This is a genomic window from Mangrovimonas yunxiaonensis (genome assembly GCF_000733475.1).
Lineage (GTDB): Bacteria > Bacteroidota > Bacteroidia > Flavobacteriales > Flavobacteriaceae > Mangrovimonas > Mangrovimonas yunxiaonensis.
In genome coordinates, this window is record NZ_JPFK01000002.1 from 195,172 (window position 1) to 425,857 (window position 230,686).

Genomic DNA, 230,686 nt, shown 5'->3' on the forward strand with positions numbered 1-230,686 from the left:
TTAACTTCTTGATTAATTCGTATTTTTACAATCTCGAGGTTTTACTCCCTAAAACCGAGGCGCAAATATACAAAGCCTTTTTTATTTGACAAACCTTTATTTTAAAAATTTTTTTCAATAAAAATTTAGTTTCTTTGTAGCCCAAATATACAACCAATACGGAAATTCGTTTTACAACGGTTAATTTCCATCTAAAATCTAAACGAAATAACGATTATGTACAATAAGGTTTTTAAATTAATTATCGCTGGTTTAATCCTTGCTTTTGCTGTTTATCAATTTACTGAAGGTTTTATAGGAAACGGCATTATGCTTATTTTATTGGCAGCTGTTTTTGTGTTTTTATATTTTAAGAATGAATTTATTCTTTTGGCTTTTCTTAGGCTGAGAAAGCAGGATTTTGAGGGCGCCAAAAAATGGTTAAACAAAATTAAAAATCCAGAAGCTGCATTAATAAAAAAACAACAGGGGTATTACAACTATTTGCATGGCATCATGGTGTCTCAAGACAATATGGCCGAAGCCGAAAAATATTTCAAAAAAGCCATTTCCCTTGGCCTATCTATGGACCATGATTTGGCTATGGCTAAATTAAACCTTGCAGGTATTGCTTTAACCAAAAGACGAAAAAGAGAAGCACAAACCCTTCTTGCCGAAGCCCAAAAATTAGACAAGCACGGCATGTTAAACGATCAAATTAAAATGATGAAGGAGAACATGAAACGCGCACAAATGCCTAACCAACATTTTGGTGGGCACAGACAACAAAGACCTGGCAAAAGAAGATAAGCTACAATAGCGGTGCCCAAAGCCTACAGAAAGACTCTTGAAGCTTAATGTAGCCCGGGCGTTGCTGCCAGCTATTAAGTTCTAATTTCTCGCAAGCTTCCAAATCTTTTAAAAACTGTTGCTTTAAACGGGCGCCTACCTCATTATTGTAAATCAAGGCGTTGATTTCAAAGTTGATATTAAAACTTCTGTAATCCATATTAGCCGTCCCTACGGTGCAAAACACATCATCAATAACAACGGTTTTGGCGTGTACAAATCCTTTGGTATAGCGGTAAACCTCTACTCCTGCCTCGAGCAAGGGCCCTAAAAACGAATTTGTGGCATGTTCTGCAGTCCATGAATCGGACTTTTGGGGCACAATTATTTTTACTTCTACCCCACTCTTATCGGCAATTTGTATGGCGGTAATTATTTCGTCGTTAGGAATAAAATACGGCGTTGTAATGTACACATACTTGTCGGCGGTGGTTATAGCAAGTATTAAAACCTCCATAATATTGGCCCAATCGGTATCTGGGCCGCTTCCTGCTATCTGGACTGCCACATCTTTTTTGCAAGTTATTTCTGGAAAATAGCTACTGGTAATGCTTAAGGAAGCTCCCGAAACAAAATCCCAGGTGGTTAAAAAATGTATTTGAAGTTGCTTTACAGCTTCGCCCACCAGCCTTATATGGGTATCGCGCCAATATTGTTGGGCATCATCATAGTTCACGTATTTATCGGAAATGTTTATCCCTCCTACATAGCCTATCTCGCCATCAACAACAACTATTTTTCTGTGGTTGCGGTAGTTCATTTTTCCTGAAAACCGCGGAAAAAGTACAGGCATAAACGGAAAAAATGCAACCCCACTTTGCTTTAATCTTTTTCGGGCTGCTCGCGATATTTTACTACCAACATCGTCAAAAATTAATCTAACCTTTACACCTGCCTCGGCTTTCTCGCACAAAACATCTATCACCTTGGTGCCTATGTTATCGTCTTTTATAATGTAATACTCTAAATGAATATGATGCTTGGCCGCTTTTAAATCTTTTAGCAACTGCTTAAATTTCATGTTGCCATCAATTAAAAGCGTGACATCGTTCTCTAAGGTTAGTGGCGACTTATCGCTATTGTGAAGCAGTCTAACCAGTTTTATTTTTTCGTTTAGCTTTTTGCTAACATCAGCCAGTTCGCGCTTATTAAGAACCTGCTCTTCCTGAACCCTTTTAACAACCGATTTGTTGAGGATTCGTTTGCGGTTAAAGATTTTATTTTTTCTGTACTCTTGCCCAAAAAAGTAATAGATAAGCAATCCAAAAAACGGAAAAAACACTAGCACAATAATATATGATAGTGTTTTTGAAGGATTAATATTTTTAAAAAGGATAACGATAGCGGCCGAAATGGCCAACATATAGTTTACCCCAATTAAAATGTTCCAAAAATGGCTTTTTACAAATTCAAGCATGTTTTAATCTGTATAAATACCGTCCTTGGGGATGTCGATAAAATATTGTTTTCTTGATTTGTTATTTAAATGCTTATCCCTTAACCACGGGTTGTGTATTTTTAAAATTTTATAGTTAATACCAAACTTCTCTGCAAAACTTGTAAAGTCGGTAACCGCAGTATCTACCGCAACCTTATACGTTGGCACATTCTTGTAAAGGTCCTTGTCTCTAAAGTTAAAGCCGTATTTGTTAGGGTGGTTTAAAATTTCTTTTAAAGCTAAAATTCTAAACACATAGCGGCCGGTTTCCTCTCCCAATAACAAATCGTAATATGCTGTTACATTTTGTCGCTCCAGCTCTTTAGTTATGCCATAATTGCCTGCGTTGTATGCCGCAGCAGCAAGGGTCCATGAACCTAAACGTGCTTTCGATTTTTTAAGGTATTCGCAAGCAGCCTCTGTAGCCATTTCTAGGTGGTAGCGCTCGTCTACATTATCGTTAACCTCTAAACCATATTCACGTCCTGTTTCTTTCATAATTTGCCAAAAACCACGTGCCCCTGCAGGAGAAACGGCGTTGGTTAACCCACTCTCTATTACCGCTAGGTATTTAAAATCGTCTGGCACACCGTGCTTTGCTAGAATGGGCTCTATAACAGGAAAATACTTTTGGGCGCGTTTAAACATTAACAATCCATTAGACTGCCAATAGGTGTTTACCAACAACTCCCTATCCATACGCTCGTAAATATCGGGGTTGTTTAAAGGCACTGGTTCGCCAGCAAACTCGAGATTATCTGGCACTTGAAGTGCATAAACATTGTAATCGTTCACTAATTTCTTTTCAAAATTCTCATCGGTAGGAGCATCTTGAAATGCATTTATAAAAAGTCCTCCCACTAAGGCTAGCCCTAAAAGTGCCAACATGTTTTTAATCATTTTCATAACCCAATTTTGTTTTTATAAATTTAATAAAAAGCGTTTATATTTTCTTCTAAGTTTCTCCTAAAATTAGTTTAGGCAGATGCTCATTAAACCATTTATGCCTGTTAATGATCATAATGTGTGTGCCACCATCTATGGTTATACAATTCTTTATATGATAATACGGAAACACCCGATCTTTATTGCCATGAATATGAATTACATCTTTTAAGGGAGTTTCTCTATCCCAACAAACCACTTGCTTAATGGCCCATCGCATGTAATGCGCATCGTTTACCGATAAATATTTCTTGTACAATTCCACACGCTTTGTTGCGGTTTTTCCAAAGGCAAATCGCGCTAAATAGTCTATATCTTGAAATGCCCTAGCCGGGATTAACTTATACGCCCTAGTGTATTTAACCAGTTTTAAGCGTTTTGGAAGCTCGTACTTGGTTTTAACTGTCGATATAGCGATTACTTTCTTGGCTCCAACATACTTTTGCATTTCTTGCACCAAAATCCCTCCAAACGAAACCCCCACGAGCACAACTTGATTGTGTTTTATTTTTTGCGACATGCGCTTAGCATAAGCCTCTAGGGTTTCTTTTTCGAAAGGTATTTCCCACTCTAGTTCATGCGCTATAAACTGCGATTCGGGTAATTTTATGTACTCGAAAATTTTGGGGTTGGCCGCCATTCCCGGCATAAAATAAACATGTACAAGCTTGGTATTCATAGGAGATAAACCGTTAAACAGCTTCGTTTTAACAATATTTTTTTGTAAATTTGCGTTACAAAACTATTGAAAATAGTACTTACTCCTAAATATTCCTTGTTAATAAATTTTTTATTATGATTAATGCCGCTGATCTTGTAGATAATGACTTTTTACGCCAGTTTGAATTAAAAGTCGACGACCATTTAGCCAAAATTGAATACTCGCTCCAAGAACGAAAAATATTTTTAACAAAACTCGTTATCCCCGAAGAGATTAATTCTACTAAATTTCAAAGTGATTTTATAACTGTTGTATTTGGCCATATCGAAGAACGCAATTTAAGTGTTGTTCCTACAAGCCCAGAAATCGCAAAATTCATACGAAAAAACAAACGTTACAAAAGCATGCTTCCTGTTGGGGTAAGAATTTAACCACTGAAAAAAACACTATTCTTCACTCCGCCTTTTGGTGTAGATTTTTGTTAGGTGCCTTGTTTCCAACACATGGTCATCATCATCTTCATCTGAAGCATATACCGCTACAGCATCTTCAAATACAGCAATTAAAACACCGTTATCCAACACCAACTCCCTAGCATCTGAATATACAATAACTCCGTTGTTAAACTCGAAAGAGGTTGCTAGTCCTACATGCCCCTCATCGTCGCAAGAAGCGTTAATGCTGTAATTTTCTTCGTCATCTTTTGTAATGCTATATTCTGGATTGTAAACATTGTTAAACGATAAAACCCCTGTGTTTTCTATTAGCAAAACTTCGTGGTTGTCGCATGCCAGTTCAGCAATTAGGTTTTCATTGTAGGCGCCATCTCCATCAGCATCAAACCCAATCCCTACAGACCACGAGTGCAGCTCCCATTCGCCATAAATAGCATCTGTTTTCGCTAGAACAACATCATCTTTGTCTTCACAACTAAAAACAAACCCCAAGGCCAAACAAGCCACCCCGTACAATACATTTTTCATGTTAAGAAATTAGCTTATAAAGCTACAAAACCCCTTAAAGTTTTTAATAAAATATAGATTAACGGCTTAAATATTGGATGAAGCTTAATTCGCACATACTTCGGCAAATTCAAACCTAACCAACCCATCCTCATCTATTTTGGTAAGCGTTACCTGCTGAAGGGTGTTAACCAGCGCTGGATCCCAAGGGGCTTTTACCTTAACGTAGTTTTCGGTAAACCCATGAATGTATCCTTCTTTATTTTCGCCTTCAAACAAAACGGTTCGATTGGTCCCTATTTGGCTTTCGTAAAATGAACGGCGCTTTTTAACCGATAGACCTCTTAACATTTTGCTGCGCTTTGTTCGTACTTTTTTGGGTACCACACCTTCCATGTTGGCGGCTTCTGTATTATCGCGCTCGGAGTATGTAAATACGTGAAGGTAGGACACATCCAATTCATTCAGAAAATTGTAGGTTTCTAAAAAATGGGCATCGGTTTCGCCAGGAAAGCCAACAATAACATCAACTCCAATACAAGCATGTGGCATAACTTCGCGTACCTTGGCAACCCGATCTACATAAAGCTCACGCATGTAACGGCGTTTCATTTTCTTTAAAACATCGTTGCTACCACTTTGCAGGGGAATGTGAAAATGCGGTACAAATGCTCTGGATTTCGACACCAAGTCTATAGTATCATTTTTTAGCAAGTTAGGCTCTATAGAAGAAATACGAAGGCGCTCGATGCCTTCAACTTTATCCAACTCGGTCACCAAATCCAAAAACGTGTGTTCGTGTTTTTTGTTACCAAACTCGCCCTTACCATAATCACCAATATTAACGCCTGTTAATACAATTTCCTTTATGCCTTGCTCTGATATTGCCTTGGCATTTTGCAGAACATTGTCCATGGTATCGCTACGCGAAATGCCTCGTGCCAAAGGAATGGTACAATACGTGCATTTGTAATCGCAACCATCCTGAACTTTTAAAAACGCCCGGGTTCTGTCGCCAATAGAGTAGCTTCCCACGTAAAAATCGGCTTCATCGATTTCGCAGGAATGCACTTCGCCCATGTCGTTCTTGGTCAAGTCGTTTAAATAATCGGTAATCTTAAATTTTTCTGTTGCACCAAGCACCAAATCTACACCGTTAACATCGGCCAGTTCTTGCGGCTTAAGTTGAGCGTAACAGCCAATGGCCGCAACAAAGGCTTTGGGATTTGCCTTTTGTGCCTGCTTAACTATGGTTTTAAAACGCTTGTCGGCATTTTCTGTTACCGAGCAGGTATTAATCACATAAACATCTGCATGTTCAGAAAAACTTACGCGATCAAACCCTTCGTTAATAAAGCTTCTGGCGATGGTTGATGTCTCTGAAAAATTAAGCTTACAACCTAAGGTATAAAATGCGACCTTTTTACGTTCCATATTTATATTCACAAACTTGTTTTAAGACAGGTTAAAATTTATCTTTACCATAAGAAATGGCTGCAAATTTACAACTAAATAATAGAATGATAAAACCCTTATTTCCAAACCTAAAAACTATAATTCATTATTTTACAATTAGTTGCGTGTTTCTTCTTCTGATTTCCTGCGGAAAATCTACAACAAAACACAACAACAAGCAGGTATTTCGTTACAACGAGCATAAAAACATCGGCTCTTTAGACCCTGCATTTTCTAAAGATCTCGCCGATATTTGGGCCACCAACCAACTGTTTAACGGTTTGGTGCAAATGGACGACAGCCTAAACGTATTGCCCAGCATTGCAAAACATTGGACAATTACCGACAGTGCCAAAACTTACACCTTTACCTTACGAGATGATGTTTGGTACCACAAGCACCCACGCTTTGGAAAAGAAGCCACAAGAACCGTTACGGCCCACGATTTTGAATACAGCCTGAACAGGTTAATCGACCCAAAGGTAGCCTCGCCCGGAAGCTGGGTTTTAAATAAAGTAGCTGCTTTTAAAGCACTTAACGACTCTATTTTTCAAATCCGATTAAAACAGCCTTTCCCCGCATTTCTCGGGTTGCTAACCATGAAATATTGCAGTGTGGTGCCAAAGGAAATTGTCGAACACTACGGGAGCAGTTTTAGAGCCAACCCCGTGGGCACTGGCCCATTTCAGTTTAAACGCTGGGAAGAGAACATTAAATTGGTTTTTAGGAAAAATCCGCTTTATTTCGAACGGGATTCCAAAGGCGCACAACTGCCTTATCTAGAAGCTGTTTCTGTAACATTTTTACCCGACAAACAAAGTGAATTTTTACAGTTTGCACAAGGCAACATCGATTTTGTTTCTGGTTTAGACGCCTCTTACAAAGACGATATTTTAACGGCGAAAGGCGAGCTTAGAGATAAATATACCAAAGCCGTTCGCATGATACGAGGGCCGTATTTAAACACAGAATACCTAGGTTTTTTTATGGCTTCTGAACATCCCGAAATCCAATCGAAATTACTACGACAAGCCGTTAACTATGGATTTGACCGAAAAAAAATGATGACTTATTTAAGAAACGGCATTGGCATTCCTGCCCATGGTGGGTTTATTCCCAAGGGATTACCAGGGTTTAATGCTACCGCAGGGTTTAATTACCAACCTGAAAAGGCCAAAGCTTTGGTCGCACAATTTAAAACCCAAACCGGCATTCAAAACCCAGAAATAACCATTACCACCACGAGCAACTACCTCAGTTTTTGCGAATACATACAACGAGAACTACAAAAAACTGGATTATCCGTTCATGTTGATGTTGTGCCTGCCGCCACCTTAAAAGACGCCAAGGCTAATGGCAAATTAAATATATTTCGCGCCAGTTGGATTGCCGACTATCCCGATGCAGAAAATTACCTGTCGCTTTATTACAGCAAGAATTTTGCCCCTAACGGCCCCAATTATACCCATTTTAAAAACGAGCATTTTGATAAATGGTACGAGCAGGCTTTTACAGAAACCAACACAAAAAAACGTGAATTACTTTACGCAAAAATGGACAGCTTAGTTATGCAAGATGCCCCCGCTGTTGTTATGTTTTACGATGAAGTAATACGGTTTACACAAAAAAATGTAACGGGTTTGGGCATAAACCCCACAAACTTGTTGGAATTAAAACGGGTTAACAAAAACTAACTCCGTCTAAACTTTGCTGTCTCCTCAAAAACATGTTCCAAAATGGCAGCATCTTGGTCGGTAAACGCTAGCTCTCTTCTAGACATAACCACCTTGGCCACTTCGAAAGCTTTACTGGTTAAATAGGTGGTAACCCCGTGGCTGCCGCCCCAAGAAAAACTCGGGACAAAATTCCTAGGAAAACCACTACCAAAAATATTGGCACTTACGCCTACAACTGTACCAGTATTAAACATGGTATTAATACCGCATTTACTATGGTCGCCCATCATGAGGCCACAAAATTGCAGACCCGTTCTTGCAAACCCTTCGGTTTGGTAACTCCACAGGCGCACTTCGGCATAATTGTTCTTTAAATTGGAGTTGTTGCTATCGGCTCCTATATTGCACCATTCGCCCAAAACCGAGTTTCCTAAAAACCCATCGTGCCCCTTGTTGGAATACCCGAAAATTACCGAATTGTTAATCTCGCCCCCTACTTTACTGTACGGTCCAACGGTAGTGGGTCCATAAATTTTGGCCGATAATTTAACGGTTGCATTATGACACAAGGCAAATGGCCCACGAATAACACTGCCTTCCATAATTTCGGCATCTTTGCCTATGTATATTGGGCCATTTTCGGCATTTAAGGTTGCAAAATTAAGCTTGGCCCCTTCCTCTATAAAAATATGCTCTGAGGCTAAAGTATTTACTGTTGTAGGTATGGGTTGCGAGCTTCTGTTTTTTGTTAGCAGTTCAAAATCGGCCTCAATGGCTTCACCGTTTTTACTAAAAATATCCCAAGTATGCTCTAGTTTTAAAACCTCTTCTGAAAACTCTATGGCTTCGTAAGTTTGTAAATCCACATCGTCTTGCGAGTCTTTTGTAAAAAAAGCAATCACATCTTCGTCGTGAAAAATGGCTTGGTTTTCTTTAAGGTTTTTTACCATTTCAGCCAATTCGTAATTGGGTAAAAAGGAAGCGTTAATCATAACATTCTGTTCCAACTCTACCATGGGGTACTTATCTGAGAGGTAATCCTCGGTAACGGTGGTGGTGGTGGTTTGCAAAAAAGCTTCCCACTTTTCCCTAATGGTAAGAATGCCTATTCTAATATCGGCTACTGGTCGCGTATAGGTAAACGGCAATAAATCGTTTCTAGAAGGCCCATCGAAAAGAATGTAGTTCATTGGTGTAAAATTTTGTGGCTTACAAAAAACCTGAGGTTACTAATATCAAAAATAGCTTAATTATGGCAACAAAAAAAGCCTTCAGGGAAAACCTGAAGGCCTAACAAAAATTATGTTTAACACTAAAAGATAATTACTTCTTAAATTTAGCGTATTTGTTCTTGAACTTATCAATACGTCCGGCAGAATCTACTAATTTAGATTTACCAGTGTAGTAAGGATGCGATGTTCTTGAAATTTCCATTTTAACCAATGGATACTCAACACCATCAACCTCAATAGTTTCATTTGTATTGGCTGTAGATTTTGTTAAAAACACATCGTCGTTAGACATGTCTTTGAACGCTACCATTCTATAGTTTTCTGGATGTATTCCTTTTTTCATCACTAAAGTCTTTAAATCGTTTCGTTTTTTCGAGCTGCAAATTTAAGTAATTTTTACAAAACTCCAACTCTTTTTATTACTTTTTATTTTGTTAAAATTCTGTAACGTTTTGGTATCTTTGTTTACAAACTAATAAAAATCAACCAAAAATAACACATTCCATGGAAAAACCTATTAAATCTATTGCCACAAATTATGGCCTATACCTTGGGGCTATTCTTGCGTTAATCTCTGTTACTGCATATGCTGTTAACTTAGACTTATATACAAAATGGTGGTTTGGTATAGCTATTCTTATCTTAATTATAATTGTAGGCATCGTATCTACTTCAAAAGCCAAAACAGCACTAAACGGTGTTATTAGCTTTAAAGAAGCCTTTACAGCCTACTTTATTACGGTTTTAATTGGATTGGTGATAAGTGCCGTTATGAGCATTATTATCTTTAATGTTATTGATCCCGAAGCAGCTCTTGTACTTAAAGAAAAGGTTATCGATACTCAGGTTGAAATGATGCGTAGCTTTGGCGCCCCAGAAGAAGCGGTTGCAGAAGCTGTTGAAAAAATGGAAGCCCAAAGCAACATGTACTCTATAGGCAACGTCCTACAATCTATTGTTTTTCAACTTATAGGATTTAGTATTGTGGGGTTAATTGTCGCTTTAGTAATGAAAAAAGGCCACGAAAACGCTTAAAATTCTTACTTTTGACCATTGATTTACCTAAATACACTCAATGAACATATCAGTAGTCATACCACTACTTAACGAACAAGAGTCTTTAAAAGAACTACATGATTGGATTGCAAAGGTTTTGCAATCCAATCGTTTTTCTTATGAAATCATTTTTATTGATGATGGCAGCACAGACGACTCCTGGAAAATAATTACCCAGCTAGCCAACGCAAACCCAAATGTTAAAGGCATTCGGTTTTTAAAGAACTTTGGAAAATCGCAAGCCCTGCACGCCGGGTTTTACGAAGCTATAGGCGATGTTGTGATTACCATGGATGCCGATTTACAAGATAACCCCGAGGAAATACCAGAGCTTTTTTCAATGATTAAAGAAGCTGGTTTCGATATGGTTTCGGGCTGGAAAAAAAAGCGCTACGACAACATATACACAAAAAACCTGCCCTCTAAATTATTTAATTGGGCCGCAAGAAAAACCTCCGGAGTTAAACTGCACGATTTTAACTGTGGCCTAAAAGCTTATAGCAAAGACGTTGTAAAACATATTGATGTTAATGGCGAAATGCACCGGTACATCCCTGTATTGGCTAAAAATGCAGGATTCACCAATATTGGCGAAAAAGTTGTAAAACATCAAGCCAGAAAATATGGCGTGACCAAATTTGGCATGGACCGCTTTATCCATGGCTTTTTAGACCTCATTACCATTTGGTTTATCTCCCGATTTGGAAAAAGCCCCATGCATCTTTTTGGAGCCTTAGGCGTGATTATGTTTGCCGTTGGTTTTGGCTTTTCTGCCTATTTAGGGGTCGATAAAATATTTTTTAATCCTATGGGAAGGCTTATTACCCAAAGGCCTCAATTTTATATCGCCCTAACAACCATGATTATTGGAACACAATTTTTTGTCGCTGGGTTTTTAGGCGAAATCATCCTAAGGACCAAACAAGGCAAAAAACGATACGCGATTAAGAGCAAACTAAATTTAAACGATTAGCCGCTTGCCTAAAGCGCTATAAATTCTAATTTGCTATAAATTCTTAAAAGAAATGATTCATATAGAACCTGAAATATTAAATAAAGCCAACGCTTGGCTTACCCCTACTTTCGACGAGAAAACCCAAGCAACCATTAAGCAGCTTATTGCAGACAATCCCAAAGAACTAGAGGAGAGTTTTTACAAAGACCTAGAGTTTGGTACCGGTGGCATGAGAGGTATTATGGGGGTTGGCACCAACCGCATAAACAAATACACCCTAGGCAAAAACACCCAAGGACTAAGTAACTATTTAAAAACACAATTTCCTGCCGAAGACTTAAAAGTTGTTATTGCCTACGATTGCAGAAACAACAGCAACACCCTAGCTAAAGTAGTTGCCAATGTTTTTTCGGCAAACGGCATTAAAGTATATTTGTTTGAAGATTTGCGCACAACGCCAGAACTTTCGTTTGCTGTTAAACATTTAAACTGCCACTGCGGCATTGTTTTAACCGCTTCGCATAACCCACCAGAGTACAACGGATACAAAGTATATTGGCAAGATGGCGGGCAACTTGTTCCGCCACAAGACGGCGCTATTATATCGGAAATTAACAAACTGGATTATGCCGAAATTAAATTTGAAGCGAACACTAGTTTAATTGAATATATAGGTGAAAACGTTGATAACGCTTTTATTGACGCTTCGGTAAAAAATGCGAACACGACCTTAAAGAAAGACAAAGACAACCTAACCATTGTTTTTACCTCCTTACACGGCACATCCATTACCACCATTCCCGAAACCTTAAAACGGGCCGGGTACTCCAATGTGCATATTGTAGCAGAACAAGCCGAGCCCAATGGCAATTTCCCTACGGTTAAATCGCCCAATCCAGAAGAACCAGCAGCCTTAAAAATGGCCTTGGAATTGGCCGAAAAAGTGACAGCCGATATTGTTATTGGTACCGACCCCGATAGCGACCGCCTAGGAATTGCCGTAAGGAATCTTGATGGTAACATGATCTTGCTAAACGGTAACCAAACCATGGTTGTCATGACCGATTTTCTTTTAAACAAAGCAAAAAACAAAGGCTTAAAAGGAAACGAATTTATAGGCTCTACCATTGTGTCTACACCAATGATGAGCAAACTCGCAAAAGCCTATAATGTTGATTATAAAGAAGGCCTAACCGGGTTTAAATGGATTGCCAAAATGATTAAAGATTTTCCCGACCAGCAATTTATTGGCGGTGGCGAAGAAAGTTTTGGCTTTATGGTGGGCGACTTTGTACGCGATAAAGATGCCGTAACCGCTACCCTTTTAGCTTGTGAAATTGCAACCCAAGCAAAAGCCAACAACAGTTCTTTTTATAAAAAACTTTTAGAGCTATACACCCATCATGGGCTTTATAAGGAGCGCTTAATTTCAATAACCAAAAAAGGTATTGAAGGCGCTCAAGAAATCGCCCAAATGATGGTTAATGCCAGAGAAAATCCCTTGTCAGAGATTAACGGTTCTAAAGTGGTTACTTTAGAAGATTACAAAACATCGGTAGCCAAAAACCTCATTCAAAATACCGAAACGGTGATTAATGTTCCCAAATCCAACGTGCTCATTTATTACACCCAAGACGGTAGTAAAATAGCGCTAAGACCAAGTGGTACCGAGCCTAAAATTAAGTTCTACATTAGTGTAACAACCAAGTTAGACAATGTGTCAGACTTTAAACAAACGGAACAAGAATTGGAAAGAAAGATAGACAACATTATAAAAGATATGGCGCTTTAGTTACATGAAAAAAATTATAAATCAGCTACTTCCATTTATAAAGAAATTTAAAAGGCATGTGTTTTTTAATGTGCTTTTTAATTTGCTATATGCCTTTTTTAGTGCCTTGGCCTTTATTTCTTTAATTCCCATGCTAAATGTTTTATTCGATAAAACAACCGCTGTAAAAGAACCGCCTACATGGGAAGGTATTTTTAAAATTAAAGCCTATGGCGAACAGTTGTTAAACTACAAGGTAAGTAGCTACCTAGAAAACGGCAACGCCCAAATGGCATTGGTTATTGCTATTGTTATTGTTATCTCTACCTTCCTGCTAAAAAACATGTTTGGCTATTTTGCCATGCAGCATGTTATGTACCTTAAAAACGGTGTTTTAACCGATTTGAGAAAAACCATGTACAACAAAATTATTGGCCTGCCCATTAGCTTTTATTCTAAACGGCAAAAAGGCGATGTTATGGCCAGAATTTTAGGAGACATTAACGAAATGCAAAACTCCTTTTTTATCATATTGGAGTTAATTGTAAGAGAGCCCGCAACCATTATTTTTTCCTTAATAATGATGTTTACCATAAGTTGGGAATTATCGCTGTTTGTTTTGTGCTTTATCCCTGTGGCCGGATTCTTAATCTCCAGAATAGGAAAAAGCTTAAAGAAGAACTCCCTAAAAGCACAACAAGAATCTGGTAGACTAATTTCTATTGTAGAAGAAACCTTAACCGGATTAAAAATTATAAAAAGTTACAATGCCGAAGGTATCTTTAAATCTAGCTTTATCACTTCTGCCGATAAAATTTTAAAGCTCAGAAATAAAATTGGACTAAAAAACAATCTTGCCGGCCCGGTTAGCGAAGTGCTAGGAATTGCCACCATTGCCATTTTATTATGGTATGGTGGTAAATTAGTCCTAGTAGATAAAGTTATCGAAGGTACTGTTTTCTTGCCTTTTATGGGATTAGCTTACGGCATTTTAACCCCTGCAAAGGCCATAAGTAAAGCGTCTTACAAAGTTAAAAACGGTATGGCAGCAGCCGATCGTGTTTTCGATATCCTCCATGAAGAAAACAGCATGCCAGATTTACCAAATGCAACAACACTCGAACGCTTTAATCATAACATTTCAATAGAAAACATTTCATTTAAGTACGATGAAGATTATGTGTTAAAAAACTTTTCTGTTGAAGTACCTAAAGGAAAAACAATTGCATTAGTAGGCCAATCGGGCAGCGGTAAAAGTACCATTGCCAACCTAGTAACTCGTTTTTACGATGTTAACGAAGGGCGTATTTCCATTGATGGCACCAACATAAAAAACATTACCAAGCACTCCCTAAGAAATTTAATGGGGCTCGTTACGCAAGACTCCATTTTATTTAACGAATCCATTAAAAACAACATTCTGTTGGGCAAGCCAGACGCCACAGACCAAGACATTATCGAAGCCTTAAAAATAGCCAACGCTTGGGAGTTTGTTAAAGACCTCCCACAAGGTATCGAAACCAACATTGGCGACTCTGGAAACAAGCTATCTGGCGGGCAAAAACAGCGTTTAAGCATTGCAAGAGCAGTACTTAAAAACCCTCCGATTATGATTCTGGACGAAGCCACTTCGGCCTTAGACACCGAAAGCGAACGCTTGGTACAAGACGCGCTAGAAAACATGATGCGCAACCGTACCTCTATTGTTATTGCCCATAGATTATCAACCATACAAAATGCCGATACCATTGTGGTCATGCAAAAAGGTAAGATTGTTGAGCAAGGCACCCACACCGCATTAATGGCCGAAAACGGCGTTTATAAAAAACTGGTGGACATGCAGAGTTTTGAATAATACTACAGCCTGAAACAAATTAAAAAAGGACAAATCAGTATAGATTTGTCCTTTTTTTGTTACTGCTAGACTTGGGGCAAACTAACAATAAGCAGGTTTATTACTGTAAACATAAGTTATTAAAAAGGAAAAAACAAGAAAAAAATGCATTTTATCGGATAATTTTGCGTTTTATCAGCTAAAGCACCCTCAAACATGCCATGAAGCAGCATTACAGCAGATAAAAAAATTATACTACCAACTAAACTTTTAATACGTATTTTCGTCTTACGATAAAGCCTTTTAATTGATTAACGAAAAAGACTTAATAAAACGGCTAACAACCAAAGCCACCCAAGAAGCTGCCTTTAAGGATTTACTCCAACTTTATAAAGAGCGGCTATACTGGCACATAAGAAAAATTGTTATCACACACGACGATGCCGACGATGTACTACAAAACACATTTATAAAAGTGTTTAAAAACATCAACTCGTTTAAAGGCGAAAGCAAGCTCTTTTCGTGGATGTACCGCATAGCAACCAATGAAGCCATTAGTTTTTTAAACAAAAAATCGAAAATACTTCAAGTTTCAAACGAAACACTGCAGCAGCAAGCGGTTAGCAATTTAAAATCTGATGTTTATTTTAATGGCGACGACATTCAGCTAAAATTACAACAGGCCATAACAACATTACCACAAAAGCAACAGCTAGTTTTTAATATGAAGTATTTCGACAACATAAAATACAAAGACATGGCCAACATACTAGACACTAGCGAAGGTGCTTTAAAGGCTTCTTACCATTTGGCCGTTAAAAAAATTGAAGACTACTTAAAAACCCATTAAACCATTGCACAAAAAAGAAGTCTAACCAACAGATGAACAACACCTTAAAACATATAAAGCACACTGGTTTTATAGCTCCAAAAGACTATTTTAAGTCTTTTGACAAGGCGCTTCTACAACAAATAGACGATAAAAATCCTTTAACCCAAACCAATCCTCATGGGTTTGAAGTTCCAGAAAATTATTTTACGCAGGTTGATGGCAAAGTGCTTAAAGCCATTGCCCATTCCCCTAAGGTGCTTACACTCCCTGTTTTAAAAAAGGCCGTGTATGCCACCGCAATTGCCGCAAGCATGGTGTTGGCTCTTGTAATTTTCACCCAAAAAAGCCAAGTTGCCTTTGGCGATCTAGAAACAAGCGCTTTAGAAACGTACATAGAACAAAATTTTGACCTACAAGACGTGGCTCCCCTTATTGAGGGAAACATGACTACAACTGGTTTTTATGAAGTCACCTTTTCAGAAGAACCTTTAGACGATTACATCTTAAACCACACCTCAATCGAAGACTTAATTCCAGAATAACATGAAAAAAATAACCCTATACCTTTTCATCTTAGGCCTTTCCTTTTCAAGCTTAGCCCAAGAAAAAAGCAAAAAGGAAAAAATAGAGGCTTTAAAAATTGCGTTTATTACCGAGCATGTAAACTTAACAAAACAAGAAGCCCAGGATTTTTGGCCCATTTACAATGCTTACGAAAACAACACAGATGCCTTGAGAAAAACCTCGTCTGAAAAAAGAAAAGACAAAAGCCCAGAAACGTTAACAGAAACCGAAGCCAAAGCGCTCCTGCTTAACATGATAAAGGTTGATGAACAAAAAAAAGCCCTAAAATCGCAATACATAAACGATTTATTAACCATAATGCCCGCCACAAAAGTCATTGGCTTATTTCGTGCCGAACATGCTTTTAAACGAAAAATGTTCGAAGAATTTAAAAAACGCCGCGGGGCATGCGACTAAAACAAAAAAAGAGGTTTTAAAAACCTCTTTTTTTTATTCCTTAAAAGTAAGCTTGCTTAACCGGCCTTGTCCTGCAGCATAAGCCGTGCTATCGTTTAAAAACCTAATGGTATAAAACCCTTCATCGCTTAGGTGGCTCCAGGTCTGTCCGCCATCGTTAGAATAATCGATCCCTTTAAAACCAATGGCTACCAGCTCATTTCCTCCCCTACCTGGGATATACTGCACACAACTTCTATACCCCGGGTCTTGATTTTCGCCAACCACGGTCCAAGTTCGCCCACCGTCTTTGGTCTGTATTTTATTGGCTTTGTTTTCTTCGGGCTTGGTATAATCCCCACCAATAGCAAATCCGTTTAACGCATCGTAAAAATCAATGGAATAAATGCCTTCTGTCTCCTTATCCTTCACCATGGGCGTTTTAAACACCTCCCAAGTATTTCCCTTATTTGGCGAATAGTACACGCGTCCCGCAGTGGTCGCCACCCAAGTATGGTTGCCCACTATGGCTATGTTGGTATCGCTAGCAGCAAAGGCCCCTTCGTTCGGCATGCCTTCGGGCAAAGCATCGCAAGGTAATTTTGTCCAAGTATTCCCGCCATCCCTAGTAATAATGATACTCAAGCAACCATTGGTTGCATCGCCAATGGCAATCCCCTCTTGGGTGTTCCAAAAATCCATAGCATCATAAAAAACCCGTTCGTGCACTTCTTTATAAACCACCTCCATATTGCCCGAACTCCCGGTTTTAAATAACAAAGCCGGGTTGGCAACACTCAGCATAAAAAAATCGGTATTGTTGTTGGCCACAGCCCTAAATTGAAGGTCTAACGAATCGTACGCCTGTTTAGAGATTAACCAATTATTTTGCGCAACGTTGTACAGCCCATAGGTATTATTATTGGCTGCAAAAGCAATGCTGTTTTTATCTAAAATTTCAATGGCCCTAATGCTTAGGGTAGAATCTTCCAAAATAGGCTCTAACACAACCTTCGAAAAGTGCCTTGGTTTTAAAGCCTGATCCTTACAAGACACGACCCACAAGCCGATGAACAGGAACAACAAATAAATATTTTTCATACGTTTTATTTAGCAATCATTTAAACACTTAAAACAAGTTTTAACGATTGGTTTACATTTATCGAGTAAAAATAGAAAAACAACGCAACATTTAAACAAATCAACATATTAACCCTATCTTTGCGTGCTGAATTTTTCACAATGCGATTACACAGAAACCTATGTTTTGCCGTTATAGATGGCTTACACAAAATATTTAATGAAGATGAATACGCCGACAAGGTGATTCAAACATTACTAAAACGAGACAAGCGCTGGGGCAGCCGCGACCGTTCATTTGTGGCAGAAACCACTTACGACATTGTACGTTGGAAACGTCTTTATGCCGAAATTGCCGATGTAAAAGCGCCTTTTGACAGGGATAACCTTTGGCGGCTTTTTGCTGTTTGGGCAACGCTTAAAGGCATTCGCTTGCCAGATTGGAAATATTTTGAAAATACGCCCACACGTAAAATTAAAGGCCGGTTTGACGAACTCTCGAAAATTAGAAAATACCGCGAGTCTATTCCTGATTGGATTGATGCCGTTGGCGCTAAGGAATTAGGAGAAGCCCTTTGGGCCAAGGAAATTGCCATGCAAAACGTTCAAGCAGATGTTATTTTAAGGACCAACACCTTAAAAACAACAAAAAAAGATCTTCAGCTCCGTTTACAATCCGAAGGCATTGAAACCGAGTTTTTAAACGATTACCCTGCTGCGCTTAAACTAAAAGAACGCGCCAATGTGTTTAAAACAGAAACCTTTAAAGACGGTTGGTTTGAAGTGCAAGACGCTTCCTCTCAATTGGTGGCCGATTTTCTAGAGGTTGAACCCGGCATGAAAGTCGTTGATGCCTGTGCCGGTGCTGGCGGGAAAACCCTACACATTGCAGCTTTAATGCAAAACAAAGGACAGGTTATCGCTATGGACATCTACGAAAGCAAGTTAAAAAAGCTAAAAATCCGTGCGAAAAGGAATGGCGTCCACAATTTCGATATGCGCGTTTTAGACTCTACAAAACCCATTAAAAAACTATATGGCAAAGCCGACCGCGTTTTAATCGATGCACCTTGTTCTGGCTTAGGCGTTTTACGCAGAAACCCCGATGCCAAATGGAAATTGGAGCCCGAATTTCTAGATAGAATAAAACTAACCCAACAGGAGGTCTTACAAAACTACTCCAAAATGGTAAAACCGGGCGGCAAACTGGTGTATGCCACCTGCTCTGTACTGCCTTCTGAAAACCGGGAACAAGTTGACAAATTTTTAACATCAGAATCCGGTAAAGACTTTACCTTTGTTAAAGACAACAACGTATTGGCCCACAAATCTGGTTTTGATGGGTTCTATATGGCGCTTTTAGAAAAGAAAAAATAAGACTATGAAGCATTTTTACCTCCTATTTTTAACATTAGTAACTTTAACTGCAACAGCCCAAATTCCCGCTAATTATTACACGAGCGCTGATGGGCTAACCGGGTACGAATTAAAAACACAGCTTAAGGTCATTGTTACCAATGGCCACAACCCACAGACTTACGACGCCCTATACACGGCCTACGTAACAACCCATACAGACAATTATTATGAAAACGACGGCACTGTGCTGGATTTTTATTCAGAAAAACCCAATGATACAGATGCTTACAACTATACTCACGGCAACAACCAGTGTGGCAACTACAATAGCGAAGGCGACTGCTACAACAGAGAGCATTTAATGCCGCAATCGGTTTTTAACGAACAATCTCCAATGGTATCGGACATCCATCATGTTATTCCTAGCGACGGCTCTGTTAATGGCTATAGAAGCAACCTGCCTTTTGGCGAGGTTGATATTCCAGACTTCACCTCTACCAACGGCTCTAGAAGAGGCATTTCGGGAAGTCCCGGATATGCTGGAATTGTTTTCGAACCCATCGATACGTTTAAAGGCGATATTGCCAGAGCGTTACTGTATTTTGCCGTAAGGTATGAAGATCAAATAGCAAGCTGGAACCACACCATGCTTAATGGCACTTCAGACCAGGTGTTCTCAGATTGGTTTTTAGATGTTTTGCTCGATTGGCATTACAACATCGATCCGGTTGACCAACAGGAAATAGACCGCAACCATGCCGCATACAATTTTCAAGGGAATGCCAACCCCTTTGTTGACCACCCAGAATGGGTAAATGCCATTTGGGGCGACCTTACACCAGACACTACAGCGCCTACCGCTCCTACCAACCTAGCGGCCAGCAACCCAACCGACACCAGCGTTGATTTATCTTGGAATGCCGCTACCGATGATGTGGGTGTAATTTCATACAATATTTATATTGATGCCACATTCGCTTTTAACGTTTCAACAACCACATCTACAGCAACAGGATTATCGCCAGATACAAATTATTGCTTTACTGTAACAGCCTTAGATGCTGCAGGAAACGAATCGGCTATTAGCAACGAGGTTTGCGAAACCACAACCAACAATGGTACTGGCGGCGGTGTTGATTTGTTCTTTTCAGAATACATGGAAGGCAGCAGCCTAAACAAAGCCCTAGAAATTGCCAACTTTACCGGCTCAACAATTTCCGACTTATCTGCTTATTCAATAAAATTAAGCACAAATGGAAACCCCAGTTGGACCGTCACCTATACCTTTCCTGCCAACGCCCAAATTGCAAACGAAGGCGTTTATGTTGTTGCCAATGGCAGTGCCAATATTTGTGGCGCTACTGCCGATTTAAACAACGACATTACAGGATTTAACGGGAACGACGCTATTGGGTTATTTAAAAACGACGAACTTATAGATCTTATAGGTGTTTTAGGAAACGACACCCCTTTTGCAGAAAATGTAACCTTGGTAAGAAACAGCAACATTAGCATGCCTAACACCACATTCAATATAAACGAATGGACAACCTATGCCACAAACACCTGTGATGACCTAGGAAGCCACACACAAACGTTAAGCATTAAAGAAAACCGTCTTGATAATTTAACGATTTACCCAAACCCTGTAAAAGGAAACACCATTACGGTGTCTTCAAACAAAACCTTACACTTTGAGGTTTACAATATTTTAGGGCGATTGGTTAGTAAAGGAAAGACAACAAATGGAACTATTGCTGTTCAAATGTTGAATTCTGGAGTATATATCCTAAAACTATCCGACGGAAATCAGCAAATAACCAAAAAGCTTATTAAGAAGTAAAAACGAGCTAATTATATTTTAAAAGCCATCAATATTTTGATGGCTTTTTTATTTTTACAACCTTTGGTTAACCATGAATGATGCTTTTTTTAAACATTTTGAAAACAGCCTTAGTGCCAAAATTAATAGTATAACGCCCGTTTCTGGCGGCGATATTTCTTCAGCTTTTAAAATCATAACTTTAAATCAAAGTTACTTTCTTAAAATTAATACAGCTTCAAACGCATTAAACATGTTTCAAACTGAAGCCGAAGCACTAAAAATCATAGCCAATACCAATACAATCGCTACTCCAAAGGTTATTGATTGCTCTAAATTTGAAAACATATCTTTTTTACTTCTAGAATTTATTGAAAGTAAACCCCCTTCCTCTAAAGATTTCAAAACCTTAGGGAAACAACTTGCTACACTTCATCAAAAAACGAATGCTTACTTCGGTTTACAAAAAGATAATTTTATTGGCAGCCTAATTCAGGCTAACAAACCAACTGATTCTTGGAACACTTTTTACGTTAACAAAAGACTATTACCACAACTGCAATTAACCATTCAAAATGATTTACTTTCAGAATCTGATTGCCCTTCAAAAGAGCAAATGTTAGATAAATTACATCCTTATTTTAAAAATATAAAACCTTCACTTTTACATGGTGACTTATGGGGTGGAAATTATTTAATTTCAACCAACGGAATTCCTTTTCTGATTGATCCAGCTATGTATTTTGGGCATTCGGAAATGGATATTGCAATGACTAAACTTTTTGGCGGATTCTCAGAAAATTTCTACAAAGCATATCACAATAGTATCCCTATCGATCAATTCACTTCCACTCGTATAGAAATTTACCAATTATACTACCTTTTGGTGCATTTAAACTTATTCGGATCTTCCTACCGTAACTCGGTAAAAACCATATTGAACAAACACTTCTAGTTTTGTTACCGATGGAACTGTTGAAAATCTTGTTCACAAACCGTTTAAAAATCAAAAAACGGTCATCCACAATCTAAAATAAAAACGTATTTTTGCACTTTCTAAACACAACTATAACATATAGATAATGATTCATTTCTTTGGAAACCAAAACAGCAAAGTTTATGCTGTTCAAGCAACAAAAGAATTCACGCCAGAAACCATTCAGAAATTGTCTTGGTTATTTGGCAACCAACCTAAAATAGAACAAGCATCGCTGGATGCTTTTTTTGTTGGACCACGTGCGGCTATGATTACGCCTTGGAGCACCAACGCGGTGGAAATTACGCAAAACATGGGGATTGAAGACATCATCAGAATTGAAGAATTCGAAGCGGTTTCTGAAGATTTCAAAGCGTTTGATCCGATGATTTCTGAAAAATTCAACGGCTTAAACCAAGAATCATTCACTATAGACATCAAGCCAGAACCTATTCTGGATATTGAAGATATTGCGGCTTACAACATTCAGGAAGGCCTTTCGTTAAGCGACGAAGAAGTAGCTTACTTAGAAGGTGTTTCTAAAAAAATTGGTCGCCCATTAACCGATTCTGAAGTTTTCGGGTTCTCACAAGTAAACAGTGAGCACTGTCGCCATAAAATTTTCAACGGCACATTTGTAATTGACGGCGAAGAAAAACCGACGTCATTATTCAAAATGATTCGTAAAACCTCTGAAACCAATCCTAACGATATTGTTTCTGCCTATAAAGACAACGTGGCTTTTGTAAAAGGGCCTGTTGTTGAGCAATTCGCTCCTAAAAGCGCTGACAAACCAGACTTTTACGAAACCAAAGATTACGAATCAGTTATTTCATTAAAAGCAGAAACGCACAACTTCCCTACTACCGTAGAGCCTTTTAATGGTGCTGCAACAGGATCGGGAGGAGAAATTCGTGACCGTTTAGCAGGTGGTAAAGGCTCGTTACCGTTAGCTGGAACTGCAGTTTATATGACCTCTTACTCGCGTTTGGAGGAAAACCGTCCCTGGGAACAAGCTATGGATGAGCGTAAATGGTTATACCAAACCCCAATGGACATCTTAATTAAAGCGTCTAACGGTGCTTCAGATTTTGGTAACAAGTTTGGGCAGCCGTTAATTTGTGGTTCGGTGTTAACATTTGAGCACGAAGAAGATACTTCGACAGGACTCAGTACAGGTGCTAGAAAATTAGGTTACGACAAAGTGATTATGCAAGCTGGAGGCATTGGGTATGGTAAAGCTGAACAAGCTTTAAAAGACACCCCTAAAACCGGCGATAAAGTGGTTATCCTTGGTGGTGAAAACTACCGTATTGGTATGGGTGGTGCTGCGGTATCAAGTGCAGATACTGGAGAATTCGCTTCAGGTATCGAGCTAAACGCCGTACAACGTTCTAATCCTGAAATGCAAAAACGTGCTGCTAACGCAGTTCGTGGTATGGTTGAAAGCGATGAAAACTACATTGTTTCTATTCACGATCACGGTGCTGGTGGACACTTAAACTGTTTATCGGAATTAGTTGAAGAAACTGGTGGACACATCGATTTAGATAAATTACCTGTAGGAGACCCAACCTTATCTGACAAAGAAATTATCGGTAACGAATCTCAGGAACGTATGGGATTAGTCATTGCCGAAAAACATATTGAAACCTTACAAAAAATTGCCGATCGTGAGCGCTCACCAATGTACACGGTTGGAGACGTGACTGGTAATCACCGTTTCACATTCGAATCTAAAACCAACGGACACAAACCCATGGATTTAGCCATGGATGATATGTTTGGAAGTTCTCCAAAAACATTCATGTACGATAAAAAAGTAACTCGCAATTACGCCGATGTTGCTTACAACAAAGCAAATTTCTACAATTATTTAGACCAGTTATTACAATTAGAAGCAGTAGCTTCCAAAGACTGGTTAACCAATAAAGTTGACCGTTGTGTTGGTGGAAAAGTAGCCAAACAACAATGTGCTGGACCATTACAAATTCCATTGAACAATGTTGGTGTAATGGCCTTAGACTACAAAGGTAAAGAAGGTATCGCAACGTCTATCGGGCACTCCCCTATTTCAGGATTAATCAATCCGGTGGCTGGAAGTAGAAATTCAATTACTGAAGCCTTAACCAACATCATCTGGGCACCTTTAAAAGACGGATTACAAAATGTGTCTTTATCGGCAAACTGGATGTGGCCTTGTAAAAATGAAGGTGAAGATGCCCGTTTATATGAAGCTGTTGAAGCGGTTTCAGAATTCGCTATTGATTTAGGTATCAACGTACCAACTGGAAAGGATTCGCTTTCTATGAAACAAAAATACCCTAACGAAGAGGTTATTGCTCCTGGTACGGTCATCATTTCGGCGGCAGCCAACTGTATAGACATCAATAAAGTAATTGAGCCTGTATTCCAAAAAGATGCTGGCAATGTGTATTACATCAACTTATCACAAGATACCTATAAATTAGGTGGTAGTTCATTTGCGCAGGTGGTTAACAAAATTGGTAACGACACGCCAAATGTTCAATCTGCTGGGTATGTTAAAACCGTATTCAACACCATTCAGCAATTAATTCTTGACGGACAAATTGTTGCAGGACACGATGTGGCTTCAGGTGGTTTAATCACAACGTTGTTAGAATTATGTTTTGCTGACAACAATTTAGGAGCGGAATTAGATATCACCGCTTTAGCTGAAAACGATTCATTTAAAGTATTGTTTGCTGAAAATGCTGGTTTAGTCATTCAGTCGAAAGATACTTCAGTGGAGTCTGTTTTATCTGAAGCTAACATTGAATTCTTCAACATTGGTAAAGTAACTGAAAGCGACACGCTAAGCATCATCAACGGAACAGATGTATTCACCATGACGGTATCTCGTTTACGTGATATGTGGTACAAAACATCGTTCTTATTAGATCAAAAACAAACCGCTAACGGCTTAGCAAAAGACCGTTACGACAACTATAAAAATCAACCATTACAGTACACCTTCCCAAGTCACTTTACAGGGAAACTTCCTGTAATTGATGCTAGTAAGCCAAGACCGAAAGCAGCAATTTTACGTGAAAAAGGAAGTAACTCTGAGCGTGAAATGGCAAATGCGATGTACTTAGCCGGATTTGATGTGAAAGATGTTCACATGACCGATTTAATTTCTGGTCGTGAAACGTTAGAAGACATTCAGTTCTTAGGTGCTGTTGGTGGATTCTCAAACTCTGACGTTTTAGGTTCTGCTAAAGGATGGGCCGGAGCTATCAAATACAACGAAAAAGCAAACGAAGTAATTAAAAACTTCTTCAAACGTGAAGACACACTTTCAGTTGGTATTTGTAACGGATGTCAGTTATGGATGGAATTAGAATTGATTAACCCAGAGCACGAGATTCATGGTAAAATGGTTCATAACGATTCTCATAAACACGAAAGTGCATTTACTTCAGTGAAAATTCAGGAAAACAACTCGGTGATGCTTTCAAGTTTAGCGGGAAGTACTTTAGGCGTTTGGATTTCTCATGGTGAAGGTAAATTTAACTTACCTGAATCTGAAGATCAATACAACATTGTTGGAAAATACGGGTACGCGGAATATCCACACAATCCAAATGGTTCTGACTATAACACAGCCATGATGTGTGATGCAACAGGCCGTCACTTAGTAACGATGCCGCACATTGAGCGTTCTACGTTCCAATGGAACTGGGCACATTACCCTAGCGACAGACAAGACGAAGTGTCGCCTTGGTTAGAAGCGTTCGTAAATGCTAGAAAGTGGATTGAAAATAAAAATTAATCTTTAAATTTACAGTAAAAAAGTCCCCTGATATTTCGTTATAACATTACAATCGTTTGCCTTCTTTTTATGTTTAGCACCAAATTATGGTCGCAAAACATAGAAGCCTTTAAGCGTTTTGAACGTGAGTTAAACCAAATTTCTTCAGAGGAAGAAAAGCTAAAAGCAGCAGTAACGTTTTGGCAAAACGACTCTGTAATACTACATAAAGAAAGCTCTAAACTTGTTAGTAAGTTTAGAGCTTTTGCTTTAAAAAATAACGCTTGGGATGCAGCCCTGCTTTTTAACAACAAGCTCACCGATTATTATATTTTCTCCAGTATTAATAACGAAAAAGCTTTTCAGTTATCGCAAGACTTCTATCGGCACATAACCCAATGCACAGCTCCTAAACAGATTGCCAAATATTACATAAACTATGCAGAAGCCGCAACCTACAAACAGGACTTTAAAGCATCTTTACATATTTTAAATGAATGTATATCGCGGTTAAAAACAACCCAAGACACGACGTTACAAGAGTATGGGTATGCCTACTTAAAAGCGGGTGAAAACAGTGGCAAGGTCAATAACATTTCAGAGAGTGCTGCTTACTTTAAAAAGGCGGGCGAAATCTTCACACAGCAAAAAGACACGCTTTATTATTTATGGACACAAAATGGCTTAAGCACCCTATTTAGCAGCAACGGTTTATACGAAGAAGCCGAGCAAACCAGAACCCCCATTTACAACTTAGGAAACCGTGCAAACTACAAACAGGTCTTAATTATGGCCCACTTAAGAGCCTCAATAGACGCCTTTTTACAAGAAAAAGACACTTTAGAACTCTACCATATAGACCAAGCCTTAAAAACATGTAAAAGATCTACAAAAACAGATGTTAGCAAGATTGTCTCCATTTTAACAAACTCGTATGCGGTAGGCACTTATGCTAGGCACGGCCAATTACAGAAATCCGATCGGATTTTAGCGCACCTACAAAAAGACTTAAACGACATAAACAAAACCCCTTTTTTAAAGACCTATTTTACTTTTGGTAAAGCTCAAAACGATTTAGGCCATAACAACACCAAGCGTGCAGAAGAAGATTTAACAGCCCTCCTACCTAAATTAAAACATGCCAACGAGGCCTCCAATGTCTTGAAAGCCCATTACATTTTGGCAAGCGTTTATGAAAAGCAAGACAACAACAACCAAGCGCTAAACCACTACAAAGCTTACATGCGTATTAAGGACTCCTTAAACAAGAGTGCTTCTAAAAAGAAATTTGCCTATGTACAGACCCAATTTGAAGTTGAAAAAAAGGATTTAGACATTGAAAAACAACAAAAAAACATTCTCTTGCTCTCTGCCCAAAACAAACTAAAAAACCAATGGCTCATTTTTGGAGGTGTTTTTGTTATGGGGGTTTTTATAATTTTCTTTTTGTGGAAATCACGAAAGTTCACCCAAAAAAAAATGGCCCTACAAAAAACATATGCCCAAGACCTCATAGCCAATATAGAAACCGAACGCAAGCGTATTTCCAGCGAACTGCACGATAGTATTGGCCAAAATTTGCTGCTTATAAAAAACAGCATAATTCTAAACCCTGAAAAAACAAAAGACACACAATTAATAGATAGTACGATTGAAGAAGTTAGGCATCTGTCTCAAAACTTACATCCGTTTCAGTTTGAAAAATTAGGCTTAATGGCTTCCATTAAAAATACGATAGAAAATTTTCAGAAGAACTCCGATATTTTTTATTCCGAAGATATTGAGGTAAGCGATCTAAACCTTTCAAAAGAAAAAGAAATATTTGTATATCGCATGCTTCAGGAGTGTTTAAACAATGTAGAAAAGCACTCTAAAGCAAAAGCCTGCAATGTTATGGTTGAGACAAGTGCGCACCATGTTCTGTTTCAAGTAAAAGATAACGGGATTGGCTTTAATGTAACGGCAAACAGCAGCGCTTTAAATAGCCTAGGAATGAAAACCCTAAAAGAACGCGCCGGGATTATTGGTGCCCAATTGCACATGACATCAATAAAAAACAAAGGAACAACCGTTAAAATTAAAGTCCCTAAAGAATAGCCCATGCAAACCACCATTATTTTAGCAGACGACCACCCATTACTATTAAATGGAACCAAAGAGTTTTTAGAGCAAAAAAACTACAACATTATTGAAACGGCAACAGATGGCAATGAGGCTTATAATAAAGTTTTAAAACACCAACCCGACATGGCCATTTTAGATTTCGACATGCCCAAGCTTAACGGTTTGGAAGTGGCACTAGAAATCCAGCGTAACAACCTAGCCACAAAAGTTATTGTTTTAACCCTACACAAACAGGAACTCATCTTAAACGAGATTGGCAACACCATATACGGCTACATAACCAAGGACTGCGCCATGGAGGAGTTAGAACAGTGTCTTGAAAACATTAAAGACAATCAAACCTATATTGGGCGAAAGCTAAAAAGCAACATTCATTTCGATACAAAAAAAAACACGAACAACGCCCCAAACATCGAACAGCTAACAACCGCCGAATTAAAAATTTTAAAGTATTTAAATAAAAACCTCAACAGCACACAAATTGCCGAAGAGCTGTTTATTTCTAAACGCACCGTAGAAAAACACCGCAGCAACATTATAAAAAAACTAAATCTAGACTCTTCCCAACAAAACGCATTAATTGTTTGGTTAAAACAACACCCTAATATTTTTTAGCACCCTATCTAACATCAAATAAAAACGTCAATACGTAGGCCTACGTATTGTTTCTAAATAAAAAAAGCCGCTTTTTTGCAGCGCTATATTCTAATAGCCCCAAAAGCTATAAATTAACGCAATTGCTATTAATCAAGAGGGAAAGCCAGGACATTATGTCTTGGCTTTTTTTTATTACGTAGACCTACGTATTGACAATGGTTAGCATCCGCATTAGTTTAGCATACCAAAACTAAACCTAGCTACTTATGAAAAAAACACTACTTTATTTATTACTCTTTCTTTCGGTAACAACTGCTTTTTCTGAAACAATTGTTGTTACCAGCACCAACGACAGCGGCCCAGGGACTTTACGCCAAGCTGTAATTGACGCCAACCCTGGCGATAAAATTATTTTTGACGGCACAGCAGGTTCCGAAACCAACCCTATAATGCTATCCGCAACCATAAACATTAATAAAGCCATAAGCATTTTAGGGAGGGTTCCATGGCTTCCAATAAATTATCCTGTTACAGCTTATATTAAAATGAATACCAACCAAAGACTTTTTAATATTGAAAATGCTGGTGATGTAAGTTTTAGCGATATTGTATTTATGGATGGTTATACAAATGGTGTTCTAAATACTTATGAGGCCTATGGTGGCGCTATTTTAGTAAGAAGCCTTAGTAACACAACCTCTTTAAACCTTACACGCTGCGTTTTTAAAAACAATTATGCTACCGAAGGTGGTGCTATAACCGCAATCTCTGCTAATTTAAATGCTTTTAATTGTACTTTTGAAAACAATAGCGCCGCAGCCCGTGGTGGTGCTATTGTGTTGGGTGGCAATATTAATACTTCTAGACCTGCACATTTTAACCGCTGTAAATTTATTTCGAATACTGCTGGTACAAATGGCGGAGCTATTCTTAGAGTCAACGCCAATACCACTATCTACAATTCATTATTTCACGACAATACAGCAGAATATGGCGGTGCCATTGCTATAGAAAGCCCAGCAACACCTTCAGCTTTAGAAGAGCGAAACAACACCTTTGCATTCAACACGGCAACAGCAAACGCAAGTACCATTTATTTAGGCGAAAACCAACAACTAAAAACCTATAACAGCATTCATGCTGATAACAATAGTGTGGCTAATACGATTTATGGCGAAAGTAATGCAGGGATAGACTTAAAAAGACTTTTTTCAAACAATACTGTAACGGTGCCTACAATCATAGGTTCTGCGCCTTATACACAAATACAAGGTGAATTAGGCTTTTACGATGCTGCTAATAACGATTTTAGGGTTTTAGCATTTTCTTCAACCATTGATACTGGCGATGGCGGACTTTCAAATTATCTAGACGAAACCGATTTAAATGGAAACCCTAGACAAGTTGGTAGTAACTACGATTTAGGAGCTTACGAAAACAGTTGTAATGATCAAATCGTGACCGAGGTTACTGGTAATGCTTTGGGCTCGTTTAGCAAAGCTGTTTTAAACTTATGCGAGGGTAAAACGGTATATTTTGACCCTATTACAAACAACACCCCAATTACAATAACAGCAACATCAGTTATACACAGAAATAATATTACCCTATCTGGAAATGGTAAAGATGCAACCGTTTTACAAATGGAAGCAGGTGCTAACCAAAGGCATTTGTTTTCTGATGGTAAAAACCTAACCATTGAAGGCATTCACTTTAAAGACGGTAACGCACAAGTCATTTCCCAGAACCCAACTTCCAGTTCTGGAGGCGCCATACTTGTTGCAAATGCCAACTTAAATGTTACCCATTCAAAATTTACAAACAATACAACCACAGCCTATGGTGGTGCCATTGTTATGATTTCTGGCAACCTTACCTCAAAAAATTCAGAATACATCAATAATAACGCTACAAATGGTGGTGCTATTCTAATTTCAGGTGGTAATATAACATCAACAAACAATCTTTATGCAAAAAACGCTGGTTCTACGCAAGGGGGCACAATTTATTTATTAGAAAGTGTAAACTCTGTTTTCACCAACGATGCGATGGTTGATAACACATCAACGGGAAGAAGCGGTATTGCCGCGTTTACAAACTCAAACATAACGCTACAAAACACCATAATGCTTAACCCAGGTAATGATATGGGTAGAGACAATTCGAGCACCTTTACTGCTAATAACACTAATTTTGATGCTGATTACAGTATTCCAGGAAGCAACAGCACTTTTTTCACTAATCCTGGATTTGTTGATGCTGCAAACAATAATTACAGGCTAAGTGGCAACTCGCCCTTATTTGATATTGGGAATAACAGCTACAATACCGAAGCAGAAGATTTAGATGGCAATTCAAGAATTATAAACGGCACCATAGATTTAGGCCCATACGAAAACCCATGCGTTATGTACAGCAGTGATGTACTTTATGTAAATGCTAATGCAAGTGGTGCCAACGACGGATCGTCTTGGGCTAACGCAATAACAGACCTAAACGAAGCTTTAAACCTTGCTACAAGCTGTTCCATCATTCAGGAAGTCTGGGTGGCTGCCGGCACCTACACCCCTGGCACACTAGAAACAGATAGCTTTAATATTCCTAGCCATGTTAAGGTGCTAGGCGGTTTTAACGGTACCGAAACCACTGCCGATGAACGCAACTGGGCAGAAAACCCAACCATTTTAAGTGGCGACTTAAACAATAGCCTAACCGAAAACCCTGGCGACAGCCATACTATTGTAACCATGCTGGGTGATAACGCCGAAATTAATGGGTTTTACATACAATGGGGCTATGCCGATGATGGTACAGATAACTCACACCCTGCCATTGGGCGTTCTGGAGCTGGTGTGTATAATAATGGTGACAACCGCATTTATAATTGTGCCATAAGAAGCAACATAGCAGATACTCCCGACAGTCCTGAAATAGGCATTGGTGCCGGTTTAGTATCGTTTGGCGGCACACTAGACATTATAAATTGCCTTTTCAATTCCAATACAGCCTCGGCTAATGGTGGTGCTATTTCTGCCGAAAGTGGTACGATAAACCTTATAAACTGTACCATTACCAACAATAACGCTAATAAAGGTGGTGGGGTACATTTTTATAATGGAAGCGTAAATGCCACAAATACCATATTTACCAATAACAGTGGTGTAAACGGCAATATAAATGATGATGGTGGCGCTGGTACAGGAACTGCTAATTATTCGTTATTTTATAATACAACTAGTGGAAATAATGGTGATGTACCGTCTAATATTTCTGGAGGAAACAACATAGAAGACATCGATCCTAGTTATACAAACGGCTACGAGATAACAAGCAACTCACCTGCAGTTGATGCTGGTAATAACACTGCCAACCCCTTAGCACTAGACTTAAATGCTAATAATAGAATTTCTAACACCACGATAGATCTTGGTGCTTATGAGGTACAAGCAACCTTAAGCAACAACACTATTAATATAACAAGTAACGCGTTTATGGTTTACCCTAATCCAACAACCAACATGCTATATATAAAAACCAACCTAAATGACTACAGCTATGAATTGTATAATATTCAGGGGCAAAAAGTTATGACATCTAAAGAAACTGTAAGCACCATAAACACCTCACAATTAGCTACGGGCGTTTATGTGTTAAAACTACATAGTCATAATAAAACACAAAGTATTAAGGTGATTAAACAGTAAGATAACACCCCCTTAATTAAAAAGAAAAAAGGTCAACACCAATAAATGGTAAGTTGACCTTTTTTATGGGCTTTAAACTGTTAATTTGCTAACAGCTGCCTCATTACATTTAACAACAAAGAAAAGTCGGGATGACAGGATTCGAACCTGCGACCTCACGGCCCCCAGCCGTACGCGCTAACCGGACTGCGCCACATCCCGAAAAATTAGGGGTATACGTTTCGGCAAAAATAAAACTTTAAACCATATGTGCAGCATTATAAATCACTTTTCAAATGAAATTCTCGCAAACCCACACACAACACCTTAATAATCAGCAATAAACAAATAAAACATTCTACAAACTATTAATATTTGAAAATCTTCAGTAATTTTATACTTTGCATACCTACAATTTCCTAATATTCAAAATGACAGAAATCACAAGACTTTTCGACTTTCCATACTACCAATTGGAAAACCACAACCTAGATAAGGCATTCGTAACAAAATACCAGGGCAAATGGAGCGCTATCTCTACCAAAGAGTATATCGACAAAGCCAATGCCATAAGCAGAGCCTTATTAAAGTTGGGCGTTAATAAAGACGATAAGATTGCAGTAATTTCCTCGACCAACCGAACCGAATGGAATATTATAGATATTGGCGTGCTGCAGTTAGGTGCGCAAAACATTCCTATTTACCCCACCATTTCGGCTGAAGATTACGAGTATGTGTTAAACCACAGCGAGTCGATTTACTGTTTTGTATCGGATGAAGAGGTTTTTAAAAAAGTAAGCCAAGTAAAGGCCAACACCCAACTAAAAGCAGTTTACTCCTTCGACCATATTGAAGGCTGCAAACACTATTCAGAATTATTCGAACTTGGTAAAGACAACGACAACCAAAAAGACGTACAAGCTAGAATGGATGCTGTAAATCCAGATGATTTAGCAACTATTATTTATACTTCTGGAACTACAGGAAGACCTAAAGGTGTTATGTTATCTCACTGGAACATAGTTAGTAACGCTTTAGATTCTTCTGAAAGACTTCCAGACATTAGCACCGACACCAGAGTATTAAGCTTTCTACCTATATGCCATATTTTTGAGCGTATGCTTATTTATTTATACCAATACGCTGGAGCATCGGTATATTATGCCGAAGGTTTGGATAAAATTGGCGATAATGCCAAAGAAATTAAACCTCATTTAATGAGTGTTGTCCCTAGACTTTTAGAGAAAGTTTATGATAAAATTATGGCAAAGGCCGAAGACCTTCCCGGCATAAAGCAAAGGTTGTTTTATTGGGCTGTACAGCTTGGCAAACACTGGGAACCCTATGGCGAAAATGGGCGCTTTTACGAATTTAAACTAAACATTGCCAGAAAATTAATTTTTAGCAAATGGCAAGAAGCCCTAGGCGGGCAACTACACACCATGGTATCGGGTAGTGCCCCATTACAATCAAGGCTAACTAGAATTTTCTGCGCTGCAGGTATGCAAATTATGGAAGGTTACGGACTTACAGAAACCTCGCCTGTTATATCTGTTGGCATGTATAAAAACAACATGTTTAAAGTAGGAACCGTAGGAAAACCTATTAAAAATGTTGACGTAAAAATTGCCGAAGATGGCGAAATTTTAATAAAAGGGCCTAACGTTATGATGGGCTATTATAAAGATCCCGAAAAAACCGCCAGCGTAATGACAGGGGACTATTTCCATACTGGAGATAAAGGAGAAATAGACAACAACGGCTTTCTTAAAATTACTGGCCGGAAAAAGGAAATGTTTAAAACCTCTGGCGGAAAATACGTTATTCCCACCCTTATAGAGAACGAGCTAAAACAATCGCGATTTATAGAACAGGTCATGGTTATTGGCGAAGGTGAAAAAATGCCTGCTGCTTTTATTCAACCTAATTTCGAGTTTGTAACCGAATGGATAGAACGCAAGCACAAAAAAATCACCGCTACACCAGAAGCCATTTGCAAAGCCCATGATATTATTGAGCGCATTCAAAAAGAAGTTGATAGGTGTAACACCAAATTTGGCAAATGGGAACAGATTAAACGCTTTGAACTCACCCCTGTTGTTTGGTCTATAGATAGTGGCCACTTAACTCCTACCATGAAAATGAAACGGGATGTTATAAAATCCATCCATAAAAATCTTTACGATAAAATATACAGCTAATTAACACTAAAATAAAAAGGCGTTTCATATAATATGAAACGCCTTTTTGCAATCTATTTAGGTTAAACGATTTATTTAACGATTAGCTTTTTAGTAGATACCTCTCCCCCATTTTGTAAAGCTACAAAGTACATTCCTGAAGGAATATTGTTAAGTGCTACATCTAATTTAGGAGACGATAAACGGTCTGTCGCTTGAGCAAAAATTAATTTACCGGTAGCATCAAACACTTTTACATCGATTGCCTGGTTAAGGTACTTGCTTAAATTCAACGTTACCTGACCGTTATCTGTTGGGTTTGGATATATGGTCCAGTCCTCCAATGTTTTTACTTGCTGCTTGCCCAACGAGGCTACTGCTGTTTTAGATGCATCCGCTTGGTCGTCTGGACAACCCCAAGATACTAGGTATTCCCATTGTGCACGCCCTCCATCTCCACAAGAGACACTAATGTCTGAAGACACATGAAACGTTACGGTATCGCCTGTACTTACCACACTTACATTTGAAAGGTTTGTTGTATAGGGACTATCGTTATTAAACAACACTGTAGTTCCATCTGAATCCAATATTCTAAGGTCATCATAACCCGTCTCTATGCTCCCTGCTATAAAATCTATATGTACTGGAGAACCATCATTACTTGTATAAGAGAATTGGGTGTTTTCACTATTCCCATAGCAATAGGTTTCAATGGCCTCGTAACCACATGGAATCTCACAACTTATATCATAGTTCAATGACACATACCCTCTTGTGCTACAACTGGTACTGGAATCTGAATCAATCATTACAGAAATGGTATCGCCTGTACTAACAATTTCAAGTCCTGCTAGATTTCCAGAACTTCCGTAACCATTGTATAGTTCTGTTACCCCATCAGAGTCCAAAACAATAAATTTATCATAACCATATTCAACATACCCAGCATTAACCACTAATTTTAACGGAAGGCCTTCGGCGCTGGTGTATGTAAACATAGTCGCATCATTGTCAGAATAGCAATACTCATTGTTTACAGGTGTATCGCAGTCTACCATAACCGGTGATGTATCTAAACACGATACATTAAGGCTATAATTTCCTTCAGAATTGTCTCCTGTTACATAAATATAATACAAGGTTCCTTGTTCGGCATCAAAACTTAATTTAGAGTTTAAGCCAGCACCAGAATCGTTATCGGCATCCACACATACCAAGGCATCACAACTTCCTGTAAACAGTCCTAAACGCGTATCGTAACCAGAACCGTCGGTATCTATGGTTACCCGCATGTTTGGATCGTCGGTTTGATAGGTGTACCAAACCCCGCCTGATTGCCCTAAATTGTTATAATCGCAAAGCATACCTTCGTTTATTGGTGCGCCTACAGTACTTCCTGTAGCACCGCTATCACAGCTTACCATGCTTGCTTTATAGCAAGGGTTTTCCATGGTGGTAAAGCTGTATTCCATACAACCTTCTGCTGCACCATTGCCGTTATAAGGCGTTACGGTAACGTAGTAAGTTGTATTATAAGCAAAGGCACCACCGTTATAATTGGTGACATTACCAACATCTTGAGCACTCAATATGTCATTGCCTCCAGAAGTAGTTCCAATAGATAAATAATACCCATCTACAATACCTGTTACGCCAGACCAAGAAATTTCTGTATTTATAGATACTTCTTCGGCACCGTTTTCTGGCACTACCTCAGCCACACACGATGGAGCCGTATCACATGTTACACTACCACAAGCACCAAGCAAATCGCCATGTGCCAAATGGTTTTCAACGGCATTTGCTGACACACAAAGCGTAGAATAGTTACCTTCGTCATCCACATGGCAAATGAGCACTTTACCATTGTTTACGTTGTTACTGCAAACCACATCTTGTACCAACACTGTAAACGAAGCCGATAAACTACTATGGGAATCGGACACCGCAACAGTATATTCCGATTGCTCTGTAGGGCATACCGTAATGCTTTCGCTGGTTTCTCCAGTACTCCACAAAACGCTATAATCTCCTGTACCGCCTTCTACACTAACAACTAGCTCAGCACATGCTGCCGGGTCGTAGCCTTGGTAAACAGTATGGCAGGACTCATTAATATTAATGCTTAAAGGCACAAAGCATAAAGCGCTTTCTACGTTAATTTGGTGACCAGAGTCTCCTGACCCCAAAAGGTTACCACCATTGTCGTAAATTTCATAAGACACTTCGTTAGCATACCACCCTCCACCATTCCATACGGTAGTTATGGTTGCGCCATCGGTTACAGCAAAGTAAACAGAAAATTCATCGCCACCGCCTTGGCTCGAATAAAGCTGGATATTGTCTAAAACAACAACCCCATCAACCAAAACGTCAATGGTATTACCGTTCCAGCCATCCCCCCAAGAGTCTATCATTTTAAGTTCAAAATCACATTGATTTTGGGCATAAGTTACATACAACAATGCCGAACTTAATAAGGCAAAGCATAACAGAGTAAGTTTTTTCATAAAAAAAGATTTAAGTAATTAATTAAATAGCGCCACACAATAAGTTTTTAATACCTAATGGTTGTGTTGAAAACGCGTAAAACTATGTTCTTTTGAAATTCCGTTTTGGGGATTTGGAAGTTTCTTGTTTTTGGATGTTGTATGTAGGTTATCCAATGCGGTAAAAATAGTCTGCAAAGCTCCAAACAAGCAAAAAACTCACTACTGCAAAACTACTAAAACCCCATTTTTAAGCTTATTTTATTGATAAGTCATCAATTCTTTTGCTTTTTATTCGATTAAATGCAATTTTAATAGTTAAAATTTAAATACTTTTACAAGGCGTTTTTATCTAAAAAATTATTCCATACATAAAGCGCCTTGAAAAACGACTTTTTAAAAGTGTTTTACCCCCTATCAAAACCATTTTTTATGTTAAATTATCTTTATTTACTATGCATGCATAATAAATTTTTATTATATTTGGAATCATTTAAGCATTAATAATGAAAGACAAAACCATCGATTATGTTTTGCGAACCACCTGGTTAGCCGTAAATAAAATGTATAACGAAGAGGCCTCGAAGTTCGACAGCACCATGGCAACAGGATTCACCCTGTTAAGCATCGACCCCGAGAAAGGCACGCCTTCTACTTCTTTAGGCCCCAAAATGGGCATGGAGGCAACATCGTTGTCCAGGATATTAAAGACCATGGAAACCCGAGGCTTAATAGAGCGCAGACCTAACCCCGAGGATGGTCGCGGTGTTCTTATTCACCTTACCGAGTTTGGTCGTGAAAAACGGGCCTACTCCCGCGAAAAGGTACTCACCTTTAACGAAGCCATTCGCCATAACATTTCAGAAGAAAAAATAAATCATTTCTATGAGGTTGCAGAGCTTATTAACGAGATGATTTCAAACAAAAAAATCTATAACCAAGATAAATAACAACATACTATAATGAGTAAACGAATTATTAACAAAGTAGCCGTTATCGGATCCGGAATTATGGGTAGCGGTATCGCTTGCCATTTTGCTAACATTGGCGTAGAGGTATTGCTATTGGACATTGTGCCACGCGAGCTTACCGATGCCGAAAAAGCCAAAGGCTTAACGCTTGAAGATAAAATAGTACGAAACCGATTAGTAAACACCTCTTTACAAACAGCATTAAAATCGAAACCCTCGCCTATTTACCACCAAAAGTTTGCCAGTAGAATTACCACAGGAAATTTAGAAGATGATATCGCTAAAGTTGCCGATGTCGATTGGATTATCGAAGTGGTTGTCGAGCGCTTAGACATAAAAAAACAGGTTCTCGAAAGCCTAGACAAACACCGCAAGCCGGGCACGCTAATCACATCGAACACCTCTGGTATTCCTATTAAGTTTATGAGTGAAGGTAGAAGCGACGATTTTCAAAAGCATTTCTGCGGCACGCACTTTTTTAATCCGGCACGTTACTTAAAATTATTCGAAATCATTCCAGGACCTAAAACATCGCAAGAAGTCCTTGATTTTTTAAATGGCTACGGCGAGCAGTTTCTTGGAAAAACCTCGGTGGTAGCCAAAGACACCCCAGCCTTTATTGGCAACCGCATTGGTATCTTCGGTATCCAATCTTTGTTTCACCAAGTAAAAGATTTAGGCTTAACTATTGAAGAAGTCGATAAATTAACCGGCCCTGTTATTGGTCGGCCAAAATCGGCCACTTTCCGTACTGTCGACGTGGTTGGGCTAGACACCTTGGTGCATGTAGCCAATGGCATTTACGACAATTGCCCAGACGACGAAGCCCATGAGCTCTTTAAGCTCCCTAATTTCATTAATACCATGATGGAAAACAAATGGCTGGGCAGCAAAACTGGACAAGGCTTTTATAAAAAAATTAAAGGGGACGATGGTAAAAGCGAGATTTTATCGCTCGACCTCGACACCCTAGAATATAGAAAAAAGAAATCGGCAAAATTTGCCACCCTAGAACTTACCAAAACGGTCGATAAGGTTATAGACCGCTTCCCTATTCTAATAGCCGGCAAAGACAAAGCGGGTGATTTTTACCGTAAGAATTTTGCGGCCATGTTTGCTTATGTATCCAACAGAATACCAGAAATCACCGACGAGCTTTACAAAATAGACGATGCCATGAAAGCCGGTTTTGGTTGGGAACACGGGCCTTTCCAGATTTGGGATGCCATAGGTGTTGAGAAAGGTTTAGACATTATGAAAACCGAAGGCTACGAACCAGCAGCTTGGGTAAACGACATGTTAGCTTCGGGTAGCAAAGCGTTCTATACCGTAAAAGATGGCGCCACGTATTTCTACGATATTCCATCAAAATCACAAACCAAAGTTCCTGGGCAAGATGCCTTTATTATTTTAGACAACATTAGAAAATCGAAAGAAGTCTTTAAAAACTCTGGCGTAGTCATTGAAGATTTAGGCGATGGTATTTTAAACTGTGAGTTTCAAAGTAAAATGAACACCATTGGTGGTGACGTACTAGCTGGATTGAACAAAGCGGTTGACTTGGCCGAAAAAGACTTTCAAGGTTTGGTTGTTGGAAACCAAGCGGCAAACTTTTCGGTGGGTGCCAACATTGGAATGATATTTATGATGGCCGTCGAGCAAGAATACGACGAACTGAACATGGCCATTAAAATGTTTCAGGAAACCATGATGCGCATGCGCTACTCGGCTATTCCAACCGTAGCAGCACCACACGGCATGACACTTGGTGGTGGTTGTGAACTATCGCTTCATGCCGACAAAGTAGTGGCCGCTGCAGAAACCTACATCGGGCTTGTAGAGTTTGGTGTTGGGGTTATTCCTGGCGGTGGCGGTTCCAAAGAAATGGCGCTAAGAGCTTCCGATCAATTTCATAAAGGCGATGTAAAACTTAATGTGCTACAAGAATACTTCATGACCATTGGTATGGCAAAAGTATCTACCTCGGCCTACGAAGCTTTCGATTTGGGTATTCTTCAAAAAGGAAAAGATGTGGTTGTGGTAAATAAAGAGCGACAAATCGCCACGGCAAAAGCCTATGCCAAACTAATGGCAGAACAAGGTTATACAAAACCTATAAGACGCAAAGATGTTAAGGTTTTAGGTAAGCAAGCTTTAGGAATGTTCTTGGTAGGAACAGATGCCATGGAAGCCAGTAAGTACATTAGCGAACACGACCAAAAAATTGCTAACAAACTCGCCTATGTCATGGCTGGTGGCGATTTAAGTGAACCTACTCTAGTAAGCGAAGATTATTTATTAGATCTAGAACGCGAAGCCTTTTTAAGTCTTTGTACCGAAAGAAAAACTTTGGAACGTATTCAGCATATGTTAAAAACAGGAAAACCACTTCGCAACTAGTTGCGAGAAGTAGTTAGTATATAGAATTAAGTACAAAGCTAAAAGCTATGCACAGATTTGAAGAACTAAAAATATGGCAAAAAGCAATGAATATAACTGAAAATTGCTACAGAGTCACAGAAGGTTTTCCTACTGAAGAAAAATACGGATTAGTTTCTCAATTAAGAAGAAGTGCTGTTTCTATTCCTTCAAATATTGCCGAAGGTGTAGGTAGAAATTCAAATAGAGAATTTAAGCAGTTTTTAGGTATAGCTAACGGATCATCGTTCGAATTACTAACTCAATTATATTTATCAAAAAGACTAAAACTTATAAAAGAAGAAAGTGTAAGACCAATAATTAATGAAGTCGTAGAAATTACAAAAATGAATTACTCGCTTCAAAAATCACTAAAAAAGTCTTAATACTTGATACTAAAACCTTAATACTAAATTATGAAAACGGCATATATAGTAAAAGCATACAGAACAGCTGTTGGAAAAGCTCCAAAAGGACTGTTTCGTTTTAAAAGAACCGACGAACTGGCAGCCGAAACCATCAAATACATGATGAAAGAACTGCCCAACCTTGATCCCAAACGCATAGACGATGTTATTGTAGGAAATGCCATGCCAGAAGGGGCACAAGGTCTTAATATGGGACGCTTAATTTCCTTAATGGGCTTAGATATTGTAGATGTGCCTGGTGTAACTGTAAACCGGTTTTGTTCCTCAGGAATTGAAACCATCGCTATGGCTTCAGCTAAAATACAAGCTGGTATGGCCGATTGCATTATTGCTGGCGGAGCCGAAAGTATGAGTGCTGTACCCATGACAGGCTTTAAACCCGAGTTAAATTACGACACTGTAAAAGCTGGCCACGAAGATTACTATTGGGGCATGGGTAATACCGCCGAAGCTGTCGCCAACCAATTTAACGTCTCTCGCGAAGATCAAGACGAGTTTGCCTACAATTCGCACATGAAAGCCCTAAAAGCACAAGCAGAAGACCGTTTTCAAGATCAAATTGTACCAATTACCGTAGAGCAAACCTATATTGACGACAACGGAAAAAAGGCCACAAAAAGTTATACCGTGACCAAAGACGAAGGCCCACGAAAAGGAACAAACATAGAAGCCTTAGCAAAACTACGCCCTGTCTTTGCTCAAGGCGGAAGCGTAACCGCTGGTAACTCCTCGCAAATGAGTGATGGTGCCGCCTTTGTAATGGTCATGAGCGAAGCTATGGTAAAAGAATTAGGCCTTGAGCCTATTGCTCGCTTGGTAAGTTATGCTGCCGCTGGTGTACCACCTCGTATTATGGGAATTGGTCCTGTAAAGGCCATACCAAAAGCCTTGGCGCAAGCCAATTTAAAACAAAACGATTTAGAGCTTATCGAATTAAATGAAGCTTTTGCTTCGCAATCGTTAGCCGTTATTCGTGAGTTGGACTTAAACCCAGATATTATAAACGTAAACGGTGGTGCTATTGCACTTGGTCATCCGTTAGGCTGTACGGGAACCAAACTATCTGTACAACTGTTTGATGAGATGCGCAAACGCAATATGACGGGTAAATATGGTGCCGTAACCATGTGTGTGGGTACTGGACAAGGTGCTTGTGGAATTTTTGAATTTTTAAACTAATTAGAACAAAGATGTAAGTATTAAGTACAAAGAGAATAAACGCAACAAAATTTCTTCACACTTAATACTTGATACAAAATACTTAATACTAAAAAAATGGAAGCAACAGAAAAAGATATTTTACGCGGCGGTCAATTCTTAGTAAAAGAAACCAACTGCGAAGACGTATTCACTCCTGAAGATTTTTCAGAAGAACAACAAATGATGCGCGACTCGGTTATTGAATTTAACGACCGAAAAATAATTGCCAACAGAGAGCGTTTTGAAAATAAAGACTATGCTTTTACCGAAGAATGTATGAGAGAAGCCGGAGAAATGGGCTTTTTAAGTGTCGCTGTTCCTGAAGAATATGGCGGCATGGGAATGGGCTTTGTTTCAACCATGTTGGTATGCGATTATATCTCTAGTGGAACGGGATCGTTTAGTACGGCTTTTGGTGCACACACAGGAATTGGCACAATGCCTATTACACTTTATGGTACCGAAGCGCAAAAACAAAAATACGTTCCAAAACTAGCTTCTGGCGAATGGTTTGGCGCATACTGTTTAACCGAACCTGGCGCTGGTAGCGATGCGAATTCAGGAAAAACAACAGCAAAATTATCTGATGATGGTAAACACTACCTCATTAACGGACAAAAAATGTGGATTTCAAATGCTGGCTTCTGTAACCTTTTTATTGTGTTTGCCCGCATTGAAGACGACCAATACATTACAGGTTTTATTGTTGAAAACAACCCAGAAAATGGTATTACACTAGGCGAAGAAGAACATAAATTAGGTATTCGCGCTAGTTCTACACGTCAAGTATTCTTTAACGACACCAAAGTACCTGTTGAAAATATGTTATCGGAACGCGGTAATGGTTTTAAAATTGCTATGAATGCTTTAAACGTGGGGCGTATTAAATTAGCTGCAGCTTGTCTGGATTCGCAACGTCGTATTACCACAACAGGTGTGCAATATGCTAATGAGCGTAAACAGTTTAAAACCCCAATTTCAGAATTTGGTGCCATAAAATCAAAAATAGCCGAAATGGCGACCAATGCTTATGTTGGCGAATCGGCAAGTTATCGTGCTGCAAAAAATATTGAAGACCGCATTGCTATTCGTTTAGCAGAAGGTAATAGCCATCAAGAAGCCGAACTAAAAGGTGTAGAAGAATATGCTATTGAATGTTCTATTTTAAAAGTAGCTGTTTCAGAAGATGTTCAAAATTGTGCCGATGAAGGTATTCAAATTTTTGGCGGTATGGGCTTCTCTGAAGATACCCCAATGGAAGCTGCTTGGCGTGATGCTCGTATTGCAAGAATTTACGAAGGTACTAACGAAATTAACCGTATGCTTTCGGTAGGTATGCTTGTTAAAAAAGCTATGAAAGGTCACGTTGATTTATTAGGTCCAGCCATGTCTGTAAAAGATGAATTAATGGGTATCCCTTCTTTTGATATTCCAGATTATTCTGAATTGTTTACAGAAGAAAAAGACATGATTGCCAAACTTAAAAAAGTATTCTTGATGGTTGCTGGTGCTGCTGTTCAAAAATTTGGCCCAGAATTGGAACAACACCAACAATTAATGATGGCGGCTTCAAATATCTTGATAGAAATTTACATGGCTGAATCGGCTATTTTAAGAACCGAAAAGAATGCCAAACGTTTTGGTGAAGACAAGCAAAAAGAGCAAATTGCTATGGCCAAACTATACTTGTTTAATGCCGTTGAACTGGTTAAGAAAAACGGCATGGAAGGCATTATTTCCTTCACCGAAGGCGATGAGCAAAAAATGATGCTTATGGGGCTAAAACGCTTTACAAAATACACCAACTACCCTAATGTAGTTGCCCTGCGAAATGTTATTGCAGAAAAAGTTAAATCTGAAAATAAGTACAGTTTTTAGGTTTACATTTAGTTAGTTTAATTGGTTAACACCTGTTTCAATAGAAGCAGGTGTTTTTTATTTGTATGTCATACGTCTTAAAACACAAAACACACTCCTTCCATTCGTTAAAAATTGCATAAAGAAAAGCTATCGTAAAAACTTATTAATAGTTTTGTAAGCATTGGCCCGATAGCCGTTAAACCCATTAAAAATGAAACACCTTCTATTCGTTCTATTTACATTTTGCACAATACCTTTGGTGCAAGGCCAAATACTATCGCAAAAAAACACATTTTCCAGACAAGATACCTTGCGTGGTTCTATTACACCAGAACGCGAATGGTGGGACTTAACCTATTACCATTTAAGCGTAGATGTTTTTCCTGAGCGCAAAGCCATATCTGGAAAAAACACCATCAGGTACAAGGTATTAAAACCCCATAAGGTTTTGCAAATTGACCTGCAACAGCTCATGCAACTAACAAAAGCCACACAAAATGGTCAAGAATTGCATATTACTCACGAAGGCAACGCCCACTTTATCACCTTAACCGAAGAGCAAAAAACAGGCGATATAAACACCTTAGAAGTAACTTACAGTGGCACCCCAAAAGAAGCGATTAATGCACCTTGGGATGGTGGGTTTTCATGGAAAACAGATAAAAACGGTAAGCCTTTTATAGCCACCTCTAACCAAGGATTAGGCGCAAGTGTTTGGTGGCCTTGTAAAGACCATATGTACGATGAAGTAGACAGTATGGATATAAGCGTTACCGTGCCTAAAGGCTTGATTAATGTCTCGAACGGGCGTTTAAAGCGTAAAATTGAAAACAACAACACAACCACCTTTCATTGGACGGTAAAAAACCCCATAAACAATTATGGCGTAAACGTTAACATTGGTGATTATGTGAATTTTTCTGAAGTATACCACGGCGAAAAAGGCTCGTTAGATATGGACTACTGGGTGCTGAGCTATAATTTGGACAAAGCAAAAAAACAATTTACCGATGCCCCAAAAATGATGAAAGCCTTCGAACACTGGTTTGGCCCATACCCTTTTTACGAAGATAGCTTTAAGCTGGTGGAAGTCCCGTATTTAGGAATGGAACACCAAAGTTCGGTAACCTATGGCAATCAATATAAAAATGGCTACTTAGGAACCGACATCTCTAAAACTGGGTGGGGCTTGAAATTCGATTTTATCATTATTCACGAAGCTGGCCACGAATGGTTTGCCAACAACATAACCAATAAGGATATTGCCGATATGTGGATTCATGAGAGTTTTACCGCCTATTCCGAAAACCTATTTTTAGATTATTATTATGGTAAAGAAGCTGCCAGCGCCTATGTTATAGGAACTAGAGCTTCTATTAAAAACGATGTCCCTATCATTGGCGTGTACCATGTAAACCACGAAGGCTCTGGCGATATGTATTATAAAGGCGCCAACATGTTACATACGCTTCGACAACTTATTGAAAATGACGAAAAATGGCGACAAATTTTAAGAGGCTTAAACCGCACTTTTTATCATCAAACAGTCTCTACGGAACAGATTGAAAATTATATCAGCCAACAAACAGGTATCGATTTAACAGAATTCTTCAATCAGTATTTAAGAACCACTAAAATCCCGACCTTAGAATACAGCATTAAAAACGGACAACTAAAATACCGTTGGACCACTATTGTTGAGAATTTCGATATGCCCATTATAATGCATATTGATGGGAAAACACAATGGGTATTTCCTAACAGCCAATGGAAAACCATGCCTATAAAAGGCAATAGCATTAAAATAGATCCTAACTTTTACGTTTATGCTAAACAGCTATAAAACATAAGGTTGGTTATTAAAAACACTTCAATAACCAACCTTATGTAATTTTATAATAAGTTTACTCAACGCGTTTTAGGGCTTCAACATCCTCTAAAGTAATGTACTTTCCTTCGGTAGAAATAAGACCTTCTTTTTTAAATTGCGACAAAATACGAATAGCAGACTCTGTTGCCGTTCCCACAATATTGGCATAATCTTCTCTGGAAAGCACGATGTTTAGGCTGCCTTTTTCATCTGTTCCAAAATTGTCGTAAAGGTACAACAGGGTTTCGGCCATACGCTGCTTAACCGATTTCTGGGCCATATCGACAATTACATTATCGGCTGTCCTAAGATCCTCGGCCATGTCCTTAAGCATATCCATCGAAAAGTCGATGTTATTCTTCAGATCGTAAATAATTTCCTGTTTGGGTATAAAACACACCTCCATATCGTTTACCGCAACGGCTCTTAGGTTTGTTGGCTCATCAGAAATTAAAGACCGCTGTCCCAGCAAATCCCCTTTAACCACAAGCTTAAGAATCTGGTCTTTGCCATTGGCGCTTAATTTAGACAGCTTGCAGACACCGTCTTTAATACAATACACCCCGTTAATGTTCTCGCCTTCATCAAAAATAATCTCGCCCTTATTAACAGTTTTGGTTGTTTTACAGCCCGACAGTCTAATTAAATCGTCCTTTCGTAATGTTTTCAAGGAATTAAATTGCCGAATAATACATTGTTCACACTTACTCATACCTATTTTTAAGTCGGTTGTAAAAATACGTAAAACATGACATATATCATATTTATTAGTTGTACTTTTTACAACTTTTGTAGCAGGTAAATGAGCAAATATTATGGGGCATAAAAATTGTTTCCATTGTGGTGATTCTTGTAAGAATGACACCCTTTTTTTTGATGATAAGTACTTTTGCTGTAATGGCTGTAAGACCGTATATGAGATTTTCTCTGAAAACGACCTTACATGTTATTACGATATGCAGCAGTCGCCCGGTGCAACACCAAAAGAGGTTGAGGGCAAATACGATTTCCTGTCTAACAAGAACATAATAGACAAACTTACCGAGTTTAACGATGGCAACACCCAAATTGTTACTCTAACCATCCCGCACATACACTGTAGCTCGTGCATATGGGTGTTAGAAAACCTTAACAAACTTAACAAAGGGGTAACCGCATCTCAAGTTAACTTTGGAAAAAAAACCATTCATATTACCTATAAGGCCAATGTTATTTCGTTAAAGGATTTGGTCTTGCTTTTAAGCCGTATAGGCTACGAACCCTATATTTCCTTAGAGGACTACAATACGGGCAAAAGCACCATAAACAGAACGCTTATTTACAAACTAGGCATTGCCGGTTTTGCCTTTGGAAATGTGATGTTCCTCTCGTTTCCGGAATATTTTGAGCTAGAAGAATACTGGCTAGAACAATACAAGCATTTGTTTAGGTGGTTGATGTTTGGGTTTTCGCTACCCGTGGTGTTTTACGCCGGGAAAGATTATTTTACTTCGGCCTACAAAGGGTTAAAATCTAAAATCCTTAATATAGATGTGCCTATAGCCCTAGGACTTTTAGTGCTGTTTGTAAGAAGCACCATTGAAATCATGTTCGATCTGGGGTCTGGGTTTTTCGACAGCCTTACCGGCTTGGTTTTCTTTTTACTGCTAGGAAAATTTTTCCAACAAAAAACCTACGCCTTCCTTTCTTTTGAACGGGATTATAAATCGTACTTTCCCATTGCTGTTACCAAACTGGCCAATGGTACCGAAACGCCTATACAGGTATACGACATAAAAAAGGGCGACCGCCTTTTAATTCGGAATGAAGAATTAATTCCCGTTGATGGCATCCTTATTAACGGCAATGCCAATATAGATTACAGCTTTGTTACAGGAGAATCGCAAGCTGTTAAAAAGCAATCTGGCGACAAACTTTTTGCTGGTGGCAAACAAACTACGGGTAGCATGGAAATGGAAGCCCTAAAATCTGTTGAGCAAAGCTACCTAACCCAATTATGGAGCAACGATGTTTTTAATACCAATAAGGAAGATAAGTTTACCACCCTTACCAACACCATTAGTAAACGCTTTACCATTGCTGTGCTTAGCATCGCCATAGTAGCTACACTGTATTGGCTGTTTACCGATGCATCAAAGGCCATGAACGTGTTTACGGCTGTGCTAATTATTGCTTGCCCTTGCGCCATTGCCTTGGCGGCTCCTTTTACCTTAGGTAACATGCTTCGTATTTTTGGCAAATTGAAATTCTACATTAAAAACGCTTCGGTAATTGAGCAATTGGCGCAAATAAACACCATTATTTTCGATAAGACCGGAACCATAACCTCCAACAAGCAAACGCAGGTATCCTATTCCGGAACACAGCTTTCTGCATCTGAAGAGGTGCTTTTAAAAAGTACCTTACGAAGCTCTAACCACCCCCTTAGTAGAGCGTTGTACGATATTTTAGACCAGCATAACATTGTTTCCCTAAACCGTTACGAAGAGCATTTAGGGCAAGGCCTTTATGGCACCCATGGCAATAACAGCATAAAAATTGGCTCGGCAAGCTTTGTGGGGCAACCACAAACTACAGCAGAATTAAGCACCGCGGTGCATATAAGCACCAACAACACCTACAAAGGAAAATACACATTTTATAATGCCTACAGGAAAGGACTCTCTAAATTATTCCACAAGCTAAAGCCAGATTACGACCTAGCCATTTTGTCGGGAGACAACAATAGTGAGCAGGAAAACCTAAAAAAGTTGCTCCCTTCAAAAACAAAGCTTATTTTTAACCAAAAGCCTGATGATAAATTGGATTATATAAAATACCATCAAAGTGAAGGAGCTAAAGTGCTTATGGTAGGCGACGGATTAAACGATGCGGGAGCCTTGGCACAAAGCGATGTAGGTATAGCCATTTCAGAAAATATTAATGTGTTTTCGCCGGCATGCGATGCTATTTTAGATGCTTCTAAGCTTAACCAGTTATACGCTTACATAAAAGCATCACAATCGGCTATAAAAATCATAAAATGGAGTTTTGTTTTTTCCTTATGTTATAACCTTATCGGCCTTTATTTTGCTGTAACCGGCCAATTAATGCCAGTTATTGCAGCTATTTTAATGCCTTTAAGCTCTATTAGTATTGTCGTTTTTACTACGGTAGCGACCAATATTTTAGGAAAAAAACTAAACTAAAATAAGGAACATGATTTTTATCATGTTTTAAAAATAAGTGCCATTGTAATTTTGAACCATAACTTCAATAGGTATGAGTGTTATATATATTCTATTAGCAATAAGCATAATAGTAGCTATCGTGTTTTTTATCGCCTTCTTATTAGCTGTAAGAAAAGGGCAGTATGACGATAGTTACACCCCTTCGGTACGCATGCTTTTTGAAGACGAGCTGGTTACCACTAACAAAGAAACATTAACAACCGAAAACGATTAACTTTTATGGAAATTCAACAATTTTACTACGACAACAAGATTGTCAAGAAGTTCTTAATAGCTACCATTGTATGGGGGGTAGTAGGAATGGCGGTAGGATTATTACTCGCATTTATGTTTATATTTCCAAACCTAACCGAAGATATTCCTTGGTTAAGTTTTGGACGCTTACGACCACTGCACACAAACGCCGTTATATTTGCTTTTGTGGGTAATGCCATTTTTGCTGGGGTGTACTATTCTACCCAACGTTTGCTTAAAGCTAGGATGTTTAGTGATGCTTTAAGCAATTTTAATTTTTGGGGTTGGCAACTTATTATTGTTGCCGCAGCCATTACCCTACCGCTAGGGTTTACCTCTTCTAAAGAGTATGCCGAACTGGAATGGCCTATAGATATTGCCATTACGTTAGTTTGGGTAGCTTTTGGCGCCAACCTTATTGGTACCATGATTAAAAGACGTCAACGCCACTTATACGTTGCCATCTGGTTTTATATTGCCACCTTTGTAACGGTAGCAGTGCTCCATATTTTTAACAACCTAGAAGTTCCTGTAAGTGCCTTTAAAAGTTATTCGGTTTATGCCGGGGTACAAGATGCTTTGGTACAGTGGTGGTATGGTCATAATGCCGTGGCATTTTTCTTAACAACACCATTCTTAGGATTAATGTACTATTTTGTTCCTAAAGCGGCCAACAGACCCGTGTACTCGTACAAGCTGTCTATCATTCACTTCTGGTCATTGATTTTTATATACATTTGGGCCGGCCCACACCACTTGCTATACACAGCCCTTCCAGAATGGGCACAAAGTTTAGGTACAGCCTTCTCTGTTATGCTACTAATGCCTTCTTGGGGAGGTATGATAAACGGGCTTTTAACCTTGCGTGGAGCTTGGGATAAAGTACGTGTAGACCCTGTGTTAAAATTTATGGTAGTCGCAATTACCGGTTACGGTATGGCTACCTTCGAAGGGCCTTTATTATCACTTAAAAACGTAAACGCCATTGGCCACTTTACCGACTGGATTATTGCCCACGTGCATGTGGGAGCCCTAGCCTGGAACGGTTTCTTAGCCTTTGGTATGATCTATTGGCTGGTTCCTAGATTGTTTAAAACCAAATTACACTCTGTTGGATTGGCCAACCTACACTTTTGGGTAGGTACCCTAGGTATTATATTATATGCCCTACCACTTTATGTAGCCGGCTTTACACAAGCCAGTATGTGGAAACAGTTTAATCCAGATGGTACCTTAGTATACGGTAACTTTTTAGAAACTGTAACAGAAATTATGCCTATGTACTGGATGCGTGCCATAGGTGGAACCCTTTACATTACTGGTATGCTTATCTTGGTGTACAACGTAATAGTAACCATTAGATCTGGTAGTAAAGTAGAAGACGAATTGGCCGAAGCACCTGCCTTACAACGTGTGTCTAAAAGACGTATTGCTGGTGAAGGATGGCACACTTGGTTAGAGCGCAAGCCTGTACAATTAACCATTTATGCAACTATCGCTATTTTAATTGGAGGTATTATCCAAATTGTACCAACCATTGTTGTAGAGTCCAACGTTCCTACCATAAGCAGTGTAAAACCTTATACGCCTTTAGAATTAGAAGGACGCGACATATACATTAGAGAAGGCTGTGTAGGATGCCACTCGCAAATGGTACGTCCGTTTAGAAGTGAAGTTGAGCGTTATGGCGAATACTCGAAAGCTGGTGAATTTGTTTACGACCGTCCATTCTTATGGGGTAGTAAACGTACCGGTCCCGACTTACACCGTTTGGGCGGAAAATATTCAGACAATTGGCACCTTAACCACATGTGGGATCCACAAAGTACCTCATCAGGTTCTATTATGCCGTCTTACAGATGGTTGGTAAAAGACGAGCTTGACAAGTCGCATACAGAAGCCAAAATGCGTGCCTTAGCAAAACTGGGAGTCCCTTATTCTGAAGAAGAGATTGCCAATGCACAACAGCACATGCTAGACCAAGGTACTCAAATCGAGAAAAACCTGTACACCGATCCGGACTTTGCCGAAACATACGAAGCCGATAAAAATGCAGGAGGCGAGGATTTTATTGAAATGAGAAACCGCGAAATAGTAGCCCTTATCGCCTACTTACAACGCCTAGGAACCGACATTAAAGTAAAAGACCTACAAGCTAACACACAAAACTAATAGCTATGTTAAAATTTGTAAAAAATCATATGGAGAGCATTGCAGGTATAGAAATATACCCCATTATCTCACTTCTTATATTCTTTACCTTTTTCGTGGTGCTTTTTTGGTGGGTGTTTACCGCAAAAAAAGACTACATAAAAGAAGTTAGCAACATTCCATTAGACAACCAAAACCAAACAGAATCATGAAACAGTTTTTTCCATCTTGGGTAAGAGTTCCCGTAGTGTTTTTTATCATCTTCGGATTGATAGAATACTTTGTCGACTCTGGTGAACAACCAGCCTTTATTAAAGAATCTTCAGTCTTGCTATTCTTGCTTTTGGTCCTAATAATTTTAGTTGCTACCGAAGCCATCGTCGCTTCTATGAGCAACATTTTATACCAAAGTTTAGACGAAAAAGGCAAAGCGCGCTATGATGCTAAAAAGGAAGCGCCCTCTGCCCTTGCGGCTTGGGTAAAAAGCACCTATAAAAAACTCTTAAAATCTAAACCTGTAGAAGAAGAGCACGAAATTATCTTAGACCACAATTACGACGGTATTAGAGAGCTAGACAACTCCCTACCGCCATGGTGGTTATACAGCTTTTACATCTCTATCATTTTTGCCGTAATTTACATGTTTAAGTACCATGTTTTTGATGGAGACAACCAATATGTTGAATTAGAGCAAGAGTATGCCGAAGCAAAAATCGCCATCGAAGAATACAAAAAAACCGCAAAAAACCTAGTAGATTTCAACACGGTTGAAGTGCTTACAGAAACAAGCGACCTAAAAGCTGGAGAGGCTATTTATATTGCAAACTGCGTGGCCTGCCACAAAGCAGATGGTGGCGGTGGTATTGGCCCCAACCTAACAGACAACCGTTGGATTTTAGGTGGTGGTATTAAAAATGTATTTAAAACCGTATCTGAAGGTGGTCGTGATGGTAAAGGGATGATTGCATGGAAACAAAGCCTTAAACCGCTAGAAATAGCTCAGGTGTCAAGCTACCTGTTACAATTTCAAGGCAAAACGGCTGCCGAACCAAAAGCTGCAGAAGGCGATATTATTTGGCCTGAAAACGCTGGAGAGTAAAGCACTTAACAGCCCTAAAAAAACACAAAAAATCAAACCAAATGGAAGCTCCAGAAAACGAATCGTTTAGAGACTCTATTGCAACTGTTAACGAAGACGGTAAACGCTCTTGGATATACCCTAAAAAACCAAGTGGCAGCTTTTACCAAAAGCGCAAAGTGGTTAGTTATATTTTACTAGCTTTCCTATTTGTAGCACCCTTTATTAAAATAAACGGCAATCAGTTTTTAATGTTCAATATTCTGGAGCGTCGGTTTAACATTTTTGGGTTTCCGTTTTGGCCTCAGGACTTTCACCTTTTTGTTATATCCATGATTATTGGGGTGGTATTCATCACCCTATTTACAGTGGGCTTTGGCCGTATTTTTTGTGGGTGGATTTGTCCGCAAACCATTTTTATGGAAATGGTGTTTAGGCGCATAGAATATTGGATAGATGGCGATCGCAACAAACAACGTAAACTAGACCGACAAAAATGGGATGCCGAAAAAATTAAAAAGCGCCTATTAAAATGGTTCATTTTTTTACTCATCTCTTTCTTAATCGCCAATATTTTTCTAGCCTACCTTATTGGTAGCGATAAACTACTGCGTTACATTACTGAAGGCCCTGTAGAGCACATGAGTACCTTGGCGCCCCTGCTAATCTTTACAGCAGTATTCTACTTTGTTTTTGCGTGGTTTAGAGAACAAGTCTGCATTATTGCTTGCCCATACGGCAGGTTGCAGGGCGTGCTTCTAGACAACAAATCTATTGTAGTAGCCTACGATCACAAACGTGGCGAAGGTGAAAATGGTAGAAAAAAATTCAGGAAAAACGAAGACCGCGATGCTCTTGGTCATGGCGATTGTATTGACTGTTTTCAATGTGTGCACGTATGCCCAACCGGAATAGACATAAGAAATGGAACGCAGTTGGAATGTGTAAACTGTACCGCATGTATTGACGAATGTGACCACATTATGGAAAGCATTAACAAGCCCAAAGGCTTAATACGTTATGCCAGCGAAGATGAAATAGAAAAGAAAGAAAAATTCAAGCTTACGGCCAGAATGAAAGGCTATATTGCCGTGCTAGTTATTTTAATTGGTGTGCTTTTTGGCATGTTACTTTTAAGAAACGATGTAGAAGCCAGAGTTTTAAGGCTCCCTGGGCAGTTATACGAACATAAGGACAACAACATTATAAGCAATGTGTTTACCTATAAACTAATTAATAAAACCACAAAGACCATCGACCAAGTGACCTTTAAACTCAGAAATTTCGAGGGCACCATAAAACTGGTCTCTGCCAATGAAAACTTTACCGTTCCAGCCCAAGGACTAGCAGAAGGTACTTTGTTTATAGAAATTGATCAAGCAGATTTAGAAGGCGACAAAAACAAACTAATGATTGATGTTTACAGTGGTGATAACCTTATAGACAATACCACCGTTAACTTTTTAGGACCAAGAAGCTACAAATAAAAACAGGAGTTATGAAAATTAATTGGGGAACAGGAATTGTACTTGCCCTTATAGGGTTTATAAGCTTTATCATGTACTTTATTATTACCATGAGTACAAACGATAAATACAATCACGACTTGGTGGTCGAGGACTATTACCAAAAAGAACTCGAGTTTGAAGCCGACATCAATAAAGAAAAAAACGCCTTAGCCCTTAAAGAAAATATTGTTTACAATAAAACACCAGAAGGAGTGGTTATTACGTTTCCTTCTAATCTAGACCCAAAAAACATTACAGGAAAAGTGTTCCTATACAGACCATCTAACAAACAATTTGACTTTGAAGTTCCAATTTCATTGTCAAACCACAATTTGCTCATACCTGACAACCGTTTGTTGGATGGTCGCTGGAACATTAAAGTTGATTGGCAATATAACAATACCTCATATCTTTACAAAAAAGAAATGTCTTATTAAATGCTTTGGTCTGCGTTAATATTTGGTCTTTTAGGCAGTTTTCACTGCGTGGGCATGTGTGGGCCAATTGCGTTTATGCTTCCTGTAGACAGGAGCAACTCTGTTAAAAAAGTAAGTCAAATTACCCTATACCACGTGGGGCGTATATTGGCTTATGCCCTTATTGGTATATTTTTTGGAATGGCCGGTAAAAGCCTACAAATCTTTGGACTTCAACAACAGTTATCAATCGTTGTGGGCATCCTTATGATTGTTATTGTTATCCTGCCCTACAAAACCTTTAACAAGTACAACTTCTCCAAACCCTTACACCAAGCCATTTCTAAACTAAAATCTAAATTAGGACAAGCTTTAAAGAAAAAAACCGCCGACACCTTTTTAACCATTGGGTTTTTAAACGGGTTTCTCCCTTGCGGCTTGGTTTACATGGCCGTGTTTGGTGCTATGGTTACCGGCTCTGTTATTAACAGTGCGCTTTATATGGTGTTGTTTGGTTTAGGAACCATTCCTTTAATGACCACCGCCATATACATCGGCAAATTTTTAAACACCACCATTAAACAACGCATACAAAATGCCATTCCCGTTTTTGTTGTTATCATTGGGCTGCTTTTTATTTTAAGGGGCTTAGGACTGGGCATTCCCTACCTATCGCCTGCTCCAGCAGTAAATGTGGTAAACAGCAATATAAATTGCCATTAGCCAATTAAAGCAATATATTTGTTTTCATTCTTAAGTTATTATGAAGCACATCCTTTTACTCACAGATTTTTCAGACAGTGCAAACAACGCCATTAACTATGCCCTATCGCTATTTAAGGGCCAGGCAGTACACTTTTATTTGTTGCATGTTCATAAATCTGGAAGCTTTACTTTAGATGATTTAATGGCTGGCAACAACAAAAATGTTTACGATGCCATTTTAAAGACCGAAAAACAAGCTTTAGAAACGTTTAGAACCAAACTAGAAAACGAAAACAACAATAGCTTGCACCAGTTTTCATCGGTAATAGATTACGACAACCTATTAAGTGCCATTAAGCAAATTTCAGCCTCCAGAACCATCGATTTAATTGTTGCCGGTTACGATGGGGCTACCAGTGTTTTCGAAATGGTTTTTGGTTCAAACACCTTGCAAATTATAAGGCACATAAACCTCCCTACCTTGGTTATTCCTGAAACATACAGCTTTACACCACCAAAGGATGTCTTATTACCCCTTGATAAAAACGACAGGCTTAACACGCCAGAATTCAGCCGCCTTTTAGGACTGTTAGATGTAAAGGCTACCCATTTTCATGTGCTGCGAATGAACGATGAAAACAATGCCATGCACAACGAAGATACCGCTGCCTTAAAATCTAAAGTTGATTTGTTTACTTATCACACATTAAAGGAAGTGTCCCTAGCCGATGCCGTTACCACCTACAGGCAGTTAAATGCTATTGATGCTATTGGGCTTATGGTAGAAGAAGAGGGGTTCTTTAAACGCTTAATTGCTGAGTCCCCAAAAACAACAATCAGCAAAAGCTTAAGTTTGCCCCTGCTGATTGTTCATCATTAAAAAATAACCCGATGTATTAAATCTTAAATGTCATTACTGGTAAAGTGGCATGGTTGGCAACATCTTCAGAAATACTGCCTTCAAAGAAATGGGCAATGCCCTTTCTACCGTGGGTCGCGATAGCAACCAAATCTGCCTGAATGTTGTTAGCATGGTTTAAAATTCCTGCTTCAACGGTATAATCCGCAACATAGCTGGTATGGGCTAGTCTGTTGGTATTGCCTTCGGCACTGTTTAAAAAGTCGGATACCTTATTTCTCATTTCTGTCGAATTCAAGAATCGTCCTGGCGTATTTACATAAACTAGGTGTACGGTGGCTCCCATACCCTCGAACTTAGCAACGGCCTCGTTAAAAATGGCTGTAGACTCTTCTGAAAAATCGCTGGCAAAAATAACATTTTTAAATTCGGTAGACTCCAATCTGTCCTTAATAACCAAAACAGGAATACTAGAATGTCTTACCACTCTCTCGGTATTAGACCCTACAAAAACTTCTGCCAAACCGCTGGTTCCCTTCGATCCCATTACAATAAGATCGGCACTGTGCTCTTCTGCTACCTCACTAACTTCACTAAATACTTTAAAGTGCTTTACAATAGGTGTTACCTCAATACCGTTTAGATAGTCCTTGTTTAAGAATTCCTCAAACCGTTTTTCGGCAAGCTTTAAAAAGAATACGGCCTCTTCGCTTTGCTCTAAACTGCCTTTGGTCAATACGGCATCAGAGAGCTCTAACATGTGTAAGGCTAGCACCTCGCCTCCATTTTGTTTGGCAATAACAGCGGCAGTTTCTAAAGCATAATCTGAATAGTTTGAAAAATCTATAGGTACTATAATTTTTTTCATTTTTTTATTGTTTTAGTTGAAAAATTTATGTCTTTTTTGGAAGGTTTAATCTACTGCATTTCCCGTTAATACACAAGGAAAAACAGAATTTTAAACCGTCATCGAAAAGAGCTGTTTTTGAGGTTGTTTCCTCTGCAATAACAAATCGAAGGCCATGCATACATTTCTAACAAAAGGGGTCCCTTGTGGTGTTAGCATAAGTTGGCTATCAGTAATTTCAATTAATTTATCCTCTACCATTTCTTGAAGCCGTTGCAACACATCGTCTAGGCCTTCAAACTGCATTTCTGCATCATGCCAATGTGTTTTACCATGGCACATAAGGTTTAAAATATGCTTTCTAATGGTAAGGTCTTCCTGGTTGAGGATGTGCCCTCTAAAAATCGGGATGATGTTTTCGTTAATTAAATGGTAGTATTCTTCAAGGCCTTTTACATTTTGCCCAAAGCCGTACCAGCTGTCCCCAATAGAAGACACGCCCAACCCAATCATCATTTGTGTTTTAGAGGCTGTGTACCCCATAAAGTTTCTGTGTAGGGTTTCGTTTTGCATGGCCAAATACATGCTATCTGTTGGTAGAGCAAAATGGTCCATGCCTATTTCTGTATAACCGACTTCCTGCAAGAGCTGCTTGCCAGTTTCGTACTGCTCTCTCTTAGCCTCTGGCGATGGCAAATCAGACTCCTTAAAGCCGCGTTGGCCATTACCTTTTATCCAAGGCACATGGGCATAACTATAAAAAGCAATACGGTCTGGTTTTAGCTGTTTGGTTTTGGTTATGGTTTCTATAACGTGGGCTTGGGTTTGAAACGGCAGCCCAAAAATAATATCATGGCCTATAGAGGTGTAACCAATTTCCCTTGCGGTTTCGGTCACAAATTTAACGTTCTCGAAAGGTTGAATTCTATGAATGGCTTTCTGTACGGTCTCGTTATAATCCTGCACACCAAAGCTTACCCTTCTAAACCCTAAATCGTACAGGGTTTGCAAGTGCTCGCGCGTGGTGTTATTAGGATGCCCCTCAAAGCTAAATTCGTAGCCGGGAGCCAATGTGGCCTTGCTAAACAAGCCTTTTATTAGTCGGTTTAAATTGGCTGGTGAAAAAAATGTGGGGGTACCTCCGCCCAAGTGTAATTCTTTAATGTTTGGTTTTTCATCAAACAAATCGCAATACATCTGCCATTCTTTTAAAATGGCTGTAATGTATGGCGACTCCACTTCATGCCTTTTGGTAATACGTTTGTTACACCCACAAAAGGTGCATAAGCTTTCGCAAAAAGGCAAATGGAGGTACAAACTTATGCCCTCGGTTGAATTGCTTTCTTTAAAGGCTTGCTGTAAAGAGGTTTTCCACTGGGCTAACGAAAACGTAGCCATGTCCCAAAAAGGAACCGTAGGGTAACTTGTGTACCTTGGCCCTGGAACATTATACTTGTCTACTAAAGATTGTTGTCTCATACCTAATATTTTACGTCAAAAATACCTCAGCTACCAAAAGCAAACAATGACATTTATCATATAAAGCACTCCAATTCTTTTACATTTTCTTAAATAATGCTTATCTTTCCTCTTCACTAAAAACAAACTATTTCAATGAAAAAAATAAGTTTTTTAACCCTAGCACTAGCCTTTACATTGGCTGCTTGTAAAAAAGAGAAAAAACAAGAAACCCCTGCTTCTGCAGATGTTCAAGAACAAGTAGAAGAAGTTAAAGAGGTTAAAGAAGAAATCAAAAAAATTAAAGTAGCCTTAGCGGCCAAAAGTGGCAGCGATGTTACGGGCAATGCCGTTTTTACCGATGAGAATGGCACAGTTACCATGGTTGCTGTTTTTGAGGGCCTTACCGAAGGAGAACACGCCATTCACTTGCACGAAAAAGCAGATTGCTCTGCAGACGATGGTACATCAACAGGTGGACACTGGAACCCAACCGCACAACCGCATGGCAAATGGGGCGATGCACAAGGGTACCACAAAGGCGACATTGGTAACTTTAATGCCGATGCCAATGGCAATGGTACCATAACCTTTAAAACCAACGAATGGTGTATTGGTTGTGGAGACCCTAATAAAGATATTTTAGGAAAAGCCGTAATTGTACACCAAGGTGTAGACGACTTTACCAGCCAACCAACAGGTGCTGCCGGAGGGCGTGTAAGCTGTGGTGGTATTATAGAATAATTAGCATTTGTAATATTAACATTAAAAAGTCTCATAAAATGAGACTTTTTTTGTGACCAAACTTTAAAATGAGGTCTTAAATATAAAACTTAAAGTCTATATTAATGCCCCTTTTATTGTTTTACAAACTGCTTATCGGAATTCAAATCATTACAATATTGGTGTTGTTAGTCTTAACTTTTATAACTTGGAGAAACTACAGAAAATCCAAGAAAAGTTATTTAAAAAACAGCCAACATAAGCTCTAAGTCTGCTTTAGCTTAAAAGCTTTAACATTAGGTTATTTTTTTTACCAAACCATGTAAAATTCTAAATTTACCTATATTTACATATCAATTGTTTAAAGCTTATGAATCCTTCGGCAAATGGCTGGATTAAAAAACTTTTAAAACTCGACAACGAAAGTGCTGTATGGTTAAACAGCGACTCCGAAAAGTTTTACAATAGGTTACGCCATGTTGGCTTTATTTACGGTAGTAACATTAACACCCTAAAACCCGGGTTAAGCGAAGACACGCTTTCTGAAGAGGAAATTTGCAAAATAAACTTCCTGCTTGCTTTAAAATTTTGCTACGATGAGTTTTCGGGGGAGCATCCCGATTTTATTAAGAGTGTTATTGCGTTTTACACTCAAATAAACGCCCATAAACCCTCTGTTTTTTCGGAGTTTTTAGGCGAAAAGAAAACATCTTCCCTCCTTGAGAAAATCATTCATAAACGCATTCAAATAGACGATAATATTATTGAGCGTAGTTTTAATTACTTTATAACAAACGCCTTACTTTTTGTTGATGTATTGGCCTATAGGAAATTCTTACAGCACAACCGCATTTCCGAAACGTACATTAAAAACCTTGAACTCGCCATAGAAACTACGGTTATTGAGGTGCTAAACATTAAAGAAAAGAAAACAAAGTACGACAAAAGTTTGATTGAACTTGTTGAGCAATCCCTGCGCTACAGTACAAACAAAAAGGTTAGCCTTAAAGAAGCTCTGGCTCCCATAACCCTTAGGCTTGAAAAGTATTACATTTTAGATATTGCCTGTATGGCCACATGGAGCGACTTAAACATTGAACAAAACGAAGTTGATATTTTACAGGATCTGGGCCAGTTGCTAGATCTAGACGACGGCATGATAACAACTGCCATTAACAACATAAAACTGTTTTACAGTGCCCATAAAGATAAAATTGCGCTTTTAAGCTCGAAAAACATTGTAAAAACCTTTTACTCCAACTCCAGTAAAATGGTTAGCAAGCTTATCTCCAGAAATAGCAAACGCTTACAAAGGGAACTAAAAGAGAGCCAAGAGTTGATGAAATTGCTTAGCCAATCGACTGTTAGGGACTTAACCGAGGAGGAACAAAAAAAAGTACAAGACCAATTGTTGGATATTTTTAAATCGATTCCTAGTTTGGCTATTTTTATGCTTCCGGGAGGCGCTTTACTTTTACCTCTGGTTATTAAGTTTATCCCCAGATTATTACCCTCTTCATTTGACGACAATAGAATTGAAGAAGATTAGCCTTTTTACGTTAGCCAGTTTTTAAAATCCTTTACCCGCTCGCGAGCTACAATAATATCCTGTTCGTTATAGTTGTTTAACATGATTTGCAATCGCGAATTGGTATAGCTTACCATATCCTTTATGGCATTAATGTTTACATAAAACGTACGGTTAACCCGATAAAACTGGTTAGGTTCTAGTTGGGATTCCAACTCTTCTAGGGTATTGTCTATTAAATAGTTTCTCCCTTCTACTGTGTGCAAGTAAGTGCCCTTTTTCTGGCTAAAAACGCATTCTACATCGCTTACGTTAATCAATTTTAAATGCTGCCCTATTTTTACCGAAAAGCGTTCTTTATACACTCGCTCAACGGGGTTTACCAAAAGGTTTTTTATTTCTGTAAAATCTAATGAAACCGTTTGTTGTTGGTGGTAATTAGTCTTAAACTTTGTAATGGCTTGCTGCAGCTCGTCATCATCTATGGGTTTTAACAAATAGTCTATGCTGTTTAATTTAAAAGCCTGCAGGGCGTACTCGTCGTAAGCTGTAGTAAATATAATGGCCGATGTTACTTTAACGGTTTCGAAAATCTCGAACGAAAGTCCGTCGCTTAATTGGATATCTAAAAAAATAAGCGTCGGGTGCGTGTTGTGCTGAAACCAATTTATAGCAGCCTCTACCGAATGTAGCATGGTTTGTACTTCTAGTCCGTTTTTTTCCAGCATACGCTGTAACCGTCTTGCCGATGGTTTTTCGTCTTCTATAATAATAACCTTCATGTTTTTATAATTGGCTGTTTGTGTTATTTTGCGTTAGCGATTGTAGCAAACTACCGTGTAGTGCGGAAAGCGCGACCTCGAAACGGGTTTCGAGGGAACGCCCAAAAAATTACGCTATTGGTTGTTTTTTGCATCTTGCTCCATAAACTGCTTTATTTTACGTGCCTCCCAGTTTTTTCCCATAATAAAATTGGGGGCATATACGGTTAAAGCATGTATTAAAAGGCCTACGCCCCAAAACATTGCTGTGCTAAAATTTTCCCATTGAAAAAAGGATTTGCCCGAGGATGTGTAATTGATGTTAACCACCAAAAAAAGGTGTTTACAACAAGGTATACCAAGGCATGCATGTAAAGTCCTTTTAGTTGTTTTACGCGTTTTCTTGCGCGATTTAAACGTTCTTGCTCTGAAAAATTTGGTGCCATAACTACTGCCATTTTGAGGTGGTTTCGTTTTCTTTTTTAAGGATTTCCTGAATTTTTCGCTCCTCCCATGTTTTACCATAACCAAACACGCCAAAGGCATGAAAAACCAGCCCTATGCCCCAACCTAAAGCGGGAAACCAAAACCAATGAAACTCCCAATACGTTTTGTAATTAATAAAAATTAAAAAGGGAATTACAATGCAATACGAAAGAACATTGCTATAAAACCCTTTAATTTCCTCTACATGTTTTTTGGCTCTGTAGTAAGCGTCCTGTTGCTTTGTTGTTTGTGTTTCCATAATTGAAATTTGTTTTGTTAGCATGGGAATTGCCACGGCAAACCTAGCTGCTTCTTGATTGATGATTATACTTTTATTGGTTAACAGCCCATAGCGCTGCTTAATGTTACTTAGACCAACACCGCTACTCTTTTTTACAATTTGTTTGGGCTGTAGGTTGTTTTCAACCACCAGATTTCCATTTTTTTCGTAAATGCGGATGTTTAATGGTCTGGTTTCGGTTACTGTGTTGTGCTTTACCGCGTTTTCCAACAAGAGCTGTAAGGATAGCGGGACTACTTTACTCTCTGGATTGTTGGCCTTTTGGGGAATGCTAAAAACTATACTGTCTTCAAACCGCATTTTTAGCAAGGACATGTATACCCTAGCAAAATTTAGTTCCTCATCTACAGCAACCAAATCTTTGTTTTTTTGCTCTAGAACGTAGCGATACACTTTAGAGAGTCCTGTGGTGAATTTTTGGGCGCTTTTAGGGTTTTCTTCAATTAAACTGTTAAGCACGTTTAAGCTGTTGAACAAAAAATGGGGATCTAATTGGTTTTTTAGAGCATCGAACTTTGCACTTGCCGTTCCTGCTATTACCTGCTGCTCCTTAATTCTGTTTTGCTGGTATTTGTTGTAAAAATACACCAAATGAAAGATGGCTACAATGGTTAATGTAATCCATAAACCAAAGGTGTAGTTGCCAAAACGCTCGTTTGCCACAAATGCCTTAAAGGTTTCGCCATTAAAATAGAGTGCGGTTAAAGCCCGCAGCACAAACAGTCCTATTAAGGTAATAACACATGATCCCAAAACGCCCACTGCAATGCGCTTAACACTGCTGTTTTCGTTCCAGTGCCGATCGTTTAAAAACTGAAAATAAAACATGTTGCTGTAGCCTAGTAGAAAGGCATACGCTTGGTAAAACATAAAATTTACCAACAGATCGTTAACCGAATTAAAATGAAAACCCTTCCTGGATAGAGAGTTTCCTATTCCAAACACCACCGATCCGATAATAAAGACCACAACGCTATTTTTTATATGTTTTTTCATTTTACGGACTTAGATGGTACCTAAATGTAACAACTATTTGTTTTTTGATATAATAAAACCGTTCGTTTTTTATTGATAGTACAAATATTTAAAATGTTAAGGGCATTGCAAAAACACTGTTTCTGAACTGTATTATTTGTACGACGAACTGTTATGCCATAAAAAAAGCCCGGTGTTTTCCGGGCTTTTAATAGGTATGATATGTAATAAGATTGTTATTTAATCTCTACCAACTCTAGTTCGAATGTAAGTTCTTGACCAGCTAAAGGGTGATTGCCATCAACAATAATGTGATCGTCGTTTACCTCGGCAATTCTAAATTGGTGTTCTCTGCCATCTTCTCCTCTAGAAACCAACCCCATGCCTATTTCTGGTGTAATGTCTTCTGGTAATTGGGCTTTGTCTACTTTATGGAACAATTCCTGCAAGATTTCGCCATAAGCATCTTCTTTTGCAATGTTTACGGTTTTCTTTTCGTTAACTTTCATATCGACAATAGCCTTTTCAAAACCAGGAATTAACATGCCCTGTCCTAAGGTTGCCTCTAAAGGCTCGCGCTCTAAAGAGCTATCGAATACTTGACCATTACTTAGTTTTCCTGTGTAATGCACTCTTACCGTATCATTTTCTTTTACTTGACTCATAAACTGTGTGTCTTTGTTAAATTTTAAGTTTGTGCGAAACTATCATTTATAAATTGAACATCAATGGTATATGGGAAAAATCTGGTGTAATTAAGATAATCTTAACGTTCATTAACGCTTTGCTTTAATTTTGATAAAAACAAAAAAGTTCTCTTAAGAGAATAAACTTCCTAAGAGAACTTTTGTTTTAATTTTTGTCGGGGTGGCAGGATTCGAACCTGCGACCTCCTGCTCCCAAAGCAGGCGCGATGACCGGGCTACGCTACACCCCGAAAAGTGTAAAATTCGTAGTGTAGTTTATCTCGAGCTTGTCGAGAGGCTACACCCCGAAAAGTGTGTATTTTTAATTAAATCCCTAAAAAAAAGCTTTTATAACCATACGTTATTTTAGGCTTAAAAATAGAGGTTGCAAATATAATGCTTTTCTTCAATTAAAAATACTTTTTGTACTTTAAATTAATAAAACCTATTCCAGACCTATAAGCTTTCTTTTTTTTACATAAATTCGACATTCAACATCTGGTTGGCTTAATTATTTATTAATAAGTAAACAAGTTTCAACCTACCACGGTAAATTTCTTTGTAAATAATTAAATTTGCAGTAAATTGAAAAGACATTACATATGCTAATCATTGGGATTGCCGGGGGCACAGGGTGCGGCAAAACAACCGTTGTTAATCAAATATTGGAGCAACTTCCAGAAGGACAAGTTGGCGTGCTTTCGCAAGATGCTTATTATAAAGACACCTCGCACCTAAGTTACGACGAACGTGTAAAAATAAATTTTGACCACCCAAGATCCATCGATTTTGAACTTTTAGAAGCGCATTTAAAAGCACTAAAAAAAGGCAACAATATAAAACAACCCGTATATTCGTTTGTAAAACACAACAGGACGGGCGATACCATATTAACAAGCCCCAGAAAAGTAATGATTGTCGAGGGCATTTTAATACTAACAAACCCCGAACTGCGAAATATGTTCGATATTAAAATATTTGTTCATGCCGATAGCGACGAAAGGCTCGTGCGTCGCCTAAAACGTGATATTTCCGAACGTGGTCGGGACATCAACGAAGTGCTAACAAGGTACCAAACAACCTTAAAACCCATGCACCAGCAATTTATTGAGCCCATGAAAGAATATGCCGATATTATTATTCCAAACAACAAATACAATACCGTTGCTGTTAATATTGTAAAAACAATCATTAACGAACGCTTGGCTTAACATGGCAAAACGCAAAACCACATACCTAAAACCTTTTAAGAATATTTTTGTCTTAATCCTTATAGGTTTTGCCGTTTGGATGATTTTCCTCGATGCCAATTCCTGGTTAATACATCGCGAATTAAACGCCGACATAGAACAACTTAAAGAAGAAAAAAAATACTATCAAAAAGAAATTGTAAAAGACCATAAGGCCATTAAAGAACTCAAAACCGAAGATGGCCTAGAAAAACTTGCTCGTGAAAAGTATTACATGAAAAAAAACAACGAGGACATTTTTATTATTGAATATCAAGATAGTATAGCAAAAGCAAAAAATGATGAGTAACGCTCTTTTTAATGATTTTCAAGCGGTTTCCTCCAAAGCATGGAAACAACAAATACAAGCCGATTTAAAAGGCGCCGATTATAACGAAACCCTAGTATGGCAAAGTCCAGAGGGCATTGATGTTAAACCATTCTATCACGCCGATGAATTTGATGCCCTAGCAACTCCTTCGGCCGAAAAAGCCACTTCATGGAACATTCTAGAAACGTTTTATGTTGCTAATGCCAGCACCGCAAACAAAAAAGCCTTAGAAGCCCTAACCAAAGGCGCCGAAGCCCTAAACTTTAACATCCCAAATAAAGATACCGCAATACAAACGCTGCTTGAGGGCATTGCTGAAAGCATTCCAATATACATTAGTTTGGAGTTTTTAGATGCCGACTATGTAAAAAGCATTCTGGAACACGCGCCCAACAAAGCACATACCTATATTTATTGCGACATTATTGGACACCTTGCTAAATCTGGTAACTGGTTTAGCACTCTAAACGACGACCACGAAACATGCAACCGCATTGTAAAAGAAACCAACACCCTAAGCATTGATCTGTCTTTATACCAAAATGCCGGTGCAACCATAACCCAACAATTGGCTTACGGTTTGGCACACTTAAATGAGTACTTCAATCATTTTAATGAAAAGCTAACCGCTCAAGAAAAAGAACAGCTACGCGTGGTGTTTAATGTTGCGGTAGGCACAAACTACTTTTTCGAAATTGCCAAATTAAGAGCTTTAAGAAACCTGCACTTTAGCTTAGCAAGCGAGTACGGCTTTAACAACACCTGCCATATCGTTGCCACCCCAACAAAGCGCAACAAAACCATATACGATTACAACACAAACATGCTGCGTACCACTACAGAGTGTATGAGCGCCATTCTTGGCGGCGCAAATGCTATTTGCAACAGTCCGTACGATACCATTTTTCATAAAACCAACGAGTTTGGCGATAGGATTTCAAGAAACCAACTGCTAGTATTAAAACACGAAAGCTATTTCGACAAGGTGAACAACCCCGCAAGCGGCACCTACTACATCGAAAGCCTAACAGATCAATTAAGCGAAAAAGCACTAACACTTTTTAAGGATATTGAAGCCACTGGTGGATTTTTATCTCAATTAAAAGAAGGTACCATACAAAGAAAATTAAAAGAAAGCGCCCAAAACGAACAAGACCAGTTTAACACAGGCGAAAAAATTCTTTTAGGCACCAACAAACACCCCAATCCAGAGGATAACATGAAAAACAATTTAGAACTGTATCCTTTTGTAAAGACCAATCCGAGAAAAACCTTAATAGAACCTATTATAGAAAAGCGCCTTGCCGAAGCATCCGAGCAAGAACGTTTAAAAAACGAATAACACTAACCCATAAATTACCATAATGAAAACAATTGCATTAAAATTAGTTTTAGCCACCACATTGTTAAGCTTTTTAGCCTGTAAGGACACATCAAAAACAACGCTTAACTATACTTATGCCAATGAAGAAAATAGCCTTAAATGCGAAAATATAGACACAAAACTGTTTACCGAGGCACTTTTATCTTTCGAAGACGACATTACAAAATACTACGACAATAACCTTAACAACAGAAACCGAAATTATTCCCTGTTCTTTAAAAATGCGTCGTCTAATCGCCTAAAACTAGAAGAAATCGTTTCGCCTCACTCCCTAGAGGTTTTTAATGCCCTAAAAACTGAAAAAAACCTTTGGAACCAAGACAACAGTCTTAATTACAACCACCCTATTTTTACATGTATAGGCGGCAAAATTTCCGATAAGGACCTCAGCACCACATTCAATGCCCTAGTATCTACAAACAGCATGCGCAGACCGCTTTATGAAGCTGCCTTAAAAAACAAACACCACCTAATAAGCCAAGACAACTTTTTGGCACTCTATGCCGCGCTTGACTATTATTATGCTGGAATATTTAACATAGACCCTACAAAAGTAACCGAAGAAGTAGAAGTAAGCCAAGAAGCTAAACGCCTAGAAGAGCTTAAGGAAAAGTTGAAAAAAGAAAACGAAACCCCTAATAACGATCCGCACGCTGGCCACAACCATTAATGCCCCGTATGCTAAAAAAAAGGCCATGATTAATTTAACAACACCTTTTAATGTGCATTTCGATGCTTTTATTCAAAAAACGATTTTATAATGTCTAGAAAAAACATCCAACATATTACATTAAAAAAGCTAGCGCCCAACAGCACGGCTAAAGAGCCGTTTTTAACAGCAGAAGGCATTGCTTTAAAACAAACCTATACCCCTAACGATTTACAAGACATCGAGCACCTTAATTTTGTCGCGGGTATTGCCCCCAACCTACGCGGTCCTTACAGTACCATGTACGTGCGTAGACCATGGACCATTAGGCAGTATGCTGGGTTTTCTACGGCTGAAGAAAGTAATGCGTTTTACAGAAGAAATTTAGCCGCCGGACAAAAAGGCCTTTCGGTAGCTTTCGATTTGGCCACACACCGCGGTTACGATAGCGACCACGAGCGCGTTGTAGGCGATGTTGGTAAGGCAGGAGTAGCCATCGACTCGGTAGAGGATATGAAAATCCTTTTCGACCAAATTCCCCTAGACAAAATGTCGGTTTCCATGACCATGAACGGCGCCGTCCTACCCATTATGGCCTTTTATATTGTGGCCGCCGAAGAGCAAGGTGTAACACCAGAGCAACTGGCTGGCACCATTCAAAACGACATCTTAAAAGAGTTCATGGTAAGGAACACCTACATCTACCCGCCTACACCATCCATGAAAATTATTTCAGATATTTTCGAGTTTACCAGCAACAACATGCCACGTTTTAACAGCATTAGTATTTCAGGCTATCACATGCAGGAAGCCGGCGCTACTTGCGATATTGAGCTGGCCTATACCCTTGCCGATGGTTTGGAGTATATTAAAACCGGACTTAAGGCTGGCATGGATATCGATTCGTTTGCACCACGGCTATCGTTCTTTTGGGCCATTGGCATGAACCATTTTATGGAAATCGCCAAAATGCGTGCAGGCAGGATGCTTTGGGCCAAACTGGTAAAACCGTTTAATCCTAAAAATCCAAAATCCCTAGCTTTAAGAACCCACTGCCAAACAAGTGGGTGGAGCTTAACAGAACAAGACCCGTTTAACAATGTTGCCAGAACCTGTATAGAAGCGGCAGCAGCGGCCTTTGGCGGTACGCAAAGCTTACATACCAATGCTTTAGACGAAGCCATTGCATTACCAACCGATTTTTCGGCAAGAATTGCCAGAAACACACAAATTTACCTTCAAGAAGAAACCGAAATAACCCGAACCGTAGATCCTTGGGCAGGCAGCTATTATGTTGAAAAACTAACACACGACATTGCCCAAAAAGCTTGGAAACTTATTGAAGAGGTCGAAGCACTAGGCGGCATGACCAAAGCCATTGAGGCCGGGATACCAAAACTTAGAATTGAAGAAGCTGCTGCTAGAAAGCAAGCCCGTATCGACTCTGGAAAAGATGTTATTGTTGGGGTTAACAAATACCGTTTAGATAAAGAAGACCCGCTTCAAATTCTTGAAGTCGATAACCAAACCGTAAGACGCCAACAAATAGAGCGTCTAGAAAAGCTAAAAGCAGAAAGAGATGCCGAAAAAGTAGCAACCGCACTAAAAAGATTAACAGAAGCGGCTAAAACAGGTCGGGAAAATTTATTAGCTTTAGCAATAGAAGCTGCGAGAAACCGAGCAACTTTGGGCGAAATAAGTGCTGCCCTAGAAACCCAATTCGGGCGTTATAAGGCACAAATAAAATCCTTTTCAGGCGTGTACAGTAAAGAAGTAAAAGACGACGATTCCTTTAAAAAAGCCAAAGCATTGGCCGACATATTTGCCGAGCAAGATGGTCGCAGACCCCGTATTATGATTGCAAAAATGGGACAAGATGGCCACGACCGTGGTGCAAAAGTTGTTGCCACCGGTTATGCCGATGTAGGTTTTGATGTGGATATTGGCCCATTGTTCCAAACACCTAAAGAAGCGGCCAAACAGGCTGTAGAAAACGACGTGCATGTTTTAGGCGTATCGTCCTTGGCTGCTGGTCACAAAACTTTGGTCCCACAAGTTATTGAAGAATTAAAAAAGTACAACCGCGAAGATATTATGGTTATTGTTGGCGGGGTAATTCCCAAACAGGACTACCAATATTTATTTGATGCGGGGGCGGTAGCTGTTTTTGGTCCAGGAACCAAAATTAGCGATGCTGCCATTAAAATTCTTGAGATTTTAATTGATTAACTCTGCTTTAATTTTTTAACACGTTGCCATAAGGTTGGGTGCGAATAATGCACAAACACATATGCAGGGTGCGGTGTAAGATTACTCAGGCTGTTTTTACTTAGTTTTTTTAACGAACTAACTAATGGCGCTGCTTTATAGGTTTGCTTGGCATACGCATCGGCTTGGTACTCAAACGTTCTAGAAAACCAGTTCATGAGCAATCCCGTAAGTTCTGAAATGGGCGCATACAACATACCAAAAGCAATAAGCCCCACATGAAAACTTGGCGTTTCTACACCTATGGCTTGCGACAACAAGGGATTTGATATAAAAATGGCCAACACGTAAAGCATGATTCCAGCCAGTAAAATAGAGGCTATTAAATTAAAAATAATATGCCTCTTCTTGTAATGTCCAACTTCGTGCGCCAAAACTGCAACAATTTCTTCTTCATCTAAATCGTCAATTAAAGTATCGTAAAGCGTGATGCGCTTTTCTCGGCCAAATCCAGAGAAATAGGCATTGGCTTTTGAACTTCTTTTAGAACCATCAATAACAAAAATCTTATCCAATGTAAAGCCCACTGAGTTTGCATATTCAGAAATCTTATCACGTAAACTCCCAGCCTCCAAAGGGGTTTGTTTATTAAACAACGGTACAATTAAGCGCGCATAAAACATATTCATAACCACCGTAAAAACAGTTATTAGCCCCCAGGCATATACCCAAAACTGGGTTTTGGTAAGTTGGTAAAACCAAACAATCAATGCCAAGATTCCCCCGCCTACAATTGCAGTCATAAGCAAACCCTTAAGCTTGTCTAGCACAAACGTTTTAAGGGTTGTTTTGTTAAACCCAAAACGCGCTTCAATAACAAAGGTTCTGTAATATGAAAACGGGGTTGTTAGGATATCGCTCCCAAGCATAATAATACCGAAAAAAATTAAGGCCACGGCAATAGGGCTATCGCTAAAGGTTCTTGCAAACGTATCGACATATTCAAACCCATCAAACAGTAAAAAGGCAAGCGTTAGCACCAATGAAAATGTAGAAGTCACGAGCCCAAAGCGATAATTGGTTTTTTTATAAGCTTGGGATGTTTTGTACGCTTCGGCATCAAAAACATCTTCAAGCTCCTCGGGAACTGGATCGTTGTAATGCTTGGCATTTAAAGCATCTAAAACCTTATCTACAATAAAGTTTACACTAAGTATGCCTAAAATGATATAAAATAGAGCAGTTGCTGTCATTTACTTAAAGTTTCGTTGTCTTTTGGCTTCAAAAACAAGAATGCCTGCCGCTACGGAAACATTCATCGAATCGATTTCTCCTTGCATGGGGATGATGATATTTTGTGTGGAATGTTGCAACCAATCGTCGCTTAAGCCAGTGGCTTCGGTTCCTACAACCAGGGCGGTTGGCTTGGTAAAATCTTGGAGGTAATATGCTTCTGAAGCCTGTAAGGCTGCACAAAAAACACGAATTCCGTTTTGGTTTAAAAACGTTAGTATTTCGGCGGTTGTTCCCATCGCAATGGGTTTTGTAAAAACGCATCCTACACTAGACCTTATAATGTTGGGGTTGTACAAATCGGTTTTTGGATTGGCAATAATAACGGCCGCTACATTGGCAGCATCGGCCGTTCGCAATAAGGCTCCAATGTTCCCTGGTTTTTCGGGGGCTTCGGCCACTAGAACCAAAGGGTTGTCTTGATTAAATTGAATGTGGCTTAACAAATGTGATTTGGCTTTTGCCACCGCAATAACCCCTTCGGTAGTGCTTCTATGTGCTAATTTTTGAAAGACGTCTAAGGATATTTCTATAATATCGATCCCGTTCTCTCCCAATAATTTGGCTTCACTTTCAGAAAATAAATCCGGATAGAACAACAGGGTTTCTATGGTGTAGCCTCCTTTTATGGCCAAAGACAATTCGCGTTTACCCTCAATAAGAAAGAAGCCCGTTTTTTTGCGTTCCCGCGATTTCTCTTTAAGCTGAAACAACTGCTTTACAAAGGCATTTTGTGTGCTATGTATGGTTTTATGCATAACAGCAAAGGTATAACTATTCGTAAAATTCTGGCGATAAAAAAAGCGTGTTATACAAACCCGCTTTTCTTATCACTATTGATTTTTATATTTGTTAGAATAGCGTTTCCAAAGGTTGGTTTGATGGCTTTCCAAACTAATATCGCGACCATCGACAAACGCTCTTTCCAGCATATTGGTACGCATATCCAATGCATCGCCCTCACTAATAAATAAGGTAGCGCTTTTCCCTACTTCCAAGGAACCGTATGTTTGATCAATACCCAGTATTTTAGCGGCATTTAGGGTAATAAGCTGAAGGGCTTGCTCTTTGCTCAAGCCATAGGCCACCGTGGTGCCTGCCAAAAATGGCAAATTTCGGGCATGCATACGCTCCATATCGCCACTGTTTTCTAAGGCTACCAATAACCCTGCATCGGTTAGAACTTTTGCCAACTTAAAAGGTTGGTCGTAAGCATCGTCTGTATGCTTAGGTAAAGAATGTACCCGCCTAATTAATACCGGTACGTTATTGTGTTTTAACAAACTGGCCACTTGAAGGGCTTGCTCTCCCCCAACAACAACCATGTTTTTTATGCCGTATTCGTTCTTAAAATTTACGGCATCGGTAATGGCCTTGGCATCGTTAACGTGGACATATAATTTTTTACTCCCATCGAACAGCCCCCGAACGGCTTCAAACGGAAGATGCTTTATGGGTTTATCGCCATTTAGGTAAGCTTGGCTTTGCTTTATAAAATGGGTTACCTCCTGCACTTGCTTTGTATAATTTTCGTTAGGTTTTAAACCTGGGGCTTCGCCTTTCCACCAACGGCCGCGCGCAAAGCTATTGGGCCAATTTACATGCACACCATCATCTACCTTAATTGCAGCATCTTCCCAATTCCAAGCGTCGAACTGCACTATGGAAGACGTTCCTGATATACGTCCGCCACGCGGTGTTATTTGCCCTAAAAGTACGCCATTGGGCCGTATTGTTTCTATAATTTTAGATTCGGCATTGTAGGCGATTAAACTTCTTATGTGCGGGTTTAAATGGCCTATTTCGGCATCGTCGTCAGAAGCTCTTACGGCATCAATCTCTACCAAGCCTAATGTTGAATTAGGAATGATAAACCCCGGGTAAACATGTTTTCCTGCGGCATTAATGACTTCCATGTTGCTTATATCTATTTTTACCACGCTAGCCTCGGCTACGGTTGTTAGCTTACCTGCTTTAAAAATAAGTACGCTATTTTCAATAATTTCTCCATTACCAATATGGGCGGTTGCTCCCATAATTGCAATAGGTTTTGTTTGCTTTGGTGCTGGTGTTTGCTGTGCCATTACAAGTGAAGCGCACAACAGATATACGATTGCTATGTTTTGTTTTAAGTGTTTCATTTGTAATAATTTTAAAATTGGTGATCCATGGTATCGCAATGAAAATGCGGCTCCTCTTTTTTCTTTACAGCTTGGGTTTTTAACCCTTTTTCCTTGGCCTGCAGCATCATGTTAATAAGCTGGTTTTTTTCTTTTTTAATAGCTGCACGTGCCTCTCTATCGGTTTCAAGGTCAAAGTAAACGGCTCCTTCTATTAAGGTTTTTTCGGCCTTGGCGTATACAGAAAGTGGGTGGTCCGACCACAGGACAACATCGGCATCCTTGCCCACTTTTATGCTTCCAACACGGTGGTCGATATGTAATAATTTTGCCGGATTTAAGGTTATAAATTTCCAAGCGTCCTCTTCGCTAACACCTCCGTATTTTACTGCTTTGGCAGCTTCCTGGTTTAAGCGCCTAGACATTTCGGCATCGTCGCTATTAATAGCCACTGTAACCCCTTGATTGTGCATGATGGAGGCGTTATACGGAATGGCATCGTTAACTTCAAACTTATAAGCCCACCAATCGCTAAAGGTCGATCCACCAACACCATGTTCAACCATTTTATCGGCCACTTTGTATCCTTCGAGAATATGAGTAAACGTGTTGATGTTAAAATTGAAGCGCTCGGCAACCTTCATAAGCATGTTAATTTCACTTTGCACATAAGAGTGGCACGAGATGAAACGCTCTTTGTTTAGGATTTCGGCCAAAACCTCCAACTCGATATCTTTTCTATAGGGTTTCCCACTTTTTTTATGGGCATCGTACGCCTTGGCTCTGGTAAAATAATCCATATAAACTTGCTCTACCCCCATTCTAGTTTGCGGAAAGCGATCGCGGTTTCCCCAATTGGATTGTTTTACGTTTTCCCCCAAAGCAAACTTGATAAATTTTGGGGTATTGCTATACACTAAATTATTGGCTGTTTCGCCCCATTTTAGTTTAATAATGGCCGAACGCCCGCCAATAGGATTCGCAGAACCGTGCAAGATTTGTATGGAGGTTACACCACCTGCTAAATTTCTATAAATGTCAATGTCTGAAGGGTCTAAAACATCTGTTATAGAAACTTCTGCTGAAGAGTTCTGCCCGCCTTCGTTAATTGATGAAGCCGCAATATGCGAGTGTTCATCAACAATTCCTGCGGTTAAATGCTTTCCTGCCGCATCGATAACTGTTGCGCGCCCGGCAGAAAGGTTTTTGCCTATTTTTGCGATTTTCCCGTCCTTTATCAAAACGTCTGTCGCCTCTAAAACACCATCGGTTTCATTGGTCCAAACCGTGGCATGTTTAAATAATATGGTTTCCTGCTTTGGCAACGATTTAAAACCGTAAGCCGTATTGGGAAACGTTATGGGCAGTATGGTTTTTTCGTCATCAGGCGTGTCTTTTTTACCGGTATCTTTTTCATCTGCTATCGTATAAACAGCATAAAATGGCACCGATTGACCATTTGACAATGTGGCTTCCCCCTTTAGGTTTTTTGAAGCCTCGACACTGGCAGCAATTCTTACAAATGCTGGTTTGGTTGTATCTTTTTCTGTTATGGCAAGCATTACCCAATTGTTGGAGTAAGACAATTTAGACCCTCGTTTTAGGCCAGCCGTCGTCACTTCTGCTTGTAGTTTTGTGGGTTCACCTTTTATATTCATGCTAAAATCCTCACCCGCTAATGTAAACGTGTAATCACCACGAATATCCAACTGGTCTTTATCTGCAAAGGCTAGAGCCTCACCTTGAATCCAGTGTTCGAATACTGTTGTCTTGGCATTAAAAATATCGCCAGATGTTACTATAAAATTTGCCCATGCCCCTTTATTAAGATGTCCCAACGTTTGGGAATTGCCCAAAACGCGAGCGGGAATGGTGGTTAAAGCTTCGAGGGCACTTTCTTTTGACAACCCATAGGCAATGGCTTTGCTTAGATTGCCCATAAATTCTTTTGGCGACTTTAACCCATTTGTTGTAAATGTAAATGGCACATTATTCGCTGCTAAAATTTTAGCATTGGCCGGCCTTTGGTTCCATTGGCGCATATCGCTTAAGGACAGTTGTGTTGCAAAAAAAGGGTTTTCCACATCGTAGGCATCAGGGAACTTTAGCGGCAGTATAAATGTTGTATTGGCGCTTTTTACATCCTCTATACGTTCGTACTCATCGCCTCCGCCAACTAATACATATTGAACCCCCGACTCATCACCTACTTTATCGGCGCGCAAGGCATCCATTCTACTACTTGTAACAAAAATTTGTGGTAAGTTTTTGTTTTTATTGAATGCTTCTAAAGATAAATCGGTTGTTTCTATGTGGCCATTGGCATACCAATCGGCATCGATATAAAGTTGTCTTAACAACGCCATACTTCCCATAATAGAAGATGGATAGGCTTGCTTAGATGTTGTGCTCTTTTTAAACGACAAATATTGGGCAGACTGGTCGCTTAAAATTCTATTGGCGTTATTACCATTGTTGTTTAGTGCTACCAAAACACCCGTTCCCCGCACAATACCATCTTGAATGTGCGTGTTTAACACCCCAAATCCTGCTTTTAAAAATTCGCTTGCCTTTTTCGCATCATAGGTAAACCGATCAATCGCGTTGTTTTCGGGCATAACATGATCGTTCCAATAATACCCTGTTCTATTGGGCGCATACTGTGATTTATTTTCAGTGCCTTCTGCTCTAGACGGTTTTCCTACGCCAAAATCGGCATACAGATCAATAAATGAGGGGTAAATTGTTTTGCCCTTTAAATCGACAACCACACTGTTTTTGGGTATGGTCACCGACTTACCACTAGCTACAATTTTGCCGTCTTTAATTAGAAGCGTGCCATTGTCGACAACTTGATTGTGGGTGACGTAAATCTTGGCATTGGTTAACGCCGTGTAATTGGTATTCTTGGCTTTCACGCCATCGTTTTTCGGAAAATACTCCTGTGCATAAAACGTAAAACAGCACAAGCATGCAAAAAGCAACGCAATAAATTTGCTCATGTTTAGTTAGTTAAAGGTGTTGGTGTCCTAAAGATAGACATTTAAGGTAGTTTTTTAAGAAAAACTACGGGGTTTTAACGTTTGTCGACGCCATGTAGTTTACCAACAATGCCACCACATAGCTATAGCTTTTCATACCATCGGTTTGGTTATTGGCCTTTAAAAAACCATCATACGTTACCTTAAAAATAGGCTCTAAAGGATTTTCATAGCTATCCCAAAATTCTTGCAACTCTCGGTAGTTTTTCAATATCCCAACATTCACCTTGGCTTTTAGGGTTTCATAAGCATCAGGATCCCTTCGGTATACTTCAACCAAACAATGCTTTAATGCAAAAATAATTCCCGAGTAATTAAAATACTTATCAGGATGTTTTGTCGCTGCCAAAATACCTATAAAGTTAGCTTCATTTTCTGCTGCAAATCCCAACTGATGTGCCACTTCGTGAGAGGCTATCATGGGGATTCTAAAATTTGGCACCAAATAATCTACATGCGCCTCATTGGTTAACGGGTTTAAGTACCCACTAAACCCCATATAGGTTAAAGGTAGGCTGAACAAGGCCTTTTTAATGCTTCGTGGTTGATAATCCAAACTTGGAAACTCTATTTTTAAACGATGAAACCCTTCGGGAACCATTTTAAAAACCGTGCCATTGCTATAAGGCGAAACCACCTTTTTGGTACTGTCTTGTGTAATATTTAAATGCCGTGTGTTGGCCTGTGCTATTAGCTGTTCTGTGGTTAACAACAATTGCGCTGTTGTATAGTTAGCTTCCAGACCCAAGTTTTTGTGTAGTGGTAACCGGTAATAATTTAATCCCCATAATAAATGAAAGGCCAAGTAAACAACCGAAACGGCACAAAACACATCAATAAAAAACCCTTTAAAGTCCGATTTTAACCGTTTTATATTCAAAACCAACCACCTAACCATATAAATTATGGCCAAAGCGTAAAACACATCGCCAAAAGAAAAAGGCAACCAGCCAAACATATACCTAAACCATTTGGATATAAAAGGGTACAACCCCTTGCTATATACCAATTCCACCGAGTTAGGATGGGCAGATAACCATTTAACCAATAAAATTTGCGGCAGGATAGATAATGCGATTAGCAGTTTTTTATTTTTTGGCATGTTCCAAAATTAATGAAATCTTTATAATACTCCTCAAGTTATTTTTACCTTTGCAAAACTAAAATTTACCATTATGAATTCAGAAATAAGAGTCCTAGAACCCAAAGCCCTTTGGAATAAATTTGCCGACTTAAACGCCGTGCCCAGACCTTCTAAAAAAGAAGCACGCGTTATTGCCTTTATGAAAAAGTTTGGCGAAGACTTAGGCCTAGAAACCTTAGTAGATAAAGTTGGCAATGTTATTATTAAAAAACCTGCCACCCCAGGTATGGAAGACAGACAGACCGTCGTGATGCAATCGCATTTAGATATGGTTTGCCAAAAAAACAACGACACTCAATTTGATTTTGATACCCAAGGCATAGACATGTATGTTGACGGCGATTGGGTAAAGGCCAAAGGCACTACCCTAGGCGCCGACAACGGTTTAGGGGTCGCAACAATTATGGCTCTGCTAGAAAGCACCGACATAGAGCACCCTGCCCTAGAGGCCCTATTTACTATTGATGAAGAGACTGGTATGACAGGTGCTATGGGATTGGAAGGCGGCTTGCTTAACGGCAGCATTTTATTAAACCTCGACACCGAAGAAGACGATGAAATAGGTGTTGGTTGTGCCGGTGGTGTAGATGTTACCGCCACAAGAACCTATAAGGTTGAAGACACCCCAGAAACCAAAATTGGATTTGAAATTATTGTAAAAGGATTACAAGGAGGTCATTCGGGCATGCAAATCCACGAAGGCCTAGGCAATGCCAATAAAATTATGAATCGCTTGTTGTTTGATGGTTTTGAAAACTTCGGTTTGCGTATTGCTGAAATTGACGGAGGTAGCTTGCGCAATGCCATACCACGCGAAAGCAAAACTATTGCTGCCATAGATGCCATTCACGAAAACGCTTTTATTATGGAAATGGCCCAATTGGCGCAGACCATAAAAAACGAATTTAAAACCATGGAGCCCGATTTAGATATTACCGTTTCTAAATGCGAAACCCCAGAGTCCATCATGGATCTTGGCGTTCAGGAAGGTCTCACTAGAGCCCTGTATGCAGCCTGTAACGGTGTGTACAGAATGAGTGCCGACATTCCAGATTTGGTAGAAACCTCTAACAACATTGCCCGAGTAATTGTTAAAAACGGTACCATAAAAATTAATTGCTTAACCCGCTCATCGGTTGAAAGCTCTAAATGGGACCTGGCTAATACCCTACGTGCTACTTTCGAGCTTACCGGCTGCGAAGTTGCATTTTCTGGTGACTATCCCGGATGGCAACCCAATATGGACTCGGCTATTTTAGAAGTACTCGAAAGCCTTTATATTAAAATGAATGGTGAAAAACCTCATGTAGCCGCTTGCCATGCCGGACTTGAATGTGGTATTCTTGGGCAGAATTATCCTAATATGGACATGATAAGCTTTGGGCCAAACATTAAAGGAGCCCACTCCCCAGATGAACGCGCACAAATTTCATCAGCGCAAAAATATTGGAAGTTTGTACTTGAAATCTTAAAAAACATTCCAAAGAAATAACCTTTCAAACAATAAAAAAGCCGCTTTACTTAAAGCGGCTTTTTTTATTAAAGTCTTTTTTTATTACTTTTCAATACCTACTAGGTTAATCTCGAAAATTAGATTTGTGTTAGGCTGTATTGGCCCCGAGCCACTTTCGCCATAGCCTAAAAACGACGGGATAAATACTTTTACCTTGTCGCCTATTTTCATGTTTAACATGGCTTCTCTAAAGCCTGGTATTAAACCTGCACTCTCGTTATACACCTTTGCAAATGGTTGGTATGCCCCTTTCTTATCAGATGTTTCGTTATACATATCGTTTGCTTGAGCAACATCTTTCATGGTTGTATAAAACAGTTTTCCATCTTCAAAATATCCAGCACAATCAATCAGCACACTTTGTGAGGCATTGGGCTTTTCGCCATTTCCTTTTTCAGTAAAAATCATAACCACGCCTGTGTCTAGTTTTTTTACTTCTCCTAAGTCTTTATTGGCTTCTAAGAATCTTTCGGCTGCAGCACTAGCTTCTTCTTTTAATTTTTTTTGAGCAGCTTCTTTTTGAGCCTGTAATTTTTCTGCCAGCTTAGGAGCTTCTTCTTCAAATACTTGAGCAGCATTAAACGCTTGCGCATCGCTACCTTTTCTTATAATATTTAAGGCTTGTATAACCACATCCTGCTCTGGCTTATTTCTGGCTCCGGTTTTTACATTGGAAATGCTATCCTGAACGTCAAGTCCTAAAACAAGCTCTCCAAAAACAGCATGACAGCCGCCTCCTGGAAAAGCGCCACATTTTTTTAGTGTTCCGTCTGGTTTAAAAGCATCTAGGCTTGGGGTCGCTTTTTCGGTGATAAAAAATTGGCTCCCGTTGGTTGCCGGACCAGCATTGGCCATAGATAACATGCCGGGTTTATCGTGCTTTAAATCCGGGTGAAACTCATCGGCAAATTCGTATCCTGGGCCACCGGCTCCGGTTGCTGTTGGATCTCCGGCCTGAATCATAAATTGATCGATAACACGGTGAAAAATAATCCCATTGTAATAAGGCTTTCCTTTTAACGAATCGGTTACTTGTGGGTGGGTGCCTTCTGCTAGGGCAACAAAGTTCGATACAGTAACAGGTACTTCCTTGTAAAAAAGTTTGGCTACCATAGTGCCTTTGTTGGTTACAAACTCGGCATAAAGCCCGTCTTCAAGATCTGGGTATTTTTGCCCGCAAGAGGTAAAACTTACTAGAAGCGCTAAAACCAACAGCTTCATAACTTGATTAAAATTTCTCATTAATTACGTTTTTGTCTTAGTTTAATTTATTGTTTTGGGTGTTGTGATTGAATTTAGGGTTACTTTGCATATTAAAGGCACGTTCATGCCTATGCGGTTGTTGTCGCCATAATATCCAAAGGCTTTTTGGGAAGGGAACATAAAGGTTACTGTTTCTCCAGTTTTCATGAGCTTAAGGCCTTCTCTAAGGCCTGTAAACAGCTCCTGTTTGTCCATGATGTATGTTTGCGTTTTGGTATCGGATTTAGAATAAATGGTTAACCCATCGATGGTTTTTACATCGTAATCGAAATTAACGATGTCGCCAAATTGCGGTTTGGTTAGGGTGTCGCCAACCTTTTCGTTATAATAGTACCAAAACCCGTTTTGCGAGGTTACATATTCTACATCTGGATTAGCCTTCATAAGCTTTTCGAAATGGGATTTTTCCTTAGCGTACAGTTTCTTATTCCTAATAACAGATTGATCTATAAACGAACCTGTTTTTGACGAAATAGGACGCCTTGCTTCTGGCGATTTACAGGCCACAGCAACGACAAAAAGGGTTAACAAGACTACTATCTTACGCATGATTTAAGGCTTTTGAATATTGCGGTAATATAGCAATAAATTTTTCAACGGTATCTGTTAGCGACAATTCGCTCCTTCCTCCGGCGGCATTTGTGTGCCCACCACCGTTAAAGTGGGCCCTAGCAAATTCGTTTACCGAAAAGGTTCCCTTAGACCTAAAAGATATTTTAACCATAGCATTGGCTTGGTCCTCAATAAAAATTACGGCAAAAACAATATTTTTTAGCGATAGGGCGTAATTAACAAACCCTTCGGTGTCGCCTTTTTTAAAGCTAAAGGCGTTTAATTCTTCTTGAGACAACGTAATGTAAGCCGTTCTATAATCGGTTAAAACGTTAAGGTTACTTAAGGCTTTTCCCAGCAATTGCATTCTATCGTAACTATTGGTATCGAAAATACTGTTGTGTATTTGCCAGTGTACCGCGCCCGCATCTATTAAAAATGCTGCAACACGATGTGTTGTGCTTGTGGTAGCAGGAAACCTAAACGAACCTGTATCGGTTAAAATACCGGTGTATAAGCACGTTGCTATGGTTTTATCTATTAAGGCCGTATCGCCTAGTTTTTCCAGAACATTAAAAACCATCTCGCAGGTCGAGCTTATGGTCACATCAGAATACATATAGGTTGCATAATCGTCTGGTTGCTGGTGGTGATCTATCATGATCTTTATCGCAGAGCTTTCTGCCAAATCGCCGGCCATGTCTCCTGCTCTATCCAAAGCATTAAAATCGAGCGTAAAAATAATATCGGCGGCTTCAATTAATGCAGCGCCCTGTGCTTTTTCATTATCGTAAACGACAACCGTTTCGTTCCCTGGTAACCATTTTAAAAACTCTGGGTACTCGTTTGGGGCGATAACCGTGGCCTCATGGTGATATTTTTTTAAATAGTGGTAAAGCGCCAATGTAGCTCCTAAGGCATCGCCATCAGGGTTTTTGTGGGGTACAACAACAATTTTTTTGGGTGTGCTTAATAGTGTTTTTATGTTTAAAATATCGCTTTCTGTCATAGTGAGCGAATATACAATTTTTTAAAATTGATAACGCTTGTTTTTTTTAATAAATCCATTACTTTTGCACCAAATTTAAACAATAAAAATGGCAACAAACAGAACATTTACAATGCTTAAGCCAGATGCTGTTGAAAAAAGGCACGTTGGCGCAATATTAGAAAAAATCACAGCTTCAGGGTTTAGAATTGTGGCTATGAAATTAACACAAATGACCAAAGCCGATGCTGAAGCGTTTTACGCCATCCATAATGAGCGTCCGTTTTTTGGAGAATTAGTAGAGTACATGACCCGCGGCCCTATTGTAGCTGCTATTTTAGAAAAAGAAAACGCTGTAGAAGATTTTAGAACTTTAATAGGTGCGACCAATCCTGCCGAAGCGGCCGAAGGTACTATTAGAAAAATGTACGCCGAGTCTATTGGAGAAAATGCTGTTCACGGAAGTGATAGCGATGAAAATGCTGCTATTGAAGGTGCTTTCCATTTCTCTGGAAGAGAGATGTTCTAAACACCCTACATATACCTTATTTAAAGCCTAAAATTTAATTATTTTAGGCTTTTTTGTTTTTTATATGCTACATTCGCAAAATTCTAACAGATTTACCATGAAAAAAATGACCATAGCAACCCTTTTTTTGGCGTTGCTTTGTTTTACAACCGTAGCACAAGAAAAACAAAAAGCGCTAAAGGCTTTTGAAACAGAAACAAAAGCCAAAATCTCACTAAACACTTCTTCCGAAAATATTGAATTTATAACCTTCCCAACTAATAGTCCTTTAAAACTTGAAGGGGCTACCATACAAGCCAAAACCATTCATTTTTTACAACAATACAAAACTATATTTGGCTTTGAGGCTTTAACACAGACGTTTAAAGCACCCGAAACGAAACTCGATAATTACGGATTTAAACAGGTGGTACTAAAACAGCAGCATCATAACATTCCCGTATTTGATGGGCAATTGCGCTTTCACTTTAATGCTGAAGACCAATTAACCTCAATAAACGGAAACATCATTACGGTTGATAAAAAATTAAACACAACACCAACTCTTAGCAGCACCCAGGCCACGGCCATCGCCTTGCAGGAGGTTGACCAACAAGCCATAAACCATTCGGGGCACACAACCTATGTGTACAATACATCGTTGTTTATTTTTCAAAAGGGGCTCATTCAAAATACATCTGGGCCGCAACATTTGGTGTATGAAATAGAGGTAAGAAACGATAAAGACGTTCGTGAACTGCTTTACATTGATGCACATACGGGCCAAATAGTTGAGCAATTCACAGGAATTGCCCATGCCATAAACCGCACTGTACACGAAACCAATATAGGCAATGTTGTTTGGCAAGAGGGCGATGCCCTTCCGGGAAGCCTATCTATATGGCAACAAAACGAAGTTATCGCTGCCGGACATATGTATCATTTTTTTAACAATGCCTTTGGGTTTGCTTCTTTTAACGGTAACGATGGCAGCATGGTAACCCTTAACAACAGCACCAATTTTAATTGTCCAAATGCCAGATGGAATGGGAGTTTTGTAGAATACTGCGACGGCACAGCTTCCGATGATGTGGTGGCTCACGAATGGGGACACGCCTACACACAATATACAAGCGGCCTAATATACGCCTATCAATCTGGGGCGATTAACGAGGCTTATTCCGATATTTGGGGCGAAACCATCGACCTATTAAATGCCTATGAAGACACTGGAGAAAATTTATTAGTTAGAACAAGTACCTTTTGCAATTCCGACCGGTGGAAGATTGGAGAAGACGCTTCATCTTTTGGCGGTGCCATTCGAGACATGTGGAATCCGCCTTGTAATGGCGACCCTGGAAAAGTAACCGACACCCAATATTTATGCGGCGAAGCAGACAATGGTGGGGTTCATATAAATTCAGGTATTCCAAACCACGCTTACGCCTTACTGGTAGATGGTGGGGGTTATAACGGCTACACTATTACAGGCATTGGTTTTACAAAAGCAGCGCATATTTTTTGGAGGGCTCAAAGCGCATATTTAACGCCAACTAGCGATTTTAGCAACTTGGCAGATGCTCTAGAAGCTGCATGTACAGATTTAATAGGCATTAACCTAGAAGGGCTGTCTACAACAGATACACCTGCCGGTTTATCGGGCGAAACCATAACATCAGCAGATTACAACCAATTGGTCAATGCCATATTAGCGGTTGAACTAAGAATAGAACCCGACTTTTGCGGTTATGAACCCATTTTAGCTACAACCGATGCCCCTTGTAGTGCTGCAGAAAACAACCCCATATTTTTTGAAGATTGGGAAAATGGTCTAGGCAACTGGACCGTAGACCAATTGCCAGAAGATCCTGCAACTTGGGAGACTAGAGACTGGGAAATCGTATCGGTATTACCAGAAAACAGAGCGGGTCAAGCTATTTTTGGCACAGATCCTATAAACGGCGATTGCTCGTCTTCGCTTCAAAATGGCATCCTCCGCTTAGAAAGTCCCATTATTACGTTACCCGATTACACCGAAGGAAACATAGAAATGTCCTTTATGCATTATGTTGCCACAGAAAACCTTTGGGATGGTGCCAACATTAAATACCGTTTAAACAATGGCGACTGGACCCTGCTGCCAACAGCTGCATTTACCGTAAACGGTTATAACAACACCATAAACAACGTTTTTTCTGGCAATGATAACCCAATGGCAGGAGAAGATGCTTTTACCGGGACAGATGGAGGCACGGTATCGGGCAGTTGGGGCAGAAGTTATATTGACCTATCGTTTATTGGGGCTGTGGCAAACACAAGTATTCAGTTTAGGTTTGAAGTAGGCACCGATGGTTGTAATGGTAGAGAAGGCTGGTTTATTGATGACATTGCTATTTATAACTGTTCCTACCCCTTGTCTGTTAATTCTCCTAGCCAACAAACCCACAACATTACCGTATTTCCTAACCCATCGTATGGCGCGTTTACCCTTAAAAACAGCAACGCTCTTAAGCTTATAAAAGCTGATATTTATGACCTTAACGGACGTGTGGTTAAAACCATCGATTTAAGAAACACTCAAGGCAATACGCCAATCAATATTTCGAATGTCGCCTCTGGCATGTATTTTATAAAAGTAGAAGGCCAGCATTTCGAGCAGGTTATTAAGCTGGTAAAAGAGTAAACCACTTATGCTTGTTTAAACAAAAAAGCCCGTAACGTTCTGTTACGGGCTTTTTTTTGGTTCAAGTTTTTACTACCTAAAAATTATTTTCTTTATCAGTTCTTTACCTAAATTGTCGTTAAGCATGTCTATAATTTTTTCCTTTCCATAGCTAAGTTCTTCCCGCAACACGCTCGAGCTTAAACTTACATACAAAACATCCTGCTTTAAGGAAACGGCTGTTGTGTAATTACTAACGCCCTGTCCCATCATATCGTGCCATACATTTTTTACATTTACCTTATCCAAACCCGCATCAAGGTTATGGGTTTCTACAAAATCCTTTAATACATCAGAGAGGCTTAAATGTTCGTTGTGTCGTTTTTTCATTAGTCAATATTTATTGGCTCGTAAGGTTTATAAGTATATACAATACCGTCCTGATTAACAACTTTTAATTGTGTTTTGTTTAGTTCTAGTATTGTTTCCTCCCAACTGCTGTATGGTGTTTTATAATACAGTTTTATATCATGCCCGTCTTGCTTTATAAAAAAGGCTTCTTCTATATTCGAGGTTTCATAGGATCCTGTAAGGTTAGGTTTCATTTTTTTTCGAATTCCAGAGGAATCCTTTTTAACCGCTATAAAATCGACCATATTACTAAAGTTATAGGCCTTTTTAGTACCGTTGGCCAGAGTAACTTCTTGTATTTCCCAGTACCCGTTTAAATCCTGAATATCTATGGTATTGGAGCAAGAAAAAAGTAAGGTTCCTAATAGAATACTAAAAAAAAGTCTCATGCGTTTAAATTAAATATGTTGTAAGATTGATGTACCTGTTTTACGGCACGTTCGGTTCTATCGGCATGGGTATCGCTTATAAAAAGCTGCCCAAAATGCTCATCGTCAACCAATTTTATTATTTGTGCCACACGCGACTCGTCCAACTTATCAAAAATATCATCTAAAAGCAACAGGGGATTAACGCCACTTTGCTGTTTAATAAAATCGAATTGGGCCAATTTTAATGCTATTAAAAATGATTTTTGCTGTCCTTGGCTACCAAATTTTTTAATTGGATGTTCCCCAATATTAAACACCAAATCGTCTTTATGGATTCCCACATTAGTGTACTGCACGGCTTTATCCTTATTAAGCGTCTGCTTTAAAAGCGTCTTAAAATCGGCTTCAAACAAATCGCTTTTATACTCCAGCTCCACCTGTTCGCTCCCCTTGCTTATGGCCTTATAACGCGCCTGAAAAATAGGCATAAACACCTCTAAAAAAGCTTGTCGCTTTTTAAAAATGGGCTGCGCATATTCGTTTAATTGGTCGTTATAAACATCTAGCGAGTCCTGGCTAAAGGTATTGTTTACAGCAAAGTACTTAAGCAGGGCATTTCTTTGCGCCAAAATCTTGTTGTACTTAATTAAATGGTCTAAATACACCTTATCACCTTGGGAGATAACACTATCTATAAATTTGCGTCTGGTGGCGCTGCCTTCAACAATCAAGTCGCTATCGGCCGGCGATACAATGACCAAAGGTAAAAACCCTATGTGATCGCTAAACTTTTCGTAGGCCTTACCATTGCGCTTAATCACTTTTTTCTGACCTTTTTTAAAGCTTACCACAACCTTCTCTTCAGCACCTTGTTTCTCATAATCGCCGTTAACCACAAAAAAGGCCTCGCCGTGCTTAATGTTTTGGGACGACACAGGATTAAAGTAACTTTTTCCGAAGGACAAATGATAAATGGCATCGAGCACATTTGTTTTTCCTACGCCATTATTTCCCACAAAGCAGTTTATTTTAGTGTTAAACACAAAAGACTCACTCTGAAAGTTCTTATAATTTAATAATGACAAGGATTTTAAAATCATAAAACGGTTTTAGCTGTTTTTAAAAATACAGTCGAAAAAGTTGTGCAAATTATTGAAAAATAACAAATATTTTCACTTTTATTTATGAAGAAAAATTATATTTTTGCGACGCATTAATATACAATATATGGCAACTTATAAGAAAAGAGGTTACAAACCTAAAACAACCAAAGAACAAGAGGTAGATGAGGTTATTATAGATGAAAAAGACTCGACAACAGCCGAAGTCTTCAATACCTTAGATGAAACTGCTTCTAAAACCGAAGATTGGGTTATTAAAAACCAAAAGTACATCTTTGTTATTATTGGGGTTGTTGCTGTAGCCGTTTTAGGCTTCTTAGGATTTAATGAGTTTATCGCTAAGCCAAAACAAGCCGAAGCTATGAACGAAATTTACCAAGCCAAAAAGTACTTTAACGAGGCTGTTAATGGTACAGCAAAAGACTCGTTATACACTTTAGCCCTTAACGGTGGCGAAGGAAAATTAGGTATGGTCGATATGGCATCGCAATACAGCGGCACAAAAGCAGGAAACTTGGCAAGCTACTACGCAGGTATGGCTTACCTTAACCTTAAAGATTATAAAAACGCTGTAACCTATTTAGGGAACTTTAACAGCGAAGACGAAGTTTTAGCGCCTATGGCTAAAGGAGGTATTGGCGATGCTTTTGTACAGCTTAACCAATTAGAAGATGCCCTAGGGTACTACGAAGAAGCAGCCAACATGAGAGCCAATGAGTTTACAACGCCTTTGTACCTGTACAAAGCTGGTGTAACAGCCTTAGATTTAGGTAAGGCAGATAAAGCCCTATCGTACTTCAATAAAATAAAAGAAGTATACCCAACCGCGACACAAGCTACAAACATTGATGTGTTTATAGGAAAAGCACAAGGGTTGACCAACTAATCTTATGGCAACAGCAAACAAAAACTTATCGCATTACGATAAAAACACCATCCCAAACGCGAAAGACTTTCGGTTTGGGATTGTTGTTTCTGAATGGAACGATACCATTACCGAAGGCCTTTACGAAGGCGCCTACCAAACTCTAACAGACCACGATGTTGCACCTAGCAACATTATAAGGTTTGATGTTCCTGGAAGTTTCGAACTTATTTACGGCAGTAAAAAAATGCAACAACAACAGGTCGATGCCGTTATTGCCATAGGCAGTGTTATTCAAGGCGAAACCAAACATTTCGATTTTGTGTGCGAAGCCGTTTCTCAAGGCATTAAAGACCTAAACATTCAGGTAGATATTCCCGTAATTTTCTGTGTTTTAACCGACAACACCTTACAACAAGCCATAGACCGTTCTGGAGGCAAACACGGCAACAAAGGTACAGAAGCCGCCATTGCCGCTATTAAAATGGCTGCACTTCGAAAAAATTGCAACAGCTAAATCGTAGCTGTTAACAATTTTTGGCATTTCAACTCTTAAAAATCCTACTATTTTAAGTACTTTTGAAAGAGGAACCAAGGACAGCGTTATTTTGATTTTCAAACCACGCAAAAACAAACAATTCAACTACAAGAGCCGATTTAATGAAGCAGGTGAACTAAAAAAAGACCCTGCCAAGAAATTTGAATTTAATTGGGCCGAAGAAAGCAAAGCAAGGCAAAAGCGTACAAGCAAATTATTTTCCTTGCCATTCTTACTCTTGTTTTTGATTATGATTATCGTACTTTGGGTTCTTTTAGGACAATATGAGTAATTGAGTTATGGGTATTTTTAAGCCGCGAAAAAATAAAAAATTTAGCTACACGCCCCGCCATTATAAAGGGGAAGGCAATCCGTTTGAAATAAAACACAAGTTTGATGCCTACCGGAAAACCGTAGACAGCGGCGGTGGGCTAAAAGGCAAAATAAACACCGCTTGGGACGACTACAAGAACAACTCTAACACAACGGCCAACAAGCGTGTTTTAATCATTATATTGGTTCTTGTTTTAATATTTCTTTTTATCATCGATTTCGATTTGTCAATATTCTTTAAACGCTAATGGCAGACATCATTCAGTTATTACCAGATCATGTAGCGAACCAAATTGCTGCTGGGGAGGTTGTACAAAGGCCTGCATCGGTGGTTAAGGAACTTTTGGAAAATGCTATAGATGCCAAAGCCAATAACATAAAGCTCTTGGTAAAAGACGCCGGAAAAACCTTAATTCAGGTTATCGATAATGGTCATGGCATGAGTGTTACCGATGCCCGCTTAAGCTTTGAGCGCCATGCAACTTCAAAAATACGCTCGGCCAACGATCTTTTTCAATTACACACCAAAGGATTTCGTGGCGAAGCCTTGGCCAGTATTGCCGCTATTGCCCATGTAGAGCTAAAAACCAAACAAGCCCAGGACGAGGTTGGCACCTTCTTAACCATAGCCGGCAGCGAGATTGTTTCGCAAGAGGTAACGGTTACTCCAAAAGGCACATCGGTTGCGGTTAAGAACTTGTTTTTCAACATTCCTGCAAGACGTAATTTTTTAAAATCGAACCAGGTTGAATTTCGCCATATTACCGATGAGTTTCATCGTGTTGCCCTAGCACACCCCAATGTGGCTTTTACGTTAATACACAATGGCAGTGAGCTGTTCAACATACCAAAAAGCAATTTTAGGCAACGTATTGTTAATATTTTTGGCGCCAAAACCAACGAAAGGCTGGTTCCTGTAAACGAAACTACCGAAGTGTTAACCATTTCGGGCTTTGTAGGAAAACCAGAATTTGCCAAAAAATCCCGTGGCGAACAGTTCTTTTTCGTCAACAACCGCTTTATAAAAAGCGGCTACTTAAACCACGCTATTAGTGCGGCTTTCGAAGGGCTTTTAAAAGACGGAGCGCATGCCAGTTACTTTTTAAATCTAGACGTGCCCCCAGAAACCATAGACATTAACATACACCCTACAAAAACCGAAATAAAGTTTGACGATGAGCATACGCTGTATGCCATTATTCGTTCGGCAGTAAAACACAGTTTGGGGCAATTTAACATTGCTCCCCTTTTAGATTTCGATAGGGATGCCAATCTGGATACCCCTTACGACTATAAAAACAAATCAGCACAAGTGCCCAAAATTGAAGTCGATAGCACGTTTAATCCCTTTCAGGAAAAACAGACTTCTAGTGCTCCAAGAGCAGCGTTTAAAAAACCTTCTTCAGACCATTGGGATGGGCTTTATGTTGGGTTAGAATCTAAAGGCAATAACGAACAACAAGCTGCAGGTTTTGATGCCCTTGAGTTTGAAAGCACAGCTAAAACTGGCACCCTTTTTAAAGAAGATAGTAAAGCCACTTTCCAGCTTCATAACAAATATGTTATAAGCACCATTAAGTCTGGTATGTTGGTATTGGACCAAAATAAGTCGCACCAACGCATACTTTACGAAAACTTTTTACAACAACTAACCTTAAGAGAAAGTGTAAGTCAGCAACTGCTTTTTCCGGTGTTGCTTAATTTTTCACCACAGGAAATCGATATCATTAAACAGGTAAAAGACGATTTAGAGCATACGGGCTTTGTTTTTTCTAAGTTTGAAGACCGTGCTGTAGAAATTTCTGGCGTTCCCATTAATGTTCCAGAAAGCGAAGTTAACGATGTGCTCGAGCAAGTGATTAGCGCCATTAAAAACGACGTTCCAGACAGCCATTTTAGCGCTATGGATTTGTTAGCGAAATCCATGGCAAAAAGCTTAGCCATTAAAACGGGGCAATCCCTTACTAATTTAGAGCAAGAACACCTTGTAAATAGCTTGTTTGCCTGTAAAGAACCTAACATGTCTCCAAACAACAAGACAACATTTATTACGTTATCTGTTGATGAGCTAGACAAAAAGTTTAATTAATTTATGATTAATAATATTACCGATACCGTTAAGCACCTCCTAATTGTAAATGTTATTATGTTTATTGGCACCATTTCTATTGGAAATGGTACTTTATTCTACGATTGGTTTGCGTTACATTTTCCAAAAAATGAGGTATTTCAGCCATGGCAAATCTTTACGCATATGTTTATGCATGGAGGGGTCATGCACATCTTTTTTAATATGTTCGCCCTCTGGATGTTTGGCACTGCCGTAGAACAGCGGTTTGGCAGTAAAAAGTTTTTGTTTTTTTACCTTTCCTCTGGGTTGGGCGCGGCGTTAATTATGATTGGGTATTACTACATTCAGTTTTACAGTGGGTTATCCATCTTAAACGAATCTGGCTTCGACACCGCACAAGTTAACGAGGTTTTAACATCGGGCTACAACCGTTACGACACACGCTGGGAAGCTGTTTTAAGCCAAGAACAATTAGCAAGCTTTGTTGGGGTGTTTAATAGTACCATGGTTGGTGCCTCTGGTGCCATTATGGGAGTTTTAGTCGCTTTTGGCATGCTTTATCCCGAATCGAAATTAATGTTGATTTTCTTACCTATTCCTATAAAAGCTAAGTATTTTATTCCTGGTATTATTATCTTAGATTTAATTTCGGCCATTACCGGACAATCATTTTTTAGCCCGAGCAACACGGCTTACGTGGCCCACGTAGGCGGAGCTTTAACAGGCTTTTTAATTATGTGGTACTGGAAACGTACACAGTTTAACCAAAACCGTTGGGATTAAAAATGACCTCATTAAATCAAGACATACAAAACAAACTCAACAACCTAAATGTTTTTGAAAAACTTATAGGCATAAACCTTGTCGTATTTGTTATTGGGCTTATTTTACGCCCGATTTTAAGCCTTCAAAATAGCTTAAGCTGGCTAGAACTGCCTAGCGACTTTACAGCCTTTATTACGCAGCCTTGGAGCCTTATTAGCTATGCCTTTGCTCATTACGATTTTTGGCATATTGTATTTAACATGCTTTGGTTGTACTTTATAGGACGCATGTTCTTAAACCTTTTTAACATAAAGTTGGGGCTTAACCTTTACTTTTTAGGCGCTATTTGTGGTGGCCTATTGTATTTATTGGGCTACAACCTGCTCCCTAGCTTTTTTAGCAGCAATACCAGATTGGTTGGTGCTTCGGCGGCTGTAAGGGCATTGCTTATTTTTATCTGCGTTTATATGCCGTATATGTCGGTGCGATTAATAACATTTAACATTAAACTGTGGCATGTTGCCGTGGTCATTGTTGGACTAGATGTTGTGGGGTTATTTGGGTTAAATGCCGGTGGTAGCTTAGCGCATTTAGGCGGTAGTTTATTAGGCTACTTTTATGCCGAACAACTAAAAAAAGGAACCGATATTGGCAAAGGCTTCGAAAAACTTATGGATGCCTTTATGGGGCTGTTTAAAAAAGGCAAAACATCTCCGCTTAAAACGGTTCATAGAAAAAAATCTTCCGAAAAAATGGGCGGCTACCCAAAAGAAGAGTTTAAGGAATTTAACCAACAAAAGCGCATCGATATTATTCTGGATAAAATAAGCAAAAGTGGCTACGACAGCTTGACCAAAGAAGAAAAAGAATTCTTATTTAGAGCTGGTAAATAATTTTTTTATATGAAAAAGCTAAAGCTATTTGATAAACTTATATACCTCATCAATGCTTTAGTGGCTACGCTATTGTTATTAGCCTATACCTTACCTCTACTCCCTCCAAAACAGTTTGCCGTACTTTCTGTGCTTAGCTTAAGCGTACCGTTTCTTATTATGGTAAACGTGTGTTTTTTCACGTACTGGCTCGTAAAGGTAAAAAAGCAAATGTTGTTATCGCTTTTGGTTTTAACCATTGGCTATTTTAGCTTTGGCGCGCTGTACAAGTTTTCATCTTCCGGAAAAACCCAGTTTTCTAAAAACACCCTTTCGGTAATGAATTACAACGTTAGGCTGTTTAACCTTTACGATTGGATTAAAGAAAAAGATATTGAAGACAGTATTACACGCTTTATCAAAAGGAAATCGCCAGATGTTCTGTGCCTACAGGAATACCACCCCCATAAGGATATCGACCTGTCATTTTACAGTCATAAATACGAAAAGCTCTCAGGAAAGAACGTTAAGTATGGGCAGGCCATTTTTTCTAAATATCCCATAGTTAATTCAGGCTCTGTAGAGTTTCCCGAGACTTCTAACAATGCCATTTTTGCCGATATTGTAAAAGGGAGCGACACCATTAGGGTTTACAACGTTCATTTACAATCGTTGCGAATAGACACCAATGTAGAAAAACTTAAGAAAGAAGATTCCGAGCGTTTGCTTAAACGCGTTGGGCAAACCTTTAAAATGCAGCAATTCCAAACAGAGTTGTTCTTGCTACACAAAAAGCAATGCCGCCATAAAATGATTATATCTGGCGATTTTAACAACACGGCCTATTCGTACATCTACAAAAAAATTAAAGGCGATTTAAAAGACAGTTTCGAGGAAGATGGCAACGGTTTTGGTCGCACCTACAACTTTAAGTTTTTTCCTGTAAGAATTGATTTTATTCTTGCCGATGCTTCTTTCGAGATTGAAAGCTTTAAAACCTTCGATGAGGAATTTTCGGACCACTACCCCATTATGTCCTACCTAAAGCTGCATTAACCAACAGTCTAAACTATCGGCTAAAATATGAATACACAAACCTAGCCCCAATATTCTGGTGGGTTTGGGCAGCAGCATAAAAACATAAACCCCTATGGCAAAGTAACTGTGTAAGGGATGAAAATTTATGCTGCAACGGTTAGCATCAAATAAAGGTGTTGCCAGCAAATGATCAAGATCGATTAACATGCCCAACAACATTATTAAATAAGCTTTCTTCCATTTGGGGTTATAAAACCACAGAGCAATAACTAGGGGCAATAAAAAATGGCAGCCGTAATGCACAAAAAACCGCATCATACGTTAAGGGATTGCGACTGTAAATAATTTAAGGTGTTTGGCCCTTCGTTAAACAGTAAATCTAAAATACTTAAGTTATTGATAAAGCCATGCTTTTCTGAAAAGACTTGCTGATAAGCATCAAATTTTGGCTGTTCCAATTTGGCATTAACCAATGCTCTGAGATCGGTTTTGTCCTGAACATCTTTTTCAAAATCTGTGGTTTCAGCAACATTTAAATCCAATTGAAGGCAATCGCAAATCAGACGAATCGTCTCTAAGTTAAGCTCCATAAGATTGGTAAATTCCTTTTTGAACAGCGGTGCCAGTTCATCGCTATAAAATTCAAAAAAGGGCGACGTACTATAAGCCGACAATAGGGATTTCCAGTGGTTTCGTTGCCAATTTTCGTCGTTAAAAACCTTGACCTCACAATATTTCTGACGGTTTTTTTGGGTGTAAACCACAGGCACGTTTAACAACAGTCTACCATTGGCCGCATAAACATAGGTACGGTTACGAAGCGTTTGCTTTTGAAAATTGTCTGCCATCTCAAAAACAACCGTATCGGCCTTAACCATAGCGACAAAATGTGCTATTGAAGGAAAATATGTAGGGTGGATAAGTATTGCCATAAAGCCCTACTAAGCCGCTTTTTTACGCTTGCGCCATTGGTTAAAACCAAACCAAAGCCCCAATAACACTAAAAACGGAATTAAGTACGACACAGGCTTGCCGCTACCGCCTACCGTTGTAAACCAACGTTCCCAACGCGGTTTGCCATCGCCCCAACTCATCCAGATAAACACCGGTTTTCCTACCACATGGTCAAATGGCACAAAACCCCAAGACCTGGCGTCTAGCGAGTTATGACGGTTGTCACCCATTAGCCAATAATAATCTTTTTTAAAGGTGTAGTCCTTGGCAACGGCACCATCTATAAAAATTTGATTGCCCTTTACCTGTAGTGTGTGCCCTTCATAATCTGTTATAATGCGCTTATACAGTGGCAACGTTTCTAAATTTAAGGCAACCGTAGCACCCGCTTCTGGAATGTACAGTGGTCCAAAAAAGTCGTTGTTCCAATTGTAATTTGCATCGTGTGGAAAAACACTGTAATCTCGTTTCTTAGAGCTATTTTTCACTATAGAAACCACTTGAGGGTCTTGTTTCATTTTAGCTGCCAACTCCAATGTGGCATTAGCACTTATTTTATTAGAAACCGTTTGAAACTGTAGCTTCTCGTAGGCCTTTCTACTCATTTGGCCTACCAAATGCACGGTAGAACTATCTTTATAAACCACATTTAAATGGGTGTTGTTGTTATCGAGATAGTCTTGCACCCTAGCATCATCCCAAACATTTGTTGGCAGCGAAAATACGTTGGTAAACTCGGTAATGCCATATTGGTTTAAAAAGGGCATGCTAATATCGGGCTTTGTTTCTACGGTGTGGAAAAACTGTAGTTTTGCCCGATCTGGCAACACATTTTGTTTGCCATTAACATATACAAAGCCATCTTTAATTTGTAGAGAATCTCCCGGCAAGCCCACACAACGCTTTACGTAATTTGTTCGTTTGTCTACAGGCTTGTAATACGTTCTATCGGCTGGTTTATACATGTTGTACAACGTATCTACCGGCCAGTTAAACACAACAATATCGTTGTGCTTTATTTTTTGAAACCCAGGAAGTCTTAAATACGGTAACTGAAAAGTGTTTTTCCAGGAGTTGCCTTTATCTCCTGCGTTATCGTCGTATAGGTACGACTTGCTTTTTAATCCCGGAATGGTATCGTGCACCATAGGCGCCGCTACTGTGGTCATGGGTACCCTAGCCCCATAATGGAATTTACTAACAAATAGAAAATCGCCTACCAACAGGGATTTCTCTAATGACGATGTTGGAATGGTGTACGGTTGTATAAAATAGGTATGTACAATGGTTGCGGCCACAACAGCAAACAAGATAGAGCTTACCCAATCGCCAAAAGCTGTTCTTGGCTTTAGGCTTCGTTCTGCAATATAATCTACAGGAGCCACATAGTTTAAATAGTAATTGTAAAACCCTAAGCTTACAATAGCCAACACGGTATCGGTTGCTGCATTTTTTCCGAAGCTTCGCGCAGTTTCTACCCAAATTACCGGAAACATTATAAGGTTAACAATAGGAAGAAAGAGTAAAACGGTCCAGTACCAAGGCCGGTTAATAATCTTCATTAAAACAACAGCGTTGTATACGGGAGCAAAAGCTTCCCAAGCCTGTCGTCCGGCTTCAATATATAATTTCCAAGTTCCTAGTCCGTGTAGGATTTGGATTATAATGATAAAAACTAACCATTGAGTCCAAGTCATATTATAAATGTTTCTTTTTTAGTCTTGTAATTGTTGTGCGTGTTACGCCATAAAATGGCATTAACCAATATTTAACACATCTTTCATGCTAAACACGCCTGTTTTTCCCTGCAACCATTCTGCAGCTATAACGGCTCCCAAGGCAAAGCCTTCCCTGCTGTGGGCCGTGTGTGTGATGCTTATGGTATCGGTATCGCTTTTATAGTCTATACTGTGTGTTCCGGGGACGTTTTCAATACGTTTGGCTGTAATAGGGATTGTCCCTTTGCTTTTTGTTTCAAGGGTCCATTCGCTATATGCCGGGTGTTCGGAAATTATACCTTCGGCTAATGTAATGGCCGTTCCGCTTGGGGCATCGAGTTTTTGCGTATGGTGTATTTCTTCCATAGAAACGTTATAGTTTTTTAAATGGCCCATCATACGCGCTAGGGTTTTATTCAGCTCGAAAAAAATGTTTACCCCTAGGCTAAAGTTTGAGGCATAAATAAACGCCCCGTCGGTTTCTTTACATAGCGCTACCGCCTTATCGTAATTGTGCAACCAGCCTGTTGTGCCCGATACCACCGGTACGTTATGCTTAAAGCAATTAACCACATTAAAAAAGGCTGCATTAGGCACACTAAAGTCTATGGCAACATCGGCTTTGGTAATGTCGTAGCCATCTTCATCCGATGTTTTTATGGTAATTTCATGACCTCGCTCGAGCGCTATTCGCTCTATCGTTTTCCCCATCTTCCCGTACCCCAATAGTGCGATTTTCATATTTTAAAATTTAAAGTTTAATGTAAGGCCCAAATCGCCTGTATTATCAAATTCGTTAAGTTTATAGTGTGGGCGCAAGGATAGGTTATCGTCTACATTGTACTGCAATAAGTGGGCATCTACATTGGCATCAATAATGTTAAGGGCATAAATTCCTAAGGTGACCAAAAGTGAGATTTCTTTATTTCTTCGCAGTGTTTTTTGGGCTTCACGCAAGCCGTCATCGGTTACTACATTATAAAACTCGTCGTCTTGAAAGCCTGCCAAACGTCTTTTATAAGCATCGCGATAACGTTTATATTCGTTGTGGTTATCAATATAAAAATACATGCCTATGCCCAAACCAGCATATACAATGGGGATTTTCCAATATTTTTTATTGTAAGCTTGCCCCAACCCTGGTAAAACTGCCGAGTAAAAAGCCGCTCTTGCCGGTGCCAAAGGGTCTATAGGCTTTTTGTCTACGGCCGCTGTTTCTACAACCAACTCTTCGGTTGGCGTTAGTTTACCATTGTCTTCCTTGTTTTCATCTGTTTGTGCAAATGCAAACCCCGAAAAGGCAATGAGCAAAAAAAGGGTGATTGTAAATTTACTTGGCACTTTTAACGAGTTTGATAATGCGGTTAAAGTCTTCTTCTGAATGAAATGGAATGGTTATGTTCCCTTTCCCTTTATTGTTTACTTTAACGTTAATTTTATGCCCAAAGTATTCTGAAAACTCTTTGGCGCCTTTTTTAATAAATTTAGGCAGGTCTTCCTCTTGGCGCTTGGCGCTTGCTTTTGGAGCATGGCCACCGTTTTGGAAGGCTCTCACCAAAGCTTCGGTATCGCGAACAGACAGCTTTTTAGAGATGATCTGCTCATAAATATCCAATTGTTGGTTTTGGTCTTCTATATTGATAATTGCACGGCCGTGCCCCATAGATATAAACCCATCTCGCATACCCGTTTGAATAATTGGATCGAGTTTTAACAACCTTAAATAATTGGCAATTGTAGAGCGTTTTTTTCCAACACGCTCACTCATTTGCTCTTGGGTTAGGTTTATCTCGTCTATTAAACGTTGGTAAGACAACGCAATTTCTATAGGGTCTAAATCTTGGCGCTGGATGTTTTCTACCAAGGCCATTTCTAACGATTCTTGGTCGTTAGCAATACGTATGTAGGCAGGAATGGTTTCTAAACCTATAAGTTTAGAAGCTCTAAAACGCCTTTCTCCAGAAACTAACTGGTATTTATTAAAGTCTAATTTTCTAACGGTAATGGGCTGTATAACGCCTAGCTCCTTAATAGAAGACGCCAGTTCCCGTAAGGTTTCTTCGTTGAAGTTTGTTCGTGGCTGAAATGGATTGATTTCAATAGCCTCAATATCCAAATCAACAATGTTGCCTATTACCTTATCGGCATTCTTATCCTGAACCGAGCTTATATCGTTGGTTGGATCTTTTAACAGTGCCGACAACCCTCTTCCTAAAGCCTGTTTCTTTGTCGCCTTCGCCATAAATTTTAGGAGTTTTTATTTATAATCTCTTTTGCCAAGCTTAAATAATTACTAGCCCCTTTACTGGCGGCATCGTAATTAATAATGCTCTCGCCATAACTTGGGGCTTCACTTAGCCTAACATTTCGTTGTATAATGGTTTGAAAAACCATGTCGTTAAAATGCTTTTGCACCTCTTCTACCACTTGGTTTGATAGTCGTAAACGCGAATCGTACATGGTTAATAACATGCCTTCTATATCCAGCTTGTCGTTATGTATTTTTTGCACGCTTTTTATGGTGTTTAACAGTTTCCCGAGACCTTCTAAAGCAAAATATTCGCATTGTATAGGAATGATTACCGAGTCTGATGCTGTTAAAGCATTTAAGGTTAATAGCCCTAACGACGGGGCACAGTCTATCAATATGAAATCGTAATCGTCCTTAACCTCTTGCAAGGCTTTTTTAAGCATGTATTCCCGTTGGTCCTTATCTACCAACTCAATTTCTATGGCCACTAAATCTATGTGTGCCGGTATCACATCAAGGTTAGGCGAATCTGTTTTTACTATGGCCTCCTTGGCTGTATTGGTATGCTCCAGCAGTTGGTAGGTTCCCAATGCGACTTCCTCTACATCAATTCCTAAACCCGATGTGGCATTGGCCTGCGGATCGGCATCAATAAGCAATACTTTTTTTTCTAATACCCCTAACGAAGCTGCAAGGTTAACTGAGGTGGTTGTCTTTCCTACACCACCTTTTTGGTTGGCAATGGCAATAATTTTACCCATTAAATGATTTGGTTTTTTCTCCCGTAAAAATACAATTATTTACGACTTTATAAAATGGAAATTGTTAACAGTTGTAAAGAGCCAAGCAAAAACACCCATTGCCCAACAAAGCTCCCTATAAAAGTTAATCTTCAGGCTGAGGTTTATCCCTATCGATATAGTACCTATATTTGTTAAAAACATTCACTTAAAACGTATCTGCATTGACACCAAACGATAAAATTTTCATGATACGCGCCATTCGCTTGGCCGAAGAAGGTATGAACAAAAATGCCGGTGGGCCATTTGGCTGTGTGGTTGTTAAAGACGGTAAAATTATTGCCGAAGGCCACAATTGTGTTACCTCGACAAACGACCCAACCGCCCACGCCGAAGTAGTTGCCATTAGAAAAGCCTGCGAAGTTTTAGGCACCTTTCAATTAAACGACTGCACCATATACACTTCCTGCGAACCTTGCCCCATGTGCTTGGGCGCTATTTATTGGGCCAGACCCCAAAAAGTATATTATGCCTGTAATAAAAACGATGCTGCCAATATAGATTTTGACGACCAATTTATTTACGAAGAAATGGACAAACCCTTAACCGTAAGGCGCATTCCTTTTGAACAAATTTTGCAGCAAGAAGGGGTGGACGTTTTTAACAAATGGGCCAAAAAAACAGACAAAACGGCCTACTAAAAACCATCTAAACGGGTGCCTAACCTTGGACGCCGTTTTTTAATTTGGTATCTTACCCCCTATGAAAAAACTGCATTTACTTTTACCCTTGTTGTTGTTAAGCGGGCTAGCACACCAGGCGCAAACCTATATTCTAGATGCTGCTACAAAAGAGGCCGTTCCCTATGCAACGGTTTCCTTTGGCAACGGGCAAGGTGTTTTTGCCGATGAAGACGGTATGTTTCTTTTCACCAAAAAAATGTATGCCGATGTCGATTCGCTTTTTATTACATCGTTGGGATATAAAAACCTAAACATAGCCACGACCAAACTAGCCGACACCCTGCTTATGACCCAAGAAATAGACCAGCTAGACGAAGTGGTAATTTATTCGGTAAAGCATAAGACCTATGAGGTTGAAACCCTAAAACCCTATTTAGACGACGATTACTACAAGTGCTGGCTTCCTACCATAGAGTCGGAAATTGCCGTATTTTTCCCTAATAGTAACAAGGGCGTAAAACAACTTAACCAAGTACATTTTCCTATTGCTTTAGAGTCGCAGGATTGGGATAAGAGAAAACGAAAAAATGCCGAAAAAAAACCTTTTTCAACTTTATTTAAGGTTAATTTCTATAATAACAACAACGGTGCTCCCGGCGAACCATTACTTTACGAAAATGTGGTGTTTAGGGTTACCGAAAAAGACGGCGACCAATACGACCTAGATGTTTCTGGCCACGATATTTTTATTCCCAAGACAGGTATTTTTATTTCCATTCAAGTGCTTGGCTATACCAACGAGAACGGCAAACTGTTGCCCAACAAAAAGTATAAAGAAATAAAAGGGCGTCAAGGCCTGGTAAAAATTCCAACCAATTTTAGGCCACTATTGCCGTTTACCGATGAGATTGCATCACACAGAACGTATACCAAAAGGGTTTTTCTCCACAACAACGCATGGGTGCAATTTAATCGTGCAAGTGCCCCTAATTCCAGCTTGATACGGCAAGGTGTAAAAAATTATGGTATGGGTATAAGCTTTAAACTGTTTGAAGATGAGTAATCCTTGGCACTTTTACCTCATGGCTATGCTGTACCTTTTGGCCGGGGCAATGCATTTTGTAAAACCAAAGGTTTACATGCGAATTATGCCCAGATATTTACCAAACCACAGGAGTTTGGTTTATTTAAGCGGTGCTATTGAACTTCTTTTAGGCAGTTTACTCTTTTTTAGCACAACGAGAAACCTTGCCATTTACGGCCTTGTGGCCATGCTTACTGTTTTTCTTCTGGTTCATTTTTATATGCTTTCCAGTAAAAAGGCAGGGGCTGGCTTTCCTAAATGGCTGTTGATTTTAAGGATTCCTATACAATTTCTTCTAATGTATTGGGCGCTTTGGTATCTTATTTAAAAAACGGCCTGTATTGCATGACCCTAAAATCTAAGGTATTAAAATTGGCATGCCGTTGCTTTAATTGCTTGTAAAGTGCCATGCTGCCAACAGCTCTGTTAGCACTCCCAGAAGGCGCTGTTAACGAAACCGTTTGTATTACCCTAGAGCTGTTAGGTAATAAAAATTGGTATATTCTTGGGACTTGGTTGCAAACCTCTTCAAGTTTTACGCCGTAAGGTTTTATGTGTTTTCTGAAAAAATATTCCGGGCCATTTTTGCTGTTGCCTCCCATAAACAACAGGGTCTCTACAGTAGGGTGTTGTTTTAGAATGCCCAACATGTTTCGCAGTTTTACATGCTGCATGCCTAAATCCGATGCATCTATTTTAGTGCGCTCGGCTTTTTCAACTATATCGCAAATTCCTATCTTATTCCTTTCTAGAAAACGCTTTCTTTCTTGTATGGCTGCTGCTGTATTTTCGAACTTTAATTCTAATTCAAAAATTTCATTTAAAATCTTCCACAGCTGTCCATCGCGACTACCATAACAAAAATTAACGTCGTCTGGTTTTAAATTACCGGTTGTAAATCGCGGAGGTGGCAAGGTACCTACAATTAACTTCAATGCGTCTTTTGGTATAAATGGTTGGTACGGATGCTGGTGTATAAACACGGTTTACTTTTTTTGAATTTACTTTTTGTTTTTGTATTTTATAGGAAACTAGAAATTTTCAACTATGGGAAAAGGCGATAAAAAAACCAAACGCGGCAAAATACACCGAGGCACTTACGGTGTAAGGCGCCCACGAATAAAGAAAAAACCTCGTCCGGAAAATAAAATTGACGTTAATAAAAAAGCGACATAACTAGCGCGTAAACACGAGTTCTTTTTCACTGGACAAGGCTTCGCTATAGGCATACCCTTCGTGGCTAAACCCTTTTAAATCGTCTATGGTTTCGGCATTTTTATCAATTACATAGCGTGCCATATAACCTCTAGCCTGCTTGGCATAGGTCATAATGGTTTTGTATTTCCCGTTTTTTAAATCTTTAAAATTAGCTGTAATCACGGGCACTTTTAGCGCTTTGGCGTCTATGGCTTTAAAGTATTCGTTGCTTGCCAAGTTTAAAAACACCTCATCGTCTTTTAGTTCGCTATTTAAACTTTGAGTGATTTTCTTTTTCCAAAACTCGTATAGGTTTTTGTTCTTTCCTACGGGAAACTTAGTCCCCATTTCTAGGCGGTAAGGCTGCATGAGATCCAAGGGTTTTAAAACGCCGTAAAGCCCCGAAATGATGCGTACCGTCTGTTGAAGTTTTTCCAGTTTGTCCTCGGTAACTGTATAGGCATCCAAACCTCTGTAAACATCGCCATTAAAAGCATAAACCGCGGGTCTGGCATTGGCTTGGGTAAACGGTAAGTGCCATTCTTGGTTGCGTTCGTAGTTTAGTTCGGCCAAATTATCTGAAATTCCCATGAGGTTTTTTAGGCTTCGCGGAGATTTCTTTTTAAGCAACTTATTTAAGCGTTCGGCTTCTTTTAGAAAACACGAATCGGTATGGGTTTTTGTTGGTATTTTAGTTTCAAAATCCAAAGATTTTGCTGGAGACAATACAAGCTTCATAAACGTATTTTTTTATGTTAGGGTAAAATTACAACGCCTATTGTGCTTTATCAAACAATTTGGCCATATTCTAGCTATGGCTGTATAAGTTTTATTAATTTATGGTTTTTATGGCAACTGTTTCCCAATGGAAGTTTAAATGCAAAGGACTTCGTACATCCATGGGATTTTCCAGCGTGTTTAGCAAGGCCATTTTTTTGTGGTATAGTTTTAAATTGGTTTCTCGGTCCCTAATAAGCTTGTTGTGCTGTTTTTCGGTTGTGTTTCTATGTTCTCTAAGCACGATATTGGCGTGTTTAAAAATTAAGAAACGGGTTCCCATAGCTTTTTGATGGTGGTAAAAAAAGATGTCCTCTTCGCCATAATGCCCAGAAAACTCTTCATCTACCCCATTGGTTTTCATAAAAGTATCCTTGGTTGAGTAAAAAATGTTTACATGTGGGCGAGTAGGCTTTAAATTTGTATACGTCACAAACTTATAAATTGTATGGGGCGGAATGTTAAAGTCCACCAAATGCTCTAAAAGGGTTTCGGGGAAAACAATATCCAAATCGGTGAGTATAATGCGTTGGGCAGTGGCAACGTGCAGTCCTAAGTTTCTGGCGCCGGCTTGGTTCCACATAATATCATCCTTAATCCGAAACAAGGTGATGTTCAGGTTTATTTCCTCTGGTAAGGAAACCGTTGTTGCAGAGTGGTCGTCAATAAGAATAAACCTGATTTTTTTCAGCAGGTCGCTGTTATAAGTGTTGTATATTTTTAGGAGTTCGTAAACGGGATTTTTTTTAGGGTGATCTAAAAAAAAGTGCACAACATAATCCAATAAAAACGCCTGTTCTTTCACAACCCGATTGTTTAATGTAATTGATATTTACTTTCTGGTATCGGGGTAAAAACATCTAGTTGTACAAGGGCTTCAAAAACCTCTTTAAACTGCTCTGGCATGTGCTTTAAATTAATGGTTTCGCCATTAAAGTTTTCGAGAAAAAAATTAAGGCTTTCTTCATCTGTAAAATCCAGCAAATACTCGTGCTCTAGATTTTTAAACAAATAGGCCCCTTTGCTTTCTACCGTTAAACTAAAAGCTGGGTTAAAATAACAAACTTGAGTTTCTGGCATTTCTAACTGCAACAACAGCTTTAGTAATTTAAAAAACATCATTTTATGTGTCACCCTATTAAGACACACCCTATCGCTACAATTAATGATAACATTGTAATTGCAGGTAAGATCGCAATTTCCTTTCTTTCCCCAAATAAGCTCAACATGTTCTGAATACGCTCCCCAAGAACCCGGTCCTGTTGGCCCATAAATGGTTAAAATGGGACAATTAAAAGCTCCCGCCAAATGGGTAATTCCAGAGTCGTTACCTATATGAAACAGGGCGCCAGATATGGCTTCGGCAACCGCTTCTATGCCGCCATCTACAATGTCAACATTTAAGGTTTTGTCTAGATAAGGCGTAATATCTGGGTCTTTAGGTCCTTGTATTACTTTTATGCCTAGGTCTGGGTAATAGCTGTGAATTTGCTTTATTAACCCAACAAAATGGGCCATTGGCCATGCCTTTAAAATAAAGCCTGCCCCAGGGTGTATGGTATAATACTTTTGTTCTAAGTGGGGTGTTCTTTTAAAATACGGATAACCAGAATAAGCATTATCGATGTCTGGGTGCAAACGTGCCACCCCATCAATATAGTGCCTAATGGAATGTTGCTTTACTTTTTTTCCGGTTATGTAAGCTATTTGATTGACGTCGTAATTAAACTTCGGGTGGTTTCCTAATTCTATTACATTGTCGTATTGGTCTGCTTTAATATCTTCGGTGCTTATTACCTCGACATCCTTTAAATGGGTTTTAAAAAAGTTTACTAGTCTAGGCGCAAAAGCGTAGGTTACTTTTTTACTAACAGGCCTTAATTTATAAACCGCTGGAATGGTAAAAAAGATATCCCCTAACCCACCATAAGCTTTTTTCACCAAAACACGTCCCAAATTTTTATCTGGTATGTGAGCAGTATGCTGGTTTAAAATTGTAGTTATTGCTTGCCAAAACTGCGGGATGGTGTTTTTTATTTCTGCAATGGCGGTGTCTTTATGGTCTGGATAAAAGTTGAAAGACCAAGTGCCTACCCTATTGTTGGTTATAAGTTCGCATCCAGACAAAAAGGCTTCTGCCGCTAACCGCCCAGAAGGCTCGGGCCACACAGGTTTTATTATAATGGTTTTTGTTTTGCCTAGTATGCGTAAAACGTCTTTGTTCTCTACAGGCGGTTTAAAGGTGATGTTGCTAGGAATTTCGCGTTGCAATCTGTTTTCGCCGTAAACAACAAATTGTTTTTCCGGATGATCTAAAGCATAAGCAACAAACTCATACCCACCTTTAAGGTAATTAAGCGTTCCGAAAAAAGGGATTTCTTCTTGTTTTTCTTCTGAAATTTGAAGGTTATCAACATCTACCGTTGGCGGCATAATGAGGTAATCGCCTATGGCTGCTCCAAAAAAATCTTTGTGATATTCGTAATGCTTTGGCGATTGAAACACGTTTAGCCTAGCTCCTGCAAACACATTCCTGTACAGGTGAAACTTTGTATTGTTACAACAGTTTTTAATATGTTTTTCACTTAGGCATAGTACGCTTCTGCGCACACAAAAATTATAATCGTACTCTAGCTTTACGTAAGCTTTACCACTGTTAATTACATACTGTAGCAGCTCTATTTCGAACCGACATCTCGATGTGCTACTAACCACTACCAAGCTAGCCTCTTGGATGTCTTGTTTTACCGTTTCGAAATTTGAGAGCAAATTAACCGTTACCAAAAAACCCAATTCATTTCCTTTGGAAATAAGCTGGGTTAATGTTAGTTCGGCCCCTCTTTTTAATGATAGGGCGGTATCGTGTAAGAATATTATTTTATTCAACTTCTAAAAAAGGCTAACCATTATAGTATCCGTCGTCGTAATAGCCATCATCGTAGTAACCATCGTCATAGTAACCGTCGCCGTAATAGCCATCGTCAAAGTACTCGTCATCATAATACCCATCGTCATAGTAGCCATCATTGTAATAGTTATCGTCGTAATAGCCATTATAAAAAGACCCGTCGTCATCGCTACTACAGGACGCTAAAGACACGCCAACCAATGATGCCGCCGAGGTTATTAACAAGGTTTGGCCAGTTTTTTTAAGAAAATCCCTCCTGTTCATAATTAAACGTTTTTACTTCTCTTATAAAGATACACATTTTTTTTAATCATTCTATATGCTTTGCATAATTACGCCACTTGGTTATACATTGCACCATATCTTCTGGCAGTTCTGTTGTAAAACTAAGCCATTTGCCTGTTTTGGGGTGTTCGAACCCTAACGTTTTGGCGTGAAGCGCTTGTCTTGGCAAGATTTTAAAACAGTTTTCTACAAACTGTTTGTATTTTGTAAAGGTTGTTCCCTTCAATATTTTTTCTCCGCCATAACGTTCGTCGTTAAATAAAGTATGCCCAATGTGTTTCATATGAACACGAATTTGGTGTGTTCTTCCTGTTTCTAGTTTGCAGGTTACCAGGGTAACATAGCCCAGACGCTCCAAAACGCTGTAATGCGTTACTGCGGGTTTTCCTTTACTGGCTTCGTCGCCCTCAAAAACGGTATTTTGCAAGCGGTTTTTAGGGTGTCTTCCTATATTACCTTCTATGGTGCCTTGGTCTTCTTCTACATTACCCCAAACTATGGCAACATACTCACGCTCGCTGGTTTTATTAAAAAACTGCTTGGTTAAATGTGCCATAGCCGTTTCTGTTTTGGCAACAACCAAAAGCCCACTGGTATCTTTATCTATACGATGTACCAGCCCGGGGCGATCGCTAGAGTTATTGGGTAGGTTTTCAAAATGATAGATTAGAGCGTTTATTAAGGTGCCCGAGTAATTGCCATGCCCGGGATGCACCACCATGCCCGCAGGTTTGTTAACCACCAAAACCTCATCGTCTTCGTAAACAATATCTAAGGGAATGTTTTCTGGAGTAAGTAAATACTCGAAAGGCGGATGCTCGAAAAGCACCTGGATTTTATCGAAAGGTTTTACCTTATAATTTTGCTTTACTACCGTGCCATTAACATGAATATTTCCGTTTTTGGCAGCAGACTGAATTTTATTTCGGGTTGCATTTTCAATAAAATTCATTAAATATTTATCAATACGGAGGGGTTGTTGGCCTTTTTCGGCCACAAAGGAATAATGCTCATAGAGGTCATCGTCGTTTCGCTCTATGTCGTCTTGGTTTTCTTCAATCATGTTGTTCTTATTCTGGTCGGTTTCCATTACCTAAAACCAAGTCTATTTTTGATGTTTTGGGCAGTTTGTCGCCTATTTTTAAGGGAGCTCCTTTAAAAGTTGCTTTTACAACTTCGTCTTTTCCTAAGTAGTCTACATAGGTTGTTTGGCCTACTTTAAACCCTAAAGCCTCTAGTGTTGGTTTGGCCTGCCTAAAGGTTTTTCCTACCAAGTCTGGTACGTTTACCTTTCGGTAGCCAGAGGGGTTTAATGTTAGGTATATTTTTCTGTCCTCTTTAACCTTTTTCCCTGCTACGGGATCTTGATCGATTACGGCAAATTTAGGGTAATCGGGATTGTAGTTGGCAGAATCCTGTATTTCCATAACCAAATTGTTTTCTGTTAGTTCAATTTTGGCTACATCTACAGATTTACCTGTTAAATCGGGTACGGTTTCAAACGTGTTGTGATTTGTGGAAACGTTTAACCACTTCAAAAGTAAAAAACACAACACCACCAGGCCTACTACGGCCAATGCGATTTGTTTTAAAAAGGTCTTGCTCGTTACAAACTTTATAAGGCTCATGAAATTTTATTTATCAAACAAATATATAAAAACAGAACTGTTTTTTCTTTTGGTTATTATGTGATATTTTAGCTTAATGAATTTTAATTACGGCAGGCCGACCGTTTTTGGATTATTATAAAAAGTCACCTACTACATTAGGCATTAAAAATGAAAAAAAACATCGCCATTATTATGGGCGGGTATTCCAGTGAGTTTGAAATATCCTTAAAAAGCGGTAATGTGGTTTACCGTGCTTTAAGCCCAGAAAAATACAACCTATACCGCATTCATATTCTAAAGCACAAATGGGTTTATGTTAACGATGATGGGGTTGAGTTTCCTGTAGATAAAAATGATTTTTCCGTTATAGTCCACGACCAAAAAATAACATTCCACTGCGTGTTTAATGCCATTCATGGTACGCCTGGCGAGGACGGCCATATACAAGGCTATTTAAAACTGCTTAATATCCCGCATACAAGTTGTGGCATGTACCAAGCGGCGTTAACCTTTAACAAGCGTGATTGCCTAAGCACCTTAAAACCTTACGGTATAAAATCGGCCGAATCGTACTTTTTAAACCTGAACGATGTGGTTAATGAAGACGATATTGTTAGTAAAGTTGGGCTGCCCTGCTTTGTAAAAGCCAATAAAGCCGGTAGCAGTTTTGGAATTAGCAAGGTTTATAAAAAAGAAGACATACAAGCAGCCATAGATGTTGCTTTTAAGGAAGACGACGAAATTATTATCGAGGCCTTTCTCGATGGTACAGAAGTTTCTGTGGGGGTTATTTCTTATAAAGGAACCACAACCGTATTGCCCATTACCGAAATTGTAAGCGACAACGATTTTTTCGATTACAAAGCGAAATACCTTGGCGAATCGCAAGAAATTACACCCGCACGCATTAGCCCAGATATGGCTAAGAAAGTAAGTGATACGGCCAAAAAAATATACGAAGTCTTAAAAATGCAAGGCTTTTCAAGAAGCGAGTTTATCTTTAAAAATGGCGAACCTTACCTCTTAGAGGTTAATACCGTTCCCGGGCTTACCGCAGAAAGTATTTTGCCCCAACAGGCCGCCGCAGCAGGAATTTCGTTAAGCGCCCTTTTTGACAATGCCATTACCGAGGCATTAAAGTAAAAACAGCCCCCAGCTTAAAAATAGGTATTGATTAATTATATAAGTATATTTGACTTATAAACACCATTTTCGTTTTTTCAAAATGTTATTATGAGACGAGCTATTTTTCCAGGATCCTTCGACCCCATAACGCTAGGGCATTACGACATTATTAAACGCGGCGTAAAGCTTTTTGATGAAATTGTTGTGGCCATTGGGGTTAATGCCGATAAAAAGTACATGTTCTCGCTTGAGGAACGAAAACAATTTATTGAAGCTTCTTTTAAAGACGAACACAAAGTAAAAGTGGTTACCTATGAAGGGCTTACTGTTGATTTCTGTAAAGAAATTGATGCGCAATTTATTTTAAGGGGCCTGAGAAATCCAGCCGATTTTGAGTTTGAAAAGGCCATTGCCCATACCAACAGAAAGCTCTCTAAAATAGAAACCGTCTTTTTGCTAACGGCTGCAAAAACCTCGTTTATTTCATCTTCTATTGTGCGCGATGTAATAAGAAACCACGGCGATTACCGCAAGCTTGTACCCCAAAGCGTTGTTGTAGAATAATTAAAATTTGTACTCTGACAAGGGCTTTGGAAACGCTTCTGGGTTTTCGGCCAAATGGTATCGCGGGTCATCGATAGCCTCTTCAATAACATCCTTAAACTTTGGACTTGCCTTATAAAGCAATACTTTACAATCTTCGCTTAAGTGTTTTAATGTAATCTTTTTCCCTACGGCCTCGTACTTTTCTACCAAGTTAAAAATGGCTTCTAAAGCAGAATGATCGCTTACTCTAGACTCTATAAAATCTATTTCAACCTTATCGGGATCCTGTTTTACATCAAATTTTTCATTAAAGGCTTTTACCGACCCAAAAAACAAAGGTCCCCAAATTTCGTAAACTTTAGTACCATCGGTTTTAAATCGTTTTCTAGCGCGAATACGCTTTGCATTTTCCCATGCAAATACTAAAGCACTTATAATTACCCCTGCAATTACGGCAACAGCCAAATCGAAAATTACTGTTAATCCAGATACCAGTACAAGCACAAACAAATCACTACGCGGTATTTTGTTTACTATTCTAAAACTACTCCATGCAAACGTACCTATAACAACCATAAACATTACCCCAACAAGTGCTGCAATTGGCACTTGTTCTATTAAACCAGAAGCGAATAGAATAAAAAACAACAGCCCCAGTGCGGCAACTATTCCAGATAAACGCGTTCTACCTCCAGCTTTAATGTTAATAATAGACTGTCCAATCATGGCGCACCCCCCCATACCACCAAACAATCCTGTTACAATGTTTGCGCCTCCTTGTGCCAAACACTCTCTGTTGGTATTTCCTCTGGTTTCGGTTAGTTCATCTATTAGGTTAAGCGTCATTAAAGACTCTATCAGCCCAATAGCGGCTAGAATAAGAGCGTAAGGCCCAATAAACTTAAGGGTTTCCCAAGTCATGGGTACTTTTGTAAAAATATCTGCTTGAAAAATAGGTAAGCCGCCTTTTAGGCCTTCGCCTCCACCATCTCTAATAAAGCTTCCAACTGTAGCCGCTTCTAATCCACCAAAAATCACAATGGCAGAAACCACCAAAATGGCAATTAAGGCTTCGGGTAATTTTTTGTTTAACTTAGGCAGTCCGTACATAATTCCCATGGTTAATGCAACAAGAGCAATCATAATCCATAGTCTAGGGCCTTGCATCCAGACAACTTCGTTATTTACCACTTCCTTAAACATGCCCAATTGGGATAAAAAGATTACAATGGCCAATCCGTTTACAAACCCCATCATTACAGGGTGTGGTATTAACCTAACAAACTTGCCCAGCTTAAAAACACCTGCCAGCATTTGAATAATACCCATTAAAATAACTGTGGCAAATAAATAGTACAGGCCTAAGTTTTCACTTTCTGCCCCCATAGCATTGCCTTCTGCTACCAAGCTTACCATAACCACAGCCAAAGCTCCCGTAGCACCGCTAATCATGCCCGGGCGGCCTCCAAAAACAGCTGTGATTAAGCCAATCATAAAAGCTGCATAAAGCCCCACTAACGGATCTACCCCTGCAACAAAAGCAAACGCTACCGCTTCTGGCACCAGTGCCAAAGCAACGGTAATACCACTTAAAACATCGTTTTTTACATTTGCGGTACGTTTTATTATAAAGCTTGCCATAATGAAATTGTTTTTTTTGGAAGGCGCAAAAATACTGTTAATATCCTTAAGTGCAAGTATGTATTGTTATAAATTGATTATGTTTGATTACCAAAAATAACATTCATGAAAATGCCCTTTTCGCTTATTGCTATTGCCCTATTGTTGTTTCCTGCGTTTTTGCAAGCCCAAGAATTTACCACTGTTTTTGAAAAAAGCCAAGGGCTTGAAACAGCAACCTACCACCAAACCATAGCATACTACACCCAACTTTCTGAAAAACATCCTGAAATTCAGATTTATAGCATGGGAGAAACCGACTCGGGATTGCCGTTACATGTTGTTGTTTTTAACCCCGATAAGACTTTCGATTTTTCCATACTTAACAAAACCAAAACTACCCTATTAATTAACAATGGCATTCATCCTGGTGAATCTGATGGAATTGATGCGACTATGATGCTTTTTCGTGATTTTGCCACGAAAAAACGACCTGCACTTAAAAATACCGTTCTCGTTACCATTCCTATTTACAACATAGGAGGCAGTCTAAATAGAAACAGTACTACAAGGGCAAACCAAAACGGTCCTAAAACGTATGGTTTTAGAGGAAACGCCAGAAATTACGACTTAAATAGGGACTTTATAAAAAGTGATACCAAAAATGCTAAGGCGTTTGCAGAAATTTTTCATTTAGTGAAGCCAGATGTTTTTATAGACAATCATGTAAGCAACGGTGCCGATTACCAATATACCTTAACACACCTGTTTACGCAACACAATAAATTAGGCGGTAAGTTGGGCCATTACCTTCACCTTTTTTTAATGCCCGAGCTACAAGCCAAACTAAAACAAAAAAACTGGGACATCACACCTTATGTAAACGTGTTTAATCAGTTGCCAGAAAACGGCTTTACCCAATTTATGGATTACCCCAGGTACTCCACCGGCTACACTACTCTATGGAACACCTTAGGCATAATGGTTGAAACCCACATGCTTAAACCTTATAAACAACGTGTAGAAGGCACATACGATTTTATGACAGCCGTAATTGATATTATTGAAAACGAGCACACCAACATCAAACAATATAAAAAAGACGCCATAACAGACTACATGCCCGGGACGCCTTATACCCTAGATTGGAAAATTGACAGCACCCAAACCACAACACTAAACTTTAAAGGGTATGAAGGGACGTTTGTAAACAGCAAAGTAACCGGTAAGAAACGTTTAAAATACAACCGAGACCGACCTTTTACAAAAAAAACAAACTATTATAATTACTACAAACCCCATGTAGAAACCACCATTCCAAAAGCTTATATTATCCCGCAAGGCTGGTATACTGTTTTAAACTTGTTAAAGATTAACCAAGTAAGTACAACGTCTCTAAAAGCCGATACCACCCTAACGGTAGAAGCGTATAGGATTTCCGATTTTAAAACCAGAAACACGCCTTACGAAGGGCATTATCAACATTACGATACGAAAGTTATCTCTGAAGAAAAAAACATAACCTTTAAACGGGGAGATGTATTGGTAAGTACCCTACAGCCTGCTGTGCGCTACTTGTTGGAAACCTTAGAACCACAAGCTCCAGACTCATTTTTCAATTGGAATTTTTTCGATACCATTCTTCAACAAAAAGAAGGGTTTTCGCCTTATGTGTGGGAAGATAAAGCCGAGATCTTATTACAAAACAATCCCAAGCTAAAACAACAGTTTGAAGCCAAAAAACAATCGGACTCCAGTTTTTCCAACAATTGGTACGCCCAATTAGATTGGCTATTTAAGCAAAGTAACAACTACGAAAAAGCCCACATGCAATATCCCATTTACCGGATTAATTAACGGATTTCAAAATCGAAATATGTTTTAGGAAACGGTTCGTCCTTAAGCGTAAAATGCCACCATTCCCTAGTGTAATTTCTAAAGCCATGCTTTAGCATTAACCGTTGTAGTAACTGCCTATTTTGCTGTTGTTCGGGAGTAAGCTTTTCGTAATGTACCCAAGATGGTTTTCCAAAGAAATCGTATGGGCTGCCCATATCCAAATCTTCACCAGTATTGCCATCTATTATGGTTAAATCTACCGTACTCCCTCTACTGTGCCCAGATCGCGTTGCTATGTACTCCTCACGAAATAAGTGCTGTTTTTGTACCTCTGGGTAAAATTGCTGCTTGTTTATGGTATCGTTTAAATCCTTTGCCCAAGCCATAAAATGATTTACAGCTCGCTGTGGCCGGTAACCGTCAAATACCTTTAAACATAAATTTTGCTCCTGTAACTCTTGCTGCACAAGCTTTAATGCCTGTACCGTTTTTTGTGTTAAAATAAGGGTATTGGCATGGTAGCCCGCTATGGTATCTCCCACAAAATTATTCACCGAATAATAACGCAACTCGACTTCTAAATCTGGAATTATGGTTTTTGCATAAACAAACCCTTCAGGAAGCGTGTCTTGTTTTCCTAAAAAAGCAACTAAAAGCATTGATAGTAGCAACTTAAATCTCATAATAGTGCAAGATAAACTGTTTTAATTATAAGGAAAAGTTTATTCCCAACTTCTACTTTTTTACGGCTCATATAAAACAAAAAAACCGAGGTCCCTCAACCTCGGTTTTTGTATCATTTGCATCTTTCTATATGTAGTTAGATTTAGGGTCTCTAGTATCAACAACACAATGCAAATATTAATTAATTAATCCATTGAACTAAAAAGTAAAATTTTAGTACACTTCAAATGTAAAATTAAATTCAATAATTAACGTTTAAAGGCATTATATTTCGATGAAATGCACTTTTTTTTAACATTTGAAGGTGAAATATTTCATTTTATCGATGAAATGCACAGTAGAAGTTCTATTATGTCTCTTAAATTATAAGACGTTTCAAACAATAATTGTCTTATTTTTACGGTATAAAACCAAAACATCATGATGTTAACCTATAAACTGCTTCCTATAGTTTTTTTATTTTTTACTAACTATATGTTAGCACAAGAAAAAGCATTTGAAGAGACACAGATTACCATAAACGAATTAATTGAAGGTACTTTATTGACTGAAGAAGGCTCTACCCCATCTAAACTTGCAATAATAATAGCAGGATCGGGGCCAACCGATAGAAACGGCAATCAAAACTTCATGAAAAACAACTCGTTAAAAAAACTTGCCGAAGCCATTACTCAAGAAAGTGTTGCCACCTTTAGGTACGATAAAAGGAGTGTAAAACTTATAAAACAAGGGAAAATTGATAATAGCAACATCCTGTTTGATGATTTTGTAACCGATGCCAAGGCCGTTATAGCACATTTTAGCCAAAATTACGACAACATTTACGTTATAGGACATAGCCAAGGCAGTTTAATTGGTATGCTGGCGGCAAAAGACCAAGCTGCTGGGTTTATTTCGCTTGCTGGTGCCGGGAAATCTTTCGATGCGGTTTTATTAGAACAAATTGAAAAAACAGCGCCTATGTTTGCCGATGCTTCACAAAAAACATTGGCTGTTTTAAAACAAGGCCAAACCACAAAAGAATACCCCTTGGCACTAGTATCGCTTTTTGACGAGTCGCTACAACCCTTTATGATAAGCTGGATAAAACACAACCCGCAAAGCATCATCTCTACATTAAACATGCCCTGTTTAATTATTAATGGCACCAAAGACCTTCAGGTATCTGAAGCAGAGGCCAAACTACTAGACGAAGCGGCTCAAAAAAGCAGTCTACATCTCATTAAAAACATGAACCATGTGTTGTTTACCATTGAGGGTGGCGATTTGGAAAATGCTAAGTCGTATAACGAATCTTCACGAACAATAAACCCAGAAATGGTTGCAGCCATTAGTAAGTTTATATTGGATAACTAAAAAAAAGAAGCAGCCCTTAACAAGCTGCTCCTTTAACTAACTAACCAACCAAAAATATGAATGCTGTTTTATAATGTAACAGCATTATTTCTATTACAATCTCCATGCCAAAACAGAATAATGTTTTTTAAACCTTATAATTTTGGTATTTTGCGGCTTTAATTAAACATCCACTATGGAAAACCAACCTTTATTTACAAACGATGCTATAGTCTTTGGTCTTTTAATGTTAGCCTTAGGCTTTGTTTTTTATACCGAATCGAAAAAAACTGGCTTTTGGCCAGTATTCTACAAATACATTCCTGGGCTTTTAATGTGCTATTTAATCCCAGCCATTTTTAATTCTGTGGGGTTAATCTCTGCCGATGTGTCTAAAACATACTTTATAGCAAGTCGCTATTTACTCCCTGCCTCGTTGGTATTGCTTACAATAAGTATTGATTTAAAAGCGGTATTTAATTTAGGTTGGCGGGCTTTGGTGATGTTTTTCACCGGCACCATTGGTATTGTTATAGGTGGCCCAATAGCCATTTTAATTATTTCTACCTTTTCGCCCGAAACTGTTGGCGGCGCTGGTTTTGATGCTGTTTGGAGAGGTCTTGCTACCTTGGCAGGAAGCTGGATTGGCGGTGGTGCAAACCAAGCGGCCATGTTAGAAATTTACGAATACAACCAAGAACTTTACGGCGGTATGGTATTGGTAGATATTGTTGTAGCCAACATCTGGATGGCCATTATTTTATTGGGTATAGGAAAGCGTAAAAAGATTGACAACTGGTTAAAAGCCGATAACACGGCCATTAACGAATTGCAGCAAAAAGTGCAGTCCTTTAGTGAAAAGATATCGAAAATCCCAACTTTAACCGACCTCATGCTAATCCTTATGTTTGCATTTGTAGCTGTTGGTCTAGCCCACTTTGGGTCGGAAAAAATATCGACATTCTTAAACGAAAACTTCGAAGCTGTTAGCGACCCCAAAAGTGCCTTATCTTCGTTTGGCAGCAATTTCTTCTGGCTAATTTCTATTGCCACCTTTATAGGTATTTTACTATCATTCACCAAGGCTAAAAATCTTGAAGGTGCTGGAGCCAGCAAAATTGGTAGTGTTTTTATTTACATTCTGGTAGCTACCATAGGTATGAAAATGGATTTAGGAAAAATATTTGAAAACCCGGGTCTCATTTTAATTGGTTTGGTTTGGATGGCCATTCATGCAGGACTCTTAATTGTGGTTGCCAAGCTTATTAAAGCTCCTTACTTCTTTCTTGCTGTTGGTAGTCAGGCCAATGTAGGTGGCGCAGCCTCTGCACCCGTTGTTGCTGCAGCATTTCACCCATCGTTAGCAACCGTTGGGGCACTATTGGCCGTATTTGGTTATGTTGTTGGAACTTATGGTGCCATTTTATGTACCGAGCTTATGAAAATAGCTTCTGGCGCATAATTAAACGTAATATTAATCTATATTTACCGCAAAAATAGACTTTCACAATGAAAAAATTGCTTCTAGCATTGCTTCTTTTGGCTGTTATTGCATGCCAAAAAAACACCCAGAACCTTACCGTAAAAGGTGAAATAAAAGGCCTAAAAAAAGGCACGCTTTATCTTGAAAGAGAACAAGATTCTGCTTTGGTTGTTATAGACTCCATAGTATTAAACGGCATATCCAACTTTCAGCTTCAAACGGCCTTAGAAGCTCCCGAAGCTTTATCGCTTAGGTTGGACAAGAACAGCCCGAATACACCAGACGAGCGTTTGTTGTTTTTTGCCGATAAAGGCATTACCGAAATAAACACCTCGTTAAAGAATTTTGCCGTTGACGCTGAGATTAAAGGCTCTAAACAACACGTACTTTATGAGCAATACCTAAAAGTAATAGGACGCTTTAACGACAAAAAGCTAGAATTGTACAAAGAAAAAATTGAAGCAATACAATCTGGAGATTCCGCTAAAATAGCACAAAACCAAGAAGCCTTTAATAAGCTTTTAAAAAGCAGGTATTTATATACCGTTAATTTTGCTGTAACCAACAACGACAGCGAAGTGTCTCCTTATTTGGCTCTAACAGAAATTTACGATGCCCAACCAAAATGGCTAGATACCATAAGCAACGCTTTAACACCAAGCGTAAAAGCTTCTAAATATGGAAAAATGCTGGACAAGCATATTGCCGAACAAAAAAAGAGACCCTAATACAACAAAAATCCCCTCATAAAAACTTGAGGGGATTTTTTTTCGCTTTAAAAACTTATACCCTTATAGAGGTTGCAAAAGTTATAAATACTTTAGAACCAATAGAGGGACTCCCTTCGACTGCCGCTCAGGATAAACTTCTCGTCCCTATTCTATAATTTAAAAACCATTACAAACAAAAAAAGCCCAGTGCTTAAACTGGACTTTTATTTTGAGCCGATAGAGGGACTCGAACCCACGACCTGCTGATTACAAATCAGCTGCTCTAGCCAGCTGAGCTACATCGGCAAAAAAGCGTTCGCAAATATAATCTTGAAAATTATATTTGCAAACCTTTTTTTATCCAAGTTTATTAATTTTATCTACCAATGCTCTGGCCTTAGTTTCAAGGTCGTTGTTAATGGCCTTAAAATGAGCTTTTACGTCCTCTACGCCTCTTTGGTTAACGCGCGCCATTAAATCGTCGAAAGTTTCTATGGCTTCGTCAATAATAGCTTCACCCTTTTTAGCGTCTTTGTCGGTATTGTTGTATTCCCAAACATAAACCGATTCAATTATGTCTCCCAAAACATAATTGATGTCTTTCTTTAAATTTCTTTTATTTGCCATAATTCATTTGTTTTAATGCGTGTTAAATTTATATATAAACTTCTAAAAGCTTTGCTTTTTCTGCCTTTATCTTAAAGGTTTTTAATGCTGCTGGTAGCAAAACCGTTTCGCCTGCTTTTACAGCAACCGTTTTTTCTTCTGTTAAAATTTCTGCTTTGCCTTCTACGCAGATGTAAATTAAAAAGGAGTCGTTGTGGTTTTCTTTATGTAAAAGCCCCTCTACTTCTAGGTAATTTGTGGTAAAATACGAACAGGCAACCATTTTATTGGCTTTATTTTTTGTCTTGCCGTAGGATACCTTAAAGTTGTTGGGCATATTAAAATCAATTGCATCAATTACTAAATCGTTGTGCAACTCTCTTGCATGTCCATTGGCATCTACCCTGTCCCAATCGTAAATTCTGTAAGTTATATCGCTTGTTTGCTGGATTTCTGCCAGCATGGTTCCAGCCCCAATGGCATGTACTCTGCCACCATCAATAAAAAAAGTGTCTCCAGACTTTACCTTTTCAAAATTTAAGATTGATGGCAACGTCTTGTTTTTTTGGTGCTTTAAATAGGTTTCTAAATTTAGGTCCTGGTTAAAGCCTATAATTAAGTTAGCGTCTTCATCGGCCTGCATAACGTACCACATTTCTGTCTTCCCAAAAGAATCGTGTCGTTTTTTAGCCAGTGTATCATTAGGGTGCAATTGTATGGAGAGGTCTTTATTGGCATCGATAAATTTGATTAATAAAGGAAACTTATCATTAAAAACCTTGTAGTTTTTTTCTCCTATTAACTTGGCCTTATACGTCTTTAAAAGTTCGTTTAAGGTGGTTCCTTTTAACATGCCATTGGCCACAATAGAGCAATCGCCTTCTACATCGCTTATCTCCCAACTTTCGCCAACATTAGGCAAACTACTTTCCTTATCTAGGAGTTGTTTTAATTTTTGGCCTCCCCAAATTTTTTCTTTTAGGATAGGGTGAAACTTTATGGGGTATAACACGTCTTTCATTAATTATTCTCCTGAAAATCTTACAAAGTTTCTCGGTGTTTCAAACAAGGTAATCTCTAAACTTAAATCTGCATTTAGTCTAGGCTTTATTTTGTTATAGATAACTACCGCAATGTTTTCTGCCGTTGGGTTTAAGGCTTTAAACTCGGGAACTTCAACATTTAGGTTTTTATGGTCGAATGCCTCTTCAACTTCTTCCTTAATCACATTTTTAAGCACCTTCATATCAATTACATAGCCCGTTTCTGGGTCAATTTCGCCAGTAACGCTAACAATAAGCTCGTAATTATGACCGTGAAAATTAGGGTTGTTGCACAAACCAAAAACCTGTTCGTTCTTCGCATGGCTCCAATCTTTTCTAAACAATCTATGTGCGGCATTAAAATGAGCCTTTCTACTAACCGTTACCTTCATGCTTCAACATTAATATGGTCGTAGAATTTATCGAAAATAATCTTAAACCATGCGGTATATTGGTTAGGATTTACCTGCATATCGGCTTTTAGTGCCTTTAGCCCCATCCATTTCCAATCGGCCACTTCGCTAGGGTTAATGTTTGGAGTTCCGTTATAGTAGCCTATTAAAATATGGTCGTACTCGTGCTCGGTAAGTCCATTATCGAAAGGGGCTTTATAAATAAACGAAATGGTTTCCTCTAGGTCGGTTACAAATCCCATTTCTTCCTGCAAACGTCTTTTTCCGGCAGCAATATTGCCTTCACCTTCTCTCTGATGGCTGCAACAGGTATTGGCCCATAATAAGGGTGAATGGTATTTATGTCCTGCACGTTGCTGAATCATGAGTTCTTTGTTATCGTTAAAAACAAAAACCGAAAAGGCCCGATGAAGCAGCCCTTTTTCGTGCGCTTCCATTTTTGGCATAACTCCGATTTGCTCGTCCAGCTCGTTAACTAAAATAACTTGTTCTTCTTTCATTACTACAAAAATACCAAATCCGTTTCTCTAAAACATTAATATTTCTTTAAAATTGAAAACCAAAGATGCCTTTCATGTTTATTGTAAACAATAATAGTATCTTTGCACACCATTGTTTTAATTGATTTATGAGCTTTAAAAAAGAAATTGAAAGACGACGTACATTTGGCATTATTTCGCACCCAGATGCCGGTAAAACAACGCTAACCGAAAAACTTTTACTGTTTGGTGGCGCTATTCAAGAAGCAGGTGCCGTTAAAAGCAATAAAATTAAAAAAGGGGCCACTAGCGATTTTATGGAAATTGAACGCCAGCGTGGTATTTCTGTAGCGACCTCGGTATTGGCCTTTGAATACAATGGCACAAAAATTAACATTTTAGATACCCCAGGGCATAAGGATTTTGCCGAAGACACCTTTAGAACACTTACCGCAGTCGATAGTGTTATTGTGGTTATCGATGTGGCCAAAGGGGTCGAGGAACAAACCGAAAAATTGGTTGAAGTATGTAGAATGCGAAACATTCCTATGATTGTTTTTATTAACAAGCTAGACCGTGAAGGAAAAGACGCTTTCGACCTTTTGGATGAAATTGAACAAAAACTAGGCTTAACCGTTGTTCCTATGAGTTTTCCTATTGGAATGGGCTACGACTTTAAGGGCATTTATAACATTTGGGAAAAGAACGTTAACCTTTTTAATGGCGACAGCAGAAAACATATTGAAGAAACCATTGAAATCTCAGATTTAAACGCTAAAGAATTAGATGCGCTTGTTGGCGAAACTTCGGCCAACACACTTCGTGAAGAGCTTGAACTTGTAACGGGCATTTACCCCAACTTTGATAAAGAGGCTTATTTAAAAGGTGCGGTGCAGCCGGTCTTTTTTGGTTCGGCCTTAAACAACTTTGGTGTGCGCGAACTGTTAGATTGCTTTGTTGAAATTGCTCCAAGACCGCGCCCCAAACAAAGTGAAGAACGCCTTGTTAACCCCGACGAAGACAAATTTACAGGCTTTGTATTTAAAATTCATGCTAACATGGATCCCAACCATAGAGACCGCTTGGCCTTTATAAAAATTGTATCGGGGCAGTTTAAAAGAAATACGCCTTACTTGCATGTTAGAAATGGTAAAAAATTAAAATTCTCGAGTCCAAATGCCTTTTTTGCCGAAAAGAAAGAAATTGTAGACGTCTCTTACCCGGGTGATATTGTAGGATTACACGATACTGGAAACTTTAAAATTGGAGACACTTTAACCGAAGGCGAAGAAATACACTACAAAGGTATTCCTAGTTTCTCGCCAGAGCATTTTAGGTACATTAACAATGCCGATCCATTAAAATCCAAACAACTTTATAAAGGTATTGACCAGTTAATGGATGAAGGTGTGGCCCAATTATTCACCTTAGAACTTAATGGACGTAAAGTTATAGGAACCGTAGGGGCACTGCAATATGAAGTTATTCAATATCGATTAGAACACGAATACGGCGCTAAATGTAGCTATGAAAACCTTGCCGTACATAAAGCATGTTGGGTAGAACCTGAAGATCCAAAAAATGACGAGTATAAAGAATTTTTAAGGGTAAAGCAACGGTACTTGGCTAAAGATAAACAAGGACAGCTTGTGTTTTTGGCAGACTCGGCTTTTTCGTTACAAATGACCCAGCAAAAATACCCGACTATAAAATTTCATTTTACATCTGAGTTTCATTAGCAGCACATCTCAAAAACTCAATTATTTATTAATTAGCCAGAAAGGTATTTTATATACTAAGCGGTCTTTTTATTGTAAGAAAAGGATTAAATATTTACCGTTTAACAGGCTTTTTGAAGAAAATAATCGATTTTTTTGTGGGTTTATACTATTGATTTTATAATTTCATAATTGATTATAACCCCAAAATAATCTACTTATGGACAATCTTGAACAAAATATGTTCAGTAACAAGGAGATTACTGTAACATACGATCCTAAAGTTTGTATTCATGCAGACCGATGTGCCAAAGAGCTTTCCGAAGTATTTAGAGTTTCTGTTATTCCTTGGATAAACCTAGATGGCGTTAATGATACTCAAAAAATCATTAACCAAATTAAAAAATGTCCTTCTGGGGCATTGCGGTATTGTCTAAACAAAAAGGAAGCTTCTTAAGTATCAGGAATAAAAAAGCCCTTAAACAATTTGTTTAAGGGCTTTTTTATTATGCTTCTCCCGTTGGGCCAAAATTTAAGGTTGCTAAATGAAACATTTCGAGCAACCCTCTTAAATTTTACGCTTCTCCCGTTGGGCCAAAATTTAAGGTTGCTAAATGAAACATTTCGAGCAACCCTCTTAAATTTTACGCTTCTCCCGTTGGGCCAAAATTTAAGGTTGCTAAATGAAACATTTCGAGCAACCCTCTTAAATTTTATGCTTCTCCCGTTGGGCCAAAATTTAAAGGTATTGGTGGTTGCTCGTAATCTTTAATTTCACCATGAGCACTTTCAAATCTGTTAACATTATCGTTTAGCGCCTTAAGCAAGCGTTTAGCATGTTGGGGCGTTAAAATAATTCTGGATTTAACCTTGCTTTTTGGGGTTCCCGGCATAATGCTTACAAAGTCTACTACAAATTCGGATACTGAGTGGTTAATAATCGCCAGATTAGAGTACGTCCCTTCGGCCACTTTTTCGTCCAGCTCAATGTTTATTTGTCCTTTTTTGTTTTTCTTATCGTTTTCAGCCATAATTATTCTAGGATAAAAAATCCCGCATAAGCGGGATTTTTATATTATTAATTAAAATTAACTTCTTGTTTTGCTTGCATCATTTCATCAAACTCTTCTTTAGAGCCTACTATAATGTTGTTGTAAGTCCTCATACCTGTACCAGCAGGTATTCTGTGGCCTACAATAACGTTTTCTTTAAGCCCTTCTAGTTCGTCAATTTTACCACTAACAGCGGCTTCGTTAAGAACTTTTGTTGTTTCCTGGAAGGATGCTGCAGAGATAAACGATTTTGTTTGTAACGATGCTCTTGTAATACCTTGCAAGATAGGGGTTGCTGTTGCTGGCTTAGCATCGCGGGCAACAACCAACTGTTTATCTTCACGACGTAATATAGAGTTTTCGTCTCTTAAATCTCTTGGCGTTATAATTTGTCCGGCCTTAAGTTTTGTAGAGTCTCCTGCATCTTCAACCACCTTCATTCCAAACATATCATCGTTTTCTTCGATAAAGTCTGACTTATGAACCAGTTGGTCTTCTAGGAATGTTGAGTCTCCAGAATCGATAATTCTCACCTTACGCATCATTTGTCTTACAACAACCTCGAAGTGTTTGTCGTTAATTTTCACCCCTTGTAAGCGGTAAACTTCTTGTACTTCGTTTACTAGGTACTGCTGTACTGCAGATGGCCCTTGGATGTTTAAGATATCGTTTGGTGTAATCGATCCGTCTGATAATGGCATACCTGCTTTAACAAAGTCGTTCTCCTGAACTAGGATTTGGTTTGACAGTTTTACCAGATACTTTTTAATCTGACCAGATTTAGATTCTACAATAATTTCGCGGTTACCACGCTTAATTTTTCCAAATGAAATTACTCCATCAATCTCACTTACTACTGCTGGGTTAGACGGGTTACGCGCTTCGAACAATTCGGTTACACGTGGTAAACCTCCTGTAATATCCCCTGCTTTTGCAGATTTACGAGGAATTTTAACCAAGACCTTTCCTACTTTAATCTTATCGCCATCGTTTACCATTAGGTGTGCCCCTACTGGCAAGTTGTACGAACGGATAACCTCGCCTTTCGAGTCTTCGATATGAAGTGTAGGAATAAGCTTTTTATTTCTGGTTTCTGAAATTACTTTTTCCTGGAATCCAGTCTGCTCATCAATCTCCACTTGGTACGTTACCCCTTGTTCAAGGTTTTCATACTTCACTTTACCAGCAAATTCTGAAATGATAACCCCGTTATATGGATCCCATTGGCAAACAACATCACCTTTTGAAAGTTGTTGTCCGTTATCTACAAACAAAGTAGAGCCATAAGGAATGTTATTGGTACTTAAGGTAATGCCTGTTTTCTTATCTACAAGTTTAAGTTCGGATGTTCTCGAGATAACAATGTTTACTTCGTTACCATCTTGGTCTTCTCCTTTTACAACTTTAAGATCGTCTATTTCGGCGATACCGTCGTGCTTAACGATTAACTTGTTATCTTCAGAAATGTTACCTGCAATACCACCCACGTGGAATGTACGAAGTGTTAACTGTGTACCAGGCTCACCAATAGATTGGGCTGCTACTACACCAACTGCTTCACCTTGCTGTACCATTTTACCGGTGGCTAGGTTTCTTCCGTAACATTTCGCGCAAATGCCTTTCTTAGCTTCACATGTTAATGGCGAACGAACTTCTACTGTTTCTACAGCAGAGGCTTCAATTCTCTTAGCTATTTCGTCGGTAATTAAATCGTCTGCAGCTACTAAAAGCTCATCGGTAATAGGATCGAGAACATCGTTTAAAGATACACGACCTACAATTCTATCTTTTAATGGCTCAACAATTTCATCGTTCTTCTTTAATGGAGACACTTCTACCCCTCTTAATGTGCCACAATCTTCGCTATTAACAATAACGTCTTGCGAAACATCTACCAAACGACGTGTTAGGTAACCTGCATCGGCCGTTTTAAGTGCCGTATCGGCAAGACCCTTACGCGCCCCGTGCGTAGAGATAAAGTATTCTAAAATTGAAAGGCCTTCTTTAAAGTTAGAAAGAATTGGGTTTTCAATAATTTCACCACCTCCTGCATTCGATTTTTTTGGTTTTGCCATCAAACCACGCATTCCGGTAAGCTGTCTAATCTGTTCTTTAGATCCACGAGCTCCAGAGTCAAGCATCATATATACCGAGTTAAACCCTTGTTGGTCTTCACGAATACGTTTCATAGACAACTCGGTTAGCTCTGCGTTGGTAGAGGTCCAAATATCAATAACTTGGTTATAACGTTCGTTATTGGTAATTAATCCCATGTTATAGTTCGCCATAATACCATCTACCTGTTTGTTGGCAGCATCGATCATGGTGTGCTTTTCTTTAGGGATAATAATATCACCTAAGCTAAATGACAAGCCTCCTTGGAAGGCAAAATTATAGCCTAGTCCTTTAATTTTATCTAAGAATTCTGCTGTTTCTGGTACCGAGGTCACTTTAAGAATATCACCAATAATATTTCTAAGCGACTTTTTAGTTAATACCTCATTAATAAAACCAGCAGCTTCTGGTACGTTTTCATTAAATAATACACGCCCTACAGTAGTTGCCACAATTTGCATGGCAAGTACGCCTTCTTCGTTAAAGTCTAACGTTCTAACTTTAATAGGGGCGTTAAGGTCTACACGCTTTTCGTTATAAGCAATAACAACTTCCTCTGCAGAGTAGAAGGTTAAGCCTTCGCCCTTAATAGGATGCTCTGGTGTTGACTTTCTCTCTTTGGTCATGTAGTATAGCCCAAGAACCATATCTTGTGATGGTACTGCAATAGGCGACCCGTTTGCTGGGTTAAGGATATTGTGTGACGCTAACATTAATAATTGCGCCTCTAATATAGCTTCTGGTCCTAATGGTAAGTGAACCGCCATTTGATCCCCATCAAAATCGGCGTTAAATGCCGTACATACTAATGGATGTAATTGGATGGCTTTCCCCTCGATTAATTTAGGCTGGAATGCTTGAATACCCAAACGGTGTAAGGTAGGAGCACGGTTTAGTAATACAGGGTGTCCTTTAAGAACGTTTTCTAAAATATCCCATACTACAGGCTCTCTTCTGTCTATAATTTTTTTGGCAGACTTAACGGTTTTTACAATACCGCGCTCTATTAGTTTTCTAATAACGAAAGGCTTGTAAAGTTCAGCCGCCATATTTTTTGGTAAACCACACTCGAAAAGTTGTAGTTCTGGACCAACAACAATTACCGAACGGGCAGAATAATCAACACGTTTACCTAATAAGTTTTGACGGAAACGCCCTTGCTTACCTTTTAACGAATCTGACAGCGACTTTAATGGTCTGTTAGAATCGGTTTTTACGGCAGAAGACTTACGTGTGTTATCGAATAACGAATCTACAGATTCCTGTAGCATACGCTTTTCGTTACGTAAAATTACTTCTGGTGCTTTTATTTCTACCAAACGCTTTAAACGGTTGTTACGAATAATCACTCTACGGTAAAGGTCGTTAAGGTCTGATGTTGCAAAACGTCCACCATCTAATGGTACTAACGGACGTAATTCTGGTGGAATAACCGGGATAACCTTCATGATCATCCATTCTGGGCGGTTTTCTCTATTTTCGTTAGACTCTCTTAAAGCTTCAACAACCTGTAAACGTTTTAACGCTTCAGTTTTACGTTGTTTAGAGGTTTCGGTATTGGCTTTGTGTCTTAGTTCGTAAGACAATTCGTCTAAATCAATTCTTGACAACAATTCTATCAAGCACTCAGCGCCCATTTTAGCAATGAACTTGTTAGGATCTGTATCTTCTAAGTATTGGTTTTCCTGCGGAAGGGTTTCTAGAATGTTCAAGTACTCTTCTTCTGTAAGGAAATCCATTTTTTGTAAAGGATCGCCTTCGGCATTTTTAGCGTTACCTGGTTGTATTACAACATAGCGTTCGTAATAAATAATCATGTCTAATTTCTTAGACGGCAACCCTAAAAGGTATCCTATTTTGTTTGGTAGCGAACGGAAATACCAAATGTGCGCTACTGGTACAACTAAGTTAATGTGCCCTACGCGATCACGACGCACTTTCTTTTCTGTAACTTCTACGCCACAACGGTCGCATATAATGCCTTTATATCGTATACGTTTATATTTTCCACAGGCACATTCGTAATCCTTAACGGGACCAAAAATACGCTCACAGAACAAACCATCTCTTTCTGGTTTGTGAGTTCGATAATTAATAGTCTCTGGCTTTAAAACCTCACCGCGCGACTCTGCTAAAATAGATTCTGGTGACGCTAAACCAATAGAGATTTTATTAAACCTCTTTACAGTATTCTTATCTTGTTTTCTTGCCATAATATATGGTACTATCGAATTATTTGTAAACTTTAAAGATCCCCTTTTTCAAGGGGATATAATTATTCTTCTAATCTGATGTCTAGTCCAAGACCTTTCAATTCGTGCATTAATACGTTGAAAGATTCTGGCAAGCCTGGTTCTGGCATTGGTTCGCCTTTAACAATACTTTCGTATGTTTTGGCTCTACCAAGAACGTCATCAGATTTCACGGTCAATATTTCTCTTAGTGTACTAGAGGCGCCATAGGCTTCTAATGCCCACACTTCCATTTCTCCAAAACGCTGGCCTCCAAATTGTGCTTTACCACCAAGAGGTTGTTGTGTAATAAGCGAGTATGGTCCTATAGAACGCGCGTGCATCTTATCGTCTACCATGTGCCCTAGTTTTAGCATATAAATAACACCTACTGTTGCTGGTTGGTCAAAACGTGACCCTGTTCCACCATCGTATAGGTAGGTATGGCCAAATCTTGGTATTCCGGCTTCGTCTGTAAAGGCGTTAATTTGGTCTAGTGTAGCACCGTCGAAAATAGGTGTGGCATATTTTTTACCTAATTTTAAGCCAGCCCAACCTAATACGGTTTCGTAAATCTGACCAATGTTCATACGCGATGGTACCCCTAGTGGGTTTAACACGATGTCTACTGGCGTGCCATCTTCTAGGAAAGGCATGTCTTCGTCTCTTACAATACGTGCTACAATACCTTTGTTACCGTGGCGTCCTGCCATTTTATCACCTACTTTAAGTTTACGTTTTTTGGCAATATAAACTTTGGCTAGTTTGATGATACCAGATGGTAATTCGTCTCCTACAGAAATGGTAAATTTCTCTCTACGAAGCGCACCTTGTAAATCGTTTTCTTTAATCTTGTAGTTGTGAATTAAATCGGCAACCAATTTGTTTGTATAGTCATCGGTAGTCCAAGTTCCTGTAGTTAAGTGCGTGTAATCATCAACAGCATTCAACATTTTTTGGGTAAACTTTTTACCTTTTGGTAATACTTCTTCGCCAAGATCGTTAAATACCCCTTGGGCTGTTTTACCATTAACTATAGCGTAAAGCTTATCTACAAGAATAGATTTTAGCTCTTCGAATTTCACCTCGTAAGATTGCTCTAACTGGGCGATATCTTCTTTATCTTTAGCTCTTTTACGCTTGTCTTTAATGGCTCTGGCAAACAATTTTTTATCGATTACCACACCATTTAAAGAAGGAGATGCTTTTAACGAAGCGTCTTTTACATCGCCTGCTTTATCGCCAAATATGGCGCGTAATAGTTTTTCTTCTGGTGTTGGATCGCTTTCTCCTTTTGGTGTAATTTTACCAATAAGGATATCGCCAGGTTTTACTTCTGCCCCTACACGGATCATACCATTTTCGTCAAGGTCTTTTGTGGCCTCTTCCGAAACGTTTGGTATGTCGTTAGTCAATTCTTCATTTCCTAGCTTGGTATCTCTAACTTCTAAGGAATACTCATCGATGTGAATAGAAGTAAAGATATCTTCGCGTACTACTTTTTCTGAAATTACAATCGCATCCTCGAAGTTGTACCCTTTCCAAGGCATGAAGGCTACTTTCATGTTTCGGCCTAATGCCAACTCCCCTTTTTGGGTGGCATAGCCTTCACATAATACTTCTCCTTTTTTAACTAGGTCGCCGCGTCTTACGATAGGCTTTAAGTTAATTGAGGTTCCTTGGTTTGTTTTTCTAAATTTAACTAACGGATAGGTTTTTGTTTCACTATCAAAGCTAACTTTAGCTTCATCTTCGGTTCTGTCGTACTTAATCGTGATTTTTTCGGCGTCTACATATTCTACAACACCATTGCCTTCAGCATTGATTAATACTCTAGAATCTGATGCTACTTGACGTTCTAACCCTGTTCCTACAATTGGCGATTCAGGTCGTAACAATGGTACGGCCTGACGCATCATGTTAGATCCCATTAAGGCACGGTTGGCATCATCGTGCTCTAAGAAAGGAATTAACGATGCCGAAATTGAGGCAATTTGGTTAGGCGCTACATCTGTATAATGTATTTGAGTAGGCTCTACAACCGGGAAGTCGCCTTCCATTCTTGCAATAACCTTGTCGTGTATAATTTTACCGGCGTCATCAACCTCTACAGTGGCTTGTGCGATCATTTGATCTTCTTCCTCTTCTGCACTAAGGTAAATGGGGTCGCCTTTAATATCTACAACACCGTCTTCTACTTTTCTATAAGGGGTTTCTATGAATCCCATAGCGTTTACTTTCGCATAAACCGAAAGTGAAGATATAAGTCCAATGTTTGGTCCTTCAGGAGTTTCAATAGGACATAAACGGCCGTAGTGTGTATAGTGAACGTCACGTACCTCGAACCCGGCTCTTTCACGTGATAAACCACCTGGACCTAAGGCCGATAAACGACGTTTGTGAGTAATCTCGGCCAATGGGTTTGTTTGGTCCATGAACTGAGATAACTGGTTGGTACCAAAGAACGAGTTGATTACCGACGATAATGTTTTTGCATTAATTAAGTCGATAGGTGTAAACACCTCGTTATCACGAACGTTCATACGCTCGCGAATGGTACGTGCCATACGGGCTAATCCTACTCCAAACTGAGATGATAACTGCTCGCCTACGGTACGTACACGACGGTTAGATAAGTGATCAATATCATCAATCTCGGCTTTAGAGTTAATAAGCTCGATTAAATATTTTATAATGGTAATGATATCTTCTTTGGTAAGCACTTGCTTGTCCATACCGATATCAAGGCCTAATTTTTTGTTCATTCTATAACGGCCTACTTCACCAAGTGAGTAACGTTGGTCGCTAAAGAACAATTTGTCTATAATACCACGCGCGGTTTCTTCGTCTGGCGGCTCGGCATTACGCAATTGGCGGTAAATATGCTCTACGGCTTCTTTTTCGGAGTTTGTTGGATCCTTTTGAAGCGTGTTATGAATGATGGCATAATCGCCTTGTTGTGCGGTTTCCTTATGTAAAAGGATTGTTTTTACGTTTGTTTCAAGGATTTCTTCGATATTGTCTTTATCGAGAATGGTATCACGATCTAGAACAATTTCGTTTCTTTCGATAGATACTACTTCTCCTGTATCTTCATCTACAAAATCCTCGTGCCATGTATTAAGTACACGGGCTGCTAGTTTACGGCCTTGCACTTTTTTCAATCCAGATTTCGACACTTTAACCTCTTCGGCTAAATCGAAAATTTCCAGGATGTCTTTATCACGTTCAAAGCCAATAGCTCTGAATAATGTTGTTACAGGTAATTTTTTCTTACGATCGATGTAAGCATACATTACGCTGTTAATGTCTGTTGCGAATTCTATCCAAGAGCCTTTAAAAGGAATAACTCTTGCCGAATATAGTTTGGTACCATTGGCGTGGAAAGATTGGCCAAAGAAAACTCCTGGTGAACGGTGTAATTGCGATACCACAACGCGTTCTGCTCCATTAATAACAAAAGTACCGCTAGGTGTCATGTAAGGAATTGTGCCTAGGTAAACATCCTGTACTATGGTTTCGAAATCCTCATGTTCTGGGTCTGTACAGTACAGTTTAAGTCTGGCCTTAAGTGGCACGCTATAGGTAAGTCCTCGTTCAATACATTCTTCTATTGTATATCTGGGGGGGTCGATAAAGTAATCTAAAAATTCTAATACGAATTGATTACGAGTATCTGTTATTGGGAAATTTTCCATGAAGGTATTGTAGAGCCCTTCGTTTCCTCTTTCTTCAGATTTAGTTTCTAGCTGGAAAAAATCCTGGAAGGATTTTATCTGAATATCCATAAAATCCGGATATTCTGTTCTATTGATAATAGAAGAGAAATTTAATCTTTCAGCTTTTTTTGCTAACATCAATGGACGGAATTTAGATTAAAAAAAATGAGTGGTCGTATACAAACTTTTATATACGCAAAATGGTCTAGGTCATATCCCGTTATGGGATAGACCTAAACCTTTATTGTGTTTGGTTGTTAAGCTTACTTAAGCTCAACCTCGGCTCCTGCTTCTTCTAACTGAGATTTTAATGCTTCAGCTTCGTCTTTAGATACACCTTCTTTTACAGAGCTTGGTGCGTCGTCTACTAAACCTTTAGCTTCTTTTAATCCTAATCCAGTTAATTCTTTAACTAGTTTTACTACTGCTAATTTAGAACCACCAGCGGCTTTAAGGATTACGTCAAATTCAGTTTGCTCTTCAGCAGCTTCACCACCACCAGCAGCAGCGCCACCAGCAACAGCTACAGCAGCAGCTGCAGGCTCGATACCATATTCTTCTTTTAATATATCAGCTAACTCATTAACTTCCTTTACTGTTAAGTTAACTAATTGTTCTGCGAAATCTTTTAAATCTGCCATTTTTCTATCGTTTTAATGTGTGTTTTAATTTAAATTATAATGTGTTAAAAGTGCGTACTTTTTCGGGTTATCCTTCTTTTTCGGATAACGTTTTCAAAATACCTGCTAATTTGCCACCGCCAGACTGAAGTGCTGATATAACGTTCTTTGCTGGTGATTGTAACAATCCAATGATATCTCCAATAACCTCTTCTTTGGATTTGATAGCCACTAAGGCATCAAGTTGTTCGTCTCCAATAAAGATGGCCTCTTCGATAAACGCACCTTTTAAAAGTGGTTTTTCAGACTTCTTACGGAAGTTCTTGATTACCTTGGCAGGGGCATTCCCTATTTCAGAATACATTACCGAAGTATTGCCTTTTAAGGTTGTTGGTAAATCTCCAAAATCTTTTTCTGAAGATTCCATTGCTTTTGCAAGCAGGGTATTTTTAACAACTGCTAACTTTATGTTTGCTTTAAAGCAAGCGCGTCTTAAGTTTGAAGTGCTAACTGCGTCTAAACCTGATATATCGGCTAAATAAATATTAGCAGATTCGGCTAATTGTGCAGTTAAGTCTTCAATTACTTGTGATTTTTCTTCTCTTGTCATAATAAAAGTTTTAACTACTTAACCGCCCAGTTTTTGGCATCTACAGCTACACTAGGGCTCATGGTGCTAGAGATAAAGATACTCTTTACATAAGTTCCTTTTGCTGCTGTTGGTTTAAGCTTCATTAATGTTTGTAATAACTCGTTTGCGTTGCCTGCAATTTTTTCGGCATCGAAAGATGCTTTTCCTATTGAGGCGTGTACAATTCCGGTTTTATCAACTTTAAAGTCGATTTTTCCAGATTTTACATCGTTTACTGCTTTAGCAACATCCATAGTTACCGTACCTGTTTTTGGGTTTGGCATTAAACCTCTTGGCCCTAAAATACGCCCTAAAGGTCCTAACTTACCCATAACGCTTGGCATGGTAATAATTACGTCTACGTCTGTCCAACCACCTTTAATTTTATCAAGGTATTCGTCTAAACCAACGTAATCTGCTCCAGCTTCTTTTGCTTCGGCTTCTTTGTCTGGTGTTACCAGTGCTAAAACTTTAACGTCTTTTCCTGTACCGTGAGGTAGTGTTACCACTCCTCTTACCATTTGATTAGCTTTACGTGGATCTACTCCTAAACGTACTGCAATATCTACAGAGGCATCAAACTTGGTATTGGTAATTTCCTTTACTAATGCAGATGCTTCAGCGATAGAATAAAATCTACCTTTTTCTATTTTTGCTAAAGCCTCTTTCTTCTTTCTTGTTAATCTTGCCATTTAATAATTTTTTAGATTAATTAGGGGCTTCACCTCCTTTTACAGTTATCCCCATAGATCTTGCTGTTCCAGCTACCATTTTCATAGCAGCATCGATTGTAAATGCGTTTAAATCTTGCATTTTATCTTCAGCTATGGCTCTAACTTGATCCCAAGAAACTTTAGCTACTTTTTTAACGTGAGGTTCTCCAGAACCTTTCTTCACCTTGGCCGCTTCTAATAATTGTACAGCTGCAGGAGGTGTTTTAATTACAAAATCGAACGATTTGTCTGAATAAACAGAAATCACGACTGGTAATACTTTACCTTGTTTATCTTGGGTTCTTCCGTTAAATTGCTTACAGAACTCCATGATATTAACTCCTGCGGCACCTAAAGCGGGTCCAACCGGTGGCGAAGGATTCGCGGCACCTCCCCTAACTTGTAGTTTAACTACTTTACTTAACTCTTTTGCCATTTTAATTAATTTAATTTTGATGCAGACCTAATTTTTGGAAGCAAAGGTCGCACCTATATCATGTAACAACTATTATACTTTCTCTACTTGCATGTAGCTTAACTCTAATGGTGTTTTTCTTCCAAAGATTTTCACCATAACTTCAAGCTTACGCTTTTCTTCGTTTATTTTCTCGATGGTACCATCAAAACCATTAAATGGCCCGTCGATTACCTTAACGGTTTCTCCTACCTTGTAAGGTATGGCTACATTTACATCGGCTTCTACGGCTAACTCATCTACTTTACCTAGCATACGGTTAACTTCAGATTGCCTTAACGGCACAGGATCTCCTCCTTTTGTCTCACCTAAAAACCCAATAACATTGGTTACCGATTTTATGATGTGGGGAATTTCTCCTGTTAGGTTTGCCTGAATCATGATATACCCAGGAAAATAAACGCGTTCTTTATTTATTTTTTTCCCGTTTCTAATTTGAACCACCTTTTCGGTAGGTACTAAAACTTGGTCTACATAATCGTCTAGACCTAAACGAGCAATTTCATTCTCTATATAGGTCTTAATTTTATTTTCTTGGCCACTAACGGCTCTTACCACATACCATTTTTTCTCACTCGCTTCAGACATACCTACTACCCGTTAATCCAATTAAAATAAAATCCTACTACTTTACTAAAAACCGTATCGACGCCCCAAATTGCTAGAGAGAAGATAATAGAAAACACAGCTACCAAAACGGTTAGTTTTTGAGCTTCTGCCCAAGTTGGCCATGTTACGTGGTTTTTTAGTTCTCCGAAGGATTCTTTTACATAGTTTACAATTCCAGCCATTGTATATTTTATTTGTACGGGTTGAGAAGGCTTGCTTCACGCAGACTACCGTTTGGTGTAAACACGCTTAGCTTAAACACTTCAATAAACTTAGTGTAGCGCTTCTCGCCACGATTTTTAATGTTGCACGGGTTGAGAGGCTTGCTTCGACAAGCTCTGCATAGACTTCTCGTCTCGTATTTATTATCTGCACGGGTTGAGAGGCTCGAACTCCCGACACCTGGTTTTGGAGACCAGTGCTCTACCAACTGAGCTAAACCCGTAAATACAAGTCAAGGTATTTCGACTTTTCGAAATACCTTAACCTATATGTTGACTTATAATTAGTCTAAAATTTCAGTTACCTGACCAGCACCTACTGTACGACCACCTTCACGAATCGCAAAACGTAAACCTTGGTTTAATGCGATTGGTTGGATTAAGTCTACAGTAATAGTCAAGTTATCACCTGGCATTACCATTTCAACACCTTCTGGTAAAACAATGTTACCTGTTACGTCAGTTGTACGTACATAGAACTGTGGACGGTAGTTGTTGTGGAATGGTGTGTGACGACCACCTTCTTCTTTTTTAAGGATATACACCTCTGCTTTAAATTTAGCGTGAGGAGTAATTGAACCTGGCTTAGTGATTACCATACCACGACGGATATCGGTTTTCTCGATACCTCTTAATAAGATACCTACGTTATCTCCAGCTTCACCTCTGTCTAATATCTTACGGAACATCTCAACACCTGTAATAGTAGATGTTAATTTCTCAGCGCCCATACCAATAATCTCTACAGGATCTCCAGTGTTAGCAACACCAGTTTCGATACGTCCAGTTGCTACTGTACCACGACCTGTAATAGAGAATACATCTTCGATTGGCATTAAGAAGTCTTTATCAACTTCACGCATTGGCTCTTCAATCCAGTTATCAACTGCATCCATTAATTCCATTACGGTATCAACCCATTTTTGCTCTCCGTTAAGAGCACCTAAAGCAGAACCAGAAATTACAGGACCGTTGTCACCATCGTAATCGTAGAAACTTAATAAGTCTCTTACTTCCATATCAACAAGCTCTAAAAGCTCCTCATCGTCTACTAAGTCTACTTTGTTTAAGAATACTACAATACGAGGAATTCCTACCTGACGTCCTAAAAGGATGTGCTCACGAGTTTGTGGCATTGGACCATCAGTAGCAGCTACTACTAAGATAGCACCATCCATTTGTGCAGCACCAGTTACCATGTTCTTAACGTAATCGGCGTGACCTGGACAATCTACGTGCGCATAGTGACGGTTAGCTGTTTGGTATTCTACGTGTGATGTATTAATTGTAATACCTCTTTCTTTTTCTTCTGGAGCGTTATCGATAGTATCGAAATCTCTTTTTTCAGATAAACCAGCGTTTGCTAATACGGTAGTAATAGCAGCGGTTAAAGTTGTTTTACCGTGATCTACGTGTCCAATTGTACCAATATTTAAGTGCGGTTTGGAACGATCGAAAGTTTCCTTTGCCATGTTTGTAAAATTTAATCTTAGTTATATAATAATATTAGTGTAAAAACAAAATTCATCTCTAGATAGAGCCAATGACGGGATTTGAACCCGTGACCTCTTCCTTACCAAGGAAACGCTCTACCCCTGAGCTACACCGGCTTAAAAGTTCAAAGTTTAAATCTCAAAGTTTCGCTTTGAAGTTTTAAACGATACTCAAAGTTTTTTTAGAGCAGAAGACCAAGTTTTGCTTGACTTCGCTCAGGATAATTCCTTTACCTTTTTACAGGCGCGTTGCTTATCCTTTTGAGCGGGAGACCGGGTTCGAACCGGCGACATTCAGCTTGGAAGGCTGACGCTCTACCAACTGAGCTACTCCCGCAATTCTCAATTAAAATAATCTCTTATTTTTTTGAGATTTCCGTTTTCACGGAAATTATTGTGGGGAGAGCAGGATTCGAACCTGCGAAGTTAAAAAACAACAGATTTACAGTCTGTCCTCGTTGGCCGCTTGAGTATCTCCCCAATGTTTGGTATAATTCAATATTTCTTAGAACTTAAGAGCCGATGGAGGGACTCGAACCCACGACCTGCTGATTACAAATCAGCTGCTCTAGCCAGCTGAGCTACATCGGCTTTTTAATACTTTTTTTGGCTAAAAAAAAGCCCGCTATTTCTAACGGACTGCAAATGTATATATTTATTTTCTTATTCAAAACATTTTTTAAAAAATTTTCATCAAAATATTACAAATATGATCTTAGCTTACCTTTTCGGCGTTTTAATTGACGCTCTAAAGAGGCGACAGCCATATCTGTTCCTTCCTCAAAAGTCTTACACTGCTTTTTTACCACCAAACTATCTCCAGGCACGCTAACTCTGGCCTCGAAGACTTTGTTTATTCTATCGTTAGTATTTTCTACTTTTAAATAAACATCGGATTGGATGATTTTATCATAAAACAAATCTAATTTGTCCATTCGTTTTTGAATAAAATCTATCAACTTTCTGTCTGCAGAAAAATTGACTGATTGCGTGTTTACTTTCATACGTTTTAAGTTTAGGGTTAAACAAATAGATTAAAAAAAATGCTTACTTTTTACTTCTTGGGTGAGCGTTTAAATAAACCTTTTTCAATTCGGCAATGCTGTTGTGTGTGTAAACTTGTGTTGCCGCTAAACTTGAATGCCCAAGGAGTTCTTTTACAGCATTTAAATCTGCACCTTGATTTAATAAATGAGTAGCAAAAGAGTGCCTTAAAATATGTGGACTCTTTTTCACCTTTGTGGATGCCCTACTAAAATACTCATTAATTGTTCTGTAAACAAGTGTTTCGTAAATTTTAACGCCCTTTTTGGTTAAAAACAAATAAGCGCTATCCTTAATATGCTCTAGCTCATTTCTTTTATCAAGATAGCTTTTTATGGTTTCTATTACGTTACTTAACAACGGCACATAACGCTCTTTATTTCGTTTCCCCAGGACCTTTAACATTTTATTAGACACATCTAAATCGGAAAGCTTTAACTCAATTAGCTCTATACGCCTTATTCCGGTTGCGTAAAACAACTCTATCATGAGTTTGCTTCGCCAACTTTCAAAATCATCGGCAAAATCCATTGTATCCAGCACAAGCCCAACTTCCTTTTCTGAAAAAGGTACTTGTATGTCTTTGCTTGTTTTTAAGGCTTTGTGTTTTACCAAGGGATTTTCTTGCACATCGCCTACTTTTATAAGAAATTTATAGTAGGTGTTTAAGGCCGAAACTTTGCGGTTAACGCTTCTGTTGGCAATCCCTTGCTCGACCAGCGACACGATCCAGCTTCGTATTTGTGCGTAGTTTACACCCTCTAAACTATGTACATCGTAGGTTTCTTCCAAAAAAAACAAAAAATTGCTCAAATCGGCCTCATAAGCTTTAACCGTTAGCTTGGAGTATTTTTTTTCCAACAGCAAATAATCGAGAAAGGGCTTGAAGATCATGTTTGTTTATTAATTAGGCTAAAGATACGGTTTTGTTACTAAGTTAAGTTTAGGCCAAAAAAAATCCTGCAAAAATGCAGGATTTTATACGTGTAAAACATTTGTAAGATTAAATGTTTTCTAGATCTCTTAGTCTTTGAATGTATTGCGCTTTTTGTATTTGCGCTCTTTTCTCTACAGAAGGTTTTGTAAATTGCTTGCGTGTTTGCAATTGACGCTTAGTTCCTGTTCTGTCAAACTTTCGCTTGAAACGCTTTAGCGCTCTATCTATATTTTCTCCTTCTTTTACTGGTATAATTAACATAGGCCTTAACCTCCTTTCTTTTAAAATTTTTGGTGTGCAAATATAATGCGTTTTTTATAACCTACAAATAAAAATTTTTATTTTTGATTTTAGTAGTAATATCGCGTATTGCTTTTACATCTATTCCACTAACCTACTCCTTAAACAATTTGGATCGCTTGGTTAAGTCTTGGATTAACTTTTCGTCTTCCTCGCTCTCTAAAAGCACATTATAGTTTTTCCAAAATGCTTTATTATAGGGCTTGGGCGAAAAAATATCGGCTTCCCATTTTTGGTTCAAAGCTTTAGCGATAGCTGCTTTATCTTCTATTATTTCGGAGAACAGTATTTCCTGTACTGTAAAATAGTAACGCTCCTCTTTATTGTAACGCGCTTCGGCCTCTTTGGTCATTTTTCCTTTAGGCTTATATCCTACGTTTACAAGCTTTGGCGTTTCATAATAAATATAACTAGGGTACATTTTGTCGTTATACGCCATGTAATTTATAATTAACTTATGATTGGTTTGTGTGCCAAAAAGTGTTTTGCTTCGGCTTTTTTGAGCTGGTGAAGCGGCCACCAATTCGTATTCAATTTTTTTAATGGCATAATTGTCCCAATAAATGTAAATCCATCCTCGGGGATGGTAACCTTCGTTATAGATTCCTTCGGTATTTAACCCAACGTACGTTTTGCCTTTTGCGATTTGAATTTTATAAATTTTCCTACCGTTATCGACAAGTACCGTATCAACACTAAACAGATGTTTGTTTAAAATATCATCCCCAAAAAGCGCCCCCTCTTCTTGTGTGTTTCTCAACAAATTCAATTTTCCTTTAAAAAGGTTTGGCAAGCCATTAACGCGGGTATCGTTCCATTTAATGGCTTTTGCCAATCTAGACGTAGGAATGGTATCTCGTTTTAGGTTTTCGGCCTTTAGCGTTTTATTACCCGTGGTGTTTTTTAAATAGGTGTAATACGTGAACAAGCTATCTACATCGCGCAAATCGTAACTTTTTCGCATTTCATCTACATTAACCTTTAAATACTGATTGGTTGGCGATGCAAAACCAGAATCGTATAGTGAAATGGCACTTTCTATAAGCCATTTAAACTCTTTGGTATTTCGTTCTTTATGGCGTAAAAATCCTTTTTGAATGTAAGCCGAGTCTGGCATATTCTCCTGAAGTTTCTCTAAAGCGCGCAACACCACCTCATTTCCTGTTTGAGGTCTGGGGTCGGCCACAATTACAACCTCATCCAACGAAGCTACGTCTTCTTCTAGATAAATCTCACCTTCGTCATTAGCCACATCTACAGGCACTTTATAACTTTTATATCCAATGGTCGAGACAACTAAAGTATCCTTAGCATGTTTGCTTGGCACCAATAGAACAAATTTCCCGTCTACATTGCTTACCGTTCCTATGGTTGTATTTTGCACATAAACACTGGCATTTTCCAGAGGGAGCCCAGTTGCGAAATCAAGTATTTTATTTTTAACTTCAATTTGGGCCTGGCTACTAAATGCAATACAGACCAAAAACAGAAATATGTGTAACGTTCTACTATTGGGGGCCATACCTTATTATGTTGCTGGTTTGTAGTCTTTGTTGTCTAGTGTCATTTTAGCGATAATTTCCCTAAGGATTTCCGATGTACCACCTCCAATAGGTCCTAAACGACTATCGCGTAATAACCTTGCCATAGGGTATTCTTCCATATAGCCGTACCCGCCCAAAAATTGCAGACATTGGTAAATCACCTCATCGGCCATTGCTGTTGACTTTAACTTAGACATGGTTGCCTCTTTTACCACATACTCCCCTTGGTTTAACCTGTGGGCTACGGTGTAGTTAAATGTTTTACAGATGGTCATATCGGTATACAAATCTGAAAACTTATGGCGTAATGCCTGAAATTTATCTATAGTTTGACCAAAGGCTTTACGCTCGCTCATATATTGCTTAGCATACTCAAGAGCATACTCGGCTCTTGCATGGGCATTTACACCCATTATCAAGCGCTCTAAAGCAAAGTGTTGCATGATATAGGGGAATCCTTTCCCTTCTTCTCCCATAAGGTTTTCGGCAGGGATTTTAACATTGTCGAAAGCTATTTCTGCCGTATCTGATGCGCGCCAGCCTAGCTTATCCAGCTTAGTTGCCGAAATGCCTGGCACATCCCTATCCATAATAAAAATGCTTATCCCTTTGTTTCCCAACTCTGGATGCGTCTTGGCTGCAACCACTAAATAATCGCTATAAATCCCGTTGGTTATAAACGTTTTCGAGCCATTAATAATATAATGATCGCCGTCCTTTACAGCTGTTGTTCGCATGCTGGCTACATCGCTACCTCCAAACGGCTCGGTTATACACAAGCAGCCTATTTTATCGCCGGTTATGCTAGGAGCTAGGTATTTTTCTTTTATATCATGACTACCTTCTGCGTTAACATGCGTCATGGCCAAATAGGTATGTGCCCAGATGTTGGCGGCAAAGCCTCCTGAATTTATTTTCTGTAATTCCTCTAAAAGGATTACGGTATAAAATGTATCTAGTCCCATGCCACCATAAGCTTCTGGATAAACTAGCCCTAAAAAGCCCATTTCTCCAAATTTCTTCCAAATAAAGCGCTCTACCGTTCCGGTTTCTTCCCATTTGTTTATATGTGGTACAACTTCCTTTTGTAAAAATTCTTTAAGGCTTTCTCTAAATAAGTGATGTTCTTCAGTGAAGTACATATGATTCATATGTTAATTTTTTAATCATTCGTTGCTTAGGCCCAAATATAACTTAATTATCTCGATTTTATTTAACGGAAAACCCTTAACTTTTGTTAATTCATCAAAGGAATTAAAGCCCTCCCTAAGCGTACGCTGCTCTATAATATTGTAGGCGATTTCATAATCTATATAAGGGATGTTAACCAATTGATCCCTAGTGGCTGTATTTAAATTAACCCGCTGTATGGGTCTTGGTGTTTTTACCGCAAAGTGCTCTAAAAGCCGTTCTATCACTTCGGCCGAAAGCCCATAAATCTCACCTAGTTCGGCATTGGCAGCAAACCCGCCATGTTTTGTTCTGTAGTCTATAATTCTTTGACTTAATTTTTCTCCCACACCGTAAACTTTTTGAAGCGCTGCCTTAGAAGCCTTATTTAAGTCGAGTTTTTGCGCATAGGTTTTTGGCTTGGTTGCACGGTCTTTAAATTTTGATTTGGGTCTGGGGTTGGTTACCCATTCGGGGAACTTAAAATAGGGTGATATGGCCTTTAGCAAAGAGTCGGAAACTTGGGTTACCTGCTGGAATTCCGAGGCCGAATTCACCCATTTGTTTAACGCCCTAAAATTGTGCAACCTGTCTATCTCGGCCGTAGACATGCCTAAGGTATACCCTTTATAATCGGTTATGTAATTGGGGTTGAAGGGATATATTTTGGGTTTCTTTTTAGCTTCGGAAACACGCTTTAAAGAATCTAGCTCATGCTCGAAAGCTGCCAGTTTTTCTTGGTCGATAGCAAGCGGTTTAGGAGACGAAAAATCAGAAAAATAATAAATGCCCTGGGCCGCAACTATTAAAACCAGCAATAAAAAAACCCCAGTTCGCTGTTGCTTGGTAAACACGAAATGGGGCTTTATATTTTTCATCTTTATGTTTTACATATGCTTGGTTACATCTACCGCACCATCTTCTATCGCTTCCTTTTTTATTGAAATGGCATTTAAATAGCGCTTCATCTCTTCCCTAACTCTAGGGAACAACAACAATAGACCTACCATATTAGGGAACACCAATGCTAGAATCATGGCATCGGAGAATTTAATTACGGCATCTAAAGTTGCCGCAGCACCTATAACAACAAATAAAAGGAATAATATTTTGTACACTAAATCGGCCACTTTACCTCTTCCAAAAAGGAATTTCCACGATTGCAACCCGTAATACGACCAAGAGATCATGGTTGAAAAGGCAAACAGCACAATGGCTATTGTTAGCACATATGAAAACCCAGGTATAACCGAATCGAAAGCTTCTGATGTTAGGTCGACCCCGCCTATTTTTTCACCTGTAGCGTTAATCATGACATTACTGCCTTCTACAGCACCGTAAGTAAACACACTTTGCATGTTGGCGCCATCAATATTAAAGAAAATGATAACCAAGGCGGTCATTGTACAGATCACCACAGTATCGATAAAAGGTTCTAAAAGCGCCACAACACCTTCAGATGCGGGGTACTTTGTACGCACTGCCGAGTGGGCAATAGCTGCCGAACCCGCACCAGCTTCGTTTGAAAAAGCGGCACGCTGAAACCCTACAATTAAAACTCCCATAAAACCTCCTAATCCGGCCATAGGGGTAAAGGCGCCCTCTATAATCAGTTTAAAGGCATCGTCTATATAGTTGAAATTTGCAAAAATAATAACCAAGGCAGCCAGCACATAAATACCCGCCATAAAAGGCACTACCCGTTCTGTAATTTTAGCAATACGTTTAATTCCGCCAATAATTACAACACCTACCAATACCGCTAGAATAACACCAATAATGGTTCCTGTTGCACCCCCTTCTAAACCAATAAGAGATGATATTTGAACCGTTGCTTGGTTAGACTGGAAGGCGTTACCGCCACCAAATGAAGCCCCAACACATAACACGGCAAATATACCTGCTAAAGCTTTTCCTAAACCAGATTTACCTGTTGCTTTAAGACCTTTGGACAAATAGTACATTGGCCCACCGTAAATGGTGCCGTCTTTACCTACATCGCGGTATTTTACTCCTAAAGTACACTCCACAAATTTTGTAGACATACCCAAAAGGCCGCACACAATCATCCAAAATGTGGCTCCTGGCCCTCCCGTGGCAATGGCCACAGCTACTCCTGCAATATTACCAAGTCCCACGGTTCCCGAAACGGCTGTTGCAAGCGCCTGAAAGTGGGAAACTTCGCCATGGGCGCTTTCGTCTCTAATAGTATCTTTTATATCTTCTTCGGCCAAAGCCTCATCGTTGTCGTACAATTTATCTACACCGTGCTTTTCAATATCAACAAACTTGCCCCGTACGGTATTAATGGCCAGTGGAAATTTAGAAATGCTTGGCACCTTAAAAAAGAGGGTGAAGAATGTTGCTCCAAAAACCAACAAAATAACAACAATGGGCACATTTAACCCTGCAATAGGCACAGAGGTTAAAATAAAGCCTTCCCAGCCTTCGGCTATTGGCATGAAAGCATCATTTACTTTTTCATCCAGCCCTTTTTCTTGGGCCGAAAGCATAAGCGGAAAAATTAGGGTCATTATTGATAGAAGATAGTTCTTCATTGTGTGTTAAAATTTAGTTAGTTTTAAGATAATTTATTGTTAAAGCCGACAAGATGCTAAAAAAAAATGAGTTATTAAAACATCTTGCGTTAAAATGAAATCGCGTTATTCTATGTTATACACTGTGTTAAGCTTCTGAATTTGCTCGGGTCTTCCCAGAACAATTATTTTAGAATTAGGCACCAATTTGGTCTCGGCCTCTGGGTTAACCACGTAGTCTCCGGCGGCATTTTTAAACCCTATGACGTTGCAACCCGTTTTGCGTCTTAAGTCAAGATCCTTAATTGTTTTTACCGTTGTGGGGTCGTACAGCATTTCTACATTAATCTCTTCTATGTTTATGTTAGATTTCCCTACAATAGCCAAGTTATCTATAAACTCGATTAAATCTGGAACCACAACCAACGAGGCCATGTGGTCGCCACCTATTTTATCGGGAAGGATAACATTATCGGCGCCGGCCAACTTTAATTTTTTATACGAGGTCTCTTGCGAGGCTCGACTAATAATACAAAGGTCTTTGTTTAACTGCCTTGCAGACAGTACCACAAAAAGGTTATCGGCATCGTTAGGGAGTGCGCAAATTAAGGTACTTGCCCGCCCTACTCCTGCTTGCATTAAAACCTCATCTTCATTGGCATTTCCATAAACAAACAAGGTCTCGTCGTTTTCAAATCTATCAATTAACGCCTTATCTTTTTCTACAACCACAAACGCTTTTTGGTAGGCTAAAAGTTTTTTGGCAGCCTGCCTACCGTTTCTTCCGTAACCGCAAATTATAATGTGGTTACTTAACTGATCTATTTTTCGTTGCATTTTCTTTTGCTTTAATTCCTCCAAATTATTGTTACTTAAAATATACTCGGTAATCACACTAATGGCAAAACCAACAATGACCACGCTTGCTAGTATTAAAAAAATGGTAAATATCTTAGAAAACTCGTCCAAGGGCTGTACTTCACCAAAACCTACGGTAGTAATGGTAATAACTGTCATGTATAGCGAATCGATCCAGGTGTAGCCCGAAACAAAACGGTAGCCCAAAACACCTATCAATAATACTCCCAACAGCAGAAAAATAGCTGTGTAGATTCTTGATCGGAATAGCGTTAAAAATGTTTTATTCATACGTTGATTAAAGATCGAAAACCGATGAGCGTTTGGTATACACCAAGTCTTTAATTCGCATCCAAAAGGCAATAAACAAGTACAGTGCGAACCCAAAACCCAACGTTACAAAAGTTAAGTACATAAACGATGTTCGCACTACTTTTGCTCTTATCCCCAAGCGGTCTGCAATTCGTTGGCAAACGTAATAGCCTCGCTTTTGAAAATACAATAAGGTTTTGTAAAAAATATTCATGCCGCAAATTAATAAATTATTTTGCAATTAACGCATGTCCTATAGCGCATTGCAAACATCTATTTTTATCGCAATAATTATTTTTAAGCTGTAAAAGCGCTTGGGTTTGGAAAGCCGATTTTGCTATAGGACGCAAATAATCGTACATTGAAACGATGCTGTTTTTCTCGGGGGCAATATCGCTAATTAAGTTGATTAGCAAACTGTTATCGGTCTTACCAACAGCTTTGGCATAAGCAAACTTTAACGGTACAACCGTATTTATCAGTAACAAATCTATAAATGCTTTTGAAAGTCCTTTTTTAAGCATTTTGGACGTTTTTTGAAACGTATAATGTGTTTTCCAAAACAACGAAGCCTCTGTTTTAAATAGAGCATACAGCTCATTTTTATCTTGGGTTTCAATAATTTTAGCAAACAAGCCGTGGTGCTCGCTATAAAGCATAGCCAATTGCGACAGCCTAATGGTTGGGAAATTTTCCGGTCTCAAACGAAAAAACTTTAATGGCAGAACCCCTTCATTAGTTAGGTTAAACTTTTGCTTGATAAACCTATACTCCGAAACAAGTTTTAAAAAATAAGGTGCTTGGCAATCTTCGGTTAGCAAGCCGGCCTGCCCAAAAAACAAAGCTTCCATTTGTTCGGGTTTCGAATGAAGCTTTCTTACTATGGAGAAATCGATGGATCGTGCCATGCTTAATAGGGCTTCGCCATTAACGTTCAACCCAAAATTTTTGGCCAACATATGAAACAAAACGGCTTCCCAATTGTTATGCGATTTTTCTAGCAGTTGACTAATAAGCTTGCTCTTTTCTTCAAGGCGTTCAAAATACAGGCGCTCTAACCAATTACCAACAATAAAATCGTCTACCGAAGAAAAATCGTTTTCGCAATTAATCCATTTTGCCTTGGCATGCATTAGGCCTTGGTAATTTAAAAACACTGCTTTAGGGATGTACGATTTTAGCTCTAAAGTTGGTAAGATAGAATTATCGGCCCTAAAAATATTGGTATCGTGATTGTAAACCACATGTAGGATAACGTTATCATAAGCTTTGTCCTGCTCGTGGTTGTGCACAAACCAATCGCTAGAATTTACATGAATCTCGACATTTCCTGCCCACAGGTGTTCGCCTATGCGTATTTGAGCATTAAAAAAATCTGGGCCAGAATTATGGTTGTGCTGCCCAACGGTGTTTATGTGCAAGCTTTCGTACTGTGTTGTTTGTACGTTTAGCACATCAAACTTTTTATGTTTCCATATATAATGAAGAAACGCTTCTTGCATGTAACTAAGATACAGCAGTTAAGCAGATAAAGCAAGAAGTATTTTTAAACAAAAAACCCAGGAAAGCCCTGGGTTTGTGTTTTAACTATGTGGGTTATTCTTCGAGGAAGCCTTGAGCTTTCATCCAATCGTTGTTAAACATTTTCCCAACGTAACGGCTACCATGATCGTGAAACAAAACCACCACCACATCGTCTTTCTTAAAATGCTCTTTTAGCTGCAACACCCCTTTAATAGCGGCTCCAGCAGAGTTCCCAAGAAACATCCCCTCTTCTTTAGCGAGTCTTTGGGTATAAACTGCAGCATCCTTATCGGTTACTTTGGTAAAGCCATCAATAATACCAAAATCGACGTTTTCAGGAAGGATATCCTCTCCTATACCTTCGGTAACATAAGGATAGATTTCATTTTCATCGAAAATGCCTGTTTCGTGGTATTTTTTAAATACACTACCATAAGTATCTATACCCCAAATTTTCACATTGGAGTTTTGTTCTTTTAAATATTTTCCTACCCCAGAAATGGTTCCTCCGGTACCAACACCTACTACAAAGTGTGTTACTTTCCCGTCGGTTTGTTCCCAAATTTCTGGACCTGTCCCTTCGTAATGAGCTTGGGTATTGCTTGGGTTGTCGTACTGGTTTACATACCAGGCGTTTGGGGTTTCTTCGGCCATGCGCTTAGATACCGAGTAATAACTACGTGGATCCTCTGGCGCCACGTTGGTCGGGCAAACCACAACCTGAGCCCCAACGGCACGAAGCACATCTACTTTTTCTTTAGACTGTTTATCGGCCATAACAAACACGCATTTATACCCCTTAACAATTGCTGCTAACGCCAAACCCATTCCCGTATTCCCAGAGGTTCCTTCTATAATAGTCCCACCTGGTTTTAATCGGCCATCTGCTTCTGCATCTTCAATCATCTTTACAGCCATCCGGTCCTTAACCGAATTTCCTGGGTTAAACGTTTCATATTTTGCCAGCACCAAACACGGCAAACTTTCTGTAAGCTTATTTAACTTAACCAAGGGAGTATTCCCTATGGTTTCTAAAATGTTTTTTGCGTATTTCACAGTATAATCTTTTGTACGGCAAAGGTACGTGTATTTTTGAATTTAAAAATGAAATGGGCTTGGGAGTTGTCTCCAAAATTGCGCCTTATAAAAACTACCTACTCAAACCTAATAGCTTTTACAGGTGCAATTTTAGAAATAAGGTAGGAAGGCACCAAAAGCATGATTAAGCACATTATAAATGTTCCGGCGTTTAAGAGCAAAACATAATTAACACTTAAATAAATGGGCACTTCGGTAACGTAATACACGCTGGAATTTAACGGGATGAATTTAAAATATTTTTGAGCCAGCAGCAACCCTAGCCCTATTAAATTGCCCCAAAACAGCCCCAATAAAATTAAGTAAGACGCATTGTACAGAAAAATCTTTCTTATCTTCCAATTGTTGCTCCCCAAGGCTTTTAAAATGCCTATCATTCTTGTGCGTTCTAGGATTAACACCAACAAGGCTGTAATCATATTAATCCCGGCCACCAAAATCATAACCCCTATAATGCCGTAAATGTTATTCTCAAAAATTTTTATCCACTCAAAAATAGAGGCGTATTTTTCCTCTACCGAATAACTGTTCAGTTTTGACGGTGTATTTTGGTACACCTCAACAAGTTTTTCGTCAAGCAGGCTATAGTCGTCTAAAAAAATCTCAAAATTCCCGGCCTGATTTTTATCCCATTTATTAATGCGTTGCAGGTGTCTTAAATCTCCTATCATGTAGGTTTTATCAAAATCGGTAAACCCAGAATTGTATATCCCTACTATGTTATACGAAATCATTCTTGGCGGCTTGTTGAGATCGTCTTCCCTTCTAAACATGGTTATAAACTTGTCGCCCACTTTAAAATGCATTCGCTTCGCTAAATGTTGTGATATCAGGACGTCTTCGCTCATATCTCCTGAATAATCGGGCAAGCTACCTGCCACTAAAAACTCATTAAAATACTGCCAATCGTAATCGCCACCAACGCCTTTAACTATCACGGCCTCAAAATCGGTTTCGGTTCTAATAACACCCAATTTGGTGGCAACCGCCTGAATGTGCCTAATGCCGCTAACCGATTTAAAATCTGGGTAAAAGTCTTGCTCCATTGAAACTGGCGCACCACTCTCCTGCGAATTGTTGCTATCGAAATTTGAAATGATTAAATGCCCATTAAAAGCAGATACCTTGTCGCGTATTTTATGTTGAAGCCCAATACCCGTAGCAATAGAAACAAGCATAACTACAATACCAATAGCAATTGCTGCTATGCCAATTTTTATAATTGGTGCCGAAACGCTACTTTTATACGTTTTATTATCAATTATACGTTTAGCTATAAAATATTCGAAATTCAAACTATGGATTTATATTTAAAGATGTTCAAAAATACAGTTTTATTATTTGTTTTTGCATTCATTTCTTGCGGAAACTCACCAAAGCAACATAATTTGGAAAGTGCCTCCAAAAAAGGCACCTTAGAAAAAACACTCGAAGACACAACACGACAAAACGCCCCTGTGGTTGGAGCCAACAAAACCCACGTTTACATGCCGCTATTAAAGGACAAAACCATTGGCATTGTTGCCAACCAGACTTCGGTGATCTTTAACGAAAATGGCCATACCCATATTGTCGATTCGCTCTATAATTCAAACGTAAAAATTAAAGCAGTCTTTGCCCCAGAGCATGGGTTTCGCGGAAAAGCAGATGCCGGCGAGCTCGTAAAAGACGGAACAGACATAAAAACCGGCCTGCCTATTGTTTCGTTATACGGAAGCAATAAAAAGCCAACCCCTGAGCAACTACAAGGCATTGACCTTATTCTTTTCGACATTCAGGATGTAGGTGCAAGATTTTACACCTACATTTCTACCTTACATTATGTTATGCAAGCCAGCGCCGAAAATAACATTCCGGTGTTCGTGCTGGACAGACCAAACCCTAACGGCCATTACATTGACGGCCCCATACTAGAACCCGAACACCAAAGTTTTGTGGGCATGCACCCCATTCCTGTTGTGCACGGTATGACCATAGGCGAGTATGCACAAATGATAAATGGCGAAGGATGGTTAGGCCAAGGAAAACGATGTGATTTAACTGTTGTAAAAATGGATTATTACACCCACAACACCCCTTATAGCCTGCCTATAAAACCATCGCCAAACCTACCTACAGACCAGGCCATAAACCTATATCCTAGCCTGTGCTTTTTTGAAGGAACCAACGTGAATGCCGGTCGCGGAACAGATAAACAATTTCAGGTTTTTGGCAGCCCTTTTTTAAAGGCTTCGGTATATGCCTACCAATACACTCCAACACCTAACGAGGGCGCAAAGCACCCCAAGCACAAAGGTGTTTTATGCTATGGCAACGATTTAAGTCAGGCAAGAAAATTAAACCAACTGGATTTAAGCCATTTAATTAACGCCTATAAAAATACCGCAGACAAGGCGGCGTTTTTCAACAGTTTTTTCACCAAACTTGCAGGTACCAAAACCCTACAGCAACAAATAGAAAACAACCGCTCTGCCAGCGAAATAAGAGAAACCTGGGCTAGCGGTTTAGAAGCTTACAATAACATGCGCCAAAAATACCTTTTGTACCGTTAATGCTTTAAAAGCGGTAGCAATCTATTGGGGTAATCGGTTATAATGGCGTTTACCCCAAAGGCTATCATAACTTCCATGTCGTCTATTTCGTTTACGGTCCACGGAATAATTTTATACCCTTGCTGTTGGTAGGCTTTCACATCGCTTTTAACAAGCAATTCGTAGTACGGACTAATAATTTCGGGCTTAAAAGACAATTCGGCCAATTTTTCATCAATATCTTCATGCTCGTCAACCAGCATAGCTACTTTCATGTTGGGTGCTTGCCGTTTTATTTCCTCCAACACCCTGTTGTCGAACGCTTGTAAATTGCAGCGGTTAAACAACTGCTTCTCGCTAAGCTCTTGTAAAACAAGGGTAACAAATTCTTTTGGCTCTGGGGTATAAATATTATCGTATTCTGGCCGGGCTTTTAACTCTATATTGTATGTAATATGTCTGTTTAAGGAATCGGCCAAAGTAAAAACCTCACGCAGCAACGGCTTGTAAACAGGCATGTTTTCCTGTTCTGCAAAACGCTCATGGGGTTTGCTCCCACAGTCAAACTGCTTAATCTCCTCGTAGTCCATTTTATAGAGGTTTAGCAAGGTATCTTTCTCTACAGGAATTTCTGCCCCATTGGGATCTAAACAATAAAAGCGACTCATAAACGGTTCGTGAGAGACCACGACCTTTTTATCTTTAGAAACAGCCAAATCCAGCTCTAAGGTATTTACCCCTAAGGCAACGGCTTTTTTAAATGCTGGCAGCGAGTTTTCCGGCAGTATGCCCCGGCAGCCTCGATGTCCTTGAACACCTATGGTTTCTTTATTTTGGCAACTCATAATAACTGTTGAAAATGTAATAGCAAATAATGTTTTAAGCGGTTTCATTTGTAGGTAGAGTTGTGGGCTTTTTATATTTTTGAAAGGGTTGATTAAGCAAATTTCCTATACGGCCGTTTTCAGCTTCATCAGGAAAAACATCTACACCGTAGATTAATTTTTCACGGTCTAAAACCATGTACGTTCCAAACAACCTGTCCCAGATTGAAAAAATATTTCCATAGTTCGAATCGGTATAGGGTAATATATAATGATGGTGAACCTTATGCATGTCTGGCGACACGAAAACGTAGCTTATAAGCTTATCCACTTTTTTTGGCAATTTAATATTGGCATGTGTTAGTTGTGTAAACACCACCGATAAGGATTGGTACAAAAACACCAGTGCTATTGGTGTTCCTACAATAAAAACCCCTAGTACGGTAAACGCAAACCTCACCACACTCTCTATGGGGTGATGTCGGTTTCCTGTTGTGGTATCGACTTTATGATCGGTATGGTGCACCAAATGCACCATCCATAACGGTTTTACTTTATGCTCGATATAATGCGCTAGGTAAGCGCCAAAAAAATCCAACAGCATAACACCCAAAATAGCATATAGCCAAAGGGGCATTTGTGGTAGCCAGTTAATAAGTCCAAACTCGTTTTCCTTAACCCAATCGGCTGTTTGCAGCAATATAAAGGCCAACCCAAAGTTAATAACAATGGTGGTTAAAGTAAAAAAGATGTTAGGTATGGCATGTTGCCATTTATTGTAGTTGAATTTAAACAAGGGTACCGCGCCTTCGCACAGCCAAAAAAAAGTAATTCCCCCAACTAACAGGAGGCTTCGGTGCAAGGACGGAATGGTTTCAAAATAGTTTAAAATACTTTCCAAAAAAGTAATTTTTTATCCTTAAATATAGTACAAAAGTTTTAAGTAATAAATTAAAATTTAATACGCGATTTCATCGCTTCAACAATATTAAATGCCGCAGGGCAAATGGCCACATTTTTCATGGTAAGGTGGGCAATTTGCTGAAACTTTTTTCTATCGGTATGCGGAAATTCGCGGCAAGCTTTAGGCCTTACATCGTAAATCATGCAATAATTTTCGGCGTCTAAAAACGTACAAGGCACACTTTGCAGCACATAATCGTTATCTTCATCTAGGCGCAAATACTCGTCGATAAACTGCGAAGGCTTTACTCTTAGGTGTTTGGCAATGCGCTGTATGTCCTTATCGGTAAATAGTGGTCCTGTGGTTTTACAACAATTCGCACAAGACAGACAATCGGTTTTTGCAAAGGTTTCGTCATGGAGCTCCTGCATAATATAATCCAACTGCTTGGGCGGCTTCTTTTTTAGTTTTTTAAAGAAATCCTTATTTTCCTTATGCTTATCTTTGGCACGCTTTTGTAAGCTATCTAATTGGTCTTGCATAGGGTAAAAGTACTTAAACTTTTAGTTAACATAAAAAGAGATTCCCATTTTAAGGGGAAAATAATTATGAAAGATATTTTTGGCAAAGCCTTATTGGATTACCACCAAGGAAATTACACTGAAGACCTAATAACTTCCACCAACATTTCTGAAGAAGACGAGCTGCCGCTTCCTTACTTATTTAGAACGTACAAAGCCATGCCAAAACTAGAGCAAAAAGCGCTTAAATTGGCCAAAGGAAACGTTTTAGATGTTGGTTGTGGGAGTGGTTGCCATAGTTTATACTTGCAGGAAAAGGGATTAAACGTAAAAGCCATTGATGTTTCGCCAGGTGCCGTTGAAGTTGCTCAGCAACGCGGAGTTAAGCATGTAGCCTTATTAGCTGTTCTGGAGGAAACCCAACAGTTCGATACCATTTTATTGCTTATGAACGGTACAGGCATTTTTCAGGACCTGTCGCAAGTTGGCACCTATTTAACCCATTTAAAAACCCTTTTAAACAAGCAAGGGCAAATCTTAATCGACTCCTCCGATATAGCGTATATGTACGAAGATGATGACGGCGGACTTTGGGTTGACACCAATGCCGATTACTATGGCGAGCTGGATTACTTTTTAAGCTATAAAAATGAAGACGAACTTCCTATGAAATGGCTTTATATGGACTTTAACACCCTGTATACTGCCTGCAAAGCGGTTGGTTTAAACTGTGATTTGGTTATGGAAGGTGAGCATTTTGACTACTTGGCCAAACTTACACTTGCTTAAGCCCTATTGTTGCTTACCGTTTACAAATGTTTTTTCAACTTTTATACTGGGGATTTGCTTTAAATCGACAGTCATGATATCGTTATCAAGCACAATAAAATCTGCTAGCTTCCCGGGTTCTATGCTTCCTTTTTCCCGATCTTCAAAATTGGCATAGGCTGCCCAAATGGTCATGCCTTTTAAAGCTTCCTCTCGTGTTAGCGCATTTTCTTTTTGGAATCCTTCTTTAGGAAACCCTTCTAAATCCTGTCGTGCTACGGCAGCATAAAACGTTAAAAACGGGCTTACGTTTTCTATTGGAAAATCTGTTCCTAGGGCAAGTGTCCCCGAAGTTTGCAACAAGGCCTTATAAGCATAAGCACCTTTTATACGCTGTTTGCCCAGTCTGTCTTCGGACCAATACATATCGCTAGTGGCATGTGTTGGTTGTACAGATGGTATAATATTATCGTTTTTAAAAAACGTGATATCACCTTCGGTTAAAACTTGCGCATGTTCTACACGCCAACGCCTATCTGTTTTCCCTTGCAACACATCCTTATAAGTTTGAAGTACCACCCTATTGGCCGAATCGCCAATAGCATGTGTATTCATTTGAAAATTTGCTTTTTCAATCCTTTCTGCTAACGCTTTATATGCTTCAAGTCCAATGGCCATTGCCCCAAAGTGGTCGTGCTTATCGGCATAGGGTGTTTTTAAGGCTGCGCCACGGGAGCCCAAAGCACCATCGGCATACACTTTTACCGACTTTACATGAAGCCTATCGGTTTTTATAGGGCCGTTGCTTAAGTAATATTCGAGGCTTTCGGTATGGTTGCTCACCATAGCATATACACGCATGTTTAAGTCGCCTGTTTGCTGTAAACTGTCGATAAGGGTAATCACATCTTTCTCTAAACCTGCATCTGAAACGGTTGTTAGCCCTGCATCAAAACAAATTTCTTGTGCTTCTAACAGGGCTTTTATTTGTGCCTGCTTTGTTGGTTTTGGATAAACGGCCGAAACCAATAGCATAGGGTTATCGATTAGCATTCCTGTTAATTCTCCATTTTCCAAAACAACCTCGCCTCCTGCTACTTTAGTTGTTTTAGTAATTCCCGCCAAATCTAAAGCCGCCTGGTTGCACAACATGGCATGACCATCAATTCGGGTTAAAGCCACCGGGGTGTTTGGAAAAAGCACATTGAGTAATTTGTTGTTAGGAAACGCTTTTTCTTGCCATGCGTTTTGATCCCATCCAAAACCTATTATAAACGCTGTATGACGTTCGTTTTGAAAGTCTAACACCCGTTTTACAACATCGTCAAAGCTTTTAGTTTGTGTTAAGTCCACACGGTTTTGCTGCAAGCCCAATCCATAAAAATGGCAATGGGCATCTATAAACCCCGGCACAATGGTTTTTCCTTGTACATCAATAATGGTATCTGCCTGGTATTTTTCTTTTAGGGCATTTGTGGTGCCTATTTCTAGAAACTTCCCATCTTTTACCGCAAAGGCTTCAGCTGTATTGAAATTCTCATTAACCGTGTAAATGGTTCCATTTATGATTATGGAATCAACGTGTTGTTTTTCTTCTTGGCAAGAAAGTATGCTTAAAAATATAAAAAGCAGAATAAGTTTTTTCATGAATAGTTGATTATAGAACCGATTGAAATTGTCTAAACGACATTCAAGATATAAGAACATTTCAAATTAGATTTATAATAACAAACACGTTACTGTTTTATAAACACTGCTTTTTAGCAACTGATTTACATTTAATTGGGCTTGCAAAATACTAAATATTTGTACAACAAAAGCATTCTATTGCAAACATAGAAACAAGTAAATTTACACAACCTTAAGATTTCTGCCTACGCAGGAATTTGTTAAAAATCAAACTTGTAGGTTGCCCCTGCCAAAGCCTGAAGGCTCTGTACAGGGTAGTTTAGCCAACGGTTGTAATCTTGGTTGGCAATATTGTTAACTTTAGCAAAAACAGATAACTTGTCGTTAATATGATACCCTAAATGAGCATTGGCATCAAAGTAACCATCTAGCGTTACGGTTTGTACAGGCACTACGGGCGTGAAATTCATTTGAGCCTTTCTCTCGCCAGCGTAATACAGATTTGCTCCTGCAAACCAATGGTCACTTATTTGGTAATCCATAAATAACGAGGCTGTTATGTTAGGTAAATTCCAGGCTTCTGCTTCGTTGTCTGTATCGTAAATAAAATAATCGGCTTTAATCCCTAAAGTAAAGTTTCTATTAACATCAACATTTAATGCGCCCCCTATGTTAAAGGTCGACACGTCGTCGTAAACAACCCCATAAGAATTGGCAAACTGATATACTTCTTCTGCCCCCGTTACAACCAAGGCATTATTTTTAAACAGCGCTTTGTCGTTTTCGGCAAAATACCCCCCTTTAATATCGTAGCTCACACTGTTGGATACTTTCCCTTTTAAACCTACATAAGCATTGTATTGCTGGTCTGTAGGCATGACGTACAAGGTTGGCGACACAAATGGGTTGTCTTGGGCAAAGTCGTAATATGTGTTTTGAAGCAATCCGCCCTTAATACCTCCATAAGCCATTAACACCTCGTTTACAAGACGGTAAGAAGCCGATATGTTAGGGTAAATATAAAAGGTGTTCTCTCCGTTTTCAATATCGTTTAAATAATAGGTAGACACCCCTAAATCTAGGGTTAAATCGTCATGCTCAATTCTATAGGTTGGCATTATTCCTATATTAAAATTACCGTATTTTAATGTTTGGTTTAGGTAATAACTCCTATCGAAACTTCCGCCCAAATAATCTACAACCAAAGCAGTAGAAATAACCTCATCACCTATTGGTATGTCGGCAGAAGCATCGGCTTTAAACCTGTTTTCGCCAGAGCCAAAATCATCGCCAAAATGCCTAAACGCTACGCCAACATCTTGTACGTAGGCATCTTCAAACGTGATATCGCCACCAACATGCGCCCCATAAAAAGTATGGTTAACATCCATATGGGTTTCGGGCGATTCTGTAGTGAAATAAGGTTGCGGCAAACCATACCAGTTATAGGCTTGATGCAAAAACCCGCCTTCAACATTCCACGACAAATCTCTAAGCGTTCTGGCGTAGTTTATGTTTACCTTACTGTTGTAAAAGTGGTCGTCCAACAACGCATTTTCAATCCCTCCTTGAGAAGAATGATGTCGTACATACCCACCAACATTATCGGTTCTGCTAATGGCATGGTTTAAGTAAACCTCTCCTAAAATTGTAGTGTAACTCCCAAACCCTAGAGTAGCATAGTTGTCGTATAGCTTTTTTGGTTTCTCCTGCTCTACTTTAGCCGCACTTCCTTTGGCCGGGGTAAATGTTGAAGCCACCGGAAAAGAGAAAATATTGTACTCCACCGCTTTTTTTGAAGCGGTAACATCATCATCTATCGTTGGGGTTTCCTTAACCTTAAACGCATCGGAAATCGATGGCGTATAAGGCTTTACAACATTAATAACGTTGGTTTCAATGGTGTCGTTCTCCCGTTCTTGGCTCCAACCCAAAGTGGCTGATAAACCAATTAATACGGCTGTAATATATCTCATGTGCTGACGCATATAGTTTTGTTTAGGCTTTTTTTTGAATGATTTTTCTTAGTCTTCTGGCTGAACGGACCTGTTTGTTTTGGCTTGCTCGTTTTTAATTTCAGTTAACTCCTCTTGAGCCTGGTCAACCACATCTTCAAAATCCTTAAAGTTTTCTATAACACTTTCAAGAATATAGGTTGCCTGAAATGCATCGCCCAGTTGGTAATGGTTTTTAGCCATAATTACCAAACCTTTGGCACTGTAATACTTGTAACCAGAATAATTTTTGGCCAAATCCTGAACGGTACTGTTCGAAGCTTTAAAATCGTTTGATTGATGCTGAAAATAGGCTTTGTAGTACAAGGCTTCGGCTGCGGCTTCTCCCGTGGCTGTTTTTTCAACTTCTTGGTAGGCCTGTTTGGCCTTGGCTTGGTCTCCTGTTTTTATAGCAGAACGCGCAATTATTAAATGAGCATCGCTTTGTATTTTTTTATCGATACTGTTTTGCTGAAGCACCTTTTCGGCATACGAGACCGCATTTTTATAATGCTCTAATTGATAATTGGCCTTCATTAAATTAGACTGTGAAAAAACAACATTTTGCGGAAAGCTCGCCTGAACTTCTAAACGCTCCAATAATGGAATGGCAGCCTCCCAATGTTTTTTCTCCAACTGAATTTGCGACGCCCGCATTAAGGCTTCTTCTGTAAACTCGCTAGATGCAGCATCTACAACAAAAATATAGTGTGGTAAGGCATTGTCTTTTAAATCCTTTTTAAAATATAATTGCGCTAGGTAAAAGTGCGCCTGTAAGGCATGGAGCCCTTTAGGAAACTCGTTTAAATATCCGTTAAATTGACGGATTGCAGCATCTGCTTGACCGTCTACATACTTTTTCTCTGCAGCTTCGAAGGTCGCATTGTCCAGATCGGCATCTGTAACCTCTACGTAGTCCAAAGTTTTTACCCAAGCGGCATATTCATCTACACGGCCTAAATCGATGTAAATTAAACGCACCGTAGATACGGCTTGATTGGCTTCTGGTGTGCTGGAAAACTGCTCTGCCACTTGCTTAAATTTAGTTAAAGCCTGGGCGTTACCACCTGAGTTGTAGTGTACCAAACCTTGGCGTAACATGGCTTTTGGCACAAACGTGCTCGCTGGATATTCGTTATGCAGTTGGTTGTAGGTGCTTAAAGCTTCATCGTTCCTACTGGCCTTTACCAACGAGTTTCCAAGTTCGTACAAGGCATCGTCCCGCAGGGTCGATTTTGGAAAACGCCCAATAAAGGCTTCCAGTTCTGTTATTTTTTTATTTGAACGACCGGCGTAACCAATGCTCATGGCTCTTTGGAAAAAGGCATAATCTGCCCCAACCTTGTTAATTTTTATGGCTTCGGTATAAGCATCGATAGCAGTCTTATACTTACTAGAAACAAAGTTTACATCGCCTAACCTTAAGTAAGCATCGTTTAGTCTTACTTTATCTTCTTTACGAGCTGCTATATACTGGTTGAATAGGGTTATTGCCTGGGTGTAGTTTTTCTGTTTAAAATAGGTGTAGGCCAGGTTATAATCTATATTGGTCATTTCTGGTGTTGCTGCCGCTTCATCTATTTGTTTAAACTGTTTAAACCCTATTAACGCTTGCTGGTAGTCGGATAGATTATAATCGGTTTCTGCTTTCCAGAAAATAGCTTTTGCTGTATATACTGGTGTGATTTGTTCGTTTAGCGATTTCTCGAAAAATGCCTTAGCGTTTTGGTAATCGCCATCGTTATAAAGCTCTATCCCGCGATAAAACGCTACTTTCTGATAGGCTTTTTTGTTTTCAAAACTGTTTTTTCCTTCAAGTAACTCTAAGGCTTCTTTGTAATTTTTTGAGGTGATGTACGAATCGATTAGCAAGGTTTCTATTTCGGCCTTATAAGCCGTATTGGGGTATTGCTCTAAATACCCGTTTAAAACCTGCGGTACAGACTGGTAGGGGTTACCTATGTCGTAACTTATTTTGGCATAGTTTAGCCAGGCATCTTCTTGTATTTTTAAATCGTAATCCATTTGCGATGCATTACGAAAGGCATTTAAAGCCTCCTGTTTTTTGCCCAAATGCACATAGCTTTCGCCCAAATGGTAATACGCATTTTGCGATACAGCGTCGCTCCCTCCAATTATTTTACTAAACTCGGCCACTGCATTTTCGTAATCTTTTTGCTTGTAATAGGCATAGCCTAGTTGGTAATAATCGGTATTGGACCACTTGCCACGCTTTCCGTTGTAGGCTTTTAAATAAGGAAGCGCTTGGTCGTACTGCTCTAGATTGAAATAGCTTTCGCCTATAATTTTATTGAGTTCTGAAATTTCATTGCGATCGCTTTTTGGCAGCTGCTCTTTGGCCAGTTTTATGGCGTTTTCGAACTTGCCCAATTTAAAGTTTAAATCGGCTTGATAGTAAGAGAGTTTTTCCTGATACTTTTCCTGATCGCTCACTTGGTCGAAATAGGTATTGGCTTGCTCGTAATCGTCGCCTTCATAAGCCATATAGCCAATATAATACTTTGCTTGTGCCCCGTATTTTTTAGAGTTTTCTACACGGTTTAAATGTGTTTTAGCGCTTTTATAATCCTTGGTGGTAAAAGCTACATAACCGTTATTGAAATTAAACTTTTCCAGCTCGGTTCTGGCCAAAGAATTTTCGTCTACCTTATCGTACCACTTCTTGGCATAGGCGTATTTTCCGTTTACAAAATAATACTCGGCCACATCTACAAAAGCTGTGTTTCGTTTGGTGCTTGTAGGGTAATCTTCAACAAAATTCTCCATTAACGTATCGGCGTTTTGCTGATTTAGCCTTATGGCGCAATTGGCAATATAAAATGCACAGTCTGATTTTAAAGTAGGCGTTTCGGCTGAGCTTCCCACTTGCTTAAACAGCGTTTGTGCCGCCGCATATTGCTGGTTGTTATATAACGAAAGTGCTTTTTGATAGTCGACCAGTTCGTTGGTGTACGTTGCAGATTGTTGTGCAGGAGACACTAGGTAAGAACCGAGAATTAATAAGATAGTTAAAACCCTATTTAAAGCCATATACTGTGTGTTTTTTTCTATGAAATCCAAAGATAAATCAATATGTATTTTATAACGGTGTAATTAACTTATAATTATAAACAGAGTTATAAAATTGCATCTGTCAATAAAATTACCAAACCAACTTGGCTTAATTTTAAGAAAACAATACATTTACAAATTAGAAACCGGCTGGTCTCCTGATTTTCTTTTATGAATACAACTTGCGCAATTATTATTCCATGTTTTAATGAAGCCAATAGAATTGATTCGGAAAAATTCAAAACCTTTGAGAAACAAAACAGTAACATTGTATTTTATTTTATAAATGATGGCAGTACTGACGACACAAGGCCTGTTTTAGATGAACTCTGCAAATCATCAAGTCATTTTAACGTATTACATCTCGAAAAAAATGGGGGCAAGGCGGAAGCCATTCGCCAAGGCATTTTAAACCTGAAAACTGATTATGATTATATTGGTTATTTGGATGCTGATCTTTCAACTCCTTTAAAAGAAATTGATCGTTTACTGAAATTTGCCCAGGACAATCATAAGAAATTTGTGATGGGTTCGCGTATAAAAATTGTTGGAAATGCTATAGATAGACGTTTAAAAAGACATATTTCAGGACGAATTGTTGCGACTATTATTGATTCGTTTATATTAAGACTTGGCATTTATGACACGCAATGTGGCGCCAAAATAATTGATTCCCAATTAGCTAAAGAGCTATTTAAAGAACCTTTTCAAACCAAATGGCTGTTTGATGTTGAATTGATTTTACGCACCAAACTCAAATATGGCAAAACATATTGTTTAGAAAATATGGTTGAAGTTCCCTTGTTGCAATGGCAGGACATTGGACAATCTAAAATTACCTTTGGGGATATTTTAAAATTGCCTTCAGATTTCATTAAAATTTATACTCATTACAAATGAAATTTCTGAAAAAGACATACGACACACTTCTAACAAAACCGACTAGAAACCTCTTGATTTATGCCGTTTTGTTGAGGGTCTTGGTATTTACATTCTATCACGCCATCACCATATTTCCAGATACTCAAGACTATATTAACCTAGCATCTTTTATTGGTAATTTAAACCTTGAAAGCTACACAGGACAACGCACTCCTGGGTTTCCGACCTTAATTGCATTGGCTGGGCAAAACCTATATATAACCGTTTTTTTATACGTTATTCTTGGCGTAGTTTGTACTTATTTGCTTTATGATTTTTGTTGGATGAAATCCAAAAATAAGCACCTAGCGTTTATTACGGCATTTGTAACCACTTCTTTTTTGCATGTTGTATTTTATGAGTTTGCTATTTTAACAGAATCCCTTGCCTACACATTAATGGTTTTAGCTTTTTGGTTTATTGAAAAAAATAAGCTATTGGAAATTTCAGCTTCAGTCAAACATTTATTTATTTTGTCGCTTATTTTAAGTGCGCTGTATTTAACGAGGCCATTATTCATCTACTTTCCTATTGGGTATTTTCTTTACTTTATCGTAAAAAATTTTAAAGCAAGCCCTAAAGTCGTCATCATTAAAGCTTTTGTTGTTTTTATAATTCCATTTATCAGTTTTTATAGTTGGAACTCACTCAACAAACGCAATATTGGTTACTTTACAAGTAGTTATTATTTGGGAATCAATTTGGCACAAACCGCCACGAGTTTTTTTGAAAAAGCTCCTGACGAACATCAAGTGATTCGAGATATCTTTGTAAAACATCGCCATTATGTCGTTGAAAACGAACCTCACTATCAATACCCTATGACAGTTTGGTATGCCTATGATGAGCTTATTGAAACCACGCAACTTTCACCACCCGATTTATCCCATCAACTAGGCGAAATATCCATAGATCTCTTTAAAGCATATCCAGGTCTCTATTTAAAACAGGTTTTTATATCATGGAAAGACTTTTGGGGAGGCACTTCAACGCTGCTATGGAATGTGGACAAGTTTGAGAACCAATTAATTAGAAAAGCATTGGTTGGTTTATGGAACTACATCCAAAAACCTGCTCTTATACTAATCAACATAATATTTTTACTTTTTGCGTTAAAAAAAATCATTTTGACACTTAAACTGAAATTACGGACTTTAGATTCTGATTTATTTTTAGTCTTAATTATTTTATCAGGCTCTCTGGCTCAAGCATTGGTAGCCTATGGCACAAATTCCCGATTCTGCTTTCCCTATTTCGCATTAATTGTTTACTTTGTCATATCGAATTTATTTCCTTTTAAAAACTCTAAATCGTAATCATGCAGCAAGTACTTTATCTTAAAGACGCTTCTATTTTTCAAGGTGACAGCTTGGTATTATCTGACATCAATATTGAAATTAACAAAGGGGAGTTTGTTTATCTAATCGGTAAAACAGGAACCGGGAAAAGCAGTTTCATGAAAACGCTTTATGGCGACCTGCCCCTAACCAAAGGCGAAGGCGAGATTGTTGACTTCAATTTAAAAGCCCTTAAAGAAAAGGACATTCCGTTTTTAAGGCGCAAATTGGGCATTGTTTTTCAAGACTTTAAACTGCTTACCGATAGAACTATTAACGACAATTTAGCTTTTGTGCTAAAGGCAACTGGCTGGAAAGACAAAAACGACATTAAAGCCCGAATTGATGAAGTTCTTGACAAAGTGGGCATGAAAACCAAAGGGTTTAAATTTCCCCATGAACTTTCTGGCGGCGAACAACAACGTATTGCCATTGCGCGAGCCTTACTAAACAACCCCGAACTTATTTTGGCCGATGAGCCTACGGGAAATCTAGACCCGCAAACCAGCGTAGAAGTCATGGAGGTACTTCAAGATATTAACAAAAACGGCAATACCATTCTTATGGCAACCCACGATTATGCCTTGCTACTAAAATACCCTAGCAAGACCTTAAAGTGCGACGATAATCAAATTTACGAAGTGGTCCAGAGAAAACAGTAACCTCTGCTCTTCTTATTTTTTAATTAAAAATCCCAACGTGCTTTCAATTTTAATCCCCACATACAATTACAATGTTTACCCCTTAGCTAAGGAACTGGTAAAACAAGCATTGGCATGCAATATTGTTTTTGAACTCATTTGTATGGATGATGGCTCGGGATCTCACTTAAATAGTGACAACCAAAACATAAACACCCTTACCAGCTGCCAGTTTATTGAAAACACTAAAAATCTAGGCAGTTTAGGAACTAGAATCGCTTTAGCTAAAAAAGCGACATACAATTGGCTATTGTTTTTAGATGCCGATACGCTTCCTAAAAGCACAAGCTTTATAACTTACTATATAAATAGTTTAAACAAAAATTTTGATGTTATTTTTGGAGGAATAGATTATAAGATTTCGCATGAAAAAAAATTTGCTTTAAGAGAAACCTTTGGAAGAAAAAGAGAAACTGCAAGTGCTTTAAAGAGAAGTAAAATGATTTATAAATTTGTGTCATCTGCTAATTTTTTAATTAAAAAAGGTGTATTTCTCGACACTTTAGGAACTGTAAATAAAACGACCTATGGTCAAGATTACCTTTTTGGTGCTTTATTAAAATCTAGAAAAGCAACTATTAAACATATAGACAATGCTGTTTACCATTTAGGCCTCGATGAAAATACTGTTTTTTTAAAAAAATCTAAAATAGCCGTTAACACATTAGCTGAACTGTATAAAACTAATCAAATTAAAGAACACGATATTTCACTTATAAAAGCATACAAAAAACTTAATAAGTTAGGTTTAGTGAAAATTTTTAAAGTTATCACAGCAATTTTTAACAGAAACATAGAAAAAAACCTTACTAGCAGTTCTCCTAGTTTATTTTTATTTGATTTATATAGATTGAGACATTTTTGTAATGTTACTTCGTAAACTATGATGCCTTTTTTTTCCATAATTATACCACTTTACAATAAGGAGCATTATGTAAAAAACACTATTAAAAGTGTTTTAAGCCAATCGTTTAACGATTTTGAAATTATTGTTGTTAACGATGGCTCTACAGATAATAGTCTGGAAGTAATTAAAACATTTAAAGATCAAAGAATTAGTGTTTTCACTACTAAAAACCAAGGCGTCTCATCTGCTAGAAATTACGGTATAAAAAAAGCTCTAGCAAATTACATAGCATTTATAGACGCTGATGATCATTGGTATGGAAATCACTTAGAAAACATAGCAGCATTAATTAACGATTTTCCAAACTGCGGTCTATATGCAATGGCCTATGAAAAAAGATATGGCGATAAAGTTTACAAATCAAAATATAGTAATATTCCTCCAAACAAACCATGGAGAAAAATTTTAACCAACTATTTTTCCCATAATTTAAATAATGCTATTGCTTGGACTTCAGCTTGTGCAGTTCCTAAAAAAATACTGATAGAATTAAATGGATTTGATGAATCGATTACCTTAGGCGCTGGTGAAGATACGGATTTATGGATTCGCATAGCTTTAAAATATCCAATTGCTTTTAACAACCAAGTAACTGCAGCACACAATCTACATGCAGAAAATCGCATATCAAATTCAAACACAAGCCTAAGGCACTTTATAAATATTGATAAGTATGAACCTTTTATAGAAAATCATCAATCATTAAAAGCCTATTTAGATTTGAATAGACTTTCAATTGGCATGCAATATAGACTTAACAATCAAGAAGAAAAGGCTTTATCCTTTTTAAGAAAAATAGATATAAACTCATTAAATAGAAAACAACGCTTTTTATTAAACAGAAAAGGAAACACGTTGAAATTTTTAAAAAGAATTCAAAATTTATTAATGAAATTTGGCATTAAACTAACTCCTTTTCATTGAAACAAAATCATTATAGTTTCTTATATAATCATTTTCGTCAAAAACTTCAGAGGCCAAGACCAAGCATACAGAACCCGAAGAGAAATTCTCTAATTCTCGCCAAATCCCCGTGGGGATTAACAGCCCTTCGTTAGGTTTATTTAGGGTAATTTTCATCTTGTCTTTTCCGTCATCCAAAATCACATCAAAGCTACCGCTTAAAGCTATTAAAACTTGATATAATTTTTTATGTGCATGCCCACCACGGTAAGCTCCACTCGGTACATCATACAAATAATATACACGCTTTATTTGAAATGGAATTACATTTTTCTCTATAATCGCCAAGTTACCCCTTGGGTCTTGAACTTTAGGAATGTTTATTAGTCTAATATTTTTTATTTCTCCTTTCATTACAATGATTTTAATAATACTTGCCATTGCTTGATTATTTCATCGGCTCTATACTTTCGTATGCTTTTGACAGTATTTGCCTTACAGGTTTCATATAGTTGTTTATTAAAAATAAAACTATCCATTGCTTGAGATAATTTTTTAACATTATCATTTTCAACTAATAACCCATTATAACCATGTTTTATAATTTCACTAGGGCCAGACTTACAATCTACAGAAATTACTGGCACTGCAAGTGACAAAGATTCAAGAAGCACCATAGGAAAACCTTCATATCTACTTGTTAAAATCATAAACAAAGCTTGTTTCACATATGGAAAAGGGTTTCTTAAAGCTGTCTTAAAAATCACACTATCAGATATTTTTAATTCTTCAGAATAGCTTTTAAGAGTCTTAACGTCAGGCCCCTTTCCTAAAATTAAAAGCTTAACACCTTGCTGTATTAGTTTTGATTTTTTATAAGCTTGGAAAAGAAGCCTTAAGTTTTTTGAAGAATTATCAACCCTACCATAAAAAATCACATAAGTACTATTTAAGATTTTACTATCCTCTATTTGCTCTTTTCCTTGTTGTTGTATTCTTTCAAAATCTAAAGCATTGTGAATAGTCCTTACATGCTTTAATTGATATAATTTTTTGAAATGTTCAGATATTTCAGATGACACACCAACCATTAATTCATTTCTATAAAGTAAGTAATTTAAAACCTTGTATTTATTAAAAGTAATAGAACTTTCATAAGAATGAATTACATAAATTGTAGGTTTTTTATATATAAACTTAGAGACAATAAACTCTCTATATGCCTGAACCCTTGACCGATTATCTATTATAGCATAAAAATCATGTTTGTTTATAAATCTTCTAAAATGGTTTAATCGTGAAACCCTGTTAACGCCTTGTTCTTTTAATCTTCCTAAATCATAAATAGTCCCTGAATAATCATATTCAATAATTGAATGCACTATGACTATATATACCTGATATCCTAATGAGGATAACATCTTAGACTGAAGCGCTGTTGCGCGTTCTGCACCTCCTTTACCTAGTGAGGATGCTACCAAACAAATTTCCTTTCTATAAATCAACCTATCGATATAATTTTCAAATATAGTAAATGCAATCTTGGCTATTAAATTTAGATAAATTAACTTACTTTAAGTTTTTAAAACTATATTTTCAATATTTCTAAATTATATGAGAATTTTACTAGTGGGAGAATACAGCAGATTACATAACTCCCTCAAAGAAGGACTAATTTCATTAGGACATGAAGTTGTTATAATAGGGTCTGGAGATGCCTTTAAAAATTACCCTGTAGACATTCACTTAAAAGAACAATATAACAATGGATTAAGCTGGTACATTAAACGATTTATTTATAAACTATTAAAAATAGACATAACCTCTATTTCATTAAAAAATCAATTTAATAACATTAAACATAAATTAATTAATTTTGATTATGTTCAATTAATTAATGAAAATTCATTAAATACCATTCCTAATATTGAACAAGAACTACTTACTCATATTTTCGAAAACAATAAAACTGTTTATTTGCTTTCTTGTGGCGCTGACTATTTGAGCATAAAACACACTCTTAATAAAAAGTTTAGATACTCAATTTTAACGCCCTTTTTTAATAAAGATATTAATAAAAAAGATATCTGGCACTCTTTAAAGTTTGCTACTAAACCTTACAAAAAACTTCACAACTTTATAGTATCTAATTGCAATGGCATTATTGCATCGGATATAGATTACCATATACCACTACTTAAACACTCTAAATATTTAGGGTTAATTCCTAATCCTATAAATATTGAGAAAATTAAATTCTCACCCATAAAAGTAAACAACAAAATCAATATTTTTTTAGGAATAAACACGCTAACTCAAATAAAAAAAGGGATTCCTTTTTTTGAAGAAGCGTTAAATATTATTCAAAAAAAGCACCCAGAAAAGGTTGATATAAAAATCACAAAAAACCTTCCTTATAACGAGTATATAAATATCTATAACAAAGCACATATTGTGTTAGATCAGGTTTATGCTTACGATCAAGGCTATAATGCTTTGGAAGCTATGGCAAAAGGTAAAGTGGTTTTTACTGGCGCAGAAAAAGAGTGGCTTGACCATTATGATTTAAAAGAAGATACCGTTGCTATAAATGCGCTTCCTGATGTTAATCAAATTGTTAAAAAACTAGAATGGCTAATACAAAACCCTAAAAAAATCGAGAACATATCTATAAACGCTAGAGCCTTTATTGAAAAGGAACATCATTATATCTCAATAGCTCAATGGTATTTAGATACTTGGAAAAAAAACGACTAAGAATCTTCTGACTCTTTTTCATTACTATCTTTTAACGTTTCATCTGGAATAACACCAAACAGTGAAGAGCTGAATATTAATAAAATAATACCGTAATACATTGCATAGGAAACAAAATGTGCTATTGTTGCTCCTTTTACACCATACATATCTATAAAGTAAATACTTGTTGCGTACAAAATAGCTACAGAAAAGGCCTCTGTAATAATGTAATGCCAAAACATTTTTTTAGCTAAAAACTGATACGCAATTACAATGGAAAGCACCTTTACAAAATCGCCTAAAAGTTGCCATAAGAACAACTCCTCTGTGGGTTGGAAATCTTTTGAGAAAACAATCGAAACAATAAAATGCCTTAACAAATAAATCGCCAATAAGCCTGTAAAGAATATAGGAATAATCGATTTGTAAAAACCAAAAACCTCGTTTCTAAACTCCTTCACACTATCAATCTCAGAAAACCTGGGCAAAATGTAAAGCGTTAATAGCGAACTAACAAACATTAAATAGTATTTGGAGATTCGGTTCATGGCTTCCCAAAAGCCCGCTTCTTCATAACCAATGGTATCAATAATATACGTTCTTATGGCAATCGTTACCAAGGGCAAGACTATAGCCGAAAAAAGCGCCATTAAAGAGTAAGCTCCTAGCTTTTTTATGTACTCTAAGGTTACGTTTCTCACCCGAATTAAAGGCATTAGGCTACGCCTGTTAACCACTCCTACTAGCGTAATCAGAAAAATTAAAGACTCTGCTATGGCTACGGCAATAAGTGCACCGTCTATTCTATTTTGATAAATTAACAACAGGGTTATAGACAAGGCTAAAATTTGCCCTATGATGTTAATGATGATGAGTATTTTAAATTTTGAAAAACCGTTTAGTATCGAAAAGAAAAACATGTTCAACACGTAAAACGGCAAGGCGATGGCTACAATTTTTATAACATAAGCGTAATTGTTATAAATTGGAAAAATAAGCCCATTAATGTATTCGGCATTAAAGTAGCAAAGAAAGCTAACTACAACCGTCGAGACAAACCCCAGATAAAACACCGTAGACAGTGTTTTGCTTAACTCTTCCGTATTTTCCTTAAACTCTGCAATGTACTTTACAACCCCATTATAAAACCCCAATGTGGCAAAAGACTGCGCCGAGCTTAAAAAATTTCTTAAATTCCCTATTAGCGCCAACCCTTCTGCCCCTACAAATAAAGCAATGGCTTTTGAGGTTAAAAAACCAGCTACTATTTTGGTAATAACAGACGCCGAATTTAACGACGCCACCTTAAACAGCACATTATTGTTTATGTATTTTAACAGCCGTTTCACTTAATAGGTGTTTATGGTGTTTATAATAAAGTCTACATCCTGATGGCTTAAAACCGGACTTATAGGCAAGCTTACAATACGTTGGTGAATGGCCTCGGTAATTGGGAACTTTTTAGTATTAAAGGTTTTTAGTGCCTCTTGCTGGTGTGGCGGCACAGGGTAATGTATTAAAGTTTCTATGCCTTTGGCCTGTAAGTAAGTCATAAAATGCGCTCTGTCTGTTACCAAAACCACAAACACATGAAATACATGACTTTTCACCGCCTTACATGTCGGCAAAAGCACCTTTTTATTGTTTATTTCTGCCAAATACTTAAGGGCTATATGCTGGCGGCGATCGTTATCTGCATCTAAATGCTTTAATTTCACATTTAAAAAGGCCGCCTGTAGTTCATCTAATCGGTTGTTGTACCCCAGGTGCTGGTTGATGTATTTTTTTTCAGAGCCGTAGTTTCTCAGTAAAAAAATGGTTTTCGCCAAGGCGCTATCATTTGTGGTTACGGCTCCGGCATCGCCAAGGGCTCCTAGGTTTTTTCCGGGATAAAAACTAAATGCCGCAGCGTGCGATAAGTTTCCTGCCCGTTTTCCGTTATTATGGATTGCCCCGTGAGCTTGTGCAGCATCTTCTACCACCAAAAGGTCTTGCGCTTTTGCTAAGGCTTGAATCGCATCCATATCGGCCAATTGCCCATACAAATGAACAGCCAATATGGCTTTTGTTTTTACCGAAATAGCCTTTTTAATTTCTTTAGGAGAAATGTTAAACGTCTCCTGGTCGGGCTCTACCAAAACAGGCGTTAATCCGGCATTAATTATAGCCAAAATAGAAGCGATGTAAGTGTTTGCAGGCACAATAACCTCATCGCCGTCGTTAAGTTTTCCTAGTATTTTATAGGCCTTAAAAATTAAGGTTAAGGCATCTAGACCATTGCTTACACCAATACAGTGTGCTGTCCCGCAATAAGCAGCATAATCATGCTCAAACGTTTCTACCTCTCGGCCTAGAACATATCTGCCTGAAGCTAAAAAAGCCTTGAATTTTTCTTGAAACTCATTTTCAAAACGCTGGTTAACCTTATGTAAATCCAAAAACTTAATCATAAAAAAACCGTGTTTAAATCGTGGTCTGCCGTAACATCTATTTCATAAGTAGTCTGGGGCATTATTTTAGCCCCAAAGCTTTCTTTCCAGTAGGCCAATCCGGCATTAATCTTTAGGCTCTTGTCTGTTGATGAGCTTCCAAAACTTATGTATTTATAATGGGCATATTTCTGTATTATAACATCGAACAAAAAATCTAGCGCCCCAGTTTGGTCTTTTAAATCGCTGCCCGAACTGTATTGAAAATGCACCACGTTTTTTGTTACAAACAAAAGGGCTCCAGCAACAATTTCGCCTTCATATTTGGCAAAATACGCTTTTATATGATTGGGAAATGTATTTTTTAAATAGGTAATTTCCTGAATGGTATGCACCGGATTTACATGGTACTTCGTCTTTAGATTCTTGGTTAAAACATGCTCCCAAAAAAAATCGAGACCTTCCTCAACCACACAAACACCCTTCTGTTTTGCCAGTTGTATGGCCCTATTTCTGTTTCTATTAGGCTTGTATGTTTTTAGGTTATCGATAACATAATAACTATCAACAGCCACTGTTTTGCCTTTTAAAAAATGGGTTAGGTAATTAAACACTTCAAACACACCATCGTTGTAAATAAAAGGCAAATTCTTAATTTTAAGGGTCTTAAATTCTTGGTTTTTTAGGAATAAAAGTACAGCCTTTAAGATGTTGCAGTACTCCTCAAACCTTATATGCGCTTTAACAACCAACCCGCCATAGCTTAGCCCTTGGTGCGATATTAAACCGGTGCCCTGTTTGTTTGCCGGTAAAACCGCTAATAGTTTTGTTTTCTTAAAAACCAATAGGGAAAAGTCTTCAAACCGATCCTTATGGTACTCCATAAATTCTCTTTGAAACAAAAACGTGCTGTTTACTGCTTTGCTTACAAAAGCATTCCAAAGGTTTTGTTGGGAGGATTGATATTTTTTAACCGTATAGTTATTCAACAAGGCGTGTCCTTACAAATTTAGATTAAGCATCTAAATCTAATGTATTTATCTTTAAAAAGAAAAAAGCCAAGTTTAAAACATTGGCTTTTTTTTATTTGTTATACCTATTTGGCTCGTTTTCTATCGACTTCCTTTAAAAGAATTTTCCTAATGCGCAGGTGGTTAGGAGTTACTTCTACGTACTCGTCTTTTTGAATGTACTCTAAAGCTTCTTCTAACGAAAACTTAATAGCTGGTACAATTTTAGCCTTATCGTCGGCACCGGCACTACGTACGTTGCTTAACTTTTTTGTTTTGGTAACATTAACCGTCATATCGTCTTGACGAGAGTTTTCACCAATAACTTGTCCTTCGTAAATATCTTCTCCCGGATCGATAAAGAACTTGCCGCGTTCTTGAAGCTTATCGATAGAATATGGGATGGCGGTTCCGTTTTCCATAGAAACTAACGATCCGTTTAAACGCTCAGGGATGCCGCCTTTTAAAGGTTGAAATTCTTTAAATCGGTGGGCCATAATAGCTTCACCGGCTGTTGCTGTAAGCAATTGGTTTCTTAAACCAATAATACCGCGAGATGGTACTACAAACTCGCACACCATTCTATCGCCTTTTGCTTCCATGCTTAACAATTCACCTTTACGCATGGTTACCATTTCTACAGCTTTACCTGAAACTTCCTCTGGTAAATCTATCGTCATTTCTTCTACAGGCTCGCATTTTACACCATCAATCTCTTTAATAATTACTTGCGGCTGACCAATTTGAAGCTCATAACCTTCACGACGCATGGTTTCTATTAAAACAGATAAGTGAAGTACCCCACGACCATAAACCATAAATTTATCGGCGCTATCGGTTTCTTCAACGCGTAAGGCTAAGTTTTTTTCTAGCTCTTTTGTTAAACGCTCCTTTATGTGTCTTGAGGTAACGTATTTTCCATCTTTTCCGAAAAACGGCGAATCGTTAATGGTAAACAACATGCTCATGGTTGGTTCATCGATAGCAATGGTTTTTAAAGCTTCCGGATTTTCCCAATCGGCAATCGTATCGCCTATTTCAAACCCTTCAAGACCAACAACAGCACAAATATCTCCTGCAAATACTTCTTCTACTTTCTTGCGCCCTAATCCTTCAAACACATGAAGTTCTTTTATTCTAGATTTTACAATACTTCCGTCGCGCTTTACCAAAGATATGTTTTGATTTACTTTAAGCTCGCCTCTTGTTAAACGTCCAATAGCAATTCGTCCTGTAAACGACGAAAAGTCTAAGGATGTAATTAGCATTTGCGTGTTTCCTTCTGGAATTTTAGGTGAAGGAATGTGCTCGATAACCATATCTAATAACGGCTCGATGTTTTCGGTTGGTGCTTGCCAATCCTCGCTCATCCAATTGTTCTTTGCAGAACCATAAACCGTAGGGAAATCTAATTGCCATTCTTCTGCACCTAATTCAAACATCAAGTCGAATACTTTTTCATGAACCTCATCTGGCGTACAGTTTTCCTTATCTACTTTATTAACAACCACGCAAGGCTTTAGACCTAAATCGATAGCTTTTTGAAGCACGAATCTAGTTTGTGGCATTGGGCCTTCAAAAGCATCTACTAAAAGTAATACCCCATCGGCCATGTTTAATACACGCTCTACTTCTCCACCAAAATCGGCGTGACCAGGTGTGTCGATGATATTAATTTTTGTGTCTTTATAGGTTACCGAAACGTTTTTAGATGTAATGGTAATTCCTCTTTCACGTTCCAAATCATTGTTATCCAAAATTAAATCGCCCGTATTTTCGCTTTCACGAAAAAGTTGGCAGTGGTACATGATTTTATCAACCAAAGTTGTTTTACCGTGGTCAACGTGTGCTATAATTGCAATGTTTTTTATTTGAGCCATAATTAAAAGCCTTGTTTTTAGGCGCGCAAAGGTAAATTTTATTTTAACAAGTTGACTAATAATCACTAATAATTAGTTAATTAAATGTTATTATTACCATGAACCCATAATTTTTGGGGTGTCTTTTAGTTATAACATAAACTTGCCAACCTATTTTAAAGTGTAACGTTCAATATTAAAAACGAAGCCATTATGACTGTTTTAAACAAGTACAACAAATACATCCCTTACCTATACTATGTGGCCGTTATTGCCTATTGGTTTACTCATGTTAACCGCGCTAACGGCATTATAGCCTACCCTATTTTGCTGTTTGGGCTGCCTTTTTTATGGCAAATTGTTAGACCCAACAGAAAACTTAACGCCATTTTGGGCATTACGTTTGTATGCTTATCGTCGTATTTAATTTTAGCCTACCTGTTCAACATCCTTAATATAATTCCGGTTACAAACCTACCCAACCAGTATGTGATTTATATAGGATTGTTTGTTATTATTAATTTTATTATGGCGGTTTGGATCATTCGAAATACCATTAAAAAAAGCTTTTAATTGATTATCTTTGCAGCTTAATATTTTAGCCCATGGTACTTTCTGAAATTCCTAAGATAAAACACGCCAATTCCAATAACTTTTTCTTGCTCTGTGGTCCCTGCGCCATAGAAGGTGAGGACATGGCTTTGCGTATTGCTGAAAAGGTGATAGCTATTACCGACACCTTAAAAATACCTTATGTTTTTAAAGGCAGCTTTAAAAAAGCCAACCGCAGCAGAATTGATAGCTTTACTGGTATTGGGGACGAAAAAGCCCTTAAAATATTAAGAAAAGTGTCGGAAACTTTTGAAGTACCCACCGTTACAGACATTCACGAAGCTTCTGATGCCGCCATGGCCGCTGAATATGTAGATGTTTTACAAATTCCAGCTTTTTTGGTACGCCAAACCGATTTGGTAGTCGCCGCGGCCAATACAGGAAAGGTTGTTAACCTTAAAAAAGGCCAATTTATGAGCCCCGAAGCCATGAAACACGCCGTACAAAAAGTTAAGGATTCTGGCAGTAACAAGGCCTGGATAACCGATCGTGGTACCATGTTTGGCTACCAGGACATGATTGTTGATTTTCGCGGTATTCCAACCATGAAACAATATGCCCCCGTTGTACTAGATGTTACCCACTCGCTACAACAACCCAACCAAAGTGTTGGCGTAACAGGCGGCAGACCCGATATGATTGAAACTATTGCTCGCGCTGGCGTTGTAAATAATGTAGACGGTTTATTTATAGAAACCCATTTCGATCCTGCCAATGCTAAAAGCGATGGGGCTAACATGTTGCACCTAGACAATCTTGAAAGCCTCTTAACCAACCTAACCCTTATACGAAAGACCGTTAACAAGCTTTAAGTTAACACTCCTAGTTTTTTAAAAAAAAACAAAAAATTTATGCGCCTAGATTGCTGGCATTTAAAAAATATTTATTTACTTTGTATTTCAAAGTACTTTATATGAACTCTAAAGATTATTTAAAAGACATTAGTGAGATTAAGGATTTAATGAACAAATCGTCCCGTTTTATTTCCTTAAGTGGCCTGTCGGGTATTTTGGCAGGTATTTACGCCATTATTGGTGCTGCTGTAGCTTATGTTTTAGTTAACAACTACAGCCAGGGCACCCTGTTTTTAGATGGACTGGTTTTTAGGTGGGTGCTGTTAGACCTCGCTCTAATTGCATTTTTCAGTATTGCTACAGCCATAGTATTAACCACCCAAAAGGCTAAAAAAAATGGCGCTAAAATCTGGGACATCTCATCAAAACGTCTAGTTGTTAATTTCTTGATCCCTTTAATTACTGGCGGGTTGTATATTTTAATCATTTTAGGTCAACAAAAGTACGGGCAAGCAGGAGCCTTAATGCTTATTTTTTATGGGTTGTCTTTGGTTAGCGCCTCAAAATACAGCATTGGGCATATTCGGTTTTTGGGATATATAGAAATTATTCTGGGGCTTATTTGTGCCGTTTTTCCCGGCTACGGATTTTGGCTCTGGGTATTGGGCTTTGGTGTTATGCACATTATATATGGCTCTTGGATGCACTTTAAATACGATAAAAAACAAATCAATTAAATTTTTATAACATGGTAATACATAAAAAAAGAGTAGTCACCATACTACTTGTAATCACAGTACTATTGCTCATCCCATTAATCGCCATGATTTTCACCAACAGCGTTAACTGGAGCATGTTCGACTTTGCTATTGCTGGCATTATGTTGCTAGCCGCTGGTTTTACTTTTGAAGTAATTATAGAACACGTTAATAAAAAACGTATAAGAAATATCCTTATTGTCTTACTTATTGTTTGCTTCTTATTAATTTGGGCCGAACTTGCTGTAGGTGTTTTTGGATCGCCTTTTGCAGGAAGCTAATCAAACCATAAATGAGCCTTATAAACAATATAAATAAAGCCTTTGATCACCGGGTAAGACTGGGTATCATGTCTGTGCTTATGGTAAACGAACATGCCGACTTTAACACCCTAAAAGAGCTGTTAAACGTTACCGATGGTAATTTGGCAAGCCATACCAAAGCCTTAGAAAAAGCCGAATATATCCTAATTGAAAAACAGTTTATAGGGAAAAAACCCAACACCCGATACGTAGCCACCAAGCTTGGAAGAATGGCTTTTCAAAAGCATATCGAAGCTCTGGAACACCTTATAAAACACAGCACATAATTTTTTTAACCAAACACTTTGTTTTTCAAAGTACTTTTAAAAAATCATCTTTAATGGAAAACCAAAAAAAATCTCAAAACAATAAATTCTGGCATTGGCTAAAAACCTCTATTACCGCAAGGTTACTCATGGTTGGCTTTCTAGTTATTATGCTATTAATCCCGCTATCTTACATAAACACGCTTATTACCGAACGCGCCACGCGACAACAAGATGTGGTCAACGAAATTAACGACAAATGGGGGCAGCAGGTACTGGTTTATGGTCCAATTTTAAAAATCCCTTATAAAACCTATACCGAAACCAAAACCTTCAACGAAAAAACCGGAACCTACCTTAAACAAACCCAAACCAATATTAAATATGCTTACTGTTTTCCAGATACGCTAAACGCAACCAGTAACGTTAGCTCAAAAACCCTAAACCGCGGTAATTTCAAATCGGCCGTATACAGCTCTCAAATGGCTTTTAACGGGCAATTTAACCCCATCCAACTGGAACAGAAGGATATAAAAGACGAAGATGTGATATGGGACAAGGCTACAGTTATTATAAAAACATCAAATTTAAAGGGCATTAAAAATGAGGTGCGTTTAAGTATGAATACCAACCTCTATGATTTTAACACCAATTTTAATGACGCCTCCAACACCTACAATGATTATCTAGACGAGCTGGAATCGGGGTATATAAGCACCAACGACCTCCCAAAACAGCATAGCTCATCCTTTAGTTTTAACCTAAACTTTAACGGTAGTAAAGACATTCAAATTATTCCTATTGGTAAAACAACCTCTATGACTATGGTTTCCAATTGGCCCGACCCCAGCTTTGTTGGCAACTTTCTTCCAAATAGCGACACCAAAGAAATCACTAAAAACGGCTTTAAAGCCCAATGGCAGGTACTGCATATAAACCGAGCGTTTTCGCAACAACACCTCAACAACATTCCTAATTTAAATCGGTTTGCGTTTGGCACAAAATTTATGGTTATGGTGGACGAATACCAAAAAAGCGAGCGCTCTGCCAAATACGGTTTTCTTGTTATTGGGCTCACCTTTTTAATCTTTTTCTTAATACAAACCCTTAGTAAAATAACCATCCATCCGTTTCAGTATATAATGATTGGTTTGGCCTTAGTTATGTTTTACACGCTTTTGGTTTCCATATCAGAACACAGCACCTTCTTAAAAGCCTATCTTATTGCCGGCATTTCGGTTATTGCATTAATTTCGTGGTACGCCAAATCCATTTTAAAAACACTAAAATTCTCCATTTTTATAGCAGTATCGCTAATGGCACTATACACCTTTATTTATGTTATTATACAGTTGGAGAATTATGCTTTATTGGTTGGAAGCATTGGGTTATTTGCCATACTGGCATGTGTGATGTTCGTGTCTAGAAAAATTGATTGGAACAACGAATAGGACTTTAAGGGCGTTTCCCAACCCTTTGGGTTGGGGCGTGCTTTATTTTGTACACAAAAGGATGAATAATTGCTAACGTAAACCGTTACTAAGCCCTATTCTTCTCCTGAATGCGTCTTACAATTTTGGTTGCCATATTTCTAGGAATAAAGCGTGGCAAGGTTCCTAATATTTTATTCAACCCACCAGGAATAGCCACCGCTTTGCCTTTCTTCATGGCCTTATAACCATAGGCGGCAACATCTTTGGCACTGGCCATATTAAAGGTAATCTTATTTTCTGAAGAGTCACTAGCCACCACCTCTTGAAACGAGGTCTTGGTTGGCCCAGGACACAATGCCGTAACCGTAACGCCCGTGCCTTTTAGCTCGTTAGCAATAGCTTCTGAAAACGATAGAATATACCCTTTGGTAGCATAATACAACGACATTAATGGTCCTGGCTGAAAAGCCGCCAAAGACGACAGGTTTAAAATCATACCCGAACCACGCTTAACCATTCCTTTCAAAAGTAATTTGGTAAGGTGTGTGGTGGTTAAAACATGTAAATTAAGCATTTGCGATTGGCGCTTCCAATCAACTTCATCGAAGGCACCAAAAGCACCAAAACCAGCATTGTTAACCAAAGCATCAATTTGTGTATCACCCAATTCTGAAACAATCTCATCAGAAATATTGACCAAACTTAAGTCTTTAGCCATGATTTGTGCAGACACATGATATGCCGACTCTATTTCCTGTTTCGTTTCCCGAAGCTTATCAGCATCAATATCAACCAAAACTAAATTATAGCGATCTTTGGCGAACAACAAGGCTAGTTCATAGCCCAACCCAGATGCGCCTCCGGTTATTAAAGCTGTTTTACTATTTCCCATCCACATAGTCTTTAAGGTAAGCAAACCGCTCTGTTAGTTTACCATTTTCGGTTATTTTGGCACGTTTTAAAATACCGCGTTCGTCATTATTGAAAAATGCTGGAATCACGTGTTCTAAAAACATCTCGCCAAATCCTTCACTGGCATCTTTAGGCAATTCGCAGGGTAAATTATCGACTGCCATAACCGTTATAGCGCCTTTGGCATTAAAAGTCACTTCACTTTCGGTCTGGGCATCGTACCCATAAAACGGATCTGCAATGGTTGAAGCACGTAACGTAGAAGCCACAGGCCCATCAACATCACAGCTAACATCGGCTATCAAATTGATTCGAAATTCAGGGTGCTTGGCATCGTCCCTAGTGAATAAAAATGGTGCATTATTGCCATAAAAGTGACCTGCTATAAAAAAGTCTGTTTGTTTGGCATAAGGCATAAAATTACTTTCATACCCTGTTGGATCCTTGTAAAACTCCCACTTATCGCCCACGCGACCGTCTTGACGCTTGTTGTATTCCATAACATCAACCCGACAATAAACAGGTTCTGAAAATTCTGAGGTTAAATACAAGGCATCACTAACTTCCTTAACCTTTAAATGATCTAAGATTTCTTTAGCACCTTGGGCTACCTTGCCAGTCCCTGACAATAAAATTTTAATATTTGGAAGCGCAATCTTGTCCAATTCCGCTTTAACTTCATCTAAATCGGCCAAGGTTTCAACTTTAGGCAAATCGAATAAACCTTCTCGCACACCTAGTGCCCTAACACCATTATAAGCACCAACCAAACCGGCATAACGACCAAAACCAATTAAGCGTGCACCACTTTTCTTTACAATGGTTTCGTGGTCATACAACTCGATGTTTTTTTCTAAAACAGCTTGCAACAATTTCCTGTTGTAAGGTTGTTTTTTTATGGTATGCGAAAAGAAAAAGTACTTCTTATTAGGGATTAAGGCCTCGATTGGCACCTCTTTAACCCCAAGCATTACGTCGCAATCTGTAACGTCGCTAGACACTTCAAACCCGCTAGACCTATAAGCATCGTCTGGGAACACCCTAATTTCGGATGACTCTATTTTAAACTGTGCGTCTGGAAAAGCAGCTTGGACGTCCTGCAATTTTTCTGGCGAAAAAACCACGCGTCTATCTGGCGGGTTTTTACGTTCTTTTATAATGGCAAATTTCATATCGCTTAGATTAATTTGGTGCCTGACATTATTTCAACTGGCATAGAATTTGCACGAAAATACACGGATTTAGTGTGTTGCACAACTTTTTTTAGTAACTTCGCCATCCTTTATACGAAAAATTCGTTCATTAACATATTGGGGTCGACTGGTTTTGACAGCGAGATGTATTAACCAGTAAGCACGTCGTGCTATGACATTAACACACGTAACATGTTGTGTCAACTTTTTAAACGGCGAGAATAACTACGCTTTAGCTGCTTAATTCTGAATTATAGTAAGATTTGCCTAGGCGCACAAGGTGCGCAAGCTAAATGTCCTTGAAAAGCCTTGGTTAGTGGCGTTTCGTTTAAGGACATCGTAAAAATTAACCTAGAGCCATTAGCGCTTTGATAGTGGTTCGAAATTTTAAAAGCTAAGTTGTAAGTAGGTTGTTTTTTACCGGCTTACAAACAAAAATTAAGAAAAAACTAAACGTGTAGAAAGCTGCTTGGTACCTTGTTTGGACGAGGGTTCGAATCCCTCCGACTCCACTTTTAAGCCTGTTAAACTTTGTTTTTCAGGCTTTTATTATTTTAGGTGATAATTTAGGTGATATAAGTAAATTATTTAGTCCAAAACCCACGCGAGAGGATTTGCACTATGTGGAAATACTAAATATTAAAAAAGCCTCTCAATTTTTGAGAGGCTTTTTTTTTAATTGGTTGTAATGGGCTTGTCCTTATGCTGCCATTCAGAAATACCGCCATCTAAATCGTAAACCTTAACAAAGCCAGCCTCAATGAGCTTTTCGGCGCAATTGGCACTTCTTCGTCCTGATTTACAATACACAATAACAGGTTTGGTTTTATCTAATTTTAAAAGGTCGCTCTCAAAAGTATCAGAATAATAATCAATGTTCTGGGCATTGGCGATATAGCCTTCTTCGTACTCCTCTGGTGTTCTTACGTCTACCAACTGAACGTCCTCCAACTCTAGAAGTGTTTCCATTTCTTCTGAAGTAACTTCTACAATCTTATCGTGCTTGCTGTTAACACAAGAACTTAAAAATACTGTAAAAAGAATAAGGATAATTCCTGCTTTGTTCATAATTAAATGTGTTCTATCTCGCCTTCCCACTCACTAAATCCGCCAAGAAGGTTACTGGTGTTTTCAAATCCTAATTGGTTCATGATAGCACAAGCTTGACCGCTTCTGTTACCCGAACGACAATAAATATAATAATTTTTAGACTTATCGAGTTTTTCTACTTCGTCTATAAAGCCTTGCCCCATGTAAATATCGATGTGTTTTGAATTGGGAATAATGCCTTCCTCTACCTCTTCGTCTGTTCTTACATCCAAAATAACCGCATTATCATCTTTAGCTAATTGCGCAATCCATTCGTCTTGTGTTAAATCTGCCATGTTTTATGTTTTATTTACAAATTTACGGTTTAAGATGAAAACTATCATAAAAAAAACCGAAGACTTGCTAGCTTCGGTTTTATAAAAAGTGGTTGTTTTTTTCTGGCTTATACCTTTATGGTGCAGCCAATGGCTTTGGTGTGGGTTTCTTTTATGTCGTCTCCTGCTAACAACGCATCAACAGCATGTTCTACATACTTTTGGTTAACAGCAGCGGCATCTTTATAGTTGTCATCAATGGCTCCAATATACTTCACCTGATTTCCTTTTTGGGTTTTCTGCAACACAAAAACGTGTGGGGTTTTTGTTGCCCCATACTGCGGGTAAATCTCTTGATCTTTATCTAACAAATAAGGAAATGTAAAGCCCTTGGCCTTTGCCCTAGCTTGCATGGCCTGCATGTTATCGCCAGGCATAACCGTCGTGTTATTGGGCATAATGGCTATTACGGGATATCCTTTTTTGGCGTACTTTTTATCTAGAGCTATAATTCTGTCCTCATAAGCTACGGCATAGGGGCAGGTGTTGCATGTAAAGATGACGATAAAGCCTTTAGCGTCTTTATAGTTGGATAACGACACGGTATTGCCATCAATATTCTCTAATTTAAAATCGGTTGCCATGTCTCCTACCTTATAGCCTCCTACTCCGTGGTTTGTGGCCGTAAATGTTGAAAACAGCATAATTGTGGTCATGGCTAAAATAGATGCAAGTGCTTTCATTTGGTTTTAGTTTAAAAATGATTTGACTTCGGTTTCTAATGCTTGGTAAGTGAAGGTTTTTTCAAAAAACTGTCTTCGATCCTTATTAAAAATTAAGGTTGCAGGAATGGCTCCAGACCAATCTTCGCTCACCTTCGGAATCCAGGCGTTCATATCGGGGTCATCCAAAGCCACAACCTTAGATTTTAAGTTATGTGCCTTAATAAATGGCTTTAACTTGCTCTCGTACTTATTAGGAAAATCGAGACTCACCAAAAGCAACTCTACATTCTTGTCTTGATAATTAGATTTCAACTTTTCAAAATAAGGCAATTCCTTAACGCAAGGTTTGCACCAAGTGGCCCAAAAATTAACCACATAGGTTTTGTTATCTTGGGTAGATAGTAATGGCTCCAATTCGTTAAAATTGTATACCTCTAGTGTAACCGCTGCATCGTTGGCAACAAGGTCTGCCTCCTGTTTAGCTGTTTTGTCTTCCTTACAACTTACCATTAAAGTAACGGCCAATAAAAATAATAAGTGCTTCATACCTTAAAAGTACTCACTTCTTTTCTATAGGTTTTGTATTTAACAAAACTTTATTGCTTTTAACATTTACAGTACCAGGTAATTATTTTTTTAAACTTTTGAAAAATAAAAATTCATTTCTATATTTGTCCCATATTATTCAAAACAATGAACTTTACTTTAAACAATACTTGGTGGTGGAATTCTCGAAACGCAACTTTCGTGAACTAAACCCTATTGTATTTTTTAACCAAAACAATATAAAGGCTTGTCATTCACGACAAGCCTTTTTTTATTTAAAAAACATGACAACTTTCAACTTATACACCCACTACAAAAAAATTCTGGCAGACACCATTACCCCTGTTAGCATTTATTTAAAAATTAGAGATAAATATCCCAATAGCATTTTGCTGGAAAGTAGCGACTACCACTCTAACAACAACAGCTTCTCTTACATTTGCTGCAACCCAATAGCTACTATAAAAATTCAGGACGAAACAATTACCCAACAGTTTCCAGATGGCAGTAAGCAAGTTACCCCAATATCCCCTAGCACCAAGGTATCGGAAAGCATACACCATTTCACCAAACGGTTTAAAGTGACTACCCAAACCGCATTCAAGTTTATAAACACCGGTGTTTTTGGTTACACAGCCTACGATGCTGTAAGATATTTTGAGAACATAAAAATCACTAAAAAACCCAACAACCAAGGCATTCCAGATATTTTTTATGCTGTTTACAAAAACATCATCGCCATTGACCACCATAAAAATGAAGCCTACATTTTTGCCCATTGCTTGGATAGCGACAACAATAATATTGAGGAATTGCACCAACTTATTAAAACCGAGAACCTCGCTTCATACAACTTTTCAACAGACGGCAATCTGGAATCTAATCTAACAGACGACGATTACAAAAACCAGGTTGCACTAGCTAAAAAGCACTGCGCCCGCGGCGATGTGTTTCAATTGGTATTATCGAAAAAATTCTCTCAACCGTTTAAAGGCGATGAGTTTAATGTTTATCGTGCTTTGAGAAGCATTAACCCATCTCCCTATTTGTTTTATTTTGATTATGGCAATTTCAAAATATTTGGAAGCTCGCCCGAAGCGCAACTTATTGTTAAAGACCATAAAGCAGAAATCCACCCCATTGCCGGGACCTTTAAACGTACGGGCAACGACGAAAAAGATGCTTTACTAGCCAAAACATTGGCACAAGACGACAAAGAAAATAGCGAACACATCATGCTGGTAGACCTAGCAAGAAACGACTTAAGCCGCCACGGAAGCAAGGTTACCGTAGAGACCAACCGAGAGATTCAATTCTTCTCGCACGTTATTCATTTGGTAAGCAAGGTTACAGGAATAAAACACAAAAACTCGACAACCATGGACGTTGTGGCCGATACATTTCCTGCGGGCACTTTAAGTGGCGCACCAAAACATAGGGCCATGCAACTTATTGAAGAATACGAAAAAACAAGCCGTGAGTTTTATGGCGGTGCCATTGGCTTTATGGATTTTGAAGGCAACTTTAATCACGCCATAATGATTAGAACCTTCTTAAGCAAAAACAACAAGCTCCATTGGCAAGCTGGTGCTGGCATTGTTTCAAAATCCAATGCCGATAGCGAATTACAAGAAGTTTATAATAAATTAGGTGCCCTTACAAAAGCCCTTGACTTAGCAAAAACCATTTAAACAACAGCCGTAACGTTAAAACACCATGAAACATATTTTAGTTATTGATAATTACGACAGCTTTACCTACAACCTAGTACACTATTTAGAAGACCTAGATTGTAACGTTACGGTAAAGCGCAACGACCAACTTGCTCTGGAAGAGGTTGAAGATTACGACAAAATCCTACTTTCTCCCGGGCCAGGAGTTCCAGACGAGGCTGGTTTGCTCAAGGCCATTATTGCCACTTATGCTCCTAAAAAAAGCATTCTTGGTATTTGCTTGGGCATGCAAGCCATAGGCGAAGTTTTTGGCGGGTCGCTTATTAACCTTAGCACGGTTTATCACGGCGTTGCAACCACCATTAACATTGTAGCAGACGACCCCATTTTTAAGGACATAGAAAAAACCATTTCGGTAGGGCGCTACCACTCATGGGTGGTAAACAAACAGCTTCCCGAGGTTTTGGAAGCGACTTCTTTTGATAACAATGGCGAGCTAATGTCGTTACGCCACAAAATTTACGACGTAAAAGGGGTACAATTTCATCCCGAATCCATACTAACCCCAAAGGGAAAGCACATACTAAAAAACTGGTTAAACAGCTAGTTACTATTAAAACAAACCGTTGACCTTTTACACAGAAACTTATAATGAAACAAATATTAAACAGGCTTATCAACCACGAAAACATCTCGACAGAAGAAGCCAAACAAGTCCTAGTAAACATCTCTAAGGGCGATTATAACCAAAGTCAAATAGCCGCTTTTCTTACCGTATATTTAATGCGCAGCATTACCGTTGAAGAACTGCAAGGATTTCGAGAAGCGCTTTTAGAACTCTGCATACCTGTTAATGTTAGCGACTACAACACCATAGATCTATGTGGCACCGGGGGCGATGGTAAAAACACCTTTAACATCTCTACACTAGCCTCTTTTATTACAGCCGGCGCCGGGGTTAATGTTACCAAACATGGCAATTACGGCGTGTCATCGGTTTCTGGGTCAAGCAATGTTATGGCGTTTTTCGGTATAAAGTTTAGCCAGGACGAAGCCTTTTTAAAAACCTGTTTAGACAAGGCTAACATTTGTGTGTTGCACGCGCCGCTATTTCATCCGGCCATGAAACATGTAGCGCCCATTAGGCGTGAATTAGGGGTAAAAACCTTTTTTAACATGCTTGGGCCAATGGTAAATCCAGCTTTTCCTAAAAACCAGCTTGTTGGAGTTTTTAATCTGGAACTTTTGCGCCTGTACAGTTACCTTTATCAAAAAACCGATAAAAACTATTGTATTGTTCACGCCATAGATGGTTACGATGAAGTTTCCCTTACAGGAAACACCAAGGTTGTAAAAAACAATGGCGAAACCATTTTAACCCCTTCTCATTTTAATTCTGAAGCGTTAAAGCCTACCGATGTTTACGGCGGAAACTCCATTGAAAGTTCTGCTAAAATATTCAACGACATCCTTTCGGGAAAGGGTACCGAAGCACAAAACAAAGTGGTTTGCGCCAATGCCGCGCTAGCTATTTCAACCGTAAAAAACACGTCTATAGCAGATAGCTACCTTATGGCGCAAGAGTCATTAAAAAGTGGACGGGCCAAAGCCAGTTTCAACACCTTAATCCAACTAAGTCAATGAACATTCTAGACCACATTATTTCTAGCAAACGCAAAGAAGTTGCCCTAAAAAAGCAGCTGATTCCCACATCACAACTAGAGAAATCGGTATTGTTCGAGAGAGAAACCGTTTCGTTAAGCCAAAGGTTAAAAAACAGTCCTTCCGGCATTATCGCCGAACATAAAAGGCGATCCCCTTCAAAATCGGTTATCAATCAATCTTTAAATGTTCAGGATGTTGTCTTAGGTTATGAAAAAGCGGGCGCCTGTGGGGTTTCTGTTTTAACTGATGGCAAATATTTTGGTGGCTCGCTGGACGATTTACTACTAGCCAGAGCTTCTACAACTATACCCTTACTAAGAAAAGAGTTTATTATAGACGAGTACCAAATTGTTGAAGCAAAAGCCTACGGCGCAGATGCCATTTTGCTTATTGCTGCCGTTTTAAGTCGCGAAGCCATAGCGTCGCTTTCTAAAACAGCCCAACAACTAGGGCTTGAAGTTTTATTGGAAGTACACAACCAAGAAGAGCTCAATAAATCGCTAATGCCAAGCCTGGATCTTCTGGGTGTTAACAACCGTGATTTAAAAACATTTAACGTGAGTTTAAATACCAGCAAATCCTTGTCTACACTAATTCCAGATGAGTTTGTAAAAGTTTCGGAAAGTGGCATTAGCGATGTAGTCGCCATTAAGGATTTAAAAACCTACGGCTATCAAGGGTTTTTAATTGGTGAAACCTTTATGAAAACCCCAAACCCAGAACAGAGTGCTGCACAATTTATTAAACAACTGGTATGATGAATTTAAAAATCTGCGGCATGAAATATAACGACAATCTGCTAGAGGCTGCTGCCTTACGCCCCAATTATCTGGGCTTTATTTTCTACGAAAAATCGCAGCGTTATTTTAATGGCACCATTCCTAAACTTCCTAAAAACATAAAAAAAACTGGGGTTTTCGTTAATGCACATAGCAACACCATCAAAACACAAATAACCAAGCACGACTTACAGGCCGTTCAATTACACGGGCAAGAACCGCCCGAATTATGCGCTGCCTTAAAACAAAGCCGTGTTGAAGTGATTAAAGCATTTTCAATAAAAGACACCTTTAATTTCCAGCAACTTGAAGCCTACGAAACTTTTGTCGATTTTTTTCTTTTCGATACTAAAGGGAAACTCCCCGGAGGGAATGGCACAACGTTTAACTGGGAGGTTTTAAAGCATTATCCCGCTACAACACCTTACTTTTTAAGTGGGGGCATTGGGTTAAACAGCATCGAGGCCCTTAACGGCTTTTTAAAACACTCCAGCGCCAAACACTGTTATGGCCTTGACGTAAACAGCCAATTTGAAATTGAGCCTGGTCTTAAAGACATCGAATTACTAAAAACATTTAAACAAAACATGCCAACCGGCACGGGATACGAAAAACGTTAGGAAACACAAAAACCATGAGCTACAACATTAACAGCAAAGGATACTACGGAGAATTTGGCGGCGCCTATATTCCAGAAATGCTCTACCCCAATGTAGAGGAGTTACGCCAAAACTATTTAAACATCATGAGCGATTCAGCCTTTCAAGAAGAGTTTCAGCAGCTCCTTAAAGACTATGTCGGCAGGCCTTCGCCTTTGTATTTTGCCAAACGGCTTTCTAAAGCCTACAACACCAAAATTTACTTAAAACGCGAAGACCTTAATCATACTGGCGCTCATAAAATAAACAATACCATTGGGCAAATTTTAATGGCAAAACGTCTAGGCAAAACACGCATTATTGCCGAAACTGGTGCCGGGCAACACGGTGTGGCCACAGCAACTGTTTGCGCCCTTATGGGCATAACATGTGTGGTTTATATGGGTGAAATAGATATAAAACGTCAAGCTCCAAATGTTGCTAGAATGAAAATGTTAGGCGCCAAGGTAGTTCCTGCAACATCGGGGAGCAAAACCTTGAAAGATGCAACAAACGAAGCCATTAGAGATTGGATAAACAACCCTGTAGACACCCATTATATTATTGGGAGTGTGGTTGGCCCACACCCCTACCCAGACATGGTTGCACGATTTCAAAGTGTTATTTCAGAAGAAATAAAGCAGCAACTTATGACACACGAAAACACCCCCACGCCAGATTATGTGATTGCCTGTGTTGGCGGGGGCAGCAATGCAGCAGGGGCGTATTATCATTTTTTAGAGGACCCTTCGGTTAAGCTTATTGCCGCCGAAGCTGCAGGTCATGGTATTAACTCTGGTAAAAGTGCCGCTACATCTACCTTGGGCCGCGAAGGCATTATTCACGGCAGTAAAACGCTACTTATGCAAACCAAAGATGGACAAATTACCGAGCCGTATTCCATTTCGGCGGGGCTGGATTATCCCGGTATAGGGCCTATGCATGCGCATTTATTCCATTCTGGTCGCGCAGAATTTATTGCAGTTACCGATGATGAAGCCATGAAATCAGGACTAGAGCTTTGCCAGTTAGAGGGTATTATCCCGGCTATTGAAAGCTCGCATGCCCTGGCCGTTTTCAATAAAAAACACTTTAAACCCAACGACATTGTCGTGCTTTGCCTTTCAGGCCGTGGCGACAAAGACCTAGACAACTACATTTCATATTTTAATGTTTAATGCAACAGGATCATGAACAGAATTATCAGTAAATTACAACACAGCAAAAAGCTGCTTTCTATATACATCACGGCAGGCTACCCAACGTTAAAAGACACAACACCCCTAATTGAAAAGCTAGAACAATCTGGAGTAGACATGATTGAAATTGGCCTACCTTTTAGCGACCCCTTGGCCGATGGGCCTACCATTCAAGCCAGTTCTGAACAAGCGTTAAGAAATGGTATGACTACCGAAGTGCTGTTTGAACAGCTTAAAGACATTAGAAAAACGGTTAATATCCCCCTGCTTATTATGGGGTATTTTAACCCCATACTCCAATATGGCGTTGAAGCTTTTTGTAAAAAATGCCAAGACATTGGTATTGATGGCCTTATTATTCCAGACCTCCCAATGGAAGAATATCTGGAGCAATACAAATCTATTTTTGAGGCCCATGGTTTAATTAATGTGTTTTTAATTACCCCACAAACCTCAGAAGCACGCATTCGGTTTATCGATTCGGTTTCCAACGGGTTTATCTATATGGTAAGTTCTGCTGCAACAACGGGGAATACCGCTAGCTTCGGCACCACACAAACAGACTATTTTAAAAGAATTAATCGCATGCAGCTTAATACCCCACAAATAGTTGGTTTTGGAATTAAAGACCATGATTCGTATACCCAAGCAACTACTAATAGTAAAGGCGCCATTATAGGAAGTGCATTTATTACGTTCTTAAACGAATTTGGTATTGAAAAAATAGATACTTTTATCGGTACCATAAGACCGTAATCCATGTTTAAACACGTTAAGTTTGTTGTATTTTTTTTAGTTCTGCTAACCTTAGAGCTTATATGCTCTAGTTTTTTAGCGCTTAACGACTTTCGTTATGTAACCAAACCGCTGCTGTTAACCGCTCTAATTGTATTTTTTAGAAGCAATGCTACACACTTAAACAAAAGCACGGTAACCCTTACATTTTTAGCCTTGGTTTTTTCCTTATTGGGCGATGTTTTTTTATTGTTTCAAGAGCACTCACACCTCTTTTTTATCTTGGGGTTACTCGCTTTTTTAATAGCTCATATACTATATGTTTTAGTGTTTTCTAAAACATCGACCTCCTTATTAAACGCGCGGTATGTTTTAATAGCTTTAGTAGCCTACGCCTTGCTTTTATTCAACCTATTAAAGGACAACTTAAACGAAATGCTTATTCCGGTTATCGCCTACATGCTGGTTATTTTAAGCATGGCTACCTATGCCTATTTAAGAAAAGGACAAGTAAGCAGCCAAAGTTTTGTTTTGGTCTTTACAGGAGCCCTTCTTTTTTTAATTTCAGACAGTATTCTAGCATTAAATAAATTTTACAAACCCATGCCCCTTGCCAATTTAAGCATTATGCTAACCTACGGTTTAGCACAACTTTTAATTGTATTGGGCATTTTACAACAAGGAGAGCATTTAAATTTAAATTTAAATTTAAATCAAAATAAAAAATAAGCTGTAAACGTGTAACAAGTTGCCGTTTTTGGCTACAAATAGCTTTAGAACACCAACCAAAACATTGAACAAATCTTTAGAACATAATTTTGTTGAACTGCTGGAAGAGCATCAAAATATTGTGCATAAAGTATGTAGGCTTTATACCAACGACCAAGCATCGCACAAGGATCTTTTTCAGGAAATTACCATACAACTTTGGAAAGCCTACCCCAAGTTTCGTGGCGATTCGAAATTTAGCACCTGGATGTATCGCGTTGCTCTAAATACAGCCATAACACTGTATAGGAAGTCAACCCGAAAAATAAAGACCCAAGAGTTCGATACCGTTCAATTTAAAATTAAAACAGAAGAGTACGACCAAACCGAAGAGGTGCAATTAAAACTTATGTACCAAGCCATACACGAGCTAAACGATATTGAAAAAGCTTTGGTTCTACTCTATTTGGAAGATAAAAATTACAGCGAGATTAGTGATACTTTAGGAATTTCTGAAGTGAATGCCAGAGTGAAAATGAATCGTGTGAAAAAGAAATTAAAAACCATTTTAAATCCGTGAGATTATGGATGAATTGGAGTTATTGAAAAAAGACTGGAAAGCCAACGAAGAATACCCTAAGGTATCTTACGATGAGATATATAGCATGATCCTTAAACGATCTTCTTCTATCGTGAAGTGGATTTTTATAATAAGCCTTCTAGAATTTATTTTCTGGAGTGTTATTGCCGTGTTTTTAAAAGACACCGAGAACATGAAACGCTTTGAGGAGTTAGATACTAATGCCATCATGATTCCGTTGGCGGTTCTTGGTTACGCCATTTTGGTGTATTTTTTCTACCTGTTTTTTAGGAATTACAAACGCATTTCGGCTACAGACAATGCCAAAGTGCTTATGGAAAACATTTTAAAAACCAGAAAGACCGTTAAACATTATGTTGCCTTTAACCTTATTTACCTTGTTGTTTCGGTGATTGTGGTGCTTTGTATAGAGTTTAAAATGGACCAACAACTTATCTCACAGGTAAACCAAGCAGCAGCAAACGGAGAAGCTTTTAAGCTTTATGCCGGCATTATAATTGCTACCCTATTAATTCTTGTTGCTGTTATAGGCGTGTTACTGCTGTTCTATTGGTTGGTTTACGGCATTTTATTAAAACGCCTTAATAAAAACTACAAAGAGCTAAAGCACCTGAACATTTAGTCTTACCACTCGCGTTTTTTATTGAGCTTTTCCTGCTCTTCCAACACCTCTTGTGGAATAACTTTTAAAAACGAAGGGTGTTGCTCTATGGCATATTCTATTTTTTCTACAATCTGCTCGTTGGTTTCGTTATCATAATCAATGCTTAAGGGCGCTTTAATTTCCATGGTTTGCAGAATGTTCTTCTTTTTTACCCGAAGGCCCTTTTTATCGAACGACCGTCTAAACCCATCTATAACAATAGGTACCACCACAGGCTTGTATTGCTTTATTATATGGGCTGTTCCTTTTCTTATAGGTTTAAAAGGAGTGGTAGTGCCTTGCGGAAATGTAATAACCCATCCATCATCTAGTGCTCTTTTAATGTTCGTAATATCACTCATTTTAACTTGGCGGTTAACCTGCTTTCCTGCCGAACGCCATGTGCGCTCTATAGGAATGGCTCCGGCATACGCCAATATTTTTGGCAACAATCCGGCACGCATGGTTTCTTTGGCAGCGATATAATAAATATTCAACTTAGGGTTCCACAGATAACCAATATTTTTAATATTGTCGTCGCGGTTGCTTAAGCTTGCATTAAACACATGGAACATGGCCACCACATCGGCAAAGTAAGTTTGGTGGTTAGAAATAAAAAGCACATTGGTATCTGGCAGGTTTCGCAACACATCAGACCCTTCAATTTGCAGCTCGTTAAAGCCTCTAAAACGCCTATGCGATATGGCGCCCATAATTCTAATAAGCCACTTTTTTAGAAAAAGTATATGTCCAAAAGGATTTTTCTTAAATAATCCCATAAAGTTTGTTCGAAATTTTTTAGAACTACAAAAGTAATAAAACTTCGCCTTACAGGGCTTGTTTTAGCAGATCTTTGATTTCGCTCAACATCATTGCTGTTGCACCCCAAACAATATGGCCATTTAAACTAAAGGCTGGCACCACCACATCCTTCTTATAAGATGTGGTTACTTTTTTGTTCACCACATTGTCGGGGTTTAAAAAATCGTATAACGATACGTGTATAATTTCCTCAACCTCATCGTCTTGCTTCATGAACACAGGCGTTTTTTTGGTAACGCCTATAAACGGGTGGACAAAAAAATTGCTCGGCGGGATGTAAACCTTGGTCAATGCTCTTAACACCTCGACGTATTTTTTAGACACGCCCACTTCTTCTTCGGTTTCCCTTAAAGCAGCACTCGCCATCGAGTCGTCAAACATTTCCAACTTTCCCCCAGGAAACCCAATTTGGGCCGAGTGAACCCCACGGTATGTTTTTCTTAAGATTAAAACCAGCTTGGTATGCTTGTTCTCATCTGGATAAAACAACGCCATAACCGCTGCTTTCCTTGCTGTTTTCATCTCTTCTTTTTGCTGGGCCTGCAATGCCTCCCGAAATGGTGGGGACATTTTAAATTGCGATGGTTCTGCTGGAAGGGGTATATTTTTTATTTTTGGAATTGAATATAAAAAAACACTGAAATCCATTCGTTAATTCCGTTAGTCTGAATTGATATCTTATAAAGCTTTACAATGAAAAAAATTAGCCTTATTTTTCTTTTTGCCTTACTTTTAGTAAACTGTGAAAACAATAAAAATAAACCTTCTGCGCCTAAGAACAAAACTAAAACAGAGAAAAAAAAGGAAGTCACCAAAAACACCCCCGAAGCACCTCAACGGGAATTCCCTTTATTGAATGATGAAAACGCCATGGAGTTTTTCCTTCAATACGAAAAAGAAAATAAGGAAAACAAGGTGCGAATTACAACCGATTTTGGCGATATTGACATCCTATTGTTTAATGAAACCAAGTTTCACAGAGCCAATTTTATTTTTCTTACTAAGCAGCAGTACTTCGACAATACCCAGTTTTACCGCATAGTAAACAACTTTATTATTCAGGGTGGCAGTACAGACGACAGAGCAATCATGCGCAAACGCAACGATATTGGAAAATACCTGCTTCCTCCCGACACCAAAAGAGGGTTTAAACACGATAGAGGTGTTATTAGCATGCCCAGTAGCGAAATAGATAACCCTTATAAACTGGCCTCGCCTTACGAGTTTTTTATTGTTCAGCAACAGGGCGGCGCCCACCATTTAGATGGCGATTATACCATTTTTGGAAAAGTAATAAAAGGCATGGAGGTGGTTGATGAAATTGCCAAACAAAAAACCGACGACAGCGAATGGCCCCTACACAACATTTATATTCAGAAAATAAGGCTTATTGACTAATCTCTATAAATACTAGGCAGGCTAATTTTAAATTTAACTGCCAAGAGCCTTATAGCGATAACAACGGCTCCAGAAATAACAAAAATAACATTCTCCTTTATGGGGAAATAATGCAACATAAAATACGTTGCACCACCAATTATACATGCCGTAGCATAAATTTCCTTTCTAAAAATAACGGGAATCTCGTTACTTAAAATATCTCTTGTAACGCCACCAAAACAGGCTGTCATGGTACCTAAAGCCACACATATAATAGGGTGCAACCCTACAGACAGTCCTTTCTCTACACCCACAACGGTATACAGGCCAATGCCTATTGTATCGAATAAAAACAACGATGTACGCAAATAATTTATATGCCTTCTAAGCAGTATGGCAGAAACCGTAGATCCTATAATAACATAAACATAGGTCATGTTGGTCATCCAGGTAACTGGTGTTTGGCCAATAAGCACATCGCGCAATGTACCACCACCTGCGGCAGTAACGAAGGCAATAATGAGCACCCCAAACGGGTCCATTCTTTTTTCCAACGCGACCAAAACACCAGATATGGCAAAGGCAATGGTCCCTAATATGTCTAAAAACTGAAAAAACATTACATGGTTTGAGTATAGTAATTATAATCTTTTATAACCGTAGAAACAAAATCTACAGGTTTTTCTTTAGGCTCTACTTGCATGACACGCTTTAGCCTTTTGTACAAAGCTAACACAACATTATGCTCGCCATTACTTATAGCTTTTTTGTACAGCCCTTTAACCGTTTGCATTTCATGGTCGGTAAAAACCGTTACTTGGCTGTAAGTGGGCACATAATTATCTGGCACATCCTGCATTACTGTATCGTGAATGGAAATTTTTGCCTTTTCGCTTATTACTGTTGTGCCTGCAGCTATATCGCCTACCCGCTGCCCATTGCCTTTAATTAAAATGGTTAGTACCGCAATTCCGCCCGAAGAAATAGAAATATCTATAACGCGCAACAACCAGCGCAACAGATAATCTGTGAAACCAGGTTTGGAACCATCTAATTTTACAACTCGAGTTTTAACCGCATACTTTCCTATGGTCTTCCCGTCCCAAAACGTTTCAAACAAAACAGGGTAAATAAATGCAGGCAGAGACAACAGTAAATAAATGGCCCAAGAGTCTTCTAGAGTAATATCCATCGCCATTAAAACAACAATTATAATTAAGGTGTAAGCAAAAACAACCACGCCATCTATAAGATAGCCCAAAATGCGGTCGCCAAGATGGGCTACGTTCTGTTTAATCCCTATATTTTGGGCGGTTTCAATTTGAAATTCTTCCATATTTTCTTTTCTTTGAAAGCAAATTCCCATAGATGCGAGAAGCAGCTTTCGTTAGGCAAAATAAAGATAAATGGTTAAAATTTGAAAGGCTTCTTTCAAATAAAACCAGCATGCCTCCTAACGAACTCTCCAATCTGTATATTGAAGTTACAGACCACCTAAGCTACGCCAAAACATTTTACCCTGATAGTCAAACAGCCAATTACCTAAATCAATTGGCATCGCAAGCGCACCAAAACATTTACAAGACGAAAAAGACCTCTAAAAATCGGGTTATCGCCTTTTTTAAAACCGAGTTTCCCTACGAGTTTTACAACTACCAACGCGAACTTTTAATTGCATTTTTGGTTTTCGCCCTTTTTGCTATTGTTGGCGCTTTTTCGGCGGCCAACGAAGGCGACTTTGTCAGGTCATTTTTAGGAGATGGGTATGTAAACATGACACTAAATAACATTAAAAAAGGCGACCCCATGGCCGTGTATAAACAGCAAGGCGAGTTTAACATGTTTCTTGGCATTACGCTTAACAACATTAAAGTTGCCCTTATGGCTTTTGCCTACGGCATATTACTTGGCGTAGGCACGCTTTTTATCATGCTTCAAAACGGGGTCATGCTAGGGAGTTTTCAGTATTTTTTTTACGAGCAAGGACTGCTTTGGGAGTCTGCCAGAACCATCTGGATTCATGGCACCATAGAAATATCGGTGATTATTATTGCTGGTTGTTCTGGTTTGGTTTTAGGCAACGGCCTTTTGTTTCCCGGCACCTACACTAGGCTAGAGGCTTTTAAACGCGGAGTTAAAAACGGGCTAAAAATCTTAATTAGCACCATTCCCTTTTTTATTATTGCCGGCTTTTTAGAAGGCTTTGTAACCAGACATACCGAAATGCCCGATTGGTTAGCCATTTTAATTATTTGTGGCTCGTTGGCCCTCATTATATTTTATTACATTATTTACCCCAGACAGTTACATAAAAAACAAATGACCCTTAATTATGAAACAGCTTATCGAATTTAAAAAACGTCGTGAACTAGGTGATATTTTAGGTGATAGTTTTGGTTTTATCAGGCAAGAGTTTTCGCCTTTTTTTAAACTTATCCTACACATTTGCGCCCCTTATTTGGTGCTGTTCTTGGTATCGTTTTCGTTTTACCTATATGCCTCTGGTGGTGTTCTGGATTTTCAATTAGGAGAAACAGAGCTTCCTACCAATCTTGGCTTAATGTTTTTAGCGCTTGGCCTTTTTGTTGTAACCGGTGCTGTAACCTACATTTATGCAAACACCGCCGTAATTCACTACATTAAATCCTACATCGATAACCGTGGGCATGTTAACGCTATAGAGGTTAAACAGCATGTAAAAGATACTTTTTGGGGGTTTGCTGGGCTAAGTGTTTTAAAGTGGGTCACGCTTATTATTGCCATGATGCTTTGCCTTTTACCCGTGTTTTATTTTATGGTTCCTATGTTTGTGGTGTTTAGCATTTATGTTTTCGAAAACAAAAATGCTTCCGATGCCTATAGCTACAGCTACACCTTAATTAAGGAGGACTTTTGGGGAACTTGGGTCACCATTTTTGTGCTTGGTTTAATTATTAGCGTTGCGGGCTATGCCTTTAGCTTGCCTGCCGGCATCTACAGTTTAATTAAAACCGGAATATTTTCGGGCGAGATAGACCCCGCAACCATGAACGAATCGTTTACAGACCCCATTTACATTGTACTTAACCTATTCAGTTACTTGTTTAAGTTTATTCTAAATCTTGTTTTAACCGTAGGCGGCGTATTTGTATATTTCAATTTAAACGAAAAGAAAAACTTTACTGGAACAATGGAACGCATCGATTCTATTGGAAAAAATGCTTAATACTGTGCTTAAAACCCTTGTGCTCTTTTTTGGTTTGTTTTCTGTTTTGGCTTTTGGCCAAGCAGATTCGCTTACCGTGGTTTACGACCACACCAAAAACCAGCTTTGGGAAATCTCACAAGACGACCTTAACACCTATAAGGAAAACCCCGCGTTTAATTACGAAGAAAGCACCGCAGGACCCAACATTTTTAACAAGATTATCAATTGGGCCAAAAACATCCTGCTTAAAATCTTGGAGTTTATTTTTGGGGTTGAAAAAGCGACAGGCATACTACAACTCATTCTAAAGGCCCTGCCCTACCTCCTCCTTGGCATTTTATTATACACCCTTATAAAACTGTTTATTAACTACAGCCAAAAACAACCTGTTGGTGCCCTTAAAAAAACCGGAAGTGTGACACTCTCTAACGAAGAGCACATTATAAAAAATGAAGATATTGAAGCTTTAATCTCAAAAGCCATACACCAAAACAATTACCGCTTGGCCATAAGGTATTACTATTTGCTTACATTAAAGTATTTAACCGAAAAAGAGCTTATACACTGGCAACAGCAAAAAACAAATACCGATTACCTTGCGGAACTAGAACCTACCTCCTTAAAGCCTGGTTTTGCCGAAGCCACACATATATACGACTATGTTTGGTATGGTGAGTTTAATGTAGAGGAAGCCAAATTTAATACGCTAAAAACCATTTTTGAACAATTAAATAATACCATAAAATCACTTTGACAAAACGCATAAAGACATATTTGATTTTAACGGTTATAATCTTGCTTTCCATTATAGCGTACGAGTACGTTAAACCCAAAGAAATTAACTGGTACCCGTCTTATGCCAAGCATCATAAAATGCCTTTTGGCACGTATGTTTTTAACGAGCAAATACAAAAGTTTGCTCCAGATGTTAAAAACACCTTTACCCCACCATACAAATACCTCGAGCAAAACCCAGACATGACAGGCACCTATGTGTTTATAAACGATGCTTTGGAATTTGACAGCACAGAAACCGAAAAGCTTTTAGAGTGGGCTAGTAAAGGTAATACCTTGTTTATCGCTGCCGAAAATTTTTCCAGAACCCTTTTAGACACTCTCAACTTAGAAACTGCTGTTGTAAGCAACATTAACAACCTTAAAAATGTTTATTCGCTTCAAATAAAAAACAAGCACCTCTCCCAGAATCTTGTTCATTTTAACAAAGCCAGCCACATGACTGCCTTTAAAACAATCGACACCCTAAATACTTCGGTTATTGGGGTTGTAGACAACAAAACCAATACTGTTTCAACATTAAAAGAAGCCCATATAAACATTATAAAATATCCCTTCGGAAAAGGACAAATTATACTAAGTGCCTTCCCGCAGGCCTTTACAAACTATTTTATTTTAAAAGAGCAAAATAGCCGCTATACCGCTAGTTTAATATCATATTTAAATAAGAACAAGACCATTTTTCTGGACAACCACTACAAAACGGGCAAAACATTTTATACCTCCCCATTGTATGTTTTTTTAAACAACAAACCGCTTAAATGGGCGTATTATACCATGCTTATAGGAGTATTGATTTATGTGCTTTTCGAAGGCAAACGAAAACAACGTGCCATACCCGTAATACCACCGCTTAAAAACCAAACCATAGCTTTTACGCAAACGGTAGCTAATATGTACCTAAACAAAGGTGATCATAAACTTCTTGCCAATCAGAAAATCAAGCATTTTATGGATTACATTAGGCTACAATTTAATTTGCCTACCACCACCATCGATCACACATTCCTTAAGCATTTAGCCAGCAGGAGCAACAACACCCTTGAAGATACCTTAGCCCTTTTTAAAGCTATAGAGACCTTACAAGACAAACAACATATTACACAAACAGAATTGGAAACTATTAGTAAAAGAATAGACTCCTTCAAACATAAAAACACATGGAAAACGACAACCTAGCATTCAACGACAGAATATCCCTAACCGAGTTAAAACAAGCTGTTGATGATATTAAGGCCGAATTGGGCAACGTTATTATTGGTCAAGAAACGTTTATCGAGCTACTTATCGTTGCCTTGTTGGCCGATGGCCATGTTTTAATTGAAGGCGTGCCGGGAATTGCCAAAACCGTTACGGCAAAACTGTTTGCAAAATCGTTAAAAACCAATTTTAGCCGCATACAGTTTACCCCCGATTTAATGCCTAGCGACGTATTGGGAACATCTATTTTTAACACAAAAATCTCCGATTTCGAGTTTAAACGAGGCCCTATTTTTTCCAACATTGTTTTAATTGATGAAATTAACCGTGCGCCAGCCAAAACTCAAGCCGCCCTGTTCGAAACCATGGAAGAGCGCCAAGCAACAATAGATGGCACTACCTACAGCCTGGCGCCTCCCTTTATGGTTTTGGCCACCCAAAACCCCATAGAGCAAGAAGGCACCTATGCCTTGCCCGAAGCGCAATTAGACCGGTTTATCTTTAAAATAAAGGTCGATTACCCCTCGCTAGAAGAAGAAATAAAAATAATTGAAACCCACCACAACCGCAAAGGCCAGAAACCGCAAACCTTAGTTTCGGGTATTTTAGACACCGAGAAACTTACCGAGTACAAAACAAAAATTCAGCACATTGTTGTAGAAAAGAAAATCATCAATTATATCGCAGAAATTGTTCAAAAAACAAGAAACCACCCACACCTGTATTTAGGAGGTTCGCCAAGGGCATCGCTAGCCATACTAAACACCGCCAAAGCCTTTGCTGCTATAAACGGCCGGGATTTTGTTATGCCAGAAGATGTAAAAAAAGCCCTTAAACCCATATTAAACCATAGAATTATCCTTACACCAGAACGCGAAATGGAAGGCGTAACCACAGAGCACGTTATCGATATGATTATACAATCTGTAGAAATCCCGAGATAAAAGTAGGATATGGCCTTTTTAAAATCGCTTTACATACACGCTAATTTTTACTACTACCTGGCCCTTGTTGCCCTATGTTTTTTATTGGCCTTTTGGGCACCTATTTTCTATGCCGTAGCCTGGATTGGCGTTGTTGTTGTAAGTGCGCTATTGCTATCCGATTTACTTGCCATTTACAACCCCAAAAAAAACATAGTTGCTGGCAGACTGCTTCCAGAGCGCTTTTCTAATAGCGATAAAAACCCCGTATCTATAACCATAAAAAACAATTATGGACTAAAGGTCTATCTTGAGGTTATTGACGAGCTTCCTATGCAACTTCAAAAACGCGATTTTTTGCATAACGTTACTTTACCTGCCTTTGGCCAATATAATTTCGATTATTTTGTAAGGCCCGTAGAGCGTGGCGAGTACACTTTTGGTAACCTGAACATTTATGTTTTCAGTCCGTTAAAAATTGTAAAACGCAAATACCAATTCCAGAATGCACAAATGGTAAAGGTTTACCCTTCTTTTATTCAAATGCAGAAATACGACTTTCTTGCCATAAGCCATAATTTAACTGCTCTAGGCATGAAAAAAATTAGGCGTATTGGCCACACCCAAGAATTTGAACAAATTAAGGAGTATGTTCCGGGAGACGATTTTAGAACCATAAACTGGAAAGCGACCGCCAAAAAAAGCCATTTGATGGTTAACCAGTATCAAGATGAAAAATCGCAACCCATTTACTCGGTTATCGATACGGGACGTGTTATGAAAATGCCCTTTGAAGGCCTAAAACTATTGGATTATGCCATAAACAGTACGTTGGCATTTAGTAATGTTGCGCTAAAAAAGCACGATAAGGTTGGCATGGTGTCCTTTTCTAAAACCATAGAATCTTTTATTCCGCCAGTAAACAAACTCACCCATCTTAACCAAATTATAGAAACCCTTTACAACATAAATACCCAGTTTCACGATAGCGATTTTGGCAACCTTTACGCGCATTTAAAACGAAAAGCCCCCCATAGAGGTTTAATGATGTTATACACCAACTTCGAACACATTAGCGCTTTAAAGCGCCAACTGCCTTATTTGTTAGCCATATCGAAACAGCATTTACTGGTCGTTGTCATGTTTGAAAACACAGAGCTCTCCAAGCTTGTCCTTCAAGATGCAGAGGCTATTGAAACCATTTATCAGAAAACCATAGCCGAAAAGTTTCAATACGAAAAAAGACTTATGGCCAAAGAGCTTAACAAGCACGGCATTCAAACCATTTTAACCCCGCCAGAAAAGCTCACCATAAACACCATCAATAAATATTTAGAAATTAAAGCTAGAGGCCTATTACAATAGGGCATAACAACTTATCGGGGTAAAACAACAATTCGGTAAGTTATCTTTTTACCGGTCTTAAATTCTTAGGACTTTTACAGTGTTATTAATTGAAAAACACCTGTATTATGAAAACATTAGCCATTGTTTTAACCACCTTACTCACTTCATTTTTTTGTACATCCCAAACCCTTCCCTACACCACTAAAACTTACACCGTTACCATAAAGATTGCCAACGTGCTAAATGCTAAAGGGCATATTTTAATTGGTTTGCACAACCAAAATACATTTATGAAAACCAAAGGAATTCAAAATGTAAAATTAAAAGCAGAAGGAGATACCGTTTTGGCTACTTTACCCAACCTTAAGCCCGGCAGTTATGCCATTATGGTTTTACATGACCAGAACGACAACAACCGCATGGATTTTGATACTTCGGGCATGCCTTTAGAACCTTATGGTATGAGCAACAATCCCATGCTATTTGGGCCACCAACATTTCATGATGCGCAATTTGAAATCACCAATAAAAACCTAGAGGTAACCATTAGGTTTTAAACTACAAAAGCCCGGCGCCTATTAAGGTGCCAGACTTTCTCTATCAATCAAAAATCAATCAAATGATTATACGGTTTCGCCCAACCAAGCTTTCATCATCCAAACGGTTTTTTCCTGCTCGGTAATAAAGTCGCTCATCATGGCGTTGGTACCCTCATCATCAACTTCACCAGACTTGTTTAAAATTGCCCGCTCAATTTTTAAAAGTTCAGACAACGAATCAACAATCAGCCTTACGGCTTTTTCGTCTTGCGAAATGTTTTTTCCTACAGGAACGCGCCCTGCCTTAGTGTAATCTTCAAATGTATGAAGCGGCGTTCCGCCTAAGGTTAAAATACGCTCGGCAACCTCATCTACCTTTATATTGGCATCGGTATATAGCTCTTCAAACTTGGCATGAAGGTCAAAAAAAGCTTTGCCTTTAATGTTCCAATGAATGCCTCTTAAGTTTTGATAATATAGCTGAAAATTCGCCAACAAGGTGTTTAAATCGTTTGCTAAAGCCTTGGTTTCGTTTTTATTTAATCCTATGGTATTTAATGTCATAATATTGGGTTTTATTTATTTACTACAAATTTAACCTATTAATCACAGAATTTTAATAAATAGAATTGATAGTTTTTATATTTTTATAGGCTAAATTGATATTATATGACCATTACACAACTTCATTACGTTTTAGCCGTAGCCGAACATAAAAACTTTACCAAAGCCGCTTCAAGCTGCTTTGTAACGCAACCTACCTTAAGCATGCAAATACAAAAGCTTGAGGAAGAACTTGACGTTCTAATTTTTGACCGCAGCAAAAAACCCATCGAACTTACCGATGTAGGCAGAAAGATTGTTTACCAAGCAAAAAACATTGTTAACGAGTCGGATAGAATTCAGGATATTGTAGACCAACAAAAAGGGTTTATAGGCGGGGAGTTTAAGTTGGGTATTATCCCAACCATCATGCCTACATTGCTACCCATGTTTTTAAAGACCTTTATAAAAAAATATCCCAAGGTAAAATTAAAAATTGAAGAGCTCACCACCGAAGAGACCATGCAACGTTTAGAAGATGGCCATTTAGATGCGGCCATTGCTGCAACGCCGCTAGAGAACGAGCACCTTAAAGAGCGTGTACTTTACTACGAGCCATTTGTTGGTTATACGCCCTCTAACCATAGGCTGTTTAAAAACAAAACCATAGATCCCAACGATCTAGACCTACAGGATATGCTGCTTTTAGAAGATGGGCATTGCTTTAGAGATGGCGTACTTAACCTCTGCAAATCCTTTAAAGACCAAGGTGATGACAGTTTTCAGCTAGAGAGTGGTAGTATAGAAACATTGGTTAAACTCTCGAACGAAGGTTTAGGCATGACGCTACTGCCATACTTACACACCCTAGAAATTAACGATAGTTTTAAACCCAACCTACGTTATTTTACCGAGCCTTCTCCTGCAAGAGAAGTAAGTCTAATATATCATAAAAGCGAATTAAAAATGCAGATTATCGAAGCGCTTTACGATACAATTTCTGGCATTGTTAGAGGCGCCATTACCTTTCAGAATGTTAATATAATTAGCCCGCTCCCGAGAAAAAAGTAACCATACAGTAAGTAGCATATAAAAAAAGCGACCTCGTCAGGTCGCTTTTTCTTTTATTTTAATGCTTTAAATATATTAAACATTGGTTTAACTCTGGGTTCTGTCGAACTAAAGATTGGATAAAAATCCGTAATTCTTCAATTTCGTAGGGCAATAAACGTTGGGTTGCTTTTTGCACTTCTTTACAGAACAACGCAGTATCAAAACTTACTTTTTTAAGTACAGTTTTGGTGTACTCAAACATTGCTCTTGCCATAATTAGTTTTTCGGTTTTTGGGTTAGGTAGATTTGTTTAATAGGCTAAATATAGCGTTTTTATTACCTTATAAATATAAGAAATTTTAGCATGTAAATAACATTTACAACAAAACTTTAACACAAAACTATCACGTTATTGGCGGCTTATTTTTCTTTTATTTAAAACCTATTATCGCCGTCTAACAAATTACCCAAACCACCTAAAACACTGCCTTCGCCTTTGTCCTTTCCTCCTGCTCTTGGGGCAGATGCCAACACCCTATCGGCCAAACGGCTAAAGGGTAAAGATTGTATGTAAACCGTCCCTGGCCCTTGAAGTTTTGCAAAAAACAAGCCTTCACCACCAAAAACGGTGTTTTTAATGCCGCCTACAAACTCTATATCGTAGTCCACATCTTTGGTAAACCCTACAATACAACCCGTATCTACCCTTAAAACTTCACCTGCCTGCAACACGCGTTTGGCCATGGTGCCGCCGGCATGAACAAAGGCCATACCATCGCCTTCTAGTTTTTGCATGATAAATCCTTCGCCACCAAAAAGGCCACGACCTAATCGTTTGCTAAATTCTATGCCTACACTTACGCCCTTGGCCGCACACAAAAAGGCATCTTTTTGGCAAATAAACTTGCCATTAAACTCGGTTAGGTCTATAGGAACAATTTTCCCTGGATATGGCGAAGCAAAGCTTACACATTGCTTTCCTGACAAGGTATTATAAAAAGCCGTCATAAATAAACTTTCGCCGGTTAGGATACGCTTACCAGCCCCCAGAATCTTACCTAAAAACCCAGAATCTTTTTTAGAGCCATCGCCAAAAATAGTTTCCATCTTAATACCATTGTCCATCATCATAAAACTACCTGCTTCTGCTATAACGCCCTCCTGTGGGTCTAATTCTATTTCTACAAATTGCATTTCTTCTCCAAAAATCCTGTAGTCTATTTCGTGTGCTGTCATGTTGTTTTATTTTTTCGATTGATTTAAAAATTAGTTGTAAAAAAATAGCTTTTGTTACATTTTTAAGTGCGCATTTTTAAAGTCCACTCAAAGCTAAAATCAGACACCTCGTCACCAGAGGCATCAAACCCTTTTGCGTGCAGCCAAATGGTTTGTCCCTCACCAGTTTCAATGGCTTTTTTAATAACGGCATCGATAACATCACCTTGTTGGCAAACAAAAGTAATCCTCCCTAGTGCCTTTTTTTTAAAATGACCTTTATTGTTAGTGACTAACATAGAAATGCTTTCCCCACTCGCTTTAATTTTCATAAGCATTAAAGCTCCTGTTGTTAGCTCGGCAGCCATACCTTGCACGGCCCAAAACATCGATTTAAAGGGGTTTTGGTTTACCCATCGGTGCTTTACTTTTACTTCGCAGGTCTTATTGTCTATATACGTTGCCCGTACTCCCGTAAAAAAAGCAGCAGGTAGTTTAAACAGTAGAAATAAATTGAGTTTTGTGGTTGAGATCTTCATACGGTTTTTTAATTACCTCACTAAAATACCTAAAAAAACCTCGCCCCTACATGTTAATATTTTGTTAAAAATTAAAATTTAAGGTACTTTGTATTGCATAATACCTTCTTTTAGATATATATTTGCATAAGAAACTATTATATGTTTATAAAAATGCCAGACAATCATCAAAAAAATATTGCAACGTTTATTCATCTATCCACCTTTTCGAGGTTTATTATTCCGTTAGGGAATTACATTGCCCCTATAGTGTTATGGAGCATAAACAAAAACAAAGGTGCCTTTATTGACGCCCATGGTAAACAAGCCATTAACTTTCAAATAAGCATACTGTTGTACACTGTAATAATAGGTATGATAACCGTTCCGTTTTTCATTTTTAATTTTTTTGGCGGTATAGGTTTCATCGATTTTAACGGCTTTCAGGATTTTCACATCAATTTAGGAAAACCTTCGCCGCTTTTATACTTAACAGGTTTTATTGGACTGTTGGGTATTGTTGCCTTTATTTTGGAATTGGTATTTATAATAACTGCCAGTTTAAAGGCTAGGGATGGTTTAAATTACAACTATCCGTTCACCATTAATTTCATCAAATAACACCATCATCAATCAAAATCAATCAAAAAATGAACAGTTTCACCATTAAACCCAATTAGAACATGAAGATAGAAAACACAAAAGCACAAATGCGCAAGGGAGTTCTAGAGTACTGCATCTTATCTATATTAAAAGATGAAGATGCCTATGTAGCCGAAATTCTAGACACCCTTAAAGACGCAAAAATGCTAGTGGTTGAAGGGACCATCTACCCTTTGCTTACACGGCTTAAAAATGCGGGGCTCCTTTCGTACCGTTGGGAAGAATCGACCTCTGGGCCGCCAAGAAAATACTACGGCCTTACCGAAACGGGAAAAATATTTCTCAACGAACTAAACGGCACTTGGGAAGATTTACAAAACGCAGTTAATATAGTAACCAGTCAAAAAACTCAAAAGTAATGAATAAAACAGTCAACATAAATTTAGCAGGTACATTCTTTCATATTGATGAAGATGCGTACTTAAAATTACAACGCTATCTGGAGGCTATAAAACGTTCATTTACAGACGCACAAGGGCGTTCTGAAATTATAGCCGATATCGAAGCGCGCATAGCCGAACTTTTCGTCGAGCGCATGAAACACGACAAACAAGTTATTAGCAGTAAGGAGGTTGATGATGTTATAAACATTATGGGGCAACCCGAAGACTACCTTGTTGATGAAGAGATTTTTGAAGATGAGCCAAAAAACACCCACACAAGACGCAGCACAAAAAAACTATACCGCGACACCGACAACTCGTACATTGGCGGGGTATCGTCTGGTTTGGGACATTACTTGGGCATTGATGCCGTTTGGGTACGTTTGCTTTGGATTTTGTTAGCCATTGGATCTGGCGGAACCTTTATATTAATTTACATTTTGTTCTGGATTCTGGTTCCAGAAGCCGTATCTACCGCCGATAAATTAACCATGACAGGCGAACCGGTAAACATTACCAACATTGAAAAAAAAATTCGTGATGGCATTGACAACGTTTCAGAAACGGTAAAAAATGTCGATTATCAAAAGTATGGTAACAAGGTAAAATCCAGCTCGAAATCGTTTTTCGATACCTTGGGCGATGTCGCGATGTTCTGCCTTAAACTGTTTGCCAAGTTTATTGGGGTAATGCTAATTTTAATTGGGGCATCGACCTTAATCGGGCTGCTTATCGGCTTGTTTACCTTTGGTATTTCCGATTTCGCCCACATTCCGGGCTTCGATTTTATCGATGCCTCCAATGCGGCTAACACCCCAGTATGGTTAACGTCGTTGCTGGCCTTCTTTGCTATAGGCATTCCGTTTTTCTTCCTGTTTTATCTGGGACTTAAAATTTTAATCAACAACCTTAAATCCATAGGTAACGTTGCCAAGTTTTCACTGCTCGGGCTATGGGTATTAGCTATTGTTGGTCTCATTATTATTGGTATTAGACAAGCTCGCGAGCATGCGTTTGATGCAAACGTGACAAAAACCGAAACGCTACAAATAACGCAGCAAGACACCCTATACCTTAAAATGCAAGGAAACACCCTGTATAGCAATAAAGTGTACAGAAACCACAACCCCTATAAATTGGTTTATAATGAAAGTGATGAGAAACTTATTTACTCCTCAGATGTGCGCCTTATTGTAAAATCGACCAAAGACTCCTTGGCCAGTATTCGCATTGAAAAAACTGCCGAAGGTAGCAACTACAAAGCTGCCAGAGACCGTGCTAGCGAGATTGACTATGGCTATACCCTACATAAAAACAACCTTAAACTAAACGCCTACCATACAACAGCTTTTAAAAACAAGTTTAGGGATCAAGAGGTAGAAGTTACGCTATACTTGCCAGAAGGCACTGTGCTATATGCCGATGACAATACCTATTCGTTCCATAGAAATTCAAGCTATTACAACGATATTTTGCATAACGATATGGAAGAGCACTACTTAAAAGTAATGGACGACGAACTGGAGTGCCTGGACTGCAACAAGGACAACTACGAAGTAAACATTCGTATTGAAGAAAAAGACGACCACTCTAGAGTTATCATAAACGATGATAGCTTAGATATTAAAAACGAAGAAAACAGTTTAAAAATTAACAACAAGGGCATTAATGCCAACTCTGAAAACGTACGTGTAAAAATAGATAACAACGGAGTGAACATTAGCTCTAAAAAAGAGTAAGTCATTTTTAAAAACGCCCCTACCATACCAACATCAATCAATCAATCAATCAATCAACTAATAAACAAATCATGTCAACACTAACAAAAATAATCGTATCGAGCATTTTAGCTATTTTTTTAAGCTCCTGCACCTTCGAAAACTTTGGTGTAAAAGGCAACGGCCATGTTGTAACCCAAGAGAGGCCCTTAAATGGCACCTTTAGCGAAATTAAAGTAAGTCGCGGCCTAGACCTCTATTTAACGCAAAGCGATGTAGCACAGTTGTCTGTACAAGCCGATGAAAATCTTCACAGCATTATTAAAACCGAAATAGAGAACCATGTTTTAAAAATCTATGCAGAAGAGAATATCGCTTCGTCATCATCTAAAAAAATCATGCTTAGCTTTACAAGCGTCTCAAAAATAGAAGCCTCTAGCGGAAGTGATGTTTACTCCAATGGCCCCATAAAAACGCAAGACCTAGAGCTTACCGCCAGCAGTGGCAGCGATATGGAGCTACACATAGAAACCGAAAACCTGTCGTGCCAAGCATCCAGCGGTGCCGATATCGAGCTTACTGGCAATACCAGCTCATTAATTGCCGAAGCCTCTAGCGGAAGCGATATAGACACCGAAAACCTCAGCTCACAAACCGCCCAAGTTAAAGCTAGCAGCGGCGCAGACATTTCGGTAAATAGCAGCAAAAAAGTTACGGCCAGTGCAAGTAGCGGCGGCGATGTTACCTACTATGGCAACCCCGAAATTGTTGAAACCAACGATGGTGTTTCCGGCAGTATAAAAAAACAATAAAAACAACCAACCAAAGAAAAGACTACCCTAATCAAAATACCTGTTTAGGGTAGTTTTTTGTTTATATTTGTTCTTAAAACTTAATCTCTTAAACATGTTAAAAAAGCTTTTATTTACCGCCATACTAACCCTTATTTCCATACAGCATTTTTCTCAGGAAAAAATAAAAGGCAGTAGAAACGTGACCATTGTCGAGACCAAAATAGACCCTTTTAGTAGCTTGTCCATTACTTCCGATTTCGATATTTTATTGGTAAAAGCTTTTGAAGCCTCTGTTGAAATTGAAACTGATGACAACCTGCATGACGTTATTAATTTTCAGGTAACCAACAACACCTTAACATTTAGCAGCAACAGCAAAATTACCTCTAGAAAAAAGCTTAACATTACTGTAAAGTACACCGATCAGTTAGCGCATTTAATCCTTAAAAACGGTGCCAAAGTTAGCGCTATTAGTGCCTTTAAAAACCAAACCATAAATATTGAGGCTCACGACAACACCGCGGCAGAACTTAACCTTGAGGCCACCAACCTAAACCTAAGCTCTCAAGGCAAAGCAAAACTAAAGCTTAACATACAAAGCGATACGACAAGACTAGAACTTAGCGAAAACAGCAAGTTGGAAGCCTTAATAAACACAAAAATTCTAAAAGCAGATTTATACCAAAGTGCCAAAGCCGAAATTGAAGGCACATGCAACGACTTAAGCCTTAATACCATGAATTTCTCAAATTTTATTGGTAAAAACTTTACCAGTAAAAACAGCCACATCATCGCCGAAGATAGCAGCGAATTAGACACCCATACCGAGGCAGCTTTAATTTTAGAGGCCTCTGGCAATGCCGAAGTTAACCTTTACGGCCTGCCTAAAATTACCGTCAACAAATTTTCGGGAACTGCCAAATTAGAAAAAAAGGAACTTTAAAAGCATGTAAAAAAACCAAGGTTATATAACCTTGGTTTTTTTTCTTTTAGTCTTTAACCTCACCTTTCAATTTAAACGCTGGATGCCCAGACTGCCAATAAAAAAACGAAAACACGTTTGAAAAATCGGTTAACGTTTGGGTAATAGTAGTTCGGCCACCGTGCCCACCCTTAAAATTAGTTAAAAATAAAACCGGCGCGTCGCTACTGGTATCGTGTTGCATTTTGGCCGCAAACTTACTTGGTTGCCACGCAATAACCCTAGGGTCGTTTATACCGGCCGTAATTAAGGCTGCAGGATACTTTGTATTGGGTGTTAAATGATGGTAAGAATCCATAGCCAACAGCCCCTCAAACTCTTTGGGGTCGGCTACCGTTCCAAACTCTGGCGTATTAACAGGCCCATTAGGGGTTTCTTCCATTCTAACGGGATTCATACACCCAACCAATGGCGCTGCTGCCACAAACAAATCGGGACGCTCGGTAATGGATCGTCCAACAAAAATTCCGCCAGCACTACCACCAAAAATCGACATTTTTTCGGGCGAACTATACCCCTGCGCTATTAAATACTCGGCAGTTGCTATGGCATCTTTCCAGGTGTTGTGTTTGTTTGTCTTTTGCCCTGCTTTATGCCAAGCATCGCCCATCTCGCCTCCACCGCGAACATGAGGTACCGCCAAAACTCCGCCGTACAGCGTATAAGCTAATGTTATGGGACTAAAAAACGGCTCTATGGATATCCCATAAGACCCATAACCATAAATTGCGGCTGGGGTTTGTCCATTCATCTTTAAATTTTTATTGTGAATGATGGACACCGGAATCATTTCGCCATCGTGAGACTTTACCAAAACCTCTTTGGCTACAAGGTCTTTTAACTCGGGATATTCGGCAGGCGTCGATAATGGTTGGTGTGTAAACGTATTTGATGCGGCATGGTATAAAAACCGTTTGTTTGGGGAGGTCCAGCCAGCAATAGACACCCAAATATCGCTAAACTCGGCACCTTTAACCGATAAATTGGCTTGTCCTGCCGTAAAGGGTAGCTTTAATTCTTTTGGGTTTATTGTACCATGTGGCAAAAAATACACCTTGGCCTCAACACCATTTTTCACGGTGGTATAGTACAAACCATCTTTTGTTAGTTGAAAATCGGAAATAATTTCTGATTCGGACTCTTTTACAACTGTTTTGGCCTGCGATATGTTCAGATTGTCTACAGGAATGCTTATAATTTTATAATTGGGTGCATCGTTATATGTTAAGCAATAAATATGTTTAGGATTTACCCTAACACTAACCACCTTATCATTTTTATTTATAACGTCTTCCCAATCAAATCCACCTGTTTTTGGGTCGCTTAAATGAATGCTTAAATTTTTATCTACCGAAAGCGCCAAAAGCATGTTCATGCTAATTTCTTTATTGTAATTTATAAACGGTATTTCCAGAGGTTTCATTCCTACCGTTTTAAAGTCTTCTGCCGAAAACACTTTTGTATCGTGGTCTTGTTGGGTACCAACAACATGCTCATAAACAGACATGTTTTTTAACCGGTTCATGTCGGTAACATCCTTTGTGTTTATTTTCGAATAAAAGAACGACCCACCGTTTAAATGCCAGGATATGCCCCAGGCAAGTTCCAAGACTTCATCATATTGCTCGCCCGATTCTTTAAACAAAAGCAACTCTGGGTTTTCCGAACCGTTTGCCGCCACACTTACGGCTATTTTATCGCCAGAAATATTAGGGGTTATAGAGGATATGGTGTAAATCTTATCGCTTGTGTTTTTGTACTTGGTGGGGTCGAAAAACAGCCTTTCGTTGCCTGCATACCCGTCGCGCCGGTACATTTTAGCAATCTCCTCTCCGGGCATGCGTTTCAGGTAGTAGTAAATGTTGGAATTGGTAATGTTTACGTTAAAAATAATGGCGGCACGCCTATCGACTAGCTCCTTCATTTTATTAAATAGTTCTTCCTTACCAGAAATTTGGTTTAAAACAGACGTCGCATAATTAGCATTATCTGTCATCCAGGTCATCACGACCGGATCGTCTAAATTTTCTAGATATTGATAAGGATCCTCTAGTGTAACACCGTGATAGGTATTACTAACTTTTTTTTGGGGAAGCTGTTGGGGCTTTAAGGGTTCTTGAGCTGTTACAACCAAAGAAACTGTAAACAGCAAAGCGAGAAACAAGCTTTTCATAATTTATGTGTTTAAAAAAGTTAAAATGGAGCTTACAAACTATTTTGAAGGGATATACAAGATACAAAAAAAACAAATACCATTTACGCCCTTTTAAAAAAACACCGCGCCTACATTACTGAAAAACAACCCAATAAACCTAAGCACCAGTACTCTTTTTGTAGAGGTAAAATAAAAAAGCCGAAGCAATTGCTTCGGCTTTTTTTTAGCTAGTTTGATGTGTTAACACCTATTTAAGACCAAATCAAAATGTATTGTTATAACGTCTTTTACTTTTATTAACCCAAACACTTTTTTTGGGGGTTCTAGTTTAAAGTCGCTTATTTTTAAATCTAATTGCCCTTTAACCCTAATACCGTTTTCTTTATTAATGTTTACTGGAATGTTGTAGGGTTTGGTAATGCCTGCCATATCTATTTGCAACTTGGCTTCTGCCACATTACCCGCAGCAGGATTTTGTTTTAATTCGTTTAATGTTAAAACAATTTGCGGGTAGTCTTCTGTTTTTAACAACTTATTAAAGTCGTTGTTTATGCCTTTGCTCCCACAGTCAAAACAATTGTTATTTAAGGTAAGCTTGGCTTGCTTAAAAGTTAAGTTGTTAGAGTGTTTAACAAAGGTTACGGGTATTTTGCCTTTTAAGGCGTTTATGTCAAACTTGCAATTAAAGTCGCTTATGTTTGTGGTTCCTTCAACGTACAGTTTACTTTCTGGAGAGAGCAACACAGTCGTTTTTGTTTCATTTATTAGTGTAAATGACAATAGGGCAAATACTAAAAATAGACTTAAGAAACGTTTCATAACCTAAACTTTAATAGTAAGCCCTACAGACAGTTGCTATGCCTGCAGAGCTTACAAGTAAAATTAACACTTTTTTAGAAGCTTATTACTGCTTCAACTATTAAACCATCGAATTTACCGTCATATAATATACTTGTTTCTGGGTAACCATCATAGCTTTGAGAAACATATTCTACTTTAGCTAGAATGTTTTTGGTCATAAACCAACCCGCAGACAATTGTACTCTGCTAATGTCTACATCGTTATCAAAAGTCATTTCAGAACTTACGGTGTTGTAACGACCACCTACATAAAAGTTTTCTGTTTGTCCGAAGCGGTAAATCACCTCACCTGCTAATTGTGTTGTACTACGGTTATCATCAGCATCGTTTATGCCGTCGCCATTATTATCTTCAGAAGCTGCTCTACCTTTAGCCAATTCTACAGTTCCGAAAAACTCTAAGCCTTGGTATTTTACAAATGGGTTAAACATTACAGCAGTAATTCTATTTCTGAATCCTGGATCGAAACGACCAGAACGGAAAGGGCTAGAGGCACCTGCATCAACATCTTCCATTACAAAATAGTATCTAGATCCTGCGCGGTCTGCGGTATATAAATAGTTGCTTGGCACATAGCCTGTTGTTAAAACAGATCCTGTTAATCTAAATCTAAAGTCTTCTGTAAATTGGTTGTCATATCCTAATTTAGCTAAGAAAGAAGCGCCACCAGTTTTATCGTTAGCACCTGTGGCTACAGACTGGTTTAATTTCCCGTTGCTAAAACCAATCATTCCTATAAACCCATTGCGTTGGTAGTAAAGCTCGGCACCTACTTCTGTTGTAAAGGCATCCATAATTAGGTTCCCTACAAAGGGGTTGTGCATGGCTTGGGCGTTGTCTGTTCTTCTAAAGTGGGCATCACCATAGTTGTTTTCCATGTGACCAACTTTAATTGTAGTATATTTCATAATATCTGACAACAGACCTTCCTTAATAAAATCTAGGTTGTCTATTTGGAAATACCCGCCTTTTACATAAGGTTCTGGGTGGTGGCGAGAAGACAGATACGTTCTTAAGTGCATTCTCACACCTTTTGCCAAGGCAACATCTAAATCTAAGTTGGCAGTAGCTAAGTTAAAGTTGTAGCCAATCCCTTTAAGTTCCTTAACAACACCATTATCGATATTTTGTTGTGAAACACCATTTTCATGGTCTATCGCTTGGAACTGTAGTGTTGATGACCCACCAATTCTTACTTTTACTTTTTCGAAAGTAGATACGGTGTCTTTTGGTGCTTCAAAAACATTAATCCCATTTTTATCTGGTTGTCTGTAATTGTCTAGTTTTCTGTTTTGCGCAAATACTGTAGTTACGCCTAAGATTAGGGCTATTAAGAATAGCGAACGTTTAATTGTCGTTTTCATAATTATTGTGTTTAAGTGTTTTTCTTTTAGTTAAAAACTGTGTTAAATTTAATTGTGATATCGTCTCCTGTTTTTATTGAGCCTAACAACGCTGTTGGCGGCTCTATGTTGAAGGTTGTCATTTTTAAGGCTTTCTTTCCTGTTAGGGTTACAACACCGTTGCTTTTCTCTAAACGCAGCGGTAGCTCTATGGCCTTTTTACTTCCCGCTATGGTTAAATCGCCCACAACTACCACATTGTAAAAGTTGCCTTCTTTTTTACTAGACTTTAATTTTGAAAAGTTAAAGGTTATGGTTTTGTAATCATCGTAGTTTAACGCGTTTCGGGTATTTTTATCCATCGCAGACTTGCCACTTTTTAGGGCATTTACATCAAAGGTCATTTTAAGCGTTTGAATTGTAAGTAAGTCGCCCGCTTCTATTTGAAGGCTTCCACTTTGCTTCTCGGCATTAATTTCCCAATCGTGCAAACTAGATGTTCCTAAAACTTTTAATGTTGATTTTTGATTGTCTACAGTAAAATTTTGAGCCACTAAATCTAACGGCATTACTAAGCCAAAAAGAACAACTGCTACCAGTACTCGAATAAATTTTAATTGTGCCATGATATTTGTTTTAATGTTACACTGCAAAGTTCCTCTTAAAAACAATATTAGAATATGACATAAGTCATAAACCACACAAAACACTAAAAACCACACTATTAAGTAGTAATTTTTAACAAAAAAAGCCCGAGCATTGCTCGGGCTTTTTTAAATATTTAGTTCCTTTTAATTATACGTAGACGTGCTTACTTCGAACGTAGAATCTTTTGCTGCCAAATAACGCTCTGCATCTAGAGCTGCCATACAACCTGTTCCTGCAGCCGTAATGGCTTGACGGTAAACATGATCGGCGGCATCGCCACTAACAAAAACACCTTCTACATTGGTTCTAGTCGTACCGGGCTCGTTAATAATATAGCCTGTCTCATCTAGGGTTAAGTAGTCTTTAAAAATATCGGTATTAGGTTTATGCCCTATGGCTACAAAAAAGCCTGTAGCAGGAATGTCTATAACCTCGCCCGTTTTATTGTTCTTGGCGCGTACACCGGTAACCACTTGGCCATCGCCTAAAACCTCATCAGTTTCTGTATTTAATAAAATTTCTATATTCTCGGTGTTGCGTACACGAGCTTCCATAATTTTCGAAGCTCTAAACGCATCGCGACGTACCAGCATGGTTACTTTTTTACAAAGCTTTGATAAGTAATGGGCTTCTTCGCAAGCCGAATCGCCTGCTCCCACAATAACCACTTCTTGGTTGCGGTAGAAAAACCCATCGCAAACGGCACAGGCCGAAACACCACCACCTAGTTTTAGGTATTTTTGCTCGGACTCTAAGCCTAAATATTTAGCTGAAGCACCTGTTGAAATAATAATGGTATCGGCATGTATTTCCTTTTCATCGTTTACCCATACTTTATGTACATCGCCAGAAAAATCGACCTTGGTAATCCAACCGCCTCTTACATCTGTTCCAAAACGCTCGGCTTGTTTTTGTAGTTCCATCATCATTTCCGGTCCTGTAATCCCATCAGGATAACCAGGGAAATTTTCAACATCGTTTGTTGTTGTTAATTGTCCTCCTGGTTGCGCCCCTTGGTACAACACAGGGCTCATGTTGGCTCTAGCTGCATAAATGGCCGCTGTATAACCTGCAGGGCCAGAACCTATAATCAAACATTTTACTTTTTCAATAGTATCAGACATAATTATATCTTTAATTTTACAAAACAAAAGTAGGTTTTTTGATGCTAACCTTACATATAAGTTATCAACAGTTTTAATAGCATGATAGGCTTATTTTATACGATAATACGCGCTTACTCTCAAAAAACTTTTTTAAATTAAGTTCAAAACACAAAACAACCATGGCCACAACAATTACCACCACAAACCCCTATAACAACGCTCCCTTAAAAACATATGCGCTTAATACAAACAAAGAAATAGCGCTCATATTAGAACAAGCCCAAACCACGCAACACAAATGGCAAGCCACTAAAATAAAAGTGCGCACCAAGTTGTTGAAAAAACTAAAACACGCCCTTTTAAATGAAAAAGAAACTTTAGGCAGTCTGGTAACCCAGGAAATGGGCAAGCCTATTTCGCAAAGCATTGCCGAAATTGAAAAATGTGCTTGGCTATGCGACTTTTACCGTAAAAACACCGAAGATTTCCTAGCAGACGCACTTATTAAAACCGATGCTCATGAAAGTTTTATAAGTTACGATCCTCTAGGCGTTATTTTAGGCGTTATGCCCTGGAACTACCCCTTTTGGCAAGTGTTTCGTTTTGCCGTACCAACGCTCATGGCAGGCAACACCACACTATTAAAACACGCCTCTAATGTTACGGGTTGCGCACTAGCCATACAACAGCTTTTTGAGACTGCCGGATTTCCTAAAGGCTGCCTCCAAACCGTTCTAGCAGATCACCAACAGGTTGAAAACCTTATTGAGGATCACAGGGTTAAAGCCGTATCGTTAACCGGTAGCGAACTCGCGGGCAGAAAGATTGCCGAAATTGCCGGAAGAAACCTAAAAAAATGCGTCCTGGAATTAGGCGGAAACAATGCCTGTATTGTACTTGCCGATGCAGATTTAAACACCCATCTCGACACCATGGTCTCTGCCAGAATGCAAAACACCGGGCAAAGCTGTATTGCTGCCAAACGGTTTATTGTTGAAGCCCCTATTTACGAGGCCTTTTTAGAAAAATTTAAACATAAGGTGGCCGAGCTAAAAATTGGCGACCCTAACGATCCCGACACACAAATTGGAGTCATGGCCAGAATAGATTTGGCCGAAACCCTACAAAAACAGGTAGAAGAATCTGTGAAACTAGGCGCAACCATAGCCTATGGTAATACCAGAAAAGAAGCGTTCTACCAACCTACAATACTAACAAACGTATCTAGCGAAATGCCCGTTTTTAACGAAGAAACCTTTGGCCCGGTAGCTGCTATAATAAAAGCAGAAAATGCCCAAGAAGCCTATGCCCTTAACGCAGCAACACGATTTGGTTTGGGCACTATGGTCTTTACAGAAAATACCCATGCGGCCCTAAATAATACCGACTATATTGAAGATGGCGCCTACTTTATAAACGACATGGTAAAATCTGACCCCAGATTGCCCTTTGGCGGCACCAAAGCTTCCGGTTACGGCCGAGAGCTTTCGCAAGAAGGCATTTTTGCGTTTGTCAATAAAAAAACCGTGTATTTAAAGTAACCCTAACCTATTTAGGGTGAGGGTTTCATTTCGTTTATTTTAACTATATTGGGTGACCAATTTTTTTTAAACGTATGAAACAATTTTCCCTTTTTTTACTTTTTATTGCTGTTATTATGGCATGTAGTAAAGACGATGAACCAACCACACCAACGACACCAAATTGCCAGTCTCCAGAGAACATTGTAACAACCAACCTAACCGCAACAAGTGCTACCCTGCAATGGGATGCATCTAGCAATGCCAATTCATATCAAATCGAGTATGGCTTAAGCGGTTTTACGCTAGGACAGGGAGACATTCGCACCTCAAACACAAACACAATAACGCTATCTAATTTAGATGGCAACACAACATATCAGGTTTATGTAACTGCTATATGTGGCAACAATAACGAGAGTGCACCTTCGCAGGTGTTTAATGTTACAACCCATGTGCCCAATGTGGTGCCGGAGTTTCTTCCTAATTTATCAGACTTAAACCTATACACCGGAAATTTAGCCAACTTAATTCCTAGCAGTAAAACCTTTATGTACGAATTAAACACTCCGCTATTTACCGATTACAGCCACAAACACCGCCTTATTGCCCTGCCAGAAGGCACAACAATGACTTATATTGACGACTTACTTCCAGAATTTCCCGACAACACGGTAATCTCCAAAACATTTTACTACAACAATAACGAACAGGACGAAACCGAAGGAAAAACCATTATTGAAACCCGGGTTTTAATTAAAAAGAATGGCCTTTGGCAAAGCGGAAACTACAAGTGGAATGCAAACCAAACCAATGCAACTTTAGATAATACCACAAGCACAACAGCCATTAGCTATACCGATGCCTCTGGGAACACTCAAAATGTAAATTACGTAATTCCTTCAAGCCAAGACTGTATAACTTGCCACAGCAATAACAACACCATGTTGCCTATTGGCCCAAAACTTAGAAACCTAAAACGGGACAACCAACTTCAAGCCTTAATAAATGGCAATTACATTAGCAATTTAACCGATGCGGCTTTGGTGACGGCACTGCCCAATTGGGACGACAACACGTTTTCTTTGGAAAAACGGGCGCGTGCCTATTTTGATGTAAACTGCGCACATTGCCACAGCACTGGCGGCTCTTGTGAAAACGAATCGTTTTTAAGATTGCGTTATGAAACCCCTTTTAATGATACCAACATTTACGAAAGCAATACTGCTATTAACTACCGAATGGCTTTCTACCAAAACGGCCTAAGTATGCCCTTAATAGGAACAACCATGGCTCACCCCGAAGGCTATGCCCTAATTTCGGCCTATCTGGATACTCTGTAAAACACTAAAAATGTTAAGATTAGTGTTAAATCACGATTTTGTTTTAAACCTCTTTACTGTCTTGAGGTCTTAAGCATATAAGAACCCTTAAAAACACATACACATGAAAAAATTAGTTCTCATAGCTTTAGCACTTATGGCATTTACGGCAAACGCCCAAGAACGCAAAAATCACGACAAGCCTAATTTCACCCCTGAAGAGGTAGCCGAATTAAGAACAAAACAAATGACCCTCGACTTAGATTTAACCGAAGCGCAGCAAAAACAAGTCGGTAAAATAAATCTTGAAGAGGCGACATTCAGGCATCAAAAAAGAAGTGCGATGAAAACAGGGGAAGCTTCAGAAAAACCTTCAAAAGAAGCGCGCTTAAAAATGAAACATGAAATGCTTGATCGCCAGATTGAACTTAAAGCCAAAATGAAACAGGTTTTAAACGAAAGCCAATACGAAAAATGGGTTGAAAAACGTGAAAGCAAAAAACAACGCCACATGAAACGCCATAAAAAGGACGGCACTAAAAAATTGCAACGTAAAATAGATTAAACAAAAAAAGCATTGGGATGTCCAATGCTTTTTTTTATATGGTTACAGCTCCGAAGCTACTTTTTCGCAAGCAGCAATGGTCGCATCTAGATCGTCATAAGACAAAGCGTCTGTAATAAACCATGTTTCAAATGCACTTGGCGCAATGTAAACACCCTGCTTTAACATGCCGTGGAAAAATTGCTTAAATCTATCGTTATTCCCATTGGCAGCAGATTGAAAATCGGTTACTTCAGCAGGATCAAAATGAATAGACATCATAGATCCTAGGCGATTAATTGTATGCGGAATGTTGTGTTTATTTAATGCTTTGGCACAGCCCTCGTGCAAATACGCAGTTTTTTCCTCTAGGCGGCTATAAACGGCAGCATCATTATTCAAATCGGTTAACATGGCCAAACCAGCAGCCATAGCCAAAGGGTTTCCGCTTAATGTCCCCGCTTGGTAAACGGGACCAACTGGCGCTAGGTAATTCATAATTTCGTTTCTTGCAGCAAAAGCTCCTACCGGCAAACCACCACCAATAACCTTTCCAAAACAAACAATATCTGCTTGAATATCGAATACTTGCTGCGCTCCGCCTTTTGCCAATCTAAATCCAGTCATAACCTCATCGAAAACAAGCAAAACGCCGTAGGCTGTACAAAGTTCCCTTAAAGCTTGTAAAAAGCCTTCTTTAGGTGGAATACACCCCATGTTACCCGGCACAGGTTCAAGAATAATACAGGCGATATCGTGTTTATTGGTTTCAAGAATGTGTTTTACATGCTCTATATCATTAAATCTTGCCAACAGGGTATCTTTGGCAGTCCCTGCTGTAACTCCCGGGCTATTGGGCGACCCAAAAGTCACGGCCCCACTACCCGCTTGAATTAAAAAGGCATCGCTATGCCCGTGGTAGCACCCCTCGAACTTGATAATTTTGTCTTTACCAGTAAACCCTCTTGCTAATCTAACTGCACTCATGCAAGCTTCTGTACCCGAGTTTACAAATCTAATTTTATCAATATTGGGCACCATGTTTACCGCCAATTCGGCAATTTGGGTTTCTATCTCGGTGGGGGTTCCAAACGAGGTGCCCTTTTTTGTGGCTTCTATAACCGCATTCACCACAGGAGCATGGGCATGTCCCAAGATCATAGGCCCCCAAGAATTAATATAATCTATGTACTTATTATTGTCTTCGTCGTACAAGTAAGGCCCTGCCGCCTTTTTTATGAAAATAGGGGTTCCGCCTACGGCTTTAAAGGCCCGCACTGGCGAGTTAACACCTCCTGGAATAACTTGTTCTGCCGCTTTAAATAGCGTACTGCTTCTTGTATAATTCATGGTATTGTTTTACTGATTTACAACCAAAACTTGACCAACATCTATGGTTGTCCCTTTTATGTTATTTAATTGCTGAAGTCTTTCGACTGTTAAATTGAATTTCTTTGAAATGGAATACAGGGTATCGCCTTTTTCCACAACATATTTGGCACCTGTTTTTACATGGCTAGAAACCACTGTTCTAGGAGCTGCCCCCATAACCTCATGATCAAAGCGGTGTAACTGATAACGCTCTATTAAACTAATAAGCTTATCTGGATACTTTCTGTCTGTGGCATAACCTGCTGCTTTTAACCCTCTGGCCCAGCCTTTGTAATCATCAATTTTTAAATCGAAAAGCCCGCGATAACGCTTGCGTTCCTTTAAAAAGAGCGAATGGTCTCGGTAAGAATATTTAGAGTGGTTGTATTTCCTAAAACATTCTTGGCGGCGATCGTCATCGTGATAAATTCGTTCGCCTGTCCACTCGTGGCACTTAATTCCAAAATGGTTATTGGCCTGTACAGACAATCGGCCCTTACCAGAGCCCGACTCTAAAATTCCTTGTGCCAAAGTAATACTTGCCGGTATACCATAAAGTTTCATTTCTTCTTGGGCTATCCCACTATACTGGGCAATATAAGCTTCGGTTGGCGAAGCGTAATTGGTGGTTTTAGGCACTTCTGCCTCCTTAACAGCATCTGTATTAGTTGGGGTTGTACCCGTAGTTCGTTTATCTATTACAACGCGTGTTGTGTCTCTATCTTTTTGGGTTTGAGCGCTTCGTTTTGAGGCACCACAACCAAACACCAATACTCCTAATACGATAACTGCTATTTTTTTCATTGAATCTTATTGAATTAACGGTAGTTTTTTTTGCTTTAATGTTTTGTTCATTCCGGGAATTCCTTGTAACCCTCCAGTGTGTATGGCCAATATTTTAGATTGCTGCGAGAAGGCTCCCTTGTCAATCAAATCGAAAAGGCCGTACATCATTTTACCTGTGTAAACAGGATCTAGCGGAATGCCATAAGTTTGTTTAAACTTATTAATAAAACTTATTAATTGTAAGTTTATTTTAGCATATCCCCCAAAATGATAATCGGTAATTAGCTCCCAATTTTCCTTTTGTGCAAATTTACAAATATCCTCCGACAAAAAATCGCCTTTCAATGCGGGAAATCCCAAAACCTTTTGCCCGTCCTTAGAGGCGTTTATTAAGCCCGATATGGTGCCGCCTGTGCCTACGGGGCAGCAAATATAATCCATTTCAGCATCTAGCGGAGTTAAGATTTCTTCACAGCCTTTAACCGCCAATGCGTTTGTACCGCCTTCGGGCACCAAATAAAACGCGCCGTACTCTTCCTTTAACTCAGCTATAAATGCCTGTGAGGTTTTTTGGCGGTAGGCAGAGCGCGTTACAAACTTAAACTCCATACCCTTGGACGCCGCAAACGATAAGGTAGGGTTATCGTTTATTTTTAACGCCAATTCTTCGCCCCGAATTACGCCTATGGTCTTTAAGCCGTACTCCTCGCCTGCGGCAGCAACCGCTGCAATATGGTTTGAAAATGCCCCTCCAAAGGTCAATAAGGTATTAAACCCTTCTTGCTTGGCCTGTATTAGGTTATACTTTAGTTTGCGTAGCTTGTTACCAGAAATGTATTTGTGGTTTAAATATTCTGGTTTAATATAGATTGCCACTTTTTTATACGCGATGGGTAAATTCATAAAAAAATAGGTAACCGCCTTAAATTAATACGTTCTACTAAAAGTCTTCACAAATATCGTGTAAAAAAGCAGCCAAACACTTATTTGGCTCTATACTTATAAGGGAAATCTTCTGAATGATCGTGCTTTCGTAACTTGACCCGCAACCTATAAAAGTTGGTCTCTATTGTTCGTAACGACACGTTAAATTTAGCCGCCAGATCTTTATGAGACAGATTAAAAGGCTGCAAAGCGGCATAGAGCCTTTCGGTTTTGGTTAAAAAATCGAGTTGTTCGATACTCAATATCAATTCCTTGTGATCTTCGGCATAAAACACCTTAAAATCGTTCCAGTTTTTAACCTTGCCTTGGTCGTCCTGTAAATACCAGACCTCTTGGTCATTGGTTTCAATAGGCACCTCCACTATTTCTGGTTGCCATTGGCGTTTAAACCTTGTAATTAAGGACAACCAATTGGTATATATGGCTAAGGTAATTATGAGCAAACACATAATTAAATTAAACACATGGGTTAAATGGTACAGGGTCTTAATACCAGACATCTTGTTAAGTACAAAAAACAACCAAATAAAAAATAGAGTATCTAAAATGTAATACACAATAAAAAGAATACTGAATGCCCGTTTGTAAACGCCATCAAACAATTCGTTGCCTTTGGTGATGTCTATTTTATTTAAATAATACAAAAACAGCCCAAACAACGTTAAGTTGTATACTATTTGAAGCGACGCATTTATAAGGATGTTTTTATTTGTATTAAAGAAAATTAAGCTATTGGAGTCGTCTCTAGCAATCATATAATGAACAAAAGCAAAGCTAAACCCCACTAAAAAAATAAAGCCAAAACGTTTTAAAATACCTGAAGTAGAAATGCTCTTACCAAAAAGCGAAGCGCAAAATATGGGGGTTAAAAGCGCTAGGTTTTCATTAACAACCCCGTAATAATCTAAAATTACCGAAGGCAAATCTGAATAGTAATCTAAATACAGCCAAACCCCCGAAGACGAAAAAAACAGGAACGAAAAAAACGTAAGAAACTTCTCGAAAGGTTCTTGGTTTTTACTTCTAATAATAAACAGGATAAACCCTATTGCACTTAACGTGAACACCAAATGGCTTAAAAACATAGTTTTAGTAGTTTTGTAGTAGCAACCTTTACACGAACTCTATTTCAATGAATTATCTTTACAACCCTTGAAAACGTTGCTAAATTACCAAAGAAACTGCCAAATTCCTAAAAGAAATTCAAAAGAAAGCAAAACTAAGCTCGTTTTCAACACACAACAAAAACCAACTAACAAAAAACCAACTAACTAACAATTGTTAGGGTTAAACGATTTATTTAAAAAATGAAAAAGAACGGTTTAAAACAATTACTATCAACACTTATTTTTCTTTTCTGCTTTTCCCATTTTGGATTTGGGTCAAATTTACTCATGTTACCTCCTACTAATGATGATGCTTGTGGTGCAGTGACTTTAAATGCTTCCAATGGGTTCTGTTCATCAGGCACAACACAAGATGCTACAAACTCTGCTTATCCAACAAATTCTTGCACTTTACCAGGCGATGATGATGATGTTTGGTTTAAATTTGTAACACCTGGAAGCACTTTTGATTATTCATCTTTTACTATAGAACTCACAAACATTACGGGTACAGACATTGATTTATCTTATGCGGTTTTTAGGACATCATCTGGTAGTTGCACTAGCTTTAGTAGAATTGATTGCTTTGAAACCAACCGAAGCACACTTACCGAACTCTATGGTGGTTACACATACTATATACAAGTTTACACGACAGGTACTGGAGTAGCAAACTATGCCAACTTTGACTTGTGCGTCAATATTTTCACAGACCCTTGTGGCATCACAAATATCCCTGAATTAGTTTGTGGAACACTCGAAAGTTTCCATGACTATAACAACTCTACCAGTGACAACGGTTTTTTAAACAATAGCCAAAACCCTTGTCAGGGTAGTAGCCATTCCTCTTTCGAAGGACGAGAGATGTTATATAGCTTTACACCTGATACTACGGGAGATTATGATATTTGGTTGCAAACATACACTGGAGAGCATATTGGTTTTATGTATAAAGAAGCTAGTTTAGGGTGCAATGACAGTAACTGGAATTGTATAGGTCATTATTTTGGCGGAAACCAAACAGGAACCATTACCTTAACGGGTGGAGTCACTTATTATTTTTTAGTCGATTTAGAAAACAACAATACAAACTATTCAAAAGCTAAATTTGCTATCAACTGCCCAGTTTCCTGTGACGATAGTTTTTTCGATCCTGGAGGTCCCAATGCAAATTACGGTCTAGGTAATAACAAAACAACTACTATTTGTGCTGATAGCCCAGGAAGCCCTGTAACTGTTACCTTTAACGCTTTTGATATTACTGATGACAACCTAGCTGTTTACGATGGCTCTAGCACTTCAGCCACACTCATAGGAACCTATACAGGAACCACCATTCCTGGTCCGTTTACTTCTACAGATCCGTCAGGGTGCCTCACATTTGTATTTACAAGCGGTTGGTCCAACACAGGCAGTGGCTGGGAAGCCGAAGTTACCTGCTGTATTGTTTGGGAGGGTTCGGCTAATACCGATTGGAACACCGCAACAAACTGGTCTTCAGGAACAATACCTACCATTGACGACTGTATTGTTATTCCCGATGCCACCACAACGCCCAACGACCCCATACTAGATTATACCGACCCGAACGACCGAGGGGCAGGTTTAAACCTTACGGTTCAAAATAATGCTTATTTAGAACTAAACCACGACACCGAACTGACCATTAAAGAATGGGTAGATGTTCAAGGCAATGCTGTATTCAACATAAAGAACAATGCCAGTCTAATTCAAATAGACGAAACTAACCTAAACGCAGGTAGCATTCATGTACAAAGGGCACCAAACGCCAATTTCTCTGGGGTAAGCGGCTTAGAGTATGTATATTGGAGCAGCCCCGTTAGCGGTTTTGATATTACAAACGTTTCCCCAGGCACCAATACGGGTCTCATTTTTGAGTGGGATCCTACCGTAGCTGGTTTTGGCACAGGCAACCACGGCTATTGGTATAATGCCTCTGGTGCCATGGTTGAAGGACAAGGATATATTATTAGAGGCCTCTCTGGTACACCTAACAGTATTGCAAACACTTTATCGTGGAACCCTAGCATTCCGGTTACAGCCAATACAGCCCTGTTCTCGGGAGCACCACACAATGGCACACTAACAGTAGATGTATTCCACGGTGGTTACGATGTTGCCGGAGATCCTGGGTATCAAGGCAACAGTTCGCTTGGCACGTTGGCCTACAACGACGACGATAACTGGAATTTAATTGGTAACCCCTACCCGTCTGCTATTTCTGCAGATGCCTTTGCGGCCTACAACACCAACATTTCCGGCACAGTCTACCTATGGCAGCACGCCGCGTTACCAAACCAAACCACAGATCCATTTTATGAAGATTATACGTACAACTACGATTCGAGTAATTATGTGGAGTACAACAGTTCGGGTTCTGTTCCCCCTGGTATTGACGATTTACATATCGCCTCTGGCCAAGGATTCTTTGTTACAGTAAACCATAGTGCTCCTTTAAGCTCTAGCGTTACGTTTACCAACAGCATGAGACAATACTCTTCGGCCTATAACAACAATACCTTTTTTAGAGTGAGCGATGACAATGCGATCCGTGCAACAGCAACAGAAAGCACCAATATGTCACAGCCTATCGAGCGCCATAGGGTTTGGCTTAACCTAAGCAATTCTAACAATATGGCCAACACCTTGTTAATTGGCTATATAGAAGGTGCTACCAATGAATTTGACAGACTGTACGACGGTATTGAAGTAAAATCGACAGACCTTAGTTTTTACTCCATAAACAACGACTTTAAGTGCTCCATACAAGGGAGAGCACTCCCTTTTAATACTGACGATGCCATCCCGCTGGGCATGTATTTACCACAAAACGATACTTACAGCATAGCCATTAACACGCTAGACGGTCTCTTTACTGATAGTACACAAAACATTTATTTAGAAGACACCTATTTAAACATTGTTCACAACCTTAAGGAAAGTCCATACAATTTTACCGCAGATATGGGTGCCCTTAACGACAGGTTTATTTTGCGTTACAATGCTTTTGGCGCCTTACACACCAATGATGTTATGGCCGTTGAAAATGTAACCATCATAGCACCAAACAACCAGTTTATTAAAGTTAACTCAGGAACACAGCCCATAAAAACAGTTACAGTTTACGATTTATTAGGGCGACCACTTATAAGCAAAGACCAAATTTCCTCTCACAGCATCACCATTAACCATTCCTTTTCAGATGGCACCTATATTGTGATTGCCGTATTAGAAAGCGGGCTTAAAAAAACAAAAAAAGTGGTATTAAAACATTAGCAATTCGTATTTCACAGATACCTAAGCACCCTCCAAAACGGCCTTGTTCTTAAATAATCAAGGTCGTTTTCATGGGTGTAAGCTTCACGCTCAAACGAAATATGCCTATAAGCAAGCCGCCTATTTTTATGTTTTATAAGACGGTATAAAAACTCAACACCATACCACAAATAAAAAAACACCACTAAAAACTCCAGTTGTTGCCTTAAATGAATGCGTTCGTGGTTTACCAAAACGGTATCTGCCTTAAAACCCTTATGCCGTAGCACAACAAAAGGAAACAAAGCAATTCCCACATAGCCCTTAGGCACCAAATATTTCGAAAACACAATCACCATAATCTCTATAACAAATTCCCCCCAATTTACATTATCTTTGCAACATGATAAAAAAGCGTATTCCAATAGAAGATGGCGATTACTACCTAACTCCAGAAGGGTACCGTTGTTTTACCGAGCAATACCACCTAAAACGCGGGTACTGCTGCGAAAGTGGGTGCAGACATTGCCCCTACGGATACGACAAAAAAACCAACACTAAACAACAATAATTTTGGATGTGCTGTTCATGACATACCGCATTAAAGTTGCAAATACCCACCATCGGGTAGACATAAGGTATCCCTAGTTATTTTTTTGGGCGTGCCCCAATACGCGTATTGGGTCGGGCTGTACGCTGTACACGGTACACGCTTCCATCCCTCACGCAAAACAAAAGAAAACAAAACACACCTAATTCCTTAAAATTAAAAAAAATGACATTTCAAGACCATATTCTTCAAGGCATTCCAAACGAATTACCAGCGCCAAAACCTTACGACACAGCAATAAACCACGCACCAAAACGTAAAGAGATTTTATCTGAAGAAGAAAAAAACCTCGCCCTAAAAAATGCCTTACGCTATTTCGAGCCCAAACACCACAAAACACTACTTCCAGAATTTAAAGAAGAATTAGCGACCTACGGACGTATTTACATGTACCGCCTTCGCCCAGATTACAAAATGTATGCGCGCCCTATAAATGAATATCCTGCACAGTCTAAACAAGCCGCAGCCATTATGCTCATGATTCAAAATAACTTAGACTATGCCGTAGCACAGCACCCACACGAACTTATTACTTACGGTGGTAATGGTGCTGTATTTTCCAATTGGGCACAATACCTTTTAACCATGAAGTATCTGGCCGAAATGACAGACGAGCAAACCTTGGTTATGTATTCTGGCCACCCAATGGGCTTGTTCCCATCGCATAAAGATGCGCCAAGAGTTGTGGTAACCAATGGTATGATGATCCCCAACTACTCGCAACCCGATGATTGGGAAAAATTCAACGCCCTTGGCGTTACCCAATACGGGCAAATGACCGCAGGAAGCTATATGTATATTGGCCCCCAAGGTATTGTGCACGGGACTACCATTACCGTTTTAAACGGATTTAGAAAAATAAGCAAACAGCCCCAAGGCCATATTTTTGTTACCTCTGGTCTGGGCGGTATGTCTGGAGCGCAACCTAAAGCAGGAAATATTGCTGGCTGCATAACCGTATGTGCCGAAGTAAATCCAAAAATCACTCAAATACGTTTGGACCAAGGATGGATTGATGAAAAAATCACCGATCTAGACCAACTTGTAGAACGTGTAAAAACTGCGCAAGCAAACAAAGAAACCATTTCAATAGCCTACTTGGGCAACATTGTAGACGTTTGGGAAAAGTTCGATACGGCCAACATTCATATCGATTTAGGTAGCGACCAAACCTCGCTTCATAACCCATGGGCCGGCGGCTACTACCCTGCTGGGTTATCGTTCGAAGCAGCCAACACCATGATGGCCGAAAACCCAGAATTATTTAAAGAAAACGTTCAGGAGAGTTTACGTCGCCATGCGGCAGCCATTAACAAACACACTGCAAAAGGCACGTATTTCTTCGACTATGGAAATGCCTTCTTGCTCGAAGCTTCTCGTGCCGGTGCCGATGTTATGGCCGAAAACCCAACCATTGGCCGCGAGTTTAAATACCCCAGCTACGTACAAGACATTATGGGGCCTATGTGTTTTGATTATGGCTTTGGTCCTTTCCGTTGGGTATGTACCTCTGGAAAACCCGAAGACCTTAAAAAAACCGATGATATTGCTTGCCAAGTACTAGAGGACATTATGAAAAATTCCCCAAAGGAAATCCAACAACAAATGGCCGATAACATTCAGTGGATAAAAGGTGCCCAAGAAAACAAACTGGTTGTCGGATCACAAGCGCGAATTTTATATGCCGATGCCGAAGGCCGTATGAAAATTGCAAAAGCATTTAACGATGCAATAAAAAGAGGCGAAATAGGTTATGTTGTTTTAGGCCGTGACCACCACGATGTATCTGGTACCGACTCGCCTTACAGAGAAACCAGCAACATTTACGACGGCTCGCGCTTTACCGCAGATATGGCCATTCATAACGTAATAGGCGATAGTTTTAGAGGCGCCACTTGGGTAAGCATCCACAATGGTGGTGGTGTAGGCTGGGGCGAAGTTATTAATGGAGGCTTCGGCATGGTTCTTGATGGTAGTAACGATGCAGAAAGACGCTTAAAATCAATGCTTTTCTGGGATGTTAACAACGGCATTTCACGTCGTAGTTGGGCCAGAAACGAAGGCGCTATTTTTGCTATTAAACGTGCTATGGAAAGCGAACCCAATTTAAAGGTTACCCTTCCTAACATGGTTGATGATAATTTATTATCTTAATACATAACTTAAAAGTAAATAGCTATGAAAAAAGTATGTACCTTACTGCCAATGGCTGTTTTGTTTCTTGTGTTATCGTCCTGTAGTTCTGTTAGGGTTGTTTCAGACTATGATAGAACCGCCGATTTTAACGCCTACAAATCCTTTGCCTTTTACAAGCCTGGCATAGACGAAGCTGAAATTAGCGATTTGGATAAACGCAGAATTTTACGTGCCATAGAGGCCGAACTGTTGGCCAAAGGCTTTAGCAAATCGGAAAACCCCGATATATTGGTGAGTATTTTTACCAAATCCCGCGAAAAAGTTAATGTGTACAACAATGGCTGGGGGCCTTATGGCTACGGCTGGGGCTGGAGCCCTTGGTACTGGAACAATTACAGCACCGTATCGACTTCTACCGAAGGGGTATTGTATATCGATTTAATCGATGCTAAAAAGAAAGAACTTGTATGGCAAGGCCAAGGCACTGGTTACCTCACACAAAACAGGGAGAAAAAAATTGAACGAATACATGAATTTGTAAAAGAAGTTCTAGAAGAATACCCGCCTAAGTAAAATTTACAGCAAAAAAAAGCGCCTTTAATAAAGGCGCTTTTTTATACTTTTAATCTAAAAAACTACTTGCTTAAAGCAGACATTTTAAATCTCTTATATTGGTCTTCATTTAAAATAGACTTCAATTTAGAATCCTTGTATTCTTTAATCGCATCCAATCTAACCTCACGGTGTTTTTCGGTTTCAAACTTAGCATTGTCAACTTCTTGAGTATTTTTGGCAACCTCGGTAAAAATTTCGAATGCCAAATCGGTTTGTTTGCTGTCTAAAGAAACAACTTCGTTTAGTTCATTTACCTGATGTTTTGCATACTTCTCTACATCGTTAATATTGGCTTTTTTTTCTTGAGCCACCATAGTTGATGTGCTTAAAAAAAGAAGCGCAACAAAACTTAAAAATGATACATATTTTTTCATAATAGAATTTAGTTAATGTTTAAAAAAATGTTCGCTAAATATACAAATAATCGTGATAAAACAACGATTTGTTAATTTCATTTTTTGAATCTTAATAATTTAACAGTTTTTCAATCTTGGCCATGACTTTTTCTGTTGATGGAATCATGGTTTGTTCCAGTGTGGTGTTTAATGGAATTGCAGGCATGTTTTCACTACCAATAGTCATAACCGGCGCATCAAGATATTGAAAACATTCTTCTTGAATTTTCCCTGCTAATGCCCTTGCAAAACTGTTGTTGCTAGGCTCTTCGGTAACCACTAGGCATTTTCCTGTTTTCTTAACCGATTTCATAATAGTATCCTCATCCAACGGATAAAGCGTTCTTAAATCGATAACTTCTATTTGGTCTTTCATACCTAGTTTCTCCGAGGCATTCATGGCCCAATGCACGCCCATACCATAAGATACAACGGTACAAGTTTCAACATTTTCCTGTTTCCAGATTTCTTGCAGTACCCACGCTTGTCCAAAAGGCAATACGTAATCTTCTGCAGGTTCTACAGACGTTGCGCCTTGTGTTCCAGGAACTTTAGACCAATACAAGCCCTTGTGCTCAAAAATAACCACGGGATTGGGGTCGTAATAAGCGGCTTTCATTAGGCCTTTTAAATCGGCGCCATTGCTTGGATAGGCTATTTTAACGCCGCGAATGTTTGTAACCACACTCTCTACCGATGACGAATGGTACGGCCCACCACTACCATAAGCTCCAATTGGCACACGTAAAATCATACTTACAGGCCACTTTCCGTTGGATAAGTAACAACTTCTACTTACCTCGGTAAACAACTGGTTAAGTCCTGGCCAAATATAATCGGCAAATTGTACTTCTACAATTGGTTTTAAGCCCACGGCACTCATCCCTACGGTACTTCCTATAATAAAGGCTTCTTGTATGGGCGTGTTAAACACACGGTTATCCCCAAATTTCTGTGCTAAAGTTGCTGCTTCACGAAATACCCCACCTAAACGGCCACCAACATCTTGTCCGTACAATAAACATTCAGGGTATTTTTTCATCAACTCTTCTACGGCAAACAAAGCACAGTCAACCATCACCACTTTATCGTTTCCTTTTGGCGAACGCTCACCTTTTTCCTCGGTAATAGGTGTTGGTGCGAAGTCGTGTGTAAACAAATCTTCTGGAGTTGGATCTTCAGCTTTTAAGGCTTTTTGATACGCCTTTTCGACTTCGGCTTTGATCTCAGTTTCGATTTTAACGAGTTCATTTTCCGTAAACCCATTATCTAACATTTGTTGTTTTAAAACCGGGTATGGGTCACGCGATTTGGCTTCTTCCAAATCGTCTCGGTACCATTCCATACGAACCCCAGAGGTGTGGTGGTTTAACAACGGTACTTTAGCATGTACCAAAAATGGGCGGCGTTCGTCGCGAATGGTTTTTATAACTTTTTCGAGGGCTTCATAACTTTCTATGAAGTTAGCACCATCAATAGAAATGGCTTCTAGCCCGTGAAAACCTTGTGCGTATTCAGCTGCATTCTGTGCTCTAGTTTCGGCTTCGTTGGCCGAAATATCCCAGCCGTTGTCCTGTACCAAATACAAAATAGGCATTTGCTTTAAGGCCGCCATTTGAAAGGCTTCGGCTATTTCACCTTCGGTAACCGAAGCATCGCCTAAACTACAAACGGTAATTGGATTTAATTTAGACTCTTCGCTATCGCTCTGAATGACATTAGGATTGGTTAAATCTTGCTTTTCCAGATATTGCATACCCATGGCCACACCAGTGGCCGGAATGGCTTGCATGCCCGTAGCTGATGATTGGTGTGGGATCTTTGGTTTATCGGCATCCTTTAAACTGGGGTGCGAATAATAGGTACGCCCCCCAGAAAACGGGTCGTCTTTTTTAGCTAACACCTGAAGCATTAAATCGTAAGGGCGCATTCCAAACGCCAATAACATGGCATCGTCTCGGTAGTACGGAAACGCGTAATCCTGTGGCAATAACTGCATGCCCAAAGCCGTTTGTATGGCTTCGTGACCTCGCGAAGTGGCGTGTACATATTTGGAAACCACCTTAAAGTTTTCCTCGTACAATTCTGCCATGGTTTTTGCCGTTACCAAATTGGTGAATCCTTGTTTTAATATGTCTTTTTTCATAACTATTTCCCACGAAAGTGGGAATCTTTTTTGTTATACTATCCCTTTCTATTTTAAGATTCCTGCCTACGCAGGAATGAATTACTCTACACTTAGCATCCAGTTAAATTTATCTTCAACCTGTCCAGTTTTTATGGCATTTAGCGTGTTGTTTACCTCTAAACCAACCGGACTTTCATCAGACACGTGAATGTCGCCTTGGTCAGTTCCTATGCTTTGTATGTAGGCAATACCCACGGCTGTACCGGTGCCAAAAGCTTCTTCGAGTGTTCCTTTTTCTGAGGCCTCCCTAATTTCGCTTAAAGTAATTGGGCGCTCGATAACCTCAAAACCTTTGTCTTTTAAAACATCCATCACGCTCATTCTGGTAATGCCATCGAGAATGGCCCCATCGCGACGTGGCGTTATAAACTTGCCATCGATCTTGAAAAAGATGTTCATGGTGCCTACTTCTTGTATGTATTCGTGTTCTGCAGCATCTAACCACAAGACTTGATCGTAGCCTTTTTGTTTTGCCAATTCGGTAGGGCGAATGGCTGCAGCATAGTTTCCTGCGGCCTTGGCCTCTCCGGTACCACCATCTACAGCGCGTACAAATTTCTTTTCGGCCCAAAGGTTAATGCGCTTACTAAAAAACGGTCCTGCTGGCGAGGCTATGATAATAAACTTATAGCTTGTTGCGGCACGCATACCAATAAACGCTTCGTCGGCGTACATAAACGGACGCAGGTATAAGGCGCTTCCGTCTTGCGGCGGAATCCAGGCTTTATCTAAAGCGACAAGCTGTTTTAAACCTGCTACAAACAATGCTTCTGGCACATGGGGCATACCCATTCTGTCGGCACTAAAGTTTAAACGCGTTGCATTTTTATCGGCACGAAATAGCATAGGGGTACCATTGGCATTTACCGTGGCTTTCATTCCTTCAAAAATGGCCTGTCCATAATGCAAGGCCATGGCCGCAGGGTGCGTTGGTATGGCCTTTAAGGGCTCTATTCTTGGGTTTTGCCATTGACCATTATTGTAATCGCATATAAACATATGGTCTGTAAAGGTGGTTCCTAGCGGTATATTATTGAAGTCTAAAGCTTCGACTTTAGATTTTTCTGTTTTTTTGATTGATATGTTGTAAGGCATATTATGATATTTTATTTTGTTATTGCGAGGACGAAGGACGTGGCAATCTCTTTAAAACAGATTCCCACGCTGCGCTCAGGATGACAGTTAACTATATTTTTCTATTGGTATCAAATTGTTCTAAATAATCGGCAACGCGGCGTACAAAGCTGCCTCCTAAATACCCATCGACCACACGATGATCGAAAGACAAGGATAGGTACATCATGCTTCGGATAGCGATTTCGTCGCCTTTTTCGGTTTCAATGACTTCAGCACGCTTTTTAATAATTCCTAATGCTAAAATGGCTACTTCGGGCTGGTTGATAATTGGGGTTCCCATAACACTACCAAACGTTCC

At 38.9% G+C, this 230,686-nt stretch carries 216 protein-coding genes, 8 tRNA genes, 1 other RNA gene and 2 pseudogenes (1 of these 227 cut by a window edge); 108 read left to right on the forward strand and 119 right to left on the reverse strand.

Translation table 11 applies throughout. The features are described 5' to 3' along the window. Nucleotides 1-216 precede the first annotated feature (216 nt). Nucleotides 217-789: a hypothetical protein gene (locus IA57_RS00940; RefSeq protein WP_036118032.1), complete on the forward strand. Its 573-nt coding sequence runs from the start codon at nt 217-219 to the stop codon at nt 787-789. 1 nt (nt 790) lies between these two features. Here the strand turns inward: IA57_RS00940 and cls are convergent, their stop codons facing one another. The 3 genes from cls to IA57_RS00955 are packed head-to-tail and all read right to left on the reverse strand — an operon-like array spanning nt 791 to nt 3,890. Then, nucleotides 791-2,245 (reverse strand): cardiolipin synthase, encoded by a 1,455-nt coding sequence (cls, locus tag IA57_RS00945; protein WP_036118035.1) that lies wholly within the window; start codon nt 2,243-2,245, stop codon nt 791-793. Nucleotides 2,246-2,248: 3 nt separating this feature from the next. Then, nucleotides 2,249-3,172 carry a lytic transglycosylase domain-containing protein gene (locus IA57_RS00950; RefSeq protein ID WP_036118038.1) on the reverse strand — a complete coding sequence of 308 codons (924 nt, stop codon included), beginning with the start codon at nt 3,170-3,172 and terminating at the stop codon, nt 2,249-2,251. A gap of 49 nt (nt 3,173-3,221) precedes the next feature. Next, on the reverse strand, nt 3,222-3,890 hold the full coding sequence (locus IA57_RS00955) for an alpha/beta hydrolase (protein WP_036118041.1): 669 nt from the start codon (nt 3,888-3,890) through the stop codon (nt 3,222-3,224). A gap of 116 nt (nt 3,891-4,006) precedes the next feature. Here IA57_RS00955 and IA57_RS00960 point away from each other — a divergent pair, with 116 nt between their 5' ends. Then, complete coding sequence (locus IA57_RS00960; protein WP_188358234.1) at nt 4,007-4,303, forward strand: N-acetyltransferase; 297 nt, start codon at nt 4,007-4,009, stop codon at nt 4,301-4,303. A 15-nt stretch (nt 4,304-4,318) separates the two neighbouring features. On the opposite strand, the gene IA57_RS00965 is transcribed toward IA57_RS00960, so the two are convergent. Together IA57_RS00965 and mtaB are read right to left on the reverse strand one after the other, a co-directional pair. Continuing rightward, nucleotides 4,319-4,855, reverse strand: coding sequence for a hypothetical protein (locus IA57_RS00965; RefSeq protein WP_036118044.1), 537 nt, complete (start codon nt 4,853-4,855; stop codon nt 4,319-4,321). Between the two features lie 84 nt (nt 4,856-4,939). Beyond that, a complete protein-coding gene (gene mtaB / locus IA57_RS00970) occupies nt 4,940-6,268 on the reverse strand; it encodes a tRNA (N(6)-L-threonylcarbamoyladenosine(37)-C(2))-methylthiotransferase MtaB (RefSeq protein WP_036118047.1) in 1,329 nt (442 codons plus the stop codon). A gap of 86 nt (nt 6,269-6,354) precedes the next feature. Here mtaB and IA57_RS00975 point away from each other — a divergent pair, with 86 nt between their 5' ends. Next, nucleotides 6,355-7,983, forward strand: a complete 1,629-nt coding sequence (locus IA57_RS00975) for an ABC transporter substrate-binding protein (protein WP_036118050.1) — start codon at nt 6,355-6,357, stop codon at nt 7,981-7,983. Here the strand turns inward: IA57_RS00975 and IA57_RS00980 are convergent. After that, entirely contained in the window at nt 7,980-9,155 is a 1,176-nt protein-coding gene (locus IA57_RS00980; RefSeq protein ID WP_036118053.1) for a GlmU family protein, read from the reverse strand. The two genes, IA57_RS00975 and IA57_RS00980, sit on opposite strands and share 4 nt — an antisense overlap. Nucleotides 9,156-9,288: 133 nt before the next feature. Continuing rightward, complete coding sequence (locus IA57_RS00985; RefSeq protein ID WP_036118055.1) at nt 9,289-9,540, reverse strand: type B 50S ribosomal protein L31; 252 nt, start codon at nt 9,538-9,540, stop codon at nt 9,289-9,291. Nucleotides 9,541-9,701: 161 nt separating this feature from the next. On the opposite strand from IA57_RS00985, the gene IA57_RS00990 reads away from it, so the two are divergent. From IA57_RS00990 to IA57_RS01020, 7 genes are all read left to right on the forward strand, one after another. Next, nucleotides 9,702-10,232: a DUF4199 domain-containing protein gene (locus tag IA57_RS00990; RefSeq protein WP_036118058.1), complete on the forward strand. Its 531-nt coding sequence runs from the start codon at nt 9,702-9,704 to the stop codon at nt 10,230-10,232. Between the two features lie 40 nt (nt 10,233-10,272). Then, entirely contained in the window at nt 10,273-11,226 is a 954-nt protein-coding gene (locus tag IA57_RS00995) for a glycosyltransferase family 2 protein (RefSeq protein WP_036118060.1), read from the forward strand. Between the two features lie 52 nt (nt 11,227-11,278). After that, on the forward strand, nt 11,279-13,000 hold the full coding sequence (locus IA57_RS01000; RefSeq protein WP_188358235.1) for a phospho-sugar mutase: 1,722 nt from the start codon (nt 11,279-11,281) through the stop codon (nt 12,998-13,000). A gap of 4 nt (nt 13,001-13,004) precedes the next feature. Beyond that, nucleotides 13,005-14,834 (forward strand): ABC transporter ATP-binding protein, encoded by a 1,830-nt coding sequence (locus IA57_RS01005; RefSeq protein ID WP_036118063.1) that lies wholly within the window; start codon nt 13,005-13,007, stop codon nt 14,832-14,834. A 286-nt stretch (nt 14,835-15,120) separates the two neighbouring features. Further along, a complete protein-coding gene (locus IA57_RS01010) occupies nt 15,121-15,663 on the forward strand; it encodes an RNA polymerase sigma factor (protein ID WP_036118067.1) in 543 nt (180 codons plus the stop codon). 32 nt (nt 15,664-15,695) lie between these two features. Further along, nucleotides 15,696-16,187 carry a hypothetical protein gene (locus tag IA57_RS01015; protein ID WP_036118070.1) on the forward strand — a complete coding sequence of 164 codons (492 nt, stop codon included), beginning with the start codon at nt 15,696-15,698 and terminating at the stop codon, nt 16,185-16,187. 1 nt (nt 16,188) lies between these two features. Then, on the forward strand, nt 16,189-16,626 hold the full coding sequence (locus tag IA57_RS01020) for a hypothetical protein (RefSeq protein ID WP_036118073.1): 438 nt from the start codon (nt 16,189-16,191) through the stop codon (nt 16,624-16,626). A gap of 33 nt (nt 16,627-16,659) precedes the next feature. Here IA57_RS01020 and IA57_RS01025 read toward each other — a convergent pair whose 3' ends face one another. Further along, nucleotides 16,660-17,706 (reverse strand): WD40/YVTN/BNR-like repeat-containing protein, encoded by a 1,047-nt coding sequence (locus IA57_RS01025; protein ID WP_036118077.1) that lies wholly within the window; start codon nt 17,704-17,706, stop codon nt 16,660-16,662. Between the two features lie 141 nt (nt 17,707-17,847). Between IA57_RS01025 and IA57_RS01030 the strand changes: the two genes are divergently transcribed. The 7 genes from IA57_RS01030 to IA57_RS01060 all read left to right on the forward strand — a co-directional run bounded on the left by IA57_RS01030 (nt 17,848) and on the right by IA57_RS01060 (nt 32,042). Next, entirely contained in the window at nt 17,848-19,062 is a 1,215-nt protein-coding gene (locus IA57_RS01030; protein ID WP_036118081.1) for an RsmB/NOP family class I SAM-dependent RNA methyltransferase, read from the forward strand. 4 nt (nt 19,063-19,066) lie between these two features. Beyond that, on the forward strand, nt 19,067-20,887 hold the full coding sequence (locus tag IA57_RS01035; protein ID WP_036118083.1) for an endonuclease: 1,821 nt from the start codon (nt 19,067-19,069) through the stop codon (nt 20,885-20,887). Between the two features lie 73 nt (nt 20,888-20,960). Continuing rightward, on the forward strand, nt 20,961-21,821 hold the full coding sequence (locus IA57_RS01040) for a fructosamine kinase family protein (RefSeq protein ID WP_036118086.1): 861 nt from the start codon (nt 20,961-20,963) through the stop codon (nt 21,819-21,821). Between the two features lie 127 nt (nt 21,822-21,948). After that, the gene (purL, locus tag IA57_RS01045) at nt 21,949-25,638 is read left to right on the forward strand and encodes a phosphoribosylformylglycinamidine synthase (protein ID WP_036118089.1); all 3,690 of its coding nucleotides are present in this window, start codon (nt 21,949-21,951) and stop codon (nt 25,636-25,638) included. 69 nt (nt 25,639-25,707) lie between these two features. Beyond that, nucleotides 25,708-27,714: an ATP-binding protein gene (locus IA57_RS01050; protein WP_036118093.1), complete on the forward strand. Its 2,007-nt coding sequence runs from the start codon at nt 25,708-25,710 to the stop codon at nt 27,712-27,714. A gap of 3 nt (nt 27,715-27,717) precedes the next feature. Then, on the forward strand, nt 27,718-28,356 hold the full coding sequence (locus IA57_RS01055) for a response regulator (RefSeq protein WP_036118096.1): 639 nt from the start codon (nt 27,718-27,720) through the stop codon (nt 28,354-28,356). A 248-nt stretch (nt 28,357-28,604) separates the two neighbouring features. After that, nucleotides 28,605-32,042, forward strand: a complete 3,438-nt coding sequence (locus IA57_RS01060; RefSeq protein ID WP_036118099.1) for a T9SS type A sorting domain-containing protein — start codon at nt 28,605-28,607, stop codon at nt 32,040-32,042. Nucleotides 32,043-32,168: 126 nt separating this feature from the next. Here the strand turns inward: IA57_RS01060 and IA57_RS01065 are convergent. Next, a tRNA-Pro gene (locus IA57_RS01065) sits at nt 32,169-32,243 on the reverse strand. A gap of 209 nt (nt 32,244-32,452) precedes the next feature. Here IA57_RS01065 and IA57_RS01070 point away from each other — a divergent pair. Then, nucleotides 32,453-34,222, forward strand: a complete 1,770-nt coding sequence (locus IA57_RS01070; RefSeq protein WP_036118102.1) for an AMP-dependent synthetase/ligase — start codon at nt 32,453-32,455, stop codon at nt 34,220-34,222. Between the two features lie 71 nt (nt 34,223-34,293). On the opposite strand, the gene IA57_RS01075 is transcribed toward IA57_RS01070, so the two are convergent. Next, complete coding sequence (locus IA57_RS01075; RefSeq protein WP_036118105.1) at nt 34,294-36,714, reverse strand: T9SS type A sorting domain-containing protein; 2,421 nt, start codon at nt 36,712-36,714, stop codon at nt 34,294-34,296. A 485-nt stretch (nt 36,715-37,199) separates the two neighbouring features. On the opposite strand from IA57_RS01075, the gene IA57_RS01080 reads away from it, so the two are divergent. The 6 genes from IA57_RS01080 (at nt 37,200) to IA57_RS01105 (ending at nt 45,413) form a co-directional block, all read left to right on the forward strand. After that, entirely contained in the window at nt 37,200-37,643 is a 444-nt protein-coding gene (locus IA57_RS01080) for a MarR family winged helix-turn-helix transcriptional regulator (protein ID WP_036118108.1), read from the forward strand. 12 nt (nt 37,644-37,655) lie between these two features. Further along, nucleotides 37,656-40,064 carry a 3-hydroxyacyl-CoA dehydrogenase/enoyl-CoA hydratase family protein gene (locus IA57_RS01085; protein WP_036118112.1) on the forward strand — a complete coding sequence of 803 codons (2,409 nt, stop codon included), beginning with the start codon at nt 37,656-37,658 and terminating at the stop codon, nt 40,062-40,064. A gap of 47 nt (nt 40,065-40,111) precedes the next feature. Next, nucleotides 40,112-40,468 carry a four helix bundle protein gene (locus tag IA57_RS01090; protein WP_036118116.1) on the forward strand — a complete coding sequence of 119 codons (357 nt, stop codon included), beginning with the start codon at nt 40,112-40,114 and terminating at the stop codon, nt 40,466-40,468. A 30-nt stretch (nt 40,469-40,498) separates the two neighbouring features. Then, nucleotides 40,499-41,689 (forward strand): acetyl-CoA C-acyltransferase, encoded by a 1,191-nt coding sequence (locus IA57_RS01095; protein WP_036118119.1) that lies wholly within the window; start codon nt 40,499-40,501, stop codon nt 41,687-41,689. A gap of 96 nt (nt 41,690-41,785) precedes the next feature. Next, nucleotides 41,786-43,588 (forward strand): acyl-CoA dehydrogenase family protein, encoded by a 1,803-nt coding sequence (locus IA57_RS01100; RefSeq protein WP_036118121.1) that lies wholly within the window; start codon nt 41,786-41,788, stop codon nt 43,586-43,588. Nucleotides 43,589-43,781: 193 nt separating this feature from the next. Next, nucleotides 43,782-45,413, forward strand: coding sequence for a M1 family metallopeptidase (locus tag IA57_RS01105; RefSeq protein WP_036118123.1), 1,632 nt, complete (start codon nt 43,782-43,784; stop codon nt 45,411-45,413). A gap of 61 nt (nt 45,414-45,474) precedes the next feature. Here the strand turns inward: IA57_RS01105 and IA57_RS01110 are convergent, their stop codons facing one another. Then, nucleotides 45,475-46,152, reverse strand: coding sequence for a Crp/Fnr family transcriptional regulator (locus IA57_RS01110; protein ID WP_036118126.1), 678 nt, complete (start codon nt 46,150-46,152; stop codon nt 45,475-45,477). 103 nt (nt 46,153-46,255) lie between these two features. On the opposite strand from IA57_RS01110, the gene IA57_RS01115 reads away from it, so the two are divergent. The 9 genes from IA57_RS01115 to IA57_RS01155 all read left to right on the forward strand — a co-directional run bounded on the left by IA57_RS01115 (nt 46,256) and on the right by IA57_RS01155 (nt 55,642). Continuing rightward, nucleotides 46,256-48,628, forward strand: a complete 2,373-nt coding sequence (locus tag IA57_RS01115) for a heavy metal translocating P-type ATPase (RefSeq protein ID WP_036118130.1) — start codon at nt 46,256-46,258, stop codon at nt 48,626-48,628. A 73-nt stretch (nt 48,629-48,701) separates the two neighbouring features. Further along, nucleotides 48,702-48,884, forward strand: a complete 183-nt coding sequence (gene ccoS / locus IA57_RS01120; protein WP_036118133.1) for a cbb3-type cytochrome oxidase assembly protein CcoS — start codon at nt 48,702-48,704, stop codon at nt 48,882-48,884. Nucleotides 48,885-48,889: 5 nt separating this feature from the next. Further along, complete coding sequence (ccoN, locus tag IA57_RS01125; protein ID WP_036118136.1) at nt 48,890-51,076, forward strand: cytochrome-c oxidase, cbb3-type subunit I; 2,187 nt, start codon at nt 48,890-48,892, stop codon at nt 51,074-51,076. A gap of 5 nt (nt 51,077-51,081) precedes the next feature. Beyond that, nucleotides 51,082-51,267, forward strand: coding sequence for a cytochrome c oxidase subunit IV (locus tag IA57_RS01130; protein WP_036118139.1), 186 nt, complete (start codon nt 51,082-51,084; stop codon nt 51,265-51,267). Continuing rightward, the gene (locus IA57_RS01135; RefSeq protein ID WP_036118141.1) at nt 51,264-52,154 is read left to right on the forward strand and encodes a cbb3-type cytochrome c oxidase N-terminal domain-containing protein; all 891 of its coding nucleotides are present in this window, start codon (nt 51,264-51,266) and stop codon (nt 52,152-52,154) included. Before IA57_RS01130 ends, IA57_RS01135 begins: the two co-directional genes overlap by 4 nt. A 41-nt stretch (nt 52,155-52,195) precedes the next feature. Beyond that, on the forward strand, nt 52,196-53,620 hold the full coding sequence (ccoG, locus tag IA57_RS01140; protein WP_036118144.1) for a cytochrome c oxidase accessory protein CcoG: 1,425 nt from the start codon (nt 52,196-52,198) through the stop codon (nt 53,618-53,620). A gap of 11 nt (nt 53,621-53,631) precedes the next feature. Then, nucleotides 53,632-54,078: a FixH family protein gene (locus IA57_RS01145; protein WP_036118148.1), complete on the forward strand. Its 447-nt coding sequence runs from the start codon at nt 53,632-53,634 to the stop codon at nt 54,076-54,078. Continuing rightward, nucleotides 54,079-54,780: a sulfite exporter TauE/SafE family protein gene (locus IA57_RS01150; protein WP_036118151.1), complete on the forward strand. Its 702-nt coding sequence runs from the start codon at nt 54,079-54,081 to the stop codon at nt 54,778-54,780. Nucleotides 54,781-54,820: 40 nt separating this feature from the next. Continuing rightward, nucleotides 54,821-55,642 (forward strand): universal stress protein, encoded by an 822-nt coding sequence (locus tag IA57_RS01155; protein WP_036118154.1) that lies wholly within the window; start codon nt 54,821-54,823, stop codon nt 55,640-55,642. 16 nt (nt 55,643-55,658) lie between these two features. Here the strand turns inward: IA57_RS01155 and IA57_RS01160 are convergent, their stop codons facing one another. Together IA57_RS01160 and hemN are read right to left on the reverse strand one after the other, a co-directional pair. After that, nucleotides 55,659-56,489 (reverse strand): universal stress protein, encoded by an 831-nt coding sequence (locus IA57_RS01160; RefSeq protein ID WP_036118157.1) that lies wholly within the window; start codon nt 56,487-56,489, stop codon nt 55,659-55,661. Nucleotides 56,490-56,579: 90 nt separating this feature from the next. After that, nucleotides 56,580-57,947, reverse strand: coding sequence for an oxygen-independent coproporphyrinogen III oxidase (gene hemN, locus IA57_RS01165; RefSeq protein ID WP_036118161.1), 1,368 nt, complete (start codon nt 57,945-57,947; stop codon nt 56,580-56,582). 135 nt (nt 57,948-58,082) lie between these two features. Between hemN and IA57_RS01170 the strand changes: the two genes are divergently transcribed. Both IA57_RS01170 and IA57_RS01175 read left to right on the forward strand, forming a co-directional pair. Further along, a complete protein-coding gene (locus IA57_RS01170; protein WP_036118165.1) occupies nt 58,083-58,670 on the forward strand; it encodes a superoxide dismutase family protein in 588 nt (195 codons plus the stop codon). Nucleotides 58,671-59,019: 349 nt separating this feature from the next. Continuing rightward, complete coding sequence (locus IA57_RS01175) at nt 59,020-60,198, forward strand: LETM1-related biofilm-associated protein (protein ID WP_036118168.1); 1,179 nt, start codon at nt 59,020-59,022, stop codon at nt 60,196-60,198. 5 nt (nt 60,199-60,203) lie between these two features. On the opposite strand, the gene IA57_RS01180 is transcribed toward IA57_RS01175, so the two are convergent. The 6 genes from IA57_RS01180 to IA57_RS01200 all read right to left on the reverse strand — a co-directional run bounded on the left by IA57_RS01180 (nt 60,204) and on the right by IA57_RS01200 (nt 63,637). Then, nucleotides 60,204-60,959 carry a LytR/AlgR family response regulator transcription factor gene (locus tag IA57_RS01180; RefSeq protein ID WP_036118171.1) on the reverse strand — a complete coding sequence of 252 codons (756 nt, stop codon included), beginning with the start codon at nt 60,957-60,959 and terminating at the stop codon, nt 60,204-60,206. A gap of 114 nt (nt 60,960-61,073) precedes the next feature. Continuing rightward, nucleotides 61,074-61,268: a 2TM domain-containing protein gene (locus IA57_RS12685; RefSeq protein ID WP_236625361.1), complete on the reverse strand. Its 195-nt coding sequence runs from the start codon at nt 61,266-61,268 to the stop codon at nt 61,074-61,076. Next, nucleotides 61,187-61,396 (reverse strand): 2TM domain-containing protein, encoded by a 210-nt coding sequence (locus tag IA57_RS12785; RefSeq protein WP_373283068.1) that lies wholly within the window; start codon nt 61,394-61,396, stop codon nt 61,187-61,189. The genes IA57_RS12685 and IA57_RS12785 overlap by 82 nt, the downstream gene beginning before the upstream one ends. Next, complete coding sequence (locus tag IA57_RS01190; protein ID WP_036118174.1) at nt 61,387-62,721, reverse strand: 2TM domain-containing protein; 1,335 nt, start codon at nt 62,719-62,721, stop codon at nt 61,387-61,389. The genes IA57_RS12785 and IA57_RS01190 overlap by 10 nt, the downstream gene beginning before the upstream one ends. A gap of 215 nt (nt 62,722-62,936) precedes the next feature. Next, the gene (locus IA57_RS01195) at nt 62,937-63,365 is read right to left on the reverse strand and encodes an FKBP-type peptidyl-prolyl cis-trans isomerase (protein ID WP_036118177.1); all 429 of its coding nucleotides are present in this window, start codon (nt 63,363-63,365) and stop codon (nt 62,937-62,939) included. 197 nt (nt 63,366-63,562) lie between these two features. Next, a tRNA-Pro gene (locus IA57_RS01200) sits at nt 63,563-63,637 on the reverse strand. 351 nt (nt 63,638-63,988) lie between these two features. On the opposite strand from IA57_RS01200, the gene udk reads away from it, so the two are divergent. From udk to scpA, 5 genes are all read left to right on the forward strand, one after another. Beyond that, nucleotides 63,989-64,597: a uridine kinase gene (gene udk, locus IA57_RS01205; RefSeq protein WP_036118180.1), complete on the forward strand. Its 609-nt coding sequence runs from the start codon at nt 63,989-63,991 to the stop codon at nt 64,595-64,597. A gap of 1 nt (nt 64,598) precedes the next feature. Beyond that, entirely contained in the window at nt 64,599-64,925 is a 327-nt protein-coding gene (locus IA57_RS01210; RefSeq protein ID WP_036118183.1) for an FtsB family cell division protein, read from the forward strand. Continuing rightward, complete coding sequence (locus IA57_RS01215) at nt 64,918-66,288, forward strand: methylmalonyl-CoA mutase subunit beta (protein WP_036118185.1); 1,371 nt, start codon at nt 64,918-64,920, stop codon at nt 66,286-66,288. Before IA57_RS01210 ends, IA57_RS01215 begins: the two co-directional genes overlap by 8 nt. Before the next feature lie 22 nt (nt 66,289-66,310). Beyond that, nucleotides 66,311-67,000: a hypothetical protein gene (locus IA57_RS01220; protein ID WP_036118188.1), complete on the forward strand. Its 690-nt coding sequence runs from the start codon at nt 66,311-66,313 to the stop codon at nt 66,998-67,000. A gap of 90 nt (nt 67,001-67,090) precedes the next feature. Next, nucleotides 67,091-69,208: a methylmalonyl-CoA mutase gene (scpA, locus tag IA57_RS01225; RefSeq protein WP_036118191.1), complete on the forward strand. Its 2,118-nt coding sequence runs from the start codon at nt 67,091-67,093 to the stop codon at nt 69,206-69,208. Here scpA and IA57_RS01230 read toward each other — a convergent pair. From IA57_RS01230 to IA57_RS01250, 5 genes are all read right to left on the reverse strand, one after another. Continuing rightward, complete coding sequence (locus tag IA57_RS01230) at nt 69,205-70,440, reverse strand: M48 family metallopeptidase (protein WP_036118194.1); 1,236 nt, start codon at nt 70,438-70,440, stop codon at nt 69,205-69,207. The two genes, scpA and IA57_RS01230, sit on opposite strands and share 4 nt — an antisense overlap. Next, entirely contained in the window at nt 70,441-71,238 is a 798-nt protein-coding gene (locus IA57_RS01235) for a TrmH family RNA methyltransferase (protein WP_036118198.1), read from the reverse strand. Nucleotides 71,239-71,313: 75 nt separating this feature from the next. Further along, the gene (locus IA57_RS01240) at nt 71,314-72,621 is read right to left on the reverse strand and encodes an amidohydrolase family protein (protein ID WP_036118201.1); all 1,308 of its coding nucleotides are present in this window, start codon (nt 72,619-72,621) and stop codon (nt 71,314-71,316) included. An 11-nt stretch (nt 72,622-72,632) separates the two neighbouring features. Further along, nucleotides 72,633-75,602, reverse strand: coding sequence for an amidohydrolase family protein (locus IA57_RS01245; protein WP_036118203.1), 2,970 nt, complete (start codon nt 75,600-75,602; stop codon nt 72,633-72,635). 64 nt (nt 75,603-75,666) lie between these two features. Then, nucleotides 75,667-76,743, reverse strand: a complete 1,077-nt coding sequence (locus IA57_RS01250) for a DUF3810 domain-containing protein (protein ID WP_036118206.1) — start codon at nt 76,741-76,743, stop codon at nt 75,667-75,669. 73 nt (nt 76,744-76,816) lie between these two features. Between IA57_RS01250 and IA57_RS01255 the strand changes: the two genes are divergently transcribed. Next, nucleotides 76,817-78,277, forward strand: coding sequence for an aminoacyl-histidine dipeptidase (locus IA57_RS01255; protein ID WP_036118208.1), 1,461 nt, complete (start codon nt 76,817-76,819; stop codon nt 78,275-78,277). A gap of 63 nt (nt 78,278-78,340) precedes the next feature. On the opposite strand, the gene IA57_RS01260 is transcribed toward IA57_RS01255, so the two are convergent. Genes IA57_RS01260 through IA57_RS01270 form a run of 3 tightly spaced genes read right to left on the reverse strand, consistent with a single transcriptional unit; the run spans nt 78,341 to nt 81,122 of the window. After that, nucleotides 78,341-79,540 (reverse strand): peptidylprolyl isomerase, encoded by a 1,200-nt coding sequence (locus IA57_RS01260; protein WP_036118211.1) that lies wholly within the window; start codon nt 79,538-79,540, stop codon nt 78,341-78,343. A gap of 21 nt (nt 79,541-79,561) precedes the next feature. Then, a complete protein-coding gene (gldI, locus tag IA57_RS01265; RefSeq protein ID WP_036118213.1) occupies nt 79,562-80,110 on the reverse strand; it encodes a gliding motility-associated peptidyl-prolyl isomerase GldI in 549 nt (182 codons plus the stop codon). Then, complete coding sequence (locus IA57_RS01270; RefSeq protein WP_036118216.1) at nt 80,103-81,122, reverse strand: DHH family phosphoesterase; 1,020 nt, start codon at nt 81,120-81,122, stop codon at nt 80,103-80,105. Before IA57_RS01270 ends, gldI begins: the two co-directional genes overlap by 8 nt. Nucleotides 81,123-81,210: 88 nt before the next feature. Here IA57_RS01270 and IA57_RS01275 point away from each other — a divergent pair, with 88 nt between their 5' ends. Further along, the gene (locus IA57_RS01275; protein WP_036118219.1) at nt 81,211-81,630 is read left to right on the forward strand and encodes a nucleoside-diphosphate kinase; all 420 of its coding nucleotides are present in this window, start codon (nt 81,211-81,213) and stop codon (nt 81,628-81,630) included. A gap of 97 nt (nt 81,631-81,727) precedes the next feature. Then, a complete protein-coding gene (locus tag IA57_RS01280) occupies nt 81,728-84,292 on the forward strand; it encodes a M4 family metallopeptidase (RefSeq protein ID WP_036118697.1) in 2,565 nt (854 codons plus the stop codon). Nucleotides 84,293-84,364: 72 nt separating this feature from the next. Here IA57_RS01280 and IA57_RS01285 read toward each other — a convergent pair whose 3' ends face one another. Genes IA57_RS01285 through recF form a run of 3 tightly spaced genes read right to left on the reverse strand, consistent with a single transcriptional unit; the run spans nt 84,365 to nt 86,153 of the window. Next, nucleotides 84,365-84,661 carry a DUF721 domain-containing protein gene (locus tag IA57_RS01285; protein WP_036118222.1) on the reverse strand — a complete coding sequence of 99 codons (297 nt, stop codon included), beginning with the start codon at nt 84,659-84,661 and terminating at the stop codon, nt 84,365-84,367. Then, nucleotides 84,661-85,071 (reverse strand): lipocalin family protein, encoded by a 411-nt coding sequence (locus tag IA57_RS01290; protein WP_036118225.1) that lies wholly within the window; start codon nt 85,069-85,071, stop codon nt 84,661-84,663. The genes IA57_RS01285 and IA57_RS01290 overlap by 1 nt, the downstream gene beginning before the upstream one ends. Continuing rightward, nucleotides 85,068-86,153 (reverse strand): DNA replication/repair protein RecF, encoded by a 1,086-nt coding sequence (gene recF / locus IA57_RS01295; protein ID WP_036118227.1) that lies wholly within the window; start codon nt 86,151-86,153, stop codon nt 85,068-85,070. The genes IA57_RS01290 and recF overlap by 4 nt, the downstream gene beginning before the upstream one ends. Before the next feature lie 127 nt (nt 86,154-86,280). Between recF and IA57_RS01300 the strand changes: the two genes are divergently transcribed. The 7 genes from IA57_RS01300 (at nt 86,281) to IA57_RS01335 (ending at nt 92,674) form a co-directional block, all read left to right on the forward strand. Beyond that, on the forward strand, nt 86,281-87,060 hold the full coding sequence (locus tag IA57_RS01300; protein ID WP_036118230.1) for a tetratricopeptide repeat protein: 780 nt from the start codon (nt 86,281-86,283) through the stop codon (nt 87,058-87,060). Nucleotides 87,061-87,064: 4 nt separating this feature from the next. Then, nucleotides 87,065-87,556 carry a 6,7-dimethyl-8-ribityllumazine synthase gene (ribH, locus tag IA57_RS01305; protein WP_036118232.1) on the forward strand — a complete coding sequence of 164 codons (492 nt, stop codon included), beginning with the start codon at nt 87,065-87,067 and terminating at the stop codon, nt 87,554-87,556. 320 nt (nt 87,557-87,876) lie between these two features. Continuing rightward, a complete protein-coding gene (locus IA57_RS01315; RefSeq protein WP_036118242.1) occupies nt 87,877-88,158 on the forward strand; it encodes a hypothetical protein in 282 nt (93 codons plus the stop codon). Continuing rightward, a complete protein-coding gene (mutL, locus tag IA57_RS01320) occupies nt 88,158-89,999 on the forward strand; it encodes a DNA mismatch repair endonuclease MutL (RefSeq protein ID WP_036118244.1) in 1,842 nt (613 codons plus the stop codon). The genes IA57_RS01315 and mutL overlap by 1 nt, the downstream gene beginning before the upstream one ends. A gap of 6 nt (nt 90,000-90,005) precedes the next feature. Continuing rightward, a complete protein-coding gene (locus tag IA57_RS01325) occupies nt 90,006-90,764 on the forward strand; it encodes a rhomboid family intramembrane serine protease (protein ID WP_169738981.1) in 759 nt (252 codons plus the stop codon). Nucleotides 90,765-90,766: 2 nt separating this feature from the next. Further along, on the forward strand, nt 90,767-91,639 hold the full coding sequence (locus IA57_RS01330; RefSeq protein ID WP_036118250.1) for a rhomboid family intramembrane serine protease: 873 nt from the start codon (nt 90,767-90,769) through the stop codon (nt 91,637-91,639). A gap of 9 nt (nt 91,640-91,648) precedes the next feature. Continuing rightward, entirely contained in the window at nt 91,649-92,674 is a 1,026-nt protein-coding gene (locus tag IA57_RS01335) for an endonuclease/exonuclease/phosphatase family protein (RefSeq protein ID WP_036118252.1), read from the forward strand. Here the strand turns inward: IA57_RS01335 and IA57_RS01340 are convergent. From IA57_RS01340 to IA57_RS01370, 7 genes are read right to left on the reverse strand one after another with little or no spacing between them, the layout of a single operon-like run. Next, nucleotides 92,660-92,974: a DUF6122 family protein gene (locus IA57_RS01340; protein WP_036118257.1), complete on the reverse strand. Its 315-nt coding sequence runs from the start codon at nt 92,972-92,974 to the stop codon at nt 92,660-92,662. The genes IA57_RS01335 and IA57_RS01340 overlap by 15 nt on opposite strands. Then, nucleotides 92,971-93,588 carry a WbqC family protein gene (locus tag IA57_RS01345; RefSeq protein WP_036118260.1) on the reverse strand — a complete coding sequence of 206 codons (618 nt, stop codon included), beginning with the start codon at nt 93,586-93,588 and terminating at the stop codon, nt 92,971-92,973. Before IA57_RS01345 ends, IA57_RS01340 begins: the two co-directional genes overlap by 4 nt. Before the next feature lie 9 nt (nt 93,589-93,597). Further along, entirely contained in the window at nt 93,598-95,307 is a 1,710-nt protein-coding gene (lepB, locus tag IA57_RS01350; RefSeq protein ID WP_036118262.1) for a signal peptidase I, read from the reverse strand. 60 nt (nt 95,308-95,367) lie between these two features. Then, nucleotides 95,368-96,069 (reverse strand): 4-hydroxy-tetrahydrodipicolinate reductase, encoded by a 702-nt coding sequence (gene dapB, locus IA57_RS01355; RefSeq protein WP_036118265.1) that lies wholly within the window; start codon nt 96,067-96,069, stop codon nt 95,368-95,370. Nucleotides 96,070-96,072: 3 nt separating this feature from the next. Continuing rightward, nucleotides 96,073-96,669, reverse strand: a complete 597-nt coding sequence (locus IA57_RS01360; RefSeq protein WP_036118267.1) for a DUF5683 domain-containing protein — start codon at nt 96,667-96,669, stop codon at nt 96,073-96,075. After that, nucleotides 96,659-97,570 carry a ParB/RepB/Spo0J family partition protein gene (locus IA57_RS01365; protein ID WP_036118269.1) on the reverse strand — a complete coding sequence of 304 codons (912 nt, stop codon included), beginning with the start codon at nt 97,568-97,570 and terminating at the stop codon, nt 96,659-96,661. The genes IA57_RS01360 and IA57_RS01365 overlap by 11 nt, the downstream gene beginning before the upstream one ends. A 5-nt stretch (nt 97,571-97,575) precedes the next feature. After that, a complete protein-coding gene (locus tag IA57_RS01370) occupies nt 97,576-98,340 on the reverse strand; it encodes a ParA family protein (RefSeq protein ID WP_036118271.1) in 765 nt (254 codons plus the stop codon). A 203-nt stretch (nt 98,341-98,543) separates the two neighbouring features. On the opposite strand from IA57_RS01370, the gene IA57_RS01375 reads away from it, so the two are divergent. The 3 genes from IA57_RS01375 (at nt 98,544) to IA57_RS01385 (ending at nt 100,414) form a co-directional block, all read left to right on the forward strand. After that, nucleotides 98,544-99,020, forward strand: a complete 477-nt coding sequence (locus IA57_RS01375; RefSeq protein WP_373283069.1) for a nucleoside deaminase — start codon at nt 98,544-98,546, stop codon at nt 99,018-99,020. Between the two features lie 61 nt (nt 99,021-99,081). Continuing rightward, nucleotides 99,082-100,065, forward strand: coding sequence for a peptidase associated/transthyretin-like domain-containing protein (locus tag IA57_RS01380; RefSeq protein WP_036118273.1), 984 nt, complete (start codon nt 99,082-99,084; stop codon nt 100,063-100,065). Beyond that, nucleotides 100,058-100,414, forward strand: a complete 357-nt coding sequence (locus tag IA57_RS01385) for a DoxX family protein (RefSeq protein WP_036118275.1) — start codon at nt 100,058-100,060, stop codon at nt 100,412-100,414. Before IA57_RS01380 ends, IA57_RS01385 begins: the two co-directional genes overlap by 8 nt. On the opposite strand, the gene IA57_RS01390 is transcribed toward IA57_RS01385, so the two are convergent. Continuing rightward, a complete protein-coding gene (locus IA57_RS01390) occupies nt 100,407-101,069 on the reverse strand; it encodes a uracil-DNA glycosylase family protein (RefSeq protein WP_036118277.1) in 663 nt (220 codons plus the stop codon). The genes IA57_RS01385 and IA57_RS01390 overlap by 8 nt on opposite strands. A 64-nt stretch (nt 101,070-101,133) precedes the next feature. Here IA57_RS01390 and IA57_RS12445 point away from each other — a divergent pair, with 64 nt between their 5' ends. Then, nucleotides 101,134-101,262, forward strand: coding sequence for a 30S ribosomal protein THX (locus IA57_RS12445; RefSeq protein WP_084176698.1), 129 nt, complete (start codon nt 101,134-101,136; stop codon nt 101,260-101,262). On the opposite strand, the gene yaaA is transcribed toward IA57_RS12445, so the two are convergent. From yaaA to IA57_RS01420, 6 genes are all read right to left on the reverse strand, one after another. Continuing rightward, nucleotides 101,263-102,021 carry a peroxide stress protein YaaA gene (gene yaaA, locus IA57_RS01395; protein ID WP_036118280.1) on the reverse strand — a complete coding sequence of 253 codons (759 nt, stop codon included), beginning with the start codon at nt 102,019-102,021 and terminating at the stop codon, nt 101,263-101,265. A gap of 94 nt (nt 102,022-102,115) precedes the next feature. After that, nucleotides 102,116-102,865: a glycosyltransferase family 2 protein gene (locus tag IA57_RS01400; RefSeq protein WP_051880939.1), complete on the reverse strand. Its 750-nt coding sequence runs from the start codon at nt 102,863-102,865 to the stop codon at nt 102,116-102,118. Between the two features lie 11 nt (nt 102,866-102,876). After that, nucleotides 102,877-104,946 carry a glycosyltransferase family 9 protein gene (locus tag IA57_RS01405; protein ID WP_036118283.1) on the reverse strand — a complete coding sequence of 690 codons (2,070 nt, stop codon included), beginning with the start codon at nt 104,944-104,946 and terminating at the stop codon, nt 102,877-102,879. A 13-nt stretch (nt 104,947-104,959) separates the two neighbouring features. Beyond that, complete coding sequence (locus IA57_RS01410; protein ID WP_036118285.1) at nt 104,960-105,232, reverse strand: hypothetical protein; 273 nt, start codon at nt 105,230-105,232, stop codon at nt 104,960-104,962. A gap of 46 nt (nt 105,233-105,278) precedes the next feature. Continuing rightward, nucleotides 105,279-106,316, reverse strand: a complete 1,038-nt coding sequence (locus IA57_RS01415; RefSeq protein ID WP_036118707.1) for an RluA family pseudouridine synthase — start codon at nt 106,314-106,316, stop codon at nt 105,279-105,281. Nucleotides 106,317-106,323: 7 nt separating this feature from the next. Further along, the gene (locus IA57_RS01420) at nt 106,324-106,881 is read right to left on the reverse strand and encodes a PASTA domain-containing protein (protein WP_036118288.1); all 558 of its coding nucleotides are present in this window, start codon (nt 106,879-106,881) and stop codon (nt 106,324-106,326) included. A 150-nt stretch (nt 106,882-107,031) separates the two neighbouring features. Here IA57_RS01420 and IA57_RS01425 point away from each other — a divergent pair, with 150 nt between their 5' ends. Continuing rightward, nucleotides 107,032-108,006: a D-alanine--D-alanine ligase gene (locus tag IA57_RS01425; protein WP_036118290.1), complete on the forward strand. Its 975-nt coding sequence runs from the start codon at nt 107,032-107,034 to the stop codon at nt 108,004-108,006. 90 nt (nt 108,007-108,096) lie between these two features. After that, entirely contained in the window at nt 108,097-108,552 is a 456-nt protein-coding gene (gene coaD / locus IA57_RS01430) for a pantetheine-phosphate adenylyltransferase (RefSeq protein ID WP_036118293.1), read from the forward strand. Here coaD and IA57_RS01435 read toward each other — a convergent pair whose 3' ends face one another. Beyond that, nucleotides 108,553-110,175, reverse strand: a complete 1,623-nt coding sequence (locus IA57_RS01435; protein WP_036118296.1) for a SulP family inorganic anion transporter — start codon at nt 110,173-110,175, stop codon at nt 108,553-108,555. A gap of 111 nt (nt 110,176-110,286) precedes the next feature. On the opposite strand from IA57_RS01435, the gene IA57_RS01440 reads away from it, so the two are divergent. After that, nucleotides 110,287-112,011 carry a M14 family metallopeptidase gene (locus IA57_RS01440; RefSeq protein WP_051880950.1) on the forward strand — a complete coding sequence of 575 codons (1,725 nt, stop codon included), beginning with the start codon at nt 110,287-110,289 and terminating at the stop codon, nt 112,009-112,011. On the opposite strand, the gene IA57_RS01445 is transcribed toward IA57_RS01440, so the two are convergent. Beyond that, nucleotides 112,008-112,652 carry a M15 family metallopeptidase gene (locus IA57_RS01445; protein ID WP_308418508.1) on the reverse strand — a complete coding sequence of 215 codons (645 nt, stop codon included), beginning with the start codon at nt 112,650-112,652 and terminating at the stop codon, nt 112,008-112,010. The genes IA57_RS01440 and IA57_RS01445 overlap by 4 nt on opposite strands. A gap of 499 nt (nt 112,653-113,151) precedes the next feature. On the opposite strand from IA57_RS01445, the gene IA57_RS01450 reads away from it, so the two are divergent. From IA57_RS01450 to IA57_RS01460, 3 genes are all read left to right on the forward strand, one after another. Continuing rightward, on the forward strand, nt 113,152-114,033 hold the full coding sequence (locus IA57_RS01450) for an alpha/beta hydrolase (protein WP_229730271.1): 882 nt from the start codon (nt 113,152-113,154) through the stop codon (nt 114,031-114,033). A 175-nt stretch (nt 114,034-114,208) separates the two neighbouring features. Next, on the forward strand, nt 114,209-115,474 hold the full coding sequence (locus tag IA57_RS01455) for a DUF819 family protein (protein ID WP_036118303.1): 1,266 nt from the start codon (nt 114,209-114,211) through the stop codon (nt 115,472-115,474). 47 nt (nt 115,475-115,521) lie between these two features. Next, a complete protein-coding gene (locus IA57_RS01460; protein ID WP_036118305.1) occupies nt 115,522-116,223 on the forward strand; it encodes a DUF4369 domain-containing protein in 702 nt (233 codons plus the stop codon). A 214-nt stretch (nt 116,224-116,437) separates the two neighbouring features. Here the strand turns inward: IA57_RS01460 and IA57_RS01465 are convergent. The 5 genes from IA57_RS01465 to idi form a co-directional block, all read right to left on the reverse strand. Then, a tRNA-Thr gene (locus tag IA57_RS01465) sits at nt 116,438-116,511 on the reverse strand. 51 nt (nt 116,512-116,562) lie between these two features. Continuing rightward, nucleotides 116,563-116,832, reverse strand: coding sequence for a hypothetical protein (locus IA57_RS01470; protein WP_036118307.1), 270 nt, complete (start codon nt 116,830-116,832; stop codon nt 116,563-116,565). Nucleotides 116,833-116,860: 28 nt separating this feature from the next. After that, nucleotides 116,861-117,832, reverse strand: a complete 972-nt coding sequence (locus tag IA57_RS01475; protein ID WP_036118309.1) for a type I phosphomannose isomerase catalytic subunit — start codon at nt 117,830-117,832, stop codon at nt 116,861-116,863. Between the two features lie 3 nt (nt 117,833-117,835). Then, nucleotides 117,836-118,246: a 6-pyruvoyl trahydropterin synthase family protein gene (locus IA57_RS01480; protein WP_036118313.1), complete on the reverse strand. Its 411-nt coding sequence runs from the start codon at nt 118,244-118,246 to the stop codon at nt 117,836-117,838. Beyond that, a complete protein-coding gene (gene idi, locus IA57_RS01485; RefSeq protein ID WP_036118316.1) occupies nt 118,243-118,767 on the reverse strand; it encodes an isopentenyl-diphosphate Delta-isomerase in 525 nt (174 codons plus the stop codon). The genes IA57_RS01480 and idi overlap by 4 nt, the downstream gene beginning before the upstream one ends. A 128-nt stretch (nt 118,768-118,895) precedes the next feature. Between idi and IA57_RS01490 the strand changes: the two genes are divergently transcribed. Both IA57_RS01490 and IA57_RS01495 read left to right on the forward strand, forming a co-directional pair. Continuing rightward, a complete protein-coding gene (locus tag IA57_RS01490; RefSeq protein WP_036118319.1) occupies nt 118,896-120,485 on the forward strand; it encodes a peptide chain release factor 3 in 1,590 nt (529 codons plus the stop codon). Between the two features lie 199 nt (nt 120,486-120,684). After that, nucleotides 120,685-120,921 carry a (4Fe-4S)-binding protein gene (locus IA57_RS01495; RefSeq protein WP_036118322.1) on the forward strand — a complete coding sequence of 79 codons (237 nt, stop codon included), beginning with the start codon at nt 120,685-120,687 and terminating at the stop codon, nt 120,919-120,921. A 256-nt stretch (nt 120,922-121,177) separates the two neighbouring features. Here IA57_RS01495 and IA57_RS01500 read toward each other — a convergent pair whose 3' ends face one another. From IA57_RS01500 to IA57_RS01630, 28 genes and pseudogenes are all read right to left on the reverse strand, one after another. After that, entirely contained in the window at nt 121,178-121,495 is a 318-nt protein-coding gene (locus IA57_RS01500) for a DUF3467 domain-containing protein (RefSeq protein ID WP_036118324.1), read from the reverse strand. A 47-nt stretch (nt 121,496-121,542) separates the two neighbouring features. Then, the gene (gene rpoC / locus IA57_RS01505) at nt 121,543-125,844 is read right to left on the reverse strand and encodes a DNA-directed RNA polymerase subunit beta' (RefSeq protein WP_036118327.1); all 4,302 of its coding nucleotides are present in this window, start codon (nt 125,842-125,844) and stop codon (nt 121,543-121,545) included. Between the two features lie 62 nt (nt 125,845-125,906). Next, nucleotides 125,907-129,719 (reverse strand): DNA-directed RNA polymerase subunit beta, encoded by a 3,813-nt coding sequence (rpoB, locus tag IA57_RS01510; RefSeq protein WP_036118329.1) that lies wholly within the window; start codon nt 129,717-129,719, stop codon nt 125,907-125,909. Nucleotides 129,720-129,844: 125 nt separating this feature from the next. Then, complete coding sequence (gene rplL / locus IA57_RS01515; RefSeq protein ID WP_036118331.1) at nt 129,845-130,222, reverse strand: 50S ribosomal protein L7/L12; 378 nt, start codon at nt 130,220-130,222, stop codon at nt 129,845-129,847. A gap of 67 nt (nt 130,223-130,289) precedes the next feature. Next, on the reverse strand, nt 130,290-130,811 hold the full coding sequence (rplJ, locus tag IA57_RS01520) for a 50S ribosomal protein L10 (RefSeq protein WP_036118333.1): 522 nt from the start codon (nt 130,809-130,811) through the stop codon (nt 130,290-130,292). A gap of 14 nt (nt 130,812-130,825) precedes the next feature. Then, complete coding sequence (gene rplA, locus IA57_RS01525) at nt 130,826-131,524, reverse strand: 50S ribosomal protein L1 (RefSeq protein ID WP_036118335.1); 699 nt, start codon at nt 131,522-131,524, stop codon at nt 130,826-130,828. A 16-nt stretch (nt 131,525-131,540) separates the two neighbouring features. Further along, nucleotides 131,541-131,981, reverse strand: a complete 441-nt coding sequence (rplK, locus tag IA57_RS01530) for a 50S ribosomal protein L11 (RefSeq protein ID WP_036118337.1) — start codon at nt 131,979-131,981, stop codon at nt 131,541-131,543. A gap of 72 nt (nt 131,982-132,053) precedes the next feature. Continuing rightward, nucleotides 132,054-132,608, reverse strand: a complete 555-nt coding sequence (gene nusG / locus IA57_RS01535) for a transcription termination/antitermination protein NusG (protein ID WP_036118339.1) — start codon at nt 132,606-132,608, stop codon at nt 132,054-132,056. 5 nt (nt 132,609-132,613) lie between these two features. After that, nucleotides 132,614-132,811: a preprotein translocase subunit SecE gene (secE, locus tag IA57_RS01540; RefSeq protein WP_036118343.1), complete on the reverse strand. Its 198-nt coding sequence runs from the start codon at nt 132,809-132,811 to the stop codon at nt 132,614-132,616. Nucleotides 132,812-133,001: 190 nt separating this feature from the next. Further along, nucleotides 133,002-133,074 (reverse strand) — tRNA-Trp (locus IA57_RS01545). 60 nt (nt 133,075-133,134) lie between these two features. Further along, nucleotides 133,135-134,322 (reverse strand): elongation factor Tu, encoded by a 1,188-nt coding sequence (gene tuf, locus IA57_RS01550; protein WP_036118345.1) that lies wholly within the window; start codon nt 134,320-134,322, stop codon nt 133,135-133,137. Nucleotides 134,323-134,388: 66 nt separating this feature from the next. Next, nucleotides 134,389-134,460 (reverse strand) — tRNA-Thr (locus tag IA57_RS01555). Nucleotides 134,461-134,607: 147 nt separating this feature from the next. Continuing rightward, nucleotides 134,608-134,680 (reverse strand) — tRNA-Gly (locus IA57_RS01560). Nucleotides 134,681-134,740: 60 nt separating this feature from the next. Then, nucleotides 134,741-134,823 (reverse strand) — tRNA-Tyr (locus IA57_RS01565). 37 nt (nt 134,824-134,860) lie between these two features. Further along, nucleotides 134,861-134,934, reverse strand: a tRNA-Thr gene (locus IA57_RS01570). A gap of 110 nt (nt 134,935-135,044) precedes the next feature. After that, nucleotides 135,045-135,335, reverse strand: a pseudogene (locus IA57_RS01575) (HPF/RaiA family ribosome-associated protein); the annotation flags it as partial. Then, nucleotides 135,316-135,372, reverse strand: a pseudogene (locus IA57_RS12790) (hypothetical protein); the annotation flags it as partial. The pseudogenes IA57_RS01575 and IA57_RS12790, both read right to left, overlap by 20 nt. A gap of 18 nt (nt 135,373-135,390) precedes the next feature. Then, nucleotides 135,391-136,281, reverse strand: coding sequence for a tyrosine-type recombinase/integrase (locus IA57_RS01580; protein WP_036118351.1), 891 nt, complete (start codon nt 136,279-136,281; stop codon nt 135,391-135,393). A gap of 109 nt (nt 136,282-136,390) precedes the next feature. Beyond that, nucleotides 136,391-136,585 (reverse strand): 30S ribosomal protein S21, encoded by a 195-nt coding sequence (rpsU, locus tag IA57_RS01585; protein WP_036118353.1) that lies wholly within the window; start codon nt 136,583-136,585, stop codon nt 136,391-136,393. 133 nt (nt 136,586-136,718) lie between these two features. Beyond that, the gene (locus IA57_RS01590) at nt 136,719-138,107 is read right to left on the reverse strand and encodes a carboxypeptidase-like regulatory domain-containing protein (RefSeq protein ID WP_236625360.1); all 1,389 of its coding nucleotides are present in this window, start codon (nt 138,105-138,107) and stop codon (nt 136,719-136,721) included. 45 nt (nt 138,108-138,152) lie between these two features. Further along, a complete protein-coding gene (locus tag IA57_RS01595) occupies nt 138,153-139,319 on the reverse strand; it encodes an acyl-CoA dehydrogenase family protein (protein WP_036118357.1) in 1,167 nt (388 codons plus the stop codon). A gap of 15 nt (nt 139,320-139,334) precedes the next feature. After that, on the reverse strand, nt 139,335-140,216 hold the full coding sequence (locus tag IA57_RS01600) for a ComEA family DNA-binding protein (RefSeq protein ID WP_036118360.1): 882 nt from the start codon (nt 140,214-140,216) through the stop codon (nt 139,335-139,337). Nucleotides 140,217-140,225: 9 nt separating this feature from the next. Beyond that, nucleotides 140,226-141,896, reverse strand: coding sequence for an alanine/glycine:cation symporter family protein (locus IA57_RS01605; protein WP_036118363.1), 1,671 nt, complete (start codon nt 141,894-141,896; stop codon nt 140,226-140,228). A gap of 105 nt (nt 141,897-142,001) precedes the next feature. Continuing rightward, nucleotides 142,002-143,024: a potassium channel family protein gene (locus IA57_RS01610; protein WP_036118366.1), complete on the reverse strand. Its 1,023-nt coding sequence runs from the start codon at nt 143,022-143,024 to the stop codon at nt 142,002-142,004. 7 nt (nt 143,025-143,031) lie between these two features. Beyond that, nucleotides 143,032-143,259: a PspC domain-containing protein gene (locus IA57_RS01615; RefSeq protein ID WP_036118367.1), complete on the reverse strand. Its 228-nt coding sequence runs from the start codon at nt 143,257-143,259 to the stop codon at nt 143,032-143,034. Between the two features lie 16 nt (nt 143,260-143,275). Continuing rightward, nucleotides 143,276-144,547 carry a DUF2851 family protein gene (locus IA57_RS01620; protein WP_036118370.1) on the reverse strand — a complete coding sequence of 424 codons (1,272 nt, stop codon included), beginning with the start codon at nt 144,545-144,547 and terminating at the stop codon, nt 143,276-143,278. A 94-nt stretch (nt 144,548-144,641) separates the two neighbouring features. Next, complete coding sequence (locus IA57_RS01625) at nt 144,642-145,625, reverse strand: PLP-dependent cysteine synthase family protein (protein ID WP_036118372.1); 984 nt, start codon at nt 145,623-145,625, stop codon at nt 144,642-144,644. A gap of 98 nt (nt 145,626-145,723) precedes the next feature. Further along, nucleotides 145,724-146,962 carry an ABC transporter permease gene (locus IA57_RS01630; protein WP_036118377.1) on the reverse strand — a complete coding sequence of 413 codons (1,239 nt, stop codon included), beginning with the start codon at nt 146,960-146,962 and terminating at the stop codon, nt 145,724-145,726. A 3-nt stretch (nt 146,963-146,965) separates the two neighbouring features. Between IA57_RS01630 and IA57_RS01635 the strand changes: the two genes are divergently transcribed. After that, nucleotides 146,966-148,219 (forward strand): exo-beta-N-acetylmuramidase NamZ family protein, encoded by a 1,254-nt coding sequence (locus tag IA57_RS01635; protein WP_036118380.1) that lies wholly within the window; start codon nt 146,966-146,968, stop codon nt 148,217-148,219. Here the strand turns inward: IA57_RS01635 and IA57_RS01640 are convergent. The 3 genes from IA57_RS01640 to IA57_RS01650 are packed head-to-tail and all read right to left on the reverse strand — an operon-like array spanning nt 148,216 to nt 150,468. After that, nucleotides 148,216-149,091: a glycerophosphodiester phosphodiesterase family protein gene (locus tag IA57_RS01640; protein ID WP_036118383.1), complete on the reverse strand. Its 876-nt coding sequence runs from the start codon at nt 149,089-149,091 to the stop codon at nt 148,216-148,218. The two genes, IA57_RS01635 and IA57_RS01640, sit on opposite strands and share 4 nt — an antisense overlap. Next, entirely contained in the window at nt 149,078-149,923 is an 846-nt protein-coding gene (locus tag IA57_RS01645) for a sterol desaturase family protein (protein WP_036118386.1), read from the reverse strand. The genes IA57_RS01640 and IA57_RS01645 overlap by 14 nt, the downstream gene beginning before the upstream one ends. 50 nt (nt 149,924-149,973) lie before the next feature. Beyond that, nucleotides 149,974-150,468: a YkgJ family cysteine cluster protein gene (locus tag IA57_RS01650; protein ID WP_036118389.1), complete on the reverse strand. Its 495-nt coding sequence runs from the start codon at nt 150,466-150,468 to the stop codon at nt 149,974-149,976. A 66-nt stretch (nt 150,469-150,534) separates the two neighbouring features. On the opposite strand from IA57_RS01650, the gene IA57_RS01655 reads away from it, so the two are divergent. Beyond that, a complete protein-coding gene (locus IA57_RS01655; protein WP_036118715.1) occupies nt 150,535-151,236 on the forward strand; it encodes a class I SAM-dependent methyltransferase in 702 nt (233 codons plus the stop codon). Between the two features lie 3 nt (nt 151,237-151,239). On the opposite strand, the gene IA57_RS01660 is transcribed toward IA57_RS01655, so the two are convergent. From IA57_RS01660 to IA57_RS01670, 3 genes are all read right to left on the reverse strand, one after another. Further along, nucleotides 151,240-152,862, reverse strand: coding sequence for an amidohydrolase (locus IA57_RS01660; protein ID WP_036118392.1), 1,623 nt, complete (start codon nt 152,860-152,862; stop codon nt 151,240-151,242). A 242-nt stretch (nt 152,863-153,104) separates the two neighbouring features. Continuing rightward, complete coding sequence (locus IA57_RS01665) at nt 153,105-154,820, reverse strand: TonB-dependent receptor (protein WP_229730273.1); 1,716 nt, start codon at nt 154,818-154,820, stop codon at nt 153,105-153,107. Nucleotides 154,821-154,868: 48 nt separating this feature from the next. After that, complete coding sequence (locus IA57_RS01670) at nt 154,869-157,889, reverse strand: tetratricopeptide repeat protein (protein ID WP_036118398.1); 3,021 nt, start codon at nt 157,887-157,889, stop codon at nt 154,869-154,871. A gap of 192 nt (nt 157,890-158,081) precedes the next feature. Here IA57_RS01670 and IA57_RS01675 point away from each other — a divergent pair, with 192 nt between their 5' ends. The 5 genes from IA57_RS01675 to IA57_RS01695 are packed head-to-tail and all read left to right on the forward strand — an operon-like array spanning nt 158,082 to nt 162,700. Continuing rightward, nucleotides 158,082-158,810 (forward strand): glycosyltransferase, encoded by a 729-nt coding sequence (locus IA57_RS01675; protein ID WP_036118400.1) that lies wholly within the window; start codon nt 158,082-158,084, stop codon nt 158,808-158,810. Then, nucleotides 158,807-160,147, forward strand: a complete 1,341-nt coding sequence (locus IA57_RS01680; RefSeq protein WP_036118403.1) for a hypothetical protein — start codon at nt 158,807-158,809, stop codon at nt 160,145-160,147. The genes IA57_RS01675 and IA57_RS01680 overlap by 4 nt, the downstream gene beginning before the upstream one ends. Before the next feature lie 2 nt (nt 160,148-160,149). Further along, entirely contained in the window at nt 160,150-160,830 is a 681-nt protein-coding gene (locus IA57_RS01685; RefSeq protein WP_036118406.1) for a cell division ATP-binding protein FtsE, read from the forward strand. Nucleotides 160,831-160,867: 37 nt separating this feature from the next. Next, nucleotides 160,868-161,749, forward strand: coding sequence for a glycosyltransferase family 2 protein (locus IA57_RS01690; RefSeq protein ID WP_036118409.1), 882 nt, complete (start codon nt 160,868-160,870; stop codon nt 161,747-161,749). 3 nt (nt 161,750-161,752) lie between these two features. Next, nucleotides 161,753-162,700: a glycosyltransferase family 2 protein gene (locus IA57_RS01695; RefSeq protein ID WP_051880940.1), complete on the forward strand. Its 948-nt coding sequence runs from the start codon at nt 161,753-161,755 to the stop codon at nt 162,698-162,700. On the opposite strand, the gene IA57_RS01700 is transcribed toward IA57_RS01695, so the two are convergent. Together IA57_RS01700 and IA57_RS01705 are read right to left on the reverse strand one after the other, a co-directional pair. Then, nucleotides 162,683-163,093, reverse strand: a complete 411-nt coding sequence (locus tag IA57_RS01700) for a sugar 3,4-ketoisomerase (RefSeq protein ID WP_036118721.1) — start codon at nt 163,091-163,093, stop codon at nt 162,683-162,685. The genes IA57_RS01695 and IA57_RS01700 overlap by 18 nt on opposite strands. Continuing rightward, nucleotides 163,093-164,160 carry a glycosyltransferase gene (locus tag IA57_RS01705; RefSeq protein ID WP_131505663.1) on the reverse strand — a complete coding sequence of 356 codons (1,068 nt, stop codon included), beginning with the start codon at nt 164,158-164,160 and terminating at the stop codon, nt 163,093-163,095. The genes IA57_RS01700 and IA57_RS01705 overlap by 1 nt, the downstream gene beginning before the upstream one ends. Nucleotides 164,161-164,293: 133 nt before the next feature. Here IA57_RS01705 and IA57_RS01710 point away from each other — a divergent pair, with 133 nt between their 5' ends. Continuing rightward, complete coding sequence (locus tag IA57_RS01710) at nt 164,294-165,436, forward strand: glycosyltransferase (RefSeq protein ID WP_036118415.1); 1,143 nt, start codon at nt 164,294-164,296, stop codon at nt 165,434-165,436. Here IA57_RS01710 and IA57_RS01715 read toward each other — a convergent pair. The 4 genes from IA57_RS01715 to typA form a co-directional block, all read right to left on the reverse strand. After that, nucleotides 165,433-166,767: an O-antigen translocase gene (locus IA57_RS01715; protein WP_036118418.1), complete on the reverse strand. Its 1,335-nt coding sequence runs from the start codon at nt 166,765-166,767 to the stop codon at nt 165,433-165,435. The genes IA57_RS01710 and IA57_RS01715 overlap by 4 nt on opposite strands. After that, nucleotides 166,768-167,868 (reverse strand): DegT/DnrJ/EryC1/StrS family aminotransferase, encoded by a 1,101-nt coding sequence (locus IA57_RS01720; RefSeq protein WP_036118420.1) that lies wholly within the window; start codon nt 167,866-167,868, stop codon nt 166,768-166,770. Beyond that, nucleotides 167,865-168,731: a GNAT family N-acetyltransferase gene (locus IA57_RS01725; RefSeq protein ID WP_144242139.1), complete on the reverse strand. Its 867-nt coding sequence runs from the start codon at nt 168,729-168,731 to the stop codon at nt 167,865-167,867. The genes IA57_RS01720 and IA57_RS01725 overlap by 4 nt, the downstream gene beginning before the upstream one ends. A gap of 212 nt (nt 168,732-168,943) precedes the next feature. Further along, nucleotides 168,944-170,737 carry a translational GTPase TypA gene (gene typA, locus IA57_RS01730; RefSeq protein ID WP_036118724.1) on the reverse strand — a complete coding sequence of 598 codons (1,794 nt, stop codon included), beginning with the start codon at nt 170,735-170,737 and terminating at the stop codon, nt 168,944-168,946. A gap of 192 nt (nt 170,738-170,929) precedes the next feature. On the opposite strand from typA, the gene IA57_RS01735 reads away from it, so the two are divergent. The 6 genes from IA57_RS01735 (at nt 170,930) to creD (ending at nt 174,899) form a co-directional block, all read left to right on the forward strand. Beyond that, nucleotides 170,930-171,289, forward strand: coding sequence for a hypothetical protein (locus tag IA57_RS01735; protein WP_036118427.1), 360 nt, complete (start codon nt 170,930-170,932; stop codon nt 171,287-171,289). Between the two features lie 32 nt (nt 171,290-171,321). Further along, a complete protein-coding gene (gene kdsA / locus IA57_RS01740) occupies nt 171,322-172,140 on the forward strand; it encodes a 3-deoxy-8-phosphooctulonate synthase (protein WP_036118430.1) in 819 nt (272 codons plus the stop codon). Nucleotides 172,141-172,241: 101 nt separating this feature from the next. After that, on the forward strand, nt 172,242-172,859 hold the full coding sequence (locus IA57_RS01745; protein WP_036118433.1) for a hypothetical protein: 618 nt from the start codon (nt 172,242-172,244) through the stop codon (nt 172,857-172,859). Nucleotides 172,860-172,870: 11 nt separating this feature from the next. After that, on the forward strand, nt 172,871-173,161 hold the full coding sequence (locus IA57_RS01750; RefSeq protein ID WP_036118437.1) for a hypothetical protein: 291 nt from the start codon (nt 172,871-172,873) through the stop codon (nt 173,159-173,161). Between the two features lie 11 nt (nt 173,162-173,172). Then, a complete protein-coding gene (locus tag IA57_RS01755) occupies nt 173,173-173,469 on the forward strand; it encodes a winged helix-turn-helix domain-containing protein (protein ID WP_036118440.1) in 297 nt (98 codons plus the stop codon). A gap of 53 nt (nt 173,470-173,522) precedes the next feature. Further along, nucleotides 173,523-174,899, forward strand: a complete 1,377-nt coding sequence (creD, locus tag IA57_RS01760) for a cell envelope integrity protein CreD (RefSeq protein WP_036118445.1) — start codon at nt 173,523-173,525, stop codon at nt 174,897-174,899. An 88-nt stretch (nt 174,900-174,987) separates the two neighbouring features. Here the strand turns inward: creD and IA57_RS01765 are convergent, their stop codons facing one another. Both IA57_RS01765 and IA57_RS01770 read right to left on the reverse strand, forming a co-directional pair. Then, nucleotides 174,988-175,773 (reverse strand): SDR family NAD(P)-dependent oxidoreductase, encoded by a 786-nt coding sequence (locus tag IA57_RS01765; protein ID WP_084176701.1) that lies wholly within the window; start codon nt 175,771-175,773, stop codon nt 174,988-174,990. After that, nucleotides 175,763-176,965 carry an NAD(P)-dependent oxidoreductase gene (locus IA57_RS01770; protein ID WP_036118450.1) on the reverse strand — a complete coding sequence of 401 codons (1,203 nt, stop codon included), beginning with the start codon at nt 176,963-176,965 and terminating at the stop codon, nt 175,763-175,765. Before IA57_RS01770 ends, IA57_RS01765 begins: the two co-directional genes overlap by 11 nt. A gap of 140 nt (nt 176,966-177,105) precedes the next feature. Here IA57_RS01770 and ssrA point away from each other — a divergent pair. Then, nucleotides 177,106-177,501: a transfer-messenger RNA gene (ssrA, locus tag IA57_RS12450) on the forward strand. A gap of 160 nt (nt 177,502-177,661) precedes the next feature. On the opposite strand, the gene IA57_RS01775 is transcribed toward ssrA, so the two are convergent. The 4 genes from IA57_RS01775 to IA57_RS01790 all read right to left on the reverse strand — a co-directional run bounded on the left by IA57_RS01775 (nt 177,662) and on the right by IA57_RS01790 (nt 179,621). Then, complete coding sequence (locus IA57_RS01775) at nt 177,662-178,054, reverse strand: rhodanese-like domain-containing protein (RefSeq protein ID WP_036118452.1); 393 nt, start codon at nt 178,052-178,054, stop codon at nt 177,662-177,664. 2 nt (nt 178,055-178,056) lie between these two features. Further along, nucleotides 178,057-178,371: a rhodanese-like domain-containing protein gene (locus IA57_RS01780; RefSeq protein ID WP_036118454.1), complete on the reverse strand. Its 315-nt coding sequence runs from the start codon at nt 178,369-178,371 to the stop codon at nt 178,057-178,059. A gap of 107 nt (nt 178,372-178,478) precedes the next feature. Continuing rightward, nucleotides 178,479-179,093, reverse strand: coding sequence for a thioredoxin family protein (locus IA57_RS01785; RefSeq protein WP_036118457.1), 615 nt, complete (start codon nt 179,091-179,093; stop codon nt 178,479-178,481). Between the two features lie 6 nt (nt 179,094-179,099). After that, nucleotides 179,100-179,621, reverse strand: coding sequence for a redoxin domain-containing protein (locus tag IA57_RS01790; protein ID WP_036118460.1), 522 nt, complete (start codon nt 179,619-179,621; stop codon nt 179,100-179,102). A 284-nt stretch (nt 179,622-179,905) separates the two neighbouring features. Here IA57_RS01790 and IA57_RS01795 point away from each other — a divergent pair, with 284 nt between their 5' ends. From IA57_RS01795 to IA57_RS01840, 10 genes are all read left to right on the forward strand, one after another. After that, complete coding sequence (locus IA57_RS01795) at nt 179,906-181,312, forward strand: anthranilate synthase component I family protein (RefSeq protein ID WP_036118727.1); 1,407 nt, start codon at nt 179,906-179,908, stop codon at nt 181,310-181,312. Nucleotides 181,313-181,337: 25 nt separating this feature from the next. Then, nucleotides 181,338-181,901, forward strand: a complete 564-nt coding sequence (locus tag IA57_RS01800) for an anthranilate synthase component II (protein WP_036118463.1) — start codon at nt 181,338-181,340, stop codon at nt 181,899-181,901. A gap of 44 nt (nt 181,902-181,945) precedes the next feature. Continuing rightward, complete coding sequence (trpD, locus tag IA57_RS01805) at nt 181,946-182,938, forward strand: anthranilate phosphoribosyltransferase (RefSeq protein ID WP_036118466.1); 993 nt, start codon at nt 181,946-181,948, stop codon at nt 182,936-182,938. After that, on the forward strand, nt 182,935-183,717 hold the full coding sequence (trpC, locus tag IA57_RS01810; RefSeq protein ID WP_036118470.1) for an indole-3-glycerol phosphate synthase TrpC: 783 nt from the start codon (nt 182,935-182,937) through the stop codon (nt 183,715-183,717). Before trpD ends, trpC begins: the two co-directional genes overlap by 4 nt. Next, nucleotides 183,714-184,358, forward strand: coding sequence for a phosphoribosylanthranilate isomerase (locus IA57_RS01815; protein WP_308418509.1), 645 nt, complete (start codon nt 183,714-183,716; stop codon nt 184,356-184,358). The genes trpC and IA57_RS01815 overlap by 4 nt, the downstream gene beginning before the upstream one ends. Before the next feature lie 14 nt (nt 184,359-184,372). Further along, a complete protein-coding gene (gene trpB / locus IA57_RS01820) occupies nt 184,373-185,554 on the forward strand; it encodes a tryptophan synthase subunit beta (protein WP_036118476.1) in 1,182 nt (393 codons plus the stop codon). Nucleotides 185,555-185,566: 12 nt separating this feature from the next. Further along, nucleotides 185,567-186,331 (forward strand): tryptophan synthase subunit alpha, encoded by a 765-nt coding sequence (gene trpA, locus IA57_RS01825; RefSeq protein WP_036118479.1) that lies wholly within the window; start codon nt 185,567-185,569, stop codon nt 186,329-186,331. A 3-nt stretch (nt 186,332-186,334) separates the two neighbouring features. Further along, entirely contained in the window at nt 186,335-187,039 is a 705-nt protein-coding gene (locus IA57_RS01830) for a lysoplasmalogenase (protein ID WP_051880941.1), read from the forward strand. Between the two features lie 64 nt (nt 187,040-187,103). Next, entirely contained in the window at nt 187,104-187,598 is a 495-nt protein-coding gene (locus IA57_RS01835) for an RNA polymerase sigma factor (RefSeq protein ID WP_036118735.1), read from the forward strand. Between the two features lie 4 nt (nt 187,599-187,602). Continuing rightward, nucleotides 187,603-188,241 (forward strand): hypothetical protein, encoded by a 639-nt coding sequence (locus IA57_RS01840; RefSeq protein WP_036118481.1) that lies wholly within the window; start codon nt 187,603-187,605, stop codon nt 188,239-188,241. A gap of 2 nt (nt 188,242-188,243) precedes the next feature. Here the strand turns inward: IA57_RS01840 and IA57_RS01845 are convergent, their stop codons facing one another. Both IA57_RS01845 and IA57_RS01850 read right to left on the reverse strand, forming a co-directional pair. Continuing rightward, nucleotides 188,244-189,041 (reverse strand): lysophospholipid acyltransferase family protein, encoded by a 798-nt coding sequence (locus IA57_RS01845; protein ID WP_036118484.1) that lies wholly within the window; start codon nt 189,039-189,041, stop codon nt 188,244-188,246. A gap of 49 nt (nt 189,042-189,090) precedes the next feature. Continuing rightward, nucleotides 189,091-189,654, reverse strand: coding sequence for an NUDIX hydrolase (locus tag IA57_RS01850; RefSeq protein ID WP_308418510.1), 564 nt, complete (start codon nt 189,652-189,654; stop codon nt 189,091-189,093). Nucleotides 189,655-189,777: 123 nt separating this feature from the next. Between IA57_RS01850 and IA57_RS01855 the strand changes: the two genes are divergently transcribed. Then, complete coding sequence (locus IA57_RS01855) at nt 189,778-190,482, forward strand: peptidylprolyl isomerase (RefSeq protein ID WP_036118488.1); 705 nt, start codon at nt 189,778-189,780, stop codon at nt 190,480-190,482. On the opposite strand, the gene IA57_RS01860 is transcribed toward IA57_RS01855, so the two are convergent. Continuing rightward, nucleotides 190,479-191,084, reverse strand: coding sequence for a trimeric intracellular cation channel family protein (locus IA57_RS01860; protein WP_036118491.1), 606 nt, complete (start codon nt 191,082-191,084; stop codon nt 190,479-190,481). The two genes, IA57_RS01855 and IA57_RS01860, sit on opposite strands and share 4 nt — an antisense overlap. Then, the gene (locus tag IA57_RS01865) at nt 191,084-191,800 is read right to left on the reverse strand and encodes an RDD family protein (RefSeq protein WP_036118737.1); all 717 of its coding nucleotides are present in this window, start codon (nt 191,798-191,800) and stop codon (nt 191,084-191,086) included. The genes IA57_RS01860 and IA57_RS01865 overlap by 1 nt, the downstream gene beginning before the upstream one ends. A 32-nt stretch (nt 191,801-191,832) precedes the next feature. On the opposite strand from IA57_RS01865, the gene IA57_RS01870 reads away from it, so the two are divergent. The 7 genes from IA57_RS01870 (at nt 191,833) to IA57_RS01900 (ending at nt 198,473) form a co-directional block, all read left to right on the forward strand. After that, nucleotides 191,833-192,819, forward strand: coding sequence for a stage II sporulation protein M (locus IA57_RS01870; protein WP_036118494.1), 987 nt, complete (start codon nt 191,833-191,835; stop codon nt 192,817-192,819). Continuing rightward, a complete protein-coding gene (locus IA57_RS01875) occupies nt 192,797-193,669 on the forward strand; it encodes a hypothetical protein (RefSeq protein ID WP_036118498.1) in 873 nt (290 codons plus the stop codon). Before IA57_RS01870 ends, IA57_RS01875 begins: the two co-directional genes overlap by 23 nt. Next, nucleotides 193,662-194,405, forward strand: a complete 744-nt coding sequence (locus IA57_RS01880) for a DUF4129 domain-containing protein (protein ID WP_036118740.1) — start codon at nt 193,662-193,664, stop codon at nt 194,403-194,405. Before IA57_RS01875 ends, IA57_RS01880 begins: the two co-directional genes overlap by 8 nt. Next, complete coding sequence (locus tag IA57_RS01885; RefSeq protein ID WP_036118501.1) at nt 194,402-195,625, forward strand: DUF4350 domain-containing protein; 1,224 nt, start codon at nt 194,402-194,404, stop codon at nt 195,623-195,625. The genes IA57_RS01880 and IA57_RS01885 overlap by 4 nt, the downstream gene beginning before the upstream one ends. Continuing rightward, nucleotides 195,607-196,590 carry an AAA family ATPase gene (locus IA57_RS01890; RefSeq protein WP_036118505.1) on the forward strand — a complete coding sequence of 328 codons (984 nt, stop codon included), beginning with the start codon at nt 195,607-195,609 and terminating at the stop codon, nt 196,588-196,590. The genes IA57_RS01885 and IA57_RS01890 overlap by 19 nt, the downstream gene beginning before the upstream one ends. 9 nt (nt 196,591-196,599) lie before the next feature. Continuing rightward, nucleotides 196,600-197,934, forward strand: a complete 1,335-nt coding sequence (locus tag IA57_RS01895; protein ID WP_036118508.1) for a DUF58 domain-containing protein — start codon at nt 196,600-196,602, stop codon at nt 197,932-197,934. A gap of 107 nt (nt 197,935-198,041) precedes the next feature. Next, nucleotides 198,042-198,473, forward strand: coding sequence for a DUF2141 domain-containing protein (locus tag IA57_RS01900; protein WP_036118510.1), 432 nt, complete (start codon nt 198,042-198,044; stop codon nt 198,471-198,473). Nucleotides 198,474-198,539: 66 nt separating this feature from the next. Here the strand turns inward: IA57_RS01900 and IA57_RS01905 are convergent, their stop codons facing one another. Beyond that, nucleotides 198,540-199,019, reverse strand: a complete 480-nt coding sequence (locus IA57_RS01905) for a Dps family protein (protein ID WP_036118513.1) — start codon at nt 199,017-199,019, stop codon at nt 198,540-198,542. A 105-nt stretch (nt 199,020-199,124) separates the two neighbouring features. Here IA57_RS01905 and IA57_RS01910 point away from each other — a divergent pair, with 105 nt between their 5' ends. After that, on the forward strand, nt 199,125-200,069 hold the full coding sequence (locus IA57_RS01910) for a LysR family transcriptional regulator (protein ID WP_036118516.1): 945 nt from the start codon (nt 199,125-199,127) through the stop codon (nt 200,067-200,069). 58 nt (nt 200,070-200,127) lie between these two features. Here the strand turns inward: IA57_RS01910 and IA57_RS12690 are convergent, their stop codons facing one another. The 3 genes from IA57_RS12690 to IA57_RS01925 all read right to left on the reverse strand — a co-directional run bounded on the left by IA57_RS12690 (nt 200,128) and on the right by IA57_RS01925 (nt 201,805). Further along, nucleotides 200,128-200,325 (reverse strand): hypothetical protein, encoded by a 198-nt coding sequence (locus IA57_RS12690; RefSeq protein WP_036118520.1) that lies wholly within the window; start codon nt 200,323-200,325, stop codon nt 200,128-200,130. 161 nt (nt 200,326-200,486) lie between these two features. Then, complete coding sequence (locus IA57_RS01920; protein ID WP_036118523.1) at nt 200,487-201,287, reverse strand: TIGR00266 family protein; 801 nt, start codon at nt 201,285-201,287, stop codon at nt 200,487-200,489. Nucleotides 201,288-201,349: 62 nt separating this feature from the next. Beyond that, nucleotides 201,350-201,805 carry a DUF4442 domain-containing protein gene (locus tag IA57_RS01925; RefSeq protein WP_036118527.1) on the reverse strand — a complete coding sequence of 152 codons (456 nt, stop codon included), beginning with the start codon at nt 201,803-201,805 and terminating at the stop codon, nt 201,350-201,352. 153 nt (nt 201,806-201,958) lie between these two features. On the opposite strand from IA57_RS01925, the gene IA57_RS01930 reads away from it, so the two are divergent. The 5 genes from IA57_RS01930 to IA57_RS01950 all read left to right on the forward strand — a co-directional run bounded on the left by IA57_RS01930 (nt 201,959) and on the right by IA57_RS01950 (nt 206,285). Beyond that, nucleotides 201,959-202,405 (forward strand): DUF4870 domain-containing protein, encoded by a 447-nt coding sequence (locus IA57_RS01930; RefSeq protein WP_036118742.1) that lies wholly within the window; start codon nt 201,959-201,961, stop codon nt 202,403-202,405. A 62-nt stretch (nt 202,406-202,467) separates the two neighbouring features. After that, nucleotides 202,468-202,806 carry a PadR family transcriptional regulator gene (locus tag IA57_RS01935; protein WP_036118530.1) on the forward strand — a complete coding sequence of 113 codons (339 nt, stop codon included), beginning with the start codon at nt 202,468-202,470 and terminating at the stop codon, nt 202,804-202,806. Then, nucleotides 202,806-204,569, forward strand: coding sequence for a PspC domain-containing protein (locus IA57_RS01940; RefSeq protein WP_036118533.1), 1,764 nt, complete (start codon nt 202,806-202,808; stop codon nt 204,567-204,569). Before IA57_RS01935 ends, IA57_RS01940 begins: the two co-directional genes overlap by 1 nt. A gap of 71 nt (nt 204,570-204,640) precedes the next feature. Further along, entirely contained in the window at nt 204,641-205,360 is a 720-nt protein-coding gene (locus IA57_RS01945; RefSeq protein WP_036118535.1) for a head GIN domain-containing protein, read from the forward strand. Between the two features lie 94 nt (nt 205,361-205,454). Continuing rightward, nucleotides 205,455-206,285, forward strand: coding sequence for a GIN domain-containing protein (locus tag IA57_RS01950; RefSeq protein ID WP_036118539.1), 831 nt, complete (start codon nt 205,455-205,457; stop codon nt 206,283-206,285). Between the two features lie 46 nt (nt 206,286-206,331). On the opposite strand, the gene IA57_RS01955 is transcribed toward IA57_RS01950, so the two are convergent. The 5 genes from IA57_RS01955 to trxB form a co-directional block, all read right to left on the reverse strand. Further along, a complete protein-coding gene (locus IA57_RS01955) occupies nt 206,332-208,497 on the reverse strand; it encodes a prolyl oligopeptidase family serine peptidase (protein ID WP_036118542.1) in 2,166 nt (721 codons plus the stop codon). A gap of 222 nt (nt 208,498-208,719) precedes the next feature. After that, nucleotides 208,720-209,298: a YceI family protein gene (locus IA57_RS01960; protein ID WP_084176702.1), complete on the reverse strand. Its 579-nt coding sequence runs from the start codon at nt 209,296-209,298 to the stop codon at nt 208,720-208,722. A gap of 74 nt (nt 209,299-209,372) precedes the next feature. Continuing rightward, nucleotides 209,373-210,704 (reverse strand): hypothetical protein, encoded by a 1,332-nt coding sequence (locus tag IA57_RS01965; protein WP_036118548.1) that lies wholly within the window; start codon nt 210,702-210,704, stop codon nt 209,373-209,375. Nucleotides 210,705-210,730: 26 nt separating this feature from the next. Next, nucleotides 210,731-211,309, reverse strand: coding sequence for a YceI family protein (locus IA57_RS01970; protein ID WP_036118551.1), 579 nt, complete (start codon nt 211,307-211,309; stop codon nt 210,731-210,733). Between the two features lie 165 nt (nt 211,310-211,474). Then, the gene (trxB, locus tag IA57_RS01975; protein ID WP_036118554.1) at nt 211,475-212,455 is read right to left on the reverse strand and encodes a thioredoxin-disulfide reductase; all 981 of its coding nucleotides are present in this window, start codon (nt 212,453-212,455) and stop codon (nt 211,475-211,477) included. Nucleotides 212,456-212,616: 161 nt separating this feature from the next. Here trxB and IA57_RS01980 point away from each other — a divergent pair, with 161 nt between their 5' ends. The 3 genes from IA57_RS01980 to IA57_RS01990 all read left to right on the forward strand — a co-directional run bounded on the left by IA57_RS01980 (nt 212,617) and on the right by IA57_RS01990 (nt 215,844). Further along, a complete protein-coding gene (locus IA57_RS01980; protein ID WP_036118558.1) occupies nt 212,617-213,978 on the forward strand; it encodes an NAD-dependent succinate-semialdehyde dehydrogenase in 1,362 nt (453 codons plus the stop codon). 74 nt (nt 213,979-214,052) lie between these two features. Beyond that, on the forward strand, nt 214,053-215,300 hold the full coding sequence (locus IA57_RS01985; RefSeq protein ID WP_084176703.1) for a fibronectin type III domain-containing protein: 1,248 nt from the start codon (nt 214,053-214,055) through the stop codon (nt 215,298-215,300). Nucleotides 215,301-215,403: 103 nt separating this feature from the next. Beyond that, on the forward strand, nt 215,404-215,844 hold the full coding sequence (locus tag IA57_RS01990) for a hypothetical protein (RefSeq protein WP_036118561.1): 441 nt from the start codon (nt 215,404-215,406) through the stop codon (nt 215,842-215,844). 42 nt (nt 215,845-215,886) lie between these two features. Here the strand turns inward: IA57_RS01990 and hemL are convergent, their stop codons facing one another. The 4 genes from hemL to IA57_RS02010 form a co-directional block, all read right to left on the reverse strand. Next, a complete protein-coding gene (hemL, locus tag IA57_RS01995) occupies nt 215,887-217,173 on the reverse strand; it encodes a glutamate-1-semialdehyde 2,1-aminomutase (protein WP_036118564.1) in 1,287 nt (428 codons plus the stop codon). A 9-nt stretch (nt 217,174-217,182) separates the two neighbouring features. Then, nucleotides 217,183-217,998, reverse strand: a complete 816-nt coding sequence (locus IA57_RS02000; RefSeq protein WP_036118567.1) for a glucosaminidase domain-containing protein — start codon at nt 217,996-217,998, stop codon at nt 217,183-217,185. Between the two features lie 6 nt (nt 217,999-218,004). Further along, complete coding sequence (locus IA57_RS02005; RefSeq protein WP_036118569.1) at nt 218,005-218,883, reverse strand: 1-aminocyclopropane-1-carboxylate deaminase/D-cysteine desulfhydrase; 879 nt, start codon at nt 218,881-218,883, stop codon at nt 218,005-218,007. A gap of 80 nt (nt 218,884-218,963) precedes the next feature. Then, the gene (locus tag IA57_RS02010; protein ID WP_036118572.1) at nt 218,964-220,010 is read right to left on the reverse strand and encodes a hypothetical protein; all 1,047 of its coding nucleotides are present in this window, start codon (nt 220,008-220,010) and stop codon (nt 218,964-218,966) included. A 309-nt stretch (nt 220,011-220,319) separates the two neighbouring features. On the opposite strand from IA57_RS02010, the gene IA57_RS02015 reads away from it, so the two are divergent. Continuing rightward, nucleotides 220,320-223,328 (forward strand): T9SS sorting signal type C domain-containing protein, encoded by a 3,009-nt coding sequence (locus IA57_RS02015; RefSeq protein WP_036118575.1) that lies wholly within the window; start codon nt 220,320-220,322, stop codon nt 223,326-223,328. A gap of 11 nt (nt 223,329-223,339) precedes the next feature. Here the strand turns inward: IA57_RS02015 and IA57_RS02020 are convergent, their stop codons facing one another. Continuing rightward, nucleotides 223,340-223,663 (reverse strand): hypothetical protein, encoded by a 324-nt coding sequence (locus IA57_RS02020; protein ID WP_036118746.1) that lies wholly within the window; start codon nt 223,661-223,663, stop codon nt 223,340-223,342. Between the two features lie 47 nt (nt 223,664-223,710). Between IA57_RS02020 and IA57_RS12620 the strand changes: the two genes are divergently transcribed. The 3 genes from IA57_RS12620 to IA57_RS02030 all read left to right on the forward strand — a co-directional run bounded on the left by IA57_RS12620 (nt 223,711) and on the right by IA57_RS02030 (nt 226,626). Then, the gene (locus IA57_RS12620) at nt 223,711-223,878 is read left to right on the forward strand and encodes a DUF5522 domain-containing protein (protein WP_160171680.1); all 168 of its coding nucleotides are present in this window, start codon (nt 223,711-223,713) and stop codon (nt 223,876-223,878) included. Between the two features lie 204 nt (nt 223,879-224,082). Then, on the forward strand, nt 224,083-226,071 hold the full coding sequence (locus tag IA57_RS02025) for a urocanate hydratase (protein ID WP_036118748.1): 1,989 nt from the start codon (nt 224,083-224,085) through the stop codon (nt 226,069-226,071). A gap of 24 nt (nt 226,072-226,095) precedes the next feature. Then, a complete protein-coding gene (locus tag IA57_RS02030) occupies nt 226,096-226,626 on the forward strand; it encodes a DUF4136 domain-containing protein (RefSeq protein ID WP_036118580.1) in 531 nt (176 codons plus the stop codon). Nucleotides 226,627-226,688: 62 nt separating this feature from the next. On the opposite strand, the gene IA57_RS02035 is transcribed toward IA57_RS02030, so the two are convergent. From IA57_RS02035 to IA57_RS02050, 4 genes are all read right to left on the reverse strand, one after another. Beyond that, the gene (locus tag IA57_RS02035; protein ID WP_036118582.1) at nt 226,689-227,042 is read right to left on the reverse strand and encodes a hypothetical protein; all 354 of its coding nucleotides are present in this window, start codon (nt 227,040-227,042) and stop codon (nt 226,689-226,691) included. A gap of 91 nt (nt 227,043-227,133) precedes the next feature. After that, nucleotides 227,134-229,209: an alpha-ketoacid dehydrogenase subunit alpha/beta gene (locus tag IA57_RS02040; protein WP_188358237.1), complete on the reverse strand. Its 2,076-nt coding sequence runs from the start codon at nt 229,207-229,209 to the stop codon at nt 227,134-227,136. 81 nt (nt 229,210-229,290) lie between these two features. Beyond that, nucleotides 229,291-230,346: a branched-chain amino acid aminotransferase gene (locus tag IA57_RS02045; RefSeq protein ID WP_036118588.1), complete on the reverse strand. Its 1,056-nt coding sequence runs from the start codon at nt 230,344-230,346 to the stop codon at nt 229,291-229,293. A 91-nt stretch (nt 230,347-230,437) separates the two neighbouring features. Further along, nucleotides 230,438-230,686, reverse strand: the 3' portion of a protein-coding gene (locus IA57_RS02050; protein WP_051880943.1) for a dihydrolipoamide acetyltransferase family protein. 1,098 nt of this gene lie beyond the right edge of the window; 249 of the gene's 1,347 nt are visible here — the last part of the coding sequence; the start codon falls outside the window, past its right edge — the gene reads right to left on this strand; it ends in the stop codon at nt 230,438-230,440.

What these genes read in the sequence shown, in the direction of transcription:
- IA57_RS01815 (WP_308418509.1), top strand. Translation starts at nt 183,714, where the DNA reads ATGATGAATTTAAAAATCTGCGGCATGAAATATAACGACAATCTGCTA.
- ccoG (WP_036118144.1), top strand. Translation starts at nt 52,196, where the DNA reads ATGGAAGCTCCAGAAAACGAATCGTTTAGAGACTCTATTGCAACTGTT.
- IA57_RS02010 (WP_036118572.1), bottom strand. Translation starts at nt 220,010, where the DNA reads ATGTTTTTAAGCCATTTGGTGTTCACGTTAAGTGCAATAGGGTTTATC.
- IA57_RS01900 (WP_036118510.1), top strand. Translation starts at nt 198,042, where the DNA reads ATGAAAACATTAGCCATTGTTTTAACCACCTTACTCACTTCATTTTTT.
- tuf (WP_036118345.1), bottom strand. Translation starts at nt 134,322, where the DNA reads ATGGCAAAGGAAACTTTCGATCGTTCCAAACCGCACTTAAATATTGGT.
- IA57_RS01905 (WP_036118513.1), bottom strand. Translation starts at nt 199,019, where the DNA reads ATGACATTAAATACCATAGGATTAAATAAAAACGAAACCAAGGCTTTA.
- IA57_RS01685 (WP_036118406.1), top strand. Translation starts at nt 160,150, where the DNA reads ATGCAGCAAGTACTTTATCTTAAAGACGCTTCTATTTTTCAAGGTGAC.
- IA57_RS01710 (WP_036118415.1), top strand. Translation starts at nt 164,294, where the DNA reads ATGAGAATTTTACTAGTGGGAGAATACAGCAGATTACATAACTCCCTC.
- IA57_RS01340 (WP_036118257.1), bottom strand. Translation starts at nt 92,974, where the DNA reads ATGATGCGGTTTTTTGTGCATTACGGCTGCCATTTTTTATTGCCCCTA.
- IA57_RS01050 (WP_036118093.1), top strand. Translation starts at nt 25,708, where the DNA reads ATGTTTAGCACCAAATTATGGTCGCAAAACATAGAAGCCTTTAAGCGT.
- IA57_RS00955 (WP_036118041.1), bottom strand. Translation starts at nt 3,890, where the DNA reads ATGAATACCAAGCTTGTACATGTTTATTTTATGCCGGGAATGGCGGCC.
- IA57_RS01415 (WP_036118707.1), bottom strand. Translation starts at nt 106,316, where the DNA reads ATGATTGAAGAAAACCAAGACGACATAGAGCGAAACGACGATGACCTC.
- IA57_RS00975 (WP_036118050.1), top strand. Translation starts at nt 6,355, where the DNA reads ATGATAAAACCCTTATTTCCAAACCTAAAAACTATAATTCATTATTTT.
- IA57_RS01650 (WP_036118389.1), bottom strand. Translation starts at nt 150,468, where the DNA reads ATGCAAGACCAATTAGATAGCTTACAAAAGCGTGCCAAAGATAAGCAT.
- IA57_RS01795 (WP_036118727.1), top strand. Translation starts at nt 179,906, where the DNA reads ATGACAACTTTCAACTTATACACCCACTACAAAAAAATTCTGGCAGAC.
- IA57_RS01750 (WP_036118437.1), top strand. Translation starts at nt 172,871, where the DNA reads ATGGTAATACATAAAAAAAGAGTAGTCACCATACTACTTGTAATCACA.
- IA57_RS01770 (WP_036118450.1), bottom strand. Translation starts at nt 176,965, where the DNA reads ATGAAATTTGCCATTATAAAAGAACGTAAAAACCCGCCAGATAGACGC.
- IA57_RS01245 (WP_036118203.1), bottom strand. Translation starts at nt 75,602, where the DNA reads ATGAGCAAATTTATTGCGTTGCTTTTTGCATGCTTGTGCTGTTTTACG.
- typA (WP_036118724.1), bottom strand. Translation starts at nt 170,737, where the DNA reads ATGGCTCAAATAAAAAACATTGCAATTATAGCACACGTTGACCACGGT.
- IA57_RS01220 (WP_036118188.1), top strand. Translation starts at nt 66,311, where the DNA reads ATGAAAACAATTGCATTAAAATTAGTTTTAGCCACCACATTGTTAAGC.
- ccoN (WP_036118136.1), top strand. Translation starts at nt 48,890, where the DNA reads ATGGAAATTCAACAATTTTACTACGACAACAAGATTGTCAAGAAGTTC.
- IA57_RS01455 (WP_036118303.1), top strand. Translation starts at nt 114,209, where the DNA reads ATGGAAAACCAACCTTTATTTACAAACGATGCTATAGTCTTTGGTCTT.
- IA57_RS01785 (WP_036118457.1), bottom strand. Translation starts at nt 179,093, where the DNA reads ATGAAAGCACTTGCATCTATTTTAGCCATGACCACAATTATGCTGTTT.
- IA57_RS01145 (WP_036118148.1), top strand. Translation starts at nt 53,632, where the DNA reads ATGAAAATTAATTGGGGAACAGGAATTGTACTTGCCCTTATAGGGTTT.
- IA57_RS01595 (WP_036118357.1), bottom strand. Translation starts at nt 139,319, where the DNA reads ATGAATCATATGTACTTCACTGAAGAACATCACTTATTTAGAGAAAGC.
- hemN (WP_036118161.1), bottom strand. Translation starts at nt 57,947, where the DNA reads ATGAGACAACAATCTTTAGTAGACAAGTATAATGTTCCAGGGCCAAGG.
- IA57_RS01980 (WP_036118558.1), top strand. Translation starts at nt 212,617, where the DNA reads ATGGCCACAACAATTACCACCACAAACCCCTATAACAACGCTCCCTTA.
- recF (WP_036118227.1), bottom strand. Translation starts at nt 86,153, where the DNA reads ATGATTTTAAAATCCTTGTCATTATTAAATTATAAGAACTTTCAGAGT.
- IA57_RS01840 (WP_036118481.1), top strand. Translation starts at nt 187,603, where the DNA reads ATGGATGAATTGGAGTTATTGAAAAAAGACTGGAAAGCCAACGAAGAA.
- IA57_RS01930 (WP_036118742.1), top strand. Translation starts at nt 201,959, where the DNA reads ATGCCAGACAATCATCAAAAAAATATTGCAACGTTTATTCATCTATCC.
- IA57_RS01345 (WP_036118260.1), bottom strand. Translation starts at nt 93,588, where the DNA reads ATGGCAATACTTATCCACCCTACATATTTTCCTTCAATAGCACATTTT.
- IA57_RS01435 (WP_036118296.1), bottom strand. Translation starts at nt 110,175, where the DNA reads ATGGCAAGCTTTATAATAAAACGTACCGCAAATGTAAAAAACGATGTT.
- IA57_RS01025 (WP_036118077.1), bottom strand. Translation starts at nt 17,706, where the DNA reads ATGAAAAATATTTATTTGTTGTTCCTGTTCATCGGCTTGTGGGTCGTG.
- IA57_RS01495 (WP_036118322.1), top strand. Translation starts at nt 120,685, where the DNA reads ATGGACAATCTTGAACAAAATATGTTCAGTAACAAGGAGATTACTGTA.
- cls (WP_036118035.1), bottom strand. Translation starts at nt 2,245, where the DNA reads ATGCTTGAATTTGTAAAAAGCCATTTTTGGAACATTTTAATTGGGGTA.
- IA57_RS01580 (WP_036118351.1), bottom strand. Translation starts at nt 136,281, where the DNA reads ATGATCTTCAAGCCCTTTCTCGATTATTTGCTGTTGGAAAAAAAATAC.
- trpB (WP_036118476.1), top strand. Translation starts at nt 184,373, where the DNA reads ATGAGCTACAACATTAACAGCAAAGGATACTACGGAGAATTTGGCGGC.
- IA57_RS01950 (WP_036118539.1), top strand. Translation starts at nt 205,455, where the DNA reads ATGTTAAAAAAGCTTTTATTTACCGCCATACTAACCCTTATTTCCATA.
- IA57_RS01275 (WP_036118219.1), top strand. Translation starts at nt 81,211, where the DNA reads ATGGCAACAAACAGAACATTTACAATGCTTAAGCCAGATGCTGTTGAA.
- rplK (WP_036118337.1), bottom strand. Translation starts at nt 131,981, where the DNA reads ATGGCAAAAGAGTTAAGTAAAGTAGTTAAACTACAAGTTAGGGGAGGT.
- IA57_RS00995 (WP_036118060.1), top strand. Translation starts at nt 10,273, where the DNA reads ATGAACATATCAGTAGTCATACCACTACTTAACGAACAAGAGTCTTTA.
- IA57_RS01000 (WP_188358235.1), top strand. Translation starts at nt 11,279, where the DNA reads ATGATTCATATAGAACCTGAAATATTAAATAAAGCCAACGCTTGGCTT.
- IA57_RS01925 (WP_036118527.1), bottom strand. Translation starts at nt 201,805, where the DNA reads ATGAAGATCTCAACCACAAAACTCAATTTATTTCTACTGTTTAAACTA.
- IA57_RS01480 (WP_036118313.1), bottom strand. Translation starts at nt 118,246, where the DNA reads ATGAAGGTAACGGTTAGTAGAAAGGCTCATTTTAATGCCGCACATAGA.
- IA57_RS01300 (WP_036118230.1), top strand. Translation starts at nt 86,281, where the DNA reads ATGGCAACTTATAAGAAAAGAGGTTACAAACCTAAAACAACCAAAGAA.
- IA57_RS01910 (WP_036118516.1), top strand. Translation starts at nt 199,125, where the DNA reads ATGACCATTACACAACTTCATTACGTTTTAGCCGTAGCCGAACATAAA.
- IA57_RS01210 (WP_036118183.1), top strand. Translation starts at nt 64,599, where the DNA reads ATGGCAAAACGCAAAACCACATACCTAAAACCTTTTAAGAATATTTTT.
- IA57_RS01695 (WP_051880940.1), top strand. Translation starts at nt 161,753, where the DNA reads ATGATGCCTTTTTTTTCCATAATTATACCACTTTACAATAAGGAGCAT.
- IA57_RS01385 (WP_036118275.1), top strand. Translation starts at nt 100,058, where the DNA reads ATGAGTAATCCTTGGCACTTTTACCTCATGGCTATGCTGTACCTTTTG.
- IA57_RS01420 (WP_036118288.1), bottom strand. Translation starts at nt 106,881, where the DNA reads ATGAGCCTTATAAAGTTTGTAACGAGCAAGACCTTTTTAAAACAAATC.
- rplL (WP_036118331.1), bottom strand. Translation starts at nt 130,222, where the DNA reads ATGGCAGATTTAAAAGATTTCGCAGAACAATTAGTTAACTTAACAGTA.
- IA57_RS01475 (WP_036118309.1), bottom strand. Translation starts at nt 117,832, where the DNA reads ATGAAAGACGTGTTATACCCCATAAAGTTTCACCCTATCCTAAAAGAA.
- IA57_RS01450 (WP_229730271.1), top strand. Translation starts at nt 113,152, where the DNA reads ATGTTAGCACAAGAAAAAGCATTTGAAGAGACACAGATTACCATAAAC.
- IA57_RS01160 (WP_036118157.1), bottom strand. Translation starts at nt 56,489, where the DNA reads ATGAAAAAAATTATAGTACCTATAGATTTTTCAAACTATTCAGATTAT.
- IA57_RS01855 (WP_036118488.1), top strand. Translation starts at nt 189,778, where the DNA reads ATGAAAAAAATTAGCCTTATTTTTCTTTTTGCCTTACTTTTAGTAAAC.
- IA57_RS01255 (WP_036118208.1), top strand. Translation starts at nt 76,817, where the DNA reads ATGAATTCAGAAATAAGAGTCCTAGAACCCAAAGCCCTTTGGAATAAA.
- IA57_RS01945 (WP_036118535.1), top strand. Translation starts at nt 204,641, where the DNA reads ATGTCAACACTAACAAAAATAATCGTATCGAGCATTTTAGCTATTTTT.
- IA57_RS01635 (WP_036118380.1), top strand. Translation starts at nt 146,966, where the DNA reads ATGGATTTATATTTAAAGATGTTCAAAAATACAGTTTTATTATTTGTT.
- IA57_RS01365 (WP_036118269.1), bottom strand. Translation starts at nt 97,570, where the DNA reads ATGGCGAAGGCGACAAAGAAACAGGCTTTAGGAAGAGGGTTGTCGGCA.
- IA57_RS01640 (WP_036118383.1), bottom strand. Translation starts at nt 149,091, where the DNA reads ATGAAACCGCTTAAAACATTATTTGCTATTACATTTTCAACAGTTATT.
- IA57_RS01095 (WP_036118119.1), top strand. Translation starts at nt 40,499, where the DNA reads ATGAAAACGGCATATATAGTAAAAGCATACAGAACAGCTGTTGGAAAA.
- IA57_RS01110 (WP_036118126.1), bottom strand. Translation starts at nt 46,152, where the DNA reads ATGAGTAAGTGTGAACAATGTATTATTCGGCAATTTAATTCCTTGAAA.
- IA57_RS02040 (WP_188358237.1), bottom strand. Translation starts at nt 229,209, where the DNA reads ATGAAAAAAGACATATTAAAACAAGGATTCACCAATTTGGTAACGGCA.
- IA57_RS01115 (WP_036118130.1), top strand. Translation starts at nt 46,256, where the DNA reads ATGGGGCATAAAAATTGTTTCCATTGTGGTGATTCTTGTAAGAATGAC.
- IA57_RS12690 (WP_036118520.1), bottom strand. Translation starts at nt 200,325, where the DNA reads ATGGCAAGAGCAATGTTTGAGTACACCAAAACTGTACTTAAAAAAGTA.
- IA57_RS01315 (WP_036118242.1), top strand. Translation starts at nt 87,877, where the DNA reads ATGGGTATTTTTAAGCCGCGAAAAAATAAAAAATTTAGCTACACGCCC.
- IA57_RS01875 (WP_036118498.1), top strand. Translation starts at nt 192,797, where the DNA reads ATGAAACAGCTTATCGAATTTAAAAAACGTCGTGAACTAGGTGATATT.
- IA57_RS01370 (WP_036118271.1), bottom strand. Translation starts at nt 98,340, where the DNA reads ATGGGTAAAATTATTGCCATTGCCAACCAAAAAGGTGGTGTAGGAAAG.
- IA57_RS01230 (WP_036118194.1), bottom strand. Translation starts at nt 70,440, where the DNA reads ATGACAGCAACTGCTCTATTTTATATCATTTTAGGCATACTTAGTGTA.
- IA57_RS01970 (WP_036118551.1), bottom strand. Translation starts at nt 211,309, where the DNA reads ATGGCACAATTAAAATTTATTCGAGTACTGGTAGCAGTTGTTCTTTTT.
- IA57_RS02025 (WP_036118748.1), top strand. Translation starts at nt 224,083, where the DNA reads ATGACATTTCAAGACCATATTCTTCAAGGCATTCCAAACGAATTACCA.
- IA57_RS01280 (WP_036118697.1), top strand. Translation starts at nt 81,728, where the DNA reads ATGAAAAAAATGACCATAGCAACCCTTTTTTTGGCGTTGCTTTGTTTT.
- IA57_RS01250 (WP_036118206.1), bottom strand. Translation starts at nt 76,743, where the DNA reads ATGCCAAAAAATAAAAAACTGCTAATCGCATTATCTATCCTGCCGCAA.
- IA57_RS01780 (WP_036118454.1), bottom strand. Translation starts at nt 178,371, where the DNA reads ATGGCAGATTTAACACAAGACGAATGGATTGCGCAATTAGCTAAAGAT.
- IA57_RS02045 (WP_036118588.1), bottom strand. Translation starts at nt 230,346, where the DNA reads ATGCCTTACAACATATCAATCAAAAAAACAGAAAAATCTAAAGTCGAA.
- IA57_RS01270 (WP_036118216.1), bottom strand. Translation starts at nt 81,122, where the DNA reads ATGACAGAAAGCGATATTTTAAACATAAAAACACTATTAAGCACACCC.
- IA57_RS01800 (WP_036118463.1), top strand. Translation starts at nt 181,338, where the DNA reads ATGAAACATATTTTAGTTATTGATAATTACGACAGCTTTACCTACAAC.
- IA57_RS12620 (WP_160171680.1), top strand. Translation starts at nt 223,711, where the DNA reads ATGATAAAAAAGCGTATTCCAATAGAAGATGGCGATTACTACCTAACT.
- IA57_RS12785 (WP_373283068.1), bottom strand. Translation starts at nt 61,396, where the DNA reads ATGGCAGTAGTTATGGCACCAAATTTTTCAGAGCAAGAACGTTTAAAT.
- IA57_RS01865 (WP_036118737.1), bottom strand. Translation starts at nt 191,800, where the DNA reads ATGGAAGAATTTCAAATTGAAACCGCCCAAAATATAGGGATTAAACAG.
- IA57_RS01610 (WP_036118366.1), bottom strand. Translation starts at nt 143,024, where the DNA reads ATGAATAAAACATTTTTAACGCTATTCCGATCAAGAATCTACACAGCT.
- IA57_RS01035 (WP_036118083.1), top strand. Translation starts at nt 19,067, where the DNA reads ATGAAGCATTTTTACCTCCTATTTTTAACATTAGTAACTTTAACTGCA.
- IA57_RS01965 (WP_036118548.1), bottom strand. Translation starts at nt 210,704, where the DNA reads ATGAAAACGACAATTAAACGTTCGCTATTCTTAATAGCCCTAATCTTA.
- rplA (WP_036118335.1), bottom strand. Translation starts at nt 131,524, where the DNA reads ATGGCAAGATTAACAAGAAAGAAGAAAGAGGCTTTAGCAAAAATAGAA.
- IA57_RS01880 (WP_036118740.1), top strand. Translation starts at nt 193,662, where the DNA reads ATGCTTAATACTGTGCTTAAAACCCTTGTGCTCTTTTTTGGTTTGTTT.
- IA57_RS01990 (WP_036118561.1), top strand. Translation starts at nt 215,404, where the DNA reads ATGAAAAAATTAGTTCTCATAGCTTTAGCACTTATGGCATTTACGGCA.
- IA57_RS01845 (WP_036118484.1), bottom strand. Translation starts at nt 189,041, where the DNA reads ATGGGATTATTTAAGAAAAATCCTTTTGGACATATACTTTTTCTAAAA.
- IA57_RS01660 (WP_036118392.1), bottom strand. Translation starts at nt 152,862, where the DNA reads ATGAAAAAACTTATTCTGCTTTTTATATTTTTAAGCATACTTTCTTGC.
- dapB (WP_036118265.1), bottom strand. Translation starts at nt 96,069, where the DNA reads ATGAAAATCGCACTATTGGGGTACGGGAAGATGGGGAAAACGATAGAG.
- IA57_RS02005 (WP_036118569.1), bottom strand. Translation starts at nt 218,883, where the DNA reads ATGAATTTACCCATCGCGTATAAAAAAGTGGCAATCTATATTAAACCA.
- IA57_RS02035 (WP_036118582.1), bottom strand. Translation starts at nt 227,042, where the DNA reads ATGAAAAAATATGTATCATTTTTAAGTTTTGTTGCGCTTCTTTTTTTA.
- IA57_RS02030 (WP_036118580.1), top strand. Translation starts at nt 226,096, where the DNA reads ATGAAAAAAGTATGTACCTTACTGCCAATGGCTGTTTTGTTTCTTGTG.
- kdsA (WP_036118430.1), top strand. Translation starts at nt 171,322, where the DNA reads ATGGTACTTTCTGAAATTCCTAAGATAAAACACGCCAATTCCAATAAC.
- IA57_RS01015 (WP_036118070.1), top strand. Translation starts at nt 15,696, where the DNA reads ATGAACAACACCTTAAAACATATAAAGCACACTGGTTTTATAGCTCCA.
- IA57_RS01135 (WP_036118141.1), top strand. Translation starts at nt 51,264, where the DNA reads ATGAAACAGTTTTTTCCATCTTGGGTAAGAGTTCCCGTAGTGTTTTTT.
- IA57_RS12445 (WP_084176698.1), top strand. Translation starts at nt 101,134, where the DNA reads ATGGGAAAAGGCGATAAAAAAACCAAACGCGGCAAAATACACCGAGGC.
- IA57_RS01175 (WP_036118168.1), top strand. Translation starts at nt 59,020, where the DNA reads ATGAATCCTTCGGCAAATGGCTGGATTAAAAAACTTTTAAAACTCGAC.
- ccoS (WP_036118133.1), top strand. Translation starts at nt 48,702, where the DNA reads ATGAGTGTTATATATATTCTATTAGCAATAAGCATAATAGTAGCTATC.
- IA57_RS01020 (WP_036118073.1), top strand. Translation starts at nt 16,189, where the DNA reads ATGAAAAAAATAACCCTATACCTTTTCATCTTAGGCCTTTCCTTTTCA.
- IA57_RS00940 (WP_036118032.1), top strand. Translation starts at nt 217, where the DNA reads ATGTACAATAAGGTTTTTAAATTAATTATCGCTGGTTTAATCCTTGCT.
- IA57_RS01790 (WP_036118460.1), bottom strand. Translation starts at nt 179,621, where the DNA reads ATGAAGCACTTATTATTTTTATTGGCCGTTACTTTAATGGTAAGTTGT.
- IA57_RS01675 (WP_036118400.1), top strand. Translation starts at nt 158,082, where the DNA reads ATGAATACAACTTGCGCAATTATTATTCCATGTTTTAATGAAGCCAAT.
- IA57_RS01170 (WP_036118165.1), top strand. Translation starts at nt 58,083, where the DNA reads ATGAAAAAAATAAGTTTTTTAACCCTAGCACTAGCCTTTACATTGGCT.
- IA57_RS00950 (WP_036118038.1), bottom strand. Translation starts at nt 3,172, where the DNA reads ATGAAAATGATTAAAAACATGTTGGCACTTTTAGGGCTAGCCTTAGTG.
- IA57_RS01600 (WP_036118360.1), bottom strand. Translation starts at nt 140,216, where the DNA reads ATGAAAAATATAAAGCCCCATTTCGTGTTTACCAAGCAACAGCGAACT.
- IA57_RS01005 (WP_036118063.1), top strand. Translation starts at nt 13,005, where the DNA reads ATGAAAAAAATTATAAATCAGCTACTTCCATTTATAAAGAAATTTAAA.
- IA57_RS01920 (WP_036118523.1), bottom strand. Translation starts at nt 201,287, where the DNA reads ATGACAGCACACGAAATAGACTACAGGATTTTTGGAGAAGAAATGCAA.
- IA57_RS01075 (WP_036118105.1), bottom strand. Translation starts at nt 36,714, where the DNA reads ATGAAAAAACTTACTCTGTTATGCTTTGCCTTATTAAGTTCGGCATTG.
- IA57_RS01060 (WP_036118099.1), top strand. Translation starts at nt 28,605, where the DNA reads ATGAAAAAAACACTACTTTATTTATTACTCTTTCTTTCGGTAACAACT.
- IA57_RS01425 (WP_036118290.1), top strand. Translation starts at nt 107,032, where the DNA reads ATGAAAAAAAACATCGCCATTATTATGGGCGGGTATTCCAGTGAGTTT.
- IA57_RS01080 (WP_036118108.1), top strand. Translation starts at nt 37,200, where the DNA reads ATGAAAGACAAAACCATCGATTATGTTTTGCGAACCACCTGGTTAGCC.
- IA57_RS01290 (WP_036118225.1), bottom strand. Translation starts at nt 85,071, where the DNA reads ATGAGACTTTTTTTTAGTATTCTATTAGGAACCTTACTTTTTTCTTGC.
- coaD (WP_036118293.1), top strand. Translation starts at nt 108,097, where the DNA reads ATGAGACGAGCTATTTTTCCAGGATCCTTCGACCCCATAACGCTAGGG.
- IA57_RS01500 (WP_036118324.1), bottom strand. Translation starts at nt 121,495, where the DNA reads ATGGCTGAAAACGATAAGAAAAACAAAAAAGGACAAATAAACATTGAG.
- IA57_RS01870 (WP_036118494.1), top strand. Translation starts at nt 191,833, where the DNA reads ATGCGAGAAGCAGCTTTCGTTAGGCAAAATAAAGATAAATGGTTAAAA.
- trpA (WP_036118479.1), top strand. Translation starts at nt 185,567, where the DNA reads ATGAACAGAATTATCAGTAAATTACAACACAGCAAAAAGCTGCTTTCT.
- IA57_RS00965 (WP_036118044.1), bottom strand. Translation starts at nt 4,855, where the DNA reads ATGAAAAATGTATTGTACGGGGTGGCTTGTTTGGCCTTGGGGTTTGTT.
- IA57_RS01775 (WP_036118452.1), bottom strand. Translation starts at nt 178,054, where the DNA reads ATGAACAAAGCAGGAATTATCCTTATTCTTTTTACAGTATTTTTAAGT.
- idi (WP_036118316.1), bottom strand. Translation starts at nt 118,767, where the DNA reads ATGAAAGAAGAACAAGTTATTTTAGTTAACGAGCTGGACGAGCAAATC.
- IA57_RS01850 (WP_308418510.1), bottom strand. Translation starts at nt 189,654, where the DNA reads ATGTCCCCACCATTTCGGGAGGCATTGCAGGCCCAGCAAAAAGAAGAG.
- secE (WP_036118343.1), bottom strand. Translation starts at nt 132,811, where the DNA reads ATGGCTGGAATTGTAAACTATGTAAAAGAATCCTTCGGAGAACTAAAA.
- IA57_RS01130 (WP_036118139.1), top strand. Translation starts at nt 51,082, where the DNA reads ATGTTAAAATTTGTAAAAAATCATATGGAGAGCATTGCAGGTATAGAA.
- nusG (WP_036118339.1), bottom strand. Translation starts at nt 132,608, where the DNA reads ATGTCTGAAGCGAGTGAGAAAAAATGGTATGTGGTAAGAGCCGTTAGT.
- IA57_RS01680 (WP_036118403.1), top strand. Translation starts at nt 158,807, where the DNA reads ATGAAATTTCTGAAAAAGACATACGACACACTTCTAACAAAACCGACT.
- lepB (WP_036118262.1), bottom strand. Translation starts at nt 95,307, where the DNA reads ATGACTTGGACTCAATGGTTAGTTTTTATCATTATAATCCAAATCCTA.
- mutL (WP_036118244.1), top strand. Translation starts at nt 88,158, where the DNA reads ATGGCAGACATCATTCAGTTATTACCAGATCATGTAGCGAACCAAATT.
- trpC (WP_036118470.1), top strand. Translation starts at nt 182,935, where the DNA reads ATGAACATTCTAGACCACATTATTTCTAGCAAACGCAAAGAAGTTGCC.
- IA57_RS01860 (WP_036118491.1), bottom strand. Translation starts at nt 191,084, where the DNA reads ATGTTTTTTCAGTTTTTAGACATATTAGGGACCATTGCCTTTGCCATA.
- IA57_RS01085 (WP_036118112.1), top strand. Translation starts at nt 37,656, where the DNA reads ATGAGTAAACGAATTATTAACAAAGTAGCCGTTATCGGATCCGGAATT.
- IA57_RS02015 (WP_036118575.1), top strand. Translation starts at nt 220,320, where the DNA reads ATGTTACCTCCTACTAATGATGATGCTTGTGGTGCAGTGACTTTAAAT.
- IA57_RS01895 (WP_036118508.1), top strand. Translation starts at nt 196,600, where the DNA reads ATGGCCTTTTTAAAATCGCTTTACATACACGCTAATTTTTACTACTAC.
- IA57_RS01985 (WP_084176703.1), top strand. Translation starts at nt 214,053, where the DNA reads ATGAAACAATTTTCCCTTTTTTTACTTTTTATTGCTGTTATTATGGCA.
- trxB (WP_036118554.1), bottom strand. Translation starts at nt 212,455, where the DNA reads ATGTCTGATACTATTGAAAAAGTAAAATGTTTGATTATAGGTTCTGGC.
- creD (WP_036118445.1), top strand. Translation starts at nt 173,523, where the DNA reads ATGGAAAACCAAAAAAAATCTCAAAACAATAAATTCTGGCATTGGCTA.
- IA57_RS01260 (WP_036118211.1), bottom strand. Translation starts at nt 79,540, where the DNA reads ATGAGAAATTTTAATCAAGTTATGAAGCTGTTGGTTTTAGCGCTTCTA.
- IA57_RS01755 (WP_036118440.1), top strand. Translation starts at nt 173,173, where the DNA reads ATGAGCCTTATAAACAATATAAATAAAGCCTTTGATCACCGGGTAAGA.
- IA57_RS00980 (WP_036118053.1), bottom strand. Translation starts at nt 9,155, where the DNA reads ATGAACTACATTCTTTTCGATGGGCCTTCTAGAAACGATTTATTGCCG.
- IA57_RS01055 (WP_036118096.1), top strand. Translation starts at nt 27,718, where the DNA reads ATGCAAACCACCATTATTTTAGCAGACGACCACCCATTACTATTAAAT.
- IA57_RS01070 (WP_036118102.1), top strand. Translation starts at nt 32,453, where the DNA reads ATGACAGAAATCACAAGACTTTTCGACTTTCCATACTACCAATTGGAA.
- IA57_RS01240 (WP_036118201.1), bottom strand. Translation starts at nt 72,621, where the DNA reads ATGAAACACTTAAAACAAAACATAGCAATCGTATATCTGTTGTGCGCT.
- rpsU (WP_036118353.1), bottom strand. Translation starts at nt 136,585, where the DNA reads ATGTTAATTATACCAGTAAAAGAAGGAGAAAATATAGATAGAGCGCTA.
- gldI (WP_036118213.1), bottom strand. Translation starts at nt 80,110, where the DNA reads ATGCGTAAGATAGTAGTCTTGTTAACCCTTTTTGTCGTTGCTGTGGCC.
- IA57_RS01380 (WP_036118273.1), top strand. Translation starts at nt 99,082, where the DNA reads ATGAAAAAACTGCATTTACTTTTACCCTTGTTGTTGTTAAGCGGGCTA.
- IA57_RS01330 (WP_036118250.1), top strand. Translation starts at nt 90,767, where the DNA reads ATGACCTCATTAAATCAAGACATACAAAACAAACTCAACAACCTAAAT.
- IA57_RS01940 (WP_036118533.1), top strand. Translation starts at nt 202,806, where the DNA reads ATGAATAAAACAGTCAACATAAATTTAGCAGGTACATTCTTTCATATT.
- IA57_RS01700 (WP_036118721.1), bottom strand. Translation starts at nt 163,093, where the DNA reads ATGAAAGGAGAAATAAAAAATATTAGACTAATAAACATTCCTAAAGTT.
- IA57_RS01190 (WP_036118174.1), bottom strand. Translation starts at nt 62,721, where the DNA reads ATGAAAAAACATATAAAAAATAGCGTTGTGGTCTTTATTATCGGATCG.
- IA57_RS01615 (WP_036118367.1), bottom strand. Translation starts at nt 143,259, where the DNA reads ATGAATATTTTTTACAAAACCTTATTGTATTTTCAAAAGCGAGGCTAT.
- IA57_RS01935 (WP_036118530.1), top strand. Translation starts at nt 202,468, where the DNA reads ATGAAGATAGAAAACACAAAAGCACAAATGCGCAAGGGAGTTCTAGAG.
- IA57_RS01150 (WP_036118151.1), top strand. Translation starts at nt 54,079, where the DNA reads ATGCTTTGGTCTGCGTTAATATTTGGTCTTTTAGGCAGTTTTCACTGC.
- IA57_RS02000 (WP_036118567.1), bottom strand. Translation starts at nt 217,998, where the DNA reads ATGAAAAAAATAGCAGTTATCGTATTAGGAGTATTGGTGTTTGGTTGT.
- IA57_RS01890 (WP_036118505.1), top strand. Translation starts at nt 195,607, where the DNA reads ATGGAAAACGACAACCTAGCATTCAACGACAGAATATCCCTAACCGAG.
- trpD (WP_036118466.1), top strand. Translation starts at nt 181,946, where the DNA reads ATGAAACAAATATTAAACAGGCTTATCAACCACGAAAACATCTCGACA.
- IA57_RS01105 (WP_036118123.1), top strand. Translation starts at nt 43,782, where the DNA reads ATGAAACACCTTCTATTCGTTCTATTTACATTTTGCACAATACCTTTG.
- IA57_RS01030 (WP_036118081.1), top strand. Translation starts at nt 17,848, where the DNA reads ATGCGATTACACAGAAACCTATGTTTTGCCGTTATAGATGGCTTACAC.
- IA57_RS01440 (WP_051880950.1), top strand. Translation starts at nt 110,287, where the DNA reads ATGCCCTTTTCGCTTATTGCTATTGCCCTATTGTTGTTTCCTGCGTTT.
- scpA (WP_036118191.1), top strand. Translation starts at nt 67,091, where the DNA reads ATGTCTAGAAAAAACATCCAACATATTACATTAAAAAAGCTAGCGCCC.
- IA57_RS01960 (WP_084176702.1), bottom strand. Translation starts at nt 209,298, where the DNA reads ATGAAACGTTTCTTAAGTCTATTTTTAGTATTTGCCCTATTGTCATTT.
- hemL (WP_036118564.1), bottom strand. Translation starts at nt 217,173, where the DNA reads ATGAATTATACAAGAAGCAGTACGCTATTTAAAGCGGCAGAACAAGTT.
- IA57_RS01180 (WP_036118171.1), bottom strand. Translation starts at nt 60,959, where the DNA reads ATGAAGGTTATTATTATAGAAGACGAAAAACCATCGGCAAGACGGTTA.
- IA57_RS01735 (WP_036118427.1), top strand. Translation starts at nt 170,930, where the DNA reads ATGACTGTTTTAAACAAGTACAACAAATACATCCCTTACCTATACTAT.
- IA57_RS01040 (WP_036118086.1), top strand. Translation starts at nt 20,961, where the DNA reads ATGAATGATGCTTTTTTTAAACATTTTGAAAACAGCCTTAGTGCCAAA.
- IA57_RS01090 (WP_036118116.1), top strand. Translation starts at nt 40,112, where the DNA reads ATGCACAGATTTGAAGAACTAAAAATATGGCAAAAAGCAATGAATATA.
- ribH (WP_036118232.1), top strand. Translation starts at nt 87,065, where the DNA reads ATGGCAACAGCAAACAAAAACTTATCGCATTACGATAAAAACACCATC.
- IA57_RS00960 (WP_188358234.1), top strand. Translation starts at nt 4,007, where the DNA reads ATGATTAATGCCGCTGATCTTGTAGATAATGACTTTTTACGCCAGTTT.
- udk (WP_036118180.1), top strand. Translation starts at nt 63,989, where the DNA reads ATGCTAATCATTGGGATTGCCGGGGGCACAGGGTGCGGCAAAACAACC.
- IA57_RS01830 (WP_051880941.1), top strand. Translation starts at nt 186,335, where the DNA reads ATGTTTAAACACGTTAAGTTTGTTGTATTTTTTTTAGTTCTGCTAACC.
- mtaB (WP_036118047.1), bottom strand. Translation starts at nt 6,268, where the DNA reads ATGGAACGTAAAAAGGTCGCATTTTATACCTTAGGTTGTAAGCTTAAT.
- IA57_RS01195 (WP_036118177.1), bottom strand. Translation starts at nt 63,365, where the DNA reads ATGAGTCAAGTAAAAGAAAATGATACGGTAAGAGTGCATTACACAGGA.
- IA57_RS01665 (WP_229730273.1), bottom strand. Translation starts at nt 154,820, where the DNA reads ATGAGATATATTACAGCCGTATTAATTGGTTTATCAGCCACTTTGGGT.
- IA57_RS01460 (WP_036118305.1), top strand. Translation starts at nt 115,522, where the DNA reads ATGAAAAAATTGCTTCTAGCATTGCTTCTTTTGGCTGTTATTGCATGC.
- rplJ (WP_036118333.1), bottom strand. Translation starts at nt 130,811, where the DNA reads ATGACAAGAGAAGAAAAATCACAAGTAATTGAAGACTTAACTGCACAA.
- rpoB (WP_036118329.1), bottom strand. Translation starts at nt 129,719, where the DNA reads ATGTTAGCAAAAAAAGCTGAAAGATTAAATTTCTCTTCTATTATCAAT.
- IA57_RS01670 (WP_036118398.1), bottom strand. Translation starts at nt 157,889, where the DNA reads ATGGCTTTAAATAGGGTTTTAACTATCTTATTAATTCTCGGTTCTTAC.
- IA57_RS01100 (WP_036118121.1), top strand. Translation starts at nt 41,786, where the DNA reads ATGGAAGCAACAGAAAAAGATATTTTACGCGGCGGTCAATTCTTAGTA.
- IA57_RS00990 (WP_036118058.1), top strand. Translation starts at nt 9,702, where the DNA reads ATGGAAAAACCTATTAAATCTATTGCCACAAATTATGGCCTATACCTT.
- IA57_RS01720 (WP_036118420.1), bottom strand. Translation starts at nt 167,868, where the DNA reads ATGATTAAGTTTTTGGATTTACATAAGGTTAACCAGCGTTTTGAAAAT.
- purL (WP_036118089.1), top strand. Translation starts at nt 21,949, where the DNA reads ATGATTCATTTCTTTGGAAACCAAAACAGCAAAGTTTATGCTGTTCAA.
- IA57_RS00985 (WP_036118055.1), bottom strand. Translation starts at nt 9,540, where the DNA reads ATGAAAAAAGGAATACATCCAGAAAACTATAGAATGGTAGCGTTCAAA.
- IA57_RS01765 (WP_084176701.1), bottom strand. Translation starts at nt 175,773, where the DNA reads ATGGGAAATAGTAAAACAGCTTTAATAACCGGAGGCGCATCTGGGTTG.
- IA57_RS01745 (WP_036118433.1), top strand. Translation starts at nt 172,242, where the DNA reads ATGAACTCTAAAGATTATTTAAAAGACATTAGTGAGATTAAGGATTTA.
- IA57_RS01725 (WP_144242139.1), bottom strand. Translation starts at nt 168,731, where the DNA reads ATGGAGTACCATAAGGATCGGTTTGAAGACTTTTCCCTATTGGTTTTT.
- IA57_RS01285 (WP_036118222.1), bottom strand. Translation starts at nt 84,661, where the DNA reads ATGAAAAAACGACACAACGAACATTTAAGCCTCTCTGATGTATTAAAG.
- IA57_RS01470 (WP_036118307.1), bottom strand. Translation starts at nt 116,832, where the DNA reads ATGGCAAATAAAAGAAATTTAAAGAAAGACATCAATTATGTTTTGGGA.
- IA57_RS01655 (WP_036118715.1), top strand. Translation starts at nt 150,535, where the DNA reads ATGAAAGATATTTTTGGCAAAGCCTTATTGGATTACCACCAAGGAAAT.
- IA57_RS01410 (WP_036118285.1), bottom strand. Translation starts at nt 105,232, where the DNA reads ATGAACAGGAGGGATTTTCTTAAAAAAACTGGCCAAACCTTGTTAATA.
- IA57_RS01155 (WP_036118154.1), top strand. Translation starts at nt 54,821, where the DNA reads ATGAAGCACATCCTTTTACTCACAGATTTTTCAGACAGTGCAAACAAC.
- yaaA (WP_036118280.1), bottom strand. Translation starts at nt 102,021, where the DNA reads ATGAAGCTTGTATTGTCTCCAGCAAAATCTTTGGATTTTGAAACTAAA.
- IA57_RS01215 (WP_036118185.1), top strand. Translation starts at nt 64,918, where the DNA reads ATGAGTAACGCTCTTTTTAATGATTTTCAAGCGGTTTCCTCCAAAGCA.
- IA57_RS01235 (WP_036118198.1), bottom strand. Translation starts at nt 71,238, where the DNA reads ATGCATAAAACCATACATAGCACACAAAATGCCTTTGTAAAGCAGTTG.
- IA57_RS01490 (WP_036118319.1), top strand. Translation starts at nt 118,896, where the DNA reads ATGAGCTTTAAAAAAGAAATTGAAAGACGACGTACATTTGGCATTATT.
- rpoC (WP_036118327.1), bottom strand. Translation starts at nt 125,844, where the DNA reads ATGGCAAGAAAACAAGATAAGAATACTGTAAAGAGGTTTAATAAAATC.
- IA57_RS01605 (WP_036118363.1), bottom strand. Translation starts at nt 141,896, where the DNA reads ATGAAGAACTATCTTCTATCAATAATGACCCTAATTTTTCCGCTTATG.
- IA57_RS01335 (WP_036118252.1), top strand. Translation starts at nt 91,649, where the DNA reads ATGAAAAAGCTAAAGCTATTTGATAAACTTATATACCTCATCAATGCT.
- IA57_RS01445 (WP_308418508.1), bottom strand. Translation starts at nt 112,652, where the DNA reads ATGCTTTTAGTTGCTTTTTTAGGAAAACAAGACACGCTTCCTGAAGGG.
- IA57_RS01620 (WP_036118370.1), bottom strand. Translation starts at nt 144,547, where the DNA reads ATGCAAGAAGCGTTTCTTCATTATATATGGAAACATAAAAAGTTTGAT.
- IA57_RS01955 (WP_036118542.1), bottom strand. Translation starts at nt 208,497, where the DNA reads ATGAAAAGCTTGTTTCTCGCTTTGCTGTTTACAGTTTCTTTGGTTGTA.